Origin of the sequence: Rariglobus hedericola, from assembly GCF_007559335.1 — a bacterium.
Lineage (GTDB): Bacteria > Verrucomicrobiota > Verrucomicrobiia > Opitutales > Opitutaceae > Rariglobus > Rariglobus hedericola.
Genome location: NZ_VMBG01000002.1, coordinates 955,197 through 1,185,882, shown reverse-complemented (window position 1 = coordinate 1,185,882; position 230,686 = coordinate 955,197). Strand labels below are relative to the sequence as shown.

Below are 230,686 nucleotides of genomic sequence, written 5' to 3'. Positions count from 1 at the left end.
TCGGTGCCGGCACCGACGATCATCGGATTTTTTTTGCCCGTCTTCGGATCGGGATAAACCGAACCGATGCCACGCTGAATACCGGGATTACCGGCATGCCCGATACCCACGATGAGACCGTGCTTGATACCGATGTCGGCTTTGATGATGCCGAGCTTCGCATCAAGGATCAGCGCGTTGGTGATCACCAGATCGAGCGATTCTGCATCGGTGGCGGTGGGCGACTGTCCCATGCCGTCACGCAGCACCTTGCCGCCGCCGAACTTGATTTCGTTACCATAACCGCCGCCCTCGGCAATGAGGTCGCGTTCCACTTGGATGAAGAGCTCGGTGTCAGCAAGGCGGACTTGGTCACCGACGGTGGGGCCGAACATCTCGGCATATTGGCGGCGGGTAAGCTTAAGAGGCATGGGGAATGTGAGCAGTAGATCAGAGTTTGCCGTTGATCTTGGCGTTGAGTCCCCAGACCTCGCGGAGGCCGGTGAGCGCAACGAGTTCGACTTGCTTGGTATCGCCAGCCTCAAAGCGCACGGCGGTGCCGGCGGGAATGTTCAAGCGAAAGCCACGAGTCGCCTCGCGATCGAAACGCAGGCCCGCATTGGACTCGTAAAAGTGATAATGCGAACCGACCTGAATCGGACGATCGCCGGTGTTGGCGACCTGAATGATCTTGGTTTCGAGATCGAGGTTGGCGTCGAGCGCAGGGGCGTCGGGCGCCGTGATGATTTCACCGGGGATCATGGCTCAGCGGATGGGATTGTGAACGGTGACGAGTTTGGTGCCGTCGGGGAACGTGGCCTCGACCTGCACATCATGGATCATCTCGGGCACGCCTTCCATGACTTGGTCGCGCGTGAGCAGCGTGGTGCCGAAACTCATGAGCTCGGCGACGGTTTTTCCGTCACGCGCCCCTTCCATGATCTCGTAGGAGATGATGGCGATGGACTCGGGATAGTTGAGCTTCAGCCCGCGGGCCTGACGACGTCGGGCCAGGTCGGAGGCAGTAACGATGAGGAGCTTTTCGCGTTCGCGGGGAGTCAGGTGCATAGTGACGAGCTGAGAGCTAAGAGCAGAGAGTCCAGAGCTACAATCCGGCAGATCAAGTCTTACACCTGCAAGTGCTCTTTAACGACTTCGTCGGTGAGTGCGGAAATCGGGCCTGAAATCGTCACCGCACCGCGATCCATCGCGTAAAAGCGGTCGGATATCTCACGGCAAAAATCCACGTATTGCTCGACGAGGAGAATGGAGAGTTCGCCCTCGTTCTTGAGCTTTTTTAACGTGTCGCCGATCAGGTCGATGATCGACGGCTGGATGCCTTCGGTCGGCTCATCCAAAATGAGGAGCTTCGGCTTGGTCAGGAGCGCGCGACCAATGGCAAGCTGTTGCTGTTGTCCGCCGGAAAGCACGCCGCCCTTGCGGGACAGCATCTCCTTGAGGACAGGGAATAGCGTGAATACCCGCTCAAGCGCATCCTTCGCCTCCGTGCCCTTGCGTCCGTGGACGACCAGGCCGACCCGAAGGTTTTCCTCAATCGTCAGGTGCGGGAAAATATCACGGCCTTGCGGGACATAACCGATGCCGGCCCGGGCGCGGGCATCGATGGAGAGTTTGTCGATGCGTTTGCCATCAAGTGTGATGGTGCCGGCGCGGATGCCGCGCACGCCGGTGATGGAACGCAGCGTGGTCGTCTTGCCGACACCATTGCGCCCCATCAGGGCGACGAGTTCGCCGGCGCGCACCTCCAGGCTCACCCCGCGAAGGATGCGCGAGCCACCGATGTCGGTCTCGACATTGGTGACCTGAAGCAAGGGAGGCGTCGTGATGGCGCTGGGAGAAGTGAGTGAAACGGGTTCCGTGGTCATGGGGAGCGCGTATTATTTTCCGCCGCTTTTTCCGCGGCCGAGATAGACTTCGCGGACTTTCGGATTGGATTGAACAGCATCGAATTTTCCTTCGCACAAGACACTACCTTGATGAAGGACCGTGACCTGGCCGTCACGGGCGATCTGCTTAACAAAAGTCATGTCATGCTCGATGACGACAATGCTGTGCTTGCCGGCGAGCGAAATGAGGAGTTCGCCGGTGCGATGCGTCTCCTCGTCGGTCATGCCCGCCGCGGGTTCGTCCACCAAGAGAATCTTGGGCTCTTGGGCGAGGAGCATGCCGATCTCGAGCCACTGCTTCTCTCCGTGGGCCAGCATACCGGCTTTCCAATCACGCTTGGTATCAAGACGGACCAACTTGAGCAATTCGTCGATACGATCGCGCTCGGTGGAGGAAAGGCGCTTGAAGATAGATGCGAACACGCCGCGCGAGCCGACGAGTGAGAGCACGATGTTGTTATAAACCGTGTGCTCGGTGAAAACCGAGGGCGTCTGGAACTTGCGGCCGATACCGAGACGGTTGATCTCGTATTCGTTCATCTTGGTGAGGTCGGTGTTCATGCCGAACTCGATCTTGCCCTTGTCGGGTTTGGCGCGACCGGTGATGAGATCGAAGAAGGTGGATTTACCGGCACCGTTCGGACCGATGACGGTGCGCAGTTCACCTTCGAAGAGATAGAAATTCAGGTCGGTGATGGCCTTGAAACCGTCGTAGGTCTTCGAGACGCCCTCGACCGTAAGCATGTATTTAGGCTGGGTCATGGCGTATCAGAGGGATGGAGTGGAAGCGGGTGTCACGTTGGGTTCTTGCGGAGGAGCGGCAGGTTTAGGCGGTTCGGGCTCCGCAGGCTTTTTATTGAACCGCTGCCAGAGTGCCTTGAGGCGTGCGGGAATGCTCACGATGCCGCCGGGCAACAAAAGCACGACGATGACAAACATACCGCCAAGGATAACGAGCCAGTAGTCGGGGGCCGCGCGGGAGGCCCAGCTCTTCAGCGAGTTGACACCAATAGCGCCGATGATCGGACCGATCAGCGTGGCTCGTCCGCCCACCGCGCACCAGACGACGGCTTCAAGGGACTTGTCCGGCGTCATCTCGGACGGGTTGATGATGCCAACCTGCGGAACGTAAAGCGCACCGCCAATGGAAGCGATCAGAGCGGCGATGAGGAAAATAAAGAGTTTAAAATGCGCAGTCGCATAGCCGCTGAAGAGCACACGATTTTCTCCGTCGCGGATGGCCTTCTGAACCAAGCCGAACTTCGTGTAGCTGAGCACGCGAAGTCCGACATAAACGATCAGCAGCACCACCGCCGTGGCAATAAACAGACCGCGTTGCGTGACGGCATCGCGCAGATCATAGCCGAGGATAAACTTGAAATCCGTGAAGCCGTTGTTGCCGCCCATCAGCATGTCGTTGCGGAAAAACATCAGCGACGCGCCATACGTGAGAGCCTGCGTAAGAATGGAGAAATAAACGCCCTTCACTCGCGACCGGAAAGCGAGGAAACCAAACACCAAAGCCAGAAGGCCCGGCAGGAGCAGGATCATCGCGGCGGCAAAAGGGAAACTCGAAAACGGAACCCAAAATTTCGGGAGATCCGTCCAACCGAGGAACACGAGGAAGTCGGGAATCGGTTTCTTGTATTGGCCGAGCTCACCGATCATGCGCATGAGATACATGCCCATCATGTAACCGCCCAAACTGAAGAAGAGCGCCTGGCCAAGACTGAGCAGGCCGGTGTAACCCCAGAGCAAATCGACTGAGATCGCGAGGAGCGCGTAGCAGAGGTATTTGCCCCAAAGATTAATCGTGAAGTTGCTGACCATGCCGTGGGCATTGAGCAGCGGGAAGATCACGATGAAAAACAACGCGATCACGCCGACGGCGATCAGCTCGATTTTGTGGCGGGTGGAAAGTGAAGGCATGCGAAAGAGGAAGCGCTAAACGGAAGTCGATGGTCGAAATACAGGCGGGTTGCGGACTGGCGTGATCAATCGTCGAGATTGCGGCTTCGGGTCACAAACAGACCCGATGGACGCCATTGCAGGAACAGAATGATCGCCACGAGCACGAGAATCTTGCCGAGCACGGGATTGAGCAAAATCTGCTGCAACGACTGATCGACCAGACCGATGCCAAGCGCGCTATAGATCGTGCCGGCGAGATTGCCCACGCCGCCCACCACGACCGTCATAAAACAGTCGACGATGTAGTTCTGGCCAAGCGATGGACCGACGTTGCCAATCTGGCTGATGAACGCTCCGGCGAGGCCGGCGAGACCACTGCCCAGACCGAAGGTAAGCATGTTCACACGTTCTGTGCGCACGCCCATACAGGAAGCCATACCGCGGTTCTGCATCACCGAACGGATCAGCAAACCTAGGGGCGTCTTGGTGAGAATCAACCACACGCCGAATACGATCAGTCCGGCGAAACCGATCACGAACACGCGATTCCAGCCGAAGATAATATCGTTAACAGTCCAGTTGCCGCTCAAGTAGCTCGGGCTGCTGACCTGCACATTATTCGAGCCAAACATAAGCTTGAGACCTTGCTGGAGCAGGAGCGAAACACCCCATGTTGCGAGCAAGCTTTCCAGCGGGCGGCGGTAAAGAAAACGAATGATGCTGCGTTCAAGGCCGATCCCGACCACCGCGGCCGTCAGAAAACTCAACGGCAGCGCGAACAGAAAGTAGGTCTGATAAAAAGCCCCCGTCGTATTCATGCCCGGTATCGCGAGGCTGAATCCGAAAAATGGAATCGTGATACCGGCGCCAAAAATATTTTCGACGAGGTAAGTGGTGTAGGCACCGATCGCGATCATCTCACCGTGCGCCATGTTGATGACACCCATCAGGCCGAAGGTAATCGCGAGGCCGATGGCCACGATCAACAGAATGCTTCCCAAGCTGAGTCCCCGGAAAAGAGTGCCAAAAAAGTTGATGTTGGACTTGTGATTGTCGATCGCGACGAGCGCCGCCTTGGCCTCGGTCGCGAGCTCGGTGGATTTTGCCGCGTCGGCCTCGCGCATGGCCGTGCGGATCAAATCGTAGCTGGAAAGCGAATGGAGTTCCTTAAGCTCCTTGACCGCCGCCAGCTTCACCGCGTCGCTCGGATCCTTGAGTTGCGTGACCGCAATGGCTTCGCGCAGCGCACGGCGCACTTTTGAATTTTCCTCGATGGCGAGGCGTTTTTGAAACGCAGGGATCTTATCCGTCTCCTGCGCAAAGCCGATAGTCTGGATCGCCTGGAGGCGCTTCTTGGCGTCGGGAGATCCGATATCGATCAGATCAAGCACGCCCTTCATCGCACGCCGGAGCATGGACGTATGCTCTACTGCGTTGAGATCGCCCGCCACGAGATGGACCGGTTTGCCCTCGGCATCCACCAGCGGAGCACCGGTATCAACGCGAACCGCGGCACGGGCATCATCGGCATCCTTTTCACCAGTCAATTGAACCGGCACCGGAGTGGCGCCAGACGGTTCATAAAGATACAGGCCGTCTTCGCGCCATGCGATCAACAGCGGCTTGATCGATTCATCGACCTCCCCGGCAAGGGAAGTGATCAACTCGATCTTGCGGGCGTCGTTATCGGCCAGCATCGCCTCCACCAACGTGGCGCGTGGTTCTGCGGCCGAGAGAGAGCTGCTGGCAGCAAGCCAGAGCGTAAGAGTGGTGAAAATCAGCCGGATGTAAGTGCGCACGGAATCGATAAATAAGAGGGCCTGCGGGCCAAAAAAAAGAGCGGCTCCTGTGAAGGAGCCGCTCCTCCCGTATGAACGGGACTGCTAGCAAGGCCTGTGCCTGATGGCACAAACCGATTGGCTAATTTTACTCAGCCTTGAATTTACCGAGGAGCCAGGGCTCGCCGTAAACATCTTTGAACTCCTTGAGGATCTTGAACTGACCCTTGGCGGTGGTTTCACCGATGAACACGTTCTTGGTGAGATGCATGTTCTTCTGGGTGGTGACCTTGCCACCAGGACCATCGAAGGACAGGCCTGACTGGAGGGCGGCGCGCACGGCGTCGACATCGAAGGAACCAGCCTTCTCAACAGCGGCTTTCCAGAGGTAAACACCGTCGTAGCTGAGCACCATCGGCGAGCAGGTGACGCGGCCTTCCTTGACGATGCCAGGGACGGTCGTGGTCTTGAGCCATTTCTGGAAGTTCTTCACGAATTCCTTGTTGGCGTCGCTCTTGATTGACTGGAAGTAGGTCCAGCAGCCGAGCTGACCCACGAGTTGCTTGGCAGGGAGACCGCGGAATTCGTCCTCGGAGATCGAGAAGGAAACGACGGGGGCGATTTCGGCGGTGAGGCCGGCAGCAGCGTATTCCTTGAAGAAAGGAACGTTGGTGTCACCGTTCAGCGTGGAAACAACAGCGGTTTTGCCGCCAGCGGAGAACTGTTTGATTTCGGAAACGATCTGCTGGTAGTCGGTGTGACCGAAGGGAGTGTATTTACCAGCGGAGATGATCTTGCCGGACTCATCCTTCTTGAAACCGCCACCGATGTTCTCGATGGGGACCTTCTTGCTGAGGAGATATTCCAGCAGCACGAGGTTGGTTGTTTGAGGATAAACGTAGTCGGTGCCGATCAGGTAGAACTTGGTGTAGCCCTGCTCGAGGAGATAATCGATGGCCGGGGTGGCCTGCTGATTAACGGCTTCGGCGGTGTAGAACACATTCTTGGACTCTTCCTGGCCCTCGTATTGCACGGGGTAGAAAAGGAGACCGTTGTTCTTTTCGTAAACGGGAAGAACGGACTTGCGGGAAACCGAGGTCCAGCAACCGAAGGTCACGGCGACCTTGTCTTCTTCGAGGAGCTGCTTGGCTTTTTCAGCGAAGAGCGGCCAGTTGGAGGCACCATCAACGACGACCGGTTCAATTTTCTTACCGAGAACGCCGCCCTTGGCGTTGATCTCATCGAAGGTAAACAGCAGCACGTCGCGCAGCGAGGTTTCGCTGATCGCCATCGTGCCGGAAAGGGAGTGGAGAACACCGACTTTGACGGTATCCGCGGCACGGGCTGAGCCAATCATCGTGCCGAGCGCGAGCGCACCGGCAGTCATCAACTGAGTTACTTTGAACATGTGTTTGGGACTTGGTTAATTTTAAACCCTCTGGTCGCTAAAACGGCGACAGATGGGGTGACATCCCAATAGCACCCGCTTTGCCAACTTGAGGAAAAAATGTATAGTCGTCCTATTCAGGCACAAAAAAGGCCGGGGCGATTAGGCCCCGGCCCTAGCAATGAGTAGAATTCCGATTTTTTGGTTAGACCAAAAAATTAGAACTTGAACAAACCTTGGATGGCGTAGGTGAACACGTCGCCAGCGCCATTGTTGAAGTCGGTCTTGGTGACTTCGCCCTTAACCGCGAAGTTCTCGGTGATGGTGTAGGTCGAAGCAACACCGTAGCCGAGACCGTCGCCGGCCTTCGTGTCCTGAGCGGTCACGCGACCGGAAACAGAAACGGAGTCATTGACGACATAGGTGCCCTGAAGGAGCCAGGAGTTGGTGACGTCACCCGCGAAAACAGCGGCGGTGGAGTCATCAGTCTTGGCGTATTCGAGCGCGAGGGAGAACTTCTCGGTGAACGCGTAGCTGGCCCAAGCGTTGTAGGTCGAGAGGTCGCCACCATCGAGGTCACCGAAGCCGGCGCCTGCGAACAGGGTGAGCTTGTCGATGCCGGAGTAGAGGACGTAGGCTTCGTAACCGAGGTTGTCGGAGAAGTCGCCGTCGCCCTGGTAGAAGCCGTCGCCGGCGGTCAGGGAGTCACGAACGGAAACGCCAGCGGACAGGGTGTCCGTGATGTATTCAACCTTGGCGCCAGTCGCGTAGTTGGCGACGTAGCCAGAGAGGCCGTAGCTGATGAAAGCGTTGTTCGGCGAGTCGAAGGACTCGTAGCCGAGCCAGCTGTTGAACTTACCACCGGTGATAGCGAGGGAGCCAGCGGTGTAGGTAAGGTAAGCATCGAGGAGGCCGCCCGACTCGTTGCTGGTGTTGTTCACGCTCTGGAGGAGAACGCTGACTTTGCCGCTGAAGTCACCGTAGGTGCCGTTGACGGCAACTTTGACGGAGTCGAACAGGCGGCTGCCGCTGTCAAGGAAGGTGTCGTTCGTGGTCTGGCCCGGAGCGGCAGCACCCTCGACGGACGAGTAGGAGCCGATGGCGTAACCATCGAGCGAAAGGTTTTCGTTAATCTTAACTTCCGCCTGAGCGACGGATGCGAGCGCCACGATGGACGCCAAACCAGTGAGTTTTTTGATCATTGCTTGTGTTTGTTGATGTGTAGGTCGGCAAGGGCCTCGCATGGGTTTTATTCATACAAGGCACTCCCGGCACCGACTTCAGCAACTTGCCTGCCAATTCTGCAAGCTCCAATTAACATCACCCCGCCCACGCGCCTGCCCGTTTACGGCTCAAAACACTGGTTTCTGTAGGTAAATCGACAGGTGGACCTACGCCTATCACGCACCCTTATGATGAATTTTCATCCTAATCTTATCCCAATTTTAACCTAAAACCGCTCAGGACTGATTGTTTTCGAGCTCATTTTTGAGCGCGGAGAAGTTCCCCAGCTCGGAAGCGTGAACAAAACCCTCCGTCACGCTTTTCAGCTCTTCCCAGCGGCGGCGGATCTGCTTCGCCTCGTCTTTGGTGATTTTGCTGTCGGAGGATGCCACGGCGATCACCGCCAGCATATCGGCGAACTCCTGCACGATTTCGTTCGCGATCGGAATTAACTGAAACGGATGCGGTTTGGGCGCCGGATTGGCGATAAAGAAGCCTCCGGCCCGTTCGCAGACCCATTGGGCGATGCGGCGATCACCGGTGCTCTTCAACAACTGATCGATACGGTCCAGCGGGTTGCTCGCGCCACTGCCGGCGTCGTCAGCCGGCGACTCCGTCCATTTGTAAATTAACGAAAGCGACAGCCCCATGTCGGCGGCGATCTGTTTGGCGCTCGTTTGCTTCAAGACCTCCTTCAGGACCTCGTGCGATTGCATGGCGGCGGAGCGTGCCTCCGCATTAGACAAACGCAACTCCGCACACATTTCGCCTTACATAAACCGCGTAGCGCCGGTTTTTTCGTGCCATCCCCTGCCCCATTGTGGCAACTCTTGGGTTCCACATGAACATCCACGAGTATCAGGCCAAGGCGCTCTTCGAAAAATTCGGAGTTTCCGTCCCCCAAGGTGTAGCCGCCAAATCCCCAGCCGAATTCGAGTCCGCGCTTGCGCAGCTCCCCGACGCACCCGTTGTGGTGAAGTCGCAGATCCACGCCGGTGGGCGCGGCAAGGGCACCTTTACCGACGGCTTCAAGGGCGGCGTCAAATTCGCCAAGACCAAGGCCGACGCCCTCGATTACGCGAAGAAGATGTTCAACAACACGCTCGTTACCATCCAGACCGGCCCCGCCGGCCGCAAGGTGCAGACGATCTACTTCACCCACGCCAGCGACATCAAAAAGGAATACTACCTCGCCATCCTCCTTGATCGCGCCACCTCGAAGCCCGTGATCGTCGCCTCCACTGAAGGCGGCGTGGACATCGAAACCGTCGCCCACGACACCCCCGAGAAGATCTTCAAGATCCTCATCGATCCCGCTTACGGCATCGCCGACTTCCAGGTCCGCGAACTCATCTTCAAACTCGGCCTCAATGCCGTCGAGTCCAAGAACGCCGCCAAGCTCATTCGTAATCTCTATACGTTCTTCTGGGAAACCGACGCCGCCATGGTCGAGGTCAACCCGCTCATCACCACCCCCGACGACCGCGTCCTCGCGCTCGATGCCAAGGTCTCCTTCGATTCCAACGCCCTTTTCCGCCACCCCGAGATCGTCGCCCTCCGCGACTTGAACGAGGAAGACCCGAAGGAAATCGAGGCCTCCAAATACGACCTCGCCTACATCGCCCTCGACGGAAACATCGCTTGCTTGGTCAACGGTGCCGGCCTCGCGATGTCCACGATGGACATCATCAAACACTACGGCGGCAACCCCGCGAACTTCCTCGATGTCGGCGGCGGCGCCTCCAAGGAAAAGGTCGTGGCGGCCTTCAAGATCATCCTCGGCGATGCCAACGTGAAGGGCATCTTCGTTAATATCTTCGGCGGTATCATGGACTGTAACGTGATCGCCGAGGGCATCGTCGAAGCCGTCAAGGAAGTCGGCCTCAAGCTCCCCCTCGTCGTCCGCCTCGAAGGCAACAACGTCGCCAAGGGCAAGGAAACCCTCGCCAAGTCCGGCCTCGCGCTGGTCTCCGGCGACACCATGGCCGACGCTGCTCAGAAGATCGTCAAACTCGTCGCCTGAACCGCTCAGGGAAAATCATAAATCCAAAATAGATCCTACATCCCATGAGCATTCTCATCACTCCCGAAACCAAGATCATGATCCAGGGCATCACAGGTGCCTTCGGCGGCAAACATGCCCAGCTGTCCATCGACTATGGCACGCAGGTCGTCGCTGGCGTCACGCCCGGCAAGGGCGGTCAGTTCTTCGAACACAACGGCGTCAAGGTTCCGATCTTCAACACCGTCGTCGATGCCGCCAAAGCCACCGGCGCCACCGTCTCCACGATCTTCGTGCCGCCGCCCTTCGCGGGCGACGCCATCCTCGAATGCGTTGACGCCGGTCTCGACCTCGCCGTCTGCATCACCGAGGGCATTCCGATCAAGGACATGATCCGCGTGAAGCGCGCCATGTCAGGCGCCAAGACCCGCCTCATCGGCCCCAACTGCCCCGGTCTCGTGACCCCCGGCACCGGCGAAGGATCCAAGGGCGGCTGCCGCATCGGCATCGCTCCCGGCTACATCCACAAGAAGGGCCACGTCGGCGTCGTCTCGCGCTCCGGCACCCTCACCTACGAAGCGGTTTTCCAAATCACCTCCAAGGGCCTCGGCCAGTCCACCTCCGTCGGCATCGGCGGCGACCCGGTCAACGGCACCAGCCACCTCGACGTCATCAAGCTGTTCAACGCAGACCCCGACACCAAGGGCATCATCCTCATCGGTGAAATCGGCGGCAACGCCGAGGTCGAGGCCGCCCGCTGGATCAAGGCCAACTGCACGAAGCCCGTCGCCGGTTTCATCGCCGGTGCCACCGCTCCCGCCGGTCGCCGCATGGGTCACGCCGGCGCCATCGTCGGTGGCCACGAGGACACCGCCGAAGCCAAGATCGCCGTCTTCAAAGAGTGCGGCATCGAGGTCGCCGAAACGCCCTCCGACATGGCTGACGCCCTCCTCCGCGCCGCCAAGGCCAAGGGTGTGTCGCTGAACTAAAAGAACTGCCGGCATTCATCGGTCCTCGACCGACAACAAAAGGCCGCGCTTTTCAGCGCGGCCTTTTTGTTGCTCATCGGACAACGCGCGTCCGGCTCGTCCGTTTATTTCTTCACGTTGATCGTCACGTAACGCAGCACGCCGCGATATTGAACGAGCAGCGCATTCAGGCCCGGCTTGATCGCCGCAGCGGCACTTTGCACATCGGTCACCGGCTTGCGGTTGATCTCCACGATCAACAGGCCCGGCACGAGAATTTCCGCATACGGTGAATTGTCGTCGATCGCCGTGATCACGACGCCGGTCTCCACACGGCGATCGAGTTTGAACTGGTTTCGAAGTTCATCATCGAGGGTCTTCACCGTGACGCCCGGAATGATCTCATTGGAAGTTCCGGCCTGCTCGTCGAGACTGCCCAATTTGACCTTGAAGCCCTTCTCCTTGCCGTCGCGGAGAACCGTGACGCCGACCTCGGTGCCGGGCACGATCTGCGAGACATTGAGACGCAGCGTGAGCTGAGAATCCACCACGCGATTATCCACTTTCGTGATGATGTCATTGCGCTTCAGACCGGCGGCGGCGGCCGGCGAATCTTTGACGACATCACTGATCGCGACGCCCTTGGTCGTGGCCGGCACGCCGAGACTTTCAGCGAGCTTCGGATCGAGGTTTTGTCCAGCGACTCCGAGGTAGCCGCGCTGCACTTTTCCGGTCGCGATGAGGCTGTTCAAAATGGAAACCGCGAGGTTAGTCGGCACCGCAAAACCGATGCCGATGCTGCCGCCGCTCGACGACAGAATCGCGCTGTTCAAGCCGACGAGACGGCCTTTCGCATCCACCAGCGCGCCGCCGGAGTTGCCTTGATTGATCGATGCATCCGTCTGGATAAAGTTTTCGTAGCCGCCGATCTGATCATTGGCGAGGATGCCCACATCGTTGCGGCCCGTGGCGGAAACGATGCCCATCGTCACCGTCTGGCCGACGCCGAGCGGATTACCCACCGCGAAGACAATGTCGCCCACACGCAGCTTGTCGCTGTCGGCCAGTGAAAGCACCGGCAGTCCCTCGCTTTCAATTTTAATGACGGCGACGTCGGTTTTCTCATCGGTGCCAATCACCCGCGCAACGAACTCGCGACCATCGGCCAGCAAGACCTTGAGCTCATCGGCATCGGCCACGACATGGTTGTTGGTGAGGATGTATCCATTTGGTGATACAATCACACCAGAGCCGAGGCCCTTCTGCTTCGACTCGCGCTCGGATGGAACCTGATTGCCAAAAAACTGCCGCAGCATCGGGTCGATGCGCACGCGCTCACGAATGGTCTTGGTGGAGTAAACCGAGACCACCGCCTTCTGCACGGGCTCCACCACATCAGCATAACTGGTCACCAGGCGACCGCCGCCATCGCCTATCGCTGAACTGTCGAACTTGATGTCGGGCTTGGGCGCGGAGGGTTTTTCCTGCGCGCTAGCGATGGAGAACAACGAGACCGCCAGCGAGGCGGCCACGGCACGGGATAAAAACTTGGTTTTCATGGACGGCTTCAGGACAGAACCTGACAGTGAAATGTTCCACCGCAAACCGTCTTCCACCACCGTCCCGCCCGCTTAGAAGCCCTTGATCTTAAACAGGCTCGTGACGCTCTCGTTGTTATTGATGCGCACGATGGCATCGGCCATGAGGCTGGCGATGCTGAGAACTTTAATAGGCAGTCCGCGCGTATCAACCGGCACGGAATTGGTGGTGATGAGCTCGTCGATATGGCCGAGCGCGAGACGCTCGTATGCAATCGGACTGAGCAAGGCGTGGCTGACGGCGGCGCGAACGCTCAGGGCGCCACTGTCGCGCATAATCTTGGCGGCATTTGCGAGGGTGCCCGCGGTCTCGGTGATATCATCCACGAGCAGCACGTCCTTGCCGGCGACATCGCCCACGACGTTGACCGTCTCGACGGTCGTGGCGTTGGTGCGTTTCTTCCAGACCATACCCAGTTGCGCACCGAGGATACCGGCGTAAGCAGCGGCCATTTTCATGCCACCGACATCGGGGGAAACGACGACCATGTTGTCGCCCTTGAACTGCTCGAGATACTTGAAAAAGACCGGCGAGGCAAAAAGGTGATCAACCGGAATATCGAAGAAACCCTGAATCTGCTGCGAGTGCAGATCCATCGTGAGGATACGGTTCGCGCCGGCGGCGACGAGAAGGTTGGCGACGAGCTTGGCAGTGATGGGCACGCGCGGCTGGTCTTTACGATCCTGACGGGCGTAGCCATAGAAAGGCATGACGGCCGTGATGCGGTGGGCCGAGGCGCGCTTGGCCGCGTCGATCATGATGAGCAACTCCATCAATGACTGGTTCGTCGGCGTGCAGGTCGGCTGGATGATGTAAACATCATGGCCACGCACGTTCTCGTTGATTTTCACGAAGGACTCGCCATCGGGAAAACTGGTCACCGTGGCTTCGCCCAGCGGCATTCCGATGTGCTGGCAGATCTCCTCGGCGAGAGGACGATTGGAGTTACCGGAGAAAACTTTCAGGCGAGGCGCGGTCATGTGGTGAAGGTGACAACCGTGTCAGGAATGTTACGCGGCGGAAGACTTTTTTAGCTCTTCCGCAACAGTCTCGAGCGCATCGACCCGTTTGAACAGGTCCGGGAGCTTTTTCTTCAGCACATTGAAGCGCTGCTCGAGATTATAAGGCATGCAGGGCGAACCCTTGACGAAGCTGCCCGGCGCGAGGTCGGAATTGACGCCCGTCTGCCCGTCGACCTTTGAGCCTTTGCCGATGGTGAGATGGCCGGCGATACCCGCCTGTCCACCCAAGACCACATAATCCTCGATGGTCGTGCTGCCGGAGACGCCGGCTTGGGCACAGATCAGACAGTGTTTGCCAATCACGACATTGTGGCCGATTTGCACCAGATTATCGATTTTCGTGCCTTCGCCGATCACAGTGCGACTGAAGCGGGCGCGATCGAGCGTGCTGTTGGCGCCAATTTCAACGTCGTTTTCGAGCACCACGTTGCCGACTTGCGGGACCTTCTCGTGCCGGCCCTGCATAAATTCGTAACCAAATCCATCGGATCCGATGATCACGCCGACCTGCAGACGGACCCGGTCTTTAATGACACACTCCGTAGAAACACTCACCCGAGGCATCAGCCAGCAATCAGCACCGATACGTGCATTCCGTCCGATAAACGCCTGGGCCTGCACATGTGTGCGCGCACCGATGACCACACCCTCCTCGATCACGCACATCGGACCGATCGTGGCCGAAGCGTCAATGTGCGCATCCGCAGCGATAACGGCGGTCGGATGAATTCCCGGAGCCGGCTTGGGCCAAAGCAATTGCTCGATACGCGCACACAAGCGGGCCAGCGCAACCGAGGGTTTTTCAACAAACAGGAACTGCTGGTCGGGCGCGGGTTCGCCCGTGTAATCCGGAGGCAGCAATACGATCGACGCCGTGGTCGCGGCCACCTCGGTCTTGTATTTGGGGTTACCCAAAAACGAAAGATCGCCCGGTCGCGCCGAGCTCAATGAAGCGATACCCTGCACGGTAGCAGAGGTGGATCCTTTGGATGAAAGAGGCTGAACGATGACCGCAATCTCGGCGGCACTGAAAGCGAGCTGCATACTTCAAAAACGTGGGCCGCGGCCGGAACCATGGCAATGGCTGACCGATCCACGCACAAAAAAACCCCGCTCTTGTGAGCGGGGTTTACACAAACCGGAGTTAACCAGCTTTGGATTACTTCTTGGCGCCGGGGAAGGACACCGAAGGAGCCTCGCTCGAAGCGGGCTTGGCGGCAGGAGCCGACGTCGACGTGGAAGTCGAGGTCGAGGCGGACACGGAGCCGGCCGGACGCTCTTTATTGATCTCCTTGGCGACATCCTCGGTGATATCATAACCAGCATCGAAATAGAGAACGCTGGGAACGCCGATCAAGGTCGGACCTGACTTGTCGAGCAACAGGGTGGCACCCTTTTTCTTGGCGATATCAATGGCGATCTTGCTGATTTCCTCGAGGAGGAACTGCTTGAAGTTGTTGATGCGCTGCTGAAGGGAACGTTGGGTGTTGGCGCGGAACTGATTCACATCGTTCTGCTTGCGCTGAATTTCCTGGCCCTTGGCCTCTAGGTCAGCCTGGGACTTGGCCTTGGCATCGCTGGAGAGCGCGGGGTTGTTGACCTGCTCTTTGAGGTCATTGAACTGCTTCACCAAGGAGTTGCCTTCGGCGTTGAGCTTCTGGAGTTCTTCTTCGGCCTTGGCTTGGTCGGCCTTCAACTTGCCGTTTTGCTCTTCGGTCTTGAAGTGGCCGTCATAGAGCTTGGCCATGTCGACGATCAGGACTTTCGGCGCGGGCTGGGCTTGGGCAGCAACGGCGAAAAGGCCGGCAAAAGCGACGGCGATAAGGGATTTAAGTGAGGTTTTCATAGGGATGATTGAATATGAGAGTGTTAAATCAGAAACGTGTTCCAAAAGAGAAGTTAAACTGACCGCCTTGGTCGTTCACCTTGTCAGTGGTAATCGGGATACCGTAGTCGAGGCTCAGGGGAGCGCCGGCGATGAGAAGTCGAAGACCAAAGCCAAAGTTATCGTTATATTGACTGGGGCTAAATTCATACGAACCGCTGTTTACAAAGCCGGCGTCGTAGAAAAAGGCAAAGCGGAGAGGCTCCACGATATCGAGCGAGTATTCGATACTGAGGAATCCGTAAGTATTGCCGCCCACGGGAACGTTGTCACCGGCCACTGATACCTTGGGGCCGACATCACGATACTCGAAACCACGGAGGGTGTAAGGTCCGCCCAAATAGAAGCGGTCATAGAACGGCACCTGTGCCGTGTCGCCGAAGGAGTTCAGCACGCCGGTGCGTCCGATGAAGGAGACAACTTGGTTCTGCGTTTCGAACAACTGGAAGAACTGCGAGCCCTTGGCCTCAAGGCGGTAGTAATCGGCATCACCACCGAGCGAGCTGCTGGTGAGTTCCGTAGTCAGCTCGATACGATTGCCACGCGTGGTGTTAACCAGCTTGTCGCGGGTGTCGCGCAGGAGCTGGAAACCGACCTTCGAAAGCGCGGTGGTTTCCTCGGGGTAAACAACGGTGTAGCCGGGCGTGACGTCTTGAATATCGACGATTTCGTAACCGTAGGAAAGACGGCCTTCGACCAACTCGAACAGGCGCTTGCGAAGATAGACTTCGGCACCCGTGCGGATTTCCGAGTAGAAGGAGCTGTTGTAGTCGGATTCCGAGCGGAAGATCGTGAAGCCGAGCGCGAGTTGCTGCTCGAACAACCAAGGCTCTTCGAACGAGAGAATCGCCTCGCTGGAACGGGAGCCCACCTGCAGTCGGAGACGGAATTTCTGACCGTCGCCCTGGAACATCGAGCGGCGGTTGAAGAGGTCGAAGTTGGACTGGGTGAGTTCGGCGAACACCACCGCGCGCTCCAGCGAGCTGAAGCCGGCGCCAAAGGTTAGATTGCCGGTGCGGCCTTCGCGGACGGCGATCTTCAGGTTTTTACGCCCAGGGATCGAGGTCGTCTCAGGGGTGGTGTTCACCTCTTCGAAGAAGCGCGTGTTATCAAGACGCTGCTTGGAGGTCTTCATGCGCACGGAGTCGAACACTTCGCCCGGCCCGAGGGCCAACTCACGCAGGATCACGATGCTCTTGGTCTTCGTGTTGCCTTCAACGCGGATGGATTCGACGTAGAACTTATCGCTTTCCTTGATGCGGTATTCGATGTCGATGGCGCCGGTCGCGAGATTGGGCTTACGCACCAACTGGACGCGGGTTTCGATGTAGCCGTCCTTGCCGTAGGAATCCTCGAGAGCGGTGACATCCTTATCGATCAAGGAAGGCGCGAAGATCGTGCCGGTGATCTGCTTCAAGGCGGCGCGAAGTTTTTCCGTTTCGATGATCGTATTTCCGGTGATGGAAATTTCGCCGACTTTGTATTGGCGGCCTTCGTTGATATGAATGGTCAGGACCAGCTTGCGGCTGCTCGGATATTTATACTCGACCTTGTCGGAGGGCACTTCGACATCGAGGTAACCGAGCTCGCGGTAGTAATCGCGGAGCTTGTCCAAGTCGTCCTGGAATTGATCGTCCTTGAAGCGGCCCGAACCGGTGATCCACGAGAAGATATTCCACTTCTTCGTTTCCATGACTTTGCGGAGCTTGCCCTTCTTGGCGTGCTCGTTGCCAACGAAGTTGACGCGGGAGATCTTCACCTTGGCGCCTTCGCTGATCTTGAAGATCACGTTGCCGAAGCCGGTGGCGCGGTTGCGCTCGATGTTGTAACTGACCTGGACCTGATTGTAGCCGGACTTCTGGTAATACTCGCGGATCTTGGTGACGTCTTCCTTCACCTGACGCTCGTCGAGTGCAGAATTGGGCTTCGTTTTGATTTCCTTGTCGAGACGGCGGCTCTTCACCTTGACGTTGCCATCATACCGGACGCTCAACACACGGAACTTGGGGGTGAGCTCGAAGACCAGATTGACGATGCGGTCGGGACGCACATCGCGCTTCACCTCGATGAACTCGAAGAGGCCGGTTTTATAAAGGGAGCGAATGTCCTGGTCGATCAGCGAGTCGTCGAGATCGATGCCCTCGCGCACCTGCATGTTGGCGCGGACGACCTGTTCGTTCACGTTGGCGGCGCCGACAAATTTGAGGTCAAGCGAGCCCACTTTGTAGACGGGGGCAGCGACCTGCGCCCACGCCGCTCCGCCCGTCACGACGAGCAATGCAATAACCAAGACGAGGCGAACGACCCCGGAAAAGGGGTTACTGGGTGTAGTTTTCAAAGCGTGTAATGTCTCGGAGGAAGGTAAGTTTCAGTTCTCCTACCGGTCCGTTTCGTTGCTTGGCAACGATTAACTCGGCGGAGTCGGCGGCCACTTGGAATTTTTCGTCCGCATCCTTGGGCCGGGCAAGCATGAGAACGACGTCGGCATCCTGCTCGATCGAGCCGGATTCACGAAGGTCGGAAAGTTTGGGTGTGCGATTTTCTTTTTCGGCGGAACGGTTGAGCTGGGATAATACAATGACCGGCACGTCGAGTTCCTTCGCGAGCGCTTTTAATCCGCGGGAGATTTCCGCCACTTGTTGTTCACGAGGGGTTTTTGAGTCCGTCGGCGCGAGGAGCTGCAAGTAGTCCACGATGATCAGGCCCAGTTTGCTGCGCGACTGGAGACGGCGGGCTTTGGCGCGCAGCTCCATGATTGTCAGATGGCTGGAGTCGTCGATGAAGATGGGCGATTTCGAAAACTCGTCCGCTGCTTTGAGCAATTCTTGCTGCTCGGCGCCGTTTTTGGACAACAGGCCGTCACGCAAAAGTTTCATGTTCACCTTGGCACGTGCGCACAACATACGCAGCGCGAGCTGGGCCGAGCCCATTTCCAACGAAAAGATTAAAATGGGAACGCCCTCCCCTCGTTTGGGAAACGCGGCAGCCTCGGCAAAATTGAGCGCGAGCGAGGTTTTACCCATCGAGGGACGGGCGGCGAGAATGATCATTTCCTGCTTTTGGAAACCGTAGGTAAAAGCATCGAGATCCTTGAACCCTGAGGACACGCCTGTGAGTTCGCCCTTCTTCATCATCATTTTCGTGATGACGGCCATGGCCTCATTGGTCGGCCCTTTCATCTGCACCGCGCCATCGGAAACGCGGTCTTGCGTGACCTTGAAAATATCCTGCTCCACCTTGTCGACGAACTCCTCAAGGCCGCCTTCGTAAGCGTAGCAGCTCTCGACTGCTCCGGTGGCCACCTTGATGAGTTCGCGCAACAGGTGCAGCTCGCGGACCTTTTCGATGAAGTAATTCGACTGAGCCGTGGTCGGAATGCGACTGCTGACCTGCGTCAGGTAGGCATAGCCGCCGATCTCGTCGAGCTGGCGGCTGGTCTTCAGCTCCTCGGCGAGGATCTGGAGATCGATGGGCACGCCCTTGTTGTAGAGATCGACCAGCTTTTCGAAAATAACGCGGTTGGCCGGCGAATAAAACGCATTGGCGACCAGCTTGCCTTCCAAGCAGCGCGCAACGATGTCGGCACCGTCGAGGAAACAGCATGAGAGCAAATACTCCTCTGCCTCGAGACTGTGCGGTGGAACACGCCCGATCACGGACGCGAGATCGCGGGGGTCTTCGGAGTCGCGGCGTGAGCGGCGGGGGAATTTCGAAAAGTCGTCAGCCATGAAACGGAAGCAAGAGGCAAGACGGTGCCGCCGGAGAAGCAATGGTGTGTTGCGAAAAGTTTTTCACCGGTTGCTCACCAAGTGCGGTAAAAAGAAAAAGCCGCGGTCGAAAGACCGCGGCTTTGAGGGAGAAGAACGTCAGGAAATAAGGACGAACCTTACTTCTTGCGGTCGCTGCGCTTGGCCTTTTCGGCGCGGCGGGCGGCCTGCTTCTCGAGAGCGGCGTGCTCGGGATATTCTTCCTTGCTGGCCTTGGGCGCCTCGGCGGCGGCCTCGACGATCGGATTCTCGGAGACGACGTCGAAGGAGACTTCAACGGAAACGTCGGAGTGAAGTTTGATCTTCACTTCGTGTTTGCCGAGGGTCTTCACCGGCGTGTGCAGGTGGATCTTCTTCTTGTCGATGTCGACGCCGCCGGCGACGAGCTTCTCGTGGATGTCGTTCGCGGTGATCGCGCCGAACATCTTGCCGCCTTCACCGGTCTTGACGGCGAACGCGAGGGAGACCTTGGAGATCTTGTCAGCGAGCGCCTGGGCGCCGGACAGCTCAGAGGCCTCGCGCTCGGTGCGGCGCTTCTTCAGCGCGTCAACGCGCTTGCGATTGGCCTGCGTGAGGGCGACCGCATATTTCTGCGGGAGGAGGAAATTACGGGCGTAGCCGGCGCGGACTTTGACCTGGTCGCCTTCGGCGCCCAGACCGTCAACGGGCTTGAGTAGCAAAACTTCGTGGTGAGCCATGATGGTATATATGTTTGATTTTAATTTTTAAGAGGATGCGAACGCGGGGCGCGTTTAGAACGGAACGTCTTCGTCGATGTTGTCCTGCGGAGGCGGCGTCGGCTTGGAGGCCGTGCGCGCGGGAGGCGTGTGGCGTTCGATCGTTTGATCGATGCCTTCATCTCCACCGGTGGAAGCTGCGCGGGGGGCTGCGCCGGGAGCGCCGCCACCTTCGCCGCCTTCGCGGCCGCCGAGGAACTGGAAGTTCTCGAGGACAACTTTCATCTTGCTGCGTTTCTGACCGGTCGTCTTGTCGTCCCAACTGTCGAGCTTTAGACGGCCTTCGACGAAGAGCGGACGGCCCTTGGTCAGATACTTAGCGACGGTTTCGCCCTGTTTACCCCAGGCCTCGATATCGACAAAGGTCGTCTCATCGCGGGTGGCGCCAGACTCGTCCTTGAACTGGCGGTTAACCGCGAGTCCGAACTGGCAGATGGCGGTGCCCTTCGGCGTAACCCGGAGTTCCGGATCACGCGTCAGGTTGCCAATGAGCATTACTTTGTTGAGGGAGGCCATGGGAGCGCGGTGTTCGCCCGTTTAATCAGGCGTTCTGGAGGAACGTGCGGTAAACGGTGCTGTTGAGGCGGAGACGCTCTTTGAGAGCGGCCGGGCCGGTGGCGGGAGCGGCGAACGAGACCTGGACGTAGGTCGCGCCGACGAGGTTGCGGTCGGTGACGCGGGCGAATTCCTTGCGGCCGAGGGTTTCGACAGCGCCGACTTCGCCGTCAACGGCGATGATGTCTTTCTTCACGCCTTCGATGATCTGGTCGAAGGTGTCTTCCTTACCGCGGTTATCGAGGATGAAGGTCGCGCGGTAGTTGCGTTTGGTGGTGGTGCTCATTGTGAGTCTCTACGGTTGAGTTGGTTCATGGCCTTGTCGGCGCCGTGGTCTAGCACGAGGCGGAGTCCGGTCACGTAGCGTTCTAAATTATTTTCGAGGAGGAGTTGTTGAGAAGGAGTAAATTTGCCGAGAACGAAGTCTTTGAGATCCATCTGCGGCGGGTCTTTGGGACCGATGCCGATACGGTAACGAATAAATCCGTTGCCGAGTCGCTCGAGCAGGCTGGCCACACCGTTGTGACCTCCGGCGCTGCCGCTTACGCTGACTTTCACGAGACCGAGGTTGATCGTGAGGTCGTCATAAACAGCGGTGACCGCGGTGCCGGGGATCTTGTAGAACCCCGTCATCGCCTGCAGCGCGCGACCACTTTCGTTCATGAACGTAAGCGGCTTCGCGAAGTAGACGGTGCGGCCTGGCTCCGGGTCCCAGCGGGCGACCTCCGCCTCGAACGACCGTTGCTTTTGCCAAGCAAGGCCGAGCTGACGGGCGAGCGCCTCGACGACGACGAAACCCACGTTGTGGCGGGTTTGATCGTAATCGCGACCTGGGTTGCCCAGACCGGCAACAAGCGAGATGGACATGACTCAAAGAACGAACGTCCGGGCTCGTCGCAGTTAAGCGGCGGGCCGAGGCGGCAAAGCTTACTTCTTGGCGGGAGCGGCGGCCGGCTTGGCGCCAGCAGCGGGAGCAGCGGCCTTGGCGTCGGCGGCGGGAGCAGCGGCGGCGCCGGGTTTGGCGGCGGTAGCGGCAGCGGCAGCAGCAGCGGCGGGAGCGGCGGAGGCGATTTCGCCCACGGGCTCGACGACGGAGACAACCGGCTGGCCCTTGAGGTCAAGGAACTCGACACCCGAGATGGGCTTGAGCGTGCCGACCTTGAACGCCTCGCCGACCTTCAGCTCGGTCACATCGACCTCGATGACGGGGGGCAGATCCTTCGGCAAGCAGCGCACGCGCAGGGTGTGCGTGGCGACTTCCAACACGCCGTTCTGGTTCTTCACGCCAAACGACTCGCCCACGACCTGAACAGGCACGCGGATTTCGAGCGTTTCGTCGGCTTTCACTTCCTGAAAGTCGATGTGAAGGAACTTGTCGGTGATCGGATCGCGCTGAACTTCCTGGAGGAAGGACAGGGATTTAACCGTGTCAGACGCATCTTTACGGGTGAGCTCGATGAGGAGCGCACGACCGGCGACGGACTTGAGGAGGCGCACGAACTCCGGTGCATCGATGGCGATGGACTCGGGCTTGGTGTGCTTTCCGTAGAGGATCGCAGGGATCTGGTTGGCCTTGCGCACGCGGCGGGAGGCAGAACGACCGGTTTGGGCGCGGGTCGTGACGTTAAGGATCAGTTGTTGTTTGCTCATAGCTTCGTTCCCCCTGTTCCCTCGGAATTGAAGGCAGGCGTATTAGAAAAGAGGTCCAAGACACCGGAGCCCCCGAGGGAAGGCAACCAAAACTTTGGAAATCTGGCATGAATGCCAAAACGAGCATTGACAACCTGCCGCGTTGAATTGTTTTTCACCCCTCCTTCACGGGAAATGTGTATTGCCTGGTAGCTCAGTGGCAGAGCAGGTGACTGTTAATCACTTGGTCGTAGGTTCGACCCCTACCCGGGCAGCCATTTTTCCCCAACGTGAAGCTAGGCTTGGCGGAATTAGGACAGGATAAATGTCCCATTCGCCTTTTGGCCGATATTACAGAGCCGATGCGGCCCAGCCCGGGATTTCCACGCGGCGGCCGCAACCGTGATCCTCGATCAAGTTTTGAATCCACGGGCGCGAACACGAACACGCTTTGACCTCTACGTAGCTCTTACCACCTTCGTTCACGACACGGTAGTTGTCGACGCGGACTGTCACCGGTTCCCGTTCGCCGATCAATGAGCACAAGACGTGAACTGTCTTGGCCTTTGAATCGATTTTCAGTTCCTGCACCTCCCCGTAGCGCTTGATCAATCCGTTGACGTAGCTGCGGGCGGCCTGGCTGGAGATGGCATCTTTGGCGGCGGTAAACATGGTGGGATAAATGCGGCCGACGGCACGCCGGCTGGCAATCTTTCAAGCCAGTCAACGTCGGGCAACTTTGGTTCCGACGTATTTTATTCATGTCCATAATCTCCCGCGAACCGGAGGGAGAAAAAGCTGTCGGTCCTCACGTCCAGCAAACGTCCGTCGGCAACTACCAGCTCTCATATGAAACTCTCCCTCAGCCATTTTAAACGTTACAAGGAAATCGCCTTTCTTCTCTGGAAATACGGGCGCTCGGACTTGGTCAAAAACATGGAGTTCGACGAGCCCTATGATCCCGAAAAAGAGGGCAAAAAAATCGGCGACGTCACCCCGGACCAACTCGCTGATGATCTCGAGGCCATGGGTCCGACCTACATTAAAATCGGTCAGGTGCTCGCCGGTCGTCCCGATCTCCTGCCCGCACCTTATTTGAAGGCCCTTGAGCGCCTTCAGGATAAAATCACGCCCTTCCCTTACGAAGAGGTCGAAAAAATCGTGGCGAACGAATTGGGTGTGCGCATCTCGAAGGCGTTTAGCCGCTTCGATGTCACGCCGCTGGCCGCCGCTTCCTTGGGCCAGGTGCATGCCGCCGCCCTGCGCGATGGACGCGAGGTTGTCGTGAAGATCCAACGTCCCGGCATCCGTGCGCAGATCGCCGAGGATTTTGAGGTTCTTGGCGAAATAGCCTCGTTCCTCGACAACCACACTGCCGCTGGCAAACGCTATCGTTTCGCCACCGTGCTCGAAGAGTTCCGCATCGCGATTCAGCAGGAGCTCAACTACGAAAACGAAGCTCAGAATCTAATCACGGTCGGAAAAAATCTGAAGGAGTTCGCGCTTATCACCGTGCCGCAGCCCGTGATAGATTACAGCACGCGCAGCGTCCTAACGATGGACTATGTGCAGGGGCAAAAAATCACTTCGATCAGCCCGCTGGCCCGCATCGATATTGATGGTGCCCTCATGGTGGAGGAACTGTTTAAAGCCTACCTGAAGCAGGTTCTCGTTGACGGTATTTTCCATGCCGACCCCCACCCGGGAAATGTCTTCCTGACCGGCGACAATCGCATCGCCTTGCTCGATCTCGGCATGGTCGGCCACACCGGACCGGGCATGCAGGAACACCTGCTCAAACTCCTGATCGCGGTCAGTGAGGGCAAGGGCGAGGAGGCCGCCGAGACGGTCATCCGCATGAGTGAAAAACTACCGACGTTCGACGCGCCGGAATTCCGCCGCAAAATCAGCCAGCTGGTGGCGATCCGTCGCGATCAGGGCCTGGAGCAAATCAAAGTCGGCCAGTCGCTCCTCGATGTCAGCACCAACGCTCGCGACAACGGCCTGTTCGTTCCCAGCGAGCTCACGCTCCTCGGAAAAACCCTGCTGCAGCTCGACGAGGTCGGCCGCATTCTCGATCCCGAATTCGATCCCAACGCCTCCATCCGCCGCAACGTCACCGACATGATGACGCGACGCATGAAGAAGGATCTCACACAGGGCAGCGCGTTCAGCTCGCTGCTTGAGTTGAAGGACTTCACCACGCAACTGCCCGGCCGCCTCAACCGCATCATGGACGCGGTCACCAACTCCGAGGTCGAAGTGAAAGTGAAGGCGGTCGACGCCAAGCTAATGCTCGACGGCATGCAGAAGATCGCCAACCGCATCACCACCGGTCTCATGCTGGCGTCGCTTATCATCGGCGCCGCGTTGATGATGCGCATCGAAACGCGTTTTCATCTCTTCGGTTATCCGGGCATCGCCATTGTCTGCTTTCTCCTGGCGGCGGCCGGCGCATTCTGGCTCTTGATCAATATTTTCCTTCACGATCAAAGTAACAAGGACACCAAGTAATGAAGGCGAAGCAGCCGGCCGATCCCTTCTTCATTCGTCGCTTCCCCCTGTTGCTGTGGCGGACGGTGAAGGTGTTCTTTTCGGACAATGTCAGCCGGCTCGGTGCCGCCCTCGCCTTCTACACCACCGTCGCCATAGCGCCCATGCTCGTTCTAGCGATTGCCCTCGCCGGCTTCTTCTTCGACAGCAAAGACGCGGCACGGGAACGCGTTCTCATGGAGATTGAAAACCTCGCAGGCGAACAGGCCAGCACGGCCATCGAAGCCGTGCAGAGTCCCGCCAACAACTCCGCCGGTCGCATCGCCACGATCATCAGCGCCGGCACCTTGTTGTTCGGTGCCTTCGGTGTGTTCTATCATCTGCAGGATGCGCTCAACACCATCTGGCATGTGCCACCCCCCAAGGAAACCAGCATGTGGCGGACGCTCCGAAAACGACTGTTCTCCATCGCGATGGTGCTCGTGACTGGTTTCTTGCTGCTGGTCTCGCTCATCGCCAGCGCATTCCTGAGCTGGCTCAGCGCCAACACCGTCGCACGACTCAGCCTGCCGCCACTCGCGCTTCAACTGGTGAACATCGTGCTCTCGCTCGGCATGGTCACCATTCTCTTTGCCGTGATCTTCCGGCTGCTGCCCGACACGCGCGTGCGCTGGCGGCACGTGTGGCTCGGCTCGGTCTTCACCGCCGTGCTGTTCACCGCAGGCAAGACCGGACTCGGATTCTATCTCGCCAATGCAAGTGTCGCCTCGGCCTATGGCGCCGCGGGTTCGCTGATCGTGCTGCTGTTGTGGTGCTATTATGCGGCACAGATTATTTTCTTCGGAGCAGAGTTCACCCGCGTCACCGATCTCAGCGATGGTGGTCGTGACTTTTCGGATCTCGACCGGCCGGTGCGGCGCAATCTGTCCCTGTAACCTGGATACGCGAAAGCGCCGATCCTAGGGAACTTATACCGGCCGTTGTCCACTTTGAGGGTAGCCTGCGATACCACAACCCATCGCAGACTTAACCTATGGCCACAAAACCTCCCTCCCGCACCCCGGCCACCAAGCCGGACGAAGCCTCGCATTTGCATGTCACTCAAAAAGCCACGGTCGGCACCAGCGGCGCCTTGCTTGGCGCATTGGTGGGCGGCCCCATCGGCGCCGTCATCGGCGGCGTGATCGGTCTGGGCTTGGGTGCAGCAGCGGATGAATCACCGGCTCCCACTGCCGGCGGAAAAGCAAAAGCCACCGTGAAAGCGGCCGCTAAATCCGTTAAGACCACCGCTAAGAAAGCAGTCAAAACAGCGGCCGCGAAAACCAAAACCGTTGCGAAAAAAACCGCTTCTAAAACCAAGGCCGCCGTGAGCACCGCAAAAAAGACCGTCAAGAAAGCGGTCAAAAAAACCGTGCGTGCCGCCGCTCCTAAAAAATCCACTGCCAAGAAAAAAACGAAGCCCGCAGGCAAACGCTGAACTTTGGCATAGAGGAATCTTCCACGAAAAAACCTTTCTCAAATCTCCTCTGGGAACCATCCGGTTCCCCCATAAAACCGCGACGCTCATCGTCGCGGTTTTTTATTTTCCACCCGAGGCGTCCCTAGGAAAACGCCCCCATGCCACGTTAGGTATGAATGGAATCGATTGCGAATTGCGCAGCCGTTGAGCCCGCCAAAACGTGATGAAGTCCTCGACCTGGGGACGACCAAACAAACCCAAACAAAACTCAAAATGAATAAGACTAAATTGATCCTCGCAGGCGCGTCCCTGCTCTTCGCCTCCACCTTCGTGTCGGCCCAGACCCGCACCGAGACCGTTCCCGTCGCGACCTACCAGCCATCTGAATTCGGCGCGGTCAAAGGTGAGTGGGAATTCACCCTCGGCGGCAGCGGCGCTTCCAACAAAGACTTGGACAACTCTCTCGGCGGCGTGAACTTTTCTCTCGGTCACTACCTGACCGACAGCCTTGAGCTCTCCGTGCGCCAGTCAGGCAACTACTCCAATGGTTCCGGCGATGCCGAATTCGATGGCTCCACCTTCGGCGCCCTCGATTACCACTTCGGCACTGGCCGTCTCCGTCCGTTCGTCGGCGTCAACTTCGGCGCCATCTACGGCGAAAATACCAGCGACACTTGGGCCGCCGGCCTCGAAGCCGGTCTCAAGTTCTACGTCCTCCCGAAGACCTTCCTCTTCGCCCTCGTGAACTACGCCTGGACCTTTGAAAACGCCGATGGCGCCCAGGACAACTTCGATGATGGTGCCGTCCTCTGGAACGCGGGCGTCGGTTTCAACTTCTAATTGAAGTAGAAATTTTCACCGTCGAAAAAAATCCGCGCCCCGCAGAACCAATCTGCGGGGCGCTTTACTTTAAAGGCATGACACTCGTTCCACATCTCCACCGGCTGCGTTCCTGGTTTTTATTGCGGCCGCGTTTCTGGCTCTGGATCGGTATCATCGCCGCCCTTCTGCTGGCCGTCCGCATCGCCCTGCCCTTCGTGATTCGCGACGCGATCAACAAACGCCTCGCCGTGGTTGAAGGCTATTCAGGCAAAGTCGACGACATCGATCTGCAGCTCTTCCGCGGGGCCTACCGGATCGACGGCGTCTCAATTTCGAAACGCGAAAACGACCGCCTTGAACCGTTCTTCGCCGCGGAGCTGGTGGATTTTTCAATTTCGTGGGGCGAACTTTTCCACGGACGTCTCGTGAGCGACATCTTCCTCGTCGCTCCCCGACTGCAACTCACCAAGTCCACCACACCCGTCGATGCCGGTGAAGAAGGCCGGCGCTGGCAAGATGTCATTGCCGACATTTTCCCGATTGAAATCACCCAGCTCGAAATCACGCGCGGTGAACTTAGTTTCGTCGATTCCACCAGCACGCCCCGCGTCGATATTTCCATTCGCGACCTGCACGTGATCACCACCGGCCTGCGTAATGCGCCGACTGTGGAAACCGGCCCGCATCCCGCCGTGCTCAGCGCGGAAGGCATCACCATCGGCGACGGTCGTTTCAAGCTGTTCGCCCAAGGCGATCCCCTCGCCGATCAACCCACCTTCAAACTCAAACTCGATTTGCAGGATGTGAATCTCGTCGCCTTAAACGATTTTCTGGAGGCTTACGCCAACGTCGATGTCTCCGCCGGTGTGTTTCAACTTTACGTCGAGGTCGATGCCGCCGGCGGTGCGTTCTCCGGCTACGTGAAGCCTTTCATCGAGCACGTTGAGTTCAAGAACATCTCCGACGAAAACAAAGGCCTCTGGCGCCGCATGTGGGAAAGCATCGTAAGCGGAGTCTCTTCCATCGTAAAAAACGACGACCGCGACCAGGTTGCCACACGCGTGCCGTTCTCAGGCAACTTCGAGAAAACCAAAGTCGGCGTCTGGTCCACCATCGTTCACTTGGTGAGGCACGGTTTCGGCCAACCCATCCCGGAGGGTCGTGACGACGAACCGCTTCCCACTTGGGACGAGAAGCAGCGGCAAGCGGCGGAAGCCGAAAAGCAATCAGCCTCCGATTCCTCCAAGGGCCCCAAGATCTATCGCCCTTAATTCCAATCCCCGCCGTTTTATGAACACGCCCACCCTCACCCTGCATGGGAAAACCGCCCTCGTCACCGGTGCTGGCTCTGGCATTGGCAAAGCCACCGCCCTGATGCTCGCCGAGGCCGGCGCATGTGTCGGCGTGCTGACCCACAATGCCCGCGAAGCACGCAGCACCGCTCGTGAGATCACCGCTGCGGGTCATCAGGCCATCCCGTTGGTCGCTGATGTATCCGATGAGAAAAGCATGAAGGCGGTCTTTGCCTCGCTCAAAAAAAGCTGGGGCCAACTCGACATCGTCATGGCCAACGCCGGCATCAACGGTCTTTGGGCCCCCATTGAGGAAATCAAAACCAGTGACTGGGACGAAACCCTCGGCGTGAACCTGCGCGGCACGTTCCTCACCGTAAAACTCGCCGTCCCATTGATGAAGAAAAAGGGCGGTTCCATCATCGTTGTTTCCTCCGTCAACGGCACGCGCATGTTCAGCAACACCGGCGCCAGCGCCTACGCCACGTCGAAAGCCGGCCAGGTTGCCTTCGCCCGCATGATCGCCCTCGAGCTCGCGAAACATTCGATCCGCGTAAACACCATCTGCCCCGGAGCCATCGAGACGAACATCGGCGACAACACGAATGCCAGGCACCTCCGCCGCATTCGCGAGCCGGTTCGCTTCCCCAAAGGTCAGGTTCCACTCACGCAGGGTAAACCCGGCCACGCCTCCCAAGTGGCCCAGCTCGCCTTGTTCCTCGCGTCCGATCACTCATCGCACATCACCGGAACCGAGGTGTTCATCGACGGAGCTCAATCGCTGCTGCAGGGCTGAGATCCCCGGAAAATCCCCCATGGCGGATACAGGTGCGACCTGATTCCAACGATCTGCATGAGCTGATATCGTCATCCTGTTATCTCCTAAAACCGCTCATGAAAAACGATATTTCCGCATCAGCTTCCCATGAAGATATCTCGCAACGCGCCCGCGAGCTGTGGTCGAACTACGGCCAGCCCGAGGGTCGCGACAATGAGATCTGGCTCGAAGCCGAACGCCAGTTGTTGGGCGTCGATCCATTGATCGAAGGCAATGGAAAGATTGCGGTGTCCGCCCGCGATTTCGACGAGAGCACCGGTCAGGGCAAGCTCCCCAGCCGCACCACCAAAAAAGCTGCGGTCGCGAAAGCCGCTCCCGCACGCGGCAAACGCTGATGCCTCATACAGGCGCGTCATCCTCGCGCCTCATCCCTCCCCTCAGGCCCCTCGCGCATCGTTACCCCTGCGATGTTCGAGGGGTTTTGTTTTATCCTCATTCCTAATCTCCATGAAAACCAGTGCCCGCCTGCCTCTCCTGATTACCGCCGCCCTTTTTGCATTCTCGCTGCCCGCCAGCTCTGCAGGGGCGCAGGAAACGAACAGCGCAAAATCCGACAAATCCGCCGATGCTTTCTCGCGCCGTGATCGCCGGTTCATCGGAAATATCCTGAAAATCCATCACACCGAAACCGTGATCGCGCAGCTGGTCGCGGAGCGCGCCACGACCAAGGAGATCAAGGCACTCGCCCGCCAGCTGGTGGCAGATCTTGGGGAGGCCACACGTGAGACCCGCGCTCTGGCCGAGAAAAAACACATGCCGCTGCCCGATGTGCGCAGCGAAGCCGGCGATCTAAAAACCTGGAACGAAAAAAAGCCCGAAACTCTGGATGCCGACTACCTCCGGCGCGTGGAAAAAGCGCTCGATTCCCTCGTCGATCTCTATGAGGACGCCGCACAAAAATCAGACAACCCCGAGATTGCCGCCTTCGCTCAAAAGCTCCTGCCCTCCGCCCGCGAGCAGCACCAACGCGCCAGCCAGATCGTGCCCGTTGAAGTGGTCATTCCCGCAGAAGGGAAATAACCCGATAGGCAAGCGCTGCATATCAGCGTAATCTATCCGCATGAAACTACCCCAAATTTTCCAGAAGGCCTCTCAGAATGCCGTAGGCAATCCCGCGAATCCTTCGATTGAAGAGCGCGAGAAGATGATCGCGAAAAACAAGAAGAAGTCGGAATCAGAACCCGTAAAAAAGCTTCCTGCTGATGAACTACCGCGCACCCTGAAGGACTGATCCTTCAGGGCCTATGTCCATCGCGCTTTCCGTCCTCTATTTTCTTTCGCTTCTCACGATTCCCCACCTGTTGTTTCGCAAGAAACACCCGTCCGCGACGCTCGCGTGGCTGTGGGGAATTTTACTTTTTCCGTTTCTCGGCGCCCTGCTCTACCTCGCGATCGGCACCGACCGGCTAAAGCGCAAGCGGCTCCATCGTCGCGCCTCGTTCACCAGTTCGCGGCCCCACCGCAAGAACACCGATTGGGCCAACCCTTCCCTCAGTCCCGGCGACGCCGCACTCGTTTCCCAAATCGCGCGCCTCAACCAGATCCCGGTTACCCAGGTTGATGACACACGCCTGCTGCCCGACGCGGATAAATTTTATGACGCCTTGCTCATTCGCATCGCCGAGGCACGTCATCACATCCACATCCAGTTCTACATCTGGCGAAAGGATGCCACGGGAGATATTTTCATCAAAGCCCTCGTCGCGGCCGCGCAGCGTGGCGTGAAAGTCCGCGTATTGCTCGACGAGGTCGGTTGTTTTTTCGTCCCCGCATCCTACTTCAAACCCATCGTCGATTCCGGCGGAGAATTCTCCTGGTTTCTCACCATCAGCCCGCGTCGTCAGCGTTACCTGCTCAACCTGCGTAATCATCGCAAACTTCAGGTCATCGACGGAGCCATCGCGTTTGTCGGCGGCATGAACATCGGTCGTGAATACCAAGGCCTCGACCCGTCCGTCGGTGGCTGGCGCGATATGCAAATCGAGCTTACCGGGCCCGCCGCGTGCGTGCTGCAGGAGTCGTTTGCTGACGATTGGTATTTCGCAACCAAGCGCCATATCGAGGACGAATGCTATTACCCAAAGTCTTTCCAGGCTGGTCCCTTCACCACACTCGTGGTGGCGGGTGGGCCCGACTCGATTCATTCGCCGGTGCAGAAATCGCTTCTCGCGATGCTCAACCACACGCAAAAAAGAATCTGGCTCACCAGTGGCTACTTTGTGCCGAACAGCGTCACGCTGACCGCCATGCAACTCTGCGCCGCCCGAGGCGTCGACGTGCGCCTGCTCATTTCGGGGAAAAGCGATCATCCGATCCTGCTCCACATCGGACGCTCGTATTATGAAGAGCTCCTCGAATCAGGCGTGCGTCTCTTCGAATACAATGCCGCCATCCATCACTGCAAAGCCGGCGTCATCGATGACGACTGGCTCCTCGTCGGTTCTGCGAACCTGGACAACCGCTCGATGCATTTAAACTTCGAGTTGAACGTGCTGATTCACATGCCCGAACGCACTGCGGAACTGGCCGCCATTCTCAAAAAGGACTATGACTCCGCCGTGGAGATCAAGCTGGATAAATTCCGCAATCGCCCGCTCCGTCAAAAATGGATCGAGGCCATTGTCCGTCCGTTCGGCCCTGTGCTTTAACTGCGCGCCCGGCTTAAATCGCCTCGGGCACGGCAAAGGTTTCGACCGAGCCCGGCAACCGCTTCCGCTTCCGATAAAGCGTAGCTTGGTTGATACCCAGGATTTCGGCGGCATGGCCGAGCGTTTGCGTGCGTGCGATCACTTCGCGGATGTGCGCCTCTTCGAGTTCCGCGAGGCTGATGAGATCGCCCACCTGCGGGATGCCTGATTGGCCCTCTTCGCAGAAAATCGGGAAATCGGCCACATCGAGGTGATCGCTGTCAGAAAGGATCGCCGCGCGCTCCACCATGTTGCGAAGCTCGCGCAGATTTCCCGGCCACCGGTGTTGCATCAACACCTGGCGCGCCTCCGGCGTGAAGGCGCGGTTTTTGCGCAGACCGGAGTTGCGGGTGACTTCGCGCAGAAACTCCTCAGCCAGCGAAAGAATATCCTCCGGACGCCGGCGCAACGACGGCATATCGAGCGTGATGACGTTAAGCCGGTAAAAAAGATCCTCACGAAAACGCCCCGCCTTCACCTCTTCGCGCAGATCGCGATTGGTCGCGGCGAGCACGCGGATGTTGGCCTGACGCGTCTTCGTTTCACCCACGCGTTCATACTGGCGGTCCTGCAAAAGGCGCAGGAGCTTGGGCTGAATCTCGAGCGGCAATTCGCCGATTTCGTCGAGAAACAAAGTGCCGCCTTCCGCCGCCGCGACCTTGCCCACCGCATCGTTGATCGCGCCGGTAAACGAACCGCGCACATGGCCGAACAGTTCGCTTTGCAGCAACTGCGACTGAAGACACGGGCAGTTCACCGTGACGAAAGGCATGCGCTTGCGCAGGCTGCGCTGATGGATGCCGCGGGCCAGCGCGGTCTTTCCCGTGCCGTTTTCGCCAAGGATAAGAATGTTCGCCGAGGTCGGGGCAACCCGCAGCGCGATCTGCAGCACCTGCCTCATCGGCTGGCTTTGAGAACCGAACGCAACCGGCGAGGCCGTCTCTTCAGCGGTCGGTTCGCCCGTGGATTCTTCGACCTCGGGCGTCTTGGGCGCAGGCGCTACGACCGGCAGTGGCTCGCGGGCAGTCTCTTTTAAAAGTGATTTCAGATCCTCGGTCGAAAATGGCTTGAGGATGCAGCGATTCGCGCCGCGTTTTTGCGCAACGGTCGCCACGCTTTCACCCGCTACGGTGGCCACCACGGGAATCTCCGCATCCAGCGTCCGCAGCATGGCGAGCATGTCGGAACCGGCGGTGGACTTCATTTCCCAATCCAGCAACACCACGCAAAAGGGATTTAGGGATGACAACGCTTCCAAGGCGGCGGGCGACTCGATGCAGGTCACCACATCGGTTTCACCCACCAGACCGAAGGCCAGCAAACGCCGGCTGCGGGCTTCATCGCCGATCATCAAAACTGTCAAAGGCACCGCACCATCCGTGGACTCTTTGCCGGCTGCCTGGCTTGGCACCAGTGATTTTTGCACGAATTTCATGGGTTGCGGCGTGCATTCTAAACGAATTCAGCCGGATTTAAATCCGGCTGAATTCGTTTATCACGGGGGTTAATCCCCCCGCCGCCCCATCGGGGATTTCCCCATGGGGCATTTACTCTTCATTTAAGCCCTGCGGCTTAAACGATGTTTTCGCTTTTCACCCACTGAATGGCGTGACGAACGAGATCGGCGCCTTTTTCGATGTGCAGTTTAAGTTTCAGATGCTCGCGGTAGGAATCGATCGTCTTGACGCTCAGGTTAAGCTTGGTGGCGATCTGGCGCGTGCTGAATCCGTTGCCGATGAGTTGGAAGACCTCCATCTCGCGGTCGCTGAGCGTATCGATGGAGAAAACGACTTCGTCCTTACGATTGTGCACGAGGCGGTGGAGCATCTTTTCCTTCATCTTTTCGCTCAGATAAAGTTCGCCGGCGAGAATACGGCGGATGGCGATCAATATGCTTTCGCTGGCTTCCTGCTTCATCACGTAGCCCTTGGCACCGGCGCGCAGGGCGCGTTCGGCATACAGGCTCTCGTCGTGCATCGACATGATCAGAATCGGCAGATCAGGCAGCAGCACCTTCAGGTTTTTCGTGAGCTCGATGCCGCTGGTCGTCTTCAGGGAAATATCGACAACCGCGAGGTCGGCCTTGGCCTTTTGAAGAAGATCGAAGGCCTTCGGCGCGCTGTCGGCTTCTCCGCATACTTCAAGGTCAGGCTCCTGGTTGATGAGCACCGCCACGCCCTGGCGGGTGATGGGATGGTCATCGACGAGGAAAATCCGGCGCTTGGTGATAACAGGGGCGGCCTCGGCAGCAGGAGCAGTCGGAGCGGTGGAGGAGGATTTCATTTTGAAATTAAAAACGGGAAGATGCACTCGACCCGCGTTCCGCCTTGCGGTTGCGACTCAATCGAAAGATTTCCACCGATCATACCCGCACGATAACGCATCAGTCGCAAGCCCACGCCCGCACCGCTCCCGTTTTGCTGCATATCGAAGCCATGGCCGTTGTCCTCGATCGCGAGGCGGCCGCCTTCGGGACTGGAGTCGAGCACCACCTCGATACGAGTGGCTTTGCCGTGGCGGGTGGCGTTTTGCAGCGCCTCCTGCGTGATGCGATAGAGATGCAGCGCACTGTCGTGATCGCACTCGAACGGTTCGTCGGCAGAGCGGAAATGACACTCGATGCCGTGCACGATCTCCATCTGGTCGGTCAGATGCTCGAGCGCGGTCGACAGGCCGGATTGATCGAGTTGCACCGGGCACAAGCCGCGGGCCAGAGCGCGCGTCTGCGCCGTGGCCTCGTTCACCAGACGGGCAATTTCATCCGCCGGCTTGGTTTCCGGAAGGTTTTGCGCTTTCAACCGGTCGCGCAGAGCCGCCGCCATGCAGGCGATGCCCGTGAGATGCTGCCCGAGTCCGTCATGGAGGTCGGCTCCGATGCGCAGTTGCTCAGCATCGCTGATCAACAGGAGTTTTTTCTCCAGCCAGCGACGCTCGGTGATATCGATCGAGAAACCGACAGCACCGCGTCCGCGGGCCTTGGTGTGATGGAAAAAGGTATCGAACGCGTGCTCACGTCCTTCGTGTTGAATCGGCAGGATGAAGTTGGAATCGCCGGCCTGAAAGGTTCTCGCAATCTCCGCCGCGGCCATCGTCGACAGGTCCGCCATGGAACGCCCCACGAGCTGATCGCCATTCAAACCCACGCCTTCCAGACCACTCCCGCGCGCCTCAAGGATGGTGCCCTCTTCGTCCACGCTCCACGCGATGACGGGCAGGCTCTTCAGAATACCGTTCAACAAAGCGGTGGCCTTGAGCAGCAGCTCTTCGGCTTTGATGCGCTCGGTGATTTCGATGGCGGCAAGACCTTGCAGCTGGCCCGTGCCGGCCTCGCCCATCGGGAACGAGTTCACCAACCAGTAGTGTTCGCCATCGGTGAACGAGCGCGGCTCGGAGGAAGGCGTCGATTGCCAGATAGAGCTGACGGGTGCGTTTTCAAAGTGCGTCTGAAACCGCTCGTTTTGGAAAACATAACGGCCTTCGTCATCACGAATGGACACCGCGCACGGCACATTGCGCATGAACAACTCAAGCTGGTGCTGGCTCTTTTTCACCGAGGACAACATGGCCGCGTGACGCAGCGAGTAACGGATCGCACGCTCCAGCTGCGTGATGTTAAGGCCGTTTTTGCAGAGGTAATCGGATGCACCGGCACCCAGCGCCTCGCGATCCACCTCGGGACTGTCGTGGCCGGTCAACAGAATGACCGGCTGTTCGCAGCCCATCAGAATCGATTCGCGAAGGAGATCGAGACCGGTGCCCGTGCCCAGATTGTAATCGAAGAGAGCAACATCGTGTTGACGGGCAGCCACCGCCTGCAGTCCTGCTTCGTAGGTGGAACACCAAGTGAGTTCGTAACGGGCAAAGACCGCTTTGCGGAGGATTCGATCAAGATAAACGTAGTCGTCCTCCTGATCCTCGACCACCAGCACGCGGATGGTTTTCGGCTTCTCGGCGGTCGCTGCAAATCGAAAGGGAGTAGATTCAGGTATCACAATTTTACGGTATTCCGGCGGTGGAAATAGTTCCCATGGAGCATGGTGTAATTTCCCGTCGAGCGCCATCGGGGATTTCCCCAATCGAGGATTTACAGCTCATTTGAAGGGAGAAATCCCCATGACCCGAAGTGCCTTTCCCTCGGTATCAATCTTCCGCGAATAGTTTATTATGAACACGTCACCAGACATTTAATCTTAATAACATCATGAAAAACTCCCTCCGTATCACCACCACTTGCCTCGCTCTCCTCCTCGGCACCGGCGCCGTCCTCACCTCCGGCTGCGCGGGCACCGCCACCAAGGAAAGCACCGGCGAATACATCGATAACTCCGCGATCACCACCAAGGTGAAGTCCGCCTTTGCCTCCGATGAGATGGTCAAGGGTCGCGAAATCACCGTCGAAAGCTTCCGCGGCACCGTTCAGCTGAGCGGCTTCGTCAACACCTCCGCCGAGAAGGATCGCGCCGGTCGTATCGCCGGTTCCGTCGAAGGCGTCACCGACGTGAAGAACAACATCATCGTTAAGAAGTAATCTTCACCTGTCGCAGGCGTTCACCGCCCGCCACTCCCCCGCCGCCGGCATTAAAATGCCGGCGGTTTTTTTACGTCTGCTCGAAGCCGTTTTTACCGGTTCCCCACCCCCGCTTAGGGATGCTGCCCGATGCCGGGCCGTTCATTTTTTGGCTATAGTTTTTTTCATAGTTGGAGCCTCTGATCACCACCCACCCCCGTAACCCGCCTTCATATGAATTCACACGAGACCAACTCAGGAAAAATTCTCCTTCACGGATCTGAAGCGGGTGAAATCACTCCCGCGATGATCGAACATCGTGCGCAGGAAATCGCGCTCATCGAAGGACACGACGGTGTGTCCAGCGCCGACCGCCGCACCGCCCGTCAAGAGCTTCAAGGCCGCACCCTGCCCGAAACCACTTCGGACGACAGTGCCGTCATCGCCAGCTCCATGAATCGCGATCCCAGCGATCCGGTTTCGGTGCCCGGCCATCAAACCCAGATTCACAACAACGAAGGCGACGATCCCGATATGATCGAGCGTCTCGCCATCGAAGGCGTCGAGGAAGCCCAACACGAGCAGATGCTCGCCTCGCGCCGCCAGAAAAACCGCTGACCCTACCCCGCCCGCCATGAATGCTTTTGCCCCCAGCCTTCCGATGAATTTCCCCATCGGCGCCCTGACTTCGGCGGATGCCGACACCGCCCTCATGAACGATTATCAACACGGCGATTCGTCCGCCTTCCTCACGTTGATTCGCAAACACAACCGCGCGATTTTTCACCTCGCGCACTCACTGGTTCGCAACGAAGTCGCTGCCGAGAACATCACGCAGCAGGTCTTCGCCCGCGCCCGCCGCCATATCAACCAAGGCCACTGCCCGGTTTCGATCAGCCACTGGCTTTATTATGCAACGCTGCGTTTTTCACGTCACCACCAGTGGCACGCCGAACGTCGCCTCCGCGTCCGCCGTATGTCCACGGGCAACGTCAACCCGGCGCCTGCTTTCAACCTGCAGGTTTTCGCCCGAGTAATCGCGACCCAGCCGGGAAAAATCGAGCCGCGTGACAGCGAATTGCTCGCATTGCATCATGTCTTGGGTCTCGCCGTTGGAGAGATTGCACGTCTGCTCCGCACGCATCCCTACGAGACGTCCAACCGTCTGATTTGGGCACGTGAGCGCGTGCTCAAGCTTAGTGGCATCCAATCATTCGATGCCGAGGGCTCCCACGCTGCGCTCGCGATGAGCGCCTGAGGATTTCACGGGAACTTAGCTTCAGGAACGAAGTCAGCATCGGGGAATCTCCTAGATCCCCCTCGGGTATTGTTTGGTTTGTATCGCGTAAGATCCGTCTTTCTCGACACCGGCGAACGCGCGAGGCGTTGTAAACCGCTCCAGCGATCCATTCATTGCGATCACAAGATCATCCCGCACGACTCTTTCCAATGAAAGCCCTCTCGAATCCAGAAACACCCTTCACGTTCAACATCACGGGACCCAATTCCGTGCTGCTCGTCGACGATGATGATGATGCCATTCTGTTGATTCAGCTGTTGCTCAAACGCGCCCAAGTCAGTGCGCCCGTTCATATCACCACGGATGGCGAACAGGCCGTCGCTTACTTTCAATCCCGCCTGGCGAACCCGGCTGAACTGCTCCCTTCAATCGTTTTTCTCGACCTGCGACTCCCCCGTCAAAGCGGCTTTGAAGTTCTCAAGTGGATTCGCGCGCAACCCGGCCTCAAAGACGTGCCCGTCCTCATCATGAGCTCTTCCAACCGGCTCACCGACATGGAAACCGCCAAGGCACTGGGCGCGGATTTCTACTGCGAAAAATATCCGGCGCTTGAGGACCTGATCGCGCTGTTCGCCGGCAAAACGTTCTTCCCGCCCATTCCAACGCTGGACTTCGGTTGAGCGGCCGCGCCCGCGGGCTCATCGCCACCGCCGCGTCGGTTAATTATGATTGCGCGGGCATCTCAACCGATGCCTGTCGAGCGAGCCACGTATTCGTCAGCTGTTTTGCCATGTCCAAGAACTGGCTGCCGGACGTGGGCTTGAGCAGATACTCGGTCGCCCCGAGTTTCTCCGCGCGCTCGCGATCCTCCAAACGACCGGATGAGGAGAAAATTACCACCGGCAGCGTTTTGAACTCGGGTTGCCCGCGCAACCACTCGAGCACTTCGAATCCCGAACGGATCGGCAGATTCAGATCGAGCAAAACAAAGGTCGGCAACGGGTGGCGTTCACGGTCCGCATAAGGCTCGCGCCCCGACAAATACGAGATGGCCCGCTCGCCGTCCTCGACCGCATGGAAGCGATCATGGGCACCCAGCTTCTTGAACGCATTGCGCATGAAAAAGACGTCGCCCTGTTCGTCTTCAACGTAGAGCACGCGGGCCTGGGTTGGCGTGCTCATGCGCGGGAGCCGGCCGTCTTCAGTTCGATCCAAAAACGACTGCCCTGCCCCGGTTCAGATTCCACACCGACCGCGCCACCCATGCGTTCCACGACCTTTTTAACCAAGGCCAGGCCGATGCCCGTGCCTTCGTAATCCTTGCTCAATCGCTGGAACATCACGAATACCTTGGACTGCATTTCCTTCGGGATACCGATGCCGTTATCTTCGAACCAAAAACGCACGCGGTCACCGCGCTGCTCGACGGAAATCCGCACGGATGGAACTTTGCCTGCCGCGACAAATTTCACGGCATTGCCGATCAAGTTGGAGAAACTTTGGGTCAGCGCAGCTTCGTTCCCGAGGACCGATGGAAGCTCCCCGACGATTTCGATTTTTGCATTCGGCTCTTGGAAAATCGGGTAGGAGTCGATCATGCCGCGCAGCAAACGGTCCACGTTGACCTCCTCACGAGGCATCTCGTGGCGCACCGCCTTGCTGTAGCTGAGCGCATCCGTAATCAGGCGATCCATGCGGCTGGCGGCTGTGGTGATGCGCTTCAGGTATTCACGGCTCTGTTCGTTGATCGAATCCATGCAATCCTCGGCCAGCAATCCGGCGAAACCATGCATCGCACGCAGCGGGGCTCGCAGGTCATGCGTGATCGTGTAGGAGAAGTGCTCGAGTTCGTTGACGAGCTCCTGCAACTCGACCGTGCGTTCTTTCACGATACGGTCGAGATCGGTGTTGGTGCGCTGCAGCTCGGACTGCAACCGGCGCGAATCCATCAACAGTGAACACTGGGCTGACATCCACTCGATGATGCGAAACTGTTCCTTCGTCCATTCATGCGCGTGGTCGGAGTAAACCTTTATGACGCCGACGGTTTTGCCAGCCAGGCGCAGGGGCGTGGCAATCATCGAGCGGAATGCGCTGTCGGTGGTTTGTGCCCCCTCAAGGTCGGGGCGCAAACGAAGATCCGATACATAAGCCGTGCGATCATGGCCCATGACCACGGCGGCAAAAGACCGGTCAAACGACCAGCGACGCGAGGGCAGCCCAAGAGGGCCGGCCTGCGCCAGCACCACGAGATCGTCACCTTCTTTTTCCAAGATCACCGCCGCCGAAGCCGACTCACCGAGTAACGACATCAAGAGATGACATATCCGCTCCGGCAATTCACCCGACGCATCCACATGGAGTGAATCTAGGAGCGACTGGAGAATCGCCTGGCGCTTGTTCGACTCCGAATTGGCGACCTGCAACTCCTCGGCTTGAGCCTGGAGTTCCTCGGCCTGCTGCTGCACTTCTTCAGCCTGTTGCTGGATCTCTTCGTTTTGTTCGGCGAGTTCCGTGGTCTGGCCCTGAAGCTCCTCGTTTTGACGGGTGATTTCCTCCTCACGCGCCATGAGTTCCTGATTTGATTCCTCCAGCTGCGATTTTTGAACGCGCATCGAGGCTATCAACTCCACCACGATGTGCACAGCCAGGCCGATTACCAGCATGTTGACCATCTGCATCGCCCAGACCGTAAACGGCGCCATCTGGAACACGGGTGACGACACGATAAACACCTTGTAAGCGGACATCAGACCATACGTGCCCATCAAGCCCCACAACAGGCGGCGGTCCGGATACCAAAGACAGACGAGCAACGGCAGCCCGTAGCCGATACTGACCAGACTGTTTTCGAGGAGAATGAAGCGGATCCAGCCCATGACCACGACGCACACGATGTAGAGGAGAATCGTGACGGGGAGGACCGGCTTGCGCTGCAGATTGGCGATAAATTTCGTGATCATTACGGTTACAGGTTCTTTCGGTAAATTGAATGGGCAACGCGCACCAATGGCAGCGTCGCGGGAGGCTTTTCGGCTTTTCCAGTGATCAGGAATCCGCCCGGCGTTAATTGATCACACAAGCGGCCCCAAGTCTCGGTGCCATGCGCTTCGTTAAGATAAATGGAGACATTGCGAAACAGGATGAGGTCGAACGGTGCATCGGCCTTGAATGTCAAAAGGTCAGCGGCCTCCCACTGTATTTGTTTTTTGAGCACGGGTTGAACCATCCAGCGCAGACCGGCTATTTCGAAAAAACGGCGGCAGCGCTCGGGCTCTATTCCCGCCATGTCCTCGGCGCTGTAAACTCCCTTCGCCGCCCGCTTGATCGCGTCGCTGCGGCAATCCACGCCGAGTAACGCGCACGCCTCAAGCACACCCGCCTCGGCGAGCAACATAGCCACCGAGTAAAGCTCCTGCCCACCCGATGAGCCCGCGCTGCACACGCGCAATCCGCCGCGAGTCTTCAGTAACTGCGGCAACACCTCGGACTCCAAATAATCAAACGCCGCCCGGTCGCGGAAAAATTCGCTCACGCCGATCAAGACCGTGTTGAGCGCGAACGGCAGCATCTCCGGCTTGCGCTCCAAAAGCTCCCGCGCCGAATCCGGTGTGCTCACGCGCAATTGACGCAGGCAGGCCGACACCCGCCGTTGCATCGCGGCCGGTCGGTAAGCCGCCGGCTCCAACCCCGCGCGCTCCAACATCCAGGCCATCAGCGGATGTAACACTTCATCCGCCGCCGCCTCCCGCTTCATCACTGGCTTGATAACGGAGGAATCAAACGCCCGCGCCGGTCTGACCAAAGCAGGGCTTCGGGACGCAGAGTCTACACCGGCAAAGGAGATGTGCGTAAGGTTATCCAAGCGGGAAATTTAAGGCCGAATAACTCGCAGAGGCACCTCATCCGCAAAAGAAAATAAACGACGTGCCTCCACATTGGGTTAATTCCCGTAACACCCATAGGGAAATCCCCCACATACCGGTGAATAAAAAGCGCCGTGCCCTCGAAGAGCACAGCGTTTTCAATTACGACAGATCGAGCCTGTCGCGCTGCAGCTTACGACTTGCCGCCGCGGAATACACCGAAGCCGCCCACGATGATGCCAACGGCACCACCGATGATGAGCCAGAGGCTCTTGTCGGTGGGCGTGCCGGTGACGCCTTCTTTGACGGAGGAAGCGATGGAATCGCCTGCGCTGATTCCGTAAACGAGAAGAATGACGCCGATGACGAGGATAGCGATGGATACAGGCTTATTCATGATGATTTGGATGGGTTGTTGGTTATAACTGACGGAAATTTAAAAGAAGCGGTGCGCGCATCAGGTCTGCGCATCCTGCGAAAAGATGAGCACCGAATAAGGTCCGATGCCGGTCGTGATATGGTGTGCGAATCCGTCGCGCGGTTCCTCAACTGCTTCAATATCATGCGCCGGATGATCACTAAAATCGTCGGAGTAGGCCCGGCTGTCGCTGTTGAGTCGCACCCGCCACAGACCGCCCGACGGCACGCCAACCGCGTAATCGAGCACGGGTTGCGTGGAGAGATTTACGATCACAATCACATCGTCACCAGGACCACCATCCCGCTTGCGATGGTAGCCGATGACCTTGCTCTCGTGATTCACGTGGTGCGTTTCCACATACTGGCCACCGAGTCCGGAACTGAAACCTCCGCTATTACGGCGGAGCGAAATCAGATCACGATAAAACGCGTGCATGCCGGGGAAGCGTTCCAGCTTGGTCCAGTCCACGGGCACTTCGTCACGGAACCACTCGTCTTCCAAAAATTCCTGACCTTGGAAAATCATGGGAATACCCGGAGCCGTCATCACCAACGCGGCGCCCAGCGAGGAGCGTTTGCGCGAGGGATAACCATCGGGTTCCGCCGGGTTGATTTCAGAGGGCAGGCGCGCTTTGCCATTGGCCACCTCGTCATGGGATTCGCTGTAAACGACGCGCTTGAACGCATCGCCATCGTAGCAACTTTTCAAAGCCCCCACGACCTTGTCGAGATCACGATGTTCATCGGCCGCGACGACCAGCGTCTCGCGCACCGGATGAACAAAACCCGCGTCCCATTGCGCACCGAAGCCCGCGCCACCCGCGCCCGTGGGCTTCACGACCCACTCACTGTCGCGCAGATCCTCGGCCAGCGTGATCACACCGGGAAACTCCGCGCGTAACTCGTCGTTGATCCACTGGCAAAGTCCCCAGCCCTCCTTCGCGTCATCGGACGGATCATCGGTGTTACCACGATAGGTGCGGATATACAGCGACATGTCCCAACGCAGTCCGTCGATGCCGTAGTCGGCGATCCACATGCGGGCGTTGTCGCGAATGTAGGAGCGCACCTCACCGCGTCCATAATCAGGTCGGGTCGCACCCCACGGGGTTTCGGCGCGCCAGTCATTGTAGAAATAAATGCCGCCGCCGCCGTTTTCACTCCAGCCATCGAACTGCCACAGCGACAGATCGCTCGGCCCAAAATGGTTGTAAACCACATCGAGGATCACCGCGATGCCGTTCTCGTGCGCCACGCGCACGAACTCCTGCAACGCTTCCGGACCACCGTAAGCCGACTCGACGGCGAAGGGATGCGCCGGATTGTAGCCCCAGGAAAGATCGCCGGCAAACTCGGCAATCGGCATGATCTCAATGGCGTTGATACCGAGATCTACGAGGTAAGGAATCTTCTCAATCGCCGAGGCAAACGAGCCGGGCCCCTTGCCCTTCTCGGCGTGAAATGTGCCGATATGCATTTCGTAGATGACGAGCTGATCCTGCGTCGGTGCCTTAAAATCAGTGCGGCCGACGCCAGCCTTGGGAACCCACACGATGCCGTTACCAGCGGAATTAACGACTTTGCGAGCCCGGGGATCCACGCGGTCAAATTCAGCTTCCCCGTTGCGCAGGTGATATTTGTATTCGTCGCCCACGTTCGCCTCCGGCACGACGCCATACCAAGTGCCGTTGTCTTCACGCGTGAGAGGATGCGCAACCGCGTCCCAGTCATTGAACGGACCCGTCACGCTCACCGCATCGGCGTTGGGCGCCCACACTCGAAACGCAACGCCTTGGTCCAATGGAATTGGCCCCATGCCTTCAACGACTGGTTGAGACGTGCTGCTGGCGGCTGACTTTTTTTTGGCAGGCGCAGGACAATCTGCAGGAGGAATACTCATGACGTGAGAATATGTAAGTGCGGACGGTTGTTGAAATTACTGGAACGGATTTCCTTATCGCACCTGCCATACCAAGCCACTTACACGACACTTATCTTCCTATAAACCATAATCTTAAACAATTGATCCACACTTGTTATTACTGGAGCCATCGTGCAACCCGCCCGCTTCGCTCAAACAGCCTTTGCAAAACGCAACAACCATGGGGGATGCGTAAAATTAGTTTTGCAGCAGTTGGCACCGGTTAGTCCCGAGCCGGTCTGTCGCCTCATGATCAACAAGGTAAAGGACGACCTTACGAAAATGAAAAATGACCGTCCCGGAAAACGCTTCCGGAACGAACACAAGCGCGCCAAGGCTCACGGCATCACCGGCGGTTGGATACGGGTTGTTGTTATTATACTGGCCATCGTATCCGCCGCGATCGGCGTCGTGCTCGTCTTCATCCCCGGGCCGGCTTTCGTCTTCTTTATTCTTTCAGGTGCATTGGTCGCCTCACAGTGGTGGGCGGCCGCGCGGGTTCTGGATAAGAACGAACTCGTCCTGCACCGCCTGTGGCGCTGGGCAAAACGCAAATGGAGTTCCTTCCGAAAACCGCATCACCCCGCTCGCGGTTGAGCTATGTATTAAGCCGTCAGGTTGTAATGCACCACGCATACAGCCGTAAAATCCCCTATTTCGCCCCCCCCCATTCAGTGCTAGATTAACGTGTGAACAAGAAGCCTTCTAACCCTGCGCCCCGCGCCCCCGCTACCAAACGGGCCACGCCTTCGGCAAAAACAGGGAAGGCGCCGTTCGTTCTCACCGAGATCTCGACGGCTGTCCCCTCGAAGCTGGACTTACGCAAGCGCTCGCAAAAGGCTGCGAGCTCTATGTCGAAACCCACCCAGCGTTCCGCCCAACAATCGCTTCCGGCCGGAACCGCCGAGCAAATGATTCGTGTGCGCGTGAAGGCACTTGAGATCCCCCCGATCAAAGACGGCATCGTCATCGGGCGTGACGCGGCGATCGGCGGCGAAGCCATGACTCGCACCCTTCGTCTCATGACCAATGAGAAATTTGAACGCTTCGTCATTCCGAAGGACGATATCATCCAGGACGTGATTCTGCGCTCTTCCGTCGTGCGCAAACTCGGCAAGGAACGCATGCTGAAATTCATCATGGATCGTATCAAGCCCGTGATGACCGACAACGAACTCCTCATGCTCGATATCGATATCGAGCTCGTGATCGAGGATTCGTTGTAACCCCGTTTTTATGTCCGCCACCACTGCAAAAAATCTTCTCAGCACGCGTGTGGTGGTCGTGCATCCCGAGCAACGTCTGGCAGACGTGGCCGATTCATTGCGGCTCAACCGCGCACACTATTGCGTCATCACGGATGAAAGGACCGGTGTTTTTGAGGGCCTTATTCCTCTCGCCGGCACCCACGGTCTGACCAATGCGGGCCATCGCATTTTCTCCGACCTCATCATCGATACCCCGTTGAAACGCATTGCCGGTGATGCACCTTCGGAGGCGATTATCGCCGATCTCGGTTCCGATCACAACCGCGTGCTCATCGTCGAGCAAAGCGACGGCCGCTATCTTGGAATCGTCACCATGGAAAGCGTCTGGGACTGGCTCGCTCAATCCCAAGCCACCCAGCAGCGCATGCTCGAACGCGTTTACGACGACCAGCGCAGGCTCTCCGACTTTCTTGAGAAGAAAGTGGAGCAACGCACCGCCAGCCTCCACCAGGCGTTGAATGCATTTCGCGCGTCTTCAATCAACCTGTCCCACGACGTGGGCGGTCCGTTGCGCACCATTAAGTCTTTCGTCGAAATGCTCACGACCGGCGAATGCGGCGTCCTCAACGACGAGGGACGCGCTTACGTTGACCGCATCGTGCGCGCCGCCACCAAAGTGGAAACCCTCGCCGCCGACATCCTCGGCCGCTCCCGCGAAGCCGCCAAATCCGCTCCCGCCGCGCAACATGCCGTGGATCTGAACGAAGTCGTTTCTGACGCACTTGAGCTTTCCCAGGCATTACTCGATGAGCGCGCTGCCTCCATTACGAAGCGAGAGGTTCTCCATGTTGTCTCGGGCCGTTACGTGCCGTTGCTCCAAATCATTTCCAACCTCGTGGTCAATGCAGTGAAATACGTGCCCGCTGACCGCCTTCCTCAGGTAGAAATCTGGTCGGATGAATCGGCTGATGGCGTGCGCCTCCACATCAAAGACAATGGCCGCGGTATCAGTGCCGCGAATACCCAAACTATTTTCGCGCCGTTTGTCCGCCTTGATGAAAACCTGACGGCCGGCACCGGTCTAGGGCTATCGATCGCCCTCGATGCCGTGCATGATCTGGGAGGCAACATCACCCTCGATTCGAAAGAAGGCGTGGGCAGCGTTTTCACCGTCGAGCTCAGGCCAGCGGCTGCTTGAATAAAATCAACCGCCGGTGGTCTCGCCACCCATGATGGGCAGAACGATTCCGGTGATATAGGATGAGTCCGCATCGGACGCCAGAAACACATAACCGGGCGCCAACTCCTCGGGCTGCGCCGGGCGGCCCATCGGATTATTTTTACCGAATTGAGCCGTCTTCTTGGGTGACAGCCCGGGATCGGAAGGATTGAGCGGCGTCCACACAGGGCCGGGCGCGATGGCATTCACACGAATCCCACGGGGAATAAGATCCATTGAAAGCGCCTTGGTAAAGGCATTGAGCGCGCCCTTGGTCGCCGAATAATCGAACAATTTTTGAGAACCGAAAATACCGGTTTCAGAGCTTGTCACGATGATCGCCGCTCCCGGCTTAAGGTGCGGCAAGGCCGCCTTCACCAGCCAAAAGCACGCATAAACATTCGTCTTAAAAGTGAGATCAAACTCGGCGTCCGTCACCGCTTCCAAGGATTTCTTACGCATCTGGTGCGCGGCATTGGAAACAAGAATATCCAGACGCCCGAAAGTCTTCATGACTCGTTCAATTACCCGACGACACGCAGGCGCTCGTGACAGGTCCGCCGGCAGGAGCAGACAGCGTCGCCCCGTGGCTTCCACCGCATTTTTAGTTATCTCCGCATCGGTGCGTTCAACCGGAAGAAAGCTGATGGCGATATCCGCCCCTTCCCTCGCATACAAAAAAGCCACGGCGTGTCCGATCCCTGAATCACCCCCGGTGATCAGCGCCACTTTGCCCTTCAATTTGTCGGACGCACGATATCGCGAGGCCTGCCAACGTGGCGCGGGATCCAGTTTACTTTCAAGACCCGGAGGACGTTGCTTTTCCGACGAGAATGGCAACGACGGTTCAGAGGTCATCTGGGGCTTGCGCCGTGAAGAAGGCTTCATGGGAGTGTTAATTTAACATTTTTTCAATTTGCCGGGCACGCGCCAAGTGGTCGCGCATCACGGCCAGGTATTGCACCGCAAACGCCGCGACATACGTGTCGCTTGATGTCACAGCTTTTTCGAGGAGAGCGATGGCGGTTTTGTGAGCACCCATGACCTCCTTGAGATAGGCTTCATCATAAGCATCGATTGATTTCTTCGTGAGTTTCTCCACGGCAACCGAGCGCGTGTGCCCAATGGCCGCTTCGCCACCGCGACGTCGCGCCAGCACGACAAGTTCGCCAGTAATGAGCTCCTCCGTGTTCACGACCGTTTCTGCATATGCCCGAACATCGGCATGGACCGCACGCGTCACCGCCTGCTTTGAAATCGCTATCGAGTGCCCTGAGCTGGCGGTGTATTTTTTGATGAAGCGCTTATCACTGCGACTTAGTTTGGGCGCCGCAGGATTAAACTCCGCCGAGGTTCCTGCTTCCGGTGCGATTAATTGTTGCGCATTCGCTTCAGCGGCAGTTTCAGCCGCACCTGGCGATGTCAGGACCATCCAAAAACCGACGCCGGCCAGCGTGAGCAAACGCAAAAAGACTTTCATATTCTGTGCAGAATAAGGAAAAGCCCGCCGTCTCGGCATCAGGCGATGTTTTATCCGTCCGGTAGGGAGCCCGCCGGATGAACCCGCCAACATCCGCTGCTTAACCCGCTTCCAGCTTGGAAAGCAGTGAGACCAGCAACACTTCCGCTTCCGGCTGCGCCCCCGCTCCCGTGATGATCTCAGCGGACTGGATGTAACGCGCCGGAACCAACTCATCGGCGCACTCCACGACGATTCGCGCCACCTCCACTGGCGTCATCTCCAGATGAAACTGTAAACCCAGAACGCGCGTCCCGATGGCAAATGCCTGGTTCTCACAGCCCTCGCTGCGCGCCAGCCAGACTCCACCCGGCGGAAGCGAAAAGGTGTCACCATGCCAGTGCAGCACCGGGGTGGTTTCAGGAAAAGCAAACGGCGACAGGTTGCCCTCGGGCACCGCCATCACCGGAAACCAGCCGATCTCCTTCTGCGCGTTTTGATAAACTTTACCACCCAGCGCATCGGCGATGAGTTGCGCCCCCAGGCAGATGCCCAGCACGCGCTTGCCCGCGGCCACCGCGTCGCGAATGACTCGTTTCTCGGCGCGCAACCACGGGTGATCCCGGTATTGATAAATGTTCATCGGCCCGCCCATCACGATCAACCAGTCGAATCCATCGACTGTCGCCGGCGCGGATTCTCCCGCATAAAAACGCGTGCACGTCAGCGTATGACCACGGGCGGTCAGCCAGCCTTCGATCGCGCCGAGTCCTTCAAACGGGACATGTTGAAACCAGTGGATTTTCATTTGGAGGCCTTCTTCATCGCTTGATTACGCATCATCGTGCCGTCGCGGTAAATATATTCGGGACATCCCTCGGAGTCTTTGTCGCCAAAACCAAACACCGTGTAGCGGGTTGCGGCGGCGTCGTTGGGCGTGAGGGTGAGCGTGTGCCCGTTAAACTCATAGGTGCCGGCCGACGCGCTTTGTGAGCCGCCGGAAATCTGGGTCGTGTCGCCTGATTTAAACGACGAGATCGAGGAGCGGGCAAACGTGCCGTCTTTGCGAAAAACCACCGTGCTCGATGAAGCGAGCGTCCCGCCTCCGAGAGACGCGCCACCTTCGTATTCACCGTCGAGCCGCCAGCCCGTCTTGAAGCCCTCGACCGGCGTGGCACCGGTTCCATCCAGCCAAAGTTCGTTTCCTTTTTTCTCGAATGAATATTCCCAGTCCTTCGAACCATCCGCCCAACGGATCGTGATCTTGTCACCGGTTATCCAATACACACCGTCCTCCTTGCCCGCCTTGGCCGTTTTCTCGAAGTCGGAAAAATTGAAACCGCCGCCGGGCGCGCGGCTGACGCGTCCGCTCTTGGTGAAGAACCATCCGTAACTGCTTAAGCTCAGGCTGCCGTTCCAATAATACGTCTCCATGCGCAACCACGCGCCTTGCAGTCCGCCCTTCGCGCCGTCGGGACGCGCCGGCCAGTCAAAGCTCTTCGCCTTGGGATCAACGGTCGCGACCGGCTGCCCGTCTGCACCCGCCGCCGCTGCGCCCGGCATCCTGATACGGTCAACTTTCAACCACTCGTCCCAATTGCTCGCGTAGCCGTCGTAGGTGACCTTCCAACGGTTCGGCGCGGATTCAACGATTTTCCCGCCATACCATTTCCCGGCGGAATACGCCTCGATACGATCGCCCGTTTTCCAAGCAACCTTGGGCAAATCCCGAATCTTTTCTGCCGGCAACCATTCGTCCGAACTGCTGGTGTAACCATCATAGGTGACCTTCCAACGCGTCTCCTCGATCTCGATGACCTTTGCCAGATACCAGCTCCCGTAGGACATCGCCTCGACGCGATCGTCCTTTTTCCAAGCGGCAAAAGCCGCCGATACACTTAACCCAACCGCCAATACCCAGCGCAGAGTTTTCATTGCCAGCGAACTTGCCCGAGGCCGCAGCCTCAGGCAAGCCGCCAGCGGCAAATCACTTCCAATCGTAGCGCACCCGATACGTGACCTTCTTTTCCTCGTCTGGTTTCAGCTTCACGCGGAATTCGGCGGTGCTCGCATCGGTTTTCTCGGATGGGTCGGACTGTTCGATCAGCGACCAGTTAGGCCACTGATAAAAGTGCTCGCTGATGCGGACCTCAACGGTGTCCGACTTGCGGTTGCGCAGGGTGACCTCGAACGCCTCTTCGCGGAAATCGTTACGCGAACTCATCTTTGTGTCGGTCGCCTTACGTTCGACCACGATGTCGAACACGTCTCCGGTATAGATGCGCACCGTCTCGTTCTTCGCGGTGTGGTCGATGTTATTTTCACCCACAAACTCCAGACGACCGTCCGCCGAGTCCTGACGATAAAACCGCGTGCGTCCCTTCGGCAACGGCAGGCCGAGACCGCCATTTTCCTTGATGTTTTTAAACTCGCGAACGGTCGCCACCTTCGCGCCGTATTTTTGCTGATCAAAAATGTAGAGCTGCGGAGCCGTCACGCCCTTCGCGCGGATAAACTCGACCTGCTTGGTCTCTTGATCGCGCAAGGTGACGTTGCGCGGCAGTGAATAAAGATGAAATTCGTCAAAGGACTTCTCAGTGACGTCTTCTTGTCGCGCAACCGCCATCGCCATCACCATTCCGTCTCTCCGCATTGTCGGCGACTGCGGTTGCACGCGGTTCACATCCCCCGCCATCAGCTTGATCGACGCATCGGTGAATTGCTTGCCGGTGTTATTCACGACGGTCACCCAGCCGACGATATCCACCTGATCGCCCTTTTCCGGCGCGACAAAGTTATACGCCGCCTGCCAACTCATGCCGCCGGTGACATAACCCAACTCCGCATCCAGCTTGGCATCCTTCTCCACGTTCACCTGCCAAGCCAGCGTCGGCTGCAAAATCGCATCGTCACCCAGCGACGGAAAAATCGGCTGCCCCGGCAGCGAGAACCGCAATTTACCGTCCACCTCGATGATCGGAGTCGAAGCCTCGCCACCCGCCTTGTAACCGCTGCGGATCACGCGGCCCTTCACGAGATATTCCTTCGCATCCTTATCCCGCACGATGAAATCTAGCTCTTTCCCCTCGTTCATCGCGAGCAGGAGACCCTGCGACGCCGCATCAGCGCGGTAACTTTGTTCGAGGATGCGCAGAGCCAACTTGCCCGACGCATCGCGCAACACCACCGAATCCGGCTCCACCTGCGTGGTCACACCGGAGAAGTTCACCAGGTTCACGCCCGACTTCAGGTCGAACGGGATCGTCTCCCGCACCACGGCGAAATTCTGGTTATAAATGGTCAACGCCGGCCCCGCGGTCAGCGACAGGGGTAGCAACGCGATAAAAGCACTAAACAAAGCGAGGGTTTTCATGGGAATAAGGGGATCAGTGGTTTCATCAGACTGACGAACCAGTCGCGAGTTTCTTAGAGAATCATTAAAATTCTTTGCCTCCCCCGTCTTTTCCCAAAGCCTGACCCACTCGCGCATGGACCACTCCTTCGATCACCACGACCGCTCCGCCCACTCCGGCGTCCCGCCCATCGATTTCCGCGCGTCCCTCAACGACGAGCAATTCGCCGCCGTCACCGCCGAGCCCGGTCCATTGCTCATCCTCGCCGGCGCCGGTTCCGGCAAGACCCGCACGCTCACCTACCGCGTCGCCTACCTGCTCTCCAAGGGCGTCCGCCCCGCCGAGATCCTGCTTCTCACGTTCACCAACAAGGCCGCCAAGGAGATGCTCCATCGCGTCCACGATCTCACCGGCGTCGAGCCCGGCCGTTTCTGGGGCGGCACGTTTCACTCGATCGGCAACCGCGCGCTCCGCATCTACGGTGACGCCATCGGTCTTCCCAAGAATTTCACCATCCTCGACGCCGACGAATCCGAATCGCTCCTCAAGCAGGTCGTCGAAACCGAGAACAAGCTGTTCTTCAAAGATAAGACCAACCCCAAGCCCGGCCCGCTCTTCAGCGTGCTCTCCCTCGCGCGCAATACCCAGAAACCGATCGACGAGACCGTCGAGCGTTACTTCCCCCAGTATTCAGAAATCAAGCACATGCTCCCGCCCTTCGCCGCCGCCTACGCCGCGAAGAAGCGCGCCCAGGATGTGCTCGATTACGACGACCTGCTTGAGCTCTGGCTTGAGCTGCTCAAAAAAGCCCCCGACGTCGCCGCCTACTTCGCCAACCGTTTCCGCCACGTCCTCGTGGACGAATATCAGGACACCAACACGATCCAGTCCCAGATCGTGGACGCCCTCGCCGGCCATCATCAGGTCATGGCCGTCGGTGACGACGCGCAATGCATCTACTCCTGGCGCGGCGCCGATTTCGAAAATCTCATGACGTTCGAAGACCGCCACCCCGGCACGGTCATCCACCGCATCGAGACCAACTACCGCTCGACTCCGCAGATCCTGAACCTCGCCAACGGTGTTCTCGACGCCCAGCCCAAGGGCCGTCACTTCGAAAAGGAACTGCGCGCCGCCCGTAAGAACGGACAACGGCCCATGGTCGTCCAAACCATCGACGACCGCGAGCAGGCCGACTTCATCCTCAAACGCACGCGCAACCTCATCGAGGAAGAAGGCGTCGCCCCCGGGGAGATCGCCATTCTCTATCGCTCGCATTTCCACGCACTCGAAATCCAGCTCGCCTTCTCCCGCGCCGGCATTCCCTACCAGATCACCAGTGGAGTGAAGTTCTTCGAGCGCCAGCATGTGCGCGACTTGATCGCCTTCGTGCAATTCGTCGCCAACCCGCGCAACGAATCCGCCTGGAACCGCATCGCCGTCCTCCTTCCCAAGGTCGGTGACAAGGGCGCGCAAAAAATCTACGCCGCCGCCTACGATCACGCGAAGCTCATGCAACGCGACTTCGTGGACGCCCTCGCGACCGACGACGTGAAGACCAAGGTCTCCAAAGACGCCAAGGACGAGTGGGCCAGCTTCACCGCTTCGCTCAAACAGATCTCCGACGTCATGCGCACCGGCAAACCCGAGTCGGTCATCTCCACCGCCATCGACGGCTGGTATGCCGACTACATGAAGGGCGAATACGCCGACTACATCGACCGCATGGAGGAGTTGAAGGCACTCATCGGTTTCGCCTCTCGCTTCGACGACATCGAGGAAATGCTTTCGCAGATTTCGCTCATGAACGGCGAGACCAGCGAGAAACACGTCGATGTCCCGCCCGACACTGTGAAACTCACGACTGTCCACCAATCGAAGGGCCTCGAGTTCGACATCGTCTTCGTGATCGGCGTCGCCGATGGCATGTTCCCCGGACGCCGCGCCATCGAGGCAGACGACGTCGAGGAAGAGCGCCGTTTGTTCTATGTCGCCGTCACCCGCGCGAAGAACGAGCTCTACATTTGTTACCCGAAAGTCGCCACGCGCGCTGGCCCCGGCGGACTCCTGCTTACGCCCAGCCGTTTCATCACCGAACTCTCGCCTGATCTTTACGAGCCGCTCCGCATCAAGCGCCAGTTCGGCTGGTGAGAGCCTTGACACCGTTCAGGTCCGCGACCACTTAACGCCTCGTGAAGATTTTCTTCAAATTCGCCGCGTTTGTCCTGCTGGCCCTCTGGCTGCCAGCGACGCAACACTGTGATTTGGAGGCCGCCGGATTGGAACTTTTTAATTTCGGCGAACATCACGAATCGGCCTGCGCCGAGATCTGTAACCAGGACGCCTGCCAGTCCATCGAGGACGCTTCTTACCTTAAGAACGCCTCTAGCCTGCGCGTTCTGCCGCCGCCCGTCTCCTTTGAATTTTGTCTGCTGAGTTTGCTCATCGCACCCGTGCTGGTGGAGAGCGAACCCGTTTCACTCGCCGGCGATCCGCCTGAGCTTCAGGCACTGCATCGCACCTGGCAGTTTATCCGCCGCACGGCCTTGCCCGTCCGCGCTCCCGATTGCGTGGCTTGATCCGTCCCTGCGCGGACGGATCGCTTGCCTGATTCTGGCCGAATGACGCCTGCGCGCGTCGTTTGCGGCCATTTCACCCACCCGTGTCCGTTGTCCTCAACTCACCATGTTCTGCTTTTCACGACTCCGCCATTTGTGCGGATCACTCCTTCTTTGCACCGCCGGCCCTTTGTCCGCGCAACAGCTCTCACTTGCCGATGCGCTTCGCCGCGCCGACGAACAAAACCCTTCGCTGCATGCGCAGGATTCCACGCGGCGCGCCGCCGAGGCTCTGATCGAGCAGGCCGGTGTGCGTCCCAACCCCACGCTTGATGTCACCGCGGAAAACTTCGCCGGCACCGGTGCTCTCCGCGGCGTCGACTCCATTGAAACCACCGTGCAGGCCAGCCAAACGTTTGAGCGTGGCGGCAAACGAGCCAAGCGCCTCAGCGTTGCCCGCCGTGAACGCGAGGTCGCCGACCACGAGTTTACCGTGCGCCGCGCCGAAGTGCTCGCCTCCACCGTCGCCGCCTACATCGACGTGCTCGCCGCACAGGAACGCCTCGCGTTGTCCACCGCGTCGCTCGATCTCGCCCGCGAAACCACCGACGCCGTCGCCGCGCGCGTGAAAGCCGCCGTCGCCTCCACCGCGGAATCCGCCCGCGCCCGCGCCGCTCTCGCCACCGCGCGCGCCGATCATGCCCGCGCCGAGTCGACCCTTACGCAGGCTCGCGCCGCCCTCGCGACGATTTGGGGCGGGACTGCGACCGACGTGACCACGCTCGCCGGCACACTGCGGATGCCCGATGAGTTACCCGCCGCCGAGACGTTGCTCGCCAAGCTCACGACTCACCCGCGTTTCGCGCTTCAACAAGCCACCATTTCCAGCCATCGCGCCTCACTCCAGCTCGCCCAATCCAAAAACGCGCAAGACATCACGGTCGGCGGAGGCGTGCGTTTTCTCCGAGAAAATTCCGATGCGGGTCTGGTCGCCGGTGTGTCGATTCCGCTTCCTTTCCGTAGCCAGAACCAGGGCAACATCCGCGCCGCCCGCGAAACCCTCGCCGGTGCCGAGCAAGCCACTCGTGTGATCGACGCCGCGTTGCGCGCCTCGTTCTCAGCCGCGTGGCAGGATCTGCAGATTTCGCGCTCCATCGCGCGCGACCTGCGCACCGATGCGCTCCCCGCCACCGAAGAAGCGCTCGCCCTTGTCCGCCACGCCTACGCCCAGGGCGAACTTCCGCTCCTCGGCGTGCTCGAAGCCCAACGCGCTCACACCGTCCTCCGTCGCGAGATCCTCGATGCCGAGACCGCTTCCGCTTCGGCCCTCGTGCGCGTCGAAGCCCTGACCGATCCCGCCTTCCCTCTGACCACAGCACTCCTTTCGTCCCGATGAAACTCTCCGCATTCACTTCCGCACTCGTTCTCGTCACATCGCTGACGTCACCTTTGCACGCAGCCGACTCCGCCGCTCGGCGCGCCAACACCGTCGTCCTCGATGAGACCGGCGTGAAAAACCTCCGCATTCAAACCGTGGTCGTCGAGCCCGGTGATTTCGAGGAGACGACTTTCGCCCTCGGTCGCATCGAGGTCTATCCCGGCAACCGCGCCGTCATCAGCAGTCGCATCGCCGGACGCGCAGTCGAGGTCCGCCTCAAACACGATCACGCCATCACCAAGGGCGATGTCGCCTTCGTCGTCGAGAGCCGCCAGATCGGCAACCCGCCGCCCACAATCGAACTCACCGCTCCCATCACCGGCCTCGTGAGTAGCGTCAATGTCGTGACCGGCGAATCCGTTGACCCCGACAAGTCTCTCGCGGAGATCCTCGATCTCACCAAGGTCTATGCGCTCGCCCGCGTGCCCGAGCACCTCGCCGGCCGCCTCAAACGCGGGCAACGCGCGCACATAACCGTCGCCGCTGCTTCCGGCGAAACCTTCCCCGCCGAATTGGAACATCTCGGTGTCCTCGCCGATCCGGCCAGCGGCACCGTGGAAGCTGCGTTCCGCGTCGCGAATCCCGAACTCAAACTTCGCCCGGGAATGCGCGCCGAGTTCTCCATCGTCACCGCCCGACGCGCCGACGTCACCAGCATCCCCCGCAGCGCGTTGCAAGGTTCACCGGCCGCTCGTTTCGTTTACGTGAAGGACTTCGATCTGCCCAACGCCTTCGTGAAAACCCCCGTCGTCATCGGCGAGAGCAATGACCGATCGGTCGAGATCATCAGCGGCCTTCTCCCCGCCGACGAAGTCGTAACGCAAGGGGCCTACTCGCTCGCCTTCGCCGGCGGAGGCACGCTGTCGTTGAAAGAAGCGCTCGACGCCGCCCACGGCCATGCCCACGCCGCCGACGGCTCCGAACTCAAATCCGGCGCCGCCACCTCCGACGATGACCACGGACACGCCCACGACGGCGATGAACACTCCGATCACCACGAGAGCCCGATTTGGAAAATTCTCACCGGCGTTTTCTTCGTCGCCTTCGTGGTGACCCTCTTTGCCAAGAAGCCTTCAGCCAAAGCCTGAGGAACCGACCATGCTCAACCGCCTCATCCAGTGGTCGCTCGCTCATCGCGCGATCATCCTCGGCCTCTCATTGGTCATCCTCGTGCTGGGCCTCAACTCCGGTCTGCGCCTTCCCGTCGAGGTCCTCCCCGATCTCACCAAGCCCACCGTCATCATCCTCACCGAGGCGCCCGGTCTCGCCCCCGAGGAAGTCGAAACCCGCATCACCCAGCCGCTCGAAAGTGCGCTCATGGGCGTCGCCGGTCTCACGCGTCTGCGCTCCAACTCCGACGTCGCGCTGTCGCTCGTCTACGCCGAATTCGACTGGGACACCGACATCTACCAGGCCCGCGTGCTCGTGCAGGAGCGTCTCCAATCTGCCCGTGAACAACTCCCCGGCGGCGTGCAACCCTTCATGACGCCCGTCGCGTCCCTCATGGGCGAGATTCTCCTCGTCGGCGTGCGCTCCACCATCGAGGAAGGCCAGCCCGGCTACCTGCCGCCCAGCGAGGTCCGCTCCATCGCCGATTGGACCATCCGCCGTCGCCTGCAAAGCATTCCCGGCATCGCCGAAATCCTCAACATGGGCGGCGGCGTGAAACAGCTCGAGGTCCAGCCCGATCCTTACCGCATGCAGGCCCACGACGTGAGTTTCGCAGAACTCGAAGCCGCCGTCGCCGAGGCCGCCAGCACCACCACCGGCGGTTTCATCAACACCGGCCCCACCGAAATCATGGTGCGCAATCTCGCCATGACGACCGACCTCGGCGACATCGCCCGCACCGTCATCAAACACATCAACGACCGTCCCGTGACGCTCGCCGATGTCGCCACCGTCGCCTGGGGCATCGAGCCCATGCGCGGCGATGCCACCGTGAGCCAGACGCCGGAAAAAAAGCCCACCTACGGCGTCATCATGTCCGTCACCAAATCCCCCGGATTCGACACCCGCGCCCTCACCGAACAGATCAAAACCGCGCTCGCCGAGTTGCAGCCTGGACTGCCCTCAGGCGTGGAGACCGTGCCGCTTTTCCAGCAGAAGGATTTCATCGACCACGCCATCGGCAACCTGAAGGAAGCCATTCGCGATGGCGCGATCATGGTGACGATTGTCCTGTTCCTGTTTCTGCTGAACGTGCGCACGACCTTCATCACGCTCATGGCCATCCCCATGAGCTTCGCGATCACGCTGCTCGTGTTCCAGCGCTTCGGCATTACCGTGAACTCCATGACCCTCGGCGGTCTCGCCGTCGCCATCGGCATGGTCGTCGATGACGCCATCGTGGACGTCGAAAACGTCTTCCGCCGCCTCCGCGAAAATGCCGCGCTGACCACACCGCTGCCCAAGCTCCAGGTCATCGCCGCCGCGTCCGGCGAAGTGCGCAGCTCGATCTTCTACGCGACCATTCTGATCGTCCTCGTGTTCCTTCCACTGCTCGCCTTGAGCGGAGTCGAAGGAAAGCTTTTCGCCCCGATCGCCATCGCAACCATCGTCAGCATGGCCGCGTCGTTCGTCGTCTCACTCACGCTCATTCCGGTGCTCTGCTCGCTCGTATTGAAACCCAAGCCCGGCCACGCACACATCGACGGCTGGCTGGTCTCGCGGTTGAAACGTATTCTGCGCGCCACGTCCCTCCGCGCTGGGCTCGCTTATCCCCTGCCCGTCCTCGCCGTGGTGATCATCGGCATGGTCGCCGCGTTCCTGCTCTATCCCAAAATGAGCAAGGACTTCCTGCCTGCCTTCAAAGAAGAAACTGCGCTCATCGCCGTCACCGCCGCGCCCGGCACGTCACTTGAAGAAATGAACCGCATTTCCGACGTCATCGAGATGCAGATCCTCGCCGTCCCCGAAGTGCGCAAGGTCGGTCGCCGCCTTGGTCGCGCCGAACGCGGCGACCACGTCGTCCCCGTCTCCACCGCCGAGTTTGACGTCGATTTCCGCACGCCCGCAGACGGCTCTTCGTCCCGCACGCGCACCGAAATCCTCGCCGATCTCAATCGCCGCCTCAAAACCGTCCCCGGCACGTTTTCAGTCATCGGCGGTCCGCTCGCCGATCGCATCGGACACATGCTCAGCGGCGTTTCGGCTCCGGTCGCCATCAAGGTGTTCGGCCCCGATCTCGACACGCTCCGCCGTCTTGGCACCGAGGTGCAGACCGTTGCGCGGACGATTCCCGGTTTCGAAGACGCCAAGCTCGACCAGCAGGCCACCATCCCGCAGCTCCGTATCGAGGCCGACCGCGCCCGCGCCACGGCTTACGGCGTCACGCCCGGCGCGCTCAATGAGCAACTCGGCGCCCTCATCGGCGGAAAGGTAATCGCTGAACTCCGCGAAGGTCAGCGCGCCGTGAATCTCGTTATCCGCCTGCCACTCGCCTGGCGCGACTCGCCTGAAAAAATCGCCCGCCTGCCCATCGAAACCGTGACCGGACAGCGTCTGCCACTCTCCGTTGTTGCCGACGTGCGCGAGGCGACCGGTCCCAACGTGATCTTTCGTGAAAACAGCCAGCGTCGTTTCACCATCGCGATCAAGCCAACCGTCCGCGATGTCGGCGCCCGCGTCGAACGCCTGCAAGCCGAGGTCAAAGCCAAGGTGCCGTTACCCGAGGGTTATTTCATTACTTATGAAGGTGAGTTCCAGGCGCAAAAAGACGCCACGCAACGCATCGCGCTCTTCAGCACGGTCGTCTTTGTGGTGATCATTTTCCTGCTCTACGGATATTTCCAGAGCTGGTCGCTGGCACTTCAAGTCATGCTCAACATACCTCTGGCACTCGTTGGCGGACTCGTTTTCACGTGGCTCAAACTCGATAACATCAGCATCGCCACACTCGTCGGTTTCATCGCCGTCGGCGGAGTCGCCGCACGCAACGGCATCATGATGATCTCGCACTACCTGCATCTCATGAAACACGAAGGCGAAGGCTTCACCCGCGAAATGGTCATCCGCGGCACGCTTGAGCGCATGGTTCCCGTGCTCATGACCGCGCTCGCCGCCGGCATCGCGCTGATCCCGCTCGTGCTTGCAGGCGACCAACCGGGCAAGGAAATCCTCCACCCCGTGGCAGTCGTCATCGTGGGCGGCTTGGTATCGTCCACGCTCCTCGACTTCCTGGTGACGCCGCTGGTGTTTTTCACCTTCGGCCGAAAAGCCGCCGAACACGCCCTCCAACGCGGTGCTTCGGCCGCGCAATAATTACAGATTCCCAAATCCGAAAATAATTTCCCTCCTAAAATACATGAAAACCATCCTGATCCACTTGCTCGCCCTCACCGCCCTCGCCTTAACCGCCACGGTCGCTTCGGCCCATGAGCAAACTGTCGCCGGCCCCAACGGCGGCCGCCTCCTCACCATCGTTGAACCGCACGCCGAGTTCTTCGTGACCGCCGAGCGCAAGGTCCAGATCACCTTTGTCGGTGAAGACGGAAAACCGGTCCCTCCCGCCGAACAAGTCGTCGTGGTGACCGCCGGCGAACGCTCCGCCCCCACCAAGCTCACGTTTACCAAAACCGGCAACGTGCTTCTCTCCGATACCGCGCTCCCCGCCGGCAACGCCTTCCCCACGGTTGTGCAAATTAAGATCACCCCCGACGCCAAGTCCGTCGCCGCCCGCTTCACGCTAAACACTGCGATCTGCCCCGAGTGCAAAAACGCCGAATACGCCTGCACCTGCGCCCACTAAGCCTGCACACCGCCCCAAAAAAATCCCGCCCCTGCACGCACCCACCTCAAGCCGGCTTGTAACTTAATAGGTTACAAACCGGCTTTTCTGGTTAGCGCGTAAATCCCTCTTGTCCGGCCCGCCCGTTTGACGCTTGGTGTAACTTTCCCAATTTAACGCCATGTCCGCTTCCATCGAAAACGTCGTCATCATCGGCACCGGCTGCGCCGGTCTCACCGCTGCTATTTACACCGCGCGCTCCAACCTCAACCCGCTCGTGCTCGAGGGCCCGCTCCCCGGTGGACAACTTACGACGACCTCCGAGGTCGAAAATTTCCCCGGCTTCCCGCACGGCGTCGATGGTTTCCAGCTCACCCAAAACATGCGCGAACAGGCCACGCGCTTCGGCACCCGTTTCGAACAGGCCCTCGTCACGTCGGTCGATTTCACCGTTCACCCGCGCAAGCTCGTCCTCGGCGACAAGGTCATCTTCGCCAAATCCGTGATCATCGCCACCGGAGCCTCGCCACGCATGACCGGCATCCCCGGCGAAAAGGAACTCTACGGCGGCAAGGGCGTGACCACCTGCGCAACTTGCGATGGTGCATTCTACCGCAAGATGGAGGTCGCCGTGCTCGGTGGCGGCGATAGCGCGGCCGAGGAAGCCCTCTTCCTCACGCGTTTTGCCAGCAAAGTTTACCTCGTTCACCGCCGCGACTCGTTACGCGCCTCGAAGATCATGGCCGACCGCGCCGTCGCTCACGAAAAGATCCAGATGGTCTGGGACAGCGTTCCGCTTGAAGTGCTCGGCGTGCCCGAGAACTCCGTCAGCGGCCTGCGTATCCAAAATGTGAAGACCGGCGTCGAATCCGTGCTGCCCGTCAAAGGCATCTTCATCGCCATCGGCCACATTCCCAACACCGGCCCGTTCACCCCGGCCATCGACGTGGACGAGGGCGGCTACTTCAAGCCCTCGGCGGGCTCCCAGGTGCAAACCAACATCCCCGGCGTCTACGTCGCGGGTGATTGCTCAGACCACGTCTATCGTCAGGCCATCACGGCCGCCGGCATGGGTTGCCAGGCGGCGATCGAGGCCGAGCGCTGGCTGGCCGAACACGGCGGCTAAGACGCCCGGCTATGTTTAAGCTTTCAGCGTAATCGGCTTATCGATGGAGTTACCCGCAAATGGCCGGGTCCTCCTTCGAAAACGCCGAAATCGCCACACTCACCGCCGAATGCGAACGGCTCCGTGCCACCCTTCGCACCAGCGAAGAACAGCAGCGGATCCTCTTCGACAGCAACCCGCTGCCGGTGTGGGTTTACGACACCGAGTCGCTCGCATTTCTGGCCGTCAACGAATCCGCCATTCGTCACTATGGTTATTCGCGCGCCGAGTTTCTCGGCATGACGATCCGTGACATCCGCCCCGCCCGCGATGTGCCGGTGTTGGAGGCACACCTCTCCGGTATTGCTCAGACGCATGCCGCCACGGAAGCCTGGACTCACCTCAAGAAAGACGGCGCCGAGATCACCGTGGATATTTTCTCCCACGGCATCGTTTATACCGGTCGAGCAGCCCGGCTGGTCGTCGCGGTGGACATCACCACCCGTGCCGCCGCCGAGGAAAAACTCCGCAACAGCGAAGAGCGCTTCCAACTCGTTTCCCGCGCCACCAGCGACGCCGTGTGGGACTGGGATTTCCAAACCAACCTGCTGTGGTGGGGCGATGGATTTTGCGCGTTGTTCGGTTATCCACGCACCGATATTTCCCCTGAAGTTTCGTGGTGGGCGGAGCGCATCCACCCGGATGATCGCGACCGTGTTTACAACTCCCTCCACCGGGCAATTGAAGAGCCCGCGACGATTTTCTGGTCCGAGGAATATCGCTACCTCCGCAAAGACGGCGCCTACGCGATCGTGCAGGATCGCGGCCATGTCATCCGTGACGCCGCCGGCAAGGGCATCCGCATGGTCGGAGGCATGACCGACATCACCGAGCATAAAAAATTGCTCAATCAATACCTGCGCGCGCAGCGCATGGAGAGCATCGGCACGCTCGCCGGCGGCATCGCCCACGACCTCAACAACGTCCTCGCTCCGATCCTGATGTCGGTGGATCTGCTCCGCATCCACATGCCCGACGAGGGCACTCACAAGCTCATCAACACCGTCGAGCAAAGCGCCCGGCGCGGCGCCGATCTGGTCAGACAGGTTCTGACGTTTGCGCGCGGCATCGACGGCAGCCACCGCGTCGCCATCCAAGTCGAACACCTGATCAAGGACGTTGCGCGCATCGCCACCGAAACCTTTCCGCGCTCCATCCGCACCGAGATTCAGGCGGAGAAGGATCTCTGGGTCGTGACCGGTGACGCCACGCAACTCCATCAGGTTATCCTTAACTTGGTGGTCAATGCCCGAGATGCCATGCCGGAAGGAGGCACGCTCACGCTCACGGCGGAAAACATCACCATCGACGCCCAATACGTTGCCACCAGCCGCGCCGCCAAACCCGGCTTCTATCTCTGCATCGGTATCGCCGACACCGGCTGCGGCATTCCCCAAGACGAAATCGACCGCATCTTCGAACCGTTTTTCACCACCAAGGAAGTCGGCAAAGGCACCGGCCTCGGCCTCTCCACCGCTCACGCGATCATTGAAAGCCACCGCGGCTTTATCGCCGTTTACAGCGAGCCTGGCCAAGGCTCCACGTTCAAAGTCTACGTGCCCGCCGATCCGAATTTGCGCGCCCCCGCGTCCGCCGCGCCCGCCGTCGCCGATCTTCCGCGCGGTCATGGAGAGACCATCCTCGTGATCGATGATGAGACCTCGATTCTCACCATCACCCGTCAGACGTTGGAAGCCTTTGGCTATCAGGTGATCGTCGCACATGACGGTGCCGAAGCCGTCGCTGTTTACGCGCAGCACCGCGATACCATCGCCGCCGTCCTCACCGACATGGTCATGCCTATCATGGACGGCCCGGCCACGATCAGCGCCCTCATGCGAGTAAACCCCCACGTGCTCATTATCGCAGCCAGCGGACTCAACTCCAACGGCCGCGTGGCCAAGGCCGCCGGCGCCGGCGTGAAGCATTTCCTCCCCAAGCCCTACACCGCCGAGACGTTACTCATCACCCTCCGAGACGTCCTGCGCCCGTAGGCTCGTCCGGTCAGAACACCTCCGCAAATAGGGCGGCTCCGCTCTCACGAATGCTCCGCACGTCCTTCTTTAGAATTATTCCAATTCCGGCTTGCCGTTTAGAATCATTCCAATTGGTTGTGCCTTCCGCTCATGTCCAACCACACGATTCACTCCGACGCCCTTGCGCAAAAGCTAGCCGACAGCGGCCTGCGCAACACTCCCCAGCGCGAAGTCGTGTATGATGCGCTCCTCACCAAGCGCGATCACCCCACGGCCGACGAAGTCTTTGCCCGCGTTAAGCCCCAGCTTCCCGGCATCTCGCTGGCGACCGTTTACAACTGCCTCGAGACCCTCGTGCAATGCGATCTCGTCCGCGCCGTGAACTTCGAGCGCGGCCCGACCCGTTACTGCCCGAATCTCATTCCCCACGCGCATTTTCACGACGAGGAATCGGGAGCGACTCACGATATCGAGCTCCCCTCCAACCTCCTCGCCAGGATCAAGTCCATCCTGCCCGCCGGTTACAACGCAGACGCCATCGAAATCACTTTCCGCGGCAAACTCCCCGCCCGCTAAGCCTCCACTTTCAGTCTTCCGACTACCCGCTACTCACTACTTTCCAACAAAACCATGTCCTCCCTCGAAATCCGTGATCTCGTTGTCGCCCTCACCGCGACCCCCGACAAACCCATCGTCAAAGGCCTCAACCTGACGATCAAAACCGGCGAAGTGCACGCCATCATGGGCCCAAACGGCACCGGCAAATCCACGCTTTCCAAAGCCATCGCCGGCCACCCCGATTACCAGATCACCTCCGGCGACGTCCTCCTCGATGGCAAATCCATCCTCGAGATGGAGCCCGACGAGCGCGCCCGCGCCGGTCTCTTCCTCGCCTTCCAATACCCCTCCGAGATCCCCGGCGTCTCCATCGCCAACTTCCTCCGCGCCGCCGTTCAGGCCCGCATGGCCGAGGGTGAAGAGCTCGATGCCACCGGTTACTACAAGAAGCTCTACGGCAAAATGGATCTTTTGAAGATCGACCGCAAATTCACCTCCCGCTCCGTGAACGAAGGTTTCTCGGGCGGCGAAAAGAAACGCTGCGAGATCCTCCAGATGGCCATGCTCGAGCCCAAGTTCTCCCTCATGGACGAGACCGACTCCGGCCTCGACATCGACGCGCTTAAGATCGTTGCCGAAGGCGTCAACACCATGCGCGGCGGCGATCTCGGCGTCCTCCTCATCACCCACTACCAGCGCCTCCTCGACTACATCGTCCCCGACTTCGTGCACGTCATGTATGACGGCCGCATCGTGAAGTCCGGCGACAAGTCCCTCGCCCTCGAACTCGAGGCCAAGGGCTACGACTGGGTCAAGACCGAGCTCGCCGCCACCACCGTCTGAAACTGAACCAAGGATATTCCCATGGCTGACATCGATACACTCCCTTCCACCGACGAAGCCCCCGCGGAGGTCAATCCCGTCGGCGGCATCGACCAGGCCGTCGGTGACTTCCAATACAACGTCAACTACGAGTTCGACGCCGGCACCGGTCTCTCCGAAGACACCGTTCGCTACATCAGCTCCGTCAAAAAGGAAGCTCCGTGGATTCTTGAGTTCCGCCTCAAGGCCCTGAAGACGTTCCTCGATAAACCCATGCCCACGCACTGGGCGACGAAGGATCTCGAGAACATCGATTTCAGCAAAATCCGCTACTACCTGTCGCAGGGCCAGAAGCCCAAGCGCACGTGGGACGAGGTGCCCGACGACATCAAGAAGACCTTCGAGCGTCTCGGCATCCCCGAGCAGGAGCGCAAGTTCCTCGCCGGCGTCGAGGCCCAGTTCGACTCCGAGGCCGCGTATTCAAACATCAAGGACATCGTCGCCAAGCAGGGCGTCATCTTCTGTAACTCCACCGAGGCCCTTCGCGAGCACCCCGAGATCTTCAAAAAGTTCTTCGGCAAGGTCATCCCCACCGGTGACAACAAGTTCTCCGCCCTTAACTCCGCCGTGTTCTCCGGCGGCTCCTTCATCTACGTCCCCCCGGGCGTGAAGGTCGCCCAGCCGCTCCAAGCTTACTTCCGCATCAACGCCGAAAACTTCGGCCAGTTTGAGCGCACCCTCATCATCGCCGACGAGGGCGCCGAGGTCGTTTACATGGAAGGTTGCACCGCTCCCAAGTTCTCCACCTCCACGCTGCACTCCGCCGTGGTCGAGCTCGTCGCCCTCAAGGGCGCCAAGATCCAATACATCACCGTCCAGAACTGGGCGAACAACGTGTTCAATCTCGTCACCAAGCGCGGCGTCGCCCACGAGGACGCCGAGATCAAGTGGATCGACTGCAACATCGGCAGCCGCCTCACCATGAAATACCCCGGCGTTGTCCTGAAGGGCAAACGCGCCCGCGGCGAAGTCATCTCCATCGCCCTCGCCAACGACGGCCAACATCAGGACACCGGCGCCAAGATGATCCACGCCGCCGACGACACCACATCCGTCGTCGTCTCGAAATCCATCAGCGTCGGCCAGGGTCGCGCCACCTATCGCGGTCAGGTCCACATCCCGAAGCACTTGAAGGGTTGCAAAAACAACACCGAGTGCGACGCGCTCCTCATCAACACCAACAGCCGCACCGACACGTATCCAGCCATCACCGTGCGCGGCGACACGCACTCCGTGCAGCACGAGGCGTCCGTCTCGAAGGTGAACGAAGAGCAGATCTTCTACATGCAGCAGCGCGGTCTCACCGAAGCGCAGGCCATGAGCCTCGCTGTGAACGGTTTCGTGAACGACCTCGTCCGCCAGTTCCCCATGGAATACTCGGTCGAGCTCAAGCGCCTCATCGACCTCGAAATGGAAGGCAGTGTCGGCTGATCCAGCCCGCCCTACTCGCTGCCCGCTACACACTACTCGCCACTTCCTTCAGCCCATGTCCGCACTCACCGAACTCTTCGCCGCTCCCGGCCTCGACTCCACCCGTTTCGCCACCCACCTCTCGCAGCGCAGCTACCTGCCTGACTGGTGGCTGGAGACCAAGAAGGCCGCCTGGAACCAGTTCTGCGCCCTCCCGATGCCCTCGCGCACCGATGAGACCTGGCGTTTTTCCAGCCTCTCCACGCTCGATCTCGCCGGCTTCGAGCTCCCCGAGGACGCCTCGCAACACATCCCGAATCTCTCCGACTTCCCGCACGCCGCCGAGATCATCTTCTCCAACCGCCAGCTCGTCGCCCGCAGCACCGTGCCCGCCGACCTCGTTGCCAAGGGCGTTATTTTTGCCCCGCTCGACGACGCCATCGTTCAGCACGGCGAACTCATTAAAAAGTATTTCCAAAAACTCCCCGCCAACCTCGGCTCGGAGAAATTCGTCGCGCTTAACACCGCGTTCAGCGCCAGCGGCGCCCTCCTCTTCGTCCCCAAGGGCGTCGAGATCACCGAGCCCTTCGTCGTGCAGCACACGCTCTCCGGCGCCAACAAGGCCACCTTCCCGCACACGATCGTCATCCTCGAGGACAACGCCAAAGCCACCCTCGTGGAGTTCTTCGTCTCCGCCGACAAAGGCCGCCACCTCGCCAGCGGCGTGAACGACCTGCACGCCGGCCCCGGCGCCCAGCTCATCTACGTCGGTGCGCAAAACTGGTCCGCCGACACCCTCGCGTTCCAGACCAACTCCATCGTCGCCGAGCGCGATGCGAAGGTTCTCTCGCTCAACGTTCACCTCGGCGGACGCCAGGCTCGCCACGAGTCGCACTCCCGCCTCCTCGGCCCCGGTGCCCACTCCGAGATGCTCGCCCTCACCGTCGCCACCGGCGATCACGAGTTCGACCAACGCACGCTGCAGACCCACGTCGCGCCCAACACCACGTCGAACCTGCTCTACAAAAACGCGCTCCTCGACAAGGCCACGACGATCTTCTCCGGCCTCATCATCGTCGAACCCGACGCACAGAAGACCGACGCCTACCAGAAGAACCGCAACCTGCTCCTCTCCGACGAAGCCGAGGCTCACAGCCTTCCCGGCCTTGAGATTCAGGCCAACGACGTCCGTTGCAGCCACGGCAGCACCAGCTCGCGCATCGAGCCCGAGCAGGAGTTCTACCTCCAGGCCCGCGGCATCAATCCCGAGGCCGCCAAACAGATGCTCGTCTTCGCCTTCTTCGAGGAAGTCCTCAACAAGCTCGAAAACGAAGCCCTCCACGCCTCCCTCAGCACCTTGATCGAGTCGAAGTTCAAAAAGTAAACCCACTCATGAGCTCCAAAGAACGCACCCTCTCACGCGACGTCACCGTCACGCAGATTCCCAGCGGTGATAAGCACACGCTCTTCACCGGCGCCAAGGTCTTCATCCATCAGGTTCTCGGCGGCACCTACACCGTGCAGGGCGACACCGGCCTCTACCGGATCGACGGCAAGGACGCCGATGCCATTGGCGAACAGATCGTCGCCGACACCATCGATGCCAGCACGCTCGCCGACGGCGCTCCCGATCCGGAAGCCGTCTGGGACCAGCTCAAGAAAGTCTACGACCCCGAGATCCCCGTAAACATCGTGGACCTCGGCCTCGTTTACTCGATGGACGTCTCCAAAAACGAAGCCGTTGAAGGTGGCTACAAAGTCGATGTCGCCATGACCCTCACCGCTCCCGGGTGCGGCATGGGCCCCGCCATCGCCGAAGATGCGAAGACCAAAATCCTTCTCGTCCCCGGCGTCGCCACCGCCGATGTGCGCATCACTTGGGAACCAGCCTGGAACCAGTCGATGATCAGCGAAGAAGGCAAAATGAAGCTCGGCCTGATCTGAGCGTCGCAAACCTCCTCAATCCAAGCCCTGACGATTTCCGTCGGGGCTTTTTTATGTCTGCGCACGTTCGTGCACAGGCTCCAGCCCCTCGCTCTCCGGCGGCATCGAATCATTCACGATCACCGCCGTAACCAGATCCGCGCCCACGTTCACCGTGGTGCGGGCCATGTCCAGCAACCGGTCCACGCCGAGAATGATTGCGATGCCTTCCGGCGGGATTCCAAAGGTCATACACAACCCCGCGATCAGCGGCAGCGACCCGCCCGGAATCCCGGCCACCGCCACCGCGCTCAATACCGACAGTAACAGCAGGACCATCTGCTGCCCGATCGCCAGGTCCGGCCCAAACACCTGCGCAACGAACAGCACCACGCAGCCTTCATAGAGCGCCGTGCCGCTCATGTTCATCGTCGCTCCCAGCGGAATCACAAAGCCGCTCACGCTGGGCGACACCTTGAGCTCTTCCTTACAGACCGCGATCGAGGCCGCCATCGTCGCCGCGCTCGAACTGGTCGAAAACGCCGTGATCAGCACCGGCTTCACGATCTTAAAGAACGCCAGCGGCGAGCGCTTGGTCATAAACTTCAACCACAGCGACATCGTCCCGAACAGGTGCAGCGCCAGCACCCCCAGCACGCCCGTCACAAACAACCCCAACGCCAGCAAGATCTCGATGCCCGTTCGCACCACCACGCTGTAGATCATCAGCGGCACCGCATACGGCGCCAATCGCAGCGCGTAGTGCACGATGCCCGTCATCAACTCGTTCACTAGTTCCAGAGAACTGATCAACTGCGCCCGCTTCGCATCCGCCAGCCCCACACCCACCGCCCCCACCAGCAGCGCGAACAAAATCAACGGCAAGACTTCGCCGATCGATCCGCGTGTCTGACCCGTGACCGCGCCCAGCAGATTCTTTGGCATGAACATCTCCACGATGGTGGACAACGTGACCGCCTGCTGTTTTTCCCGCGTCTCGATATGCTGGCTGATGTCCGACGTATACGAACTCCTCAGCTCCTCCCTCTTTTCCACGCTCAACGCATGCCCCGGCTTGACCACGTCCATCATCACCAGCGCGAGCGCCACGCCGATGACCATATTGAGCAAAAACAGCCCGAACGTTTTCCCCGCGAGAGGCCCGAGTTTATCCAACCGCCCGAGCTGCACCACGCCGACCGCCAGCGAGGCGAACACCAGCGGGATGATCACAAAAAATAACAGTCGCAGAAAAATCTGCCCCGCCGGATCAAAGATCTCCTTCGAGACCCACTGCGCACCCGAGAGAAACTCCGGGAAAGCACGTCCCACGGCGATCGTGATGAGACCCGCGATCAACCCGACGACGAGCCCGCCGAGGATGCGATTGGCAAGTTTGGCGGAAGACGCAGACATGCGCCTAAAAGGAAGTCATCCCGCCGCCACGGCAAGAATGTATCACCCTCATTTACTCCGACACCGGCACAAAACCCCACTTCGTCGCGGAGAACAGACCGCGGTCGCTCAGCTTCAAATCAGGAATCACCAGCAGCGCCATGAACGACAGGGTCATGAACGGTGCATCGAGTTTCGATCCCAGTTTCTTCGAGGTTCGATCCAACCGCGTATAACGCCGCGCCGCTTCGCGGCCGTCCAGCGCCGACATCAACCCCGCGATCGGCAGCGGCAGCACCGCCTTCATCCTCGGTCCCACCACACTCAGTCCGCCCTTTTCCGCGATCACCAGATTCACTGCCGCGGCCAGCGACGCGTCATCCACACCCACCGCCACAATGTTGTGCGAATCATGCGCAACCGACGAAGCCAGCGCCCCGGCCTTTAATCCAAAGCCCCGGATATATCCGACCGCCACCGGCGCCTTGGTCGCGTAACGATTCACCACCGCGATTTTCAAAACATCGCGTTTCACGCCGATATCGGTCGCCGGCAGCGTCAGGTGTTTGGTCACCAGTTGGCCGTTGAGCGCCTCGATCACGTTCAACGTGCTGCCCACAGTTTTTACCGCGAAATCCGCCGCCTTCACCGCGCGCGCCTTGAATTTATTGGCCAGCTTCGGAGCCAGCCGTTTCAGCCGCGTGCGGCCGCCTGACGCCACCAGCGCCCCGTCGATATAAGTGCGCTCCACGCGAAATTTCTTCCAACCGTCCACCACGATGAAATCAGCCTCTTCGCCCACGCGCAGCAGTCCGACCTTCAGCCCATAGTGCTCCACGGGATTCACCGATGCCGCGCGCAACACATCAAATTTATTCGCGCCCGTTGCCAGCGCCCGCCGCACATGTTCGTCGAGGTGACGTTTCACCAGCAGATCCGGATGCAGGTCGTCACAGCAAAACATGCAGCTCTGCGGATGCGTTTTCAGCAGCGGCTTCAACGCCTCGAAATTCCGCGCGGCCGATCCTTCGCGAATAAGAATCTTCATCCCCGCCGCCAGTTTGTCCTGCGCCTCTTCAATCGTGAAACACTCGTGATCCGTCGTCGGTCCTGCGTCCGCATACGCCTTCGCCTGGGCGCCCCGCAATCCCGGCGCATGTCCGTCGACTTGTTTTTCCTCGGTCTTCGCCGCTGCGATCATCGCCATCAACTCCGGATCACGTCCGAGCACGCCGGGAAAATTCATCACCTCGGCCAGGTAGCGCACATCCTTGCGCGCCAGCAACCGCGCCACGGCCTTTGAATCAAGTTTCGCCCCAGCCGTCTCAAACGTCGTCGCCGGCACACACGAAGGCGCGCCAAAGTTAAACTTGAGCGGCGACCGTTTCGCATCGGCGAGCATGTAGAGCACGCCCGCCTCGCCGAGCACGTTGGCGATTTCGTGCGGGTCCGACACCGTCGCCACCGTGCCATGAATCACCGCCAGCCTCGCAAACTCCGACGGCGGCAGCAGCGAGCTCTCGATATGGATATGCGCATCGACCAGCCCCGGCATGATCAGCCGTTTATCTTTCACCCGCGGATCGCGTCTCACCGCAGTAATGCGCCCGCCTGACCATTCCACCGTCCCGTGAAAAATCTCCCGCTTGAATAAATCCACCACCTGTCCCGAGATCGATTGAACACGCACCTTGGTCGTCATAACACCGAGCGTTGTCCGACCGGCCCGCAGTTGCAAAGCCTCGATCTTCTTTTAATCCCTAGGATTTGATGATTCCCAATGTCCTCAGTATCGCCGGCGTCGATCCCTCGGGCGGAGCCGGTCTTCTCGCCGACCTGAAGGCGTTTTCGGCCCTCGGCGCCTACGGCACCGGAGTCGTTGCCGCCCTCACCGCTCAGAACACCCGGGGCGTCACCGGCGTGCAGGCCGTGCCCGTGGAATTCATCGCTCAACAAATCGACACGCTCTTCGCCGATGTGCGCATCGACGCCGTAAAAATCGGCATGCTCGGCACCGCCGAAATCGTCGCCACCGTGGCCGCCGCGCTGCGCCGTCATCACGTCAGCCGGCTCGTCGTTGACCCCGTCATGGTCTCCAAAAGCGGCCACCACTTGCTCTCCCCCGATGCAGTCGAAGCCCTGCGCACCGAAATCATCCCGCTCGCCGAAATCATCACCCCCAACCTCCCCGAGGCGGAGGTGCTGCTCACTCGCGCGCCCATCCGCACGCTCGCCGACATGCGCACCGCCGCCCGCGCCTTGCACGCCCTCGGCCCGCGCATCGTGGTGCTTAAAGGCGGACATCTCGACGGCGCCGAAAGCATCGACGTGATCGACAACGGCATCATGCAAACCGAGCTGCACTCACCGCGCATCACCACCAAAAACACCCACGGCACCGGTTGCACGCTTTCCGCCGCCATCGCCGCTTTGCTGCCGCAACATACTGATCCGCTCAACGCGATCCGCGCCGCCAAAGCCTACCTCACCTCCGCGATCGCCGCCTCCGACCAGCTAGCCGTCGGTTCCGGCCACGGCCCCGTGCACCACTTTCACAACCTCTGGAAAAAATGATCTCCCGTCTTCGCCTTTTCCTGGGTGCGTCGCGCACTCGACGCGTGTTTATCGGCTTCTTGATCCTTGGAGTCGCCTTCGTGGTCTTTTCCAACCTCCGCATCACGCGCAGCCACCGCGATCAACTTTACACGCTCGTCGAGGAAACTCCCGAGCGTGAAACCGCCCTGGTCCTTGGCGCCAATGCCACGCTGCGCAGTGGCCGTCCCAATCCGCATTTTGTTAATCGCATGGATGCCGCCGCCGCGCTCTATCACGCGGGTAAAGTCCGTCGCCTGCTTGTCAGCGGCGACAACAGCCGCGCCGACTACGACGAGCCTGCGATGATGAAAAACGCGCTCATCTCCCGGGGCGTGCCCGCATCCGCCATCGTCTGCGATTATGCCGGATTCCGCACGCTGGATTCGGTCATACGCGCCCGCGACGTCTTCGGGCTCACCGCGTGCACCATCGTCACGCAGCGCTACCACAACGCCCGCGCGCTGGAGATCGCCCGCGCCCACGGGATCGATGCGATCGGCTTTTGCGCCACCGATACTCATTTCCGCTATTCGGTGCGCACCGAGCTGCGCGAAGTCGTTTCCCGCACCGTGGCCGTGCTCGATCTCTACGTGTGGAACAAGCAGCCGCGTTTTTCCGGACCGCGTGAGCCGCTCCCTCCCCTTGGCTCGTGAGTATCGGCAAGACCAAGCTCCTCTTCCTCTGTTCGCGCAACCAGTGGCGCTCACCCACCGCCGAGGCGTTGTTCAAGAATCACCCGCGCTACGATGCCCGTTCGGCCGGCACCGAAAACGGTGCCCGCATCAAGGTCACCGGCTGCCACCTCGGCTGGGCCGACACGATTTTTTGCATGGAGCGCAAACACGCCGACCGCCTGCGCGAGAAGTTCCCCGAGGACCTCGCGGGCAAACCCGTGGTCATCCTGCGCATCCCCGACGATTACCCCGCGGCGCACGATCCGGAGTTGATTGCCCGCCTCCGCGATGCACTCGCACCGCATTTGCCTGATCTGTGACCAACTTCGCCTGAGCACTTGCCAACCCGCACCCGCCTCGCAACGTAACTCCCATATGCATTTCGACAATCTCCAGCCCGGTCTTAACGCACCTCTCCCCCGCCTCGACGACGACGAGGAAGATGACGACAAGGAATCCGATTCCATCGCCAAAAAATCTTCCGCCCCCGTCGCCATGCTCATCCAGAAAAAGTTTCTCGATGAACGTAAGCTGTTCCTCTGGGGCGCCGTGACCGACGAAACCGCCAAGGACATCGTCGAAAAGCTCCTCTACCTCGAGGCCATCGCCCCCGGTAAGGAAATCCACTTCTACATCAACACCCCGGGCGGATCGATCACCGCCGGCATGGCCGTTTACGACACCATGCAGATGATCACCTCGCCGATTAACGTCATCGTGACCGGCATGGCCGCCTCGATGGGCTCGATCCTCCTCTCCGGCGCCAAGAAGGGCCGCCGCTTCCTCTACAAACACTCCCGTGTGTTGATCCACCAGCCGCTCATCTCCGGCCGCATGGTCGGCCCCGCGACCGACATCAACATTCAGGCCAAGGAAATGGAAAAGCTCCGCTCCGAGCTGAACCAGATCCTAGCCGACGCGTCCGGCCAGCCCATCGAAGTCATCAACCGCGACACCGACCGCGACTTCTACCTCAACGCCCAGGAAGCCATCGCCTACGGTCTCGCCGACACCATCGTGGACAAGGTCTAAGCTCCGTCCGCAGGCCCTTACATCCCTCCCCGCCAAGGCGGACCTTTACGGTCCGCCTTGTTTTTTGTCCTCATCCGACACCGGCGGCGGAGCGGTCAGCTCCTTGTATTCAGAATCCCAATTCACGATCTGCCGCGCATCCTGGGCTTCCCGCGCAACCTCCAAGGCCTGCGGCAACCATTGGATGCGCAACTCACGCGCGATCGCTCGGCTGCCGAGCACGCGTTGCCACACACCGAGCGCAGTTTTCGCCTCGCCCGACTCACGCAATTGCTGCGCGACGAGCACCGCCAACGGTGACTCCAAGAGCGTGAAACTCCGGCGGCTCGCCACCCAGGCCAGCGTTTGCAACGCGCCCGAACTATCGCCCGTCGCCTGTTGTAATTTTGCGGTTGCCAGCGCCACCGCCATGCTCGGATTGGTCTTCTCCGAGATCAGTCCCGCCCAAATCGCACCGTTGCGATCCCCTCCGCGATCCAGTTCGCGCATGCGGCTCAAGACCACATACGGCCGTTGATTCGACGGCAGTTTGTCCCGACGCGCCCACAGCTCGTCCGGCTTCACGGCAAACGGGCGATACAACGGGTCGCCCACCATGATCGCCTGCCAGCTGTAAACCGGCACCGAATACGCCGCCGCATCACCCAACCGGTCGCCGCGCGCGAGCGACTTCAACACCAGCTGCGGCTGATGCGTGAACTCCAGATACGGCTCATTCACATTTCCAAAGGTCGCTGTCACCCCGCGCGCCACCAGCGGCCCGACCCAGCCGCTCGTCGTCGAACGCAGCGTGGCGGCCGAATAACTATGGATGTGCAACGCCACCGCGCCGGGCGGAAACGTGAACCCAGGTTGTGCAAATGGCCCGTTCAGCTCGCCCGCATACCAACCGAAATACAACGCCGGCGCATCCATCCGCGTCCACGCCGGCATTGAGCCGCCCACGCGTTCCACATCGGTATCGAAATTCAATTCGTCGAGCTGCTTCGCCACATCCTCGAGCCAGCGATCGCCCAGCGCATGCGGGCCGCCGATATCAACGTAACCACGTCCGATGAGCCCGCCGTTTTCCGCCGCGATCGCATGATCGATCAAGCCGCGCGCATCGGCATAGGTCGGTCCGTCCAGTCGCCCCACCTTCACGATCTGGTCCAGTTGGATCGACGAAGGCTTGTCATTTTTAAAAAGCGGATTCGGCAAAAACGCGATCAACGGCGAATTCACCACGGCGAGCAACGCCAGCTCACCATCGACCGACGACGCATTGGTCTTAAACGCCGGATTGATCAGCGCCGGTGAATTTTCCACCGGCAGCGAACCATCGTTGGCGATTTTCAACGGCACGCCGCGACACACCACCAGATAAGAAATCGTGTGCCCCGAAATCGCGTATTTCTTCCGTCCGACCGCATCAAACAGATCCATGCCAATCGCATCCAGCGAGCCGCGTTTCACGAGCTCCGCCCGCAACGGATTCAGAATCCCGTCGATATACTCGCGCCAGCTGATGATCTCGGTGTCCGGCATGGGCAGCGCGATGATGTTCTCCGGCGGCACGTCGCGTTTTTGCGCGTAATACTCCGCCAGCTTCACCGATTCCGGGTCGTCACGGTTTGCCAGCACGATGACCCGCGAGGCCACTTCATCGGCGCGCGCCACCACGGCGATTACCATAAACAGCAGGAACAGAGGGAGTCGGCGGCCCAGCATTCCCGCGAGGTTGCAACCGTCCTCCCGCCGCGCCAACCCTAGATTCATGCTTTTCCGCCGTCTCGCGCTGTTTCTCGCCGCCGCCGCTTCGTTGCACGCTTGGGATTACGAGGGACACCGCACCGTCAACCAGCTCGCCCTCGCCGGCCTGCCCGAGGAGTTCCCCGCCTTCGTCAAGACGCCCGCCGCCGCCGAGCGCATCGCCTTCCTCGCCGGCGAACCCGACCGCTGGCGCAGCACCAACGAACTCCCGCTCAAGCACGTCAACGGCCCCGATCACTTCCTCGACTTCGAATACCTCGACGACGCCGGCCTGCCCGTCGCCACACTCAGCGAGTTCCGCTACGTTTACACCGCGCAATTCGCAGCCGCCCATGCCGCGCATCCGGAGAAGTTTCCCGCCGTCGATCCCGATAAAAACAAAGACCACACGCGCGAGCTCATCGGTTATCTGCCGTGGGCGATCATCGAAAACTACGCGAAGTTGAAGTCCGCTTTTTCCTACCTGCGCGCCTTCGAGGAAAACGGCACGCCCGACGAGATCGCCAACGCCCAGGCCAACGCGCTCTACATCATGGGAGTCATGGGCCACTACGTCGGCGACGGTTCGCAGCCGCTCCACACCACCAAACACCACAACGGCTGGGTCGGTGAAAATCCGCACAACTACACGCGCTCCTCCTCGATTCACGCCTGGATTGACGGCGGCTACATCGCGCTCGGCGGCCTCTCCACCGCCGACCTCGTTGCCCGCGCCCGCCCCGCGCACGATCTGGCCATTCGGCCCGAAGGCTCCCCGCCCGCCACCCGCAATCTTATCTTCGAGCAGACGCTCGCCTATCTGCTCACGCAGCACGCCTTGGTCGAACCGCTCTACCAGCTCGACCAGACCGGTGCGCTCAAACCCGGCTCGGCCGACGGCGGCAAAGCCGGTCGCGAATTTATCGGCGAACAACTACTCCGCGGCGGCGAAATGCTCTCCAGCCTGTGGTTGACCGCGTGGAAACAGGCCGCGCCCGACGTCTACCTGCGCGCGCAATTGGTAAAACGCAAAGCCGCCGCGACTGCCACCGCGGCTCCGGCAACGGCGCAGTAGTTGTTCACTTCATCACCAGCACCACGGCTCCGGCCGTGATCAACGCACCGCCGAGTCCCGTGCGCCACGTGAGCGATTCGCCCAGAAACAGCGCGGCGAACACCAGCACGAAAACCACGCTCAACTTGTCGATCGGCGCGACTTTTGACGCCTCGCCCAGTTGCAGCGCGCGGAAATAACACAGCCAGGACAAACCCGTCGCCGCGCCCGATAAGCCAAGAAAAAGCCAGGTGCGGCCCGTGAGTGTTTGCATTTCGCGCCAGGGCGACGGTGCCGCGATCACCACAAGGATCCACGCAAACCCCAACACGACCGTCGTGCGGATCGCCATCGCGAGATGCGAGTTCACGCCCTCGACACCGACCTTGGCGAGAATCGCCGTCGCCCCTGCAAACACCGCGGATAACAGCGCCCAGTAAAACCAGTTCATGCAGGGATACTTGACTGACTCGCAGGAGAACGGCGAGCCGCGCTTTTAGCCGTGGCCGCAAGAGAATCGTTGAACCCCGCGAGAGAAACCTGCGAAGTAGTGCCTTCGATTTTCGGCCGCACCTGCGGGCGGCGCTCCCACACGTAATGAAACCCTCCTTCACCGATGCCCTCGCTTCGTTAAAAGCACGGTGGCTGACGATTCCCACCTCGGCCCGTCAGATGGTGATGCTGGCATCACTCGGCATCTTTACCGGTCTCGTCGCGGTGGCCTTCCATATCGTGTCGGAATGGATCGCCCACCACACCTACCACGCGCTCGCGGAATACGGCACGGCTTGGTTCATCGGCGGCACCCTCGCCTCGGTCGTGATCGGCAGTTTGCTGGCGACTTGGATTGTCCGTCGTTTCGCACCGCAGGCCGGTGGCGGTGGCGTGCTTCCCACCAAACTCGCCTTTTGGAAAGACTTCGGTGAAATGCCGGCAAGCACCGCGATCGCCAAGTTTGCCGGCTCCGCCCTCACCATGGGCAGCGGCGTCAGTCTCGGCCCCGAAGGACCCGCCGTGCAAATCGGCGCCGCGACTCTTTCATCGACGGCGGGATTCTTCGGCGTAGCCAAACAACGCCGCCGCATTTTCAGCGCCGCCGGTTCCGCCGCCGCGTTGGCCGCGGTGTTCAACGCGCCGCTGACTGCGATCACCTTCGTCCTCGAGGAAATCGTCGGCGATCTCAACAGCCGGCTGCTCGGCGGAATCCTGCTCGCGGCGGTCATGGGCGCGCTCGTTTCCCACGCACTCATCGGCAACCAGCCCGCATTCCAAGTGGCCGCACTCAGCGAACCAGGCTGGCGCGGCGTGCTGCTGTGTCCGCTGGTCGCCCTCGTCGCCGCCGGAGCCGGCATCGCCTTTCACAAGGGCGCCCTCGCCGCGCGCCTGCGTTTTCGCGGTGCCAACTGGCTGCCCGCCTGGGCCCAGCCCGCGACCGGCGCCCTCGGCACGTGGGTGTTGGGCGGCGCGGCGTTTCTCTACACCGGGCATCTCGGCGTATTTGGTATCGGATACGCGGACATCACCGCGTGCATCGACGGACGCATGACGTGGTCCATCGCCCTCGTGCTCGGCATTGCCAAGCTCGGCGCAACCATCCTCGCCGTGGGCGCCGGCGGTTGCGGCGGCATCTTTGCGCCCAATTTGTTTTTAGGTGCCATGTGCGGCGGGGCCATCGCCGCGGGCGCCTCGCGATTCATGCCGCTCACCCATTCCGACCAGGCCATGCTCGTGATGTCGGGCATGTGCGCTTGTTTGGGCGCAGTCATCCGCACTCCGATCACGTGCATCCTGCTGATTTTCGAAGTGACACACCAGTTTGTGATCGTGCCGCTCCTGTTGCTCGCGACGCTTGTCAGCCAGCTCGTCGCCCGCCGCCTCGCCAAAGAAGGCCTCTACGAAGAAATGCTCCGCCAGAACGGCGAAGATCCCCATCACGTGCTGCCACCCCGGGACTACAAACGCTGGCGTGAATTGCCCGCCGGCACCATCACCTGCTTTAAACCCGTGGTGATCGAATCTCTCGACCAAGACCGTCTGAAAGCGCTGATCGACTCCGACAGCCATGAACGTTTTCCCGTGCGTAATGCCGATGGCAGCATCGCGGGCATTCTTACGCGGCAGGAAGCCGCCGATTCACTCGCGCAGGGTCGTGAGCCCCGCCTCGCCAAGGCGCTGTGGGTCTCCCCGCATGATTCCGTTTCCAAGGCGCAAAAACTCCTCGTGGAGTCATCCGTCAATTTCATCTGCGTCGGCGATTACCGTCAAAATGCCCTCGCCGGTGTGATCACGCTGCACGACCTCCTACGCGGCCAGCAAGGTCTGGGCGAAGACGAAGACGTCATCTAAATCCGCCACCCATACCGCCGGTGAACTTCCTTTCACAACGCCTCGACGCTTTCAACATGGAGGGCCTGCGCCGTCTCATCATCGGCGTGTTGCTGGTCACGCCGGTGGGAGTGCTCGCCGGTTCGGCCAGCGCGTTTTTCCTGTGGGCGCTCGACCGGGCGACCACGTTGCGTTTCGAAAACGGCTGGCTGCTTTTCCTGCTTCCGCTCGCCGGCGCAGGCATCGCGTGGGTTTATCATTCCTACGGAAACGGAGCTGAACGCGGCAACAACCTGCTCATCGACGAAATCCACCAGCCCGGCGGCGGCGTGCCCGCGCGCATCACTCCACTCGTGCTGGGGGGCACTTTGATCACACACCTGTTCGGCGGCTCGGCCGGACGCGAGGGCACTGCCGTTCAGATGGGTGGCGGACTCGCCAGCGCCTTCGCCACGCTCGCCCGCATTCCGGAAAAATATCGGCGCATGCTGCTCATGGCCGGCGTCGCCGCGGGATTCGGATCAGTCTTTGGAACGCCGCTCGCCGGGGCGATTTTCGCGATGGAAGTGCTCACGTTGGGCCGCGTCCAATACGACATGCTCATCCCGTGTATGGTGGCCGCGCTGGTCGGTGATTTCACCTGCACCGCCTGGGGCGCGCATCATACCCGCATGCTGATCGCCGGACCGCTGATGGGTGACCACTCGATGCTTGCGGGGATGGATTTGAGCTTACTCGCCAAGGTCGCGATCGCCGGCGTCGCCTTCGGTTTATGTGCGCGTCTTTTTTCGAGCGCCGGCCACGGAATCAGCGCGGCGTTCACCCGTTACGTTCCCCGCTTCTGGCTGCGCCCGGTGATCGGCGGCGTGGTCGTCATCGCGCTCACTTACCTCCTCGGAACGCGTGAATACCTCGGTCTCGGCACGGTCGCACTCAACCTCGGCGATACCACCACCACGTCGGTTTTTTTTGAAGGCGGCGCGGATACGTGGAGCTGGTTTTGGAAACTCCTCTTCACCGTGGTGACGCTCGGAGCGGGCTTCAAAGGCGGCGAAGTCACGCCATTGTTTTTTATTGGTGGAGCGCTCGGCAACACCCTCGCCGGCCTGCTCGGCATGCCGGTCGATCTCGCCGCAGGGCTGGGCTTCGTCGCGGTCTTCGCCGGGGCCAGCAACACCCCGCTTGCCTGCACGCTGATGGGAATCGAACTCTTCGGCGCACAACATGCCATTTTCTTCGCCGTGGCCTGCTGGTTGAGTTATCAGTTCAGCGGTCATTCCGGCATCTATAGCGCGCAACGCATCGCCTCGCGCAAAGACGGCGCGTGACCTCCGGCCGAGGTTTGTGAACACTCCCGCCAACGTCCGGGAAACAGCAGCATCGGCGGCGGATCGGGCAGCCCGCGCTCGTTGCGCTGCAGCTGGGTCACCACCAGATCCACCGCATGCGCCGCGATGTCATCATAGCCTTGATCGATTCCGCCAAACGCCGAACGCGCGTGCCACGACAACACGGCTCCTCGCTCGTTCGGTTCCGCCCAACCCGCCGCCTGCGCCGCGTGGATGAGGTTCGCGTTATCCGTCACCAACGCATCGGGCTTTAACCGCTGCAACCACGCCGCGAGTTCGTTTTTTTCACCGGCTCGATACAGCCACAGGCGCCGCGCCGCACCGGCCGGTCCATACGCCAGCCAAGCCGCCTGCCAGCCACGATGCGCGCGTTCGTTCGTCGTCGCCTCGATCATCGCCGCAGGCCGGCGCGCGCCTTTCGCCGACATACGCCGCAGCACTTCGCGCATCGCCTCGTAGTGATGATGCCCCGCGCGCGGCAACGCCACGCTGAGCTCCGACATGCCCGCCACCGCCACCGCAAAATCCGCCCAGGGCCAATCAAGCTCGATGCGTTTCTCGCCAACGGTGGGCGCGAACAAAACCCCGCTGATTCCGCGTGCGGTTAATATGCCGGCGAGCCGGCGGGCATTGCCTTCCACTTCCGACAACCAAAACGCATCCAGCCGGTAGCCGCGGTGCGCCGCATGCAACCGCGCACTGGCTTCCACGATTTGCGCAAACCCGTTTTTTTTTGCCGTCGCACGATCGCCTTCGAGATACACCAGCGCCAGCGGTTCGGCCTTCGCGAGCGGACGCGCCTGCCGGATATGCGCCATCAGTTCCCCCACCCGCGCATTGGGACGGTAACCGAGTTTGTCCGCCACCGCCCGCACGCGCGCCGCCGTCTCCGCCGGGATATTCGCCGCGCCCCGCAGCGCATACGACACCGCCGAGACCGATACGCCCGCCACCCGCGCCACTTCCCGCAATGTCACCCGACGCTCCTCGCTCACGATCCGCCTCCCTTCCCTGTCCGCTCCGTGTAAAATCCAACGCTCTGGGTCAGTTTTTCCGGCCAGCGTGGCGTTGGAGGCATTAGTTTAGTCAACGGTTTCACTAAACCGAGATTCGAGCGTATGACCCGTCTGCGGCAATCTCATTCCATGCCCTTAACCCAGCATACCCTTGAAACTGATTTTGTCGTCGCCGGTGGCGGTCTCGCCGGTGTCTGCGCCGCCATCGCCGCCGCGCGCCGCGGCTCCCGCGTTGTCTTGATCCAGGATCGTTCCGTCCTCGGCGGCAACGCCTCCAGCGAGATCAAGATGCACATCGTCGGTGCCGACTGCCACGGCGCCAAACCCGGCACCCGCGAGTCCGGCATCATGGAGGAACTTCGCCTCGAAGACGCCGTGCGCAATCCCCACCGCTGCTATTCGCAGTGGGATCTCCTTCTCTACGAAAAGGTAAAGCTGGAGCCCAATATCACGCTCTTCCTCGACACCGATGTCGTCGGCGCGACGGTCGAGGGCGACACCATCCAATCCGTCCGCGCCGTGCGCAATCCCACGGAGGACGAGTTCCACATCAAGGCCAAGTTCTTCGCCGACTGCACGGGCGACGGCCGCCTTGGTTTCGAGGCCGGTGCCGATTACCACGTCGGCCGCGAAGCCAAATCGCAATACGGCGAAACCCTCGCTCGCGACGTCGCAGACCGCCACACGCTCGGCAGTTCCATTCTCATCACCGGCCGCAAATACGACGCGCCCCAGCCGTTCATCTCCCCGTCCTGGATTCGCAAATTCAAGAAAGAGCACTTCAAGCACCGCCCGATCAACAGCTACGAATACGGTTACTGGTGGTTCGAATGGGGTGGTCAGATCGACTCCCTCAAGGACAACGAAACCATCCGCCACGAGCTCCTGCGCATCGCCCTCGGCGTCTGGGATTACGTGAAAAACTCCGGCGATCACCCCGCCTCCGCCAACTGGGCACTCGACTGGGTCGGTGCCATCCCCGGCAAACGTGAAAGCCGCCGTTTCCTCGGACCTCACGTCCTCAAGGAACAGGACGTCCTCGGTGGTCGCATCTTCGAAGACCAGGTCGCTTACGGTGGCTGGGCGATCGATCTTCACCCGCCATCCGGCGTCGATGTGCCCGAAGAGCGTCCGTTCACACCTACGCACTTCAGCCACCTTTACTCGATCCCGCTCGGCACATATCACTCGCGCAACATCGCCAATCTTTTCTTCGCGGGTCGCAACATCTCTGCCTCCCACGTCGCCTTCGCCAGCACCCGCGTGATGGCCACTTGCGCCATCGGTGGCCAGGCCATCGGCACCGCCGCCGCCTTGTGGTGTAACGCCGAGGGCAGCGACATCCGCAAGCTCGCCACCAAGGAAAACGTCTCCGCCCTCCAGCAGGCGCTCCTCCGCGACGACTGCTACCTGCTCAACGTTCCCAACTCCGACGAGGCCGACCTCGCCCGCAAGGCCACGGTCACCGCGTCGTCCGCCACGCTTCCCGCCGCCAACGTGATCGACGGTATCACGCGCGATTTGAAGGCGTGCTTCGGCAGCTGGTCATCCGACTCCTCACACCGCTGGGAATCTGCCTCGCTGCCCGCCACCCTCGCCCTCGAGCTGCCGGCGCCGGCCGCGATCGGCGAAGTCCACGTCACCTTCGACACCCACTTCGAAAAGGAACTGGTCCTCTCGATGAGCGATCACCACACGGGGAAATCCGCCCCGCGTGCCGCCCAGCCCGAGACCGTCAAGGCCTACCGTCTCCTCATCGACGGCACGGTCATCGCCGAGGTGACCGACAACTACCTGCGCAAGCGTATCCACACCTTGGTTACGCCCGTGACCGGCCGGAAGCTCGATCTCGAGGTTCTCTCCACCCACGGCGCGCCCGCCGCCCGCGTGTTCGAGATCCGCGCCTACGGAGCCTGAGCCATGCCTGCACTCTGTCGTCTGGCCGCCATCGCCTGCCTGGGATTCCTCGCGAGCCAGGCGGCCGGCGACGCGTCGCCGGCCGGTGTCACCACCCTGATGCCGCTCGGCGACTCCATCACGGAGGGCGGCGAAGGATTTCATGTCTACCGGTATCCGCTCATGGAGAAACTTCTCCAGGCCGGTTACCGTGTTGCCTATGTCGGCTCCAAAACCACCCGCCCCGTCGAAGGTTCGCCGCTCGGCGTGCTCAGCCACGAAGGTTATGCCGGACAAAACGCCGCCTTCATCCGCGCACGATTTGAAACGCTCTACCGTCAAAACCCCGCCGACATCATTCTCGTCCATGCCGGTCACAACCAGTTCGCCGATCAACTGCCGATCCCCGGTTTGATCAAAGACACGACCGCGATCATCACGACCGCGCGTTCGATCAATCCCAAGGTCATCGTGCTGCTCGCCCAGGTGATCCCCAGCGGAAAACTGCCGAAATATTCCTACATTCCGGAGTTAAACCAACAGCTGGCCACGCTCGCCGCCCGCCTCACCACGACGGCTTCGCCCGTGGTCATCGTTGACCAGGCCAGCGGCTTCGACTGGAAAACCGACACCGTCGCCGATCACGTCCACCCCAACCAACAAGGCGCAGACAAAATGGCCGCCCGCTGGTTTGACGCCCTCACTCGGGTGCTGCCTCCGCCAAAACCACCTGTCACCGGCCGTTGAGCCACCAAGCGCATGCGCCTGCGTGGGCCGCCAGTGCCAGCACCGTCACGATTATAAACGACGGATGCTTCGTTTTGTGCCGCAGCCAGAACTGCCCCATCAGCGCGCCCACAAATCCGCCCGCCACTGCCCACAGGTGCAGCGTTCGTTCGCGCACCCGCCGCGCACCCGCGTGTTTCGCCGCACGTTTGTCCCACGCATACACCACCAGCGTGATGAACGACATCACCCCGTAATAAACCGCGACCTTTTCCCAAAACATCATGCCTCACTCGTAACACCCTCCGCCTCACCCGCCAGCGCGAACGCTTGCCGTCTCCTCCATTCTCTCAACTCTCATCACTCAACTCTCAACTTTCCGATCCGCATGCCCATCAAAGCCTGGTTTCCCACCTTCATTTACGTCGAACCGCTCCAGCCCAAGGGCCTCCCGCGCATCAACGACGACCTCGCCGACGAATGCCACCAGCTCCGCGATTACGATGATGCCGGTCGCGCCTGGTCCACGAAAAACTACCCCGGCGGCTACACCAGCTACGCCTCGATGAACCAGCTCCATGCGTTCTCCAGCACGTTCGGCAATCTGGAGAAAAAGCTCACCAAACACGTCCGCGCCTACGCCAAGCACCTCGACATGGATCTCCGCGGCCGCTCCATCCGCATGACCGATTGCTGGGTCAACATCATGCCGCCCACCGCCGCCCACTCGCTGCACCTGCACCCGAATTCCTTCATCAGCGGCACCTATTATGTGCGCACGCCGAAGGGCTGCTCCGGCCTCAAGTTCGAAGACCCACGCCTGAGCAAGTTCATGGCCGCCCCGCCCAAGCTCCCCACGGTGCGCGACGAAAACCGCGCCTACACCACTTACCCCGCCGAGGCCGGCAACGTGATCCTCTTCGAAAGCTGGCTCCGCCACGAAGTCGCCGCGAACCGCGTCGACGAGGAACGCATCAGCATCAGCTTCAACTACGCGTGGGCGTGAACTTGGCCGGAAAAACCGGTCAAGCGGTTGAGAGTTGAGTGATGAGCGTTGAGAGTCACGAGCCCACCTACCCGCTCCGGTCTCTCATCACTCAACTTACCCGCCCATGCTCGTCATCCGCCGTCTCGTCGACCGCCAGCGTGCCTACACCGGGATTTTCCTGCCCGGCGAGCCGCCGAAGATTTTCCCCACGACCGATTACGAGCACGCCCGCGTCCTGCAAATCTACAAACAGGACAAAGCCTACGAGGGCATCGTCAACGACTTCACCGACGACTCCGCTTCCGGTCTCTCCACTTTCACCCCGCAACCCCCACCTGCGGCCGCCTCACCTGACCCGCACCAAAAAGACCAACCCCGCTCCCAGCATCGCCAGACTCGGAAAAAGCGCCGCCCATAACGGCGGAATCACCTCACGGCCACCCAGCGTGCCACAGGTTTTCAGCAGGATAAAATAAACGACGAAGAGTCCGAGCGACTTGGACACGCCCACGACCGGATTCACGCGCACGCCGCTCACCGCAAACGGGATTGCCAGCGCGATGATGATCAGCGGCCCCAGCGTCTCCGCCAGCACGTTGTAATACCGCACCTGATACGCCGTCAGCTTCGGATTATCATCCAGCGAGAAATACTCGATGATCGCCCTTAGCTCGGTGAATGACAGGTCCTGCGGACGCGCATCAAAAATCAGCATCAGCGCCGGATCTTCATGGAAGTCCTTGCGCACTTTTTCGCCAAACTGCGTGGTCGCCTCCACCTCGCCGCCATCGGGATTGATGGTGATCTCGCGCCCGTCGCGGAACACCCAGCCGCCCCGCTTCGCGTCCAGCCACGCCTCGCTGGCCAGCAAACGGCTTTTTTCACGGCGATGCACATCGAGCTCCACCACCGTGACGCCATACCCACGATGCGTGAACTGGCTGTAACGGTTAAAAAACCACATGCGTCCGTCATGACGGTTATCAAAGGCCACGCTCGGCTTCACGCCCACGCGGTCCACGGAGAGGCTTTGCGCCTGATTACGAAACGCGAGGTTACTGCGAATGACCCGCGACTCCTCGACCGACCACGGGATGACCGTTGCGTTGATATACCAGGTCACTCCGCACAGCACCACGCCCGCCAGCCAGATGCTGCGCGTGATCTTAAAAATCCCCACGCCCGCCGCGCGCAACGCGGTGATCTCATGGTTCCGGTGCATCAGGCCCAGCGTATAAAGGAGCGATACCAGCAGCGCCAACGGCAGCACGACCGAGAGGTAGCTCGGCAGCTTGATCATGTAGTAGATCGCCAGATCGTTAAACTGCGCTCCATTGGCCAGCAGATCGCGGAAGTCGTCGTAGAGCGCCTGCATGAGCAACAACCCGAGTGTCGCGCCCAGCACGAGCCCGAGCATCTTCAGCCATTCGCGCAAAAGGTATCGGTCGATGAGATTCAACGCTGCGGTTAAAGATCGTTGCCCCGCGAAATGCAAAGCGGGAAACAACCTGTGTTTTGGGAACAAAGCCTGCTCCCCGCCCCCTGTATTAACTGCGTGCGCTTGTCCGCAAATTTCAAAAGCTACTCCTCCATGCCTTTGCTCCCTCGGAAAACGGCCCTTTTGCTCAGCTCCCTTGCCGCCGCCCTGGCATTCGCCGGTTGCGCCCCCAAAGACGCCTCCGCCCCTACCACCGTCAAAATCGGCAACCTCGCTTCCATCACCGGCAAGGACGCCTCCTTCGGCCAGTCCTCCACCAAAGCCACCCGTCTGGCCATCGACGAGATCAACGCCGCCGGCGGCGTCCTCGGCCAGCAAATCGAACTCATTTTCGAGGACACCCAGTCCAAACCCGGCGAAGCCGCCATGGTGGTTAAAAAACTCGTCACCCGCGACCACGTCGTCGCCTTGATCGGCGAGGTCATCTCCAGTCGCTCCATCGAAGCCGCCAGCGTCGCCCAGACGTTGAAGATCCCGATGCTCACCCCCACGGCCACCAACCCGGCCGTCACCGCGACCGGCGATTATATTTTCCGCGCCTGCTTCATCGACCCGTTCCAGGGCAAAGTGCTCGCCAAGTTCGCCCGCGATGACCTCGGCTCGAAACGCGCGGCCGTGCTCACGTCCACGTCTTCGTCCTACAGCACAGGCCTCTCCAAGGTGTTCGTTGAACAGTATACCGAGGCGGGCGGCGAAGTCGTCGCCGACCAAAAATTTGCCGAGGGCGACAAGGACTTCAAAGCCGCGCTCACCGCCATCCGCGCCGCAAACCCCGACGTGATTTTCGTGCCCGCCTACTACACCGAGGCCTCGCTCATCGCGAAACAGGCCCGCGAGCTCGGCATCACCGTTCCACTTCTCGGCGGCGACGGCTGGGAAGCCCCCGAATTGTTCGAAATCGCCGGCGACGCCGTCGAGGGCTGCTATTACTCGACGCATTTTTCCGCCGATTCGACCGATCCAAAGCTCCAGGCCTTCGTCGCCCGCTATCGCGCTCGCTACGACGGCGCCACGCCCGACTGCATGGCTGCGCTTGGCTACGACGCCGCCTACCTGTTAGTGGACGCCCTGCGCCGCGCCGGTTCGACCGACCCTGTAAAAATCAAAGACGCCCTCGCCGCCACCCGTGGCTTTGAAGGAATCACCGGCCGCATCGACATGGGGCCCGACCGCAACGCCAGCAAACCCGCAACCATCCTCAAAATCCAAAACCGAAAGCCGGTCTACGTGAAGACGATCGCCCCGTAAAATCCCGTGACCGAATTACTCCAACAGCTCATCAACGGTCTCTCCCTCGGAGCGATCTACGCGCTCATCGCGCTGGGCTACACGATGATTTACGGGGTCCTGCGCTTCATTAATTTTGCGCACTCCGAGGTCTTCATGGTCGGGGCCTTCGTCGGTTGCTACATCGGCCGGCTCGCCGGCTCGGTCACGTGGTGGAGCGGCTTCGGCGCACTCGGCGCCGCCATGCTCGTCTGCGGCATCCTCGGTTTCATCATCGAAAAAATCGCCTACCGTCCCCTGCGCGGCGCGCCCGTGCTCAACGTCCTCATCACCGCCATCGGCGTATCGTTGTTTCTCCAATACGGCGGACAACTCGTCTTCGGCGCCACCCCGCGCACCTTCCCCGAGCTCTTTCCCGTGCGCCACTTCCGGCTCGGCGGACTCGATGTCTCCAGCAACCAGGTCATCGTGATGATCGTCACCGTTGTCCTGCTCGTCGCGCTGCAACTGATCGTCAAACACACGCGGCTCGGCACCGCCATGCGTGCCGTCGCGCTCAACCCGCAGGCCGCCCAGCTCGTCGGCATCAACACCGGCACGGTTTTCTCGTTCACGTTTGTGATCGGCTCAGCACTCGCCGGTGCGGGCGGCGTTCTCTACGCGATGAACTACCCGTCCATTGATCCGCTCATGGGCGTTATGCCCGGCCTCAAGGCGTTCGTCGCTGCCATCCTCGGCGGCATCGGCAGCATCCCCGGCGCCGCCCTCGGCGGACTCCTCCTCGGCTCAGCGGAAACGCTCGTCAGCGGCAGTCAGTTTTCCACTTATAAGGACGCCATCGCGTTCGGCATCCTCATCTTGATTTTACTCCTCCGCCCCTCCGGCCTCCTCGGCCGGCCCGGCGTGGAGAAAGTGTAGGCCATTCCCATGCCTTTCCCCCGCCAACACATCGCCCTGCTCGCCGGTATCGCCGCCGCCCTCACGCTCTCGGCGTTCGGCGGTGCGTTCAACGCCTACCACCTCGACATCGCGATGACCGTCGGCATCGCCATCATTCTCGCCGTCTCGCTCAACCTCATCAACGGCCACACCGGCCTGTTCTCGCTCGGCCACGCCGGCTTCATGGCCATCGGCGCCTACCTTTCGGCCACGATTACCTTGTTCGTCGGCCCTCAGCTCACCGGACCGGCCCCAAGCGCTTTTGCCACACAAGCGATCTTCTTCACCGCTCTGCTCACCGGCGGACTCTGCGCCGCGTTCGCTGGCATTCTGATCGGGCTGCCTTCGCTTCGCCTCAAAGGCGATTACCTCGCCCTCGTCACCCTTGGCTTCGGCGAAATCGTGCGCGTGATTTTCCAAAACATCGAACCGCTCGGTGGCGCGCTCGGTCTCTACGGAATCCATCCGCTCACCAACTTCGCTTGGATTTATAGCGGAGTCGCCCTCACGATTTTCACCGTCAGTTGCCTCGTCAACTCGACTTACGGGCGCGGCTTTCTCGCGACGCACGATAACGAGATCGCCGCCCGCTCCATCGGTCTCAACACCACGCGCTACAAGATCACCGCCTTTGCCGTCGGTGCATTCTTCGCCGGCATCGCGGGCGGGCTCTTCGCCCACTTGCGCATGACCATCGACCCGCGCGGCTTCGATTTCAGCCGTTCGATCGAGATCATCCTCATGGTCATTCTCGGTGGCATGGGCAACACCCTCGGGGTCATCCTCGCCGCGGTTGTGCTTACCGTCCTGCCTGAGGTGCTCCGCCCCGTCGCCGAATACCGCATGATCATTTATTCGCTGCTCCTCGTCATCCTGATGATCGCCCGTCCGCAGGGTCTCCTCAACTTCCGCCCGAAAAAAGCGGCGCGCATCTGATCATGCCCGCTCCCCTGCTCCAACTCCGGCAGACCACCCTGCGCTTCGGCGGACTCACCGCGGTCAACAGCATCGATCTGGCCATCCCCGTAGGCTCGCTCTCGGGACTCATCGGCCCCAACGGCGCGGGCAAGACCACGCTCTTCAATCTCATCACCGGCGTTTACGCACCCTCCTCCGGTGGTATCCTTTTTGGCGATACCGATCTGGCCGGACACACCTCGCCCGAGATCGCCGCGCTCGGCATCGCCCGCACGTTTCAAAATATCCGCCTCTTTGGCCGCCTCAGCGTCTTCGACAACGTCCGTGTCGCCTGCAACCTCCACCGCCGCGCCCATCCGCTCCAGGCCCTCATCCGCCTCCGCGCTTTCCGCGACGATGAAGCCGCCATCACCCGCCGCGCCGAGGAATTGCTAGGGATTTTCAACCTCCTCCGCTTCCGCGACACCCCCGCCACCAGCCTGCCCTACGGCGAACAACGCCGCCTCGAAATCGTCCGCGCCCTCGCCACCCAGCCGCGCCTCCTCCTTCTCGACGAACCCGCCGCCGGCATGAACCCGAGCGAAAAACTCGAACTCGCCCGCCTGATTCAGCAGATCCACGCCCGGTTCAACCTCACGATCCTCCTCGTCGAACACTCGATGAAAGTCGTGATGGGCGTCTGCCAGCACATCGCCGTCCTGGACCACGGCGTAAAAATCGCCGAAGGCACCCCCGCCGAAATCCAAAAAGACCCCAAAGTCATCGAAGCATATCTGGGCGAGGAGCCGGTAAAGTTGAACGCTAAGAGTTGAGTGTTCAGCTCCCCCAACTTCCCAACCTCCGATCACTCAAATCTCATCACTCAACTCTCAACTTTTCCGAATGCTCTCCGTCAAAAACCTCTCCGTCTGTTACGGCGCGATTAACGCCGTGAGCGACTTGTCCTTTGAGGTTCCCCAAGGCGGCATCGTCACCCTCCTCGGCGGCAACGGCGCGGGTAAAACCACCACCCTGCGCACCATCTCCGGACTGATGCGTGCACGCGGCGGACACGTCACTTTCGCCGGCGAAGACATCACCACGCTCGCTCCGCACGCCATCGTCGCCCGAGGCATCGGTCACGTGCCCGAGGGACGCATGGTTTTCGCCAATCTCACCGTCGCCGAAAATCTCTCGCTCGGCGCCTACCTGCAGCGCGACTCCACCGACATCGCCCGCAGCCTCGACTACGTTTTCGAACTCTTCCCCCGACTAAAAGAACGCCTCAAACAAACCGCCGGCACGCTCTCCGGCGGAGAACAACAGATGCTCGCCATCGGCCGCGCACTCATGGGCCGCCCGAAGTTTCTCATGCTCGACGAACCTTCGCTGGGTATCGCTCCGCGTCTCGTGCGCACGATTTTCGAGAAGATCGTCGAGATCAACCGCACCCAGGGCATCACGATTCTCCTCGTCGAACAGAACGCCAACCTCGCCCTCGAAATCTCCTCCCACGGCTACGTCCTGGAGACCGGCCGCATCGCCGTCGCCGGCACCAGCCGCGAACTGAGAGAAGACCCACGTCTCAAAGCCGCCTACCTCGGCGGATGAGCACAACCGCTCACCCCTCTTATCTCTCATGATCGCACTCATCAGCTCAACGCTCTACCCGTCAGCTTCACATTCTTATGATGGTGCCCGATCTCGTTTTTCAAATTTGGAACGATTGGAGCACACCAAGGGCACGGTGGCCTCTCTCGTCGCGCTGGGGTTTAAGCGCATAGTGATTGCGGACAACAGTCTTGACTGGCACCCCGCAACCGAGGCCTCGCTCGCACCCGCCGAGGTATGGCGGATTCCCACTCCGGAGTTTCGCAACAGAGGTCTTTCGGAGCTTTTCCTCCTTCGAGCCGCAGCCGCCCGTCTTCCCGCCAATGAACCTGTGATCAAGGTTTCCGGTCGCTACCTTCTGTCCCGCAATCCTCTCACCTATATCGGCGATGCCGATGTCGCCGTCAAAGGAGACAGCTTCACCAAGCGGAACGGCGCCATGTCCACACGTGCCTACGGTTGCCGCGATGTCGCCACGTTCCAACGGTTGCTCACATTTTCCATCACCGAGATTTTTGCCTACCCCGCACGCATCGTCGGCCCCGGGTCCTTGTTAAGAATCATTCGAGCCTCACTGTGGCCCGCCAAGGACACATTTTCCTACGATGATCCGCCTCACTCAATCGAGTTGGTCATGGCTCGTTCCATCAAGCTAATGAAACTCAAGGTTCATTTCCTCTCACCATTGGGCGTGAGGGGCATCCTCGCCGGCAGCGGCGAAACAATTGACGAATAAATAAAACGCTTAAGAGCGTTTATTCTAACGTGACAGGGGCCATCTCCATCTTGGGTGGCACCTGCGGCTGCTCCAGTCGCACTTCAAAATCCATCCCATCCCCGCCAGCCTTCAAAGCAGGCGTCACCCTCAGTCGCAGATCACCGATTTCAATCAGTCCTCTGCTTCCAGGTCGCACCGAAACCTCGGGCGAGGTCAGAACCTCGATGCCGGGCACCCCTTCCAGCTTCTTCAAAACCTCCGTTTCTTCGTCCGCGACCCACACTTCACCATGTTGTAGCGTGTTCGCCGCATTCGTATCGAGATTATCAAGGCCGACCGATTTCCCTGCCGTCTCATCCAGCGAAAGAAATCGACTCGAAACAGTCACCGTCTCCCCACCATCGTCCGTCTTCCCGATGACCGGCTTCACAAACGCATATAACCGTTTCCCGTCGGGCAGGCGGTAGCCGCCTGTTACCACGACTTCTCCCGATTTGAGGTCTGCTCGCAGCGCCGAACTCAACATATCTACTTCCATCGGACGGCGTAACTCCGCGAGTTGCTCCCGCGCCGCTGCCAATGTCGTATCTCGTTCCGCCAAGCGAGCCTGCGAATCGGCCAATTGCGCCGTCAACGCCGCTTTTTCGCGCGTCAGCCGATCCAGCTCGATGGGCGGCGAAACGCTTTCCACGACACGGGGGCGCAGCATCGCGGGCGGTGGTGTCGCCTCAGCTGCGTTATCGGACACGTGCAGCCAGCGGTGCATGAGGAACGCCCCCAGCAGGACGCCAAACAGGCCGGTCAGAATGATAGAGAGGGATTTCACGCGGTCTTTCCCCCGCATTAAGTGAGTCGTCGCGGGAGAAGCCAGTTGAACATTTGCCAAACGCGCCGGTCGCAACCACCCTGACTCACCCCACTCCTTCCATGCTTAACCGCCTCGTTTCATTGTCCGCGCTTTCACTCTCGCTGCTCACGATGCTTCAAGCCGAAGCCGTCAAGCTCACCGGCGCCAACGGTCGTTCCGTCGAGTTCGCCGGCATCTGGGAGGCCCGTCCCGAGGGTCTCATCGTGGTCACCTCGGCCGAAAGTTCCCCGGTCATCGTCGCGTGGGACAAGTTCGATCTCACCAAGCTCAAAACCGAGCAACCCGCGCTCGAAGCCGCCCGCCAGCGAGCCGTTTTTCTCCGCAGTGCCCAGCCGGTGAACCTCGGTCTGTTTGCCGAGATCCTCACCGCCACCCAGGTCGGCTCCGAGATCCGCCGCGTGCTCGACGAACCGTCGACGGTAAAAGTCCCCGTCGCTTTCCGCACAACCACCGAAACCACCGTGCAGGCCCAAGTCGTCACCATTTACCCGACCGTCTGGGACGGGCTTTTCATTCCTCCCGTGACCGCCGTCAACCAGCGCAGCAAAACCGAGACGGAAACCCGCCAGATCACGCCCGACGAAATCACGACCACTCCCCGTCGCGTGCTGCAGCAATTCGCCCGCACGACCGACGTTCTCCAGTCCGACCGCCGCGCCCTCTTCGAACTCAACAAGGTCAACCCCCAGCTGCTCGAAGCCGCCGCCCAGGGTCTCGAACGCATCCGCGCCAGTCTCCCGCCCAAACAGTTTCTCGCCAACGACCCCACGCTGCAAACCCTCGCTCAGCGTCTCACCGAAGCGATCCAGACCATCCGTGATCTGCCCACCGGGCAGACCGTGAGCCGCGCCCAGCAGGATCGTATCCGCGATTTCCTTACGCTGGCCGATCATCCGATTCTGCGCTGAGGCTTGGCTCATCAGCCGTCGCCGGATCGCGTCCGGTTCGCACGGCTGACAACCGGCACGCGATCAAGGACGTGTGACCGTCAGACGCAAAAAGCGGCTGCCCGGTCCTGTCACCGCGACCGCATCCTCGACCGTCACGGTCAACGTGCCGACTCCCGTCTCCACGATGGATTGGGCGCCACCCAGATTTTGCACGGCACCACCACCGGTGCTTCGCGCGATGGGCGTCCAGGTGGTCAGGTTCGTCGAAACCTCCACACTGTAAACCAAGTCGATTGCCGCTGATACGCGGCGGAAAACGATCTCCAGTCGGCTGGATCCATTCACAGAAATCATCGGGCCCGCCCCGGCTGCGTCGGCCACGCGCGGATCGAGACCGAAGGCGTATTCAAATAAATTGGACAACCCGTCGCCATCGGTGTCGACCCCGGGCGCCGTGATAAGTCCGCTGGCAAGCTCCGCCTCGGTGAAATTCAACGCCGTGAACGTCGGGAAACCGGGCGCGATGGCCGGCACCGGAGTTTCCAGTGCGGAATCACGCGGGAACTTGGCGTAGGGCAATCGCACGCCGAGATACAAGGTCTCATCGGCGCGGATCGCCTGGGCCGGCTGCAGCCCGAACGTGCCGGAAGCGGCCACCAGATCGTCTTGATCGATACCATCACCCGAGACACCGATCGCGCCGATCAGCACCCCGTTGCGATAAAGCGGGATGCCACCGGGGAAGATCGTGATGCCGTTGGGCAGGTTGGCATTCGGCGTGCCCACCCCCGTCAACAGCGGACCCGAGTAGCGTTCTTGAAGTCCGTTGAACGGGCCGGCCGACGTGCCGTTGATACCGGGCGGATACATCGTCTGGGCGAGAAAACCCACCGTGCGAGAAGAGAACGCGCGGGTGGCATTCGAGAAAAAGACCGCCGTGCGCGCTTTTTGCACCGACACGTCCCAGGAGAAAATCGTGGCATCCGGCGTGCGAAAGGTGCCCAGCACCGTTGCGGGAACACCCGCCTGGTTGGGATTGTTCACCACGGTGATGAAGGCCTGCATTCCCTGCCCTGCGGGCAAACGGATACCCGCGCGCGTGAGCCGGGTGCGCTCAGCCCCCAGCGCGAGCACTTGGCGAACCTCCGCCGCCGTCAGGCGCGGCTGGCCGCTGATCAGTCCGGGCACCGGATCAGCCTTGATCAACGCGCGCACTTCACCGCGCACTCCTCCCAACACATCAACCGGCCACACGACCGGCGCCGGCGGCGCGGGTTGCGGCGGCAACGTGCTGGTCGATGACGAAGCCAGTCGCGCAATGCTGGCCACGTAGTCCACGCGTATCCCGTCGATAAATACATTTGAACCCCACAGCTCGGGGCCCGTCCCGTAACCGATCTGTCCCGCCAGCGCGACCGCTTCGTCGCCATCGGCGCCCGTGATGCTCGCGTTCTCCGTCTCGGTTCCATCACCGGTAACGCCGATCCCGGCCACCAATTGCCCGCCTACATACAGCGGCACGCCACCCGGCGAAGCATACAGTCGCGTCCCCAGGATTCGGCTGCCCGGTGTCAGCACGCCCGCCGGAGTCGCCGTGCCGTTGGGCACGCCATCGTTTTCACGGAAAAAATTAATGTCCGACAGCGCTAGATTGGAAAAACCCACTCCCACCAACGGCCCGGGCGGACGGTTCAAAACCCCGGCCGGAAAGTTTTGCTGTATGATGCTTCCCGCCGTGCGCGTCGTGAAGGCGTGGCGATTACTGCTCAGGAAAACTGCCGTGCCCGCCTTTGAAATCGCGATGGCCCGCTCCGTGGCCGTAACTGCTCCGGCACCATTGGCACGTCGCACCAACAGCACGCGTCCATCGCGGTCAACGAGGGCAATGACGTAGGAATTCATCGACGACTCCGCCGCACGATCAGCCGCCTGCACATAGATGCGCTCCACATCCGCCGAGGACAACTGCGCCGCGTTCATCCACGAAAAAGCCGCGCTGAAAATCAGCGTCGAAACACCGCAGAGAATTCGTGAACGAGACATGTTAAGAAAGCGTGATCACCGCAGTGTCCGGGCAAACGCATCGAGAGACTGGCTAAATTCCACCGGCTGAAACCCGGGAATGGATTGGACCTGGGCAAAGAGTTTCGTGAGACGGGCCGACGCATCGGGCGAACGCTTTTCGGCCGGAAGCGCGTTGAGCAAACGGTCCAGCGCCAGCACCAGACGCTCGGCGCGATACGCGTGTTGCAGGCTGGCGATTTTCGAATCCAAAAATTCCGCATGCGTGGAGGCGAGATTACGCAGGAGCACGGATACTTGGGCGGAGTTAAACGATGTCGCCAGCGCACGCGCCTGCCGCGCGGCAATATCGCGGGCCCGCGCGTAGTTTTCCGGTCCCGGTTCAGCCAGACGGGCATCGCCCGCCACTCCCGCGGAAACGGCATCCGGACCTTCGGCGCGTTGCATCAACCAGACCAGCGCCTGCCAGCGCTGAATCTCATCAACAGATGCCGTCTGCTGCAGCATCGCCCAGCTCACTTCGCGCAAGGCGACCCACTGGCCGACCTGCCAGGCTTGCGCACCATTGTAGTTTGCCGTCTCCCGCCAGTGCCGCGGCTGCGAAGCGGTCTGTCCATCGAGCTCGAAAATCAACCGCGGATGCTTTCCCGTCACTACGAGATCGGTATCTATATTCTGGTGACACGCCACGCAACTGCCCGCTCGTGCGTTCAGATCGCCCAGTTCCTTCATGCCTGCAGCGACCTTGTCGGCATGCGTGTAATCGGTGCGCGTATGGCTGCGCAGCCAGTCGCCGGCCGGTCCGTGGCAACTCGCACAGGAAACGCCTTCATTCACGCGCGCATCGGGAGCCAGCAATCCGGGCGTAGCCACCTGCACCGCGTGAAAGGGTGCATGGCACGTCGTGCACCGCGTGCTCACGGTCGGGTCAGGAATATTCAGGGCCTCCGCCATGCGCGCCGAACGCGCGGTGGTAAGAGTGGCAAACGACCGCGAGTGCACATCGCGCTGAGACCACACCGCATACTGAAGACTCTTCTCCGAAGCACCGCCGTGGCAGCCACTGGTGGCGCACGAACTCGCACCTAAAATCGAGGGGTGAATGAACACATCCGAAGCGATCAGGGGCGGCGTAACCTCCGCGTTGCACAGGCACGCGGCCGCCAAACCTGTTGAGATCAGCATCAGCCGGCAACCCGAGTATGTTATAAAATAATTAAGTATCGGCATTCCGGATAAAATAGTTGTTTTCCCTATGCGGGTTCCTCCAATTTCCCGATAGCGTCAAACGTTCAATCCTGACCATCGCAACAGTGGAATTTTCCACGGGGCGAAAGGAGACGATGCAAACACCAATTCATGTGGACCGACCTTTTCACTTTTAATTCATCACACCCGGCCCAGATCGTCGGGTGGGTAATTGTGGGTGGTATCATGGTCCAAGTCGGCTGCTGGGCGGGTGGAGGTGTCCGCCGCTATGTTTTTGACCGCCGACGCATCCGTCTCGAACAGGAACGGCTCACGCTGGATATCCACGCGGCCCGTTTACGCATCCAATCCGTCGAGCTCGCGCGCTCCGCTTGGAATGGCATCCGTAAGTTCACCGTCAGCCAGAAGGTGTTCGAGTGCGATGACACCTACTCGTTTTATTTGAAGCCTCATGACGGGAAACCGCTGCCGTCATTCAAGCCGGGACAATACCTCACATTTCAACTCACCGTGCCGGGCTCGGCCAAGCCGGTCATCCGCTGTTATTCGCTCTCCGATTGCGCACGCCCGACGCACTACCGGGTCACCATCAAACGCTGCCCGCCCCCGGCTGGCTCTTCGCATCCGCCCGGCATCGGCTCGTCGTTTTTCTGCGATTCCATCAAGGAGGGCGACATCCTCGATGTGAAGGCCCCGAACGGCCACTTCTTCCTGGATCTCGAAAAACCGCGGCCTGTCGTGCTCATCTCCGGCGGCGTGGGCGTCACGCCGATGGTCAGCATGGCCAACGCGTTGATCGAGGCCGGCGACAACCGCGAGATCTGGTTCTTCTTCGGTGCGCGCAACAGCCGTGATCACATGTTCAAGGATTACATGGCGGAGCTCGTCGCCAAACACCCGCACGCCCGCATTCACGTGTGTTATTCGAAACCGCTGCCGGCCGATGTCCACGGACGCGATTACCATCACGAGAGCCGGGTGAACGTGGCCCTTTTCAAAGAGCTGCTTCCTTCCAACAACTACGATTATTTCCTGTGCGGCCCGGGTCCGTTCATGGAGAGCATCACCGACGATCTGCGCGCGTGGGGCGTGCCCGATTCCTGGGTTCACTACGAAGCGTTCGGTCCCGCATCGGTCAAAAAAGCCGCGCCGCCCGAAGTCAAAAAATCGCTCAATGATGCTCCGGTCGCCGGCATCGAAGTTACGTTTTCCAAATCGGGCATCACCGCGATCTGGGACTCGGCGTATGACTCACTTCTCGATCTGGCCGAGAGTCGCGACATCAAGATCGATGCCGGCTGCCGCGCCGGCAATTGCGGCTCCTGCCTCGTGGCGGTGAAGTCGGGAGAAGTTGAATACCTCGGCGGCCACGGTGCCGACGCAGAAAAAGGCTCCTGCCTCACGTGTATCTGCAAACCCAAGGGTAAACTCGTGATCGACGCCTGATGAGCACCGTTGTCACCGGGCTCGATCGTCCACGCCGCTGGGATTCGCCTTTCACTGATGACCTGACCGATCAGGACATCAGCCGTCTGCTTTTACGTCCGCCGTTCGCGGACATGAAGGCCGACAACTTCCCTCGCTCGGCCCCGCTCCCCGATGTTTTAAAGAACGACGCCCGCCTGCGCACTTACGCCAAAGGCGAGATCATCGTGCGTGAAGGCGACTACGGCACCTCGGCGTTTTTGATTTTGCGCGGCTCGGCCCGGGTGGTCCTCGCGCCTGGCCTGCCGCCCTCCGCCGTCGGTCGTCGCGAACCGGCACGTCGAGGGATTTTCCGCGCCATCGCCCAGCTCTGGGCGAACTCGCGCGAGGACGAGGTCGCCCGCAAAAAGACGCGCAAAGGTTCCTTCACTCAAGGCAAGGCCGAGACCAACATCATCCTTCAAGATGTTCCCCGCGTGCTCGACCAGCACCGCACCGCGACCATCCGCGCGGGAGACTTTTTCGGTGAGATCGCCGCCCTCTCGCGCATGCCGCGCACCGCCACGATTTTCGCCGAAGAGGACGAAACCGAGTTGCTGGAAATCCGCTGGCAGGGCCTGCGCGATCTCATGCGTTATGATCCCGCGCTGCGCACCCACATCGACCGCATCTATCGCGAACGCGCCCTCTCGACCTACCTCGCCGAAATCCCGTTCCTCCAGCATCTCGACGAGGCCGGCAAGGCCCGCGTGATGGCCGCCACGCAGTTCGAGACCTACGGCGATTACGACTGGTCCGGCGACTACAAGAAACTTGTGCAGGCCGGTGCCTCCGCCGGCAAGGAACCCATCATCGCCGCCGAGGGCGACTACCCCAACGGCATCGTGATGATTCGCGCAGGGTTTGCCCGGCTCACCCAACGTTACGGCGACGGCCATCGCACCCTCAACTACCTCGGCTCCGGTCGTATCTACGGCTGGAACGAGATCGCGAACAACTGGCGTGATCCGGGCCGGCCTGTCGCGTTGCAACACACGTTGCGCGTCATCGGCTACACACACGTGCTGGTGATTCCCGCCGCCGTGATCGAACAAGTCGTGCTGCCCTCGCTGCCTAAGCACCTGCTGCCCGATCTGATCAATACCGGCGGCACCGGAGCGGCTTCGCCTTTCACGACTTCGCCGTTTGCCAAGACGATCGCTCCAGCCGCTGCGGCGGACAAAGCCGTGCCGTCCGTCGCCGCAGCCGAGGGCTCCGACACGCGTGTGGGTTCGGAGATGATCGAGTTCCTCACCGCCAATCGTTATTTCAACGGCACCGAGACCATGGTCATCGACATGGATCGTTGCACGCGTTGCGACGACTGCGTGCGCGCTTGCTCGGATACCCACGACAACAATCCGCGCTTCCTGCGCCACGGCCCGATTCACGACAGTATCATGGTCGCGCAGGCCTGCATGCACTGCGCCGATCCGGTGTGCATGATCGGCTGTCCCACAGGCGCCATCCATCGCGATTCCTTCGAGGGCGAGGTCGTCATCAATCCGGCCAGCTGCATCGGTTGCAGCGTGTGCGCGAACAACTGCCCCTACGACGCCATTCGCATGACGGAGCAACGCGACGAATCCGGCGGCATCCTCATCGCCAGCGACGCCAAGCCGATCGTCAAAGCCACCAAGTGCGATCTCTGCATCGATCAATACGGCGGCCCCGCCTGCGAACGCGCCTGTCCGCACGACGCGCTCAAACGCATCAACCTCAACACGCTCGACGAACTCGCGGCGTGGATCAACCGATGATCCGCGGCCTCGCCCTTCGTCGTTCCGGTTTCCTCGCCGCGCTGCTGATCGCCTCGGTCGCGGCCATCTGGCTGCACGAAGCGATGCGTCCCGTGTATCCACATCTTGTTTACATCACAGGTTGGGGATTGCTGGCCCTCATGCTGGTGCTCACCGGCTACAACGCCCGCAAAAAGCTCACGTTCCTGCCGCTGCTTTCCTCGCGCGTTTGGTTTCAGATCCACGTTTACCTCGGCTTGTTCACCGGTCTCGCCTTCCTGCTCCATCTGCAATGGCGGTTTCCGACCGGCTGGTTTGAGATCACACTCGCTGCGATGTTCGCCGGCGTCACGCTCAGCGGCATTGCCGGTTGGTGGTTGTCCCGTCTCCTGCCGAAGCGACTCACGACGGCCGGCGGCGAAGTTCCCTATGACCGCATTCCGGTGATCCGCCGCGATCTGCGCTCTCAGGCCGAGGCTCTGGTGCTCAGCGCCATCCCCACGGCAAAGGCCACCACGCTGGCGGATTTTTACACCGCCCGCCTCGCGGTTTTCTTTGCCGGCCCCGCCAATTTCCGCGCCCATGCCTTCGGCTCGCGCCGTCCGCTGGCGGCCCTGCTCGATGCGTTCACCGAAGTGAACCGCTTCCTCAGCCCCGCTGAAAAGGAAACCTCCGCGCAACTCGCTCAACTCGTGCGGCAGAAAGATGCCCTCGATTTCCACCGCGCCGTGCAGCTGCTGCTCAAGACGTGGTTGTTTGTCCATATCCCGCTGACCTACGGACTGCTCGTTTTTAGCTTCGTCCATGTCGTCCTGGTTTACGCATTTGCCGGAGGTGCCCGATGAGCGAAGGTCGCACCCCCTCCCCCAATTTCGACGAATCGCGTTACGAGCGTCCGAATAAAAACTGGCTCTGCGGTCACGCCTGCGACGGTTGCCCATGCCGCATCGGGCCAAGCCCGTCCGGCGAATGTCGCGCCACCACCGAGTGCAAACCGCAGCTCGTCACGGCTCCAGGTGAAACCAAGGGCACGTGGAAATGCACGCGCCCCAAAGACTGGGGCGGCACCTGCCCCGATGGTCCGCTCCCTGACGGCACGTGCTGCAAAGCCGTCACCAAATGCCGTCCCGTGCGCAGCCTGCGCGCCCGCCGTGGACTCATCACGCGCGCCTTTGTCATCGTCTGCGTCGCGCTGTTGTTGATCGGCCTCGGCGGCACCTTGCGCGAATCCTTCATCAACCCCGCGCCGCTTTCCCCCGCCCACTCCGGCCCTGAGTTTGCCCGTCTCGCCGCGAAGCACGCGAACATCTCGGTTTCCGATGCCGGCCAGGGCTGCGTGGCCTGTCACCCGGGTATCAATGGCAACTTCACCGCGCTCGCCTCCGAAGCCACCGGCGTGGCCCGCAACGGTCTGGCCGCCTCGCGTTTCATCACGCCGCATCCGAAGGATTTTTCCCGCATGGATGCTTCGTGCGTGACCTGTCATTCGGGCCACACGTTTCACCAGGCCAGCGTCGCGAAGGACATGTCGTGTTCCGTCTGTCATCTTGAACACAAGGGCCCCGGCACGCTCGCCGCCGTCTCTGCGCAAAACTGCGTGACTTGCCACGGCGACGCGGACCAGATGCGTCTCGCCTCGGAAAAGGCCGCTACGCTTTCCACCGCGATGCTCAGCAAAACCATCGCTCCGGGGCTCATCACTCCGGCCGTTTCGCGCCCTGCCGCCGGCTTCACCCAGCTTATCCAGGGGTTCGCCACCAACCACCCCGAGTTCCAAGTCGTGCGTGAGAAAAACGCCGACCGGAATACGCTTAAGTTCAACCACGCGCTTCACCTGACCGGCTCCGCCATTCCCACGTTGGGCGGCAAATCCCTGGAGTGCGCCTCGTGCCACCAGCCCGACGCCTCCGGTGCTTTTATGCAGCGCGTGAGCTTCGAGAAAAACTGTCGCTCCTGTCATTCGCTCTCCATCGACGAAACCACGCCGGGGCTCGAACTTCCCCACGGCAACCCCGACTTCGCCCGCGCCTTCCTGCGCAGCTTGCCCACGCAATACGCCGACCACGCCAAGCGCCGTCTCGGCATGACCGGACAACGCGACATCGAAGCCTTCGTGAAAGCCCGTATCACCGGCCTGCGTGAGCGCACGCTCTCCGGCGAGAACCTCGAACGCGCCGTCTTCTTCGCTGATGGCGCGAAGGGCGAAGCCACCATCATCGCCGGCCGCGAAGGCCTCGCCCGCGCCCGTTTTGCCGGTTGCGCCTACTGCCACGAGGTCACGCCGCAGGGCAACGCCACGCCGCTCGTCACCACGCCGCAGGCACCCGACCGCTGGATGCCGCACGCATCGTTCAACCACGCAAAACACACCACCATGGCATGCGTGGACTGCCATACCAGCGCCACCAGCAGCCAGCTCACCGCCGATGTCATCATGCCCACGCAGCAATCCTGCGTTGCGTGTCACTCGCCCAAAGGCGGCGCCGGCGACAGCTGCATGACTTGCCATAACTATCACAACACCGCACCGGCCGGCCTGACCGCAGCGCTACGGACCGCCATTCTGCAATGAAGCGCGGGCGGACTCATGGTTTCCGGGCAGCGACCGCGCTGACATTGTTATCCGCGTTGAATGTCGGTCCTTCGCGCGCCGAGTCACCCTCACCGCCCGTCCTCGGCGAACGCGAGACGCCCACCGATACGCTCCGTCCCCACCAACGCGAAGCCCGCACGCCTGCGCCGTCAGCCCCCGAAGATACGCCGGTCGATCCCGGCGCTCGCATTCCCGAGCGACGCTCTGCCCCCGAACCCGTTTACCGCGTCGAGCGCCGGGTCGACACGTCAGCTCCCGCCGCGCCACCCGATCAATTCAATCCTGATCCCGGCGCGAGCCAGCGTCGCGCGCCCGCCGTTACCGATCCTTACTTTAAAACCAACCAGATCGACTTCGTCCTCGAAGAGAACGCCCCGGTGCCGCCTTCCCTCGCCTTGCCGCGTGCAGGCGTGGAAACCACGCGGATCACGCCGATCATCCCCGTGGCGCCAGCGGGCGACGAGCTCACACCCCTGCCCGACTCCCAAAAACTCCCGCGTGAAGGCGTCCGTGAAAACGTCTTCATCCACCAGCACTGGCATGCGCCCGCTGCGTATCCACTTTCTGAATCCGGTGTCGATCTGCCCGCGCACACGACCCCCACGCCCGACCGCTGGCGCGACGTCGGCTTCACCCCGTGGCGTCGTTACACCAGCGGCGATACCAACGAGATCCCCTACGCCAATACCGAGACGGAGTTATGGCACCCTTACCGCCAGAGCACGCTCAAGGGCGACCGCCCCGTTCACGGCCAGGATGTGTTCCTCTCCGTCACCGCCTCCGCCGAGTTCATCTTCGAAGATCGCAAGCTTACCGTGCCGAGCGGCGTCAGCGCGGCGACTCCGGGCAACTCGGATTTCTTTGGCGAGAGCCGCTCGCAGATTTTCGTCTCCAATTACGCGCTCGATTTCCTGCTCTTCAAGGGCGAGACGGTGTTCAAGCCCGTCGAATGGGCTTTCCGCGTGCGGCCCGTGTTCAACGTAAACCGCGTCGATTTCCGCGAGGCCGGCATCGTCTCGCCCAACCCCGGCGGTCCCGGTGCCGGCAATGGCGGTGCGCCCGTCGACAACTCCGGCGTTGAAGATCCTGATGACGTCGGGGGCATCATTGGCGGTGGCACCTCCAGCGGAAGCCTTGCCCGCGGCGCGACTCTGCGCACGCGCAACTACCTCGCCCTCCAGGAAGCGTTTTTCGAGCTCCACCTCGCCGACCTTTCGCCCAACTACGATTTCGTCGCGCTCAAGGTCGGCAATCAGACCTTCAACAGTGATTTTCGTGGTTTCATCTTCAACGAAACCAACCTGGGCGCCCGTATTTTTGGCAACTACGACAACAACCACTACCAGTATAATCTGGCCGTCTTCGACCTGCGCGAGAAGGACACCAACTCCGAGCTCAACACCTTCGATTCGCGCGACCAGCGCGTGCTCATTGCTAATCTTTACCGACAGGATTTTCTGACCAAGGGCTATACCGCGCAGCTCAGTTACCACGGTAACTTCGACCAGGGCGGCACGCACTACGACCGCAATGGCGCGATTGTCCGCCCCGCCCCGATTGGCTCGCCGGTTGAGCACAAGGTCCAGGCCCACTACCTCGGCTGGGCGGGCGACGGTCACGTCGGCCGTTGGAATGTTTCCCACGCCGCGTATCTCGCCGTCGGCCACGACGACTTCAACGGACTCGCCGGCCGATCGACCGACATCTTCGCGCAGATGGCCGCGCTCGAAGTCAGTTACGATCGCGACTGGATTCGCTACAAGGCCTCGGCCTTCTACGCGTCCGGTGACAACGATCCAACCGATGGTCGCGCGACCGGCTTTGACTCGATCGTCGACAACGTGAATTTCACCGGCGGCCCGTTCAGTTATTACACGCGCCAAGGTTTCAACCTCGCCGGCACTGCGGTCGGTTTGAAGCAGCGCTTCAGCCTGCTACCCAATCTCCGCACCAGCAAAACCCAGGGGCAGTCCAACTTCGTCAACCCCGGCCTGCTCGTGTTCGGCGTCGGTGCCGACATCGAAGTCACCCCCAAGGTGCGCGCTTTTTTGAGCGCCAATTACATCCGGTTCGTCACCGCCGAGCCGATCAAGACCGCGCTTCTCACCAACGACGTCGACGAGGAATTCGGAATCGATCTCGGCGTCGGCATGCAATGGCGCCCGCTGCTCACGGACAACATCATCTTCTCGCTCGGATGCGGCTTTCTCCTGCCCGGAGAAGGCTTTCGCGACATCTACCGGCGCTCGCAGCCCGTCGTGCCGGGTTTCACTACCGCCGGCCCCCAAGTGGACAACTGGCTCTATAGCGCGGTTGCCGCCGTAACCTTTACTTACTGACCATGCGCAAGGATTCCGGATTCATTTTTCGTTGGGCTTTGGCGGCCACCGCACTGTGGGGTGTTGGCCTGACTGCGCTCGTCATGTTCGCCAGCCCTGAGCCGGTCGCCCCCGCCCCGCGCCCCGCCGCCGAGGTCGTCGCCGGCCCCGCCACGTCCACGTTGCCTCCCGGCCACCCGCCTCTTCCCGGTGACGTGAAGCCGGTCAACAATATCGACCAGACCCGCGCCCAAGCCGACCTCAAGAGCGTCGGCTGCGTCAGCTGCCATCAAGGCATCGAGGACATGCACCAGTCCCCGCACGTCGTGCTCGGCTGTGTCGACTGTCACGGCGGCAACCCCACGCCCGGCCTCACCATGGCCAAGGCGCACGTCGCCCCGCGTAATCCCGATTTCTGGCAGAGCTCCGCCAACCCGTCCGACTCATCCGTGCTGCTCAACCACGAGTCGCCCGAGTTCATCCAATTCGTGAATCCCGGTGACCTCCGCGTCGCCGAGAAGTCCTGCGGCCTCTGCCACGGCGACATCGTTAAGACCAATCAGCACAGCATGATGAACCACGGCGCCATGCTCTGGGGTGCCGCGCTCTACAACAACGGCGCTTCACCCGATAAAAACTACCGCTTCGGCCAGGCTTACGGTCCCGATGGTGCGCCGCTGCGCCTCGAAAGCCCGATCCCCGTCACCGCGGAAATGACGCGCGACCAAGGCATCCTCCCTTACCTCGATGCGCTGCCCCGCTTCGCACTTGGCCAGCCGTCCAACCTGCTCCGCATTTTCGAAAAGGGCGGCGAACGCCAGGTCGAGCTCGGCAATCCCAACGCCTTCGAACCGCCGGGTCGCCCGCTGCGCCGTCTCAGCGAACGCGGTCTCGGCACGCTCAACCGCATCGATCCCGTTTACCTCAATCTCCAAAAAACGCGCCTCAACGATCCGCTCCTCGGTTTCATGGGCTCCAACAACCATCCCGGCGATTTCCGCTCCTCGGGCTGCACGTCCTGCCACGTCGTTTACGCCAACGACCGTTCGCCCACCAACTCCGGTTGGTATTCAAAATACGGACACCAAGGCCTGTCCTTCTCCGCCGATCCCATGATCTCCAAGAAGGAGAAGGGCCACCCGATCAAGCACCAGTTCACCCGCAGCATTCCCTCCAGCTCCTGCATGACGTGCCACATGCACCAGGGTAATCTCTTCGTGAATCCCTACCTCGGCTACACGTGGTGGGATCAGGAGAGCGACGGCGATCAGATGTATCCGAAGAAGCAAAAAAACCCGACCGAGAAAGAGCTCGCCGAAAGCCTGCAAAAGAATCCCGAAGCCGCCGCCGCGCGCGGTCTCTGGGGCGATCCCGAGTTCCTGGAGAAAGTCGCCGAGCTCAACCCGAAGCTCAAGGACACCCAGTTCGCCGACTACCACGGACACGGCTGGGTTTTCCGTGCCGTCTTCAAGAAAAACAAGGAGGGTGAACTGCTCACCCTCGATGACAAAAAGATCGCCCACACCGACCCCGACAAATTCGCCAAGGCTATTCACTTGAAGGACATTCACCTCGAGCGCGGCATGCAGTGCGTGGACTGCCATTTCACGACCGACGTCCATGGCAACGGCCTGCTCTACGGCGAACCGCGTGCCGCCACCGCCATCGAGTGCATCGATTGCCACGGCACCGTCGATAAGTTCCCCACGCTAAAAACCAGCGGCAACGGCGGTCGTCTCGAAAACGGCCAGGTCCTCCCCAACGACCTCGCCGCCGGCACCACGCCGTGGGGTCCGCGTTTCTACTGGCAGGGCAAAAAACTCTTCCAGCGTTCCATGATGAGCCCCGCCATCACATGGGAAGTTCCGCTGACCGCCGACACCGTCGATCCGTCATCCGAGCACTACAACGCCAAGTCCGCCTACGCGAAAACCCTCCGCAAGGACGGCAAAACGTGGGGCAATCTTCCTCCCGCCGGCGTCGATCCCGTGACCGTCCGCCCCGACGAAACTCAACGCACCAACAACGCCCTCCTCGCCCACGCCGACACGTCGATTTCCTGCCAGGTGTGCCATACGTCCTGGGCCACCAGTTGCTTCGGTTGTCACTTGCCGATGCGCGCCAACCAGATGGTTGCCGGCAACAAATTCGAGGGCACCACCACGCGCAACTACACTAGCTACAACCCGCAAGTTGTGCGTGACGACGTCTTCATGCTGGGCAAAGACGCCACCTACAAAAAGAACCGCCTCGCCGTCATTCGTTCGTCGAGCGCCGTCGTCGTCGGCTCGCAGACTGCCAACCGCGAATGGGTTTATTCGCAGCAGCAAACCGTCTCCGCCGAGGGTTACTCCGGCCAGGCGTTCAACCCGCACTTCGCCCACACCACGAGCTCCGTTGGCACCACCAAGACGTGCACCGACTGCCATCTCTCCGCGCAAAACGACAACGCCGCATGGATGACTCAGCTGCTCGGCTTCGGCACTGGCACCGTCAACTTCTTCGGGCGCTACGCCTACGTGGGCACCGGCAAGAAGGGACTCGAAGCCGTTGTCTGGACCGAGCTCGAGGAGCCGCAAGCCGCCATCGGTAGCAACCTCCACCGCCTCGCCTATCCCGATAACTTTGCCGAGCACACCAAGCGCGACGGCGTCCTCCAGACCGCTTATCATCATGGTGGTGACGAGATCCTCGATCTCACTTTGCGCGGCGAATATCTCTACACCGCCAACGGCCCCGGTGGCTTCGAGGTCTTCGACGTCGCCAACATCGACAACAAGGGCTTCTCCGAGCGCATCATCTCCACGCCCGTGTCCCCGCTCGGCCAGCGCACGTCCGTCAAGACGCGCTACGCCACCAGCGTGATCCTACCGAGCACCCTCGGCATCGATCCGCTCCGCACCCGCAACCCCGTCAACGAGGAGCAGCCAATCTCGATCACCTACGGCTACGTGTATGTGACCGACAAATATGAGGGCCTCGTCACCGTCATGGTCGGCACCTTGGTCGATGGCGACCCGACGAATAACTTCTTCAAGAAAGACGACGTCACCCGTTTCAACCCCGACGGCATTCTTGACGGAGCCACCCACGGTTATCTCGCCGGCAATTATCTCTACGTGACCTGCACCGCAGGTCTCGTGGTAGTCGATGTCTCCACGCCGTCGAAACCCAAAATCGCCGGCCGCGCCGCCGCCGGTTCGCTCAAGAATCCACGCAAGCTCGCCTTCCAGTTCCTCCACGCGTTCGTCACCGACGACGAGGGTCTCAAGGTATTCGACGTCAGCGATGCGCTCAACCCGCGCTTGATTCCCGAAGCCACCGTGCCGCTTAACAATGCCCAGGGCGTTTACGTTGCCCGCACCTACGCCTACGTGGCCAACGGCGCCCAGGGTCTCGCCATCATCGACATCAAAAACCCCGCCAAGGCCCATGTGCACCAGCACTGGAACGCCGACGGTCGCCTCAACGACACCCGCGCCGTCCAGATCGGTGCCGTCAACGCCTCGACTTTTGCCCTCGTGGCCGACGGCAAAAACGGCCTGCGCGTGATCCAGTTGATCTCCCCCGAAAACGTCCCCGGCTACCAAGGCTTCAGCCCGCCGCCCAATCCCAAGCTCATCGCGACCTACCACACGCACGGCCCCGCCGTCGCCGTGAGCCGCGGCTTGGATCGTGACCGCGTGGTCGACGAAAGCGGAAACCAGACGGTCGTCTTCGGCCGCCGCGGCAGTCGTCCGTTCACCGCCGCCGAGTTCAACGCCTTCATCCGCAAGTCCGATGGCAGCCTCTATCGCGTCGACGACCCGATCTGGCGCGACGGCAAACTCGAGACCACTTCCGGCAAGCCGCTCAACCCCACCGAGAAATTCCCCGTAAAGCCCGAGGAACCGATCAACCGCCCGCCCAACGTCCGCCTCATTCGCCGCCCCGCCGAATAAAACAATCAATCCCCCGCTTGATTTTTCGAAAAGCCCGCTAAAATAGCGGGCTTTTCCATTTCCCGCCCTCAACACTCTCCCGCCTTAAACCCATGTCCACCGCCACACCGCAAAAGTTCGAGTTCCAAGCCGAGATCAAGCAGCTCCTCGATATCGTCATCCACTCGCTTTACACCGAGAAGGAAATCTTCGTCCGCGAGCTCGTCTCCAACGCCTCCGACGCCATCGAGAAACTCCGCCACCTTCAGATCACCGAGAAGGACAACATCGCCGACGCCGACCGCGCCCTCGAGGTCAACCTGACCACCGACGACACCGCGAAAACTCTCACCATCTCTGACGCCGGTCTGGGCATGACCCGCGCCGAACTCATCGAAAACCTCGGCACCATCGCCCACTCCGGTTCCAAGGCTTTCCTCAAAGCCCTCTCCGAAGGCGGCCAAAAGAACTCCAACCTCATCGGCCAGTTCGGCGTCGGTTTCTACTCCGCCTTCATGGTCGCCAAGACCGTCAAGGTTTACTCCCGCTCCTGGAAGAAAGACGAACCCGCCCACGTCTGGACCTCCGACGGCTCCGGCAGCTACGAGGTCGAGGAAGTCTCCGACCAGGAACGCGGCACCAAGATCGTCATCGAGCTCAAGGACGACGCCCACGAGTTCGCCACCGAAGGCCGCGTGAAGGAAATTCTCGAGCGCTACAGCGCCTTCGTTTCGTTCCCCGTCAACCTGAACGGCAAACACATCAACACTGTCCAGGCCCTCTGGCTGCGTTCGAAGTCCGAGATCACCGACGAGGAATACACCGCCTTCTACAAGTTCCAGGCCCACGCCTACGACGAGCCCCGCCTCCGCCTCCACTTCTCGGCCGACGCCCCGCTCCAGATCAACGCCCTGCTCTTCGTCCCCAAGGACAACACCGAAAAGTTCGGCATGGCCCGCCTCGAGCCCGCCGTCTCCCTCTACTGCCGCAAGGTCCTCATCGACTCCAAACCCAAGGATCTCCTCCCCGAGTGGCTCCGCTTCATGAAGGGCGTCGTCGATTCCGAAGACCTCCCCCTCAACATCTCGCGCGAGACCATGCAGGACCGCGCGCTCATCGAGAAACTGAACAAGGTCATCACCAAGCGCTTCATCAAATTCCTCTCCGAAGAAGCCAAGAACCGCACCGACGCCTACAACGAATTCTACGCCGAGTTCGGCATCTTCCTCAAAGAAGGCGCCGCCCTCGATTACACCCACAAGGACGAGCTCGTTAAACTCCTCCGCTTCGAATCCTCCCTCACCGAGAAGGGCAAGACTACGTCCCTCGCCGACTACGTCACCCGCATGGGCGCCGACCAAAAGGAAATCTATTTCCTCCTCGGCCCGTCCCGCGCCGCCATCGAAGCCGGCCCGTATCTCGAAGGCTTCAAGGCCCGCAACCTCGAGGTCCTCTTCTGCTACGAGTCCGTCGACGAATACGTCATGTCGAACGTCCGCGAATTCGACGGTAAAAAGCTCATCGCCGCTGACCACGCCGACGTGAAACTCGCCGACGCTCCCAAGCCGCCCGCCGCCGAAGGCGACCTCAGCGAAGACGACGCCAAGTCCCTCGCCGAATGGCTCAAGACCACCCTCGGCGACCGGGTCGAAGAGGTGAAAGCCTCCGACCGCCTCGTCGATTCCCCCGCCCTCGCCGTCAACGCTGACAAGTTCATGTCCCCCCAGATGCGCCGCATGATGAAGGCCATGAACAAAGACGGCGCCGACGCCCCCGTGAAGGTTAACCTCGAGATCAATCCCCGCCACGCCGTCATCAAGCACCTCGCCGCCGCGAAGACCTCGTCACCCGAGAAAGCCGCCCTGATCGCCGAGCAGATCCTGGACAACAGCCTCATCAGCGCCGGCCTCTTCGAAGACCCGAGCAAGATGGTCGCCCGCCTCTACAAGCTCCTCGAAACCGTCTAAACGCCACCGCGAGATGCACCACACCAAAGCCCCGGCCCGGCGCGGCCGGGGCTTTTTTATCCTCCCATGGACACGTTTATCTACGGCATCGATTTCGGCACGAGTAACTCCGCGATCACCATCTGGAACGCCACCACGCGATCCCTCGTGCGCGACCCGCGTATCGCCGGCGTGGACGCCACGTTCATGTATTTCCCCTACACGACGAAGCGCATCGCGCCCGTCCTCGGGAACGCCGCCAAGCTCCGCTACGTCGAGGACGAGATGCGCGGCCGCTTCTTCCAGGCGATCAAGACGATCCTGCCCTATCAGACGTTCACCGAGACGGTGATCAACAACCAGACTTACACCATCGAGGATCTGGTCGCGATTTTCCTCCAAAGTCTCAAGGCCCGCGGCGATGCCGTCACGCAACAGGATGTGAAGCGCGTCATCCTCGGCCGCCCCGCCGTTTTTTCCGCTGACCCCGCCGAGGACCAGATCGCCGAGGAACGCCTCCACCGCGCCGCGCAGATCGCCGGTTTCACCGAGATCCATTTCCAATACGAGCCGATCGCCGCGGCCTTCGCCTACGAGTCCCGCATCACGAAACCCGAGCGCGTTCTCGTGGGCGACTTCGGCGGCGGCACCTCCGACTTCACCGTCGTGCAGCTCGATCCCGCGCGTCAGGGCCTCACCGATCGCATGACCGACATTCTCGCGACCGGCGGTATCCCCGTCGCCGGCAACAAATACGACGCCACCACCATGTGGCACAAAGTCACCCCGCTCTTCGGCCGCGGCGCGACCTACGACAGCTGGGGCAAACAGCTCGAAGTTCCCGATTCGCTCTACCGCACCATCTGCCAATGGGACCAGATCGTCTTCCTGCGTAACGCCAAAAAAATGGATCTCCTCTGGCGTCTGAGCGGTCTCTCCAACGACCCGCCCGCCTTCGAGCGTTTCCAAGCTCTCATCAAAGAAAACCAGGGCTTCGCCCTCTTCCAACGCATCGAAGCCGCCAAGATCGCGCTCACGACCATGGTCACCGCGCCGATCACCTTCACGCATCCGAAGATCCCGATCGACCTCCGCATCACCCGCAGCGAGTTCAACAAAAACTCCGCCGATCTCACCGCCGAAATCACGGGCTACCTCGATAAATTCCTCGCCGATGCCAACATCGCGCCCGCCGGCATCGAAACGGTTTTCCTCACCGGCGGCACGTCGTTGATCCGCAGCCTCCGCGCTGAATTCGTGACGCGTTTCGGCCAGGACAAGATCCGCGACGGCGAAGAATTCACCAGCGTCGCCGACGGCCTCGCCCTCAGCGCGCCGCTCTTCTTCCCTGAACTGCACGCGTAGGAAGATTCGCCAAGGGGTTTCGCCGTCGCCAGCGTATCACCTGCATGAAAGACCCACGCGACCCGCTCCCGTCCACGCTGCAAACGTGGAAACATGAGCCCGCACCCGACGCTGGTTTTAATGATCGCGTCTGGGCCCGCATCCGCTCCTGCGAAACCACCGCCCCGTCCATCGTCCTGCGTTTTCCCGGCGCCCTGCCCCTCGCCGCCAGTCTCGCCGTCCTCCTCGCAGCCGCCGCCGGCACCACCACCGCGTTCGCGCTCAACCGCTCTCAATCCACCGAGCGCATGGCCGCCGCCTACGCGCGCAGTATTGATCCGATCTTGATGACGGATTCCCGCGCCGTTCCACACACGCATCCGCACCCGTGAGTCCGCTCGCCCGCTACAGTCTGATCGCCGTCGCCGCGGCCGTCCTCGCTTTCGGCATCACCCACTTTGCCCTGCGCCACCCGGCCACCGCGCCCACGGAACTCGCGTGGATGCAAAAAGAGTTTCATCTCACCGCCGCGCAAACCGCCGTCATCGAAAAAATCCACACAGACTACCAGCCCGTCTGCGCCGATCACTGCGCCCGCATCATCAAAGCCCGCGAGCAACTCGCGTCCGCCGCCGATCCCGCCGCCGCCCGCGTCGAGCTCGCACGTCTCGAAGCCGTCTGCCAGCAAGCCACGCAAACCCACCTTCAACGCGTCGCCGATGTCATGTCGCCCGCCGACGCCGCGCGGTTCCTCGCCTTGGTCGGCCCCAAGCTTTCCAATCAGAACCACTCCGCTCCCCTCGGGCTCAAATGACGCCCGCCGCATCCCTGCCCACCGACGAGGCGCTCATGGCCGAGCTCGCCCGCGGCTCCGACCCCGCGCTCGATGAACTGATGCACCGCTGGCAGATCCCGCTGCGTTCGTTCCTTTATCGTTACACGCAAAACGAAGCCGACGCCCTCGATCTTTCGCAGGAAACCTTCGTCCGCATCTACCGTCACCGCGACCGTTACCGCGAAGGCGCCAAGTTCTCCACCTGGCTTTTCCAGATCGCGCTCAACCAAGCCCGCGACCACGCCCGCCACCGCCTGCGCCGCCCCACCGATTCCATGGACCGCGCGCCCGAGCTTTTCTCCGATACTCACAGCCCCGCCGCAGACCTGCTCCTCGCCGAACGCTCCGCAGCCGTCCGCACCGCCATCGCCGATCTTCCCGAGCACCTCCGCTCCGCCCTCGTCCTCTTCGAATACGAAGAGAAGTCCCACGCCGAGATCGCCGCCATCGTCAGCGCCACCCCCAAAGCCGTCGAAACCCGCCTCGCCCGCGCCCGCGAACTTCTCCGCAAAAAACTGGTCCGCTGGATGAGCTAACCCGCGCGACCTATGCCCCTCGTCTCCATCAATCCCGCCACCGGCCGCATCCTGAAGCGCCACCGCGAGCACACCGCCAAAGACATCGAAGCCGCGCTCGCCGCCACCCACCAAGCCTTTCTCGGCTGGCGCGAACTCGCCCTTGCCGACCGCGCCCGCCACCTCAACGCCCTCGGCGCCGCCTTGCGCAAACAAGCCGAACCGCTCGCTCAACTCATCACCGCCGAGATGGGTAAAACCCTCACCGACGCCCGTCTCGAAATAGAAAAATGCGCCGCCGGTTGCGAATTCTACGCCACGCACGCCGCCCGTTTCCTCAAACCCCAACGCACCCTCGGCGCCCCCAAAAATACCCAAGTCGTCTTCGAGCCTCTCGGCGTCATCCTCGCCATCATGCCGTGGAACTACCCGTTCTGGCAGCTCTTCCGCGCCGCCGCCCCCGCCCTGATGGCCGGCAACACCGTCCTCCTCAAACACGCCTCCAACACCACCGGCTGCGCCCTCGCGATCGAGCACCTCTTCCGCGACGCCCGCGTTCCCGCCAACCTCCTTCGCACCGTCGCCGTATCCTCCAAAGCGATACCCGCACTCATCAAAGACCCGCGCGTCCGCGGCGTCACCCTCACCGGCAGCACCGGCGCAGGTCGCAAAGTCGGCGCCCTCGCCGGCGCCGCACTCAAGCCGTGCGTCTTCGAACTCGGCGGCAGCGATCCCTACATCATCCTCGCCGACGCCGACCTCGACCTCGCCGCCGAGATTTGCGCCAAGGCCCGCCTCACCAACAGCGGACAAAGCTGCGTCGCCGCCAAACGGTTCATCGTCGTCGAGAGCGTCCGCGCCGCCTTTGAGCAAAAGTTCACCGCCCGCATGGCCGCCCGCCGCATGGGCGACCCCACGACCGCCGCCACCGATTTTGGCCCGCTCGCCCGCCTCGACTTGCGCGATGACCTTCACGCCCAGGTCCAAAAAAGCGTGAAGCGCGGCGCCCGCCTCCTGCTCGGCGGCACGATTCAACCCAAAGGCAAAGGTGCCTTTTATCCCGCCACCGTCCTGACCGATGTCCGGCCCGGCATGCCCGCCTATGACGAAGAGCTCTTCGGTCCCGTCGCCTCAATCATCGCCGCCAAGGACGAAGCCGACGCCCTCCGTATCGCCAACGACTCCGATTTCGGCCTCGGTGCCGCCGTTTTCACCCGCAACCGCCGCCACGGTCGCACCCTCGCCATCGAACGCATCGAAGCCGGCATGGTGTTCGTGAACGAGCAGGTCCGCTCCGACGCCTCGCTTCCCTTCGGCGGAATCAAAGACTCCGGCTACGGTCGCGAGCTCAGCACTTTCGGCATCCGCGAATTCGTAAATATCAAAACCATCTGGGTTTCCTAAGCCTCACGGATTACGTTACATTCCGGCGACGAGGCATTAAAAACTGGTTTCAACGGGGGCGGTCTTTAAGTTGGTCCGTCTTTTCCCGATGGCCACGAAGCGCAAAACGATCCGCACCCAGTCCAAGCCCGCCGCCGTTACTTCCGTTAAGCCGGTCGCGACCCCGCCCGCCGACGATCGCGTCATCATTCCAAAAAAACGCGCCCGCACGGTCACTCCTACGGCCAAACCCGCCAAGTCCGCCTATTTTAACCGCGAGCTCAGCTGGCTCGCATTCAACCGTCGCGTCCTCGAGCAGGCGCAGAACGAAAAAAATCCGCTGCTGGAGCGCGTCAAGTTCCTCGCCATCGTCTGCTCCAACCTCGACGAATTTTTCGAGATTCGCGTCGCCGGCATCATCCAGCAGGTCGAGAGCGGCGTGACCGAGCCCAGCGTGGACGGCCTCGGTCCCAAGGAGTCCCTCCGTCGCATCCACTCGGTCGTGGCTTCGCTTGTCGAAGACCAATACGAATGCTGGAGCACGCAGCTCATGCCCGCACTCGCCGAGGAGGGCATCGTTTTCAAAACCGCCGCCGAGCTCACTCCGGCCGAGCTCAACTGGGTCACCGCCTATTTCCACGAGCAGGTTTTCCCCGTGCTCACGCCGCTCGCGCTGGACCAGTCCCATCCGTTCCCGCAGCTCGGCAACAAGACGCTCAACGTCATCGTCTCCCTCGATAATCCGGTCACGCCCGAGATCGAGCAACTCGCCGCCATCCTCCCCGTTCCTCGCATCCTGCCGCGTCTCGTGCCCATCGATCCGGCCGGCAGCGGTCCGCAGCGTTTCGTTTTCCTATCCGAGATCATCAAACTCTGCGCCGGTGAATTTTTCCCCGGTTACAGCGTAACCGGCGCTCACGCCTTCCGCGTCACACGCAACAGCGATCTCTACATCGACGACGAAGAAGCCGAAAATCTCCTCAAGAAAATCGAGGACGAGTTGCGCAATCTCCGTCGCGGCGCCGCCGTGCGTCTCGAAATCGAGGAGGGCGTCAACGACGCCATTTTCACCACGTTGTGCGACCACCTGGATCTTTCGCACGAATACGTTTTCCGCCTCAACGGCCCGATCAATCTCCTGCGTCTGATGAGCCTCGCCGACGTCGAGCGCCCCGACCTGAAGTATCCGCCGTTCACCCCCGTCAACGTTTCCCCGCTGCGCGAGCCCGCCAAGATTTTCGAGACGTTGCGCGCGCAGGATGTGTTGCTCCACCATCCCTACGATTCCTTCCAACCGGTCGTTGATTTCGTCGAGCAGGCCGCTCGCGATCCGCAGGTGTTTGCCATCAAGCAGACGCTCTACCGCACCAGCGGCGACTCGCCCATCGTCCGCGCCCTCATCGAGGCATCCAAGAACGGCAAACAGGTCACCGCGCTCGTCGAGCTCAAGGCCCGTTTCGACGAGGCCAACAACATCCAATGGGCCAAACAGCTCGAGGAAGCCGGCGTCCACGTCGTCTACGGCCTCGTCGGCCACAAGACCCATTGCAAATGCTCCCTCGTCGTCCGTCGCGAGGGCAAGTTACTCCGCCGTTACGCCCACCTCGGCACGGGCAACTACAACCCGAAGACCGCCAAGCTCTACACGGACCTGAGCTATTTCACCGGCCGCGAGGAGCTCACCTCCGACGCCGCCAACCTGTTCAACACGCTCACCGGTTTCAGCCGCGAGCCCGTGTTCGAGCATTTGCTGGTCGCACCTTACAATCTCCACCGCCGTATTCAGGAATTGATACAGCGCGAAGCGGACAACGCCGCTGCCGGCCGTCCCGCTCGGATCATCGCCAAGATGAACTCGCTGGTCGACAAGGACACCATCGACCACCTCTACGCCGCCTCCCGTGCCGGCGTGAAGATCGACATCATCGTGCGCGGCGTCTGCTGCCTCGTCCCCGGAGTGAAGGGCCTCAGCGAAAACATCCGTGTGCGCAGCATCGTCAGCCGTTACCTCGAACACGCCCGCGCGTTTTATTTCGAGAACTCCGGCGGAGATGAACCGCTGGTCCTCGCCGGCAGCGCCGACTGGATGCCCCGCAATTTTTTCCGCCGTATCGAGGTCGTTTACCCCGTGCGCGATCCCGCGCTCCGCAAGTGGATCACAGACGAAATGTTCGCGATGGAATTACAGGATAACGAAAACGCCCGCGAGCTCCACGCCAACGGCGGCTACCTCCCCGTCCCCCGCGCCGCCGGGGCGCCGTCGTTCTCCGCGCAGAGCTACTTCATCGCGGCCGCCACCGAACGCGCCCGCGCCGCGGCCAGCGCCTGATCCGGCAGCATTACGGACTCGCTTGCGCTTTCTCGTTCCCTTTCCGGTTTTCTCCGGAAAAGGTAACGGGAAAGCCGCCAGCGAACCATGCCCCGCCTTCACCCCGTTTTCATCTTGTGCCTTCTGTGCGCCGCATCACTCGACGCGCGCACGTGGACTGACAACCAGGGCCGCAGTCTTGAAGCCGACTACGTGAGCGCCACCCCGGCCGAGATCACGTTGCGCCGCGGCTCCGACGGACGAACCTTCACGCTGCCGCTCGCCAGCCTCTCCTCAGCCGACCGCACGTTCGTCGCCGAACAGCTGGCTCCCGTCGCCGCGAATTTTAGCGAACTCAATACGCTCCTCGGCCTCGAACTGCTGGCTGACTCCACACTCTGGGACGATGAACCGGCCCTGGCCGCCCGCCGCCTCCGGCTTCCGCTTGAGGGCAAAACTGATCGGTTCGAGGGTTACCGCGCCTACCCGCGCACCCCGCTTTCGATGCTCGGCGCCGAGTCGCACATGATCTCGTTGCAGGCCGCCGACGGCCGCATCACCGCCCTCACGATTCAGTTTACCAATCGCGGCGACTATTCCGTCTTCTCCCATCGCGATCCGCAATGGCCGACGACGAAGCAGGAAATCCAGGACTTCGAACAAGCCCTGAAAAAGGACTTCGAGACGATCACCGCCGCGCTCACCGCCAAACTCGGCGAACCCAAACGCGAGATCGCCCTCGGCGGACTCGATCCCGGCCGCCGCTCCCTGCGCTGGGAATCGGGCGCGCATGCCCTCATCGCGAACTACGACGAGGCCCAGATGGTTTCATTGAAAATCAGGCCGGTGGATCGCGCCGCCAACGCCCGTCTCGCCGACGATCAGGTCCGCCGCATGTTTAAAGAGCGCATCACCCGCCGACCGAATGGCGACGTCATCCTCGATCAGATCCCGATGGTGAACCAGGGGCCGAAGGGCTACTGCGTGCCCGCCACGTTTGAGCGTTACCTGCGCTACGCCGGCATCCCCGCTGATATGTATGAACTCGCCGCCAGTGGCGGCACCCAGTTCGGCGGCGGCAGCAACTTCAGCACGATGACCCGCGGACTGGATCGTTTTGTGCGCCGACAGGGCCGCCGGCTCGAACAGATTTCACTGAAACTCACCGTCACCGCCATCGCACGCTACATCGACGAGGGCCGTCCCGTCATCTGGGGACTTTATTCGACCGAGCCGTTCAACGCCCTGGCCGACGCCAACACCGAGGCCCGCAAAGATCATTCAACACTTGCGCCGGCCAAACCAGTCCTCACTCCGGCCGAGCTCGCCGAATTCAAACCCACCCCGGAAACCGCCCACGCCTGCCTGATCATCGGCTACAACCGGGCCACCGGCGAGATCGCCGTATCCGACTCTTGGGGACCGCGGTTTCGTGAACGCTGGGTGCCCGCCACCGTCGCACAAAAAATCACTCAGGACGAATATTGGGTGCTCGCCTGGTGACCCGTTACCAAGGTGGCCGAAGCCACCTCAAACGGCGTGCTGCTCCCCTTTTCAACGGACAAATCCGCGGAAGCGCCGGCGGCCTTGCGCGGCAATGTTTCCTTGATAAGCGCCTTCAAACGCGTCGTCGAAACCCGCAGGCACAGCTTGCGGCGCAAAAATCCCCGATTGGCCGGGTGTTCGTTGAAACGCTCGGCCTCCGTCACGAAATCACGCATCCGGGTGAGCCGCTCCACCCCGTAAATCAGATCAAAATCCGCCGCAAAGTGGTTCTGGTTGATCAGCGGCAGGAGCCACTTGAAAAGACGCGTCCGGCGATAAATGCACATCCGGAAAACCTCTCGGGCGAACTGCTCAGGAGGAATGTTGTATCTGGCGCAAAAACACTCCGAAAACGTGGGGTTGCTCATTGGAGTAAGTGACGGCGCGAATGTGTAAAAAGTTTTACATTTTCGCCAACTTTTCGTCCGCACATTCCATGCGTTAAAAATAAGCATCTATAAACAAAGTGCTTATGATTTATAATATTTTACACTTACCTCCATTCCTAGGGCTATCGAAGCCCTATCTTTAATCAAACACCCGCGGCCGGTAGGCTCATTTTATCGCCCGGAATCGCTTCCCTGCGTCCCCAAGTCATCGCGTCAGGTTAACCACTCCGAAGCCGATTCGAGCCGGACTACATCCAATTCGGTTTTTGGTTCCACGCCAACTCTGCGCAACCTGCAATTTTGTCATTTGCCAAGACCCCTGTCCGGCCTACGGTCTTGCCTCTTCATGCTTTCCTTTCTCTTCAAGCGTTTTGCCGGCCGCCACTACAAGAAGTTCCTTGAGAAGGCCCGGCCCATCGTCGCCCGCGTAAACGAGTTTGAGCAATCCTACCAGAAGCTCAGTGACGACCAGCTCCGCGCCAAGACCGATGAGTTCCGCGCCCGCTTGAAGGCCGGCGAGACGCTCGAGCAGATCTTGCCCGAGGCTTTCGCCACCGTGAAAAACGCCGCCCGCCGCCTCGTCGGCACCCGCGCCCTCGTCTGCGGCCACGAGCTCGAATGGAACATGGTTCACTTCGACGTCCAGCTCATCGGCGGCTACGCCATCCACTCCGGCAAGATCGCCGAAATGGCCACCGGCGAAGGTAAAACCCTCGTCTCCACGCTCCCGCTTTATCTCAACGCCCTCACCGGCCGGAACACCCAGCTCGTCACGGTCAACGACTACCTCGCCCGTCGTGACTCCGAGTGGATGGGCCACCTCTTCGGCTTCCTCGGCCTCACCACCGGTTGTATCCAACAATCCATGCCGTCCGACCTCCGTCGCGAGATGTATGGCCGCGACATCACCTACGGCACCGCCTCCGAATTCGGCTTCGACTACCTCCGCGACAACGGCATGGCCACGCGCAAGGACGACCAGGTTCAACGTGACTACTGGTTTTGCATCGTGGACGAAATCGACTCCATCCTCGTCGATGAAGCCCGCACGCCGCTGATCATTTCCGGCCCCGCCCCCATCGAGCGCGAACAGCCTTTCACCAAGCTCAAGCCCGGCATCGACGCCCTCGTCAATGAGCAGATCCGCCTGTGCAATCGCATGGCCGGCGACGCCAAGGCCGTCCTTGAAAAAGCCGACGCCACCCCCGACGAGCGCAAAGCCGCCGCGCTCAAACTTCTCCAGGTCAAGATCGGCCACCCGAAGAACAAGCAGCTGCTCCGTCTCATGGAGACGCCCGATCTCCGCAAGCTGCTCGACAAAACCGAGACCGACATGAACAGCGACTTCCAGAAGACGGAACTCTACCGTCTCAAGGAGGAGCTCTTCTACTCCATCGACGAGCGCCAGCACCAGGCCGACCTCAGCGAAATCGGCCGCACCCGCCTGCGTCCTGATAACCCCGACGCCTTCGTCCTCCCCGACCTCGCCACCGAGTTCAGCGAGCTCGAACGCCGCGCCGATCTCACTCCCGAACAGCGCGAAGAAATCAAGGCCAAGTCGCAGAACAATTACTCCGAGGTTTCTGAGGAAATCCATGCGATCTCCCAGCTCCTCCGCGCCTATTCGCTCTACGAAAAAGACGTCGAATACGTCGTCGCCGAGGGCAAGGTCATGATCGTCGATGAGAACACCGGCCGCGTCATGCCGGGCCGCCGTTGGTCCGACGGTCTCCACCAGGCCGTCGAGGCCAAGGAAAACGTCAACATCGAGCGCGAGACCCGCACTTACGCCACGGTCACGATTCAGAACTATTTCCGTCTCTACGAAAAACTCGCGGGCATGACCGGCACTGCCGAGACCGAGGCCATCGAATTCAACGACATTTACGGGCTTTCCGTTCAGGTCATCCCGACCAACAAGGACTGCATCCGCATCGATCGTAACGACTCCATTTTCAAAACCCGTCGCGACAAGTTCAACGCCGTCGTCGCCGAGATCGAAGCCGCCAACAAGCGCGGCCAGCCCGTGCTCGTCGGCACCGTGTCTGTCGAGTCCTCCGAAGTCCTCTCCCGCATGCTGAAGCGCGCCGGTGTCATCCACACCGTGCTCAACGCCAAGTATCACGAGCAGGAAGCCGAGATCGTCACCCGCGCCGGCCAGCGCGGCAGCGTCACCATCGCGACCAACATGGCCGGCCGCGGCACCGACATTAAACTCGGCGAGGGCGTCCGTGAACTCGGCGGCCTCTACGTCATCGGCACCGAGCGCCACGAATCCCGTCGCGTTGACCGCCAGCTTCGCGGCCGTTGCTCGCGTCAGGGCGACCCCGGTCTCACCAAGTTCTTCCTCTCCCTCGAAGACACGCTCATGCGCCTCTTCCTCCAGGGCAACCTGGCCTCGCGCCTCATGGAAGGCTCTATGAAAGACGGCGAAGAGCTCGAGCATCCGTGGCTCAACCGCTCCATCGAGAGCGCCCAGAAAAAGGTCGAGCAGCAGAACTTCGGCCAGCGCAAGCGCCTCCTCCAATACGACGACGTGCTCAACCAGCAGCGCGAGGTCATCTACGGCATCCGCAACGCCGCCATTCACGCCGACCGCCCCAAGAGCATCATCCTCGAGCAGATCGCCGAGGAAGTGGACAGCCGCCTTGAGAGCGCCGGCATCACCGGCCGCGCCACCGCCAGCCAGTCCGCGATCGACAGCTTTGTCGGCTGGGTCAACGCCACCTTCCCCATCGGTCTCAAGTCCGAGGAACTCAGCGGCGACAGCATCGAGGCGCTCACCGCCCTCGTCGTCGAACGCGTGCGCCAGGCCTATGAGGTAAAGGAGTCCGTCGAGATTCCCGAGGCCCTCGGCTCGCTTGAGCGTTATGTCATCATCAACGCCATCGACCACCACTGGCAGGAACATCTCACCGAGATGGAAGAACTGCGCCGCGCCATCGGTCTGCGCAGCTACGGCCAGACCGATCCGCTCGTCGCCTACAAGGGCGAGGCGTTCAAGTATTTCCAGGAGATGATGGCCAACGTCCGCCTTCAGATCTGCACCGGTCTGTTCCGCAATGCATCCAATCTCGATGTGTTCGAAAACATGCTGGCGCTCCTGAGCCGCGGTGCCAAGGCCGTCGGCCCCGCCGATGCGCCCGCGGCTCCCCAGATCACGACCACCATCACGACCAGCGGCGGCCCCGCCCCCGAGGCCGAAGTCCAGAAGGAGATCGAACTCCCGAAGGTCACCATCCGCCGCGAAGCACCAAAGGTCGGCCGCAATGACCCCTGCCCGTGCGGCAGCGGCAAGAAGTTCAAGAACTGCCACGGACAATAACCCGTCCGCCCGCAGCAGGCCGGTCGCCATCCAGCGACCGGCCTTTTTTATGTCGCAGGCGGCAGTTTCGCCAGCAGCAGCTTGTCCACGCGGTGGCGGTCCATGTCGACCACTTCGAACTTCCAGCCGCCCCAGGAGATAGACTCGCTCTCGACCGGAATATGGCCGAGGCGATCCAACACAAAGCCGCCCACGGTCTCATAATCATCGTCCTCCTCGCCCGGCAGCGCGCCGAACGAGAACAGGCGCTTGAACTCATCGACATCCATCGCGCCGTCCACGAGCCAGGAACCATCGTCACGTTGCACCGCACCCGGCGTGCGACGGTCGCCCGGCTCCGGCAGGTCGCCCACGATGGCCTCCATGACATCGATCAGCGTAACCACACCTTGGATACTCCCGAACTCGTCGGTCACGAGTGCGAGGTGCTTGCCCGACTTCTTGTAGCTTTCCAGCAACTGCACCGCATTGATCGTCTGCGGAACGTAGAGCGGTTGCGTAAGGTGGTCGCGCAACCGGTTTTTCAAGCCAATTGCTGAGTTCGCCCACAGTGCCTTCACCGCCACCATGCCGAGCACGTGGTCACGCGTGCCTTCATACACGGGAAACAGCGAGTGCCCGCTCGCGACGATTTTGCGCCAGTTCACCTCGTCGGCATCATCGACGTCGAGCCACACAATCTTCGTGCGGCGCGTCATGATTTCCGTCACCGGTTTTTCATCGAGGCGCAGCACGCCCTCGACCATCGCCTGCTCCGCCTGATGAAAAACGCCCGCCGTCGTGCCTTGCTCGATCAGGTGGGTGATCTCCTCTTCGGAGGGCGGCGCGTCTTTTTCCTGTCCGAGGCCAAACAGCTTCAACACGCCATTCGTCGAGTGCGTGAGCAGCCATACAAACGGCAACGCGAGGCGTGACAGCGCGTTCATGGGCGCCGCCACCAGCATCGCTTTGCCCTCGGGGTTGTTCAGACCGATGCGCTTCGGCACCAGCTCGCCGATAATGAGCGAGAGATAAGTGATCGCTCCCACCACCACCGTGATGGCGATGCCCTCGGCATACGCCGACAACGCGGGAATCTCACCTGCAAGCCACACCGCCAGCTTGCCCGACAACCGCACACCGCCAAACGCACCCGCCAGAATGCCCACCAGCGTGATGCCGATCTGCACCGTCGAGAGAAACCGCGTGGGTTCCTCGGCCAGCGCCAGCGCAGCCTTGGCGCGGATCGAGCCCTCGTCGGCCATTTTTTTAAGCCGTGCCTTGCGCGAGGACACCACGGCGATTTCCGCCATGGCGAACACGCCATTCAAAAGGAGCAGTCCGAAAATGATCAGTATTTCCGTTAAAACCGCACTCATCCGTGGGTGGAATGTTCAGCCTCGGCCGCCTTCGGGAAGACCAGCGAAAGCACGACGGACGCCACCAACACACCGCCGATGATGCCCAGCGACCAGGTCACGGGGAATTTATTGTTAGGGAAGAGCGAGCTCAGCCACACCATCTTCAAGCCCACAAACACGAGGATGATGCCGAGTCCGTATTTCAAGAAGTGGAATTTATGCATGACGCTGATCAGCAGAAAAAATAGCGCGCGCAGACCGAGGATCGCGAAAATATTGGACGTGAAAACAATCAACGGCTCACGGGTGATCGCGAAGATCGCCGGCACCGAATCCACCGCGAACACGATGTCGGTCAGCTCGATGAACACCACGCACACCAGCAATGGCGTGCCGTAGAGAATGCCTTCTTTGCGCAGGAAAAACTTCTGCCCCTCCATCTCGGGAGTGATGGGGATAAACTTCCGCAGTAGTTTTATGAACGGATTCTTCTCCGGCTCGATCGGCTTTTCGTCCGAGAAGAAAATCTTGATGCCCGTAAAAATCAGGAACGCGCCAAACACCCACAGCACCCAGTGGAATTGAATGAGAGCCGCGCCGATGGTGATGAAGATCGTTCGGAAAACCAGCGCACCGATAATGCCGAAGAACAGCACGCGGTGCTGATACATTTTCGGCACGCCGAAATAGCTGAACACCACGATGAACACGAAAATATTGTCCACCGAGAGAGACTTCTCGACGACGAAGCCCGTGAGGAACTCCAGCGCGGTCTGATTGGCGAGCTTACCCGCCTCCACCGCGATGGCGGCGGCATCCGTGATGCCTTGGGCCGCGAGCACTTCCAGCAGCGGCGGATAATGAGGCAGTTTCCACTGCGCATAATGCCAGAAACCAAAGCAAAAAAGCATCGCCAGCGAAATCCAGGCGACACTCCAGCCCGCCGCTTCCTTGACGGTGACTTCATGGGCGGACTTGTGAAAGACGCCCAGGTCGAGTGCCAGCATACCCAGCACAAACAGCGTAAACAACCCGTAGAACCACCAATAGTCGGCGAACGGGAAAAGGATGAGATTTTGCATAAACGAAAGCGCGATGAAACCCACCCTCCTGTCCTCGCACAAGGGAACTCCCGTGGAAAACCCCCACCTCGTTTCCACTCACGATAACCAGCGCGCGGCCACCCCGAGAAGGCTCGCTTGCACGCCACCCGCCGCGTGGCACAGTCTCAAGTTTCACCGTGGCCGACGACTTTCCGCTTTCCGATATTAACGACGCATCCTACGACCAGCCTCCCGCGTGGTGGCAGCGTCACGCGAACCTGCTGTGGTCGGCCGGTGTGTTCATCGCCACCGTCGTGCTCACGGTCTTGGCCTTCCCGCCTTCGCGCACCCCCGAGTTTGCCTACGCCTTTGCTGTGCCGGCTTTGTTTTGGGCTTATCTGCGTCCGTCCTTTCGTCTCTACGCATGGACCGTGCTGGGCGCGCAAGCCGTCGCCTGGACGATCCTGTTCGGCTGGTTGCACAACGTTACCATCGGTGGACTTGTGCTGCTCGGTCCATTTATTGGTGCATGGATCGGCTCCTGGTTTCTGGCGGCGCGCTGGGCGCTCCCACGCATGATCGGACAATCCACCTCCACGCGACTGCTGGTTATGTTTGGCCTCGCCGGACTCTGGGTCGTCGGCGAGTGGACGCGCACTTGGGTTCTCAGTGGTTTTCCTTGGATGCCTCTCGCCGCCACGCAATGGCAGCGCATGACCATCCTGCAAATCGCCGCGTTCACCGGCGCCGGCGGCGTGTCGTTTGTTTTGATCGCTATGAATCTCGGCTTCACGGCCTACGCCCATCGTCTCATCCGCGAGGGTCGCCACGGCCTGGGTAAACGCTCGCAGGAATTCTTTGCCGCGATGTTCCTGCTGGTCATCTGCGTAGCCACGCAACTTCAGGAAACCTTTAACCGCCGGCAGTTCACCGTTCCGCTGGGTCGCATTGCGTTTGTGCAGCCTTACATCGCGCAAGACATCAAATGGGACAACACCAAGGGCCCCGCCATCCTTGAGGTCTTGGAAACCCTCACGCTCGCCGCGAGCGCCACCAAGCCCGACCTCATTCTCTGGCCCGAGGCCACCACGCCGTGGGCCGTCAAGGGTGACCCGGAAATGCGCGCCTGGGTTGAAACCTTGGTCAACCGCGCCGGTGCCCCACTCGTGCTCGGCTCAATCGCGCGCCAACCCTCCGCGAGCGATCCTACGCAGGAAGACTGGCTCAACGCCGTGTTCGTGGTGGATCCCGTGAACGGCCTGCAACCGCATTTCTACGCGAAACGAAAACTCGTGCCTTTCGGCGAATACGTTCCGTTGCGTCCCCTGCTCGGCTGGCTCGGCAAGTTCGTGCCGATCGGCGGAGATTTTCTCCGCGGCACCGATCCCGCCCCGCTCCAGGTTTCCGTGCATGATCGTCCGCTCGCCGTGGGCGCGCTGCTTTGCTACGAGGACATCTTCCCGCATCTCTCACGCGAAAGCGTCCAAGCCGGCGCGGACTTGCTCGTGGTAAACACCAACAACGGTTGGTTCGGCGAAGGCGGCGCGGCTTATCAACACGCCTCCAATGCCGTGCTCCGCGCCGTCGAGACACGACGCCCCTTGCTTCGTTGCGGCAATGGCGGCTGGAGCGGCTGGGTCGACGAATTCGGCAGCATCCGCGCCGTGCTCACCCGTGACCGCGTCACCGGCGAGATCTCCACCGAAAACACGAAAACCACCGAGACGGGCACCGTGTATTTCCGCGGCACGCAGACGGTTTCCGTCACCGCCGACGCCCGTTGGATAGGCAAACAAAGTTTCTATGTGCGCCACGGCGATTGGTTCATCCTCGCCTGCGCATTACTCGCCGCCGGCGGCTTCGCATTAATCCGAACCGTCCCGCCCGCCAAACCCAGTTCTTCTTGATCCCGCAGCAGAAAAATCAGCCGCAGAAACATAAAAACGCTAGCATCCTTATCACCGCATTCTGAAAACTACGTGATTCAGGTCCCTCGCTCCCTGTGTTTTTCTTAGTGGAACAGATACTTGGAACGCTCAACGCATAACTCGCCCACAAAAAAGCCCTCCCGTGTTACGGAAGGGCTTCAAAATTGGGTGCAGGGGTTGGATTCGAACCAACGACCTTCAGGTTATGAGCCTGACGAGCTACCGGGCTGCTCCACCCTGCAATAAGTGGGAGGGCGAGAACATGGTTTTGCGACCCTCTCTGTCAACGGCCATTTTGCAATATTCCCGATTCTCCGCTTGCCAGCCCCTTCCCCGCCCTCTGTGCTCTTCCATTCCTTCACCCAATTCCGGGCGTGGGAAACAACCACCACAACACTCATCTCGATCGCAAGGCGGCCCATTGGCCGACCTGTGTTTCAAAGATACATAGATCAAACCACATGAACGTCTCACCTAAAGACCTCCTTGATGCCGGCGTCCACTTCGGCCACCAGACCCGCCGTTGGAATCCCCGCTCCAAGCCCTACATTTTCGACCACCGCCAGGGCATCACCATCATCGACCTCGGCAAGACCCACGAGCTCCTCCAGAAGGCCTACTCCTTCCTCGAAGAGACCGTCGCCGGCGGCGGCAACGTGCTCTTCGTCGGCACCAAGCGCCAGGCCCAGGAAATCGTCCGCGAGGCGGCCATCGCCACCCACCAGCCTTTCGCTGTTGACCGTTGGCTCGGCGGCACCCTCACCAATTTCGCCACCGTCAAGAAATCCATCGCGAAGTTCAAAAAGTTCCAGCAGCAGGAATCCTCCGGCGAACTCGCCAAGCTCTCCTCCAAGGAAGAGTCCGCGATCAAGCGCGAGATGGTCCGCATGAACAAGAATTTCGCGGGCATCATGGAGATGAACAATCTCCCGTCCGCCGTGTTCGTCCTCGACGCCAACCACGAAGCCATCGCCGTTGCCGAGGCCAAGCGCCTCAACATCCCCTGCGTCGGTCTCGTTGACACCAACTCCGACCCCACCCAGCTCGCCTACCCGATCCCGGGCAACGACGACGCCGTGAAGTCCATCCGCATCATCGTCGACACCGTTGTCGAGGCCATCCAGAACGGCCTCGCCCAGCGCGACAGCCGCCGCAACACCCGCGGTCAGGCCGACCTCCGCGCCGTTTCCGCCTCGATGGCCGCCTCCGCTGGCGCCGTCAACGAAGCCGGCGAAGTTGACCTCTCCAAGGTTGAGCTGCCCACCGGTGGCGAAGTCGCCGAAGCCGACGCCTCCGCGAAGAAGAAGACCACCGCCGCCCCTCGCAAGAAGGTCGCCGCCCCCAAGGAATAATCCACCCCCGATCCTGATTTAATGAGCACCGCAATCACCGCCACCCAAGTCAACGACCTGCGCGCCCAGACGGGCGCCGGCCTCATGGACTGCAAGCGCGCGCTAGTTGAGACCAACGGCGACATCGAAGCAGCCATCACCATCCTCCGCAAGAAGGGTGCCGCCTCGGCTGCCAAACGCGCCGACCGCGAAGCCAAGGAAGGTCTCATCGAGAGCTACATCCACGTCGGCGGCAAAGTGGGCGTCATCATTGAAGTCAACTGCGAGACCGACTTCGTCGCCCGCAATGACGACTTCAAGGATCTCGTCCGCAACCTCGGCATGCACATCGCCGCCGCGAACCCGCTCTACGTCACCCGTGACCAGGTTCCCGAGGCCGATCTGGCCGCCGAACGCGACATCGCCTCCGCCCAGGTCGCCGGCAAGCCGCCCGCCGCCGTGCAGAAGATCGTCGAAGGCAAGATCGAGAAGTTCTACTCGACCATCGTCCTCCTCGATCAGCCCTACGTGAAGGTCCCCGAGAAATCCATCAAGGAGATCCTCACCGAGGCCATCGCCAAGACCGGCGAGAACATCCAGGTGCGCCGCTTCACGCGCTACCAGCTCGGTTCGTAATACGAGACGCAAGTCGCGCTTCACATCAAAGGCACGCCGTTTTCCGGCGTGCCTTTTTTATTTCCCAAACGAACACTCCCGCCTGTGTCCGAGCACCCTTCCATCAAAGTCACCAAAGGTCAGATCTTCACCCGTGGAATCACCCACCGCTGCCCCAACTGCGGGTCGCGAAAACTGTTCAAGGAAGGCTCGCTGTTCGAACTGAACCCCGAGTGCCCCGACTGCGGACTGAAGATTGAGCGCGATGAAGGATTTTTTCTCGGCTCCATGTCGCTGAATTACGGCGTCACCATTCTCGGATTTTTACTACCGGTGCTGATTCTTTATCTCGTCGGCGTATTTTCCGGCCTGACTGCCGCGATCATCGCCGGAGTGGGTGCGATCGGGTTTCCGATCTTGTTTTACCGCTCCTCCCGCAGCTGGTGGTTGATGAGCTATTATTTCTTCCTGCCGCACCACCTGCCCGCCAACCGGGGTGAAATCGCGGCGGGCCAGGACGAAAACCTCTGAGCGGCGCGAAGAGTCCGCCGGCATACGAAGCAGCCGACAACTTTCGGCTTCCGTTTTGTGAACGGACTTCTACGTTCGCCGCTCCACACACACCGGAGAGGTGGCAGAGTGGTCGATCGCGCCGCACTCGAAATGCGGTGTTCCGAAAGGAACCGGGGGTTCGAATCCCTCCCTCTCCGCCAGTGGTTGATTTTTGCAAGCGGGCGTTTCAAACGCAGTTTATTTTTCGCCGCTGGTTGTGACGGCGCCGTAGGAAAACCCGGCTCCCGCGAAACCGACGTAGACTTTGCCAAAGACGTCTTTGTCGCCATCGAGTCCGTCGATCCAGTCGAAGATTCCCAGCGGATACGTGCCGATTTTATCCCACGTCTTGCCTTCATCCGTGGATCGGAAAATCCCCGTCTCGCCGCGCATCACGCCCGCGACATACACCGAGGGATAACCTCCCGGTTTCTGCGATTTGCCGAGTCCGACATTGAACGCCTTTTCCACGCCCGGCGCGGCACGCCAGGTGGCTCCACCATCCGTCGAATGCCACAGCCCCGCCCCGATTCCTTCGGCAAACCACAAGTCGCCCGCCTTGCCCGGCGTGGATTTCAAGATGCTGTTGTAACGCATTGAAACAGGATTCCCGACTCTCGCGAAATTCGCGCCGCCATCCGTCGAGCGATAGACGCCTTCTTTCGGCAGATAAAAATAAAACGTATCCGCCAACACACGATCCGCGCACAACGGTTTCTGCGGAGAGGGATGCGAATTGAATCCGGTCTTTGCCGGTCCGCCAAACGACGATTGCTTCCACGTCACGCCGCAATCCGTCGTGTAATACGGCATCTTTTCGTGCGCCGGTGACCACACGATTTTATCGGTGCTGTTCGCCGAAACCGCGATCACGCCGTATTCCAATTCCTTCGGCGCCGTCCCGTTTTCCAACGCCTCAAACCGCGTCCACGTGCGACCACCATCCGTCGAGTAACCACTGGAATTCGCCTTGGGCACGAAGTCGAGATGACTGCGGAATACACCCACCACGAACTTCGGATCCGCTGCACACCAGTCGAGCGCCCAAGCCGACATGAAGCCGGGCTGCGAACGCACGGCCGTGTAGGTATCCACATCCTCAAAATAAAACGCGCCGAGATCCCACATGGCAGCGACCGGTTTTCCACCGGGCGGCGCGATCACGTCATTGCCGCACATCTCCTCGATTCCCTCGCTCGCCGAGTGCCATTCGATCTGCGGCGTCCTCAGGTCTTTCGCCCACCACACGCCAAACCCTTCAGCAAACCACAGCTTGCCCGGTTCAAATGGATCGAACGCGATCTCGCCCACGCTAAGCCAGTAGTTGGCCTGCACGCCCTGCCATTGCACGTTCGGGCTCGTGAGCTGGAAGGTGTGGTAATCCCAAGTTGCCCCTTGATCTTTGGAAACAAAAACCTTTCCGCCATTGCGCATCACGACCACATGCCGCGCGTCGTTCGGATCAACTGCTAGATCCGCATACGACTGGCTGCCGCCTTCTTTTCCCGTCGGCGTGATATCCGTCCACACGCCGGCGCGTGAATATTTCCAGACAGCCCCCGTCGCGCCCTTGTCGTTGTCGTAGGCGACAAAATAAGTCCCGTCGGGTCCGATTTCCGCATCACGCGGACGCCCCGCAGTGGCTGGGCCTGCATCCGAAATCTTGCGCCATGTTTCGCCGGCATCCGCGCTCCGGTAAATCCCCTCTCCGTCCACAGTCGCATAGAGCACCTTGGTTTTTGATCCGCGATTCGAGGGATCGCGGTCGAAGACCACCGTGTTAACGCCGTGATTGGGCGCGCCCGTCGGCAGGCCAGCGACTCGCGTCCAGGAAACACCCGCATCCCGTGTCGTCCACAGGCCGTCCGACATCGACCCGTAATAGACCACGTCACTGTTGAGCGGATCGACCGCCAATCGCTCGCCTTCCTGCCGGCCTTCACCGTTCGGCTCCATCGCCACTTTCTTTTCTCCAAAATTGGTGGGCGTCCAGGTGTCGCCGCGATTGACGCTCTTGTAGATGTTGCCCTCCGCCACGCCGTAGGGCTTCCCCGCAAACGCCATGTAGGCGATGTCGGGCTTGCTCGGCGCGCTCACTAAACTGTCCACGCCACTGTATTTCCCGTAGGCGACCGATCCCGAGGGCATGCTACTTGCCGTGACCACCTGCCGCCACGAAGACGTCGCCGCTTCCCAACGATACGCACCCGAGACATCGGTTCGCACATACCGCACATCTTTATGCGTAGGGTTGATATCCAGACCCGTCACCCACCCGCCGCCGCCAATCTTCATCGGCTTCCACGTGTAGTCGGCACTGACATCCGCACCATGCACGACGGACAGGCCTGACAACACACTCAAAGCCGCAGCCATCCATACAGTCCAATCGGGGATCATTGGTTTCATAAAAATAAAAACTGACCAGGCGAACCGACGCCGACGAGGCTCGCCCACAAAATATCGTTTCGTTTTCTAAAACTCTCAGATTTTTGTTCGAAAATTTAGCGAACTCGCGGGCCCTTCATGTCACTCATCACGCTTTCTCACAATCGACATGGCCAACAACCCCAAGGTCGTCGGCTGGGTGGGATCCGACGTGATCTCTAAATGCGTGATCTTCAACTTCGGAAAAGGATTCCGCCACTCAAGCGTGTAAAGATACGCGTAGCGTTGAATGACGCCGTCCTCCTGTTCGGCAACGATGGGCGCCTGCCGCGCCGCCGTAAAATCGTGGTGCGGAAAATCAGGCCACCAGTCCTGGATATTCGCCTTCTGTAAATCGCGCTGAAACTGGACCGCGTCCGAATCATGCGGAGGAAGTCCAAGTGCAATCAACGGCACGCTGCCCAGCTGCTTCTTTCCCGCATAAAACGTGTAGGTCGCGAAATTCGCCAGATATCGCGTGTAACCGCACCCATGCAAAAAATAGACTGCATCCGCATGCGTTCCGATCGGTATCTTAAGACGCGAAGGTAAACCGCGGGCGCTGCCCGTTTCATTTGTTGCCGAGTGAAAAACAATCGCGCCACGATCCGTGCGCGCCGGTCCGCCCAACACATTAAACGGCACTCCGTGGATCAGATGCCGGCCTTCCGTCAGATGAGGAAGCGGCAGGTCGCCGAGCCATCCCTTCCGGTAATGCAGGCTCCGGTTCATGTAGGGAGTCAGATCGATTGCCGTGAAACGCGACGCCTCCGTGGTGATCACCAGCCCATAAGGACGCTTTAACAGTTCCCTGAACGTTTGCTTCAGCTCAGTGGGGTTAACAACCGGACTGCCAAAGGAAATGGCCGTGGACGCTTCCGTGACCTTGTGTTTTTTCGGCGGCACAAACGAGGCCGTCGGAGCCGTGGACTGCCGCAGGAGCAAATGCGCGTCCATGCGCAAACACGGGAAGGGAGGCAGCAATCCCGCGATGTGTTTTCTACGTGCCAGCCGCTGGCCCAGTCGAAATGCGATTTCATGCATCGCCGCAAAATCAAATGCCACCGCGCTGATCGGCGGTGTCACCGTTGCCAGTAACGGCAAGTCACCCAGGCAAATCACTGAAATATCCTCCGGCACCCGTCGCTTAACGCGCGTCAGCTCCTCCACCAAATGTGCCGCGACCGCCTCATAAACGGAATACACAATCACCGCAGTCACGCTTTTCCACTCACCCGTGAGCTTCTTAACGAAGGCGCGCACATCTTCGCGATCATCATCGTAGAAGGCCATGCGCTTGGCCATCTCACGCCCGCCTTTCTGACGCGCCAATGACAACCACATGTCATGAATCTCAATCGAAACCGATGCGCGCGGAGCAATCGTCAGTAACGCCACGTCTTCATGCCCCAGCGATCGCAGATGGGAAAACGCCATCTCAAGCGCACCCGTAAAATCCGCCTGAACACACGGAATTTTACCCGCCTGCTGCCGGATGCTGATCGCGGGAACCCCATGTGCGAGCAACCGCTCCATGCCCAAGGCCCAGGACGAAACCGAGAAACCGTGCGGGGCGTCGAACAACACGCACTCCGTGGACGGCACATCAAGCGCCTGCATGTGCCCCAGCGCCGTATCCACCGACTCGTAGGGATGAATGCGCAGATCCATCTCCAGTTCCTTCGCCAGCTTCCGATAACTCTTAAGATGAATGGAACGTCGTCCCAAAATCAGGTCGCACGTGAACGCGGTGAACACCCGCGTAGCCTGCCCGGCATAATACAATTTATAGCCTTCGCGCTGCACCAGGCCTTCCGCAATCAGGCGGCCCATCGCGCGGTTCACCGCGTTATGTTTGAGACCGAGTTGCCGGCCCAGCAAACGCTCCGAGGGCAGACGTGCGCCCGGCTTGAATTTCGATCCGTCCAACCATTCGCGCAGAACAAGAATCGCGTCGGACACTACATTTCCAGGGGGCATGGACTGATGTCTCAAACCTTCCTTGGCCGCGCCCACAAGCCTTTTACCGGTTTTGCGGCGTATCCAAAATTTGCGGGCATCGATGCCGGGCCGGCGGGAATGCCAGACAACCGCTTCACGCGCATCGAGATTGCGCCCCTCGTCACCGCCACAGCCGGACTACTCGCTTCCGCAGATTTGTTCGAACGATTGAACGAGAATGGAAACACCCAGCCTACTCCACGCTATCCTTGCATTGGCCCCCGCCCTAGAAAAAGCCCGTCAGTCTCCTACCTCCTTATCCGGTGCCAGCGCGCCCGGTCGTTCGATGCCGCATCCGGCGTTGAGCTGATACCGGCAACCGTCACCTCCCTTAATTTTTATCCCATGAAAACCGTCACCCATCGCCTGCGCTCCCTCCTGCTATCCGTCGTCGTCATCGCCTTGCTTCCTTTGGGTGCGATGGCCGAAGGCAAACTTGCTGTGTTCTCACCGAAAGATGGATTCGCCGATGGCTGGAAAGCCTCCGCCTGGAGCGGCCCGACCACCGGAGAAATCCCCGGCACCGAGAAGGGCACCTCGATTCTGCAGGTGAGCGTATCCGCCGACACCAAGCCTTACGCCGGACTCATCCTTACCTCTACCGCCGGCAGCGGCTTCGCCCTCTCGGAAAAAGCCCTCAAGTCCGGCGAGGTCTTGATCAATCTCAAGCCCGGTAAAACCGCCTTGGGCGCCGCCGCCACCGTCGCCCAGCCCCTGCAACTCGCGCTCACCTTCCTCACCAAGACCGGCGAGACGGTGCATGGCGGCTTCAGCACCATGGCCAACGTCCTCGAGACTTCCCCCGCCTCCGGCTCGCAGTTGGTTAAGATCGCCGTCGCCAATTCATTGACCGGCCTGAAGGTGACGCCCGACCAGCTCGCCAGCATTTCCGGTGTCCGCTTTCAATACGCCGGCGAAGCCCTCGCCGGCTTCTTGATCATCGATTGCGTCATCAAGGAATAAACCGCCTGCAGAATCTGTCATCCTCGAGGCAGGGATGCGTCCCTGCCTCTGCACCAGCCGTTAAACTTTACCCCTATGCGCCTGCCCCGTTTCCTTGCCCTGCTCGCCGTTCCCGCTGCACTGACCTCGACCGCTTTTGCCGATGTCACGTTGCCGGCGATTTTCTCTGACCACGCGGTGCTGCAAAAATCCGCCAAGGTCCCCGTCTGGGGTCGCGGAGAACCGGGCGAAAAAATCTCCGTCACCCTTGGCTCCGCCAAGGCAAGCGCCACCACGGGTGACACGGGACGTTGGGAAGCCATGCTCGATCTCAGCCGCAGCGGACCCGGGCCGTTCAGCCTCGTCGTGCAGGGCAAGAACACGCTGACCATTGCCGACGTCGTTGTCGGCGAAGTGTGGCTCGCCTCCGGCCAGTCCAACATGGAGTGGACGCTCAAAAGCACCAACAACGCCGCCGCCGAAATCGCCGCCTCGGCCAATCCGCTCCTCCGCATTTTCACCGTCACCAAGAACGAGTCCGCCACCCCGATCACCGGCTTCAATGGCAAATGGGTTCTGGCCTCGCCCGAGACGTCAGCCGGCCTCACCGCCGTCGGTTATTACTTCGGCAAAAATGTTCAGCGCGCGCTCAAGGCCCCTGTCGGCGTCATTCATTCTTCGTGGGGCGGCACCCCCGTCGAAACCTGGACCAGCAAAGAAGCTCTCGACTCCGATCCCGAGTTGAAAGCCGGTGCCGAAAAAGCCGAATCCGATCTCCGCACCTATTCACGCCGCCTTCGCACCTACGTGCTCGGCTACCCCGACTGGTTGGAGACCACCGGTCGCAAAGATCATCCTTACTCGGGTGTTCCGTCCTCAGCCGACGGTTGGAAGCCCGCCGTCATTCCCGGCAAGCTCGGCGCCCCGGGCGCGATCTGGCTCCGCCGCACCGTGCAGGTATCGCCCGAACAAGCCGGCAAGAACCTGAGCATTTCATTGAGCGAATGGCAGCGCGGCACCGACGAGGTTTACTGGAACGGCACGCTCGTCAGCTCTACTTCGCTTGAACAAGCGGCCAAGACGCGTGGCGACCGCCGTCACACGATTCCCGCCGCGCAGGTCACCGCCGGCGAAGCGGTGATCGCCATCCGTATCTTCAACGCCTCCGGTGATGTTCACGTTCCCGCAGCCATCAACCTCGGCAAACTCCAGGCCGGTGCCGGCGGTTGGGAACAGAAAACCGAGTTCGCCCTGCCCGCTCTTTCGGAAGCCGAAAAAGCCACGATGCCCGTGAATCCCGGCTCCGAGCCGTGGTCATGGCAGGGCCCGAGTCGTCTCTACAACTCGATGATTCACCCGCTCATTCCTTACGCGCTCAAAGGCGTCGTCTGGTATCAGGGCGAGAGCAACGTCGGCCGCGCCTACCAGTATCGCACCGCCTTCCCGCTCCTCATCAAAGACTGGCGCACGCGCTGGGGTCAGGGCGATTTCCCGTTCCTGTTCTGCCAGCTCGCCAACATGACCGGCAAGCAACCGATGCCGGGCGATGCCAACTGGGCCGAGTTGCGCGAATCCCAATCCCTCACCCTCGCCGTGGCCAACACCGGCCAGGCCGTGCTCATCGACGTCGGTGATGCCAACAACGTTCACCCGCAGAACAAAGCCGACGTCGGCGCCCGCCTCGCCGCCATCGCCCTCGCACAAACCTACGGCCAGTCCGTCCCGTTTTCCGGCCCCGTTTTCCAAGCCGCAAAAATCGACGGCGGCAAAATCCGCCTCGCCTTCAAGCAGACCGACGGCGGCCTTGTCGCGAAGGCGCTGCCTGCGACTTACAGCGTGGACTCGGCGACCGGCGCAACGGCTCCAATCGTGCGCAACAACCCCGGAGCGCTCGAAGGTTTCGCCATCTGCGGCGCCGATCGCAAGTGGGTCTGGGCCGAGGCGAAAATCGAGGGCAACCAAGTCATTGTTTCATCCGCACAGGTGACGGCCCCCGTCGCCGTGCGCTACGCCTGGGCCGGTAACCCGACGTGCAACCTCTACAACGGCGCCGGCTTCCCCGCATCGCCGTTCCGCACCGACGATTTCCCGATCACGAGCCAGACCACCCGTTACTGAGCAACGCCAGCCCCCTTTTTTCCTCCCATGAATAAGACCTCCTTCCGCGTCATGTTTCCCGAAGCCGGCCGTGCCGAGCTTCAGTCGTTCCCGATGCCTGAAATCGTCAAGCCGACCGATATCATCATCGAGACCGAATACAGCATCGTCAGCGCCGGCACCGAGCTGGCCTGCCGCGCCGGCATCGAAGGTTGGGCTCCCCTGCCGCACTGCCCCGGCTACGGCTCGGTCGGTCGCGTGATAGCCCATGGTCCCGAAGCCAAAAATGTGAGCATCGGTCAGCGCGTGCTCACCTTCGGCAAACACGCCAAGCACACCTACACCGACCACATGGCCGTTCCTGTTCCCGAGGGTCTGGATCCTGTCAAAGCCGTCTTCGCACGCATGGCCGCCATCTCCATCGCCGCCTCGCGCGTCTCCGAAGCCGAGCTCGGCGATTTCGTCGCCGTGATCGGTCTCGGTCTCGTCGGCAATCTCTCCGCCCAACTCTTCGGCCTGGCCGGTTGCGAAGTCATCGCCATCGACCCGTCGCCCCGCCGTCGCGAACAAGCCAAAGCCTGCGGCATCCCGCACGTGCTCGCCGGCGGCTCCGACTTGAAGGAGCAGGTTGCCGCGATCACGGGTGGTCGCATGTGCGCTGCCGTCATCGAAGCCACCGGACTTTCCGCCGTCGCCCTAGACTCCGCCCCCAAAGTCGCGGGCGTCCAGAGCGAGATCGTTCTGCTGGGCAGCCCACGCGCACCCTACACCGCCGAGGTCACCGCTTTCCTGAGTGGCATCCACCTCGCCCTCGGAGCCGCCGCCGTGAAAGGCGCGCTTGAATGGCGTTTCCCCACCCTCGCCCATCCGCAAGGCCTCTACAAACACTCGATCGAAAACAACATTCAACAGCTCCTCCGCCTGCTCTCGCGCAACAAGCTCAGCATCGATCCGCTGCTCACGCACCTCGCAAGCCCGGCCGACTGCCACGCCGTTTACGAAGGCCTCGCCACGCAAAAGGAAGTCTACACCGGCGCCGTGTTCGACTGGTCGAAGGTCTGAATGCAGGCGCGGCTTTAAGCCGCGATTCCAATAAACGCCGCGAGCTATGACGCACCAAAAACGGCTCCTTGTTTCCAAAAACCTCATCACCCCACAAACGCCGGAATCATCCCCCACCCCACCTGCGCAGGCCGTCCAGCCGCAACCGGCCTGCGCAGATTGTTTAAACGAATCCCTCAAGAAATTTTTTGTCCTCGGAGAATAACCTGACACTCCGCTCCTCCGCAGGACAGTGTCTGCCCATACCCCGTTTTTAGTCAGGTTCACACCTTGGCCAGAAACCCCGCCCCACTTTACGCACGCTCCCCATGCAGCTATCTGCCAAAACCCACTCCAAGGGCTTCGCCCTGATCATCACGATCACGCTACTCGCGTTTCTGGTGCTGCTGCTCGTTTCCCTTGCCTCGCTGACCCGTGTAGAAACCCAAGTCGCAAGCAACAACCAAAACATAGCCCAAGCCCGCCAAAACGCCCTCATGGCGCTGAACATCGCCATCGGCCAACTCCAAAAACACGCCGGCCCCGACCAACGCACCACGGCACGCTCAGACATCGCAGATACCACGACTCCGGCCTACACGACTCCCAGCGGCCGCTGGACCGGCGCCTTCGGCAACGGCGTTCCCGTGGGTGGATTTGGCAATCCCAACAAATACGACGAAACGCCAACGGAAATCCAAACCAACCTTGCTAATTATTATGCCGCTAACACCGGCGATCCCTATGTTACAAAAGGCTCCCAAGCCCGTCTGCTTAACTGGCTGGTGAGCGGCAATGAAACCACCACCTTCGTAGCGGCGACCAGCGGTCAAATTACCACCAAAGGCACCGGCATCACGTTTACCCCGACAGATCCCGTAGTTTTAGGCGGCGGCACCGCGCTCGCGACCGACGCCAAGGTAAAAAATCTCCCCGCACGTATTTTAGTGGGCCCTAATTCGGTTATCGATTCCCGTGATTACGTGGTGGCGCCCCTGGTAGATGTTTCCGTGCCCAAAGATATCGTCCCAGGCGGCAGCGCCACTGATGTTGCCGTAGGGGCTTATGCTTGGTGGATAGGTGACGAGGGCACCAAAGCACGAATCAATCTTCCCAAGCCGTCCGCAGCGCAGGCCCCTCTTTCTTTTGTCTCTACGCAACGCACCGCAATAGAGCTCATTGATGGTAAAAACCCTGCGGGAAGCACCGCTGCCTTTACGACCGCCGACTTAATCGGCAGCGCCTACGACCCCGCTTCAAACATGCTAAAGGAAGTCCTGAACACGAATCAGCTTCTTCTGATCAATCCTGTCAATATGGCCGCGCTTAATACCGCAGTAAAATATCGATTCCACGATCTCACTGGCACGTCGCTTTCACTTCTTTCCGACACCTATGCCGGCGGCTTAAAAAAGGATCTCTCGGCAGTGCTTGCGACAGGAGCGACCACCCCCGCCGATACGGCATTCCTTTTCACCCCCGAACCCAGCACGCCGTCCGACCCCAGCAATGAATACGGTCTGCCCACTTGGGGTCAGCTCCGCTCGTTCGCTCAAACCTGGGCGCCCATTGGCGATCTGACGAGCAATCAAGGTCTGACACCCCGCGTGCCCACCATGACCAAGATCCCGGCGTATAGCCGTCCTGTTCCCACCAATGTGGGTATATCCCCCATCATGTCTTATGCGTTGCTGGGCTTTCGCTATCTGGCTCCTGAAGGAGACGCAAATGGACAACGTATTGCCCTAGGGGTCTACCCGATGGTCGTGCTTTGGAATCCGTATACCACCGACATGCTTCCGGCCAAATACGAGGTCGGCATCCAGCGTCCTGAATACAGTCAAGTTGAACTCCAGGGTCACGCCGGCAGCGTTGCCACCAACTTCGCATGGAGCAGCAGCGATGTGCTCGAGGTAAAAGATCTCCGATACGGCAACGGTAGCGGCGATCCTTACTTCCGATTCATTATCGATAACACCGGTGGCATCCCCGCGGGCAAAAGCCTTGTCTTCACCTTGGACAGTTCAGGCAACTACACACCGGCTAGTTCATCGTTGGTTCTCACCAATGAATTCAACCCGCTGAACTGCGCCTACCTGCCCTCCTCTTTGATCATTGGCAATCCCCCGGTTCCGGCTGCAGGCGGCACCTATCGTGTAGGCGTAAACGGAAATGGCTCCCGTAACACCTATGTCAGCAAGCCGACGATGGTGACCTACTTCTCGTCCTTGGACCCGACATATGGCACGAATTTTAACTGGGGTGGCAACGGCAGCCAACAAGCTTACTTGGGCGCGGTAACCACCGGCTTGGCCAAACCCACCGGCAACACTCCTTTCTATACGGCCAGCGGCAACGTGGTCAGCCGGCAATGGTATCAAGTCATGAGCTGGCTCACTCCGACCTCTTATCCCCACGCTCCGTTTGGTCCTAACCTCGGATTCCCCAGCGATCCGCTCGCTCAAACCCAACTCAACGCAAGCGACGCCCCCACCCCTGCCGACATAGGGAAATGGCGCGGTTTGCTCCAGTCGCCCGGACAACTTTCCCCAGCCGACAACCCCGCTTGGCGCATGCATGTGAAAGCGCGTTTCAAAGACTCGGACTCACGCTGGATCGCGCAAAATAATCCACGCGGATTCACGACCACCAACACCAAGATCAGCAGCATATCCAATTTCACGGGCGCGGACTACGTCGTTACGACCTGGCCCCCCATCAATCTCGACGATACCGGCAGTCTCGTAATCACTTCGTCCGGAGACAGCCTGCGCAGCACCACCATGGTGGACTCCACGCTTTTTGAGTTTCGCCCGGAGACCCTGCCACTCCTCGCCATCGGCCAACTGCAACACGCGAATCTCGGATGGTTCGCAGCGTCCTCCTCATACTCGATCGGTAACAGCATCGGGGCGACTCCGTTTTCCGGCGTGCCCGGATCCGTAGTGCGCCTGGCCAGCACAAACAGCTCTGCCTATGCGGACGGGACCTACACCGCTTTCTACGATCAGTCCTGGCTGAACAATCGCGCACTCTGGGATCGATATTTCGTCTCGACCATTCCCAACCGCGGCACCGGCACCCTTGCAGAAGCCAGCATAACTCCCGGCACAGCGCTCCCCCTCGTTCTTCCCAATCCACGCCATGTCCTCTACGGCGACTCCACCGTTGCTCCCGCCACGATGCGCGATGCGGACAAGGCAGCCGCGCACCTGCTCATTGCCGGCGGTTTGAATATCAACTCCACGTCGGAACAGGCTTGGCGGGCGGTCTTGGGAGGCAACAACCAGCTTTCATACGATCCGACGGGAGCCAATACAGGCGGCACAGCTCATAACAAAGCCGTCTTTTCTCGTTTCTCTAAACCCACGACAAATTCCACCGCCAGTGTATGGCAGGGTTATCGCAGACTGAGCGATGAACAGATCGCCCGATTCGCCAAAAATATCGTCGAGGAAATCCGCCGCCGCGGCCCCTTCGTTTCACTGGGCGATTTCGTAAACCGCAGGCTTTCCGACAATGGCGCCTTCCCTCTGACAAATGACAAGCGGCTCAAGGGCACCCTTCAAGCCGCGCTCGACGCCACGCCCACTGGTGCCGAAGCCATCAACGATGGCACCGTCGCCACCGCCCCCAATCCCCCCAACCCGCTCAACACTCCGCTGGTCTCATTGACCTACCCAAATGCCTTCGCCACCGGCAGTGCCCTCGCGGGTGCTCCCACCACTACGGCTCCCTACAGCTCCGTCGCCGCCTTCGCCCCCCAATATCTCACCCAGGCGGACGTTCTTTCCGCCATCGGCAACAATCTGTCGGCACGGTCCGACACCTTCGTTGTTCGCACCTACGGCGAAGTTCGCGACCACCTTAACTCCACCTCAACCAGTCCCGTTATCACGGGCCGCGCATGGTGCGAAGCCGTCGTTCAACGCATCCCTGATTACGTCGATCCCTCGATTAACCCCGAAGTCAGCCTCGAATCCCTTCCCACCTCGACCGCCAAAACCACCAACCTGAAGTTCGGCCGCAAATTCAAAATCATTTCCTTCCGATGGCTTTCCTCAAACGACATTTAATCCAACGGCTGGCGTTGGTCGTCAGTCTCGTGCTCGGCTTCACCCTGGCGCAAGCCAAGCAACCGGACGAGCAGCCGGTGGTATTTCGCATGATTGCCATTGGCGCAACGGTGTCGGGAATCTTTTACGACCTTGCTCCCGGCAAACCCGTATCAGTCGCAGCCGGCGGCTCCGGTCTGTCCATTCCCTATGAAAGCCCCGCGAGCGGCCTGGTTTCCTTCTATCGGGAGATTCCCGCGACCGAACCGGGCGGCAAACCGCGTCGCGTGCCCGTGACTGACGCCCGCCTCGGCAAAGGCGGACCTTATCTTATCGTCATGTCGTCCCCAGCCGGCGCCTCCGACACCAGCCAGACAAAGGCAATTGTGGTAGATGATTCGTGGGAGGCGCATCCCGCTAGAACTGTTCGCGTATTCAATTTCTCAAGACGCCATGCTGCGGTTCAGCTGGAAGCCGAAACCGCCCAGCTTTCATCAGGCCAATCCCAAGTATTCGCCTATCCCTCCAAGCGCGGATCCGTCCGCTTCAAGGTCGCCCTGCATGAGCCGGACGGATGGATTTTGCGTGTCAGTTGTCCGCAGGGAATTCTTCCCAATGCGAGGTCCACCATCGTCATGACAGACGTAGTCCCCACCGAGGAACTGCCCAACCCTGTCGATGTAAACATCACCAACGTATTCGATCACGTGCCTCGGGAAAAATCGCCGACTGTGGCCTTGAATGGCACGCGATAGTCACGGAAATCGTCCGGCTTTAATATAACGTAGTCATTGCGGCAGACAAAGGTGACTTGTAAGCCGACGTCATTGCCCGCCCCACCTGCTACCATCGCAACCATCCCGATTTATGATATGTTAATAGCTTCTGCCGTTAACGTGCGCCCTAGGAGCGTATCACCAAAAATAGAGCTATGATGCGTTGGTTAAAATTTGTTTTATTGGGAGCGATTCTGTGTGGGTGTGTGCGCGCCGAGTTTGTTCAACTCGGTTCCGTTGAGACGCTCAACAACGGCGCGGTTTCCCTCGATGTCGCGCTTCGCGTCGGACGGATCACGTCTTATCAACGCTCGGGTGAACCCAACTGGCTGGTGATTTTCGACGAAGTTCCCAAACCCGGCTGGAACTGGAATCCTTGGGGCGGTGATCGCATGTGGCCCACGTCACAGACCCTCAATTATCAGATCTACCGCAACAACGGCTTCGATCCGATCATCGATGGCAAACCGTGGGAGTTGATTTCCAAAACCGCCACGACTCTCGAAATGCGCAGCGGCATCAGCCCCGAGTTGGGTCTGCAAGTGACCCATCGCATCGAGCTCGTCGGCAAAACCACCGAGGTGCTTCATACTTATCGCGTCGAGCGGGTGGCTGAGAGCAAGTTCCCTATCCATGTATGGACCGTCACCGGCGTGCGCGCGGGCGATTACATGCTCATGGAATCCGATGCGCGCGTGAAACACGACGGCTACAAACCTTACCGGACGTGGTCGGGCGCGGATTTCACTACTCCGCCCAACGCATCTCTGTTTCCCGGCACCCGCATCCTCCAAGTCCTCCCGCCCAAGAACGATTCGATGAAGGTCGGCACCTACGGCCGCTGGATCGCCTTGGTGAGCGGACGCTCGGCCTTTTGGCAAAGCATCCCCTACTTCGCCAACGAACTATACTTGGACGCCTGCAGTCTTGAAGCGTTCATGGATGCGAAAACCGGCACCTATGAACTCGAAGCTCTGAGTCCGACCTGGTTCCTGACCAAAGGCGAAACCCGCGAATGGACCGTCCGCTGGCGTCTGTTCGATTTCCCTGCCGAAGCCAAAAACCCACCCGCGAAAGCGGAGTTTTTACACGCTCAGCTGGAAGCTGGTTGCGCAGACTAAACAAGCCTGTTGAAAAGCAGGAGCGGCTTCACGCCGCGATGGCGCGCACAGATCTTCCAGGTGCCATTCCGATTCGGAGCTTCGGGTTCAGCGCAGCCCACCTCCACACATCTAAGCAAAAACGCCCCCGAGGATAGAACCCCGGAGACGGTTGCAGATCAGAAGCCGGCTTAGCGGCTCTAAAGTTTAGCGACGAACCGAACGACGGCGCTGCAAGGTCGCACCAGCCAGAGCCAGCACACCGCAGATCGCCGCATAGGTAGAAGGCTCGGGAACGGCCGACACCGTCAGCAGACCGGCGTTCAGACCGGATGCGGAGAACGTGAAGCTAAGCCCGCTGCCATTGGTATCGGTGCCGGTCCAGATACCGGAACCATCGTTTGTCAGGGAAGCGGCGTAGGTGCCCGTGATGCTGACGTTGCCGGCCGTGTTTCCGAAATCTCCGGCAAGTGCGCCGCTACCGCTCTTGGAAAACAAGGTAAAGGATTCACCACCCGATAGAGACGCGGTGACATTGATACCCAGCGTGCCACCAAATGTCAGTGTGCCCGCGGTGCTGCCAACCGTCGCGTAGTCGGTGCCCGCCACACCTGCCGCCGCGACGGTGACTGTATTAATGCCACTCATCGTGAAGCTATTGCCATACACCAAAGTGCCGGCGGTGACGTTCGTGCCGCCCGTGTAGGTATTCAAACCGGTCAGCGTTTGGACACCCGTGCCACTCTTGGTCAGACTGCCCGCTCCACTCAGAACGCCCGAGTAGCTGCGGGCGGTAGAGCCGACCTTAAGGGTCAAAGCAACGGCGTTGGCGGCGTTGTCCAAGAGCGAAAGGTTCGTGCTGCCGGCGAGGCCACCGAAGGTGAACGCACGCGAAGAGACAGAGGAATCAAATGCAATGCCGGTGCCGCCGGTGATTACCGGGCTGTTTTGCAGGGCCAGGCTGTTGCGAAGGAGTAATGTTCCCGCGCTCACCGTCGTGGTGCCGGAGAAAGTATTCGCCCCACTCAAGGCCATCACGCCGGCACCCAACTTGGTAAGCGATGACTGGCTTTTCACACCCGTGACGTTGAGGTCGATCGCCGCCTCGCCATCGGCAATGGTGAAGGAATTGAAGTTGGTGCTGACATTGGCAGAAATGAGGGCGGTTGCCGAACTCGCATTGGTCGTCACCGCGCTGTTCAAACCAAACAGATTACCTGTAATGCTTCCTCCGGTCATGTTGATCGCTCCGGACACCCAGCCGAATGCGGAAGCCACTGTGCCACCAATCACCGTCAAGTTATTGAGATGCCCGCCGGGCACATTCACGATGTTGAGAGTTCCATTGCTGTAAACCGTGGCATTGGTCGTGTTGCTGCCATTAAACCATGTGTTGGTATTGGAGGCTCCGTAAACAGCCGCAGCACCGCCCCCCAAAGATCCGACAAATATATTGCCCCGGGTAACGGTGGTTCCCGAAACGAGCAACGTGCCCTCCTGCACAATGGTATCGCCGGTAAACGTGTTGGCTCCGGTGATCGTCACGGTGCCCGAACCGCTTTTCACCAACGAGAGCGCCCCGGTGTTGTTGGCGATGATGGAGCTGATCGTGATGGTGCCACTGCCGCTTCCGGCATTGATGTAAAGATTACCCGCGGCGGTGCCTTGCTGACGAATCGAACCCGTGCCTGAAATCGTAAGCAGGCCCGTGCCGCCATTCATGATGCCATTTGTGTCCAAATTAAAACCGTTCAGTGCGAGCGTCTGGGCACCACCGGTCGCCAGCAACGCGTTGACCGAACGATTGGCCGTCAGGGTCGTGCCGCCGGTCACGCCATAGGTATTGGCCGGGGTCGTCCACGTGGTCTCGGCGGAACCAGTGATGCCCGCACTGACGATGTTTCCTGCCGCATCATAGGCGGCGTAGTTCGTTTGATTCGTGGCCGACAGGCCAATAGATGCCCAAGGCCCGATGATCTGGCCTGCGGGAGTTTGGGTCGCGCCGGTGACATTGATACGATTGGTGGAGGTATTCAGTCCACCACCCGCGCTGAAGGCTACGGTGCCAGTGCCCGATTGAGTGAGGCCACCGAGAGTGAGCACTTGAGTGCCGCCGGTGTTGGCGTTGGTGGAGACGACATTCAGTTTGCCCGATGTAACGCCGACCGCTCCGACGGTTTCCGCATAAGGCGTGGCCGCGGCAACGGTGTTGGTCACCGTGAATGTGCCGCCGGTGGAGGTTATGGCTGCGGTGTCGGAGATGCGATTGAGACCAGCTTCCGCAAGCGAAGTGTTCACCAAGGTGATATTGCCACCGAGATCGATGCCACTGGTATTCAGCAGCGCCTGATTGCTCCCGGAAAGGGTCAAACCCGCTCCGTTCGAAAGGGTGGTGGCGCCCGACCAGCCGCCGGTGGACGTGCCATTGAGCGTCAAGATGCCTGCCGTGCCGGTGCTGCGAGTGAGCGTAACCGCACCCGAACCAGACACATTGCCCGTGATGGCCGCAGCGGCGATGTTGTTCAGCGTGATCGTGGAACCAGTCGCAAACGTGAGCGTATTGGCACCGGTGTTGATCGTGTAACCGGTGGTATTAAACAGCAGGCCGCCAGCGGTGATATTATCTGTGAGTGAAACCGTGCCCGCCGTGCCCGAGAAAACCGCAGTATTATTGCCGGCATTGACCCACGTCTGATCGGTGGTGCCGCTGCCCGACCACCAATTCACAAGCGGTGTGCCCGAGAGGGAATTATTCCAATTACCCGTGCTACCCAAACCCGTTCCAGCAATGGCATCGTTGCCAGAGCCAGTCGCATCGCTGTCCCAGTAAAAGGACGCCGCTTGAGCTACCGGCAAGTGCGCAAACGCAATCAGCGTGAGCGCGAAAGCGAAACTTTTTCGGGTTAGACGCGAGGACGCCAAAGAGGCGAACGAGGGCACAAAGAGGCCTGTTTTTTGCATGGGGATGACGGGGTAAGGGCTACTGACGGGGACTGTTTAACTAGCCCCCAAACTGAAAACCCCGCCCCCGCGCACAACGGCACAGAGGGCCTTGTCCACACAATGCCAGCAATTCGTTCGAACAATTTTACGGTGCCTTATATCAAGTCGCCGTCGGCAACACGCACATGCCCCCTATTAAAAAAACAGCCGGCGCCCAGAAGGGCATGGCCACGCCGTCCGCAGGCCTCATACCACACCCGCCACCGCAGACACGCCGACTACGCGCTTCGCCATCACCGCATCCGGCGAGCGGCGGAACGTGATTTCGTGGGCATGACGCGTAACCAGATCCAAGTCGTCGGCGTTGAGCATCATGCGTCCGCCGAGCTCGAAGTTTTCGAACGTCACATTCGTCACCGGGTGCGCTGCATTGAAACCGCTGATGATGCTCACCGTGTAGCCTGCGTTGTAGGGGCTCTGCGCCACCTGGATGTTGCTCAGCGTGATGTTCCGCACGCCACCGCGCTTCGCGTCCACGTTCCAGCGTGACTGCAGCACCCGAAAATCAATCAGCGTATCGAAGTGATGCTCCACGCGAATATTATCCCACACGACATTTTCGACCATCGCACGGTCGCCATTGTGAATGCCAAAGACCGAGCCGAATTGGTGAACCGCCAGCACGTCGATATCCTCGAAGCGGATGTTACGGATGTGGTCGGTGCTCGTCTCGTAGCCGATCTCCATCGCTGAGCCGCCATGTATGTTATAAAAAACACAGCCGGACACGACCACGTCTTCCACGGTTCCCTTCCAATGTTCGTCGGGAAACCCGAGCGGAACGCGTTCGTCTTCGCCAGAGGTGTTGCCGATCGCCTTGATCGCAATGTTGTCGTCGCCGTTATGCAGACAGCAGCCGGTCACGCGCACGCGTTTCGATCCGGCGATATCAATGCCGTCGGAGCTCATGTCGTCGGCGATCTGCCGGATTCCGGTCACCGTGATATCCTCGCACGCCCCGAGCACCACCATCCAATGACAAGGGCTCACCATCAAAATCGTTTCGACACGGGACTGGGTGCAATGATCGAGCACCATCGCCTTGCGCCGGCGATTTTCCAAATCGACCCAGTAGCCACCATCCAGAATGCCGTAGCCGCCGATTCGCACGCCGGACACACCCGCAGCGCGAATGCTGCCGCGCACCACCGCACCCGCATCGATCCAGCAGGTCTGGCCCTCGCCAAGCACGATCAACCCGACGTTGTGAATTTTACCGCCCTCAAAACGAAGCACGTTCGCACCGGATGGCGGCTGCTCGGCCGGGGGCAATGCATACACGTAAAGCAACGGCTTTCCCGCGATTTCGATCTGGAGATTCTGCGGCTCTGAAACCGTGAAGCGGACGCGGCTGCCCTGCACTTTTGCCTCAATCCCCAGCCGTAGCGGCCGCACCGTGATCGCCTCGCCAGCCAGTCCTGCGACCTCAAGCTCAACGGTCACCGCACCGTCGCATTCAAACGTGGTATGATCCGCCGCAGAATGCGACAGCACGTCGAGCGGTAGCGAGTTGACGGTAGCCCGATAAACGGAAGAGCGCGTCAATGACGGGTGAAATGTATGCGGAAGCGGGTTCATGGTAATGAGAGAAACCGGCTGAGAATGGGGAATGAAGCACTGCGCTAGTGAGCAACGCTCCGCCTTCGCGGCACATCATCGCAACCGGGTTATGAAGTAGCCGATTGATGCCCCACCACGGACATTCATGAAACCCAAACCATCAAACGTCGCCCAATTCTCGTGCTTATGTTCGAACAAACTTCATCGCCAGCCCTCATGACCATCGCGAAACCGATCTCTTTCTGACGCAGCCGGGTCTATTTTTTAAGCGTCATACCTTCCTGCCAATGCCCCCGGATATGTGATCCGTGCGCGTGCTGCGGCGGGCCATAGGCATGCCGCAGCAAGTTGGTGTGCAACCGGTCCATCGCTGCCGCCCCGATAGCTTTAAGATCCTGAATGATGGCAGAAACTCCTTCCAATTCGTTCGCCTGACCGGACACGCACACCAACCCCACATCGAGGGGAGATTTTAGACCCCGTTGAGCAAGCAACCGGGGAATATCCTGCGGGGCATCCGTCACGATAACATCAGGCTTCTGATCATCAAACCACCGCCAGAATCCTTCCGCCGTGAGTGCCTCGGGCAAATAAGGTTCAATGCGCCGATCCTCTTCATGCCTGTATTGGTGGCCCAAATACGCATCCAGCGGCATATGATGCACGCGCGTGCTCCGGCGTCGGAGGATCAAGAAGCCGATGCGTCGATAGCCACGTTCATGCAGTTGGCGCAAAACCGTCTGCGTGGCGTGATGATGATCAAAGACTGCATGATCCAGCTGAGGGCTCGCCATCGAAGGCCCGATCGCGACCGCCGCAAAATATTTCCAGGTGAGATCATCGAGATGTCCGTCTTCAACCGGCAGCGGAGCGATGAGCAGTCCCTTGATACCACGATTGAACAGCACCGAACTCGCCTGCTTGCGGGTCATCCCGCCTTCGCGCAGCCAGAACGGCACCACGTTATAACCATATTCCTGTCCGCGTTTCTGGGCACCGTATAAAAACTCGTTCGTGTAGCCCCAGAACGGATCATCCTTCACAGGATAATCTGTCACAAACGCCAACTGGGCGAATGACATGGTCGGTCGCACACGCCGCCGATAATCCGCCAGCGCCGAAAGCGCCGGGTCCGGCCGGTAACCGAGTTTGGCCGCACACGCCTTCACCGCCTTGCGCGTTTTTTCTGAAACACCCGGCATACCGCGCAGCGCAACGGACACACTCATCATCGAAAGCCCCAGACGGTCGGCGATGTCTTTGATGCGAACTGATTTCTCGGAGGCCATTGTTGGAAGGGTAAACGAAAGCGGACTGCGCACACCTTGAGACACCCCGGAACAGATTCAACCTAACTGTTAAGGTTTTGGTGCGCTTGCGAGACATCCGCATCGACGGTTTTCTGCGGTTATACCTCTCCGTTCATACGCCCGCCTTGCCGTGGATTATGCGCACGCAGGCAAAAGCCCAAATCCGCCCACCTATGATTACCAAAAAGAAGCTCCTGCCCATCGTTGTTGCCACCCTCCTGTGGCCCGTTGTGTCGAATGCCGCCATCTACTCGTTCGATCCCGGTCTTACGCCCGCCACCCCTTCAGGCGGCACGGGCGCTTGGGATACCGGCAGCGCGATCTGGTCCTTGGCCGGAGCCGACACCGTTTGGGGCAATGACGGCACGCACACCGCCACTTTCGGCGGCACCGCCGGCACGGTGACCATTGGCGGCACTACGATTGCCGCCAACGCCCTTAACTTTAACACCACCGGCTACATTGTTACCGGCGGCACGCTGAATCTTTCCGGCGCGACGCCCACGCTCACCAATGCGGCATCGGTTTCCACGACCATCACGAGCCTGCTCACGGGGACCAACGGACTGGTTTTGGCCGGCGGTAATGGCAGCAGTTCTTTTACGATCAATAACGCCGCCAATACGTTCAGCGGCGGTATCAGCATCAATTCCGGAATACTTACCACCAACACCGCCGGATCGCTCGGAACCAATGTAATCAACCTCAACGGCGGCACGTTCACACCTCGCGCCAACCTCACCAACAACCTGCTCGTTACCGCTAACTCTACCATTGATATGGCGTCGACCGGCCCGACGTTCACCGTCGGCGCACTGTCCATCGGAGCCCAAACTTTGTCGATCGGAACCGGTAGTAACGTAAGCAACGGCACCGTCAGCTTTGGTGCGACGACACTTACAGGCAATGCAATCATTTCTAACTCCAAGGGAGGCGGCACCCGAACCGACGGCTCCGCCACTTTCTCAACCGTCTCTGTAGGCGACAGCGTTGCCACCGGAACGACCACAACCTTCACTCTCACTTCAGCCAACACCGGCCTCACTCGCACGCGCTCGATGTCCGTCACCGGAGCCCTCAGCGACAACGCTAGTGATTCAACCAAGAAGCTGGCCTTTACCATTAATTCGAACGTCGGGGCCCCTCTCACCGTGACACTCTCTGGCATCAACACCTACACCGGTGCCACCACCGTCAACAGCAACGCCTCTCTCATCGTCAACGGCAGCCTCGCTTCCGGCTCACTCGTCACCGTGAACTCGGGCGCACTCCTCGGCGGATCCGGCACCATCGGTGGTGCGACCACATTCGCAGCCGGTTCCAAGCTCTCCGCTGGTTCCAACTCCACAGCGACCCTGACCTTCAGCGGCGGCCTCGATATCTCCGCCGCTGCCAACAACACCGCCGCCTTCGTCTTCACGCTCGGCACCGCGTTCGACAAGATCGTCGCCAGTTCCCTCACGCTCGGCACCAACGTTCTCGACGCCGCCGATTTCAGCCTCACCACGGGAACCGGTTTCGCCAGCGGCCAATCCTACACGTTGTTCGAAAACACCAGCGTCACCGGCACCTTCACGTCTTTCGCCGTCTCGAACATCGGCGGCAGCGGCATCGACGGCACGGTCTCCCTCAACGGCAACAATATCGTGCTCACCACCAGCGCCATTCCCGAGCCTTCGACCTACGCTCTTCTCTTGGGAGCGGGCACCGCGCTCCTGGCCGGCTTCCGTCGTCGCCGCAGCTGATCAAACCTCCTCTCATGTAAATTCCCCAATCCGACCAATGCCCGCGCTTTGGTCGGATTTTTTATGTCTACGAGCAGACCTCAGCGTCCCGCTCGCCCATGCGTATCCCCGTTCGCCCGCCCCGGCGAAAACGCCCCCCCGCTTTCTTCACCCCATGAAAACACCCCCAACCCCTCCGTGCAGTCCGGGCCGCTCCGCCCGTTTCCAACGCATCGCCACCACCTTGTTTGCGGGCACCCTGCTCGCCGTTTCCGCGGCCTACGCGCAGACGTCGACCATCTACGGGCTCACCGCCGACCGCCAGGTGAACAGCGCCGGCACTCTCAGTGACGGCACGCCGATGCAGGCCGGCTACTCCGGCACCACCGCACAAAACGCCGTAGTTGTTTTCCAACTACCCACGCTTCCCGCCGGCAAGGAATTCGACGCGGCCAGCCTGCGACTTTATTTCGCCGCCCCAAGCGGCACGCCGTCTTTCAACGGTGATCTCTACGCCCTCGGCGTCTCCGCATCCTCCGCCGTCCAGTCGGGCGACTACTACTCCGGCGCCTTGGATGCGGGAGCCGTCCGCCTTCAGGACAACCTCGTCACCCCGTCAGCAACCAGCGGCGCCCGGGTGTCCAACGCCGCCGACCTTACCGACTTCCTCAACGCCGCCTACGACAAGGGCGCCCGCGCCGGTCAGTATGTGTTTTTCCGTGTCAGTCCCGATGTCGCCGGACTGAACAACTACACGCGCTACAATCTTTACAGCCGCGAGTATTCCGGCGGTTCCTTTTACTGGCCTTCGCTCACTTACGGCACCGCCGACATTCCGCCATCGTGGGTATCAGTTCCGCTCGGCGGCGGCGGCTATGTGACCGGACTCATCTCGGATCCGACCGGTGCGGACGTCTATTGCCGCACGGATGTGGGCGGAGCGTTCAAGTGGAACGCGGCCGGCGGCAACTGGGATTCGATCACCGATGTCATCGTGCCGACCTCCACTCCGGCGGCCAGCGCGCTGACAGGCACGACCGCGATCGCGCTTGATCCCAGCAACTCCAATAACCTCTACGTCGCCACCGGCGGCACCGGCAGTCTGCGCGGCATCTATGCGTCCACGGACAAAGGCGCCACATGGACGATCATCAACAACACCATCTCCATGGATGGCAACGGCGGGTTCCGTTCTTATGGCGAGCGACTCGCGGTCGACCCGAACAATCCGTCGATCGTGTGGTTCGGTTCTTCATTTGCCGGTTTGTATAAGGGCACCAAGAGCGGCGGCACCTGGACTTGGATGCAGGTTGCCAGCACCTCGGTTCCCTTTGGAGATGCCAATGGCGGCGTGACGTTTGTCGCCTGCGACAAGAACGGCAGCTCCACCATCGTGTATGCGGGCGTGTTTGATTCCGCCGGCACCACGGGCGGCATCTACAAATCGACGGATGGCGTGACGTGGTCCAAAGTCCCCGGCGCAACCTTCGCCAGGCCGGCGCGCGGTCAGGTGGCCGCCAATGGCACCCTTTACGCCACCGGCTTCGGGAGCATCGCCCGACTCGTGCGCGGTGGCTCGCTGGAGGACATCACGCCGGCAGCCGGAGTCGATTATCGCGGGCTCGGCATCGCGCAAAGCGACACCACCGGAAACATCATCTATGTTGCCGAGGCCAGCGCGGGCACCGGTCGCGTCTGGCGCACAGCCACCGCCGCCGCCGCCACGCCGACTTGGGCCGTGCAAAGCTCCACCTCCCTCAACAACAACGGCGCCATCACGCGCCAGGAACCCGACGGCACGCCCACCCTCACCGGTTACTGGTTCGGGAAAACATCTTCGCTCCTGGTCAATCCCACCAACCCCAACGAACTCTGGGCCGGTGACTTCTTCGGTGTCGCCCGCACGCAAAACGCCCAGTTGATCGGCGGCACCACGACCGGCAACGAGGCCATCTGGTATATGCTGCAAAAGGGTCAGGAGGAAACCGTCGTCGAAACGGTTAAGAATGCTCCGACCGGCCCCCTGCTGTTGACTGGCGTCGCGGATGTCGGCGGTTTTCGTTACAACGACCTTACCGTCCGTCCTTACGGAACCGGTGGCAACGGCTTCGGCGGTGGCAACACCACGAGTCTGGATTTCAGCGAGGCCAATCACTCCGTGTGGGCCCTCGGCTGGTATGGCACCAGCGCCGGCGGCAGCGGCGCCTACTCGAAAGATGCCGGTGCCTCCTGGTTGTATTTTGGTGGCATCGACCGGCGCACGATCAGCAGCGGAACGGGTGCATGGGAAACCTGGGATCTCACCACCTACCTTGCGGCCCAAAAAGCCAAGGGCGTGAGCACCGTGACCCTCATGCTGGCCACGACCCGGACAACCAACTATTCGAGCACGCCGTTGTTGTTCGACTCCCGTGAGGCGGCAGACCCTTCGCTCAGGCCCAAGCTGGTCTTCAATGGCACCACCACGGTGACCGCCACGTCCGACACGTATGTTTACGGTAGCGCCGCCACGACCAACTATGGCAATGCCGCGACGCTGGGCGTTTCCCACACCTACTCCGGCGTCACCACTTATGATCGTCAGGTATTCCTGAAGTTTGATCTTACCGCTGCGGGCGCGATCTCCTCGGCTTCGTTGCAATTGCACCGGGTCACGGCCGCTGCCGGGTTCGACTACACCGTCACGGTATACGCCTGCGCCAGCACTTCGTGGGTGGAAGGCGACGGCGGCACCGACAACCTGCCGGCCAGCGAGGTAAATTGGAACAACCGCCCCAAGCCCTATGCCAGCAGCAGCGGCCGCCCGATCGACGATCCGCGTTATCTGACCGGCGCCGGTGTCAGCTTGAATGGTGGACGTGTGGCAGTCTCGTCGACCAATCCCGATCGCATGGTCTGGATGGGTTTCGGCACATCCACCGTGCCGCACTACAGCAACGATGATGGTGTTACCTGGATGCCTTGCACCGGACTTCCCGCCAACATCAACCGTCTCGCGGGCAAATCGAACCCCTCCTACCTGATCCAGCAGGTCACCGCGGATCGTGTGAACGGCCAGTTCTACATGAGCCAGCTCAGCTCGGGCGGTGGTAGCCACACGATCTATCGCAGCACCGACCAGGGCGCGACTTGGGCGGCCGCCGGCACCATCTCGGCAGGGACCTACAACACCTATCGCACCCAGATCGTGGCCGCACCTGCGGCGAACGAGGTCTGGTTCTGTGACGACGGCGTCAACGGCACCACCGCGGGCGGTCTCTGGAAATCCACCAACGGCGCCGTTTCCTGGACAAAAATGACCGGCATCTCGGCCGTGCGCCAAGTCGCCTTTGGCAAAGCCGCCAGCGGCAGCGGATACACCGTGTTCTTCAACGGTTGTTTGAGCGGCGTGCAGGGCGTGTATCGATCCGATGACTACGGCTCCACCTGGACTCGTCTGGTGGATGTCCCTTCGGTGGTCAGCATCGAGTCACTCGCCGGCGACCGCCAAAATTACGGTCGCGTCTTCATCGGCACCGGCGGCCGCGGCGTGTTCCACGGGAAAAACTGATCGGCTCCATGTCCGCCCCAGGCCCGGGCGCTTCCTTCTGGAAGCCCCGGGCTTTTTTTTGCCCAAGTTCATGACCATACGGCACGCTCTCGACTTACCCCCTTATGATACCTCGCCTGTGTTTCGCTTTTCTGCGCCTCGCGATCCCGGTCCCTCGCCGGCGCCGCCCTCACCTGCGAAGTCGCCGAGCATTGATTCCTCGGTCGGACGCGTTTTCTGCGGCGTGAGTTTGAAGACGCACTCCGTCATGTCCGCATGCATACCACATCGGACAATTCATTTACCGCCGCATGCATATCAACGGGCTTCGGATCGGACTCGGGTTTGCCAGTGTTGTGTCGTTCCCCGCGCGTTCACCCCGTCCGACTTTTCGTCGGAAACAACCCGCCCCCTCGAAAATGAAAACCCCGTCCCTGCCCCTCGGCTTTAGCCCGTCCGCGCACTTGGCGCGTTTCTCCGCACTCTTCCTGGGGTGTGCACTGCTCGGTTCCTTTTTTTACGCCCGCGCCGTCACCGGCGTCATCAACGGTCTCACCGATGACGCGCAGGTCACCCAGCTCAGCGGCGTCAACGGCGTCTCCGGTCAGACCAGCGCCTACCTCAACGTCGGCCGCTACTGGGGCGGCACACAACTGGGCGCCGTTTACGTTTTCCAAATACCGTCCTCCGTCCTCTCCGATCCCGATCTCCAATTCACCGCCGCCGCCTTCGATCTCAAGACCGGCGCCAACAACCCCACCGCCTTCAACGGAGATCTCTACGGCCTTGGTTACACCGCGATGCCCGCCGTGCTCCCATCGGATTTCTATCAAGGCCCGCTCGATACTGCCAGCGTCCTCGTTCACGACAACTTCCTCACTCCTTCCATCGCGCCCAACGCCATCGCATCATCCTCGGGTGCGGGCTTGATCGACTACCTCAACGGCGAACTCGCCGCCGCCCGCGACGACGGTGCCGCCAACGCCCACGTCTACCTGCGCGTCAACCCCGACACCCTGCCTCCTCCCGGCGGCTACTACCTACTCGCCATGCGCGAAGCCGGCGGCTCCGCCATTCCGAAGATCACCTACACCGCCGAGGTCGTCTCCGGCTGGAAAACCGTTCCCCTCGGCGGCGGCGGTGCCGTGCTCGGTGTCGTCGGACTCAAGACGGGGCCGTTCTCCGAGGTCGTTTACTGCCGCACCGATGTCGGCGGTGCTTTCCGCTGGAGCGAGGCCTACAAGGGATGGCTCTGCATCACCGATAAAATCATCGATCCTTCCGCCGCCGACGGCAGCAATCTCCAGGGTATCAACGCGCTCGCCATCGACCCCGCCAACCCCGACCGCGTTTACGTCGCCGCGGGTCTCTACTCCACCGTCACGCCGTCCGGCATCTACGTCACCGACGACGCCTCCGCCGCTTCGCCCGTCTGGACCACCATCCACCCGACCGTCCGCTGCAGCAGCAACAAGGAGGGCAAACTTTTCGGCGAGCGTCTCGTCGTCGATCCCAATGATTCCAACACCCTCTATTACGGCACCAACACTCCCGCCGCCGGCCCCGTCGGCCTCATCAAGGGCGTAAAGAGCGGTGGCTCGTGGACATGGTCGCATCTCACCGGCCTTCCCAACGGCTCCGCCGGCAACGGCGTCACGTTCGTCGCCTGTGACAAAAACGGTTCCTCCACCCTCGTCTATGCCGGCGTCCACGGTTCCGGCGTCTATCGCAGCGCCAACAGCGGATCGACCTGGACACTCCTCTCCGGCGGTCCGGTCAACCCCGCGCGCGCCCACGTCTCGCCCGTGGACGGCACGCTCTTCGTCACCGGCTACGGCAACTCCGCCTACTCGGTTTCCCGCACCGCCACCGCCATGACCGCCACCGTCATCTCCGGCGCGCAGGCCCTCGTCGCCGTCGCCGTCGATCCGCTCGTCGCCGGCGTCGCCATGGTCTCCGACTACAAAAACGGCAACGAGGTCTGGCGCACCACCAACAGCGGCTCGTCCTGGTCGCTCGTCAACGCCACGCGGTTCGCCACCGACTACGACGCCAACGGCCCGACCACGCGCACCGATGGCAACGTGTTCGCCGCCACCGACGCCCTGCTCATCGGTCCCGCCAATGCGGACCACGTCTGGATCGCCGGCGCCCAGGGCGTCATGCGCACGCGCGACATCACCGCGTCTCCGTCCGATTGGTATCCGCTCCAAAAGGGCCAGGAAGAGGTCGTCGTCATGGACCTCGCCACCACGCCCGCCGCCGGGGACGCCGAGCTCATGACCGGCGTCGCCGACAACAACGGCTTCTACTACACCAACGTCAACCAGCGCCCCGACGTGCGCTTCAACAATCCTCTCCCCGGCAACACCCCGTCGCTCGATTTCTCCGAGGGCAACCCCTCCCACTGGGCGCGCACCTGGGTCAACTCCGACGGCTTCAGCGGCGGCGGCGCCGTCTCCCACGACAACGGCGTCACCTGGCTCGTCTTCGGCCAGGCCGCCCGCGCCGTCCTCGCCCCCGGCGCTCCCGCCGGCTGGGACACGTGGGACCTCTCCGCCTACCTCGCCCAAAACGCCGGCAAGGTCGTCACCCTCGTGCTCATTTCCAACAATACGCCGTCCAACACCGCCGCGCTTTCCTACCACTCCCGCGAGGCCTCGACCAACCCGCCCGAACTGGTGATCGACGGCGTCACGCTCCCCGCGACCGCCGACGCCTTCGTGGACGGCACGCCTTCCGGCACTCCCGTGAAAAACATCACCAACTACGGCGCCGATCCGTCCCTCAAGGTTTCCTACGCCTGGGGCCAGGTCGTGAACACCAAGTGGTCCTACCTCAAGTTCGACCTCACCGGCGTCTCCTCCGTCACCCAGGCCACGCTGCGGCTCTACCGCTCCAACGCCCAGACCACCGCCGCGCAGGCCATCGTCGGCGTCTATCCCGCCGCCAACACCACGTGGGGCGAGACCACGCTCACGTTCGCCAACCGCCCGCCCACCTACGCCTCCGACCACAATCCCTCCGGCGGCATCATCGACAACTACGACTACGATCCCAACTGGTTCACGTCCGTCCGCCCCGCCGTCTATGCGACCAACGGCACCACCCGCGCCTTCGGCGGACGCATCGCCATCTCCCCCGTCAATCCGTCGCTGCTTGTATGGGAACCCCAATACAACACCGCCGGCACCACCATGCCGCTCTACTATAGTAAAGACCGCGGCATCACCTGGACCGCCTGCCGCACCACCGCCAACGCCCTGGTCACGTCGCGCATCCTCGATCGTTGGACACCGCTCGCCTCCGTGAAAAACCTCACCGTGGACCGCGTCACCGGCACGTTCTATGTCACCTACGGTTCGTCCGGCGGCTCCGTCAGTCTGCTCTCCAGCACCGACGGCGCGACGTGGACCGTAGAGCCCAACTTCGGCTCCGGCGTTTACACCACCATCTACCAACTCGTGGCCGCGCCGCCGCCGTCGTCCTCCGCCACCGCGAGCGATCTCTGGTTCGCCTACGATGGCGGCGCCTACGTCCGACGCGCCGGCTCAACCACGTGGACCAAGCTCACCGGCGTCGCCGCGGCCACGTGCATCTCGTTCGGCAAGGCCGCCACGCCGACCGGCTACACCGTCTTCATCAACGGCCGCATCGGCTCGGTGCGCGGCGTTTACCGCAGCGACAACGCCTGCACGACCACCGCGCCGACGTGGACCTACTACGGCACGCCCACCACCAACGTCGCCACCGCCCTCGCCGGCGACCGCGAAAGCTTCGGCGAAGTTTACCTCGGCACCGGCGGCCGCGGCGTCTTCCGCTACACGCCGTGAGACCCGCGTCTGTTTAAATAAATCCTCAGAATCCGCGCCCCGCCGTCTGTTAACCTGCAACCTCGGCCGGCGCGGCTTATCATTTTTTCCATACCCATGCTCCGCATCACCCCACTCGCCCTCGCCCTTTCGTTCGTAGTCCTCGCATTGTGCGCCCGTGCCGCCGTCGGCGACGCCCGTGTCGCCAAGTGGAAAGACGACCGCACCGCATCGTTCCTGCTCATGCTCGACGACGGCTGGCCCGGACAGGTTGAGGTCGCCATCCCCGAGCTCCAAAAACGCGGGCTCACCGCGACATTCTACATGGTGCCCGACAAGGGTGAATACAAAGTCTACGCCGCCAAGTGGGCCGAGGCCGAGAAAGGCGGCGGCGTGGTTTACGGCGTGCACACCATGACTCACCAGGGCGTCACCGATCTCGAAAACGCCCGCTGGGAATTCGGCGAGTGCGCCCGCATCATCCGCGAAGAACTGCAGGCCGGCGGCAAGCCCGGCCGCCTCCTCTCCTTCGCCCAGCCCGGCGGCGTGAAACACTGGAACATCACTCCCGACCAATTCCAGTCCCTGCTCAAGGAGTTCAACCTCATCGACCGCCCCCCGTTCAAAGGCCACGGCGCGGTCTATCATTGGAAGACGCTTGAGGAAATGACCGCGCTGGCCGAGAAGGCCATCACCGCGCGCGACAAGAGCCACCTCATCCTTCACGGAGTCGAGCGCATCGGCGTCAACTATCAGGATTTTTGGGCGCTCAAGCAGGACGTCTTTTTCCCGCTCCTCGATTATTTGAAGGCCAAGCAGGACAGCCGCGAGTTGTGGGTCACCGATCACATCACGCAGCACCAATACGAAACCCAGCGCGACGCCGCGACCGTCAACACGCTCAAAGTCATCGGCAACGCCATCCAGCTCGACCTCAAGTGCACCGCCAACCCCGCGCTTTACGATCTACCGCTCACGCTCGTCGTCGAAGTTCCGGCCGCGTGGCGCGAGTGCAATATTTCCCAACGCGCCACGCAGTCCCGCGCCACCGCCGCCAACGGAAAACTCATCTTCGACGCGGCACCACACGGCCCGCCCATCAGCATTTGGCCCGTCACGCCCTGATAAAAAATGCCTGCGGATTCTGTTCAGAAACACCCGCTCTTCTCACAGGCCAGCTCTCCGTTTCCACGCACGCGGCCGACCGAGCACTCCGCGTAGGCGCCGCCTTCAACGAGTCCAACAGTCGCAAACAAAAGACGGTTTCCAGCATCACGTCCCGCTCGGCACCCGGAGCGCCAACCGGCTGCAGCGTCATCCCGTTCCTCGCCACCAGTGGCTTCGGTCTCCGAATCGTCGTGGAAACCAATTAACCTCCGGCCGCCGGCGCCATCAAACGCCGGCAGGCCTTGAAGTCCGCGTGCATGCGGTGAAACACTTTGTATTTCAAATCGTGATACGCTCCCGTTTTTCCGCCTTTCGGCCGGATACGACGCCCCGCTACATTCATCATGGCAATCGCCTTCTCAACCGAGGGCCATTCCCCCGAGGCCACCGCGCCCAGCACCGCCGCACCCAACAGCACCGCCTCGGGCTCCGCCGGGAGGATCAGCTCGCAACCGGTGATGTCGGCATGTTCACGCAAAAAGACGGGGTTTTTCGCTCCGCCGCCGCAGATAAAAATCGAGCGGATGCCGTGCCCCGCCTTGTTCATCTCTTCGATGATGTGTCGGGTGCCGTAAGCCACCGCCTGGATGGTCGCCAGATAAAGCCGGGCAAGATCGTCAGCATCCTTCGACAAAGAAAATCCCGCAATCACCCCCCGCAGCGAAGCATCCGCGCGCGGGGAACGATTGCCGTGAAAATCAGGCTGCACGTGCAGGTCTCTCGTCAACGCGGCCGGAAATAATACCCGCTCAGCCCCGACCATTGCTTCGAGCCGCACGTTCAGCTCCTCGTAAATCGTCCGCTTGTTGCGCTTCGCGAGCTTCATCATGTCCGCGGAAGCGGGATGCGAAAAAATCACGTGATCCACCAACGCGCCCGTGGCCGACTGTCCGCCCTCCGCAAGCCAGAGACCGGGAATCATCGCGGAAAAATAAGGTCCCCAAATTCCACGGATGAAGCGCGGCTGCTTCGCCACGGCCATGTGGCATGACGAGGTTCCGCCAATCAGCGCGAGACGTCCGCGGAGATCAGTTTTCCCTTTTAGCGATGCGCCAAGCATGCCGAGCCCTCCTGCATGGGCGTCGATCACCGACACGCCCACCGGTGTCCCGGCGACGAGCCCGAGTTCCCGCGCCGATTGCTCGGTCAATCCACAGCCTGCCGGCTCGCCCATCGGGCGAATACGGGTGCCGATGCGGCGGAATCCTTCGCCGGCAAGATCGCCGAGCCCGATCTCACGAAAATAGCCCGCATCCCACCCCTGCCCCTCGCCGCCGCGCTGACCGAGATAGGTCCACTTGCAGACCGTGGAACACAACGAACGCGTGTCGTCACCGGTGGCCCGATACGTGAGAAAATCCGGCAGATCAAAAAATGCCGCCGCACGTCTCCAGGTTTCCGGCATGGTTTCCTTCAACCAAAGCAGCTTCGGCGTCTGCATCTCCGGAGAGATTGCGCCGCCGACATACTTGAGCACCGCGTGTCGCGTTCGATTGATCCGCGAGGCCTGCCCCTTTGCGCGATGATCCATCCATACAATGACATTTTGCGCGGCTTTCCCCGTCGGACTGACCGTCACGGGACGGCTCTTGTCATCAAGCACCACTAGGGAACAGGTCGCGTCGAAGCCCACTCCGCACACCTGCTCCGGCGCCACTCCGCTTTTCTCCAACGCCTCGCGCACCGCCAGGCAGCATGCCCGCCAGATATCGTCGGAAGACTGTTCGACGAAATCCGGCTCCGGTTTCCACATACGAATCGGGTGACTCGCCGATGCCAACATCCGCCCACGCGGAGTGAAGAGACCCGCGCGTGCACTGCCGGTGCCGACATCAATGCCCAGACAGATTGGATCCGTCATGATATCAACCGCGACGGCGCGAGCCGATTGTCGCCACTCCCAACATCAGAACACCCGCGATCAACGCGAACGACGATGGCTCGGGAATCCCACTCGTGGTCAACGTCAGGCTCAGGTTGCCGGAGCCCAGCGAGAGCACGGCGTCGAGTCCGGTCCCCAGGTTGGCAATCGTGAAGTCGCTCGTGGACGCGAACGAGGTTCCCGCGTAACTAATCAGGTTATAAGTGCCCGCCTGCCCCGTTCCCGAAAAATCCAGCGTGTAGAGTCCGCTGCCGCTCTTCGTCAGATTTCCGGTCAACGCCAGCAACGCCGTCGAGTTCTCCGGCGTGCCGAGACTGAACTTCAGATTCGCCCCACCGGCGAACCCCAGCGAGGCCGCCGAGCTGCTGAAGGTCTGCAGGTCGATCGTGCCGGCCGACAACGTGATCGCACTCGTTGCGGACAACGCGTTGTTCGCCCCCAGCGCCAATGTGCCGCCGGTCACGGTGGTCGCGCCGTCAAACGTGTTGGCTCCCGAGATCACCCAGCGACCCGCGTCTTCCTTGGTGAGACTCACGATGCCGGTCCCGTTGTCGGTGATCGCGGACGCCAGCGTGTTCGCCTCCGTGCTGGTGCCGCCCAGTTTGAGCGTGAAATTGCGGTCCACGACACCGTGAAGAATCGCGCCCGTGTTGGCCCACGTCATCGCACCGCTGCCGTTGGCTTCGATTTTGGATACCGTGTTGGTGCCGCCAGCCAGCGTGAACAAGCGGTCCGTCGAATGCCCCGTGCCCGTGTAGCGCAAGGTTCCCCCCTGCAAATTGATCGTGCCCGATGCGCCGATGCCGCTCGCGGATCCACTGTTGGCCAGCGTCTTGATGCTCAGCGTTCCCTGCGTCACCGAGGTGCTTCCCGTGTAGGTGTTGAGTCCTTCCAGAGTAGTGACACCACCCGATCCGCTGCTGCGCGACACGGAACCAGGTCCACTGATCACGCCTTGCACCACCGTGTTGCCCGCGCCCTGAAAGGCCGCGATGCGGCCGGATCCCGTAACCGTGACGATGTCGCCCAGGGTCAGCGTGCCCGCATCGACCGTGATGATGTTATTATTGTTGTGCTGAATCGTGATCGTGCCGGTCCAGCTATTGTCTCCGCTCAAGCTGCGCAGGGCATTGGCCGAACCACTGGCACCCGAGGAGATCGTAAGCGTCTCGTCGGCGACCGTGATGCCCCCCTCGATTTGCAACCCGCCGCCCGCAGTGCCGCCGAGCACGCTGGTGCCCGCCGCGGTTCCGCCCAGAGAGGCTGCATTGGAGATTTTTAACACGCCCGCATTCACCGTCGTCGCGCCCGTGTAGTTGTTGGCCCCTGAAAGCACCAGCGTGCCGGTGCCCGTGGACTGCGTGAGTGTGCCCGCACCGCCCACCGCACCCGAGAGCGTGAGTGTGGTGCCCGTGGAGATATTAAACGCAGTGTTGCTCGTCAGCGTAACAGGCGCGGAGATCACGTTGGCACCGCTGCCGTTCGTCACTGTCGCGTTACCGGTGGAAACCTGGAAATTCAGACTGCCGGCCGTGCCCGTCTGGATCGTGAAATTGCTGTCACCGCTTGCCCCCGTGTCATTCAGCGTAAGCGCGCCAACCGTGATCGCCTCGTTCAATGAGACCGTCTGGTTCGCGGCGATATCCGTCGAAAAATCGGCGATGACGTCTGTCCCGTTCGGGAAGCCGCTGGTCCAGTTGCTCGCAACGTCGTTCCACGCGTATGTCCCTCCGGCGGTCGGCGTCCAGTTGAAGGTCTGGGCTATCGCGACACCTGCGCCGGACAGGGAAATCATCAGGAGCGGCATAAGAAAGCGCCGTCCGTTGGGTTGAGCGGTGGGGTTGTTCATGGGATTTTTCATGTTGGGGTTGGGGTTAAATCGAAAAAAGGTTCACGCGCGGACGGCCTCGCGCAGCAATCCAAGCTCGGCGAGTCGTTCGCGCACCTGCGCCCGTTCCGGCTCGCGGAATCGGTGAAAAGGCTCGGTCATAAAATCGTCGCAGATACCCGACTCGCTCAGCGCGCACTTCAGGCCTTTGATGAACGCCGAACCATGCCGGCCCACTCGATAAAGCGTGGAGGAAATGTGCATGACCCTCGCATGGAGTTCGGCCACGCGCGCCAAATCCCGCGCCACCGCCGCCTCGTAAAGCTCGACATAAAGCTGCGGACATAGATTGGCTCCGCCACACACGCCGCCATGGCCGCCCAACAACACCGACTCCGCGAGCAGCTCCTCGGGTCCCATCAGCAGCGTCCAATCACGACGCTCGGGCAGCAGGCGCACCAGTTGGTGATAATAAACCATGTTCGCCGAGCTGTCTTTCATGCCGATCACGTTGGGCAGCGCCATCGCACGACGCACCGTCTCCAAGTCGAACACGGTCTTCGTGTGCGACGGCATATTGTAGAGAAAGAACGGCAGTGGCAGTTCCGCCGCGAGGTGCTGGATGTATTCGGTGAGTTCGGGCTGGCTGTTCGGAAAATAATACGGTGGAGCCACCACCAACGCGTTCACTCCGTTTTCCTGTGACACCCGCGCCAGCCCCAGTGCTTCCACCATCGACGTGTCCGTCACGCCGACCAACACCGGAACGCGGCCGGCCACCTGCCGGCAGGTGCGCTCGATCAACTCGCGTCGCAACCGGTAGCTCAGCCCCGGAGCTTCCCCCGTCGTGCCGAGCACAAAAAGCCCATGCACGCCTCCCGCCAGCATGTGCTCGATCAACCGCTCCAGCCCGGGCACGTCGAGCTCGTCACGCGCGCGCAACGGCGTCGCCATCGGCGGAATGATTCCACGATACTGAACGGAAGAGGCGGCAAAGTTCATAAGGCGGGTGTTTTAAGTTCGTCCACGGATACCGACGAGTCCCCCGGCGTGAGGGTCCGGAATCGGGATACCCGGTGAAAAGTGAGATAGTTCGCGTCATGCGCCTTGAGCGCGCCGCCCCAGGCATCGTCATGACCGGTGCGCGACACAGCCACGAGGTCGTCGCCGTCAGCGAGCCAGTCCACGTATTGGAAGCCGTGTCGTTTCGCATCCGGGTGATGCAACACCACGGCACGCAATTCCCAATCGCGCAGATTCGCCGAGCAGAGCAGCGCGAGAGTGTTGCGCACCAGCGACGCGTTGCCGCTGCCCTCGTAACGCGGGGGCACCCAGTTGGACAACGTCCAGTAACGTCCGCTCTCCGCATCGTATCGCACCGTGAATTTCGCCGCCCCTCCCGGCAAATCGACAAAGCCGCTGTCGGGAGAAAATTTCAGCTCCGCACCGTCCGCCGACAACACCGCCAGAGCCGCCTTCTCCCCGTCCGGGCAAGCCACGCGCAACAAGTTGCCAACCGCACCCGCCGGAGTGAGCACCGCGTTGCCTTCCAACATGCCGACAAACGCCCCGCCCAACCACGTTGTCGAATGCGCCATCGGCCGCGTGCAGGTCCAGCTCTCGCTGCACAACAGATCCGCATCGACCGGAGACGACATCAGCATCGGCAAATAACGCTCGCCCCACGCACCGCCGTCTCCGGCATTTTCCACCGCGCGCCAGATTCTTTCGCGATGCATAAGCATCGGCATTGGCCCGGTGTGAAAATGTCCCTTCGCGGTAAGCAACCCCGAGCACTCGTCCTTCGGCTGCGTCCACGTGAACCCTCCGTCGTCGCTGCGCCGGATGACCACGAGGCCGTGATGATGCGTCGTCCCGAACAGATAAAGCGCACCGGTGTGCACAAACAGATTAGACCAAAACGCCGGCTCGATCCGTGCCACATTCCGCCACGTCACTCCGCAATCCTCGCTGCGATAAACAAACGAAACCCCCGATGAGTGCTCCGTCGTGCCCGGTCCGAACACATCGTGCGAAGCCACGTAGGCACCATCGGGCAGGATCGCGATACTCGGAGAGCCTATATACTCTCCGGTATTTGTTTTACGGTGATAAATAATCTGACCGGGCACGACTTCGATACTCGGTTTGGCGATCAATACGCTCGGATTGGCTTGCGACATGGGGGATATTTACTTGGGTGAATGTTCACTCTGCTCGTGAAGCCACGCCCCAAACTCTCAGAAAAACGGCCGTCGCTAAAAGCCCTTAGCGATACACATGGCGGTAAATACACTGTCCAATCCGGTATTATACCGGGCGAGACCCGTGATTACTGGCTGATCATGGAATCGTTCCACGCCCTCCCGACGGGCGGCATGACGCGGAGCGCGCAGATCCATCGCAGCTGGGGCATGATCAACCAGAACCGCGAAAAAACCTTCCGCCGGCTGAAAGTCTTCTCGTTGGTTTATCTGCTGGAGGGCGAAGGACTCTTTTCAGATGAACGCGGCAAAACCGACCAGCCCATCCGCGCAGGCGACCTGCTCTGCCTGTTTCCCGATGTCGGTCACGTTTATTGTCCGCTCCCCGGAACCCGCTGGAACGAGATCAACATCGAGTTTTCAGGCCCCGCCTTCAGCGCCTGGACCGGCACCGACCTGCTGGATCCCGCCGAGCCGATCCGGCGGCTCGCACCGATGGATTATTGGCTGGGTCGTTTCCATGAAAGCGTGCTGCCACTCGCAAAAAAAGGCCTCGAGCCCGCGCTCGCAGACACGGGCCGGCTGATCGCATTGATTGCCGAGATGTGTTCAACGTGGATCCGTCCCCACTCGGATCACGCCATGGAGTGGATCCACACCGCGCGTGCCTGGTTGATCGATCTTCCGACCACCGTCCCGCTCAACTTGGTAGAAGCCGCCAAGGCCCTCGGTCTCGGCGAGCAGGCATATCGAAAAAAATTCAAACGTCTGTGCGGCGTTTCGCCGACCACCTTTCGCTCGCGCCATCTCATCGAGCAGGCCTGCCATGAACTGTGTGGCACCGATCGAGGCATCAAGGACATCGCTTACTCGCTCGGCTTTCGCACCGAGTTCTACTTCTTCCGCCGCTTCCGCCAAATAACCGGGCTCTCCCCGGGCGAATATCGCCGCCGGGCGACACAGTAACCCGCTCGGAGAAAGCACACGCCTCCGCCTCACATATCTCACCGATAGCCTCGCCACCGGGGTCAAGTTCGCCGAGCAGGACCGCCTGCGTTTACCTCGATATAAATAGTTCGCTTACGCTTACGTAGCGCATGACGACAATGAGCGATCCGGTCACTACCCAGACGTCGTCAAAGTTTTCGACTGATGAACACACGCCGGCGCACGGGTCAGTAAAGTCTCCAACGATCCGATCGGCCTGATCGGTGGCCCGCCGCCTTGTTTATTTAAACAAACGCCTAAGAAACTGCACCAGACCCCCTGCGCACGAGTGCGATCAGCCACTCTCCTCCCCTAGGTTGGCAGTTCGCCCCCGCATGATTACCACCCCTCGCCTCAGTCGCCTCCTCGCGTTCACCGTCTTCGTCTCCCTCGCCGCGCATCTGCACGCCGCCGTCGGCGACACCCGCGTCGCCAACTGGAAGGATGACCGCACTGCCGTGTTCATGCTGATGTTCGACGACAGCTGGCCGAGCCACTTTCAAGTCGCCGTCCCCGAACTCGAAAAGCGCGATCTAATCGCGACTTTTTATATCTGCCCTGATAAAGGTGAGTTCAAAACCCAAGCCGGTTCATGGGACAAAGTCGCGAAATCAAAAATGGTTTTCGCCAACCACACCATGACTCACCAGGGGGTCAAAGATATGGCCAATGCCGAATACGAAATCGGCGGATGCACGCACGCCATCCACAAGCTTCAGCCCGGAAAAGAGAACCGCCTCATCTCGTTTGGCATGCCCGGAGTAGGCCCCGGCAAGTGGAACATCACCGGCCCGCAGTTGAAGGCGTTACTGGAGAAACATAATCTCATCAGCCGTCCGACTTTTGACGGACACGGAGCCGTTTATCACCAGAAGACTCTTGAAGAAATGACCGCGCTGGCCGAGAAGGGCATCGCCAAAAAAGACGTCGAATACCTGGTCGTTCACGGCGTCGAACGTATAACCCCCAACTGGGGTTATCAGGACATGTGGCCGCTCAAGCAGTCCATTTTCTTCCCGCTTCTCGACTACTTGAAAGACAAGCAGGACAAGCGCGAACTCTGGGTCACCGACCACATCTCCTGCCACCAATACAAAACCGAGCGCGAGACCGCGACCGTGAAGACCCTCAAGGTCCTCGCCAACGGCATCCAGCTTGAGCTCAAGTCCTCCGCCGATCCGAAGCTCTACGACCTGCCGCTCACCCTCGTCACCGAGGTCCCCGCCAACTGGCGCACGTGCAACATCTCGCAAGGCGGTGCCACCCCGGTCACTGCTACCGCCGTCAACGGCAAGCTCACGTTCGACGCCCTACCCAACGGCCCGCCCATTAGCATCTGGCCGGCCCAGTAAACAACCTTCCGTATGCGCGAGCGTGTTAACGCCCGCGCGCAAACATCGAAAACCGCTTCGGCGGCCGTCCCCAATAACGGCGGAACGCCCGGCTGAAGGTGAACGGCGACTCCCATCCACAGGCCTCGCCCACTTCAGCGACCGTTGCATCGGTTTGCGCGAGTAACTCCGCCGCTTTTTGCAGGCGCACTTCTCGCTGAAATTCGCCCAGACTTTTCCCCGTTCCTTTCCGGAACCGCGCGCGCAGGTGACTCGCGGAAATCCCCAGGTGCCGCGCCATTTTATCGATGGAAATCATCCGCCCCATGTCGGCGGAGATTAGGGCGTGAACCTTTAGCAGCAGGTCTTCGCCTCCACCGGCCTTGCCGCGATTTTCCGCCCGAACGGGCGCCGCCGCAGACAGCTCCTCCAGCAGCAAGGCCAGCCTGCATGCCAGCCGGAAACCACCTCTGTCCGTATTCGCGCCGCCTCGAAACTCTTCGAGTAAACAGTCCAAATCCGCCCAAAAGCGGTCCGACTCCGACCTGAAGACCGTTCCCTCCCCATGGGCGCTCTCGCCCTCAAACGTGATGATCAGCCAGTCCACCTCGCCCGAAGAAAACCCGGTGAAATGATGGAATTGATACGCACGGATCAACGCGCACCGACCAGGCCCAAGGGCGAATGTGCGTCCGTTGACCACGATCCGTCCGTCACCCTGTAACGGAAAAACCAATACGTTTCTGTGGTGAAAATGCCGTGCGCCATCCTTGCTGCGCATCGCCCGCGCCCCCCGTTCATGAAACAGCAGGATATTATCCGGCAGGCCCCACCCTTCGTGTTTCCGTCCGCGATAGAAGTCCTCCGGCCGCCCAAGACCCCGGGCGAGCGGAACCAGGGCAGCGACAGCCTCAATCGATTTTGCTATTTTTTTCGTTATTTGAGCCATGGCCTATCTTTATCGATTGGTTTAAGCTGCGACTCTACTCATGGAAACCCCCAAGTTGAAGATCGGTGTTATCGGCTCCGGCGGACGCGGAGGAATTCTCGCCGCGATCGCGCATCGCTCCCGCCAAGGCGCCCGCGTCGTCGCCGTCTGCGACATCAATCCCGCGACGCTGGCGCGCAACCGCGCCGACTTCGGCCCCGATATTTTCACCACTGCGGATTATCGTCATCTGCTCGAACGCAATCTCGACGCGGTGATCATCGCCACGCCGGATTTCCTCCACGAAGAACAGGCCGTCGCAGCGCTGAAACGCGGCCTCGCTGTTTACTTGGAAAAACCGATGGCCCTGACCATCGCCGGATGTGACCGCATTTTGGCCGCGGCGGCCCGATCCAAGGCTCACCTCTATCTCGGACACAACATGCGACACATGCCCTTTGTCCGGAAGATGAAGGAAATCATCGACAGCGGCGCCATCGGCGAGGTGAAGGCCTGTTGGGTGCGCCATTTCGTGGGGCACGGCGGCGATTTCTATTTCCACGACTGGCACGCCGAACGCCGTTACTCCAACGGCCTCCTGCTGCAAAAAGCCGCGCACGACATCGATGTCATCCACTGGCTCTGCGGCGGCTACACTCGGCGCGTCAGCGGAATGGGTGCGCTCACTCTCTACGGCGATATCCAGGACCGCCTGCCGGCGTCCAAACGTCCGCGTCCCGTGACGCACAACCAGAATCTCGACGTCTGGCCTCCCTCTCAATCCCGCGGCCTGAACCACCGCATCGACGTCGAGGATCTCAGCTCCATGCAGATGCTCTTGGATAACGGCGTGCAGGCGACGTATTCGCAGTGCCATTACACGCCCGACTACTGGCGGAGCTACACAGTCATAGGCACGGAGGGCCGTCTGGAAAACTTTGGCAACGGCGAGCCGGGCACCGTCATCCGCGTCTGGAATCAGCGTCGACCCGGCTACGATGCCGTCGGAAGCCGCACCCACCGCGTTCCGAAAGCGGCGGGCGGACACGGCGGCGCCGATCCGCGCATCATCGCGGAGTTTATCCGCTTTGCCCGCGACGGCGGCGAAACCGCGACGTCTCCGCTGGCCGCCCGCGAAAGCGTCGCCGCCGGCTGTCGCGCGACCGAATCGTTGCGCAGCGGCGGTGGCGCCCTTTCCGTTCCCCGCATTCCCGCCCGCCTGACTTCGGCTTTCCTCCCTTTTCAAAAATGACCACTCCCGCCTCTGTTACCCTCGCCCTCGGCCCCGATTGCTTTCTCCGCAACGGTGCGCGCCACCGGATTCTTTCCGGTGCGCTGCACTACTTCCGTGTTCCTGCTTCCGCCTGGGAAGACCGGCTTCTCAAGTATCGCGCCTGCGGACTCAACACCATCGAGACCTACGTCGCGTGGAATGCCCACGAACCGCAACCAGGTCGCTTCGACTTCACCGGCATGCTCGACCTCGCGCGCTTCGTTCGCCTCGCAGGCTCACTCGGCCTCGATGTGATCCTGCGCCCCGGCCCCTACATTTGCGCCGAGTGGGATCTGGGCGGATTCCCCGCGTGGCTGCTGACCGATCCGACCATGAAGCTGCGCACCACGCACGCCGGTTATCTTGAAGCGGTCGCGCGTTATCTCGACCGCGTCATCGACGAAGTGCGCCCCCTGCTCGCGCACAACGGCGGCCCCATCGTCGCCGTGCAGATTGAAAACGAATACGGCAGCTACGGTAACAGTCGCCCCTACTTGGAATGGATCGAAACGGCGCTCATCGAGCGCGGCGTCAAAGAACTGCTGTTCACCTCCGACGGCCCCGAGGACTCCATGCTGCAAGGCGGGACACTTCCGAACATTTTCAAGACGGTGAACTTCGGCTCACGCGCCAACCAAGCCTTTGCCAAGCTGACGGAATACCAGCCGGCCGGCCCGCTCATGTGTATGGAGTTTTGGTGCGGCTGGTTCGACCACTGGGGCAAAGCCCACCACACGCGCACCGCGGAAGACGCCGCCGCCACACTCGACGAAATCCTTTCCGCCGGAGGCTCGGTCAATTTCTACATGTTTCACGGCGGAACCAATTTCGGGTTTATGGCCGGCGCCAATCAGGACGAACGCTACTTCCCCACCGTCACCAGCTACGACTACGACGCGCCCCTCGACGAGCGCGGCGAACCCACCGCGAAATACCACGCGTTTAGAAAAATACTCGCAAAGCACGGAGCCAGAATCGAACTCGTTCCGCCGACCGCCCCCGCGCACGCCTACGGCAACGTCGCCCTCACCGAAACCGCGCCGCTGTTCACTCACGCCGCCACGCTCCCCGCCGTCCGCTCGCACGACCCCATCGGCCAGGAAGCCTTGGGCCAGAACCACGGCTTCACCCTTTATCGCACTCACGTCTCGGGTCCGCGTCCGGCGGCGCGCCTCCACATCGAGGAGGTGCGCGACCGTGCCCATGTTTATCAAGACGGCGTATTCGTAGGCGTGCTTGATCGCGACCAGCCGCATCCCGGAATCAGCATCGCGATTCCCTCGCAAGGCTCGCCCATCGACATCCTCGTCGAGAATCTTGGCCGCGTGAACTACGGCGCTATCCATGATCGCAAAGGAATCACCGGCGGCGTCCGCCTGCAGTGGCAGTGGCTGACCGACTGGGAAATTTACCCGCTCGATCTCACGCAACTGCCCGACGCACTCCCGTGGAGCCCCGCCAACAAAAACGCCATCGGTTCCTGCACACCCACGTTCCACCGAGGCACGCTCCAAATAAACACCTCCGCCCCGTCGGATACTTGGCTGCATATCGCCGGTGGCCACGGCGTCGCTTGGATCAACGGCTTTTGTCTCGGACGTTATTGGAGCATCGGCCCGCAGCTCAGCCTCTACGTGCCCGTCTCCGTTCTGCGCTCCGGCTCCAACGAACTCGTGCTGCTGGAAACGGAACCGAATGAGATCCCAACGGCCACTTCTGAAGAGAAGTCGCGCATAAAACCATTCGTCTGAAAACACCGGCATCCCTTTGTTTGAACATTGCTCTAAACAATCTCTCGCGAGGGGCGTTTTGAACTTCTGGCGACGGCGCTGATCGCTCGTGATGAGAAACCCTTTCTGGCATCGCCGCCTTGGCCCGCAACCCCAGCCCCCCATGAATACCTCTCGTTTCATCTCCGTATCTCTCGCCCTCCTCGCCACAGCTCTGCCTGCCTCGTTCGCCGCCCAGTCGGCGACCAGCGCACCCGCTCCTCAATGGGAACACACCGGCTGGGGCGGCGGCGGCTGGTTCTGGGCCACCGCCTATCATCCGACCAAATCCGGCACGATCTACATCGGCCTCGATGTCGGCGGCGTCGCCAAAACCACCGACCACGGCCTCACGTGGAAAATCGTCAACAACGGCCTCACCAACTACGCCGCCTATTCCCTCGCCGTTGATCGCAAGAATCCCGAAACCGTTTACGTCGCCACCGAGGATGGCCTGCACAAGAGCACCGACGGCGCCGCCACGTGGAAACTCCTCCCCTCAACCCGCCGCGCCGAACTGCGCATCACCGGCGAGCGCAACCACAGTGTCCGCTCCATCGCCGTCGATCCCACCGATGGCAACATCCTCTACGCCGCCACGCCCGGCGGAAAAATCTACAAATCCACCGACACCGGTGAAACCTGGTCCGTCGTCTTCGAGAAAAAATCCCCAGGCACCGCCGCGCCTGCGCCGTTTCACGCCGTCGCCGTCTCCGCAAAAAATCCCGCGCTCGTCGTCGCCGCCACCGACGACTCCGGCCTCGTGCTGAGCGAAGACGCCGGCCGCACCTGGCGCGAACTCGACACCCCGAAAAAAGCCTCCAGCGCCATGTTCGCCGAGACCGACTCGAGCGTGATGTTCGGTTCGTTCTACAAAGATGGCATCTGGAAATCTACCGACACCGGTAAAACCTGGACGCGTCTCACCGAAGGGGTGCCTGCCAATGCCACGTTCCGTGAGATCGCCGTCAGCCCGGCCAACACCCTCGATGTGTATGCCATTGGCTCGACCGTCCTCGTCTCCAACGACGGCGGAAAATCCTGGAAGCAATCGATGACGCTGAACGCCGATCTCACCGGCAATCCCACGCGCCACTACAACGGCGAGGAACCGACGACCAACATCGTTCACCCGATGAATATCACGTTCAACCCGACGAACCCCAAAGAACTCTTCATCAGCTCCGACTGGCGCGCCGCGTGGAGCGGCGACGGCGGCACCACCTGGCACGAACGCGAACGCGGCGCGGACATCTCCTGCATCACCGACATCCGCTTCAGCAAGGGCCGCGCCTACACGACCGCCATGGATGAAGGCACGCTCGTGTCCGAGGACAACGGCAAGACTTGGCGCCAGCTCTGGCCGCTCAAATATCTCCCCGACACCAGCGGCCATTACTGGCGCATCGCCGTCAACACCATCGACGGCGTTGACCAGATCGTGAGCGCCGCCTCGCCGTGGAATACGCCCCTGCGCCGCGTCGTGTTCAGCGCCGACGGCGGCAAGACTTTTACCGATACCATCTCCGGCCTGCCCGACTACATTCCCACCGCAAACACCATGTGGGGCCAGGGCCACCCGCGCGCCCTCGCCGTGGATCCGAACGATCCCCGCATCGTTTACCTCGGCCTTGACGGCGACGCCACCGAAGGCAAATCCGGCGGCGGCATTTTCAAATCAGAGGATGGCGGCGCTACGTGGAAACAACTTCCGAACCAGCCTTCAAGCCGCCGCATGTATTACGGCCTCGCCGTCGATCCCACCGATTCCAAACGCATCTTCTGGGGCGCCTGCGCCGCCAACGGCGGAGTTCATCGCACGCAGGACGGCGGCAAAACCTGGGAGCGCGTCTTCGATAAAGAATCCTACGTCTGGAATATTCACGTGACCAAAGAAGGCGTGATCTATTGCGGCGGCAGCCAGCTCTGGCGCAGCACCGATCACGGCACCACCTGGAGCCAAGTCGGCGAATTGCCCGCCGGTCGCTCCGTCGTCGGCATCGAAACGGATCCGCGCGATGCCAAGACCGTCTGGATTTCACAGACCACCTGGAACGCCTCCGCCATCGGTGGCATCTACAAAACGAGCGATGCCGGCGTCACATGGCAGGATATCACCGGCGACATCCCCTACTCGAAACCTCAGGTCCTCCGCTTCAATCCCGAGACCAACGAGCTCTGGTCCGGCTGGGTCGGCCTCTACAAAATCAAGCAGTGAGTTTCTGCGTGCGGCCGGCTCGTTTCTTCAACGTCGTGCCCTCCGCCCAGTGCCCGTGCAGCAGCGTTCCATAGGAATGCTCGGGCACGCCATAGGCGCTGCGCAGCAGATTGGTGTGCAACCGGTCGATTGCCGCCGCCCCGATGGCTTCCAAGTCCTGAGTCACGGACGAGATTTCGATGTTTTCTTTTATAAAGCGGCTGAAACAGGCAACGCCGACATCTGCAGGCGCCCTCAAACCGCGCTGTTTTAGAAGATCGATAATGCCCGCATAGGCATCGGTGATGATGACATCCGGTTTGTAGCTATCGAACCAATGCCAAAATTCCCCGGAGTCCATCCCGTCTGTCAGCAGCGGTGGCAGCGGGAATTCAGGCGGCCGCCGGTGTTGCTCGCCCATGTATGCATCAAGAGGCGCATATCGCAGCCGCTCACTGCTGCGATAAATCAGGAAAAGCCCAATGCGCTGATAACCTCTCTCGTGCAGACGCTCCAAGACGGCCTGCATCGCCTTGTGATGGTCAAACGCGGCATAATCCAGCAGCGGGCTGGTCAGTGAATTACCGATCGCGACTGCACAAAAGCATTTCCACGTCAGGTCCAATTGCCCGCTCTCCACGGGAAGAGGCGCGATCACCAGCCCCTTGATGCCGCGGTTAAAAAGCACACTGCTGGCCTGCCGGTGCGTGAGTCCGCCTTCACGCAGCCAGAACGGCGTTACTTCGTAGCCGAACTCCAAACCGCGTTTTTGCGCACCGCTTAAAAAATCATACGTGTATGCGGACCCCAGCCCTTGTTCTTTAGGGAAATCGGTCACGAATGCGATTTGCGCAAACGAAGCCACCGGCCGGCTGCGGCGCCGATAATCGGCCAGCGCCGACAACGCCGGATCGGGATGATAGCCGAGCTGTTTGGCGCAGGCTTTTATTTTCCGCCGCGTCGCTTCCGCCACACCGGGCATGCCGCGCAGGGCGATCGATACGAGCATCGTCGAAACACCGACACGGGCGGCGATGTCTTTCAGGCGGGGACGTTTGATCGGTTCCATGTGCGACAGAAATAGCTCCTCCGCGGAACCCTGAATCCGCACCACGCCGTAATCAATCTAACTGATAAAGTTTTGAGTCGGTTGCCCGGGTCGCCTCGCTTCGATCAATCTACATCAACCCCGACGGACTCCGCCCCTCACTCCGCATGCATTGTAGCTTCTCCAAAACACGCTTATGAAATCGCCTGCCTTCGTTCCCAGTCTCGGACACAAATCCTCCCGCCCGCTTCTGCTCGCCGCCAGCCTGATCCTGATTGCGTCCGCGGTCCGCGGCGAAACCTGGACTCCAACCGCCGCGGCCACCTACGACTGGGACGCCGCCGGCAACTGGGGCGGCGGCTCGTTCCCCAACTCCGTCGGTGGCACCGCCAACATCTCCGCCGATTTCGCCGGAGCTCAGATCATCAATCTCAATACGCCCATCACCATTGGTTCACTCACGATTAACGACACCGGAGCTTCACCGGACAGCCCCGTTGAAATCGCCACGGGCACATCGGGTAGCCTGACATTCCAAGTCGCCTCGGGGAACGCGACGCTGACCAATTCCACTCAGGCCGTAGTAAATGTTATCTCCGCTCCCGTCGTCTTTACGAGCGACACGACGGTCGCTCTGGGAACGGCGGCGGCGTCAGGCACCACGCAGGGACTCACGCTCAGTGGTGGCTTTAGCGGAGCGGGCAACATCACCGTCACGGGCAGTTCGACTGGAACCGGTAAAAACTACTTAACGTTGAGCGGGTCCAACACCAGTTACACCGGCAACTGGACCTTATCTTCAACCTCGGGAGGGAGTGCGCTGGCAGGCGGCGGTATCTCAATTGATGCGGACACCAATCTCGGTGCGGCTCCGGGCTCCCCGACGACTAATATCACGGTGACATCGTCCTCTGCCGCCATCCAGTTCACAGCTGACTTCACTCTGAATGCGAATCGCAATATTTTGGTGAACAGCGGCGGTAGTATTGTTCTCAACAAGACCGGCACGGGCACCGCAACCGTTGCAGGTGTGATTTCAGGAGCGGGCGGCGTTTCCACCAACGGCGGAGGCAACACCCGGACCATCAAACTTTCAGGTGCGAACACCTACACCGGTGCCACTAACGTCACCACCGGCAAGCTTCAGGCAGGTTCGACCAGCGCCTTCGGTGTAAACTCGGCGGTGACGATCGGATCGCTTTCGTCGGCAGTCTTGGACCTAAACAGTTTAAACAACACGATCGGTTCCCTTGCAGGCTCCGGCGGATCCGTCACGCTCGGCTCGGCTATCCTCACTACGGGAGGCAACAACACTTCGACCACCTACTCCGGCGCGATCTCCGGCTCCGGCGGCTTCACCAAGATCGGCTCCGGCACGCAGACGCTCTCCGGTAACAACACCTACTCCGGTGCCACCACGGTCAACGCCGGCACGCTCGCCCTCGGTGCCTCCGACCGCGTCGCCGACACCAGTGGCCTCGTCCTTGGCGGCGGCACCTTCGCCACCGGCGGTTTTAACGAGACCCTCAACACGCTCACGCTCAACGCCTCCTCCACGCTCGACTTCGGCTCCGGCCTGGGCTCTTCCCTAGTCTTCTCCGCCAGCAACGGCATCGCTTGGAACGGCACACTCACGTTGCTCAATTTCGACATCGGCACCGATTCCCTGAAGTTCGGCACATCCGTCACCGCACTTACCATCGCGCAACTGAACGCCATCTCCCTCACCGGCTTTACCGCCGCACTGGATTCCAACGGTTTCGTTACATTCTCCGCCATACCCGAACCGTCCACCTGCGCGCTTCTCACCGGAGTATTCACCCTTGGGCTGGCAACGCTTCGCCGTCGGCGCGCTTGATCACCTGACCGAAGGCGGCCCATTCGTATCAGGGAAGTAGATACGCTGATCTCAAATTTGCTTCGTCAATTTGATGAGAGAAATCGCGAGCCTCCGGTCCGCCCTGTTGGCCTCAACCAGAGCGGACCAAGCTATTACTTCGTCAAAAATCCTCCGTCCTGCCCACCAACAGCCGCCCCACGTCGAATATGCTTCATCGTTTCATCCCGCCCCTTCTCTCCGTCTGCATTCCGCTCGCCGGCGTCTCGATCCAGTCCGCCCACGCTTACACGACCGAATCCTACGCGTGGGGACAAGTCCCCATCGGAGGAACCGGCAACATCACCAATCTCGTCATTCACCCAAAGGTGAAGGACGTCATCTACCTCGGCGCCGATGTCGGCGGCGTGGATCGATGGGATGAAAAAAACAAGCGCTGGATTCCCACCATGAATTACCACGGTGCCCAGCAGGGCATCGATGCCCTCGCCGTCGATCCGTCCGATACCACCGGAAATATTGTTTACGCCGGCGTGGGCAGCTCCGACGGGAAACTCACCGGCAAGATCATGAAATCCGTGGATCGCGGCGAGACCTGGACCGCATCCGAAACCTCTTTCTTTAACTGCAGCAACGGCGCCCAGGGCTGGAACAACCGTCTCGCCGTCGATCCCGCCAACGGTCAGGTCGTTTACTTCGCCGCCCGCAACGGTCTCTGGCGCAGCACCGATGGCGGCGTCAACTGGACCAAGCTCCCCGGCGCCCCCCAGGGCGACCAATCCAAACTAGGCAAAGGCCAGGGCGCCGCCGGCACCGTGCTCGTGATCCTTGATCGCTCCTCCGGCATCGTCGGAAATCCCAAGCGCACCAAACGCGCCTACCTTTCTCCGCTCGGCTCGCCGCTCTACAAAACCGAGGATGGCGGCGAAACGTGGGCCGAGATGCCCGGCGCTCCCGCCAACGTTTCCAACGCCGACGTCGATCCCGACGGCGTGCTCTACTGCGCGAGCCGTCTCGGAGGACTCACCAAATACACCGGCGGCACTGCCGGCACGTGGAGCACCATTACTCCGGCCGAACTCGCCAACGGCCCGCGCGGCTTCACCACGGTCCAGGTCGATCCGTTCAACAAGCGAAACATCCTCGCGATGGAAAACTACCGCCCGTGCTACTCGACCGACGGCGGCGAGACGTGGGCCTACATCGCCAAACACGGCGTCAATCAATCCACCCACGCCACTCCCGATTGGTATAACGCATCCAACCAATCTCAATTCGGCTGGGGCGGAAAACACCTGCGCTTCGATCCGTTTCGCCAGGGCGTGGTCTGGGAAAGCGACGCTTTCATGACGTGGAAGACCGACAACATTTACGCCAAGGTCGTGCACTGGGAGAGCTACACCTCCGGCCACGAGGAAACCGTCGGCACCGCCGCGCTCATCACTCCGCCCTCCGGCCCCACGCTGCTCTACAGCGGCGCGGCCGATGTCTATGGTTTCCGCCACACCTCTCTCACCGACTGGCCGACGCAGCTTCCGCTCAAGCGCTACGAAACTCACATCCAGATCGACGGCGCCGATTTCCAAGAGAGCGATCCCAACTTCGCCGCCTTCGTCGGCCCGACCGGATGGAACGGCCCGGGTAGCGGCGGCTACACCACCGACGGCGGTGCAACGTTCGTCACCTTCCCCAACGTCGAGCGACTGCCCAAAAACCAAGGCGGCCGCATCGCCGTCTCCGCCACCAGCCGCAATCTCGTCTGGGCCACCGGTTATTCGGAGCACAAGATATACTATTCCCACGATCTGGGGGCCACGTGGACGCTCAGCGCCGGCCTGCCCGACGACGCGCCCGCTCACCTTGGCTTCAGTATTTTTTACTTCATGAGTCCGCTTTGTTCGGATCGCGTGAACGGAAAAACCTTTTACTTCTATCATCACAAAGCCGGCTCGTTTTATCGCAGCACCGACAGCGGAGCCACGTTCACCGAGGTCGCCACGAACCTCCCTAAAAACATCAACGCCAACCTCGTCGCCGACTTTACTAAAGAAGGAGAACTGTGGCTCTCATTCAAAGGCATCGGCCTCTGGCACTCGACCGACGGCGGCTCCACGTGGAAGCGCCTGTCCAACATCCAGTCCGCCGGCATCGTCGCCATCGGCAAAGGCCCGAACGCCACCACCCCGTCGCTCTATCTTGCCGGCAAAGTCGATAACGACAAAGCGGAGCACATCTTCCGCTCCGACAACCGCGGCGCCAGCTGGATCAAGATCGACATCCGTCGTCCCTATCCGAATGGATGGGTTTATATGACTGGCGACCGCCGCACCCACGGAACCGTGTTCCTCGAATCCAGCACCGGCATCTACTACGGAAAAAAATCCCCGCGCTGATCCATGCTCTGGTTCGCCGAAAACGAATTCCTCTCCGTCACCGTCAACGCTGATGCCTCGGCCGACATCCGCGACAAAACCAACGGCACTTCATGGCACATGGGTTCCGTCGCCTTTCAGGAAGACGGTGCCATCGAGGTCGGTCATGTGTGGCTTCGCACCGACCGTTCTCTCTGCGAACAATTCCCTGGACGCTTTCAAGGAACTCTGGAAAGCGACAATACCATCCGCTTCACGTTGCTCGGTCGCGAGGGCCAACCGGTGGGCACCTTCGACTGCGAGTTCCGTCTCGACGGTCCTTGGTTCGAGATCCGCATCATCCATGTCGACGAATCGCTGCCAAGCCTCGTATTTCCTCCACCACTACAAACCGAAAGCCTCGTCGTTCCGCAAGGCGTAGGTCGTTGGATAAAAAAACCGCTCACCGGCCGCCATTTCTGGGTGTTTCCCGCGCATCTCACCATGCGCTGGTTCGGCGGGCTGCGCGGCGAACACGGTTGGATCAGCATCGTGGACGAGGGCTATCAGGACGCGGGCGTGATGGCGGCCACCATGACCGCCACGACCGGCTGGCTGAAATCACTCGGCCGCTGGCAGGGACGACGCGCCGTGCGCTTTCGCTTCATTCGCGGCAACTACGTCGAGCTCGCCAAAACGTTCCGCGTCTACGCGAAGACCAAAGGCTTTTTCCGTTCGCTCGCCGAAAAATTTAAGACGACCCCCGCGCTCAAAAACTTGATCGGCAGTCGCGCCGTATTTTTCTGGCAGGCACGCACGCTTCATCCGGAGCGCCGCGCGGACCGCATGCTGCCCGCGGCCGAAGGTGATCAAACTTCCTCGCTCAAGGTTCACCTCACTCATGCCGACGTGCTCAAGCTGGTCAGACAGATGAAAACCGCCGGCCTGCAACGCAGTCTCATCACACTCTGCGGCTGGATTCGCGGCGGCTACGACGAGTCGCACCCCGACATCTGGCCGCCCGAATCCGCACTCGGCACACCCGACGAGTTCAAAACGCTCCTTGCGCAACCCGATCCGCTTACCATTGGTGTTCACGACAACTACCAGGACATCTACGCCCAATCCCCGAGTTGGCCCCAAGGCGTCGTGCGCACGTCATCAGGCGCACCCATGCCTGGCGGCTACTGGGCCGGCGGGCAGGCCTACATTCTCAACTCGCGGGCCAGTCTCGCTTACCTGCGCCGCAACTGGGAACAGCTTCGCACGCTCCCGTTGCGCGCCGTTTACTGTGACACCACGACCGCCGTGCAATTCTACGAATCCTACGAACCGGGCCACACCCAGACGCGCACGCAGGATGAAGAGGGCAAGATCGCGCTCCTTGATTTCTACAAACAACAGGGCGTGGTTCTCGGCAGCGAAGGTGGCTCTGACTTCGGCGTGCCGTTCACCGACTTCCTGCTGCCCTTCGACCAGGAACACATCCCCGGTGAAACCATTCCCCTGTGGCCGCTGGTATATCACGATGCCGTGATCTCCTACGCGGTTTCCGATTCGACCAAAACCTCGCCCGAGAATCTTCGCCGCCAATGGCTGCTCCAGATGCTCCGGGGCTATCAGGTTCGCTGGTATTTCGCCTCTCAAGCCGAGTGGGATCTGAGCCGCTCCGCATTTCAGGAATCCTTCATCGTTGATCACTGGCACGAACGCATCGGCACCAGTGAAATGACCTCGCACCACATTTTATCTGACAACGTCGAGTCAGCTTCCTTCGCGAACGGACTGACCTTGTTCGTCAACCTGTCCGCGGCCGACTTCGATGCCGGGGGCACGCGAATTCCGGCGCTGGGTTATATAGTGCGAGAGCCCCCAACGTAAATCCACCTGCTTTCGCCCAAGGCAATTCGGTTTGTTCAAACGAATTTCCAAGAAAATCTCCATCCTCTGATTCGAGGAGGGCTTTGCGCGGGTATTTTTTGGATACATCAAGACTTCCCTGCCCCGTAGCCACCGCTTTGCCCCATGAAGTCACCCGCCTTCTTTCGTTTTTGCCGTCTTGCGTTCACCGGCCTCGTGCTCGCCGCACTCACCGGCCGCGCGCTGGCCCAACCCACCGACGATTTTCCGCCCAAAGCAAAACCGTCCGAAGCCGGCTGGGGTTTCTACAAAGGCTGGGCATCCGGTTGGGCCGGCCTTCACCAAAAACTCCTCGCCCGCACCGCACAGGGCGGCGTGGACATCCTGTTTCTCGGCGACTCACTCACCGCGCTCTGGGACAAAGAAGGCAAAACCGTTTGGGACGCCCGCTTCGCCCCGCTGAAAGCCGCCAACTACGGTATCGGCGGTAACAGCACGAGGCAGGTCATCTGGCGTCTCGAAAACGGAGAGATCGACAACCTCAACCCCAAGCTCGTCGTGCTCATGATCGGCACGAACAACATCTACAGCGACCACAACTCCGGCACCGATGCCGAGATCACCGAAGGCGTCGCGAAGATCGTCGGCCTTATTCACGCCAAGGCCCCGGCCGCCAAAGTTCTGCTGCTCGGCGTGCTCCCGCGCCAGAACGCGTTTTTCACCAATCGCACCGCCGCGCTCAACAAGGAGCTGTCCGCCTACGCCTCCAAAAGCAAAATCCAGTTCATCGACGCCTCCGCCAAATTCCTAAACGCGGGAGGCACCATCACGCCGGCTCTCTTCAAGTCCGACCAAGTTCATCTTTCCACCGAGGGCTACACGATTCTGGCCGACGCCATCCAGCCCGCCGTGACCGCCTTGCTGAAACCCTGAGCCCTGACCCCACCCTTTTGATACCATGAAATCGTTCACCAAAACCCTGCTTGCCGGAGCCCTTGCGATCGCCGCCTTCACCGGCTGCACCCACGCCCAATCCTACACGTGGAAACCGGTTCGCGTCGGCGGCGGCGGTGCAACCACCACCATCCAGGCGCATCCCAAGGTGAAGAACCTCTACTTCATCACCACCGACGTCGGCACGCCTTACCGCTGGAACGCGACCGAACAACGCTGGGAAGGCCTGCTCTACAAAAACGGTCCCAAGGGTTGGGAAAACCGTAGCGCCGCCGCCCGTCTGGCGTTCGATCCCAGTGACGCCACCGGCAACACACTCTACCTCACCACCGGCGGCGCGTGGTCCGTGGACGGCACGGTTCTCAAATCCGTTGATCGCGGCAACACATGGGGCGACTGCCAGATCCGCCTCGATGTGAATCCCAACAAGGAGCAGGGCGCCGGCCAGCGCATCGCCGTGGATCCGAACAACAGCTCCGTCGTTTATGTCACCACGCGCGGTGCCAAGGATGCGCAGGTCACCGAGACCAACGGCACGTTTAAGACCACCCGCGGCGGCGCGCCCGGCTCGTGGGAAAAAGTGAATGACCTCTGCGGTAACTTCGTCCTCTTCGATCCCAGTGGCGGCATGGTCAACGGCGTCACCCGCACGATCTACATCGGCACCTCGCAAGGCGTGCAGCTCAGCACCGACGGCGGCGCGACGTTCACCCTCATGCCCGGCAGCCCGGTCACCGCCACCCGCGTCAGCCTCCACTCCAGCGGCGTCCTCTATGTGACGGCCGGCAACCCTTGGACCGGCAAGCCCAACGGTGGCGTGTTCAAATGGAGCAACAACGCCTGGACCACCATCAGCCCGCCCACGCCCGGCACTTACTCAGCCGTCGCCGTCAACCCGCAGAACAAAGACCAGGTCGTCGTCAGCAGCTGCTCGTTTTCCCCGTATCAATTCAACCACTACCGCAGCAAGGACGGCGGTGTAACTTGGGCCATGATGAACAAGTCCCACGACAAGTCCGAATCCCCGTGGTATGCCTCCTCCATCGGCCAGGCCACGAGCACGTTCTGCTGGGATCCCTTCAAGCCAGCCACCGTCTGGTTCACCGATTTTTTCTTCGCCTACAAAACCGATGACGTGTGGGCCTCGCCTTCGGTCACCTGGAAGTCGCAATCCACAGGCCATGAGGAAACCGTTTACATCGGCAACCTGCTTTCCCCCGGCTCGGGCACCAACGTTCTCCACTCCTCGGTCGCCGACATCGGCGGCTGGGACCACAAATCGATCACCGAGTCGCCCGTCGTAGGCATGATGAAGTTCTTCCCCCACATCTTCACCAAGACCATCAGCGGCAGCGGCAACATGACCGGTGTGGCCGTTCAGGAAACCAACCCCAACTTCATCGCCCGCGTCGGTCGCATCTCTTGGGACGGCGCCGCCTACTGCGGCTACTCCACCGACGGCGGCACCACCTACACTCAGTGGAAGAGCCCGTCCGACGCCGCCGGCGGCCGCATCGCCGTCTCCGCCACCAGCGAGACCATGGTCTGGGTCACCCAGCAAAACGGCTCCTACCGTTCCACGGATCGCGGCAACACTTGGACGGCCATCACCACGTTGCCGAAGGGCATTCTCATCGGTGGCAACAACGTCTTCTCCACCGGCCCCCGCTTCCCGTTGGCCGCCGACAAGGTGAACGGAAAAAAATTCTACGTTTACCATTACGGTCGCGTGCATGTAAGCAGCGACGGCGGCGCGACGTTCGTCCAAGCCGCCAGCCTTCCCAACTCCTACCCCACCGACCCGCTCACCATCGAAACCACCCCCGGCAAGGAGGGCGACGTCTGGATCGGCATGGCGAAACAAGGTCTATTCCACTCCATCGATTCCGGCGCGACGTTCACCAAAATCGCCGGCATCGACAGCGCGGAGTTCATGGCGGTGGGCAAAGCCTCGCCGACCAATCCCGGAGTTCCCGCCGTTTACATCCTCGGCAAAATGGGCGAGGTCGAGAAGAGCCTCTTCCGTTCAATCGACAACGGCGCGACGTGGACCGATCTCGGTGTTCCCGCCATCGGCAAGTCTCCGTTCTGTATGACTGCTGACCGCCGTGTCTTCGGACGCGTTTACTTCGGCACCACCGGCAACGGCGCCATGGTCGGTGATATCGATTCCTCGGGACGCGGCAACTAAACCGTCTTCGACCCGCGCATCTTCACCGTCGCCCCCGACACCCACTCGCCGTCTATCATCACGGTGAGCGGTGCCGCGGGCAGGCCTTTTTCATTGCGGTGAATCTGGGCCACCAAGAGATCGACGCAAGCGGCGCCAATCTTGTCGTGCCGCTGTTTCATGCCCGCGAAATCGGGCTCGTTCGCTGCGTTGTGGTCCAGCATGACGACGCCCAAATCCACTGGCACGCGGTAACCGGCCTCCGTCAGATAAACTCGGACGAACTGATCCTGAACCAGCAAACAATCAGGACTCTCGTCCGCCACCCAACGGAGAATCCCCTCACGTGTCAGCTCATCAGGCATGTATGGAGCCACCCGTCGTAAACTCGCGACACACGAATGATGAAAAAGCATCGTGTGTAACCAGGCGTTATCCACGCGGTCATTTTGGTCGCGGCTCACGCAAAGTCCGATCCGGTGATACCCGAGGGACTGCAGTTGCCGGATCGCCTCGAGTCCGGTATGCAGCTGATGATTGACGACGCGGTGCACCGCCGGTGCACGCATGGAATATCCCAACGCCACACTCGCAAAATCCGCCCACTTCAAACGCGGCGGTTTCATCCCTCCCGGCACGGGTGCCATGACGATTCCAGCCACGCCGCGGTGCGTGAGAATACGGCTCAGTTTCGCCGCAGTCATGCCCAGTTCACCCAGCCAGAATTCCTCAGTCCGATAACCCAGCTGTTCCGCCCGCTCCACCACGGCGTTGAACGCAGTCCGATACGCAGGAATCCCCTGCCAAGCCGACTTGGTGTGATCCGTAGTGATATAACCGATACAGCCCGCATGGGGCGACCTGCGCGCATTCGCCAGATGCACCGACAATCGCTGGATGAGCGGGTCGGGCCGGTAACCCAGACTTTCAGCGATCTTCTTGATGTGCTCGCGGGTCGTCGCCGGCACCTTGGGGTTATTCCTCAATGCATATGAAACCGCCATCCGCGACACGCCTGCCGCATCCGCGATGTCCTGCATGGAAATACGTTTCATAAAATCCTAAATCGAGGCTTGGGAAAATGGGATGACGACACGCGCAACTCCATATCACAGCGCGCAAAATTCGATTGTTTACAGTAAACAAGTCGCCCCGTTGCCGACGACTTAAAAATTTCCAGTATTTTTGGTCATGAACCCCGTTCAATCTGCTCTCCCCAAAGGTTACTCGATAGGCGCCTGCCTTTTGGCCGGATTGCTGGCCGTCTCCGCCGTCAGTTCCGCGCATGCCGCCACCATCCTCGTCGACGATCAGTTCAACGACGGCGGCCTCACCAACGGTGCCGATCCTTTGGACACCGCATGGACAACCACTGCCGGCACTCTATCTGTCACGTCCAACGCACTGACCCAAAGCGCTACTACTTTCTTTGCCGTCAAGGCTGATACCGGCGCTACGGCTCTGACCAATGGAGGTGCCAACGACTCGATCACTCTTTCCCTGGACTTGCGCGCAACCTCCAATCCGGGGGCAGCAGACGCCGGGTTTCGCTTCGGCTTCAGCACCGCAACCAAGACGTATCTCTTTCACATCGGCACGGGCGGAACCGCACCCGGCGGATTTAAAGAGTTTAGTAGTCCCGACTCCATATCAGGAGGTGGTGCTACCTATACCACCTCACCGACACCCGGCGTCGCCCAGTCGATCACCAATACCGCATACCACACGTTTTCCATGACGATCACCCGCAGTGGTGCATCGTCGCTCTCCTTCATTGCAACCCTTGACGGGACCACCTACACGTCGGTCACGTCCAACAGCATAAGCGATTTCACTTTCAACCGGATCATCCTCGGTGAAGGCGGCACCGCGATACCGTTCGCCGTCGACAACGTGCTCGTCACCCAAGGCACCATCCCCGAACCCTCCACCTACGCCGCCCTCGTCGGACTCGCCGCCCTCGGACTCGTTGCTTTTAAGCGCTCGCGCAGCTCGCACTGAGCCTTACCGGTCGCCCATCGGCTTCGCCCGAAACCGCCCCGGTGCATCTCCGGCCAGTCTTCGGAACCATGCCACGAAATGGGCGTCGCTCTTGAAGCCCAATTCATAGGCGACCTGCTTCACAGGAATCTCCGCCTGCGCCAGACGACGCTTTGCATGTTCCAACCGTCGGCGCTCCCAATAACGCCACGGACTCAACCCAAAGGCCTGCACAAACTTCAGGTCCAACTGTCCCGGACTCAGTTGCGCCTCCGCGCGTAACAACTCCTTGGGGAAACCCGCGGCCATTGGGGACTCGTTGAGCCGTCGCACCACGCGTGTCAGCCGCTCGTCACCGCTGCCGCCATACGTCGGCCGGCAACCCTGTGCCGCGAGCGTTTCGCACCACGTCGCCAGCCAATTCACAAACAACGCCTGCTGCCGCAAAAAATCCGGATACGCCGCCTGTTCGTGCGAGTAGCCCACCTTCGCCGTCGGATGACTCTTCCGCACACTGCGCTGCAACTGCTCCGCTTGTTTTCTCAGCGCCGAACACACCTCATCGGAAATCATCCGCACGCCGAACTTTCCAAAAAAGTCATCCCCGGTCGGCCACTGGCAAAGAAAGTGTATCGAGAGAATACGCGCGTCATCCGTGACATCGATCGCCCCTTTTTCGCGCGCCCCCGTGAGCCACTGACCCGGCCCCGCTTCGAGCACACCGGCCGGGCTACTCAGCCGAACCTGTCCCGACCGCACATAACGCGCCCAGTAACCGGCACGCCCATCCGCCGTGCGCAGATGGCGGTATTCCGGGTCCACAACACCGTCATAAACCCAGATGAGCTCAGTCTGCAGACTGGCCCATTCGTGCAACGAGAGCCGTAGCGGCGGTGATGCGATCATGATATTTTGATACCAATCATGATAGAGCGAAATCGAGTTAATTTGCGGATGACCCTCTTGCACGAGCTCATTTCCCCATGAAAAACCCGACCCATCTCGCTGGCGCCTGGAAACAATTCGCCGGCCTGTCCGCCGCAGTCCTGCTGGCCCACACCGTGTCCGCCGTCACGCTCACGTTCAATACAGCTGCCGACTACGACAATAACTTCTACGAAGTAGCGAACGGCGGAGATCTCACCGCCAGCGTAGCCAATGGTTACCTTTACAAGTCAAACGGCACGGCTACCAGCGCGATTTACAACACTCACTCCACCGGTGCTCTCACCGCCGGCGCCGGGGGCACCACCGGCGGCACGCCGATCGATACATTCGGTGATTTCACCATCGAAGCCACGTTCAGCTCGAGCCAGCTGGCAGCTGCCAGCACCGGCATCGGCTTTTTCACCAAAATCAATGGCGGCGTGGGCTACGCAGCCCTTTTCCGCCTCACCAGCGCCACCACCGCCGATTTCAGATTATATGAACCTGCGTCCCCCTTATCCCTTGGCACCCAGATTGGGAGCGATCAAACAATCACGCGGACTTCGGGTTCGTTTGCGACGAACAGCTTTTACATCGCCAGGCTCACGGTCACCGATGTCGGCACAAACGTGCGATTCGAGGCATCTATATGGACCACCACCGGCACCCAGCTCGGCAATACGATCACACTGACCGACACCACCTCCGCCATAATTGGTCTCGGCGAGGTGGGTATTCGAGCGGGGTCTAGCGCGTCACACAATCTACAAATTGACAGTTTTTCCATCTCCGCCATCCCCGAGCCGAGCTCCTACGCGCTCCTCGCTTCCGGCGGCGCACTCTTCGTCGCTCTGCTCCGCCGCAACCGCACCCAACGCTAATCTGTCTTCCCCCCCGTGTCCGCTTCTACGCTGCCGTTCTCCCGTTCCCTTGAAGTCGATGCCAGCTGGGATGTCATCGTCGTAGGCGGCGGTCCCGCCGGTTGCACCGCTGCCGCGGCTGCTGCCCGCGCCGGTGCTCGCACGTTGCTGCTCGAGCAAACCCAGTCGCTCGGCGGCAGCGGCACCACCGCGCTCGTGCCGGCGTGGTGCCCGTTCTCCGACCGCAAGCAGCTCATCTATCGCGGACTCGCCGAAACCATCCTCAACGCCTCCAAACGCGGCACGCCGCACGTTCCCGCCGATCAGATCGACTGGGTCGCCATCAACCCCGAGCAGCTCAAACGCGTTTACGACGACCTCCTTGCCGAACACGGCGTCGAGGTGCTGTTTCAAATCGTCCTCGCCGCCGTGAATCGCGACGAGTCCGGTGATGTCACATCCCTCGTCATCGCCGGCAAACACGGGCTCCGCGCCCTCAAGGCCCGCGTTTACGTCGACTGCACCGGCGACGGAGACCTCTCCGCCTGGGCCGGTGCCGAATTCCAAAAAGGTGACGAAAACGGCAACCTCCAGCCCGGCACGCTCTGCTTCGTGCTGGCCAACGTCGACGAGGCCGCCCTCGCCGCGATCCCGGGCCGTCTCTACGGCGGCGACCCGCTCAGCCCGATCCACGCCATCCTCGCCTCCGGCCGGTATCCAGAAATCCCCGACACCCACCTGTGTCACAACAAAATCGGTCCCGGCACGCAGGGCTTCAACGCCGGCCACATGTTCTATGTGGACAACACCGACCCCGTCAGCGTCTCCCGCGCCGCCCGCGAAGGCCGCAAGATGGCCGACGCCTACCAACGCGCGCTCGCCGAGTTCGCACCCGCCGCGTTCGGCAACTCCTTCCTCGTTTCCACGGGCACCCAGGTCGGCATCCGCGAAACCCGCCGTATTGTCGGCGACTACATGCTCACACTCGACGACTGGCTCACCCGCCGTGACTTCGACGACGAGATCTGCCGCAACGCCTACTTCATCGACCTCCACGCCACCGCCGAGGAGATGCGCATCAAAAAAAAAGTCACCGAGCATCGCTTCGAGCACTACAAGGCCGGTGAATCCCACGGCATCCCCTACCGCTGCCTCACACCGAAAGGCCTGCGCAACGTCCTCGTCGCCGGCCGCAACATCTCCGTCGAACGCGCCGTGCACGGCAGCATCCGCGTGATGCCCGTGTGTTTGTCGATGGGCGAAGCCGCCGGCCTAGCCGCTGCCCTAGCCAGCCGTGACGAGGTTCCCGACGTCCACGCCATCGATACCGACGTCCTGCGCTCCCGCCTGCGCGAGGTCGGCGCCTACCTGCCGGAAGCCGTGCAGGTTTGATCGAACAATCTCTTGAGAAAGTCCCGGTGCTCGACCGCCGGTCTTTTCACCGGGCTCGGTCCGTGCAGAACTTAGGTTGTCAGCAACCCCATTACCCTATGGCTACCTATCGTTTTTCATCCCGCCGCGCGTTCACCTTGGTCGAACTGCTCACCGTCATCGCGATTATCGGCGTTCTCGCCGCGATCCTGATTCCTGTGCTGGGCTCCATGCGTGAGAAAGCCCGCGCCACCCAATGCGTGGCCAACCTCCGCTCGTGGGGCAACGCCACCGGACTCTTTGTCGCAGACAATAACGGCCGTCTTCCCTCCAGTGTCCACGGCACAACGAAGATCGATAATGTCGATATGTCGACCGATGCCTACTCCTGTCTTATCCGTTATGTGATGCCGCCAAACCACTCGACCCAAAAGTGGGGATTCAATTCCAACGACATGGCCGCCTATATGTGCTCGAACCTCGACGACGCGGGCAACGGCATGAAGTGGGGAACGTATGGATTTAATATTTATCCTTCGCAACTACCCATGACGACCATCTCCAAACCCTCTAGAATGATATGGGCCACGGAACTTGCCGCCGGCAAACGCTGGATGGATTTCAGCACACTCGGCACCCACCTGATCGCCACGACCGTCAAACCCCACGGCAAAAACAACAACGTCCTCTACCTGGACGGGCACGTGAGCTCGCAAGATGTCGCTCAACTTTTCCGCGCGGATTTCACGCGTGACACGGCGTCCTACCTCTCGTCCCACGACACACAGCGTGTCGCCAACTGAGCATTACACGTCGTCGTTCGACGCAGCCCGACGAGGCACCGTGCGTGTGGCGAACTGATACTGCCTGCACGCCCGTTAACTTTTGTCGACCGGGCGTAAGTCTCGCACCGTCTCGCTCGGTTCCCAGATGCCGTCGATCATCACGGTGCGCGGCGTTGCCGGAAGGCCGCGCTCATTGCGATGTATCTGGGCGACGACGATATCAACGCACGCCGCACCGATCTCGTCGTGCTGCTGGTTCATGCCCGCGAATTCGGAATAGGAATACGAGTCACGATCCAGCATCGCGATACCGATGTCGTCGGGCACCCGATATCCCGCACCCTGCAAATAATCCCGGATCGCGGGATTATGAATCAGCAGGCAGTCCGGCCCTTCCACCTTTACCCATCGCAGCATATCAGCGCAATCAAGCTCCTGCGGCATATGGGGCGTTATCCTGCGCGAACGCGGAATGCGTGAATGATGGAAAAGCAGGGCATGCTCCCAGGCGTGGTTGACGCGCTGATTCTGTCCGCGGTCCACGCATAATCCGATCCGTTGATATCCGAGCCGAACCAGCTGACGAACCGCCTCCATCGCGGTGTTGAGCTGGTGATTCACCGACCGGTGAAGCGGAGGCTTAAGCATGGAATAACCCAAGGCCGCGCTGGCGAATTTCGCCCATTGCAGGCTGGGCGGTTTGGTTCCGTCGGGGATCGGCGCAATGATGATGCCAGGGATACCACGATGAACGAGAATGCGGCTTAGTTTCGCACCCGTCATACCCGGTTCCCCCAGCCAGAACTCCTCCATTCGATAGCCCAACTGTTGAGCGCGTTTAACCCCGGCGTTGAAGCTGGTCAGATAGGGATGCATGCGCCTCCAGGAATCTTTCGTTGGTTCATTGGTGATGTATCCAATACACCCTACATAAGGGGAGCGACGGGCATCAGCTAGGTGCGCCGAAAGTCGCTGAATGAGTGGGTCGGGCCGGTAGCCCATACGCTCCGCCACAGCTACGATCTTTTGACGGGTTTCAGCCGCAATCTGCGGATCGCCGCGCAAGGCATAGGAAACAGCCATGCGCGAAACACCGGCCGCAGTCGCAACATCCTGCATGGATATACGTTTCATCGGACGGAAGACTCGGAAGCGGCATGCACCGGAATGAAGAGCGGAATGCCCTGAAACCCAAACTAGCCTCAGGCAAAGGCGGCGCAACCTCTCTTTACAGTAAAGAGAGGGCTAAATTGCCCGCATACCGCCACGCCCCAATGCTGCATCCACTCACCCCGCAGCCCCTTCCCAGAATGATCATGAATACTCACCGCCCGCGTGCGTTGCTAGCCATCCAAGCAACCGATTCCAAATCGAAGACCGCACGACGCCCAATCACCGCGATTTCGCTGTCTACATTTCTGACCCTTATGCTCGGGCTCGTAACCTGTTCGGCGGCGCATGCCGCCTCCGGCACCTGGAACGTGGATGCGGATGGCAATTGGAGCAATGGAGCCAACTGGACGCCCGGCATCGCCGATGGCACGACGTTCACCGCCAACCTCACGTTTAATCTCACCGGAGATCGCGTCGTCACACTGGATAGCGCACGCAGCCTAGGCGTCCTGAACATCGGTGATACCGATGCGACCAACAGTTACATGCTGGCGACGGGAGCAAATACCCTGACGTTTGATAACGGGTCCTCCGATGCTCAGCTCAACCAGATCTCGACCGCCAACGGTGCCACGATCTCCGGCCTCCTCGCGATCGGCGGCAACGGCAACCTCACCATTAGCAACGCCGCTTCCGCGAAAACGCTCACCCTTTCCGCCGGCATCACCTCGGCGCTCACCGGCGGCACGCAGACCCTGACCTTCAACAACGCCAACGCGGTATCGGTCGGCGGCATCATCGCCGACGGCTCTTCCGGCGGCACCATCGCCCTGACCAAAACAGGCGCCGGCACGACCACCCTCACCGCCGCCAACACCTACACCGGCTCGACCACCATCAACCAAGGCACGCTCGCCCTCGGCGGCGGCGACAACCGACTGGCGACCACCGGCACCCTGATCTTCAACGGCTCCAGCGGCACGCTGGATGTGGGCGCCAACAATCAGAGCCTGTCCAACCTGGTCCTCTCGTCCACGGCAACCAGCACCTCCACGATCACCGGCACCGGCGGCACCCTTTCGCTGACAGGCGCCGCGCTCCAAATCGGCAGCACGACCAGCAACATCAACCAGACCGTCGATATGTCCGGATTGAGCAATTTCAACTACTCGAATGCCAGCGGCACGATCAATGTGGGCGCAATCGGAACCACCAACTCCGTCGGCACGTGGACACTGGCCGGAACCACCGTCATCACGGCGGCCAGCGTGGGAATTGCCGCCAACGCGCCCAACAACGGAAGCAACCACCAAGGCGTCGTCCATCTCGGCCAGACCAACACGATCAACGCCGACAACATCCTGATCGGCAGCACCTCGGGCACAGGCACTTTGGATTTCCAAGCAGGCCTGACCGCTCCCACCTTGAAGATTCGCGGCACCGGCGGCACCGACAGTGATCGTGCGGCCGTGGTCGTGGGCACCAACAGTGGTTACACTGGGGCAAGCGGCACCTTCAACGGAGGAACCGGCGTTCTGGATGCCAAAATCAGCACCCTGAAGATCGGTGAGAATACCCGCAACTCGGCCATGCCTTCCGTATCCGGCACCTTTTCCATGGGAGCGGGCACCCTTGATGCCACGACCGTCACCATCGCCCACAATGTCTCTGGAGGCACCTCTTCAAACAGCAGTTTTGTTCAAGGAACCTTTAACTTGAACGGCGGCACCGCCACCATCGCCACGCTGCAGATCTCCAAACGAGACGTCTCCGGCATCGCCAACACCGTGGCTAATTTCAACCTGAACGGCGGCACCCTTAACGTCACTTCGCTTCAGGTCGGCGCCACCGGATCGACCGGCGGCAACGCCAACTTCACCTGGGCCGACGGCACTCTCAGTAACATCAGCGGCAGCAATCAGACCGTATCGAATGCCGGAGCCGCCCCCGTGTTCACTCTGACCAATACCAATAACGTCTCGGGCACGCACACGTGGAACGTCAACGGATCCGATACCTCAACCGTCAATACCGTCGTCATCAGCGGCGAAGGCTCATTGACCAAGATCGGCACCGGCACACTGACCTTCGGTGCCGCTAACACCTACTCGGGTGATACCTTCGCCAACTTCGGCACGCTGGCGACGAACGCCACCGGCAAATTAGGCACCGGCCATGTCACGGTTGCCAGCGGTGCCAAGCTCACCTTGGGCAACAATGTGTCGATTGGCGACCTGTCCACGCTCACCTTCGACAGCACATCGATCGCGAGCAGCATCAGTCTCAATTTCTCCGGAATCGAAACCCTAGGTTACGTTTACGACTCCATCACCGCGACCTATCTCGCCGGTGGCACCTACACGGCCGCCCAACTGAACTCGGCCTTCCTCACGTCGGTGTTCACGGGTATCGGCTCACTCACGGTTTCCGCCATCCCCGAGCCCTCGAACTACCCGGCTCTGTTCGGCGCACTCACACTGACCGGAGCATTCTGTAAGCGCCGTCGCACCGTTCGCCGCTGAAACGCTGAAAAAACTCTGGACGAGAATCCGGATTTTTCACGGTGCGGCTAAGCGTTACGTTCAGAAATCATCGATTCTCGCCACCCGCCGCCCCTTCCGGACCGATTAGTGGCAAGCGGCCCTTCTTACTCGTCGATAAACTCGACTACGAAGCTCGCCCACGCGTGGCAGAGGCTGGAGCCCGTGTTCCATTCTTCCCACCACGTCGTCGCACCGCGCTCGAGCATGCCTGCGTAGATCGGCATCAACAACTCCCGCGCTTCGCGCTCCATGCCGTAACGTTTCAGCGCATGGCAGAAATGGAACAGGCTCGCAGGCACGTTGCAGGGCAGGATTCGTTTCTCGTCCGCCGCCGCTTCACCGATCTGCGCAAAAAACGGCGTCGTTCGTTTTGGATACGGCAACACGTAGCGCTGCGGCAGACACGCTTTAAGCAACTCCTTGGCCTCGTCGTCCTCCAGCAGTCCGTGATAAGCCGCGTAACCCACTGTGGTCTGGGTCAGCCACGCCCAGGGATTCACCCGCAACTCCACGGCCCGTCCATTCACGCGCGCATCACGCCATTCCACGTCGCTCAAAGACGAGAGATAGCATTCCCAATCGATGCCGCTGAACTCCACCTCCAGTTCCAATCGATGCCAGCTCGTGTCCGCCGGCGTCGGCAGCGTAATCGGCTGATAAATCGCCGACCGCGTCCACGACCCGCCTTCTTTCACCGACGCCACGTCGACGCCATCGATCCACACGCGCGCACCGCCATGCACCGCGAGCCGCAGCGGATGCGCCGCTTCGCTTTTTCTAAACTCCACCTGCAGACGGAAACTCCCGCCCTTCCCGCCACCATGATGATACACCCACTGCCGGTGCTTCTCATGCTCCGGCGTTGAGTCCGCATCCAGCAAACGTCCATCTCGCAAAAATACTTCGCGAAACGCAGCGCGCAAACGCACCGCTATCGCATCAAACTCCGCCGCACGTTTCTCGTCTCCGCACGTCCGCAGCAACGCGGCCAGCGCCCGATAGCCGCCGTGATACACCGCATTGAGCCCCGCGCTTCGCGGGAACTTCGGCAGTTCGAACGTGTTGTCCAAAAAGATCCAGCCCGGCACATCGACGAGCAGACCCGCCGCATCCTCGTATTGGCGATAGGCCAGCACGCCTCGCTCCGCGAGCGGCAGGTTCTTCCGCACCGTTTCCAAATCTCCGCTGAGTTCGAGATAACGCAGCAGCAGCACCGCATACGACATCGAGAAATCCGGGATGACGATCATCGCCGCAGGCGACGGATAACACGCGCGCAACAACCCGGTCGCGTCCGCGCCACGTGGGAACTGGTGCAGAAACCGCCGGATCGGCTCCAGCGTGCCGAAGAGCTGAAACATCGCTCCCATGTAAAACTGCGAATCGAGATACTGCGCGCGTTCACGCCACGGACAATCCGTCAGCATGTCCTCGGTGTTCAGCTCGATCGTGCGCGCCGAAACTTCACGAATACGCCGTATCAGTTCCGATCCGTCACCCGCCTTCGCCCACACCGGTTCATACGGCCAGACGTGCTCGATCACGCGCAGCGCCTTCACATCGACCGGCGCGTCGAGCTGCAGAAAGCGGAACGCGCGCTTCTCGTAACTGCGCCACTTCGCCTCGCCTGCGATCAGCTCCAGGCGGTCACTGTAATTCATCCCCGCCTTGGTCGCATCGACACGTCCGGCGATCAGCGCCTCGGCATAAGAAACCGCCAGCGTCAGCGGCCGATCCGCATGCACGTGTATTTCGACGTAGCCGCTCACCTCCTGGCCCATGTCAATCAACCAGCCGCCTTCGTGCGCCACCTGTGACACCGGCACACGCACCGTCTCGCGCCACTCAGGCAGATCGCGCGCCAGTGCAGTCGGACGCTCCGTCCACGGGTGCAACGCCACCGCACACGCTTCGCCCCACGGAAGATCAACCGCCGCAAAATCCACCCGCTCGGAAAACCCGAGACAGCCGAAGAGCCGGTGCGCGTCCTGCCGGTAACGCGTCATCCGTCGCGTCCGCCAGCCACCCGTCTCTGAAAAATCAATCTCCGCCATTCCCGCCACTGCGAAACGCCCCGCCACCAGAATCGCCGGCGTTCCCGCCTGATAACTCTGCGAGTTCTGCCCTTGATGATGCGCGACAATACTCACCTCGTTGCGCCCGCTCATGAGATGAGCACGCAGATCAATCGTATCGAAATAAAAATACGGCGGCACTTCGCGCGGTGGGCCGGAGTGCACGAGGCGTCCGTTTACCCATAACCGCAGCGAAGTCTCCGCCGACAACTGAATCCACGCCTCGGTGATGTCACCGCCCACGTCGAGTTCGCGCGAGAACTCAACGTAGCTGTTGGGACCGGCGACGCCCTCCGCCCAAATCCAGCGGGCGTTTCCAGCGAGCGCTTCATCAAATGGCGTGGACATATAAAAACGTGAAGGGCGCGGACAAGCCGCGCCCCTACTTTACGACGTAGGGGCGCGCCTCGTGCGCGCCCGGGTTTGGCTGATTACTGCTTAATCTTATGCATCATCGTCTGACCCGACCACAGCTCGTTGGTCTTCGGGTTGAAGCGCAGGATCTGCGGCTTGCGATGCTGGATGTCGCCGGTGAAATCGGTCCAGGTCACACCGCCGTCGGTGGTCTTGAAAACGTCTCCCTTGGAGCTGCCATCCCACGTCACGGCCGAGATCCACATGACCTTCGGGTTGCGCGGATCGATTTCGAGACCGACCACCGAGCGGCCCTTGATCTGCGTGATCTGCTTCCACGTTTTACCGTGGTCGGTGCTGCGCCAGAGGTTGTTGCCCGCGGCGTAGAGCGTGCCGTCCGCAGCGGCGTGAACGTTGAACAGATACTGGTCCTGCTTGAAGGCATAGTTCCAGGAATCGCCGCCGTCCTCGCTGATGTAGACACCACCGTTGGTGCCGAAGCCACCCCAGATGATGCGCTTCGGATTCGTCGGATCGATCGCGAGACCGTAATACATGCGACGGCTGCCGGGCTGGTTTTCGAGCTGCTTCCAGGTGTAGCCGCCGTCGACCGACTTGAATACGCCGCCGCCCTGTTTGCCTTCGGTCGCATCGCCATCGATGCCGAGGTAAACGATCTTCGGGTTAGACGGATCGACCGCGAGCGCGCGCGGATAACCGCGGCCCCACATGGTGTTCGCCTTGATCTCGTAGGTTGGCAGACCGGCCGTGGTCTGCTTGTAGGTTTTGCCGCCGTCTTCGCTGATCACAACAATCGTGGAATTCTTGCCGGTCCACGGACTGACGGTCGCGATGATGCGATCGACACCATTGATGTTGTTCACGGCCAGACGCCAGTTGTGACCGGAGAACTCGCCGTCGTATTTGAGCGGCCAGAGTTGTTTCCAAGTCTTGCCCTGGTCTTCGCTCATCAGCGTGCCTTCGTCCATCGCGGAGGCGTAAGTGCGGTTACCGCTGAAACGGATGTCGGTGTGAACCGTGATATCCGCGCCCTTGACGCGCTCTTCCCACGTGCGGCCACCGTCGGCGCTGTAAGCCGGGCGCCAGTTGGCACTGATGAAGATTTCCTTCGGGTTGAGAGGATTGATGGTGAGGTTGGTCGGAGCGCTCAAACCGGCCGAGGCGCCATCGCCTGGCGTGGTCGGATCAACAGCGACATCGGTCTTCATCGTGCGGGAAAGCGTCCACGAATCACCTGCGTCCACGGAGTAGAAGAAGTCGCCATTCCAGCCGTCCGAACCGATGGCATAAACTTCCTTGGAGTTGGTCGGGTTGACCGCGATTTCGCGGGCCGAGAACTTGGGCGAAAGCTTCGTGGAGATTTTCTGCCACGTGGCGCCACCATCGGTCGATTTGTGAATGCCCTCTTTTGCAAACGCGCCGTAGATCACATCGGGATTGGCGGGGTCGAAGGCGGCGTGCATCGCCTTGGCCGGAGTGGCCAGCGGCTTCCACGTCTCACCCTTGTCTTCGCTGATCAACAAGCCGCTCTCCGAAGTGGCCGCGAGCACGCGGGTCGGTTTTTGAGCGGAGACCACGACGCTGGAGACGGCGCCACCGGCGGAGGCGGATTCACCCAGGCGCACGTTGCCGTAGGACTGCACTGCTTTGTCGGCATTGAAATCACGCACGGTGAGTTTGGCTTCTTTGCCGTCGGCTCCCTTGGCCGCAAAGAAGATACGCGCGATCTTCAACACAGACGCCGCGTCCGGTGCCGAAACTCGCGAAAAATCGATGCGGTTAACCGTGGTCCAATCCGGTGTCTTGGGCGCAGTCGCGGCCAGGTCGGGCGACTTCTTGGCGAAGTCCGGATCGAGCACAAAATCGTCGGCCGAGAACACGACATCGCGTGGTTGCACATCGGAGAAAACCTCCGAAACACTGCGGCTGCGATACGAGAGACCGGTGGAGGTCTTCAAATTGATAAACGTCTTCTCAGGCGTGGAACCATCGCCCTTCAGCGTGAAGCCAATGCCCGTGGCGGCAGTGGCATCTTTGGGAAACTCCAGCGGTGACCAGATGCCGCCGAAATACGCGCCGTTGGCCTTGCCGAATTGCACGCGAAGGCCGGCGAAGGTATCGACCGCGACACCCTTCTGATAGACGACGCGCCAGGTCATGGCTCCGTCGGTGCTCTTGTAAACTTTACCGCCGGGGCTCGCCGCATAGACGATGTTGCTATCGGTCGGATCGGAGGCGACGGAACGCACACTGATGCCGCGCTCCGACGTGATGTGCAGACCTTTCTTTTCCGTTCCGGGAATGAACTTCCAGGACTCGCCGCCATCGGTGCTCTTGTGCAGACCGCCTTCGGTGCCTGCGTAAACGATGTCGGGATTCTTGAAATCAACCGCCAGCGAATACATGGCGTAGTCGATCAGGCCCTTGTTCACCATCTTGAAGGTTTTTCCGTGATCGGTGGACTTGGCCACGCCGGCCACGTCCATACCGAGGAACAGCACGCCGTCACGCTTCGGGTGAAATGCCGCCGAGTAATAAAAGCCACCGCCGCTCCAGCCGGTCGGCGTCCACGCGGGCGTCGCATTTTCGGCGGTCGGTGAAAGCTGCGCGAAAGCAAACGGTGCGGAGGCCGCACAAAGACCGGCGAGCAGCCACCGGTGAGGTTTATTCAACAGACGAGGGATCATCATGGTAACGGGGTTAATGTTATATAAGAAAAAACAGAAAGAGCGGGCTGCGGATTCCGATGAATTGTGAACATCAGGAAGCGTGCTGAGGGCGCAGGATATGACCGGGGTGAAGGGTAACGGCGCTTCGAAGACTCCCCGCCACGCAGGCCGGCGCGACTAGATTTAAATGAAATTGGGCCGTTACTCATAATTTTGTTCAAACATTCATCCGAGCGACTCATCACGCCTGCATCTCAAATCATTGTTTGAACATTGGCCCGTGCTTCTCCGGGCGACCGGCTTCTGCATTTGCCCGCCTTGAGGGCGCCGGGCTTTGGATAGGGCACACCTTTGCGGGGCACTGCCTCGCCCGGTTTCCCCCACCTCCTTGATGAACACCCTGTCTCCGGCCTCGCTTTACCGCTATCACGCCGCGCAGCCGCGCTCCACTACCTTTGCCCTCTCGGTCAACGGAGAACCCGTTGCCACGCTGCTGGCGGAGAAAGCCGACTTCGCCGTCTTTGAATGCACGGGGCCCACCCTCATCTCCATCGTGGCCGAGTCTTCCGCGGCAGATGCCCAGGTGAAACCGCTTTCCGCCGGCATCATTCCCGAGATCGAGAACCGCACCATTCAGTTTCAGATCGAGGGACCGCGCAACTTGTGCATCGACGTGCCGGGCCTCAAGCCGTTGTTCATCTACGCCAACGCGCCGGAAATCAACAAGCCCTCCGCCGGTGAGGAGGGCGTCCACTTCTTCGCGGCGGGAGCCATTCACGAAGCCGGCGAGATCGTCCTTAAAAACGGAGAAACGCTTTACATCGAGGGCGGCGCAGTCGTCCGCGGTTTCGTTCGTTCCAACGGTGCCACCAACGTCGCGATCCGCGGCCACGGCATTCTTGACGGACGCTATCACAGCTACGCCCAGGGCGATCGCGTGCGTTCCGTCATCTTCGCGCACTGCACCGGAGTCGAAGTCTCCGACATCATCATGATCGAGCCCACCTCGTGGATGCTCGTCTTCGCCTGCTGTCGCGACGTGCATGTGGACGGGCTCAAGCAGATCGGCTCGTGCATGTCCTCCGACGGCATCGACATCTGCGCCTCCAGCGATGTCCTGATCGAAAACTGCTGCCTGCGCAACGACGACGACAACATCGCGATCAAGGCCGGCGTATTCGAAAAAGTCTTACACTGGACCAATAACGTCGAAAATGTCATCGTCCGCCACTGCATCTTCCTCAACGGCCAGCCCGGAAATGCCATGGAGATTGGCTACGAACTCAGCACCGATCGCGTGAGCAACGTCGTCTTCGAAGACATCGACGTCATCAACGCGCACGGTGACGGCGCCGTGTTTTCCATCCACAATGGCGACCGCGCCATCGTTGAAAACATCCGCTGGGAAAACATCCGCGTCGAACACTACTGGGACAAGCTCGTGGACTTCCGCGTGGTGCGCTCGCGCTACAACCGCGACACCGAGCGCGGGATCATCCGCAACATCCACCTGAAAAACATTCGCGTTATCCACGCCTACTTCAATCCCGGCTGTTCGACTTCGCTGATCAGCGGCTACACCGCGGAAAAGCCTGTGCACGATGTGCATTTCGAGGATTTTTATTTGAATGAAAAAAAGGTGATGTGTGCCGATGAACTGGAGTTGCATACCCGCAATACCGAAGACATCCGTTTCTCCTGACCCCTGACAGCTGCTTAGAGAATCTGCCTTTCGCCCCTTCATGCCCCACCCCTACCCCACCTTGTGTGGGCGCAGCCCTTTGAGCTGCGCCTTGTCCGCGCCCGTGCTGTTCCCAAGCGCCCTGCCGCACGACAACGAAGTGACTGCACGGGCCGCGACTTCCGCCGGCTACTGAATCCAACCCGCTCAGCCGATGCCCAAATCCCGTCACGCTTTATCAGGCACTCACAACACCGGTCGCGCCTGCCCGGGAAAAATCCGCCTGCGCACCGCGGGAGTCTTGCTCATCACCTCGATCAGCCTGGGCACCCTCTCCGGACAGACGACCGCAGCGGCGCTTGAAACGACATTCAACCAAGGCGCTGATGCCTACAACAAAGGCGATTACGCCCGCTCCATCACGCTGTTTGAGCAGGTCTTGAAACAGGCCAAGCCCAGCCCCGCGCTCGAATCCATTTATTTCACCATCGCCCAGGCCCGGCTGCTCATGGGCGACCACAATGGAGCCATTGAGGCCTTTCGCACTTACCTGAGGCTCTACCCCAACGGCGCCCAATTGAACGACGCCCGTGCCGGGCTCACCAAGGCGTTCATCGCCACCAAGCGCATGCCCGAGGCCCTCGCCGCCATCGATTCGCTGCGCAACTTGCGCGAGCGCTCCGGCTCACAGGGCATTGACAACTATGCCTCGGTGCTCGACCTCACCCTCAGCATCACCGATTCGCTGCTCGCCGATAAAAAACCCGCGCAGGCCTTGGAGCTGGTCCAGGCCGCGTTGTTTCGCGATGAAATCATCGAAGCCCAGCGACGCCGCATCGGACAACTCGAACGTCTGTATAAACTCACACTGGCCACCAGCGCAGGCACCGGCGCGGATTCCGTGATCGGAGCCAACCGCGACGCTCTGGCCACCCGCGTGAAAAACGCCCAAGACGCCCTTAAGTTCATCGAGGAAAAAACCGATTTCGATATCCCGCGCCTGCTGCGACAGGCCCAGTGTTACATGGAGCTCGACCGCCCGTGGGAGGCGACCGTTGTCTACAACGAAATCCTGTCGCAATTCCCCGAATCTCCTGATCGCGCCTATGCGTTGCGCGGGCTCATTTTTGCGCGGCAGATGGTCAATAAATTGGCGGAGGCCCAGAGCTTGTGCCAGCGGTTCATCGACCAGTTCCCCACCAGTCCGCTGGCCCCTGAAATCGCCGCGATCGGCGGTCAGATTTCCTCGCAGCTTCAAGACGACAAAAATGCCGAGGCCTTCTTCGGCGTCGCCGTGACCGGCAGCCAAGGCGACATGCTTGAGCGCGTGATCTTCCAGCTCGGCGGGACCCGGTTTTCACTGAGCGACTGGGCCGGAGCCCGCGCGATGTTCGATCGCTACGTGCGCGACTACCCCAAGGGACAATGGGCCGACAATGCCGCCTATCGCTCGGCCATCACCTGGTTCCTGGATATCGCCGATGTTGAGCGCTACACCAAGGCCGAGAAATCCATTCAGGCCTTCATCGATACACACCCGTCGAGCGAATATCTCGCCGACGCCTACTACCGCCTGGCGGTCTGCAAATTCGCTTATCAGGAATACAAAGCCGCCCTCACCGCCTGCGCTGAATGGCAGAAACGTTTTCCGGAAAACAGCCTCCTGCCCGAGGTGCTTTCATTGCAAGGCGACGTGCAAAAAACGATGGGCGACACCGACGCCGCGACCGAGTCCTACCTCGGCGCGACCGCGGCTTCGTCCAGCGATGACGTGATCTCGTATGCCCTCAACGAGGTCGGCCGCCTGCTCGAACAAAAACGCGACTGGGCGCGGCTCGACTCCGTTTTCTCGGGACAGATCGAACGCCAGCCCGACAGCAAACTCGCCCTCGGCTGGTATTATTGGGTCGCCCGCGCCAAAGCCCGCGCCGGCCAGATCGATGAATCCTGGAATTTCCTCGCGGACCATGTCGGCGTCCAACTCGACAATCCCGCCAACGAGGACGTTGAAAAAATCATCGAGCTCATGGCGCAGATTCGCTCCCGCCAACGCACACCCGAAGGCGCGCCGCCCGCGCCTTTGCCCAGCGTTCAACTCGGCGAACGCCTCCATATCGCCGACGATGCCTCGCCGTTGATCAAAGCGCGCGTGCTCTACTATCAGGCGCGCGTGTTCGGCTTTACCCGGAAACAGGCTCAAGCCGATGCCAGCATTCTTTCGATTGGCACCCAGACCCCGCCCGAGTCATTGAGCGCACCGCTTCTAGCCGTCTCCGGCGAAGCGCTCTTCAAGTCCGGCAATACGGAACGCGCAGAGTTGTTCTTCAATGCGCTGCTGGAGCGTTTCCCCAACTCCGATTACCGCGACTTCGCCTACGTGGGACAGGGCGATCTCGCACTGACCAAAAACGATGCGCAAGCCGCGCTCGCGCATTACACCGACGCCATCAAGAAAACCGGCGCTCCCCATCGCCAGCGTGAAGCCACCGTCGGCCAGGCGCGCAGCCAGTTTGCCTTGGGCAACTTCGCCGAAGCCACCAAGCTTTTCGAGTTGATCGCCGGCGCGAAGGAATGGCGCGGAGAGGCCACCGCACTCAGCCTTTTTTACCTCGGCGAAATCGCCGTGAAACAGGGCGATCTCCCCAAGGGCATCATCTTTTATCAACGCGTTTTCGTCAGTCACGTGCGCTACCCCGAATGGGTTGCCAAGTCCTACCTGGCCAGCGGACAAGCTTTCGAAAGCCTAGGCAAAAAACCGGAGGCCGCCAAAACCTATCACGAGATGCTCCGTAACGAACGCCTGGCCGACCAGCCGCAGACCGCCGTCGCCCGCACCCGTCTCAAGGCCCTCGATCCCTCCTCCTCATGAAGCGCCTAAGCCTCCTTCTCTTCACCTTCGTTTTGCTGGAGACCGCGTGGACACCTCTCTCGCACGCACAGACCTTCTATTTCACGGACGGCCGCAAGGTGCCTCTTTCCGATGCCCGCATCAAGGGGACCAACATTCTCGTCTCCATCAAAATCGAGGGGGCCGGCTCGGCTGAAACCACGCTGCCGATCGCCACGCTCGATCATATCGACTGGCCCGCCCCCGCCGGTATCGCCGCCGCCGCCGCCGATCTCGAAGCCGGAAAACCCGCCGTCGCCCTCGGAAAAATCGAGCCCCTCCTCCGCGAACAAGAACCGCTGCGCGAAGTCCCCGGTTCATGGTGGAACCAAGGCGCCGTGATCAAAGCCATTGCACTCGCCCGCCTCGGGAAAGAGGCCGATGCCGACGCCGTTCTCGACCGCATGCGTCGAGCCAAAGCGCCTGCTGGTGATCTTTTCCGCGGCGAACTCGCCATCGTCACCCAACTGGTCAACACCGGCAAAACCGACGAAGCCAACGCGCGGATCGCCGCCCGGCAAAGCACCGCAAACGACGAGGACAGCCGCGCCGCACTCTCGATCATGAAGGGCCTCATCGCCGAAAAATCCGGACGGACCGAGGACGCTCTTCTGTCTTATTTGCGGGTGCCCGTTTTCTCCCCGTCCTCCACCGCGCTCATGCCCGCCGCGCTGCTCGGCGCTTCCCGCGCGTATCAAAAACTTGGCGACACCGTGCGTGCCGCCGAAACCCTTTCCACCTTGAAAACGCGTTTTCCGAACTCACCTGAAAACGTCGAGGCCAACCGCTAATTTTACCCGCTTTATAACTCCATGAAATCACTCCGCTCCCTTCGCCTTATCGGTCTTTCCACCCTTGCGTGCTGCTTCGCCTCGATTGCGTTCGCCCAGGAGGCCGCACCCGCCGGCACCGTTGCTCTCGCCGAGTCCAAGACCCTTTTCGACAAGATCATGCTGGCCGGTCCGACGTTCATGCTGATCCTGTTTCTCTCTTCGGTCTTCATGGTGTGGCTCATTATCGACGGCGTGATCCGCACCGCCAAAGCCAAGCTCGTGCCACCTCCGGTCCTCGCCGCCGTCCGCCAGCACCTCATCGACGGCGACTATGAATCCGCCGCCGGCGTGGCCATCGCCAGCGACACCGCACTGGGCAACGTCGCCGCCGCCGCGTTTACCAAGGTCGGTCTCGGCAAAGACGCCACCGACGACGCCATCTTCGAGGAAACCGAACGCGTCCGCGGCGTCTTCAACTCCCGCATCAGCTACCTCTCCGTCATCGGTGTCATCACGCCGATGGTCGGCCTCACCGGCACCGTCTTCGGCATGATCCAAGCCTTCGACACGCTGGGCTCCTCCGGCGTGGGCGATCCGTCCAAACTCTCCGAGGCCATCGGCCACGTGCTCGTGTGCACCGGCGGCGGCCTCGTGGTCGCGATCCCCGCCTTCGCGTTCTACTACGTCATGCGTAATCGCATCTCCGCGGGCTTCCGCCATCTGCAAGTCGAGATCAACGCCATCTTCCACCACCTGCCTTACGAACACCTTCAGGGCCTGCGCTTGGAAAACGATGCGTTTGTCCCCGCGCCCCCGCGCAAACAGGCCGCTTTGCGTCCGGCCAACTCATAACCCTCAACCCGCCCCACCACCATGGCCGGAGGAGGATCAGGAGACGGCGAAGAGCCGGAATTCCAAATAGCGCCGATGATCGATGTGCTGCTCGTGCTGCTCATCTTTTTCATGAGTTCCATCACCTCGCAGGTCGCCCGCGTGGACAAATCCATCAGCCTGCCCGTCGCGCCCAACGCCTCGAAACAGGAAAGCGCCCGCGACCAGTCGATCATCAACGTGCGCTGGGACGCCGCCAAACAGCTCACCACGTTTGTCTTCGAGGATGTCGGTTACGAGCGGCTCGATACCGTCGTGCCCATTCTCACCGAACGCAAAAAGCATTCGTCGAACTACCGTCTCGTCATTCGTGGCGACCGTCTTGTTCCGGCCGAGCAGATCTCCATCGCAATGTCGGCCGCAGCCTCCGCCGGCATCGCCGATATCACCTTCGCCGCCGCCCCTCGCTGACCCATGAGCCATCGCAAGAGACGTTCCACCGAAGCCAGCCCTGACCTGGGCTTCCAAATCGCCCCCATGATCGACGTGGTGTTCGTCGTGCTCGTTTTCTTCATGTCGCTCACCGCCGCCATCAAGATCGAGGCGGAGCTCAACACCAAACTCCCCGGCGGCATCGCCTCCGCCACCTCCGTCGATCTCCCCGATGAACAGACCATCGGCATCGAGGCCAACGGCCAGGTTCTCCTCAACGACGCCCCGTTCGACACCCCCGGCGACGCCGCGCTGCCCAACCTTTCCAACACGCTCAAACGCCTCAAGGAAAACGCCGACAACGCCAAGACCAAGTTATTGATCACCATCTCGAGTGATGCGAAGGCGCCTTACTACCGCACGATCGATGTGCTCAACGCCCTCGCCGCCGCCTCCGTGGACAACGTCACCTTCACCGTCGACGACGGCTTCTGAGTTTAAAGCAACGCCCCATGAGTAATTTCAAAACGACCTTCATGCGCTACCTCAAAAGGGCCGGCGCGGGTTCGATGATGATCAGCATCATCGTCCATGTGTTCATCCTCGGAGGCGCCACCATCTGGGTCGTCAGTTCCGTGCAGCCGGCGCGCAAGGCCAACTTCCAAGGCGGTGGAAATCCGTCCGGCCCCGCCGACACCATGCGTTCGGTGAAGATGTCCAACACCCAGCCCAAACTGGATACGTTGAACAAACGTCTCGTCGTGGAATCCGCCGCCTCGTCCGTCACGCTGCCCGACCTTCCGCCCATGAGCACCGGCGGTCCCGGCGGTCCTTCGTCCGCCGGTGGTTTGGGCGGCTCCGGCAGCGGAGCCGGCGCGGGCGCCGGTCTCGGCAACCTCAAGTCTCCGATCATGCCCTTGTTCGGCTTCAAGGAGGCCCAGACCGGCGGCACACTGGTCGGACGCCTTTACGATCTGAAACAATTCCGCACGGGAAAGCCCAACCCCGACGTCGAAAAGGTCGGGCCGGGCGTTCTCGCCGCCAAGGAAGTCACGTCCTTTATCAAATCGGGATGGTCGAGCAGCTCGCTTTACAAGTTCTACCAGGCGCCCACCGCGCTCTACGCCACGCAGATTTTCGTCCCGGTCATGTCCGCCAACGAAGCACCGAAGGCCTACGGAGTGGAAAAGGAAGTCCAACCTAAAGCCTGGCTCGCCCACTACCGGGGCAAGGTCAGCCCGCCCGTCACCGGAGCCTACCGTTTTGTCGGTGTGGGCGATGATATCATAGCGGTGCGAATCGACGGAAAACTCGCGCTCGACGCCGGCGGCAAGGCCGTTTCCGACTTCAAAACCGACCGCCCCAAATCGGCTAATTATTCCTACGATTTTGTCGCCAAAGGATGGATCACCAGCAACCGCGGCGGCGTCGTCGTCGGCAATCGCCTCGAACTGCGTGCCGGTCTTTACTACGATATCGACATCGTTTTGGCGGAAGGTCCGGGCGGCCTCTTCAGCGCCATGCTGCTCTTCGAACAGGAAGGGGTGACCTACGAAAAAGATTCGCTGGGCAATCCCCTTCTCCCGATTTTTCGCATAGCGGACAGTAAAACCGCTTCGAGTCGAAGCGCGCTTCCCTTCATGCCGGACGGCCCGATCTGGCGCGCCATCGCGCCTCCTCAGACCACCAATCGGTAACGCGGCAACACCGGGGAAATTCACCCCTGCCGGCGTTGTTCAAACAATGACCTGAGATTACGTCAGCCGTGGCTTTTCACGGCTTACACTGTTCTCGCTCACTCACGGCCGCCGTGCTGAGTATTTGCCTCCGTCCGCAACGATGACCTTGAACTGCATCCGTTCCGATCTGCGCGTTCGTTCGACGGACCTTTCCCCATGAGCCTTCAACTCGCCTCGCTTTTCCAAGATCACGCCGTGTTGCAACGCGACCGGCCCCTCCCGGTTTGGGGCTCGGCTCCGCCCTTGGTTAAAATTCGTGTCGCGCTCGCCGGCAACACCGCCTGCACGCTCAGCAACGCCGCGGGCGGTTTCTTCGTGCAATTACCCGCGCTGCCCGCCGGTGGTCCTCACACGCTGACCGTGACCGTCGTCAAAACCGGCGAGAGTATTGCGGTTCACGACCTGCTCGTCGGCGAGGTCTGGCTCGCCTCCGGTCAGTCCAACATGGAGATGCGGCTCAACGCCTGTCTTCCACTCACCGCCGAAGTCATCGCCACGGCCGACTTCCCCGAGATCCGTTTTTTCACCGTCCCCACCCGCGCCCATCTCGGACCGCAACATAGCGTGGGCGGCAACTGGCAGGTCGCCACGCCCGAGGTCGCGGGGACTTTCTCCGCCGCCGCGTTCGTCTTCGCCCGTCGTCTTCATAGCGAACTTGGCGTAGCCGTCGGTGTCATCTCGTCCTCGTGGGGCGGCAGCATCATCCAGAGTTGGCTCAGCCGTCCCGCGCTCGCGCTTAACCCCGAGGTGAGCGACTGGCTCGCCCGTTACGAGGCGCAGGCCTGGAGCGATGATCGCTGGGCGCTCATGGAATCCCCCGGATCAGATGGTCGCGTGAGCGGCACCCCGAAAGACCCCGGCAACACGAGCCTCGCCCTCGGCTGGCACCAGACCGATTTCGCAGACGCCACCTGGCCGACGATGAGTCTTCCCGGCACATGGCAATCCGCCGGCCATAAACATTCGGGCGTCTATTGGTTCCGCCGCACCGTCGAGATCCCGCAGGCCTGGGTCGGTCGCGAACTGCAGCTGCATTTAGGCGGCGTCGACAAACAGGATATCTCCTACGTCAACGGCATCGAAGTCGGCCGCACGGGCAAGGGCCAGGAAGATCAATACTGGAACACCCCGCGCGTTTACACCGTCCCCGCTGCCGTCGTCACCGGCCGCACGCTGCTCATCGCCGTGCGCGCGTATTCATTTATCTATGACGGCGGCATCATCGGTGCCGACAGCTCCCTGCATATCGGCCCCGCCGACGCGCCCGACGCCCACCTTCCGCTGGCCGGCGACTGGCGCTACCAGTGCGAACACAACCTGGGACTCGTGACCGAGACGCATCTCATGGGCCACGGTGAGCGCAACTCGCCGAATATGCTTTTCGACAACATGCTCCGGCCGCTCGTGCCCTACGCCTTGCGCGGAGTCATCTGGTATCAAGGCGAAGGCAACGCCGGCGAAGCCGCGATTTACAAGCGGCTCATGCAGGACCTTATCCTCGATTGGCGCCGCCAATGGGGACAGGCCGACCTCGCTTTCCATCTGGTGCAGCTGCCCGGTTTCCAAGCCGCCAAGGAATACCAAGCCGCCAGTCACTGGGCCCACTTCCGCGAAGCGCAGGCCGCCGCACTCACCCTGCCCCACACCGGCATGGCCATCACCATCGACGTCGGTGAAGCCGGCGATATTCACCCGAAGGACAAAGTTCCTGTCGGCGAACGTCTCGCCACCAGCGCGCTCGCGCGCACTTACGGCCGAGACCTCGTCCCCAACGGCCCGCTCTTCGCCTCGCTCGTGATCGACGCCGATGGCTCCGCCCGCTGCCGCTTTAACGATGCCGGCGCCCGTCTCACCACCACTGACGGTCAACCCCCGCGCCTATTCTTCATCGCCGGAGAAGACCGCGTGTTCCACCCCGCTACCGCACGTATCGACGGAGCGGATGTAGTCGTAAGCCATCCCGCCGTCACCCGTCCCGCCGCCGTGCGCTACGCTTGGGCCGACAACCCCGAGGGCTGCAATCTCGCCGGCCCCACCGGCCTGCCCGCGAGTCCGTTCCGCTCGGATCGTTGGTAACATCACCCCACCGTTTCCCACCCCATGAAACGTTTTTTCAACGACACGAGCTTCTGGAATCAACCCATCGGCCCCAATCACGCCATCGATCCGGCCTCGCACCCGATGCTGGATTTTCTCGCGAAGCACGACGACCGCGGCTTCTGGCTCAATCTTAACCAGTGGACCATTCCGATCTACGAGGTCGATGCTTCGACACCGCGTCGCCGCATTCATCGTCGGTTTCATCCGGGCAGCCCGGGCTGTTTGGCACGCAGCACGGCTTACCTCCACGCGAAGCATCCGTTCGGCCACGGTCGTGACTTCGCCGCCGATGCGGAGGCCGGCCTCATTCCGATTCCCGCCCACGCGCGGCCCGACCCTGAAAGCGACAGCCACATCGCCCTCGTTGATTGGCAGAACGGCTGGATCTGGGACATGTGGGCCGTGCGCATCCGCCCCGATGGCGAATGGGAATGCAACTCCGGCATGAAGTATCGCGCCGACGGGTCCGGCGTATTCGATCGCGCCGAGTTCACCGTGCACAACGGCGAGAGCATCCATCCCTACGGCCCCGCCCGCGCCGCGGGTGTGCCGATTCTCGCCGGCACGATCATGCATGACGACGTGGTCGCAGGGGTCATCCCCCACAAACTCGCCTTCGCCACCCAGTGCTCCGCGTTGCAACGCTTCGTCAACCCGCCGGCCTGCTGGACCGACGGCGGCTGGGATGAGGGTCTGCCTGAAGGCGCCGTCGTGCAGCTCGATCCCGCACTTAACCTCGAAACGCTTGGCCTTTCACCCGCGGCCAAAGTCATCGCCCGCGCGTTGCAGGACTACGGCGCGGTCAACGTCGATGTCTGCGGCGGCCATTCACTCTACGGCGAAGGCCTTTACGCCGACCCGCTCCGTCGCACGTGGGACGGACTGCTCGATGGAAACGCGCTGATCGATCTGAAGTTCGAGCACTACCGCGTGCTCAAGATGGACGGTCTCGTCCACGAAGGCATGGGCCGTCGTGAAAAATCCGGCATCTACGGCCACCCTGCGCCCACGACCGGTTGATACGATTCGCAGCTTGGCGCAGCACGTGACTATAACCCCGCCCACCGCCGCCGCTTCGTTGTTCCAGCGCACCCTGGACCTGCTCAACGCCACCGCTCCACTCCGGGCCAGCTTTGAAGATTTCACCGGCGTTACTATCGACTACCCTCAGTTACTCCTGCCCATATCCTACGAGATCCACACCTGCGCCGCATGCATGTATGCGAAGACCGACAGCGCGGGAGCACGCGACTGCTCGATCAATAAAGGCGCGGCCAACCGCATGGCCATTCACCGCGCGAAGGGCTTCGGCGGTCTGTGTCATCTCGGACTCTTCGACTTGGTCGAGCCGCTCATCGTCAGCGGCGCCGTGCTCGGCGTGTTTTATTATGGCTCCGTGGTCGTCATCGAACGTGAACCCGAGTCACTCCGCCGGCTGCACCGCTACTGCCAGCGACGCGCCATCGATCCTTCCCATCATCTCGCCGCATGGAAAGCGGTGTCCCGTATCCGCGAGGCCGATATCGCCGCGCACCAGGAGCGCCTTCGCACCGTGGTCGAGTCGGTCCGCCTGTGGTGTGAAGCTCTCGCAATTCCGGTCGAACGCTACCCGCCGCTCAGGAAAAACGTTCACTGGATCACCCACCACAACGCCCCGCCGCTCGTGCGCACCGCGATCAAATTCGTCGCGCGACGCTTCGGCCAGTCTTGCCGCGTGATAGACATTGCCGCGCACGCCGGCTGCCACCCAAACTATCTCAGCGGTGAATTCAAACGCCACACCGGCGACAATCTCACCGCTTACATCGAGTGGGTTCGCATTGAACGCGCCAAGGCCATGCTTCACGCCCGCAAGCTCTCGGTCGGAGAAATCGCCCACCACTGCGGCTTCGCCGATCCCAGCCACTTCGTCCGCGTCTTCAAGCGCCGCACTGGCAAAACCCCCAGAGTGTTCCAGTTCGCAGAGAGCGTGACCTGAGAATTATTCCATTTTTAACGAGGCGGCAGGCTAACACGTTTTCCCTCGTTTAGAGTAGGATGAGGCTCATGCGCACTCCCCTCCGTTCTTTGTTTTTGTCGCTGGCCGCTTTCACCGCACTGACGGCTCACGCCCAAGTATCCTTGGATTTCGAAACCGCAGGCCAGCTCACGGATAACTTCCGCAATCTCGGCCCCAGTAATCCCATCAACACCCAGTCATCCAACGGAGTGGCCAATGACTACATTATCCACAACGTCCCGGACGCTTCGGTCACTGCGGCCGCTTTGCTCTACGACACCACCCCCGGAGACACGACCACCGGCACCCAGTCCACCTTTTCGGTGAGTTCGCCACTCAAGATAGACTTTGATTTCCGCGCCACGACCGCAGGCTCATCGATCGGAATCATTTTCGCCGACTCCACTAACGCCAGTAACAATATGCTGGCCCTCTTTAATATCGATAACACCGGCACCACCGACCTCGTTCGTTTCTTTAAGGACGGCACTGTGACTTCGGCCAGTGTAACCGCAGGTCTTCAATCGGGCTCCAACCAAACAGCTTCTACCGGCGTGGATATCGGTTCCGCATTCGGGCACTATTCGGTCACTCTCAGCGTTACCGGAACGTCTCCATCGCTTACGCTCACCGTTGGCTCTCAAACTTTCTCGAACGTGCCTGTTTCAGGTGATTTCGACTGGGCCAACACCACGGTGATTCTACGCATCTTCGATACCGGTGGTTCGGCCGCGAACACCACCGTGGATGTGGACAACTTTACCATCAACTCCATCCCCGAGCCCTCGACCTACGCCGCGTTTTTCGGCACCTCCGTTCTCGGTCTCGCGCTCTTACGTCGCCGCCCCAAGGCCTGATCCTTCGTCAACGACCCGCATAAAAAAACCCGGCTTCGCGCCGGGTTTTTTATTTATCAGGCGACCACTTTGCGTCCGTCGTAGTTAAGCATTGGATCATTGCCGCGCTCCATGCGGCGCAAAATCAACACCGCGAGGATCACGCCGAGATCGGCCACCTGCGCCCCGATGCCGAACACGATCACACCATTGTGCAGCCCTTCCTGCATGGCCACGATCATGAGGCCGATCTTCACCGGCATGCCCAGGAGCAACACGATGGCTTTCACGAAAAAGATACCATGATGCGGAATGCCGTCCTTCGGTGATTCGCCCGCCACGCAACGAGCCACATCGGCCTTGATCGCGCGCTCCACTTTGACCCACCACAGATAGAGCAGCACCGACACCGGCACCAATCCGAACACGTAAACATGGAAGGCCGTCGTCCAGTCGATGTGCCACAGCCAGTAAGCCACCCAAATCATGAACGCTAGGGTGCTGAACATCACCAGATTCGTCATACTCAATGCATAATTGAGCCAGCGCACCTGGGTGCCCACAAACAACGGCCGCTCCATTTCTTCGTAGCCTTTTTCGGACCACGGCGCAGGCGGATTAAAACGAAGGTCGCCACCGAGAGCCTGCCACTGGCGGTAGAGACTGTAGATGACATAACCCATCACGATGCTGGCCACCGCCGACCACACGAAGTTGAAACGATAGGCGTAGTCCGAGCCGCTGAAAAAATACGTTTTAAGCGCGTAGAAGTAATATCCGGCCGCCGCACCGGCGACCATCTTGCAGGCATTCGTGACGATCGATTGCGCCGAGCAAAACTGGCCGTAGCGCGACTTGGGCTGCAGGCGCATGTCAAACGGCACGGCGGCCACTCCGCACAGCGCACCGTGAAATACGCCGATCAACCCGCCGCCCAGCATGTTCAGCCAGAAGAATGCCGCCGGTGGCAGGGTCACAAAAGCCCAGACCCAGCCGCCCACCGAAAGCGTGGCCGCGAACACGCCGGAATAGGCCAGAATGCGCAGCGGATGCCAGCGATCGATATAGACCGAGGCAAAGTAGGCGGCGATCATGCCCGCCAGTGCGGTCACGGCACTGGCCTTCCCGATGTAATCGAGCGACAGGCCCATCTCCTTGTAATAAAAAATGCCGAACGGCCACAGCGCCGCACCCAGCGCAGGCGACATCGAGTAGATGAACTTCGTCCAATAAAACTTATGTGAGAAGCTTTCGCGGAAGAACGTCTTGAGCCCCGCCAGACCCCGCGTGTTAACCTTCTCCTTTTCGTTAACGGGCGGATACTCGCCCTCTTTCACGAAGATACAGAGCAACCCGATGCCGACAAAATACACCAGCGCGGTCGCCACGAAGATTTCCTTCATGTGGCTCTCCGCGTATTTGAAGATGAAATAATTGTAGAGGAAGCCGATCGAGGCTCCGACCATCTGCATCAGACCGAAAAACCGGCCGGTCAGCGCGACGGGAACCGTGTCGTTGAAAATGTAATTATAAACTGAGGCGATCACCACGTCGGAGAACTGAAACGCCACGATACACACGCTCATGACACCGATCGCCGCGGCAGTTGGCGTCAGGTTGGCGAGCAAACCGGAACTTTGCATCAGACGCGCGATGTCCTCGGAAAATGCGAGCGCCAGAATGCTCAGCGTGACGAACGGCAGCGTGAAAAAGAAGAACGGCTTGCGGCGTCCCCACCGCGTTCTCAGATAATCGCTCTTGAAGCTCAGATACGGCGAGATCACCAAGCCGAACATCGGAAAGATACTGGTGAGCAGCATGCCGATCAGCACATCAGACGCCCCGAGGCTCTTGAGTTTCAACGGCAGGATGCTCGGCACCACCGTCATCATCAGATTGAACGAGAAACTCCCGAACAACAGGAAGGTGAACAGCGTGATGATCCCCGCCTTGGTGTAGGTCAGCGTTCCACAGTGCCAAGTCTTGGCAGGCTGGATTCCAGATGCGGCAATTGGTCTTAGCGGAGACTCATTCATACGGGCATACTCTTCGACAATCAGGGGCGGACAGACGGGTTAAAACAAAGCGGGCGCACAGGCCGTTTAGCGCAGCATCGCAATCAACACGGGACGCATCGCTTTGTCCCAGGCCTCGTAGCCGGGCTTGGCCAGGTGCACCAAGTCGGCCGTGTAAAGCTCCGCGACGACCTTGCCGTCCGCTCCCTGAAACGTTCCGGTCAGATCCAGAAAGCGCACAAACGATGGCTGCTTCGCGGCCACCAGCCGGTTGATCTTCGCCGCCCGCGCACTCTGCCCGGCATTACCCAAAGGCAATACGCTCGTCAGGAGAACCTTGGCCGCCGGACGCTTGGCGTGGATCTGCTTGATGATCTCGGCGATGCCTTGGGCGATTTCCTCGTCGGTGCCCGTGGCTGTGAAAATGTTGTTCACGCCGATCATCAGCACCACGACCTTGGGCTGGATGCCTTCCATCGCCTGGTTTTCAAGACGCCACAAGGTCTGGCGTGTAGTGTCTCCGCCAATACCGATGTTGAGTGCCTTCAGCGGCTGGTAATGTTGCGCCCAGACTTCTTTGCCGGCTCCCGCCCAGCCCTTGGTGATCGAGTCACCCAGGAACAGCACATCAACCCCGCCCTTCTTTGCCTGGTTAACGAAGCCCCAATGCGTCTGCTGCCACGATTCGGGCGTCGCCTGGGCCCAGAAGCCCCAAGCCGGTTCCCATGGCTTGCCTTGGGGCGCCTGGGCCAACGTCTTCGGATCAAACCCGCCGGCAGGCTGGGCATGAACCGCCATTGGCACCGACAACACCAAAGACAGCGCAGCGATAACGCCGCAGAGAGATTTCATTCGAGGGGTCATAACGGGTTTTGAGCCATACCGACTGTGGGCGCAGAAGCAGGAAGCACTGCACTCAGGCAAAAAGGGGAATACAGGGGGTAAGGGATCCAAGCTAATCCATAGGCGATCACCTCTTCGGCAACGGAAACCTCCCGAACCCCAAGCGATCCTTATGCAGATGTTTGAACAATTAAGAGGCGTATCACCGCCCGCAAAAAAAGCCGGGACGCGCGCGCATCCCGGCCGGTCAACAAACCTCTAACGCGCCTCTCAACCGCGACGTTTTGCGCGAACACTTTAAACCGGAGTGCGAGGCCTCACCACCGTTATCGCCAGCAGGCCCAACGTCGTGGGCACCGTGGGATCAGCCTGGATTTCAATGTGCGTGAGCGGCTGCTTCGGCGTGGGATTGATCCACTCCAGCGTATAGAGAAAAACATGCCGGTTCACATGGTTGGTTTCATCGTTTTCCAACAAGGGAACCACACGCGCATGGGGGAAATCTTGGTGAAGAAAATCAGGCCACCAGTCCTGGATATTGGCGCTCGGTTTTTCCTTATCCAAACCGGGATCACCACTCGCCGCCGCATGCATCCACCCCAAGCTGACCAACGGAACGTTTCCGATCACGCGCTTATTCGCATGAAAACGGTAATGCGCGAAAGGCTGCATCGGTTTTGCGTAGCCGCATCCGTGCAAAATATAAACGGCCTCGACCGGACCGTTGATCGGAATGACCAGGCGATCCGGAAGCTTTCGCGCATTTCCAGTAGTATTGGTCGTCGACTGGAAAATAACCGCGCCACCATTCGCACGGTTGGGGCCTCCAAGAATTTCAAATGGCACGCCCTGAATTTCGTGCGTGCCCGGCGCGAGGCAGCGCAACGGAATGTCGCCCAGCCAGCCGCGGCGGAAAATTAGCGGACGATTGACGAAAGGACGCAGATCCACCGGGGTAAACCGCGGAAGCTCCGAAAGCGATGCCTTCGCAGCGAGCGGATACGGCTGCTTTGCCAGACGCTCCAAATGCGCGATGTCCTTGGTGACAGCCGCCGATTCGCTCGTGAACGCGGCCGCCTTCGGGCCAAGCTCCGCTCCTTCCAATGCCCGCGTCGATTCGCGCACCACCAGGCGTGGCATCATTTGAATACTCGACGGCTCACGCGGCACGCCCAACTGACGTTGTTCGTGAACTTCGCGCAAAAGGAGGTCGAAGGTCAGTTCAAACCAAAGCACCATGTCAAAACCCGCCGCGCTGACGCGGGGCTCGGCGGACGCCAAAGCCTTCGCATTACCCACGACCACCACCGACAGTGATTCGGGCACCCGCCGTCCTCGGCGGGCAAGTTTGGTGAACAAAGATTGGATGTCCGTATTGTAGCCGACGAGGATGACCAGACCCGTTACATTATTCCACGGACCGGTGACCAGCAACTCCACCAAGTCATCGATATCCCGCTCTTCCGTCAGCCACGAGGGCTGCAGCAAAATGCGTTCGGTAGAGGAACCCAGCTGGTTGCGCACGCAAAGCCGGTTCCAGTAATCTAACACACTCATCTCGCGCTCACTTCCGGCGGGAAACGTAACCAGCGCCAGCTCGCGATGAGCAAGCCCCAGAAGATGCGAAAGTGCCAGAGTAACGCCGTTATTTACATTGGCGCCCACGGCGGACAATTCGCCGTTCAATCCCCAGCCTCCGGTGCAGACCACTGGAATACCATGACGGATAAGTTGGAGCGCAGCGGGCAGCCAATCGGTAGCGTGCACGGATTCGCTAGGCGGATCACAGACCACACCGGCGGTCTCTTTTGAATCCAGTTGATTCAGAATGGAAGCGACCTCCTCGGCCGCGACCCAATCATGCACCACCAGCTCGATATCCAAGTTGGCGGCCGCCCTCCGATAACTTGCGAGGTGATGCGTGCGGCGTGCGACAATCAGATGGAAAACCATACGGCGCGAAACGCGTGGAGCCACCGCGATCGAGAGACGGTAACCTTCACGAAGCACCCGGCCTTCCGAAATCAACCGGCCCATCGCACGGTTCAGTCCGTAATATTTCACCCCAAGCTCCTTGGCGATGGCGCGCTCCGAGGGCAGGCGATCCCCCTCCTTGAATTTGCCTGCCTCCAGCCAGTCGTTCAGCTGTCGGGTCGCGTCGCTTACCAGCTTGCCTGTGGCCATGAGCAATGAGCTAAGACAAATTTAACCGATGCGCACAAGCGCTGTTCTGGTTTCGCAGGATAGGTTTTAAAAGTTTCCAAAATCATGAATTAGCTGACGACAAGTGGCGTTAAAAAATAAAGTCGGGAGGTCTAAACCTCCCGACTTTACCATTAACCGGACAAGGATCGGACGCCCCTTTGAATTACTGACTCTGGAACACTCCGCGTCCGTCAGTGCCGATGAAGACCTTGCCATGATTCTGACGGTCACCGGCCAGCGAGAGGATGTCCTTGATCGTGGGATCGGACAGCTTCACCCAGGTCGAACCGTAATCATCAGAGCGGTAGATGCCTTTGATTCCGGCTTTGTAACCATTGATGAATACGCTGTAGCCGGTTCCCGAAGCGGCTTTTCCGAAGCTGACCGCCGTCACCTTGCCGATCCCGGAAAGGGACGACCAAGTGCCGGCCGAATCGACCGAACGCCAGAGACCGCCGCCATTGCCATTGTAGGTGCCATCATCGCAGAGCCAGACGTCTCCGCCCGAGGGATAAGCGGACGACACCGGTGCGGCCACCAGCTGGGGCGTGCGCATGTTGTAACTGTTGCCGTTGTTCACCGTGGAAACCTGCGTCCAAGTGGCGCCGCTGTTCGTGCTGCGATAGATAACATGACCCGCACCGCCGAAGGCCGCCGCGTAGAAGTTGCCGTTGCCACGGTCTGCCGTGAGTGGCTGCCCGGACGGCGAGATGCTGCTGCCGTTGGTGTAAATGCCCGTGATATTGGAGTTAGGTCCGCCCGAAGCCGCAGCCCAAGTCACGCCGCGATCCGTGCTGTAATACATCGGCGTGGCGTTTCCGCCGTTCTTGATGCCCATCCAAACGATGTTGGTGGGATTGCTCGCCGAGACCGCGACACGACCGCCTCCCATCCACAACGCGCTAGGCGTGCTGTAGAAGTTAGTCGGCTTATTGGTCCAGGTGATCTCGCTCGCCGGCAGATTATCGGTGCCACCATCGCCCTCGACCCAAGTGGTGGTCGGCGTGGACGAGATACTCGTGGAATACGAATTCGTATCAGCAGACGCCAGGCGATACAGGCGCAGCTTGGCCGAGGTAATGGCGGGCTGCCCCGTGAGGTCGAACTTCAGGTAACTCCAGCGAACATAACCAGGCTGGTCGTAGTAATTCTGCGCAGCCAGTTCAGTGGACGCACCGAAATTGGTCGATGCGTTGCCGGCATAGACCATCGCGTCTGCCGTCGGCGTGAGCGGCGAGCCGGTGCCGTTGAGCACGAGCTGCGGCGGATTCGCGCCTTCTTTGGACGAGAAGCGAAGATAATTATTCTGCGTGAGCCAATGACTCGAACGCACGGCCATGGTCACCGAGGTGACGCCCGCCGCCTGCTGCTTCTTGAGATAAGGACCGATATCAAACTCTTCCCAGCCGGCTGTAGCGCTGTTCGCGACGTTGCGTGCGGCCAGCTGGCCAAACGTCGTCCAGTTGAGACCGCCGTCGATGGAAACCGCACCCGAACCCGAGCTCTGATTGGTCGCAACAGTGGAACGCGCCCACACGTTGTTGTCGGATTCGGAGAAATCCAAACTCGTGGTGTTGGCTGCACCCATACTGCTGCCGCCCGCGCCGGTCGGACGCAGTGTCGTGTCGAGATATCGGAAGCCCGCGACATCGGAGAGCCCCGTCAGCAACTTGGCACCAGTCGGTGCGTTTTTAAGCGAGAGAACGACGGTCTCCTCCTGATTCTTCTGAAGCGTATACCACCAGGCGCCGGGATTCGTGCCCAGGTTCTGCGCGTTGCGCGTGCGGGTAACTCCGAAGAAATCACCCAACCAGAGTTCGTTGGCGTCACCGGGCGTCACCATCAGCGACGATGTGGTTCCAAACCAATATCCGGTCTGCGAAGCAAGGCCGTCGGGCTCTTTTCGCTGATGATTCGTGGAGGTCAACGGGCCTTCGTTGAAGGTGGTCGTCTGCGTCGTCCACGTGCTGCCGCCGTCAGCGGAGCGGGAGATGTTGGTGGAAGAAATCGATGCGACGAAAACTTTTTGTCCGGTAGCATCATTGGGATCAACCGCGATACCGTGATAGGTCTGACCGGTCGGCAGCCCGCTCAACAAGCTCAGCGAGCCTGCGCGCGGCAACTTCGCCACACCGGCGGTGCCCGCAGTCACATACAGCGTGCCATTGGCGGCCAGCTGCGCACGACGCGGATTAAAGACCGTCGCACCGCCGACGATGCTCCACGTGGTGCCTCCGTCCGTGCTTCGATAAACGCCACCGGTAGTCGCGTCTGAAACACCGGCGTAAACGATCGTGCTGCCGCTGTTCGCATCACAGGCCACGAAGGTAATCCCCGTATTTGTCGATCCGAAAGGAACCGACGAAGAGGCAATCTGCGTAGCCGTCCAAACGCCGCCGCTCTTCACGAATTTCCGCAGGCCACTGGTCGTGGAACCATACCAAAGGATGTTGGGATTGTTGGGATCAACCGCGAGGCGTTCGCCGTTGGCGCGACTGCCGCCGTTGCCCTGGATGACGAAGGTGTTGCTCGCACCCACCAGATACCAGCTAGCACCTTGATTATCGGAGCCGTAGATGCCGCGGGCCGTGCTGGAGATGCTGGGATTGCCCACCGCCATGTAGAGCCGGTTGGGCGTGCTAGGATCCACTGCGATACTTTCCACGCAATGCAACGCCGTGGCGCCCGCCGTGGCGAAAGGCACCAGGGTGTCACTCAGCGAAACCCAACCACCATTGCCCGCGACATCGCCAGTCGGCACCCAGCGGAACGCGCCGCCCACATCGGTGCGCGCATAGATGGCCGCACCCGACGGGTCGCTGACCAGTCCCGTCACATAACCGCCGCCGCCCAACGGGACAGAAGTCCAGCGCGGCACCGTCACCGTGGTGTAGTTCAGCGTGGGGATGTAATAGCCGCCGCCCTCGGTCGTGCCGAGCTGGTAGGAGTTCCAATAAACGTAGGCGTCCGGGTTCACCCGGAAAAACACATAAGCAGTCGATGCACCCGACTCGCGAGCCGCATTCAACTGGTTGTTCAAGTAACTGACCAAGGCCGCATTCGAAGTGCTGACTCCGGTGTAGGAAGGCGTGCTCCCCGTGATGAAATTATCCTGAATGAGCGTGCTGGCCGCATCCAGAGACCCGCCGTAATAGTCCGTCGGATCCACCGCCGCACTCGTAGTGCTAAATCCGATACCATAAAGGTCTCCATTAAAGGCGAACGACGACATGAAGCCTGTCCTCATACCATACGTTGCCGCCGAAAACTGCTGCGTTGGATCGCTCAGAATGGCGGCGGGAATCTGAAACATATTTACCACCGCCGATTGAACGCCGGAGACACCGCCAACCAAACCTGGATTGCCGGCCGCATTGCCGACGGTTCCGTTGCTGCGTGCCTCCGCATCGTTGGCCAATCCGTTTATCGTGCCGGTGAGAGCGAGGGCATCCGCTGTCAGCAATCCGGAGCTACCGATGATAATCAGGGTGCGAGCCGCCAGTCGTTTCCCGGTCTTAAGGGCTGAATTCCAGCCCGAGTCATGTGTTTTCATGCGAATCATTTCAGGGGTTAAGCGCAGGGTGAAAAGTCCATCGCGCCCGAATGACTGTGTTTCCAAATTGGGGATGGAAAACACGGCGTCGGTGGGCGACCGACTTGAAAGCATCCCATGCAAACACACCCCAAAACCCCTCACGCAATATCCCTCTGGCTGCGCCCGAATTCTTAAATGAAGTAATTTAAACAAATGGCATCAATATCTGTAAAAATATTTACAATGAAGGCTGAGCAGTTGGTTGGTTGCGTATTCACTTCCTGACTACATAGAAAAACAACCCCCGCTCGGTTGAGCGGGGGTTGGGTTACCAACAAGAGTCGATGCAATCTTTTCAGGCCCGACGCCGGCGCGAGCACAGGGCGCTCGCCAGAACAAGCGCACCCGCGAGTGCGACATAAGCGGAGGGCTCGGGAATGGCGGAAACCGAGAGCATGCCCGCGTTGATGCCCGACGCGGCAAAGGTGAAGCTGAGTCCGCTGCCGTTGGTGTCTGTTCCGGTCCAGATACCCGAACCGTTATTCGTGAGAGAGGCGAGATAGCCGCCCGTGATACTGACGTTGCCCGCCGTGGTGCCGAAGTCGCCAGCCAGCGAACCCGTGGTGGCGGTGAACAGATTGAAGGTTTCACCACCCGTGAGAGAAGCCGTGATGTTGATTCCCAAGGTGCCGCCAAACGTGAGCGCACCGGCGGTGCTCGTCACCGTAGCGTAGTTCGTGCCGGCCACGCCGGTCGCCGCCACGCTGATCGAGTTAGCTCCGCTCATCGTGAAGCTGTTGGTATAAACCAAGGTGCCAGCACCGATTGAGGTTCCGCCGCTGTAGGTGTTCGCACCGGAAAGCGTCAGAATGCCAGAGCCATTCTTGACCACGGAACCGATGCCGGTAATTGCACCCGACAGCGTTTGAGAAACGGAGCTGTTGTAGGCAAACGTGCTGTTATTCGCAATCGCGCCCGCATAGGCGCCGCCACCGAGGTTACCCGCTCCTCCAATCATGAGTGTGCCCGCGTTAATCGCCGTCGCACCGGTGTAGGTATTGAGTCCAGTGAGCACCAGCGTGCCTGAGCCCGACTTGGTGAAAGCGCTGGGATTCGTATTGTTTCGAACAATCGAACCAATCGTCAGCTGATCGCTGCTACCATTGACGCGCACCACCAATTCAGCGCCCGAGGCGCCAGACTGCAAGATGCCGCCTGTGCCACCAAGCGTGGCGTTGCTGTTGCCGCTGGAGAGAATACCGTTGGTGCTTAGCACTTGGCCCACGGCAGACATCGTGAGGCTGTTCGCGTTGAGGTTGATCGTGTTGGCCGTCGCAGTCGTCTGCGCAGTGATATCGCCCGTCACACTCACGTTGTTGGAGATGGTCGATGCACCAATCGTCGCGCCTGTCGGAGCCACAAGGTAGCCGGTGTCACCAACACCATAAGCCCTCACAAAACCAGTGCTATCATAAGCCGCATAGTTGGAACCGTTATAAAACACTCCTTTGTCGATGAGCGTTCCCGCAGTCGGCCCCGAAGTGAACTTGATGATGTTGCTTACGCCGTTCGTGCCGCCAGTGGTTACAAAATTGCCAGTGGCACCGGCAGTGCGAGCAGTCAGCGAGGCAAATGTCAGCGTGCTGCTGGTGGCCCCGCCTAAGGTGGACAACACCGTGCCTTGACCAGCGCTGAAGGCCAGCGCACCAAGGTTCTGGGCCTTGACGCCGCTTGAGCTGGTATTGTCGTAGTTAAAGGTGCCGCCGTTACCGTTAAAAGTGAGTGCGCTTGCGGCCAGACTGCCGGTATTAGCATTTAGCACTAAGGTGCCACCGCTCACCGCAGTCGTGCCAGTGTAGGTGTTCGCACCGGACAGTGTCCAGGTTCCGAGTCCAGCCTTGGTCACACCGCCAGTAGTGGTTCCGATGATACTGGTCACACTGCTGCCGGTAGCTATTCCGTCCAGAGTCAGACCAAACGTGGCACCCGTGATCGTGCCGGCGTTCGTAAGATTGATGTTACCGTTGGCCACAATTTTGCTGGCGGATCCCAATGTCAGCAACCCGCTATAGTTCACTCCCGTCGCACTGCTGTTGCGCAACGCACCAGCCGTGGAGGTGCCGCTCGAGACCCCGTTACCGTTCAGGGTAAGGGCTTCCGCGTTAGTGAGTGTAAAGCCGTTTAGATCCAGCGTGCCGCCGGAATTGACCGTTGTTCCAGCCGCCACGGTGCCGAGAGGACCGTTGCCGCTACTGCCCGACGCACCTAATTTAAGGGTGCCGGCCGCGCCTACAATGGTAGCACCAGTGTAACTATTATTACCGGCCAGCAGCCAAGTGTTGGCTCCGCTCTTAGTCACAGCGGTTGCTCCACTGCTGCTGTCAACGATCGCACCCTGAATGCGGTTATCGATAGTCGACTCGCTGCTTCCGCTGAGGGTCAGGGTTTTCGCGCCAACACCGGTCGCGGTTAAATTACTGCTGAAGACAAGGGCGCCGGTTCCGTTAGCGGATATCGCGGCCCCACCCGTGGTTCCAGCGAGGTCTACAACGCGATCAGTGGTTTCTCCTGAACCAGTGTAAGACAAAGTTCCTGCGGAGGTCGTGGCTCCAATGCCGATTGTTCCATTACCCATCGTGACCGGAGCGCCCAGACTGCTACTGGAAGTTCCGCCCACCACACTGTTCAAGGAAGAAACCGTCAGAGTGCCCGCCTGAATCTTGGTCTGACCAGTATAGGTGCTTTCTCCATCGAGCATCAGGGTGCCTGGACCAATTTTCACCAACGAACCCGTGCCGCTCAGCACGCCAGAATAGGTAGTGGCCTTGCCCGCATCAGGGGTGGAAACAGTCGCAGCACCATTCCAGTATGTGCCCAGATTACCAACGGATAATGTCACCGCGTTGCTAGCATTATCCATCAGGTTCAAATTACCACTTCCACTCAAAGCTCCAATGGTGAAGGCATGTGAACCTACCGAAGAGTCAAAAATAATTCCTCCCGAGGTCAAAGTGCTATATTGCAACGCCAAGCTGTTCGACAGAGTCAACGTGCCTTCAGAAACCGAAGTAAATCCAGTAAACGTATTGGCGCCAGAAAGCTTAAGATTTCCTGCGCCTTTCTTGTAGAGTGCTCCCACTCCCGTAACGAGCCCCGCGCTGGGACTGGAGATAACCCCGCCCACCGTCAAATCCGTGCCAGTGGCCACGTCAAATGTGCCCCCGAGGGAATTCTGACCGGCGTTCAAAGCTACGGCACGGGTGCCGAGATTTAGGGTCGCGGTGCTTTGCAGCGTGCCTCCATTGAGTCCCACCGAATTAGCCGTGTTACCCAGATTGGCATTGCTGCTGATGCTCAGGGTGGAGTCGTTGACCTGCGTAGTCGTGGTGTAGGTGTTGACACCCGAAAGGGTGGTCACTCCTGGACCGACAATAGAAACGCCAGCGGTGCCGGTGATCACGCTGCTGATGCTGCCACCCACGAGATTCGAATAAATCACACCCGGCACATTAGCTCCCAGTAATGCATCAAAGGCCAGCGTGCCACCGTTGATCGAGCCACCATTTAAAATCACGCCACCCGGCAAGGATGAAGCGTCACCGATCGTGAGCGTATTACCAGTGCCAATCGAAAGCACGCCGGCATTCCTCAAGGCAAACACCTTTGTAGAACCAGGAAGAGCAAACCCTGCGGTGGTCACATCTTCAACGTTAGCAAATGAAGGTGACCCGAAGTCCGTGTCGGTGTAAACGCCCGCAGCTGTGAAACCGTTGGTCGCATTGTAAGCTAGGAACGTGCCGTCCTTGTTCGCGTTGGAATCCTGTCCAATGATCGCAGCACTCGCGATACCGTTGGTGGTGGCGACGCCACCGTTTACGATGAACTTCTCACCGGTCGCAGTGCCGAGAGCCGCCGTCCCGCTGGCCGGAGTGATGATCAAAGTGCCGTTGGTTCCGCGAACCAGCACGCTGTTAGCTGCTGCTGCGCTATTGCCCGCCGTGTAGGTAAGGCTGGTGTTGGCGCCCTTGTCCAAATTCAGCTGGGAATTCGCATTGAAGATGAATGTGGACCCGGCCACCGCATTTGCGCCGCTCACCGCGACGTTCGCTCCGCTACCGTAAGGAGCGATGCTGAGCTTACCTCCGCCAAGCGTGACATTACCCGTTCCGAACGGCGTGCCGCTGGTCTGCGTCCCCTTGAGTGTTCCAGCATTTACTGTCGTGCCGCCACGATAGGTGTTCACACCGCTCAAGACCTGCGTGTTTACGCCGGTTTTAATGATATTCAGGGTGGACTGAAAAGCATCGGTGATCCCACCCGAAAAGGTCGTCGTTCCCGTATCGTTGAGGCCGTTGATGGTAACCTGAAAGACACTGCCGCCGCCGTCGTTCGTGTTACTCGTCAGAAGGCCGTCTCCCGAGAGGCTGGCCAGGGTGAACTTCGAGCCTTGAGAATTAGTAACTGTGGCCCCTCGGGAAATAGTCACCGCATTCGGGTTCGTGGTTTGGAAACTTTCATTACCCGTCGGCTGGCTGTTCAGCGTCCAAGTGCCACCGGCAAAATTGATCCCTCCGCTGATATTCAGATTGGCGCCCACAAGCCTGGTGCCCACTCCGTAAAAAGTCGCTCCCCCCGTGCTATTAATCGCCAGACCGTTGCCGTCACCGCTGACACCAAAAAAGCCCATCAAGGCATGGTTCGAGCCAAAGTTCAAAGTTCCGACGGCATTATTCATGCCGGTGTTTGCGATAAATCCGCCCGCACCAATTATGAAGTTGTCACTGCTTGAGAGAGGCGTGGTCGTAATGCGCAAAGCATAGGCCCTGACAGTCGTGGCCGGGTCTGCACTAAGACCGACAATATTATTCGATCCATACGTCCCGGTAGTCGCTGCATCCACAAAACCATTGGCTCCATAGGTCAGAAACGTCTTGTTCGTCCCATCAATAACAGTCCCCGTAATCATGCCATTGACCGGGGTCAGCGAGATCGACCCGGGATTGGTCACAAACACCTTTTCACTGACACCCAGATTGGCCCCCGCGCTCGGCGTGATAAACAAAACACCGTTCGTGCGGTTCAATGAATCAATCGTAACCGAAACAGGCAGGGGCTGTGTGGATGATCCCTTGGCCAACTTAATTTCGTTCTGACCTTGAAAGGTAACGGCTCCGAGGGAGACCGCCATGTTTTGGCCGGTGGTCAAAGCAGTGGGACCCGTGCCGAAACCGAGAACACCGTTGTTCAGCGAAATAGCTCCCGATCCAAAAGGTGTCGTAGCTCCAGTCAGATTCGTTTGCAGAACACTGGCTGAAGTGCCCACCCCGCCGATCACTGTAGTTCCACCGTTGTAGGTTCCGGCCACCCCAAGGTTAATCGTTCCCGGAGTTCCACCGCCACCCACAACCAGGTTTCGAGATCCGCTCAACAGGGAATTAAAATTCAAGGTCCCATACCCGCCGCCAAGACGATAGGTCGTTCCGTTCGGAGTCAGGATTCCCGAATACGTGCTGGCCGAAACACCACTCGCTCCGAGACTGACATTGCGTCCGGTCAAATCCAGATTGGTGCTACTGGTGACGCCGGCCATCGCCACCGTGCCGGAAGACAGAGTATTCAGACGCGCAAAGGTCGCGGCGTCCAAAGCATAGGCTGTGGAAAGCGTGCCTCCGGAATTAACCAACGTGTCCGCACCCGATCCGCCGAGAGACGCCAAGGATCCCAACTGAAGAACGCCGGCATTGATGGTGGTCGGTCCGCCGTAAGTATTGGCGCCGTTCAAGATGAGGGTTCCCGTGCCTGCCGTGGCACTTCCGGCCAAGGTCAAACCATACGTGTTCACTCCGTCATCAATCACACCACCCACGGTGAGCGCATTGCTCCCGTTGTTGGTGGCAGAGATGGTAAGAGTGCGATCACCGCCCAAGGTAACCGCCCCGGTGCCTAGGTTCAACGCGCTGGTGGTGGCATACTGGTTGCCGCCAAAAGTGAAATCTCCGTTCCAGCTTTCAGCATGGGTATTTAACGTGATCGCCGATCCACTCGTGTTGCTCAGAGAGCCGCCGTTAATGGTAAGCGCGCCTCCGTTACCCAATGCCGACGCATTATTGAGACTTAACCCGCCGGCATTTAAGATCGTGCCGCCGGTGTAAGAATTCGTGCCGGCTAAAGCAATGGTTGAGGTGCCGTTTTTTGTGAGAGTCGCTGCACCGTTTCCGTCACTTAAAATGCCACTATAATTAAAGGTGGAATTACCGTTTCCCTGCACCACAAGGGAGCCCCCATTAATAGCTCCATTAACCCCGATCGTGTAGCTGATATTTGTGCCCAGACCGGTATTGTTAGAATTGAGATTTATAACCGGCGCGTTGGCACCATCGACTGAAAAGGTAAAGGACGGGCTGCCGATGGCCCCGGCCGCAATCGTGTAAATACGATTATTAAATTGGGAGCCAGATCCACTCAAAGTCAGCGCATTCAGTAAGAAAGGTCCGGCTATGTCATTTGTAGTGGTCGTATTGGCGTTAATGGCTCCGCTAAAAACCAAGGTCGTATCCGTCGCACTGCTTGGGGCAGCCGCACCAGTCCAACGCGTGCCCGCCGACCAGACATCCGCAGTCGTGCCATTCCCGGTATAGGTAAACGTCGCGGCTTGAACCGAGGTCGAAAAAAGCGCCAGGCCACTGATCGACGCCAATACGCTTGAGGCCATCGACAGGCGTCCACGAAGCGTGCGCGCAGAAATAACGAGCCGGAATTTCACATTCATAATTTCAGGGGTAAGAGCGGAGGGGAACCGCAGGGGTAAAACTTTACTGAATCTCAAATGAACCGACTTGGTCGCGGTTGATAGGCTATTCCCCCTACAGAGCGAAAAATTTCACAAAGTGTTTTAAACATTTGGGAACACGGCCAAAAGCAGCGTGCTTGCAACAGGGCGTTCCTTGATAGCCGCGTCGCAACTTCACAGTATTAACTGCCCTCAATCTCACTTGAAGATGACCTCGTCGCAATGCCGGGTCAGGAGTTCGAGTTGTTCAATCGTGGTGACCTTTGTCTCACCTAAATACAAATCCTCGATGACCACGCCCTGAACAGGTTTGTCGGCGGACGCACCGCCCAACAACGAAACCACATAGCCGTTGTGCCCGGGCGGATGGTTCACGCGGATGTTCTTAAACGTCACACCTCGAATCTGGCCACGCTCTTCATCCTTCGTAAAGCGGCTCTTGAAAACCCGGAGGTCGATCAACTTCCCCCAGTAACTTTCGACTCGAATGTTTTCCCAGCGAACATTCTCAATGAGCGCACGGTCGCTGTTGTGCATGGCAAACACCGCGCCGTCCCCACCCTTGGTCACCACATCAATGTTCTCGAAGACGATGTTGCTCACGCGGTCCGCGCTCAGCTCAAAGCCAATCTCCATGGAATTCCCAGGCTGTCCCTTGTAGAAAACGCAGTCGCGCACGGTCACGTTTTCAATGTTACCCACCCAAGGCAGATAACCTTTTCGTGCGATGGATTTGATGGCGATGTTGTCGTCGTCGTTGCGAAAAAAACACTGCTCGATGAGCACGTCACGTGAGCCGCAAATATCCACTCCGTCGGTGGACATGACTGAGCCGATTTGTTTCACGCGCCGGATGTGCGCATCACGACTCGCGCCGATCACAATCATCCACGACGACGGGTGAATCATGATGATATCTTCGATCAAAATACCCTGAGACTCCTCGAACACGATCGACCGCTTCTCCTCTTTCTTCGCGAAATTGTAGTAACTGCCATCCAGTATTCCGCGGCCCGCGATGCGCACGTGCGAGGCCTTCGGCGCATGCAGATTTCCTTTCACGACCGCGCCGCCTTCGATGTAAAACGTCTCGCCCGATTTCAGTTTAAAATCACCGATTTCGTAAACCTGCCCCGCTGCGAAATAGTGAAGACCCGGATCTGATTTCGCCGGCCGGTTTCGCTCGATCGCGTTGGCGTAAATATAGAGATCAATGAGCCCCGGAACGGAGACGCCCAGATATTGAGGTTTCTCAATCCTGAAGGTCATCACGCGGTCATTGATTTCAAAAGCCACGCCTCTTGAAAGCGGTCTCACGGTCGCCTTGGCCATAAGGCCGGTCGCTTCGATGCGCAATTCCACCGGTCCGTCCGATTCAAACGTAACGAAATCCGCATTGCCGCCCTGCAACACCTCGACCGGCTGGCCGTTGGCCCAGACACGATAAACCGCCGAACGCGCCAAAGACCGCGGGTGCTGATACGCCACCACCGGCTGCAGAGAATCTCCGGGCAAATCAGAACTCTCCGCAGCCTTGCTCGCGCCCGCACACGCGAAGGCCAAAATCCAGAGCAGTGATTGCACCCCGACCCGTAAACAAGTTTTCACGTTAAACAGATCAGCCGGTGGATCAGCCTGCTGGCGTCAGCGTGATCATCGTCGCGCCGGGCACCGCATCGTAGCGGGCCTCGCCGTTTTCAACGGGAACCGTGACCTTCGAGGTGCCTTGGACGACCTGGCATTTTTTCCAAGCGGCAGGCACCTGCGTGATCAGCGTCAACGGCTGGTCATAGAGCGCGAGGTTCACATCGGCAGTGAGTAATACCCGGATTTGCGCCGGACCGTCGTTTTTGAATTTCACCTGAGCCTTGGCGCGGGCGGTTTCATATTTGTGGACCGAAATGGTATCGGTGATCCACAGCGAGTCGCGACGAGTCACCAACCCATCGAGCAGCTGGGTGAACTCCGCTTGCGGGAAAACGATCCAGTCGCCACCGACACCATGGAAGATGATGTATTCCTGCGTGCCCTTGCCGATCGCACGGTCAACCGCAGCCAGCACGTCGCTCGCGGTGCGATACGCAATACCACCGCCATGCCCGCCGAATTCAGGACGGCGCACGAGGTTGTTCTTGGCCAAGATCGAATCGATCTCGGGGCCGCTGATGGCGTTCTTCACGCCGCCCGGATCAGCATAGGAAACCAGGCGCGGCGATTTCCCTGGAAACAGGCGCATGATCGTGGCGTTTGCATCAGCGATTTCTTTTTCCGCGTCAGTCACGGACGAGAAACCCTTGTGATTGATCGTGTGGTTTCCGTAAACGAATCCGGGGATCGCCGGCACCGTCGTTTCCCAAAACGCTTTGTTTCCCTGGTAATGACCGGCCGCTGGAAAATTATAAAATGTCGCGGCCAGTTCGCGTTTCTTAAGTTCAGGCACGGCGTTGCCGACTTGCGAAGGACACGCGTCGTCAAACATCAGCATGAAGGGGCTTTTCTTGTCGTCCTTCCATTGTGCGATGCGGGTGGTGCCCGTCTCGGCAAACGCAGCGAACGGACTAAGCACGAGAGCCAGACAAGTAATGAGTGCGGATGTTTTCATAGGGTAAAAGATGAGCTGGGGGTTTAATTTCCGATGACTGCGATCACACGTGTAACCGCGTTGAGTGCCGACAAGGGGAGCAAGTTACCTTCGATGCGTTCGCCATCGACGAGCAGGTGAGAGACGCCGCGATTAAGTTCGTTCGGATTACGCACCTCGACGTGCACTTCGCGGCCACGGAACAGACGGCGCGCCTTAAAACCGGGCCAGGTGCTCGGAATACACGGATCGATGCGCAAGCCGCCGGTCTCGGGGCGCAGTCCAAGAATGTGATTCGTCGCCGTGTAATGCGCCCAGGACGCGGTGCCCGACAACCAAGGCACGCGTGACATGCCAAACTTTTTCGAGAACTGCGAGTGGGTGCTCTGGCAATGCGCGAACGGTTCGATCTCGCGCTTCTCGATCTGATCATTTTGCGCCGAGGGCATGAAGGAGCGGTAGTAGTCATAGGCCTGATCGCCGTCCCCGGCCATGATCTCGGCGAGCACCGCCCAGCTTTGCGTGTGGGAGAAGATACCGGCGTTTTCCTTGTTACCCGGATTAAAGAGCACGGCGCGCATGACCTTGACCGGAGTCTTCGCAAACGGCGGAGCGCACATCGCCACACCGTAGTCCGAGGCGAGCAGCTTCTTCACGGAGGCCAGCGCACTCTTCGCCTGGTTCGTGTCGGCATAGCCCGAAAGAATCGCCC

At 60.4% G+C, this 230,686-nt stretch carries 177 protein-coding genes and 3 tRNA genes (2 of these 180 only partly in view); 107 read left to right on the top strand and 73 right to left on the bottom strand.

Annotation, left to right across the window (positions count from 1 at the left end; translation table 11 throughout):
* From ureC to FPL22_RS15275, 10 genes are all read right to left on the bottom strand, one after another.
* On the bottom strand, positions 1-410 hold the beginning of the coding sequence (gene ureC / locus FPL22_RS15320; RefSeq protein ID WP_144353862.1) for an urease subunit alpha. Its footprint begins 1,357 nt before the window's first position; only the first 410 of its 1,767 coding nucleotides appear in the window; the start codon lies at positions 408-410; the stop codon falls past the left edge of the window.
* Positions 411-429: 19 nt separating this feature from the next.
* Entirely contained in the window at positions 430-741 is a 312-nt protein-coding gene (locus FPL22_RS15315; RefSeq protein ID WP_144353860.1) for an urease subunit beta, read from the bottom strand.
* Between the two features lie 3 nt (positions 742-744).
* A complete protein-coding gene (locus FPL22_RS15310) occupies positions 745-1,047 on the bottom strand; it encodes an urease subunit gamma (RefSeq protein WP_144353859.1) in 303 nt (100 codons plus the stop codon).
* A gap of 59 nt (positions 1,048-1,106) precedes the next feature.
* Positions 1,107-1,865: an urea ABC transporter ATP-binding subunit UrtE gene (gene urtE / locus FPL22_RS15305; RefSeq protein ID WP_144353858.1), complete on the bottom strand. Its 759-nt coding sequence runs from the start codon at positions 1,863-1,865 to the stop codon at positions 1,107-1,109.
* Positions 1,866-1,877: 12 nt separating this feature from the next.
* Positions 1,878-2,648 (bottom strand): urea ABC transporter ATP-binding protein UrtD, encoded by a 771-nt coding sequence (gene urtD, locus FPL22_RS15300; protein WP_144353857.1) that lies wholly within the window; start codon positions 2,646-2,648, stop codon positions 1,878-1,880.
* A gap of 6 nt (positions 2,649-2,654) precedes the next feature.
* Positions 2,655-3,815: an urea ABC transporter permease subunit UrtC gene (gene urtC, locus FPL22_RS15295; RefSeq protein ID WP_144353856.1), complete on the bottom strand. Its 1,161-nt coding sequence runs from the start codon at positions 3,813-3,815 to the stop codon at positions 2,655-2,657.
* A 65-nt stretch (positions 3,816-3,880) separates the two neighbouring features.
* The gene (gene urtB, locus FPL22_RS15290; protein WP_238991434.1) at positions 3,881-5,596 is read right to left on the bottom strand and encodes an urea ABC transporter permease subunit UrtB; all 1,716 of its coding nucleotides are present in this window, start codon (positions 5,594-5,596) and stop codon (positions 3,881-3,883) included.
* A 127-nt stretch (positions 5,597-5,723) separates the two neighbouring features.
* Positions 5,724-6,983 carry an urea ABC transporter substrate-binding protein gene (gene urtA / locus FPL22_RS15285; protein ID WP_144353854.1) on the bottom strand — a complete coding sequence of 420 codons (1,260 nt, stop codon included), beginning with the start codon at positions 6,981-6,983 and terminating at the stop codon, positions 5,724-5,726.
* Between the two features lie 197 nt (positions 6,984-7,180).
* Positions 7,181-8,164 carry an outer membrane beta-barrel protein gene (locus FPL22_RS15280; RefSeq protein ID WP_162525330.1) on the bottom strand — a complete coding sequence of 328 codons (984 nt, stop codon included), beginning with the start codon at positions 8,162-8,164 and terminating at the stop codon, positions 7,181-7,183.
* A gap of 258 nt (positions 8,165-8,422) precedes the next feature.
* Positions 8,423-8,902, bottom strand: a complete 480-nt coding sequence (locus tag FPL22_RS15275) for a phage regulatory CII family protein (protein WP_144353851.1) — start codon at positions 8,900-8,902, stop codon at positions 8,423-8,425.
* 125 nt (positions 8,903-9,027) lie between these two features.
* Here FPL22_RS15275 and sucC point away from each other — a divergent pair, with 125 nt between their 5' ends.
* Positions 9,028-10,209, top strand: coding sequence for an ADP-forming succinate--CoA ligase subunit beta (sucC, locus tag FPL22_RS15270; protein WP_144353850.1), 1,182 nt, complete (start codon positions 9,028-9,030; stop codon positions 10,207-10,209).
* A 44-nt stretch (positions 10,210-10,253) separates the two neighbouring features.
* Entirely contained in the window at positions 10,254-11,177 is a 924-nt protein-coding gene (sucD, locus tag FPL22_RS15265) for a succinate--CoA ligase subunit alpha (protein ID WP_144353848.1), read from the top strand.
* A 104-nt stretch (positions 11,178-11,281) separates the two neighbouring features.
* Here sucD and FPL22_RS15260 read toward each other — a convergent pair whose 3' ends face one another.
* The 11 genes from FPL22_RS15260 to FPL22_RS15210 form a co-directional block, all read right to left on the bottom strand.
* Positions 11,282-12,715, bottom strand: a complete 1,434-nt coding sequence (locus FPL22_RS15260; RefSeq protein WP_144353847.1) for a Do family serine endopeptidase — start codon at positions 12,713-12,715, stop codon at positions 11,282-11,284.
* Positions 12,716-12,787: 72 nt separating this feature from the next.
* Positions 12,788-13,735 carry a ribose-phosphate diphosphokinase gene (locus FPL22_RS15255; RefSeq protein ID WP_144353846.1) on the bottom strand — a complete coding sequence of 316 codons (948 nt, stop codon included), beginning with the start codon at positions 13,733-13,735 and terminating at the stop codon, positions 12,788-12,790.
* 30 nt (positions 13,736-13,765) lie between these two features.
* The gene (gene lpxD / locus FPL22_RS15250) at positions 13,766-14,821 is read right to left on the bottom strand and encodes a UDP-3-O-(3-hydroxymyristoyl)glucosamine N-acyltransferase (RefSeq protein WP_144353845.1); all 1,056 of its coding nucleotides are present in this window, start codon (positions 14,819-14,821) and stop codon (positions 13,766-13,768) included.
* 115 nt (positions 14,822-14,936) lie between these two features.
* A complete protein-coding gene (locus tag FPL22_RS15245) occupies positions 14,937-15,623 on the bottom strand; it encodes an OmpH/Skp family outer membrane protein (RefSeq protein WP_144353844.1) in 687 nt (228 codons plus the stop codon).
* 28 nt (positions 15,624-15,651) lie between these two features.
* Positions 15,652-17,952, bottom strand: a complete 2,301-nt coding sequence (gene bamA, locus FPL22_RS15240; protein ID WP_238991433.1) for an outer membrane protein assembly factor BamA — start codon at positions 17,950-17,952, stop codon at positions 15,652-15,654.
* A 28-nt stretch (positions 17,953-17,980) separates the two neighbouring features.
* Positions 17,981-19,390, bottom strand: a complete 1,410-nt coding sequence (gene dnaB / locus FPL22_RS15235) for a replicative DNA helicase (protein WP_144353841.1) — start codon at positions 19,388-19,390, stop codon at positions 17,981-17,983.
* Positions 19,391-19,548: 158 nt separating this feature from the next.
* The gene (gene rplI, locus FPL22_RS15230) at positions 19,549-20,127 is read right to left on the bottom strand and encodes a 50S ribosomal protein L9 (RefSeq protein ID WP_144353840.1); all 579 of its coding nucleotides are present in this window, start codon (positions 20,125-20,127) and stop codon (positions 19,549-19,551) included.
* 54 nt (positions 20,128-20,181) lie between these two features.
* Positions 20,182-20,682, bottom strand: coding sequence for a single-stranded DNA-binding protein (locus tag FPL22_RS15225; protein ID WP_144353839.1), 501 nt, complete (start codon positions 20,680-20,682; stop codon positions 20,182-20,184).
* 25 nt (positions 20,683-20,707) lie between these two features.
* Positions 20,708-21,007, bottom strand: a complete 300-nt coding sequence (locus tag FPL22_RS15220; RefSeq protein WP_144353838.1) for a 30S ribosomal protein S6 — start codon at positions 21,005-21,007, stop codon at positions 20,708-20,710.
* Positions 21,004-21,588 carry an aminoacyl-tRNA hydrolase gene (pth, locus tag FPL22_RS15215; RefSeq protein WP_144353837.1) on the bottom strand — a complete coding sequence of 195 codons (585 nt, stop codon included), beginning with the start codon at positions 21,586-21,588 and terminating at the stop codon, positions 21,004-21,006. The genes FPL22_RS15220 and pth overlap by 4 nt, the downstream gene beginning before the upstream one ends.
* Positions 21,589-21,648: 60 nt before the next feature.
* Positions 21,649-22,371, bottom strand: coding sequence for a 50S ribosomal protein L25 (locus tag FPL22_RS15210; protein WP_144353836.1), 723 nt, complete (start codon positions 22,369-22,371; stop codon positions 21,649-21,651).
* A 182-nt stretch (positions 22,372-22,553) separates the two neighbouring features.
* Here FPL22_RS15210 and FPL22_RS15205 point away from each other — a divergent pair.
* A tRNA-Asn gene (locus tag FPL22_RS15205) sits at positions 22,554-22,628 on the top strand.
* Between the two features lie 73 nt (positions 22,629-22,701).
* On the opposite strand, the gene FPL22_RS15200 is transcribed toward FPL22_RS15205, so the two are convergent.
* Positions 22,702-23,022 carry a hypothetical protein gene (locus FPL22_RS15200; protein WP_144353835.1) on the bottom strand — a complete coding sequence of 107 codons (321 nt, stop codon included), beginning with the start codon at positions 23,020-23,022 and terminating at the stop codon, positions 22,702-22,704.
* Positions 23,023-23,199: 177 nt separating this feature from the next.
* Here FPL22_RS15200 and FPL22_RS15195 point away from each other — a divergent pair, with 177 nt between their 5' ends.
* The 10 genes from FPL22_RS15195 to cls all read left to right on the top strand — a co-directional run bounded on the left by FPL22_RS15195 (position 23,200) and on the right by cls (position 31,902).
* Positions 23,200-24,864 (top strand): ABC1 kinase family protein, encoded by a 1,665-nt coding sequence (locus tag FPL22_RS15195; RefSeq protein ID WP_144353834.1) that lies wholly within the window; start codon positions 23,200-23,202, stop codon positions 24,862-24,864.
* On the top strand, positions 24,864-25,778 hold the full coding sequence (locus FPL22_RS15190; protein WP_144353833.1) for a YihY/virulence factor BrkB family protein: 915 nt from the start codon (positions 24,864-24,866) through the stop codon (positions 25,776-25,778). Before FPL22_RS15195 ends, FPL22_RS15190 begins: the two co-directional genes overlap by 1 nt.
* A 98-nt stretch (positions 25,779-25,876) precedes the next feature.
* Positions 25,877-26,320 (top strand): hypothetical protein, encoded by a 444-nt coding sequence (locus tag FPL22_RS15185; RefSeq protein ID WP_144353832.1) that lies wholly within the window; start codon positions 25,877-25,879, stop codon positions 26,318-26,320.
* Positions 26,321-26,575: 255 nt separating this feature from the next.
* A complete protein-coding gene (locus tag FPL22_RS15180) occupies positions 26,576-27,142 on the top strand; it encodes a porin family protein (protein WP_144353831.1) in 567 nt (188 codons plus the stop codon).
* Between the two features lie 77 nt (positions 27,143-27,219).
* Positions 27,220-28,395 (top strand): AsmA family protein, encoded by a 1,176-nt coding sequence (locus FPL22_RS15175; RefSeq protein ID WP_144353830.1) that lies wholly within the window; start codon positions 27,220-27,222, stop codon positions 28,393-28,395.
* 19 nt (positions 28,396-28,414) lie between these two features.
* A complete protein-coding gene (locus tag FPL22_RS15170) occupies positions 28,415-29,212 on the top strand; it encodes an SDR family oxidoreductase (protein WP_144353829.1) in 798 nt (265 codons plus the stop codon).
* 98 nt (positions 29,213-29,310) lie between these two features.
* Positions 29,311-29,589, top strand: a complete 279-nt coding sequence (locus tag FPL22_RS15165; RefSeq protein WP_144353828.1) for a DUF2934 domain-containing protein — start codon at positions 29,311-29,313, stop codon at positions 29,587-29,589.
* 112 nt (positions 29,590-29,701) lie between these two features.
* A complete protein-coding gene (locus FPL22_RS15160) occupies positions 29,702-30,274 on the top strand; it encodes a DUF4142 domain-containing protein (RefSeq protein ID WP_162525329.1) in 573 nt (190 codons plus the stop codon).
* Positions 30,275-30,314: 40 nt separating this feature from the next.
* Positions 30,315-30,485 (top strand): hypothetical protein, encoded by a 171-nt coding sequence (locus tag FPL22_RS17730; RefSeq protein ID WP_162525328.1) that lies wholly within the window; start codon positions 30,315-30,317, stop codon positions 30,483-30,485.
* A gap of 13 nt (positions 30,486-30,498) precedes the next feature.
* On the top strand, positions 30,499-31,902 hold the full coding sequence (gene cls, locus FPL22_RS15155; protein ID WP_144353826.1) for a cardiolipin synthase: 1,404 nt from the start codon (positions 30,499-30,501) through the stop codon (positions 31,900-31,902).
* A gap of 13 nt (positions 31,903-31,915) precedes the next feature.
* Here cls and FPL22_RS15150 read toward each other — a convergent pair whose 3' ends face one another.
* The 3 genes from FPL22_RS15150 to FPL22_RS15140 all read right to left on the bottom strand — a co-directional run bounded on the left by FPL22_RS15150 (position 31,916) and on the right by FPL22_RS15140 (position 35,933).
* A complete protein-coding gene (locus FPL22_RS15150; RefSeq protein WP_203235166.1) occupies positions 31,916-33,376 on the bottom strand; it encodes a sigma-54-dependent transcriptional regulator in 1,461 nt (486 codons plus the stop codon).
* Between the two features lie 137 nt (positions 33,377-33,513).
* Complete coding sequence (locus tag FPL22_RS15145) at positions 33,514-34,224, bottom strand: response regulator transcription factor (protein WP_144353825.1); 711 nt, start codon at positions 34,222-34,224, stop codon at positions 33,514-33,516.
* Entirely contained in the window at positions 34,221-35,933 is a 1,713-nt protein-coding gene (locus tag FPL22_RS15140; RefSeq protein ID WP_162525327.1) for a hybrid sensor histidine kinase/response regulator, read from the bottom strand. Before FPL22_RS15140 ends, FPL22_RS15145 begins: the two co-directional genes overlap by 4 nt.
* A gap of 209 nt (positions 35,934-36,142) precedes the next feature.
* On the opposite strand from FPL22_RS15140, the gene FPL22_RS15135 reads away from it, so the two are divergent.
* The 4 genes from FPL22_RS15135 to FPL22_RS15120 all read left to right on the top strand — a co-directional run bounded on the left by FPL22_RS15135 (position 36,143) and on the right by FPL22_RS15120 (position 38,368).
* A complete protein-coding gene (locus tag FPL22_RS15135) occupies positions 36,143-36,469 on the top strand; it encodes a BON domain-containing protein (RefSeq protein ID WP_144353823.1) in 327 nt (108 codons plus the stop codon).
* Between the two features lie 213 nt (positions 36,470-36,682).
* The gene (locus FPL22_RS15130; protein ID WP_144353822.1) at positions 36,683-37,066 is read left to right on the top strand and encodes a hypothetical protein; all 384 of its coding nucleotides are present in this window, start codon (positions 36,683-36,685) and stop codon (positions 37,064-37,066) included.
* 43 nt (positions 37,067-37,109) lie between these two features.
* Positions 37,110-37,706 carry an RNA polymerase sigma factor gene (locus tag FPL22_RS15125; RefSeq protein ID WP_144353821.1) on the top strand — a complete coding sequence of 199 codons (597 nt, stop codon included), beginning with the start codon at positions 37,110-37,112 and terminating at the stop codon, positions 37,704-37,706.
* A 191-nt stretch (positions 37,707-37,897) separates the two neighbouring features.
* The gene (locus FPL22_RS15120) at positions 37,898-38,368 is read left to right on the top strand and encodes a response regulator (RefSeq protein ID WP_144353820.1); all 471 of its coding nucleotides are present in this window, start codon (positions 37,898-37,900) and stop codon (positions 38,366-38,368) included.
* Between the two features lie 43 nt (positions 38,369-38,411).
* On the opposite strand, the gene FPL22_RS15115 is transcribed toward FPL22_RS15120, so the two are convergent.
* From FPL22_RS15115 to FPL22_RS15095, 5 genes are all read right to left on the bottom strand, one after another.
* Positions 38,412-38,870, bottom strand: a complete 459-nt coding sequence (locus FPL22_RS15115; RefSeq protein WP_144353819.1) for a response regulator — start codon at positions 38,868-38,870, stop codon at positions 38,412-38,414.
* On the bottom strand, positions 38,867-40,651 hold the full coding sequence (locus FPL22_RS15110) for a sensor histidine kinase (RefSeq protein ID WP_144353818.1): 1,785 nt from the start codon (positions 40,649-40,651) through the stop codon (positions 38,867-38,869). The genes FPL22_RS15115 and FPL22_RS15110 overlap by 4 nt, the downstream gene beginning before the upstream one ends.
* 5 nt (positions 40,652-40,656) lie before the next feature.
* Positions 40,657-41,445, bottom strand: a complete 789-nt coding sequence (locus FPL22_RS15105) for a CheR family methyltransferase (protein ID WP_144353817.1) — start codon at positions 41,443-41,445, stop codon at positions 40,657-40,659.
* Between the two features lie 302 nt (positions 41,446-41,747).
* Positions 41,748-41,951, bottom strand: a complete 204-nt coding sequence (locus FPL22_RS15100; protein WP_144353816.1) for a DUF3185 family protein — start codon at positions 41,949-41,951, stop codon at positions 41,748-41,750.
* Between the two features lie 60 nt (positions 41,952-42,011).
* A complete protein-coding gene (locus FPL22_RS15095) occupies positions 42,012-43,874 on the bottom strand; it encodes an alpha-amylase family glycosyl hydrolase (RefSeq protein WP_144353815.1) in 1,863 nt (620 codons plus the stop codon).
* A 153-nt stretch (positions 43,875-44,027) separates the two neighbouring features.
* On the opposite strand from FPL22_RS15095, the gene FPL22_RS15090 reads away from it, so the two are divergent.
* From FPL22_RS15090 to FPL22_RS15080, 3 genes are all read left to right on the top strand, one after another.
* Complete coding sequence (locus FPL22_RS15090) at positions 44,028-44,492, top strand: hypothetical protein (RefSeq protein WP_144353814.1); 465 nt, start codon at positions 44,028-44,030, stop codon at positions 44,490-44,492.
* 254 nt (positions 44,493-44,746) lie between these two features.
* Complete coding sequence (locus FPL22_RS15085) at positions 44,747-45,121, top strand: hypothetical protein (protein WP_144353813.1); 375 nt, start codon at positions 44,747-44,749, stop codon at positions 45,119-45,121.
* A gap of 10 nt (positions 45,122-45,131) precedes the next feature.
* Positions 45,132-46,301, top strand: a complete 1,170-nt coding sequence (locus FPL22_RS15080) for a sensor histidine kinase (protein WP_144353812.1) — start codon at positions 45,132-45,134, stop codon at positions 46,299-46,301.
* Positions 46,302-46,307: 6 nt separating this feature from the next.
* Here the strand turns inward: FPL22_RS15080 and FPL22_RS15075 are convergent, their stop codons facing one another.
* The 5 genes from FPL22_RS15075 to FPL22_RS15055 all read right to left on the bottom strand — a co-directional run bounded on the left by FPL22_RS15075 (position 46,308) and on the right by FPL22_RS15055 (position 51,154).
* Entirely contained in the window at positions 46,308-47,210 is a 903-nt protein-coding gene (locus FPL22_RS15075; RefSeq protein WP_144353811.1) for an SDR family oxidoreductase, read from the bottom strand.
* Positions 47,211-47,217: 7 nt separating this feature from the next.
* Positions 47,218-47,802: a DUF4142 domain-containing protein gene (locus FPL22_RS15070; RefSeq protein ID WP_162525326.1), complete on the bottom strand. Its 585-nt coding sequence runs from the start codon at positions 47,800-47,802 to the stop codon at positions 47,218-47,220.
* Between the two features lie 100 nt (positions 47,803-47,902).
* Entirely contained in the window at positions 47,903-48,589 is a 687-nt protein-coding gene (locus FPL22_RS15065; RefSeq protein ID WP_144353809.1) for a type 1 glutamine amidotransferase, read from the bottom strand.
* Positions 48,586-49,716, bottom strand: a complete 1,131-nt coding sequence (locus tag FPL22_RS15060; protein ID WP_144353808.1) for an agenet domain-containing protein — start codon at positions 49,714-49,716, stop codon at positions 48,586-48,588. The genes FPL22_RS15065 and FPL22_RS15060 overlap by 4 nt, the downstream gene beginning before the upstream one ends.
* 52 nt (positions 49,717-49,768) lie before the next feature.
* On the bottom strand, positions 49,769-51,154 hold the full coding sequence (locus FPL22_RS15055; protein WP_144353807.1) for a DUF4139 domain-containing protein: 1,386 nt from the start codon (positions 51,152-51,154) through the stop codon (positions 49,769-49,771).
* A 115-nt stretch (positions 51,155-51,269) separates the two neighbouring features.
* Here FPL22_RS15055 and FPL22_RS15050 point away from each other — a divergent pair, with 115 nt between their 5' ends.
* The 13 genes from FPL22_RS15050 to FPL22_RS14990 all read left to right on the top strand — a co-directional run bounded on the left by FPL22_RS15050 (position 51,270) and on the right by FPL22_RS14990 (position 67,794).
* Entirely contained in the window at positions 51,270-53,285 is a 2,016-nt protein-coding gene (locus FPL22_RS15050; RefSeq protein WP_144353806.1) for an ATP-dependent helicase, read from the top strand.
* Between the two features lie 41 nt (positions 53,286-53,326).
* Positions 53,327-53,713: a hypothetical protein gene (locus FPL22_RS15045; protein ID WP_144353805.1), complete on the top strand. Its 387-nt coding sequence runs from the start codon at positions 53,327-53,329 to the stop codon at positions 53,711-53,713.
* Positions 53,714-53,882: 169 nt separating this feature from the next.
* Positions 53,883-55,088, top strand: a complete 1,206-nt coding sequence (locus FPL22_RS15040) for a TolC family protein (RefSeq protein ID WP_162525325.1) — start codon at positions 53,883-53,885, stop codon at positions 55,086-55,088.
* A complete protein-coding gene (locus tag FPL22_RS15035) occupies positions 55,085-56,218 on the top strand; it encodes an efflux RND transporter periplasmic adaptor subunit (RefSeq protein WP_144353803.1) in 1,134 nt (377 codons plus the stop codon). Before FPL22_RS15040 ends, FPL22_RS15035 begins: the two co-directional genes overlap by 4 nt.
* Positions 56,219-56,228: 10 nt before the next feature.
* Positions 56,229-59,393: an efflux RND transporter permease subunit gene (locus FPL22_RS15030; protein ID WP_144353802.1), complete on the top strand. Its 3,165-nt coding sequence runs from the start codon at positions 56,229-56,231 to the stop codon at positions 59,391-59,393.
* A gap of 43 nt (positions 59,394-59,436) precedes the next feature.
* The gene (locus FPL22_RS15025) at positions 59,437-59,880 is read left to right on the top strand and encodes a hypothetical protein (RefSeq protein ID WP_144353801.1); all 444 of its coding nucleotides are present in this window, start codon (positions 59,437-59,439) and stop codon (positions 59,878-59,880) included.
* A 160-nt stretch (positions 59,881-60,040) separates the two neighbouring features.
* Complete coding sequence (gene trxB, locus FPL22_RS15020; protein ID WP_144353800.1) at positions 60,041-60,985, top strand: thioredoxin-disulfide reductase; 945 nt, start codon at positions 60,041-60,043, stop codon at positions 60,983-60,985.
* A 59-nt stretch (positions 60,986-61,044) separates the two neighbouring features.
* Positions 61,045-63,018 (top strand): PAS domain-containing hybrid sensor histidine kinase/response regulator, encoded by a 1,974-nt coding sequence (locus tag FPL22_RS15015; protein ID WP_144353799.1) that lies wholly within the window; start codon positions 61,045-61,047, stop codon positions 63,016-63,018.
* 132 nt (positions 63,019-63,150) lie between these two features.
* Positions 63,151-63,576 (top strand): Fur family transcriptional regulator, encoded by a 426-nt coding sequence (locus FPL22_RS15010; RefSeq protein WP_144353798.1) that lies wholly within the window; start codon positions 63,151-63,153, stop codon positions 63,574-63,576.
* A gap of 54 nt (positions 63,577-63,630) precedes the next feature.
* A complete protein-coding gene (gene sufC, locus FPL22_RS15005) occupies positions 63,631-64,401 on the top strand; it encodes a Fe-S cluster assembly ATPase SufC (protein WP_144353797.1) in 771 nt (256 codons plus the stop codon).
* Between the two features lie 21 nt (positions 64,402-64,422).
* Positions 64,423-65,871, top strand: coding sequence for a Fe-S cluster assembly protein SufB (sufB, locus tag FPL22_RS15000; RefSeq protein WP_144353796.1), 1,449 nt, complete (start codon positions 64,423-64,425; stop codon positions 65,869-65,871).
* Positions 65,872-65,926: 55 nt separating this feature from the next.
* A complete protein-coding gene (gene sufD / locus FPL22_RS14995; protein ID WP_144353795.1) occupies positions 65,927-67,234 on the top strand; it encodes a Fe-S cluster assembly protein SufD in 1,308 nt (435 codons plus the stop codon).
* An 8-nt stretch (positions 67,235-67,242) separates the two neighbouring features.
* On the top strand, positions 67,243-67,794 hold the full coding sequence (locus FPL22_RS14990) for an iron-sulfur cluster assembly protein (RefSeq protein ID WP_144353794.1): 552 nt from the start codon (positions 67,243-67,245) through the stop codon (positions 67,792-67,794).
* A gap of 51 nt (positions 67,795-67,845) precedes the next feature.
* Here FPL22_RS14990 and FPL22_RS14985 read toward each other — a convergent pair whose 3' ends face one another.
* Positions 67,846-69,189, bottom strand: coding sequence for a dicarboxylate/amino acid:cation symporter (locus tag FPL22_RS14985; protein ID WP_144353793.1), 1,344 nt, complete (start codon positions 69,187-69,189; stop codon positions 67,846-67,848).
* A gap of 52 nt (positions 69,190-69,241) precedes the next feature.
* Positions 69,242-70,870 carry an adenine deaminase gene (gene ade / locus FPL22_RS14980; RefSeq protein WP_144353976.1) on the bottom strand — a complete coding sequence of 543 codons (1,629 nt, stop codon included), beginning with the start codon at positions 70,868-70,870 and terminating at the stop codon, positions 69,242-69,244.
* A gap of 68 nt (positions 70,871-70,938) precedes the next feature.
* On the opposite strand from ade, the gene thiD reads away from it, so the two are divergent.
* The 4 genes from thiD to FPL22_RS14960 are packed head-to-tail and all read left to right on the top strand — an operon-like array spanning position 70,939 to position 73,469.
* Complete coding sequence (gene thiD / locus FPL22_RS14975) at positions 70,939-71,742, top strand: bifunctional hydroxymethylpyrimidine kinase/phosphomethylpyrimidine kinase (RefSeq protein WP_144353792.1); 804 nt, start codon at positions 70,939-70,941, stop codon at positions 71,740-71,742.
* Positions 71,739-72,416, top strand: a complete 678-nt coding sequence (locus FPL22_RS14970) for a SanA/YdcF family protein (protein ID WP_144353791.1) — start codon at positions 71,739-71,741, stop codon at positions 72,414-72,416. The genes thiD and FPL22_RS14970 overlap by 4 nt, the downstream gene beginning before the upstream one ends.
* Positions 72,413-72,757: a low molecular weight protein tyrosine phosphatase family protein gene (locus FPL22_RS14965; protein WP_238991432.1), complete on the top strand. Its 345-nt coding sequence runs from the start codon at positions 72,413-72,415 to the stop codon at positions 72,755-72,757. Before FPL22_RS14970 ends, FPL22_RS14965 begins: the two co-directional genes overlap by 4 nt.
* Before the next feature lie 55 nt (positions 72,758-72,812).
* Positions 72,813-73,469 (top strand): ClpP family protease, encoded by a 657-nt coding sequence (locus FPL22_RS14960; protein WP_144353790.1) that lies wholly within the window; start codon positions 72,813-72,815, stop codon positions 73,467-73,469.
* Positions 73,470-73,514: 45 nt separating this feature from the next.
* Here the strand turns inward: FPL22_RS14960 and FPL22_RS14955 are convergent, their stop codons facing one another.
* Positions 73,515-75,227, bottom strand: a complete 1,713-nt coding sequence (locus tag FPL22_RS14955) for a TIGR03790 family protein (protein WP_144353789.1) — start codon at positions 75,225-75,227, stop codon at positions 73,515-73,517.
* Between FPL22_RS14955 and FPL22_RS14950 the strand changes: the two genes are divergently transcribed.
* Positions 75,226-76,275, top strand: coding sequence for a phospholipase C/P1 nuclease family protein (locus FPL22_RS14950; protein WP_144353788.1), 1,050 nt, complete (start codon positions 75,226-75,228; stop codon positions 76,273-76,275). The genes FPL22_RS14955 and FPL22_RS14950 overlap by 2 nt on opposite strands.
* A 4-nt stretch (positions 76,276-76,279) precedes the next feature.
* Here the strand turns inward: FPL22_RS14950 and FPL22_RS14945 are convergent, their stop codons facing one another.
* Entirely contained in the window at positions 76,280-76,705 is a 426-nt protein-coding gene (locus FPL22_RS14945; protein ID WP_144353787.1) for an EamA family transporter, read from the bottom strand.
* A gap of 146 nt (positions 76,706-76,851) precedes the next feature.
* Between FPL22_RS14945 and FPL22_RS14940 the strand changes: the two genes are divergently transcribed.
* Positions 76,852-78,600 carry a chloride channel protein gene (locus tag FPL22_RS14940; RefSeq protein ID WP_144353786.1) on the top strand — a complete coding sequence of 583 codons (1,749 nt, stop codon included), beginning with the start codon at positions 76,852-76,854 and terminating at the stop codon, positions 78,598-78,600.
* Between the two features lie 20 nt (positions 78,601-78,620).
* Entirely contained in the window at positions 78,621-79,907 is a 1,287-nt protein-coding gene (locus FPL22_RS14935) for a voltage-gated chloride channel family protein (RefSeq protein ID WP_203235164.1), read from the top strand.
* Here FPL22_RS14935 and FPL22_RS14930 read toward each other — a convergent pair.
* Positions 79,865-80,923 (bottom strand): LacI family DNA-binding transcriptional regulator, encoded by a 1,059-nt coding sequence (locus FPL22_RS14930; RefSeq protein WP_238991431.1) that lies wholly within the window; start codon positions 80,921-80,923, stop codon positions 79,865-79,867. The genes FPL22_RS14935 and FPL22_RS14930 overlap by 43 nt on opposite strands.
* A gap of 150 nt (positions 80,924-81,073) precedes the next feature.
* Here FPL22_RS14930 and FPL22_RS14925 point away from each other — a divergent pair, with 150 nt between their 5' ends.
* A complete protein-coding gene (locus FPL22_RS14925) occupies positions 81,074-82,861 on the top strand; it encodes an FAD-dependent oxidoreductase (protein WP_144353784.1) in 1,788 nt (595 codons plus the stop codon).
* A gap of 3 nt (positions 82,862-82,864) precedes the next feature.
* Positions 82,865-83,587, top strand: a complete 723-nt coding sequence (locus FPL22_RS14920; RefSeq protein ID WP_144353783.1) for a GDSL-type esterase/lipase family protein — start codon at positions 82,865-82,867, stop codon at positions 83,585-83,587.
* On the opposite strand, the gene FPL22_RS14915 is transcribed toward FPL22_RS14920, so the two are convergent.
* On the bottom strand, positions 83,574-83,852 hold the full coding sequence (locus FPL22_RS14915; protein WP_144353782.1) for a DUF1294 domain-containing protein: 279 nt from the start codon (positions 83,850-83,852) through the stop codon (positions 83,574-83,576). The genes FPL22_RS14920 and FPL22_RS14915 overlap by 14 nt on opposite strands.
* Before the next feature lie 102 nt (positions 83,853-83,954).
* Between FPL22_RS14915 and FPL22_RS14910 the strand changes: the two genes are divergently transcribed.
* Together FPL22_RS14910 and FPL22_RS14905 are read left to right on the top strand one after the other, a co-directional pair.
* Positions 83,955-84,572: a TIGR02466 family protein gene (locus FPL22_RS14910; RefSeq protein ID WP_144353781.1), complete on the top strand. Its 618-nt coding sequence runs from the start codon at positions 83,955-83,957 to the stop codon at positions 84,570-84,572.
* A 106-nt stretch (positions 84,573-84,678) separates the two neighbouring features.
* Positions 84,679-84,972 carry a hypothetical protein gene (locus FPL22_RS14905; protein WP_144353780.1) on the top strand — a complete coding sequence of 98 codons (294 nt, stop codon included), beginning with the start codon at positions 84,679-84,681 and terminating at the stop codon, positions 84,970-84,972.
* Here FPL22_RS14905 and FPL22_RS14900 read toward each other — a convergent pair.
* Positions 84,901-86,013, bottom strand: a complete 1,113-nt coding sequence (locus FPL22_RS14900) for an LptF/LptG family permease (protein WP_144353779.1) — start codon at positions 86,011-86,013, stop codon at positions 84,901-84,903. The genes FPL22_RS14905 and FPL22_RS14900 overlap by 72 nt on opposite strands.
* A gap of 132 nt (positions 86,014-86,145) precedes the next feature.
* On the opposite strand from FPL22_RS14900, the gene FPL22_RS14895 reads away from it, so the two are divergent.
* The 6 genes from FPL22_RS14895 to FPL22_RS14875 all read left to right on the top strand — a co-directional run bounded on the left by FPL22_RS14895 (position 86,146) and on the right by FPL22_RS14875 (position 91,462).
* Complete coding sequence (locus FPL22_RS14895; protein ID WP_238991430.1) at positions 86,146-87,300, top strand: ABC transporter substrate-binding protein; 1,155 nt, start codon at positions 86,146-86,148, stop codon at positions 87,298-87,300.
* A 6-nt stretch (positions 87,301-87,306) separates the two neighbouring features.
* A complete protein-coding gene (locus FPL22_RS14890; RefSeq protein WP_144353777.1) occupies positions 87,307-88,197 on the top strand; it encodes a branched-chain amino acid ABC transporter permease in 891 nt (296 codons plus the stop codon).
* Positions 88,198-88,206: 9 nt separating this feature from the next.
* Positions 88,207-89,154, top strand: coding sequence for a branched-chain amino acid ABC transporter permease (locus tag FPL22_RS14885; RefSeq protein ID WP_144353776.1), 948 nt, complete (start codon positions 88,207-88,209; stop codon positions 89,152-89,154).
* A gap of 2 nt (positions 89,155-89,156) precedes the next feature.
* The gene (locus FPL22_RS17870; RefSeq protein ID WP_203235163.1) at positions 89,157-89,948 is read left to right on the top strand and encodes an ABC transporter ATP-binding protein; all 792 of its coding nucleotides are present in this window, start codon (positions 89,157-89,159) and stop codon (positions 89,946-89,948) included.
* A 70-nt stretch (positions 89,949-90,018) separates the two neighbouring features.
* Positions 90,019-90,726 carry an ABC transporter ATP-binding protein gene (locus FPL22_RS17865; protein WP_203235162.1) on the top strand — a complete coding sequence of 236 codons (708 nt, stop codon included), beginning with the start codon at positions 90,019-90,021 and terminating at the stop codon, positions 90,724-90,726.
* Positions 90,727-90,754: 28 nt separating this feature from the next.
* A complete protein-coding gene (locus tag FPL22_RS14875; RefSeq protein ID WP_144353775.1) occupies positions 90,755-91,462 on the top strand; it encodes a hypothetical protein in 708 nt (235 codons plus the stop codon).
* Positions 91,463-91,481: 19 nt separating this feature from the next.
* Here the strand turns inward: FPL22_RS14875 and FPL22_RS14870 are convergent, their stop codons facing one another.
* Complete coding sequence (locus FPL22_RS14870) at positions 91,482-92,270, bottom strand: hypothetical protein (RefSeq protein ID WP_144353774.1); 789 nt, start codon at positions 92,268-92,270, stop codon at positions 91,482-91,484.
* A gap of 101 nt (positions 92,271-92,371) precedes the next feature.
* Between FPL22_RS14870 and FPL22_RS14865 the strand changes: the two genes are divergently transcribed.
* Positions 92,372-93,220, top strand: a complete 849-nt coding sequence (locus FPL22_RS14865) for a hypothetical protein (protein WP_144353773.1) — start codon at positions 92,372-92,374, stop codon at positions 93,218-93,220.
* Positions 93,221-93,283: 63 nt separating this feature from the next.
* Here FPL22_RS14865 and FPL22_RS14860 read toward each other — a convergent pair whose 3' ends face one another.
* Together FPL22_RS14860 and FPL22_RS14855 are read right to left on the bottom strand one after the other, a co-directional pair.
* The gene (locus FPL22_RS14860) at positions 93,284-95,245 is read right to left on the bottom strand and encodes a GlcG/HbpS family heme-binding protein (protein ID WP_144353772.1); all 1,962 of its coding nucleotides are present in this window, start codon (positions 95,243-95,245) and stop codon (positions 93,284-93,286) included.
* 15 nt (positions 95,246-95,260) lie between these two features.
* Entirely contained in the window at positions 95,261-96,409 is a 1,149-nt protein-coding gene (locus FPL22_RS14855) for a multiheme c-type cytochrome (protein ID WP_162525324.1), read from the bottom strand.
* Positions 96,410-96,583: 174 nt separating this feature from the next.
* Between FPL22_RS14855 and FPL22_RS14850 the strand changes: the two genes are divergently transcribed.
* From FPL22_RS14850 to FPL22_RS14785, 14 genes are all read left to right on the top strand, one after another.
* Positions 96,584-97,879, top strand: coding sequence for a 2Fe-2S iron-sulfur cluster-binding protein (locus FPL22_RS14850; RefSeq protein WP_144353770.1), 1,296 nt, complete (start codon positions 96,584-96,586; stop codon positions 97,877-97,879).
* Positions 97,879-99,657, top strand: coding sequence for a cyclic nucleotide-binding domain-containing protein (locus FPL22_RS14845; RefSeq protein ID WP_144353769.1), 1,779 nt, complete (start codon positions 97,879-97,881; stop codon positions 99,655-99,657). The genes FPL22_RS14850 and FPL22_RS14845 overlap by 1 nt, the downstream gene beginning before the upstream one ends.
* A complete protein-coding gene (locus FPL22_RS14840) occupies positions 99,654-100,481 on the top strand; it encodes a hypothetical protein (RefSeq protein WP_144353768.1) in 828 nt (275 codons plus the stop codon). Before FPL22_RS14845 ends, FPL22_RS14840 begins: the two co-directional genes overlap by 4 nt.
* The gene (locus tag FPL22_RS14835; RefSeq protein WP_144353767.1) at positions 100,478-102,208 is read left to right on the top strand and encodes a cytochrome c3 family protein; all 1,731 of its coding nucleotides are present in this window, start codon (positions 100,478-100,480) and stop codon (positions 102,206-102,208) included. The genes FPL22_RS14840 and FPL22_RS14835 overlap by 4 nt, the downstream gene beginning before the upstream one ends.
* Before the next feature lie 56 nt (positions 102,209-102,264).
* Positions 102,265-104,568, top strand: coding sequence for a hypothetical protein (locus tag FPL22_RS14830; protein WP_144353766.1), 2,304 nt, complete (start codon positions 102,265-102,267; stop codon positions 104,566-104,568).
* Positions 104,569-104,570: 2 nt separating this feature from the next.
* On the top strand, positions 104,571-108,488 hold the full coding sequence (locus FPL22_RS14825) for an LVIVD repeat-containing protein (RefSeq protein ID WP_144353765.1): 3,918 nt from the start codon (positions 104,571-104,573) through the stop codon (positions 108,486-108,488).
* Between the two features lie 92 nt (positions 108,489-108,580).
* Complete coding sequence (gene htpG / locus FPL22_RS14820) at positions 108,581-110,434, top strand: molecular chaperone HtpG (RefSeq protein WP_144353764.1); 1,854 nt, start codon at positions 108,581-108,583, stop codon at positions 110,432-110,434.
* A gap of 66 nt (positions 110,435-110,500) precedes the next feature.
* Positions 110,501-111,778 (top strand): Hsp70 family protein, encoded by a 1,278-nt coding sequence (locus FPL22_RS14815; RefSeq protein WP_144353763.1) that lies wholly within the window; start codon positions 110,501-110,503, stop codon positions 111,776-111,778.
* Positions 111,779-111,822: 44 nt separating this feature from the next.
* On the top strand, positions 111,823-112,149 hold the full coding sequence (locus tag FPL22_RS14810; RefSeq protein WP_144353762.1) for a hypothetical protein: 327 nt from the start codon (positions 111,823-111,825) through the stop codon (positions 112,147-112,149).
* Entirely contained in the window at positions 112,146-112,571 is a 426-nt protein-coding gene (locus FPL22_RS14805) for a hypothetical protein (protein ID WP_144353761.1), read from the top strand. Before FPL22_RS14810 ends, FPL22_RS14805 begins: the two co-directional genes overlap by 4 nt.
* The gene (locus FPL22_RS14800; RefSeq protein WP_144353760.1) at positions 112,568-113,128 is read left to right on the top strand and encodes an RNA polymerase sigma factor; all 561 of its coding nucleotides are present in this window, start codon (positions 112,568-112,570) and stop codon (positions 113,126-113,128) included. The genes FPL22_RS14805 and FPL22_RS14800 overlap by 4 nt, the downstream gene beginning before the upstream one ends.
* A gap of 12 nt (positions 113,129-113,140) precedes the next feature.
* Complete coding sequence (locus FPL22_RS14795) at positions 113,141-114,511, top strand: NAD-dependent succinate-semialdehyde dehydrogenase (protein WP_144353759.1); 1,371 nt, start codon at positions 113,141-113,143, stop codon at positions 114,509-114,511.
* 88 nt (positions 114,512-114,599) lie between these two features.
* Positions 114,600-116,819: a polyphosphate kinase 1 gene (gene ppk1, locus FPL22_RS14790; protein ID WP_144353758.1), complete on the top strand. Its 2,220-nt coding sequence runs from the start codon at positions 114,600-114,602 to the stop codon at positions 116,817-116,819.
* Between the two features lie 87 nt (positions 116,820-116,906).
* Entirely contained in the window at positions 116,907-118,301 is a 1,395-nt protein-coding gene (locus FPL22_RS14785) for a C39 family peptidase (RefSeq protein WP_144353757.1), read from the top strand.
* Here FPL22_RS14785 and FPL22_RS14780 read toward each other — a convergent pair.
* Complete coding sequence (locus tag FPL22_RS14780; protein ID WP_144353756.1) at positions 118,271-118,798, bottom strand: hypothetical protein; 528 nt, start codon at positions 118,796-118,798, stop codon at positions 118,271-118,273. The two genes, FPL22_RS14785 and FPL22_RS14780, sit on opposite strands and share 31 nt — an antisense overlap.
* 280 nt (positions 118,799-119,078) lie before the next feature.
* On the opposite strand from FPL22_RS14780, the gene secA reads away from it, so the two are divergent.
* Positions 119,079-122,057, top strand: a complete 2,979-nt coding sequence (secA, locus tag FPL22_RS14775; RefSeq protein WP_144353755.1) for a preprotein translocase subunit SecA — start codon at positions 119,079-119,081, stop codon at positions 122,055-122,057.
* 47 nt (positions 122,058-122,104) lie between these two features.
* On the opposite strand, the gene FPL22_RS14770 is transcribed toward secA, so the two are convergent.
* On the bottom strand, positions 122,105-123,415 hold the full coding sequence (locus FPL22_RS14770) for a hemolysin family protein (RefSeq protein ID WP_144353754.1): 1,311 nt from the start codon (positions 123,413-123,415) through the stop codon (positions 122,105-122,107).
* The gene (locus FPL22_RS14765; protein ID WP_144353753.1) at positions 123,412-124,479 is read right to left on the bottom strand and encodes a TerC family protein; all 1,068 of its coding nucleotides are present in this window, start codon (positions 124,477-124,479) and stop codon (positions 123,412-123,414) included. Before FPL22_RS14765 ends, FPL22_RS14770 begins: the two co-directional genes overlap by 4 nt.
* Before the next feature lie 158 nt (positions 124,480-124,637).
* Here FPL22_RS14765 and lnt point away from each other — a divergent pair, with 158 nt between their 5' ends.
* Positions 124,638-126,347 (top strand): apolipoprotein N-acyltransferase, encoded by a 1,710-nt coding sequence (gene lnt, locus FPL22_RS14760; RefSeq protein ID WP_144353752.1) that lies wholly within the window; start codon positions 124,638-124,640, stop codon positions 126,345-126,347.
* Positions 126,348-126,533: 186 nt separating this feature from the next.
* Here the strand turns inward: lnt and FPL22_RS14755 are convergent.
* Positions 126,534-126,610 (bottom strand) — tRNA-Met (locus FPL22_RS14755).
* A gap of 219 nt (positions 126,611-126,829) precedes the next feature.
* On the opposite strand from FPL22_RS14755, the gene rpsB reads away from it, so the two are divergent.
* The 4 genes from rpsB to FPL22_RS14735 all read left to right on the top strand — a co-directional run bounded on the left by rpsB (position 126,830) and on the right by FPL22_RS14735 (position 129,027).
* Positions 126,830-127,720: a 30S ribosomal protein S2 gene (rpsB, locus tag FPL22_RS14750; RefSeq protein ID WP_144353751.1), complete on the top strand. Its 891-nt coding sequence runs from the start codon at positions 126,830-126,832 to the stop codon at positions 127,718-127,720.
* Positions 127,721-127,741: 21 nt separating this feature from the next.
* Entirely contained in the window at positions 127,742-128,335 is a 594-nt protein-coding gene (tsf, locus tag FPL22_RS14745; RefSeq protein WP_144353750.1) for a translation elongation factor Ts, read from the top strand.
* 84 nt (positions 128,336-128,419) lie between these two features.
* Positions 128,420-128,845, top strand: a complete 426-nt coding sequence (locus tag FPL22_RS14740) for a TFIIB-type zinc ribbon-containing protein (protein ID WP_238991429.1) — start codon at positions 128,420-128,422, stop codon at positions 128,843-128,845.
* Positions 128,846-128,939: 94 nt separating this feature from the next.
* Positions 128,940-129,027, top strand: a tRNA-Ser gene (locus FPL22_RS14735).
* 37 nt (positions 129,028-129,064) lie between these two features.
* On the opposite strand, the gene FPL22_RS14730 is transcribed toward FPL22_RS14735, so the two are convergent.
* Both FPL22_RS14730 and FPL22_RS14725 read right to left on the bottom strand, forming a co-directional pair.
* Complete coding sequence (locus FPL22_RS14730; protein ID WP_144353749.1) at positions 129,065-131,275, bottom strand: WD40/YVTN/BNR-like repeat-containing protein; 2,211 nt, start codon at positions 131,273-131,275, stop codon at positions 129,065-129,067.
* 120 nt (positions 131,276-131,395) lie between these two features.
* Positions 131,396-133,273: a substrate-binding domain-containing protein gene (locus FPL22_RS14725; protein WP_144353748.1), complete on the bottom strand. Its 1,878-nt coding sequence runs from the start codon at positions 133,271-133,273 to the stop codon at positions 131,396-131,398.
* Between the two features lie 366 nt (positions 133,274-133,639).
* On the opposite strand from FPL22_RS14725, the gene FPL22_RS14720 reads away from it, so the two are divergent.
* The 6 genes from FPL22_RS14720 to FPL22_RS14695 all read left to right on the top strand — a co-directional run bounded on the left by FPL22_RS14720 (position 133,640) and on the right by FPL22_RS14695 (position 143,326).
* A complete protein-coding gene (locus tag FPL22_RS14720) occupies positions 133,640-134,257 on the top strand; it encodes a hypothetical protein (RefSeq protein ID WP_144353747.1) in 618 nt (205 codons plus the stop codon).
* 75 nt (positions 134,258-134,332) lie between these two features.
* The gene (locus FPL22_RS14715; protein WP_144353746.1) at positions 134,333-136,354 is read left to right on the top strand and encodes a sialate O-acetylesterase; all 2,022 of its coding nucleotides are present in this window, start codon (positions 134,333-134,335) and stop codon (positions 136,352-136,354) included.
* Between the two features lie 27 nt (positions 136,355-136,381).
* A complete protein-coding gene (locus tag FPL22_RS14710; protein ID WP_144353745.1) occupies positions 136,382-137,395 on the top strand; it encodes a zinc-dependent alcohol dehydrogenase in 1,014 nt (337 codons plus the stop codon).
* Between the two features lie 308 nt (positions 137,396-137,703).
* Complete coding sequence (locus FPL22_RS14705; RefSeq protein WP_144353744.1) at positions 137,704-141,450, top strand: hypothetical protein; 3,747 nt, start codon at positions 137,704-137,706, stop codon at positions 141,448-141,450.
* The gene (locus FPL22_RS14700) at positions 141,426-142,184 is read left to right on the top strand and encodes a hypothetical protein (RefSeq protein WP_144353743.1); all 759 of its coding nucleotides are present in this window, start codon (positions 141,426-141,428) and stop codon (positions 142,182-142,184) included. Before FPL22_RS14705 ends, FPL22_RS14700 begins: the two co-directional genes overlap by 25 nt.
* 227 nt (positions 142,185-142,411) lie before the next feature.
* Positions 142,412-143,326 (top strand): hypothetical protein, encoded by a 915-nt coding sequence (locus FPL22_RS14695; protein WP_144353742.1) that lies wholly within the window; start codon positions 142,412-142,414, stop codon positions 143,324-143,326.
* A 186-nt stretch (positions 143,327-143,512) separates the two neighbouring features.
* On the opposite strand, the gene FPL22_RS14690 is transcribed toward FPL22_RS14695, so the two are convergent.
* From FPL22_RS14690 to FPL22_RS14680, 3 genes are all read right to left on the bottom strand, one after another.
* Entirely contained in the window at positions 143,513-146,266 is a 2,754-nt protein-coding gene (locus FPL22_RS14690) for a beta strand repeat-containing protein (RefSeq protein ID WP_144353741.1), read from the bottom strand.
* A gap of 228 nt (positions 146,267-146,494) precedes the next feature.
* Positions 146,495-147,886 carry a glycosyl hydrolase family 28 protein gene (locus FPL22_RS14685; RefSeq protein ID WP_144353740.1) on the bottom strand — a complete coding sequence of 464 codons (1,392 nt, stop codon included), beginning with the start codon at positions 147,884-147,886 and terminating at the stop codon, positions 146,495-146,497.
* A 239-nt stretch (positions 147,887-148,125) separates the two neighbouring features.
* Positions 148,126-149,157: a LacI family DNA-binding transcriptional regulator gene (locus FPL22_RS14680; RefSeq protein WP_144353739.1), complete on the bottom strand. Its 1,032-nt coding sequence runs from the start codon at positions 149,155-149,157 to the stop codon at positions 148,126-148,128.
* A 194-nt stretch (positions 149,158-149,351) separates the two neighbouring features.
* On the opposite strand from FPL22_RS14680, the gene FPL22_RS14675 reads away from it, so the two are divergent.
* The 4 genes from FPL22_RS14675 (at position 149,352) to FPL22_RS14660 (ending at position 159,368) form a co-directional block, all read left to right on the top strand.
* On the top strand, positions 149,352-150,923 hold the full coding sequence (locus FPL22_RS14675) for a beta strand repeat-containing protein (RefSeq protein WP_162525323.1): 1,572 nt from the start codon (positions 149,352-149,354) through the stop codon (positions 150,921-150,923).
* Positions 150,924-151,077: 154 nt separating this feature from the next.
* Positions 151,078-154,452, top strand: a complete 3,375-nt coding sequence (locus FPL22_RS14670) for a CBM96 family carbohydrate-binding protein (RefSeq protein WP_162525322.1) — start codon at positions 151,078-151,080, stop codon at positions 154,450-154,452.
* A 398-nt stretch (positions 154,453-154,850) separates the two neighbouring features.
* Positions 154,851-158,264, top strand: coding sequence for a CBM96 family carbohydrate-binding protein (locus FPL22_RS14665; RefSeq protein WP_144353736.1), 3,414 nt, complete (start codon positions 154,851-154,853; stop codon positions 158,262-158,264).
* 96 nt (positions 158,265-158,360) lie between these two features.
* A complete protein-coding gene (locus FPL22_RS14660; RefSeq protein WP_144353735.1) occupies positions 158,361-159,368 on the top strand; it encodes a polysaccharide deacetylase family protein in 1,008 nt (335 codons plus the stop codon).
* 244 nt (positions 159,369-159,612) lie between these two features.
* Here FPL22_RS14660 and FPL22_RS14655 read toward each other — a convergent pair whose 3' ends face one another.
* From FPL22_RS14655 to FPL22_RS14640, 4 genes are read right to left on the bottom strand one after another with little or no spacing between them, the layout of a single operon-like run.
* Complete coding sequence (locus tag FPL22_RS14655) at positions 159,613-161,271, bottom strand: FGGY-family carbohydrate kinase (protein ID WP_144353734.1); 1,659 nt, start codon at positions 161,269-161,271, stop codon at positions 159,613-159,615.
* A 4-nt stretch (positions 161,272-161,275) separates the two neighbouring features.
* Positions 161,276-163,153 (bottom strand): beta strand repeat-containing protein, encoded by a 1,878-nt coding sequence (locus FPL22_RS14650; RefSeq protein ID WP_144353733.1) that lies wholly within the window; start codon positions 163,151-163,153, stop codon positions 161,276-161,278.
* 30 nt (positions 163,154-163,183) lie between these two features.
* Positions 163,184-164,122 (bottom strand): dihydrodipicolinate synthase family protein, encoded by a 939-nt coding sequence (locus tag FPL22_RS14645; protein ID WP_144353732.1) that lies wholly within the window; start codon positions 164,120-164,122, stop codon positions 163,184-163,186.
* A complete protein-coding gene (locus FPL22_RS14640) occupies positions 164,119-165,303 on the bottom strand; it encodes a sialidase family protein (protein ID WP_144353731.1) in 1,185 nt (394 codons plus the stop codon). Before FPL22_RS14640 ends, FPL22_RS14645 begins: the two co-directional genes overlap by 4 nt.
* Before the next feature lie 162 nt (positions 165,304-165,465).
* Here FPL22_RS14640 and FPL22_RS14635 point away from each other — a divergent pair, with 162 nt between their 5' ends.
* The gene (locus tag FPL22_RS14635; protein WP_238991428.1) at positions 165,466-166,290 is read left to right on the top strand and encodes a helix-turn-helix domain-containing protein; all 825 of its coding nucleotides are present in this window, start codon (positions 165,466-165,468) and stop codon (positions 166,288-166,290) included.
* 356 nt (positions 166,291-166,646) lie between these two features.
* Positions 166,647-167,663, top strand: a complete 1,017-nt coding sequence (locus FPL22_RS14630) for a polysaccharide deacetylase family protein (protein WP_144353729.1) — start codon at positions 166,647-166,649, stop codon at positions 167,661-167,663.
* A gap of 25 nt (positions 167,664-167,688) precedes the next feature.
* Here the strand turns inward: FPL22_RS14630 and FPL22_RS14625 are convergent, their stop codons facing one another.
* Complete coding sequence (locus FPL22_RS14625) at positions 167,689-168,591, bottom strand: helix-turn-helix transcriptional regulator (protein ID WP_144353728.1); 903 nt, start codon at positions 168,589-168,591, stop codon at positions 167,689-167,691.
* 40 nt (positions 168,592-168,631) lie between these two features.
* Between FPL22_RS14625 and FPL22_RS14620 the strand changes: the two genes are divergently transcribed.
* The 3 genes from FPL22_RS14620 to FPL22_RS14610 all read left to right on the top strand — a co-directional run bounded on the left by FPL22_RS14620 (position 168,632) and on the right by FPL22_RS14610 (position 173,830).
* Positions 168,632-169,822, top strand: coding sequence for a Gfo/Idh/MocA family protein (locus FPL22_RS14620; RefSeq protein ID WP_144353727.1), 1,191 nt, complete (start codon positions 168,632-168,634; stop codon positions 169,820-169,822).
* Complete coding sequence (locus tag FPL22_RS14615; RefSeq protein ID WP_144353726.1) at positions 169,819-171,594, top strand: glycoside hydrolase family 35 protein; 1,776 nt, start codon at positions 169,819-169,821, stop codon at positions 171,592-171,594. Before FPL22_RS14620 ends, FPL22_RS14615 begins: the two co-directional genes overlap by 4 nt.
* A gap of 142 nt (positions 171,595-171,736) precedes the next feature.
* Positions 171,737-173,830 (top strand): WD40/YVTN/BNR-like repeat-containing protein, encoded by a 2,094-nt coding sequence (locus FPL22_RS14610; RefSeq protein WP_144353725.1) that lies wholly within the window; start codon positions 171,737-171,739, stop codon positions 173,828-173,830.
* Here the strand turns inward: FPL22_RS14610 and FPL22_RS14605 are convergent.
* Positions 173,820-174,878, bottom strand: coding sequence for a LacI family DNA-binding transcriptional regulator (locus FPL22_RS14605; protein WP_144353724.1), 1,059 nt, complete (start codon positions 174,876-174,878; stop codon positions 173,820-173,822). The two genes, FPL22_RS14610 and FPL22_RS14605, sit on opposite strands and share 11 nt — an antisense overlap.
* Before the next feature lie 175 nt (positions 174,879-175,053).
* Here FPL22_RS14605 and FPL22_RS14600 point away from each other — a divergent pair, with 175 nt between their 5' ends.
* From FPL22_RS14600 to FPL22_RS14580, 5 genes are all read left to right on the top strand, one after another.
* The gene (locus FPL22_RS14600) at positions 175,054-176,715 is read left to right on the top strand and encodes a beta strand repeat-containing protein (RefSeq protein ID WP_144353723.1); all 1,662 of its coding nucleotides are present in this window, start codon (positions 175,054-175,056) and stop codon (positions 176,713-176,715) included.
* A gap of 188 nt (positions 176,716-176,903) precedes the next feature.
* The gene (locus FPL22_RS14595) at positions 176,904-179,087 is read left to right on the top strand and encodes a WD40/YVTN/BNR-like repeat-containing protein (protein WP_144353722.1); all 2,184 of its coding nucleotides are present in this window, start codon (positions 176,904-176,906) and stop codon (positions 179,085-179,087) included.
* Between the two features lie 3 nt (positions 179,088-179,090).
* Positions 179,091-180,926: a DUF5696 domain-containing protein gene (locus tag FPL22_RS14590; RefSeq protein ID WP_144353721.1), complete on the top strand. Its 1,836-nt coding sequence runs from the start codon at positions 179,091-179,093 to the stop codon at positions 180,924-180,926.
* A 144-nt stretch (positions 180,927-181,070) separates the two neighbouring features.
* Positions 181,071-181,838, top strand: a complete 768-nt coding sequence (locus FPL22_RS14585) for a GDSL-type esterase/lipase family protein (protein ID WP_144353720.1) — start codon at positions 181,071-181,073, stop codon at positions 181,836-181,838.
* Positions 181,839-181,863: 25 nt separating this feature from the next.
* Entirely contained in the window at positions 181,864-184,050 is a 2,187-nt protein-coding gene (locus tag FPL22_RS14580) for a WD40/YVTN/BNR-like repeat-containing protein (protein WP_144353719.1), read from the top strand.
* Here the strand turns inward: FPL22_RS14580 and FPL22_RS14575 are convergent.
* Entirely contained in the window at positions 184,047-185,084 is a 1,038-nt protein-coding gene (locus FPL22_RS14575) for a LacI family DNA-binding transcriptional regulator (protein WP_144353718.1), read from the bottom strand. The genes FPL22_RS14580 and FPL22_RS14575 overlap by 4 nt on opposite strands.
* Positions 185,085-185,220: 136 nt before the next feature.
* Here FPL22_RS14575 and FPL22_RS14570 point away from each other — a divergent pair, with 136 nt between their 5' ends.
* Positions 185,221-186,030, top strand: a complete 810-nt coding sequence (locus FPL22_RS14570) for a PEP-CTERM sorting domain-containing protein (RefSeq protein ID WP_144353717.1) — start codon at positions 185,221-185,223, stop codon at positions 186,028-186,030.
* A gap of 3 nt (positions 186,031-186,033) precedes the next feature.
* Here FPL22_RS14570 and FPL22_RS14565 read toward each other — a convergent pair whose 3' ends face one another.
* The gene (locus FPL22_RS14565; protein WP_144353716.1) at positions 186,034-186,915 is read right to left on the bottom strand and encodes a helix-turn-helix domain-containing protein; all 882 of its coding nucleotides are present in this window, start codon (positions 186,913-186,915) and stop codon (positions 186,034-186,036) included.
* A 77-nt stretch (positions 186,916-186,992) separates the two neighbouring features.
* On the opposite strand from FPL22_RS14565, the gene FPL22_RS14560 reads away from it, so the two are divergent.
* From FPL22_RS14560 to FPL22_RS14550, 3 genes are all read left to right on the top strand, one after another.
* Complete coding sequence (locus FPL22_RS14560) at positions 186,993-187,817, top strand: PEP-CTERM sorting domain-containing protein (RefSeq protein WP_144353715.1); 825 nt, start codon at positions 186,993-186,995, stop codon at positions 187,815-187,817.
* Positions 187,818-187,832: 15 nt separating this feature from the next.
* Positions 187,833-189,188 carry an FAD-dependent oxidoreductase gene (locus FPL22_RS14555; RefSeq protein ID WP_238991427.1) on the top strand — a complete coding sequence of 452 codons (1,356 nt, stop codon included), beginning with the start codon at positions 187,833-187,835 and terminating at the stop codon, positions 189,186-189,188.
* Positions 189,189-189,286: 98 nt separating this feature from the next.
* Positions 189,287-189,970, top strand: a complete 684-nt coding sequence (locus FPL22_RS14550) for a type II secretion system protein (protein ID WP_144353714.1) — start codon at positions 189,287-189,289, stop codon at positions 189,968-189,970.
* Between the two features lie 75 nt (positions 189,971-190,045).
* Here the strand turns inward: FPL22_RS14550 and FPL22_RS14545 are convergent, their stop codons facing one another.
* Positions 190,046-191,086 (bottom strand): LacI family DNA-binding transcriptional regulator, encoded by a 1,041-nt coding sequence (locus FPL22_RS14545; RefSeq protein WP_144353713.1) that lies wholly within the window; start codon positions 191,084-191,086, stop codon positions 190,046-190,048.
* Positions 191,087-191,268: 182 nt separating this feature from the next.
* Between FPL22_RS14545 and FPL22_RS14540 the strand changes: the two genes are divergently transcribed.
* Positions 191,269-193,587, top strand: a complete 2,319-nt coding sequence (locus FPL22_RS14540) for a beta strand repeat-containing protein (protein WP_162525321.1) — start codon at positions 191,269-191,271, stop codon at positions 193,585-193,587.
* A 125-nt stretch (positions 193,588-193,712) separates the two neighbouring features.
* Here the strand turns inward: FPL22_RS14540 and FPL22_RS14535 are convergent, their stop codons facing one another.
* On the bottom strand, positions 193,713-196,031 hold the full coding sequence (locus FPL22_RS14535) for a family 78 glycoside hydrolase catalytic domain (protein ID WP_144353711.1): 2,319 nt from the start codon (positions 196,029-196,031) through the stop codon (positions 193,713-193,715).
* A gap of 83 nt (positions 196,032-196,114) precedes the next feature.
* Positions 196,115-198,748: a WD40/YVTN/BNR-like repeat-containing protein gene (locus FPL22_RS14530; RefSeq protein WP_144353710.1), complete on the bottom strand. Its 2,634-nt coding sequence runs from the start codon at positions 198,746-198,748 to the stop codon at positions 196,115-196,117.
* A 370-nt stretch (positions 198,749-199,118) separates the two neighbouring features.
* On the opposite strand from FPL22_RS14530, the gene FPL22_RS14525 reads away from it, so the two are divergent.
* The 11 genes from FPL22_RS14525 to FPL22_RS14475 all read left to right on the top strand — a co-directional run bounded on the left by FPL22_RS14525 (position 199,119) and on the right by FPL22_RS14475 (position 212,026).
* Entirely contained in the window at positions 199,119-200,429 is a 1,311-nt protein-coding gene (locus tag FPL22_RS14525; RefSeq protein ID WP_144353709.1) for a glycosyl hydrolase family 28 protein, read from the top strand.
* Positions 200,430-200,622: 193 nt separating this feature from the next.
* Positions 200,623-203,277 carry a tetratricopeptide repeat protein gene (locus tag FPL22_RS14520; RefSeq protein WP_144353708.1) on the top strand — a complete coding sequence of 885 codons (2,655 nt, stop codon included), beginning with the start codon at positions 200,623-200,625 and terminating at the stop codon, positions 203,275-203,277.
* Positions 203,274-204,086, top strand: a complete 813-nt coding sequence (locus tag FPL22_RS14515; protein WP_144353707.1) for a tetratricopeptide repeat protein — start codon at positions 203,274-203,276, stop codon at positions 204,084-204,086. Before FPL22_RS14520 ends, FPL22_RS14515 begins: the two co-directional genes overlap by 4 nt.
* A gap of 21 nt (positions 204,087-204,107) precedes the next feature.
* Entirely contained in the window at positions 204,108-204,920 is an 813-nt protein-coding gene (locus tag FPL22_RS14510; protein ID WP_144353706.1) for a MotA/TolQ/ExbB proton channel family protein, read from the top strand.
* A gap of 21 nt (positions 204,921-204,941) precedes the next feature.
* On the top strand, positions 204,942-205,370 hold the full coding sequence (locus tag FPL22_RS14505; protein WP_144353705.1) for an ExbD/TolR family protein: 429 nt from the start codon (positions 204,942-204,944) through the stop codon (positions 205,368-205,370).
* Positions 205,371-205,373: 3 nt separating this feature from the next.
* Positions 205,374-205,826: a biopolymer transporter ExbD gene (locus FPL22_RS14500; RefSeq protein ID WP_144353704.1), complete on the top strand. Its 453-nt coding sequence runs from the start codon at positions 205,374-205,376 to the stop codon at positions 205,824-205,826.
* 41 nt (positions 205,827-205,867) lie between these two features.
* Entirely contained in the window at positions 205,868-207,028 is a 1,161-nt protein-coding gene (locus FPL22_RS14495) for a PA14 domain-containing protein (protein ID WP_144353703.1), read from the top strand.
* A 198-nt stretch (positions 207,029-207,226) separates the two neighbouring features.
* Complete coding sequence (locus tag FPL22_RS14490; protein ID WP_144353702.1) at positions 207,227-209,146, top strand: sialate O-acetylesterase; 1,920 nt, start codon at positions 207,227-207,229, stop codon at positions 209,144-209,146.
* Between the two features lie 24 nt (positions 209,147-209,170).
* Complete coding sequence (locus FPL22_RS14485; protein WP_144353701.1) at positions 209,171-210,190, top strand: hypothetical protein; 1,020 nt, start codon at positions 209,171-209,173, stop codon at positions 210,188-210,190.
* 25 nt (positions 210,191-210,215) lie between these two features.
* Positions 210,216-211,148, top strand: coding sequence for a helix-turn-helix transcriptional regulator (locus FPL22_RS14480; protein WP_144353700.1), 933 nt, complete (start codon positions 210,216-210,218; stop codon positions 211,146-211,148).
* Positions 211,149-211,216: 68 nt separating this feature from the next.
* Positions 211,217-212,026 carry a PEP-CTERM sorting domain-containing protein gene (locus tag FPL22_RS14475; protein ID WP_162525320.1) on the top strand — a complete coding sequence of 270 codons (810 nt, stop codon included), beginning with the start codon at positions 211,217-211,219 and terminating at the stop codon, positions 212,024-212,026.
* Positions 212,027-212,082: 56 nt separating this feature from the next.
* Here the strand turns inward: FPL22_RS14475 and FPL22_RS14470 are convergent, their stop codons facing one another.
* The 8 genes from FPL22_RS14470 to FPL22_RS14435 form a co-directional block, all read right to left on the bottom strand.
* Complete coding sequence (locus tag FPL22_RS14470; RefSeq protein WP_144353698.1) at positions 212,083-214,041, bottom strand: MFS transporter; 1,959 nt, start codon at positions 214,039-214,041, stop codon at positions 212,083-212,085.
* A 66-nt stretch (positions 214,042-214,107) separates the two neighbouring features.
* Positions 214,108-214,872: a GDSL-type esterase/lipase family protein gene (locus tag FPL22_RS14465; protein WP_238991426.1), complete on the bottom strand. Its 765-nt coding sequence runs from the start codon at positions 214,870-214,872 to the stop codon at positions 214,108-214,110.
* 288 nt (positions 214,873-215,160) lie between these two features.
* On the bottom strand, positions 215,161-217,047 hold the full coding sequence (locus FPL22_RS14460; RefSeq protein ID WP_144353697.1) for a GntR family transcriptional regulator: 1,887 nt from the start codon (positions 217,045-217,047) through the stop codon (positions 215,161-215,163).
* Between the two features lie 184 nt (positions 217,048-217,231).
* Positions 217,232-220,621: a CBM96 family carbohydrate-binding protein gene (locus FPL22_RS14455; RefSeq protein ID WP_144353696.1), complete on the bottom strand. Its 3,390-nt coding sequence runs from the start codon at positions 220,619-220,621 to the stop codon at positions 217,232-217,234.
* A gap of 337 nt (positions 220,622-220,958) precedes the next feature.
* Complete coding sequence (locus FPL22_RS14450; protein ID WP_144353695.1) at positions 220,959-227,372, bottom strand: autotransporter-associated beta strand repeat-containing protein; 6,414 nt, start codon at positions 227,370-227,372, stop codon at positions 220,959-220,961.
* Between the two features lie 219 nt (positions 227,373-227,591).
* On the bottom strand, positions 227,592-228,977 hold the full coding sequence (locus tag FPL22_RS14445; protein WP_144353694.1) for a glycosyl hydrolase family 28 protein: 1,386 nt from the start codon (positions 228,975-228,977) through the stop codon (positions 227,592-227,594).
* A 46-nt stretch (positions 228,978-229,023) separates the two neighbouring features.
* Positions 229,024-229,995 (bottom strand): polysaccharide deacetylase family protein, encoded by a 972-nt coding sequence (locus FPL22_RS14440; RefSeq protein ID WP_144353693.1) that lies wholly within the window; start codon positions 229,993-229,995, stop codon positions 229,024-229,026.
* A gap of 23 nt (positions 229,996-230,018) precedes the next feature.
* On the bottom strand, positions 230,019-230,686 hold the 3' portion of the coding sequence (locus FPL22_RS14435; RefSeq protein WP_144353692.1) for a glycoside hydrolase family 94 protein. 1,732 nt of this gene lie beyond the right edge of the window; only the last 668 of its 2,400 coding nucleotides appear in the window; the start codon falls outside the window, past its right edge; the stop codon is at positions 230,019-230,021.

What these genes read in the sequence shown, in the direction of transcription:
- FPL22_RS14905 (WP_144353780.1), top strand. Translation starts at nt 84,679, where the DNA reads ATGCTCGTCATCCGCCGTCTCGTCGACCGCCAGCGTGCCTACACCGGG.
- FPL22_RS14680 (WP_144353739.1), bottom strand. Translation starts at nt 149,157, where the DNA reads ATGGCCTCCGAGAAATCAGTTCGCATCAAAGACATCGCCGACCGTCTG.
- FPL22_RS14770 (WP_144353754.1), bottom strand. Translation starts at nt 123,415, where the DNA reads ATGAGTGCGGTTTTAACGGAAATACTGATCATTTTCGGACTGCTCCTT.
- FPL22_RS14485 (WP_144353701.1), top strand. Translation starts at nt 209,171, where the DNA reads ATGAAACGTTTTTTCAACGACACGAGCTTCTGGAATCAACCCATCGGC.
- FPL22_RS14950 (WP_144353788.1), top strand. Translation starts at nt 75,226, where the DNA reads ATGCTTTTCCGCCGTCTCGCGCTGTTTCTCGCCGCCGCCGCTTCGTTG.
- FPL22_RS15195 (WP_144353834.1), top strand. Translation starts at nt 23,200, where the DNA reads ATGAAACTCTCCCTCAGCCATTTTAAACGTTACAAGGAAATCGCCTTT.
- lpxD (WP_144353845.1), bottom strand. Translation starts at nt 14,821, where the DNA reads ATGCAGCTCGCTTTCAGTGCCGCCGAGATTGCGGTCATCGTTCAGCCT.
- FPL22_RS14440 (WP_144353693.1), bottom strand. Translation starts at nt 229,995, where the DNA reads ATGAAAACATCCGCACTCATTACTTGTCTGGCTCTCGTGCTTAGTCCG.
- FPL22_RS14825 (WP_144353765.1), top strand. Translation starts at nt 104,571, where the DNA reads ATGCGCAAGGATTCCGGATTCATTTTTCGTTGGGCTTTGGCGGCCACC.
- thiD (WP_144353792.1), top strand. Translation starts at nt 70,939, where the DNA reads ATGATTCCCAATGTCCTCAGTATCGCCGGCGTCGATCCCTCGGGCGGA.
- FPL22_RS15050 (WP_144353806.1), top strand. Translation starts at nt 51,270, where the DNA reads ATGGACCACTCCTTCGATCACCACGACCGCTCCGCCCACTCCGGCGTC.
- FPL22_RS14455 (WP_144353696.1), bottom strand. Translation starts at nt 220,621, where the DNA reads ATGAAAACACATGACTCGGGCTGGAATTCAGCCCTTAAGACCGGGAAA.
- FPL22_RS15025 (WP_144353801.1), top strand. Translation starts at nt 59,437, where the DNA reads ATGAAAACCATCCTGATCCACTTGCTCGCCCTCACCGCCCTCGCCTTA.
- FPL22_RS15165 (WP_144353828.1), top strand. Translation starts at nt 29,311, where the DNA reads ATGAAAAACGATATTTCCGCATCAGCTTCCCATGAAGATATCTCGCAA.
- FPL22_RS14540 (WP_162525321.1), top strand. Translation starts at nt 191,269, where the DNA reads ATGAATACTCACCGCCCGCGTGCGTTGCTAGCCATCCAAGCAACCGAT.
- FPL22_RS15030 (WP_144353802.1), top strand. Translation starts at nt 56,229, where the DNA reads ATGCTCAACCGCCTCATCCAGTGGTCGCTCGCTCATCGCGCGATCATC.
- urtE (WP_144353858.1), bottom strand. Translation starts at nt 1,865, where the DNA reads ATGACCACGGAACCCGTTTCACTCACTTCTCCCAGCGCCATCACGACG.
- FPL22_RS14515 (WP_144353707.1), top strand. Translation starts at nt 203,274, where the DNA reads ATGAAGCGCCTAAGCCTCCTTCTCTTCACCTTCGTTTTGCTGGAGACC.
- FPL22_RS14560 (WP_144353715.1), top strand. Translation starts at nt 186,993, where the DNA reads ATGAAAAACCCGACCCATCTCGCTGGCGCCTGGAAACAATTCGCCGGC.
- FPL22_RS14460 (WP_144353697.1), bottom strand. Translation starts at nt 217,047, where the DNA reads ATGGCCACAGGCAAGCTGGTAAGCGACGCGACCCGACAGCTGAACGAC.
- FPL22_RS14535 (WP_144353711.1), bottom strand. Translation starts at nt 196,031, where the DNA reads ATGTCCACGCCATTTGATGAAGCGCTCGCTGGAAACGCCCGCTGGATT.
- FPL22_RS14955 (WP_144353789.1), bottom strand. Translation starts at nt 75,227, where the DNA reads ATGAATCTAGGGTTGGCGCGGCGGGAGGACGGTTGCAACCTCGCGGGA.
- FPL22_RS14570 (WP_144353717.1), top strand. Translation starts at nt 185,221, where the DNA reads ATGAACCCCGTTCAATCTGCTCTCCCCAAAGGTTACTCGATAGGCGCC.
- htpG (WP_144353764.1), top strand. Translation starts at nt 108,581, where the DNA reads ATGTCCACCGCCACACCGCAAAAGTTCGAGTTCCAAGCCGAGATCAAG.
- FPL22_RS14610 (WP_144353725.1), top strand. Translation starts at nt 171,737, where the DNA reads ATGAATACCTCTCGTTTCATCTCCGTATCTCTCGCCCTCCTCGCCACA.
- FPL22_RS15115 (WP_144353819.1), bottom strand. Translation starts at nt 38,870, where the DNA reads ATGAGCACGCCAACCCAGGCCCGCGTGCTCTACGTTGAAGACGAACAG.
- FPL22_RS14720 (WP_144353747.1), top strand. Translation starts at nt 133,640, where the DNA reads ATGAAAACCGTCACCCATCGCCTGCGCTCCCTCCTGCTATCCGTCGTC.
- ppk1 (WP_144353758.1), top strand. Translation starts at nt 114,600, where the DNA reads ATGGCCACGAAGCGCAAAACGATCCGCACCCAGTCCAAGCCCGCCGCC.
- FPL22_RS15315 (WP_144353860.1), bottom strand. Translation starts at nt 741, where the DNA reads ATGATCCCCGGTGAAATCATCACGGCGCCCGACGCCCCTGCGCTCGAC.
- FPL22_RS14595 (WP_144353722.1), top strand. Translation starts at nt 176,904, where the DNA reads ATGCTTCATCGTTTCATCCCGCCCCTTCTCTCCGTCTGCATTCCGCTC.
- FPL22_RS14785 (WP_144353757.1), top strand. Translation starts at nt 116,907, where the DNA reads ATGCCCCGCCTTCACCCCGTTTTCATCTTGTGCCTTCTGTGCGCCGCA.
- rpsB (WP_144353751.1), top strand. Translation starts at nt 126,830, where the DNA reads ATGAACGTCTCACCTAAAGACCTCCTTGATGCCGGCGTCCACTTCGGC.
- FPL22_RS14495 (WP_144353703.1), top strand. Translation starts at nt 205,868, where the DNA reads ATGCGCTACCTCAAAAGGGCCGGCGCGGGTTCGATGATGATCAGCATC.
- sufD (WP_144353795.1), top strand. Translation starts at nt 65,927, where the DNA reads ATGTCCGCACTCACCGAACTCTTCGCCGCTCCCGGCCTCGACTCCACC.
- FPL22_RS14615 (WP_144353726.1), top strand. Translation starts at nt 169,819, where the DNA reads ATGACCACTCCCGCCTCTGTTACCCTCGCCCTCGGCCCCGATTGCTTT.
- FPL22_RS14810 (WP_144353762.1), top strand. Translation starts at nt 111,823, where the DNA reads ATGAAAGACCCACGCGACCCGCTCCCGTCCACGCTGCAAACGTGGAAA.
- FPL22_RS15180 (WP_144353831.1), top strand. Translation starts at nt 26,576, where the DNA reads ATGAATAAGACTAAATTGATCCTCGCAGGCGCGTCCCTGCTCTTCGCC.
- FPL22_RS14565 (WP_144353716.1), bottom strand. Translation starts at nt 186,915, where the DNA reads ATGATCGCATCACCGCCGCTACGGCTCTCGTTGCACGAATGGGCCAGT.
- FPL22_RS14690 (WP_144353741.1), bottom strand. Translation starts at nt 146,266, where the DNA reads ATGCAAAAAACAGGCCTCTTTGTGCCCTCGTTCGCCTCTTTGGCGTCC.
- tsf (WP_144353750.1), top strand. Translation starts at nt 127,742, where the DNA reads ATGAGCACCGCAATCACCGCCACCCAAGTCAACGACCTGCGCGCCCAG.
- FPL22_RS14875 (WP_144353775.1), top strand. Translation starts at nt 90,755, where the DNA reads ATGATCGCACTCATCAGCTCAACGCTCTACCCGTCAGCTTCACATTCT.
- FPL22_RS14705 (WP_144353744.1), top strand. Translation starts at nt 137,704, where the DNA reads ATGCAGCTATCTGCCAAAACCCACTCCAAGGGCTTCGCCCTGATCATC.
- FPL22_RS14510 (WP_144353706.1), top strand. Translation starts at nt 204,108, where the DNA reads ATGAAATCACTCCGCTCCCTTCGCCTTATCGGTCTTTCCACCCTTGCG.
- FPL22_RS14465 (WP_238991426.1), bottom strand. Translation starts at nt 214,872, where the DNA reads ATGAAATCTCTCTGCGGCGTTATCGCTGCGCTGTCTTTGGTGTTGTCG.
- FPL22_RS14630 (WP_144353729.1), top strand. Translation starts at nt 166,647, where the DNA reads ATGATTACCACCCCTCGCCTCAGTCGCCTCCTCGCGTTCACCGTCTTC.
- FPL22_RS15035 (WP_144353803.1), top strand. Translation starts at nt 55,085, where the DNA reads ATGAAACTCTCCGCATTCACTTCCGCACTCGTTCTCGTCACATCGCTG.
- FPL22_RS15015 (WP_144353799.1), top strand. Translation starts at nt 61,045, where the DNA reads ATGGCCGGGTCCTCCTTCGAAAACGCCGAAATCGCCACACTCACCGCC.
- FPL22_RS17865 (WP_203235162.1), top strand. Translation starts at nt 90,019, where the DNA reads ATGCTCTCCGTCAAAAACCTCTCCGTCTGTTACGGCGCGATTAACGCC.
- FPL22_RS14885 (WP_144353776.1), top strand. Translation starts at nt 88,207, where the DNA reads ATGCCTTTCCCCCGCCAACACATCGCCCTGCTCGCCGGTATCGCCGCC.
- FPL22_RS15070 (WP_162525326.1), bottom strand. Translation starts at nt 47,802, where the DNA reads ATGAAAGTCTTTTTGCGTTTGCTCACGCTGGCCGGCGTCGGTTTTTGG.
- FPL22_RS14895 (WP_238991430.1), top strand. Translation starts at nt 86,146, where the DNA reads ATGCCTTTGCTCCCTCGGAAAACGGCCCTTTTGCTCAGCTCCCTTGCC.
- FPL22_RS14660 (WP_144353735.1), top strand. Translation starts at nt 158,361, where the DNA reads ATGCTCCGCATCACCCCACTCGCCCTCGCCCTTTCGTTCGTAGTCCTC.
- FPL22_RS14475 (WP_162525320.1), top strand. Translation starts at nt 211,217, where the DNA reads ATGCGCACTCCCCTCCGTTCTTTGTTTTTGTCGCTGGCCGCTTTCACC.
- FPL22_RS14915 (WP_144353782.1), bottom strand. Translation starts at nt 83,852, where the DNA reads ATGATGTTTTGGGAAAAGGTCGCGGTTTATTACGGGGTGATGTCGTTC.
- FPL22_RS14650 (WP_144353733.1), bottom strand. Translation starts at nt 163,153, where the DNA reads ATGAAAAATCCCATGAACAACCCCACCGCTCAACCCAACGGACGGCGC.
- FPL22_RS14590 (WP_144353721.1), top strand. Translation starts at nt 179,091, where the DNA reads ATGCTCTGGTTCGCCGAAAACGAATTCCTCTCCGTCACCGTCAACGCT.
- FPL22_RS15175 (WP_144353830.1), top strand. Translation starts at nt 27,220, where the DNA reads ATGACACTCGTTCCACATCTCCACCGGCTGCGTTCCTGGTTTTTATTG.
- FPL22_RS14670 (WP_162525322.1), top strand. Translation starts at nt 151,078, where the DNA reads ATGAAAACACCCCCAACCCCTCCGTGCAGTCCGGGCCGCTCCGCCCGT.
- FPL22_RS14520 (WP_144353708.1), top strand. Translation starts at nt 200,623, where the DNA reads ATGCCCAAATCCCGTCACGCTTTATCAGGCACTCACAACACCGGTCGC.
- urtA (WP_144353854.1), bottom strand. Translation starts at nt 6,983, where the DNA reads ATGTTCAAAGTAACTCAGTTGATGACTGCCGGTGCGCTCGCGCTCGGC.
- FPL22_RS14855 (WP_162525324.1), bottom strand. Translation starts at nt 96,409, where the DNA reads ATGCTGATCTCAACAGGTTTGGCGGCCGCGTGCCTGTGCAACGCGGAG.
- FPL22_RS14635 (WP_238991428.1), top strand. Translation starts at nt 165,466, where the DNA reads ATGGAATCGTTCCACGCCCTCCCGACGGGCGGCATGACGCGGAGCGCG.
- FPL22_RS15310 (WP_144353859.1), bottom strand. Translation starts at nt 1,047, where the DNA reads ATGCACCTGACTCCCCGCGAACGCGAAAAGCTCCTCATCGTTACTGCC.
- FPL22_RS14985 (WP_144353793.1), bottom strand. Translation starts at nt 69,189, where the DNA reads ATGTCTGCGTCTTCCGCCAAACTTGCCAATCGCATCCTCGGCGGGCTC.
- FPL22_RS14730 (WP_144353749.1), bottom strand. Translation starts at nt 131,275, where the DNA reads ATGAAACCAATGATCCCCGATTGGACTGTATGGATGGCTGCGGCTTTG.
- FPL22_RS14575 (WP_144353718.1), bottom strand. Translation starts at nt 185,084, where the DNA reads ATGAAACGTATTTCCATGCAGGACATCGCGGATGCGGCAGGCGTGTCG.
- FPL22_RS14625 (WP_144353728.1), bottom strand. Translation starts at nt 168,591, where the DNA reads ATGGCTCAAATAACGAAAAAAATAGCAAAATCGATTGAGGCTGTCGCT.
- FPL22_RS14640 (WP_144353731.1), bottom strand. Translation starts at nt 165,303, where the DNA reads ATGTCGCAAGCCAATCCGAGCGTATTGATCGCCAAACCGAGTATCGAA.
- FPL22_RS15065 (WP_144353809.1), bottom strand. Translation starts at nt 48,589, where the DNA reads ATGAAAATCCACTGGTTTCAACATGTCCCGTTTGAAGGACTCGGCGCG.
- FPL22_RS14600 (WP_144353723.1), top strand. Translation starts at nt 175,054, where the DNA reads ATGAAATCGCCTGCCTTCGTTCCCAGTCTCGGACACAAATCCTCCCGC.
- FPL22_RS14840 (WP_144353768.1), top strand. Translation starts at nt 99,654, where the DNA reads ATGATCCGCGGCCTCGCCCTTCGTCGTTCCGGTTTCCTCGCCGCGCTG.
- FPL22_RS15170 (WP_144353829.1), top strand. Translation starts at nt 28,415, where the DNA reads ATGAACACGCCCACCCTCACCCTGCATGGGAAAACCGCCCTCGTCACC.
- urtD (WP_144353857.1), bottom strand. Translation starts at nt 2,648, where the DNA reads ATGACCCAGCCTAAATACATGCTTACGGTCGAGGGCGTCTCGAAGACC.
- FPL22_RS15220 (WP_144353838.1), bottom strand. Translation starts at nt 21,007, where the DNA reads ATGAGCACCACCACCAAACGCAACTACCGCGCGACCTTCATCCTCGAT.
- FPL22_RS14665 (WP_144353736.1), top strand. Translation starts at nt 154,851, where the DNA reads ATGAAAACCCCGTCCCTGCCCCTCGGCTTTAGCCCGTCCGCGCACTTG.
- trxB (WP_144353800.1), top strand. Translation starts at nt 60,041, where the DNA reads ATGTCCGCTTCCATCGAAAACGTCGTCATCATCGGCACCGGCTGCGCC.
- FPL22_RS15280 (WP_162525330.1), bottom strand. Translation starts at nt 8,164, where the DNA reads ATGATCAAAAAACTCACTGGTTTGGCGTCCATCGTGGCGCTCGCATCC.
- FPL22_RS14645 (WP_144353732.1), bottom strand. Translation starts at nt 164,122, where the DNA reads ATGAACTTTGCCGCCTCTTCCGTTCAGTATCGTGGAATCATTCCGCCG.
- FPL22_RS14945 (WP_144353787.1), bottom strand. Translation starts at nt 76,705, where the DNA reads ATGAACTGGTTTTACTGGGCGCTGTTATCCGCGGTGTTTGCAGGGGCG.
- FPL22_RS17730 (WP_162525328.1), top strand. Translation starts at nt 30,315, where the DNA reads ATGAAACTACCCCAAATTTTCCAGAAGGCCTCTCAGAATGCCGTAGGC.
- FPL22_RS15135 (WP_144353823.1), top strand. Translation starts at nt 36,143, where the DNA reads ATGAAAAACTCCCTCCGTATCACCACCACTTGCCTCGCTCTCCTCCTC.
- FPL22_RS14860 (WP_144353772.1), bottom strand. Translation starts at nt 95,245, where the DNA reads ATGTCTCGTTCACGAATTCTCTGCGGTGTTTCGACGCTGATTTTCAGC.
- FPL22_RS14500 (WP_144353704.1), top strand. Translation starts at nt 205,374, where the DNA reads ATGAGCCATCGCAAGAGACGTTCCACCGAAGCCAGCCCTGACCTGGGC.
- FPL22_RS15210 (WP_144353836.1), bottom strand. Translation starts at nt 22,371, where the DNA reads ATGAGCAAACAACAACTGATCCTTAACGTCACGACCCGCGCCCAAACC.
- FPL22_RS15160 (WP_162525329.1), top strand. Translation starts at nt 29,702, where the DNA reads ATGAAAACCAGTGCCCGCCTGCCTCTCCTGATTACCGCCGCCCTTTTT.
- FPL22_RS14620 (WP_144353727.1), top strand. Translation starts at nt 168,632, where the DNA reads ATGGAAACCCCCAAGTTGAAGATCGGTGTTATCGGCTCCGGCGGACGC.
- sucC (WP_144353850.1), top strand. Translation starts at nt 9,028, where the DNA reads ATGAACATCCACGAGTATCAGGCCAAGGCGCTCTTCGAAAAATTCGGA.
- FPL22_RS15150 (WP_203235166.1), bottom strand. Translation starts at nt 33,376, where the DNA reads ATGAAATTCGTGCAAAAATCACTGGTGCCAAGCCAGGCAGCCGGCAAA.
- FPL22_RS14920 (WP_144353783.1), top strand. Translation starts at nt 82,865, where the DNA reads ATGCCTGCACTCTGTCGTCTGGCCGCCATCGCCTGCCTGGGATTCCTC.
- FPL22_RS14925 (WP_144353784.1), top strand. Translation starts at nt 81,074, where the DNA reads ATGCCCTTAACCCAGCATACCCTTGAAACTGATTTTGTCGTCGCCGGT.
- sucD (WP_144353848.1), top strand. Translation starts at nt 10,254, where the DNA reads ATGAGCATTCTCATCACTCCCGAAACCAAGATCATGATCCAGGGCATC.
- FPL22_RS14815 (WP_144353763.1), top strand. Translation starts at nt 110,501, where the DNA reads ATGGACACGTTTATCTACGGCATCGATTTCGGCACGAGTAACTCCGCG.
- pth (WP_144353837.1), bottom strand. Translation starts at nt 21,588, where the DNA reads ATGTCCATCTCGCTTGTTGCCGGTCTGGGCAACCCAGGTCGCGATTAC.
- FPL22_RS14580 (WP_144353719.1), top strand. Translation starts at nt 181,864, where the DNA reads ATGAAATCGTTCACCAAAACCCTGCTTGCCGGAGCCCTTGCGATCGCC.
- FPL22_RS15185 (WP_144353832.1), top strand. Translation starts at nt 25,877, where the DNA reads ATGGCCACAAAACCTCCCTCCCGCACCCCGGCCACCAAGCCGGACGAA.
- FPL22_RS14470 (WP_144353698.1), bottom strand. Translation starts at nt 214,041, where the DNA reads ATGAATGAGTCTCCGCTAAGACCAATTGCCGCATCTGGAATCCAGCCT.
- FPL22_RS14835 (WP_144353767.1), top strand. Translation starts at nt 100,478, where the DNA reads ATGAGCGAAGGTCGCACCCCCTCCCCCAATTTCGACGAATCGCGTTAC.
- FPL22_RS14675 (WP_162525323.1), top strand. Translation starts at nt 149,352, where the DNA reads ATGATTACCAAAAAGAAGCTCCTGCCCATCGTTGTTGCCACCCTCCTG.
- FPL22_RS14765 (WP_144353753.1), bottom strand. Translation starts at nt 124,479, where the DNA reads ATGCAAAATCTCATCCTTTTCCCGTTCGCCGACTATTGGTGGTTCTAC.
- FPL22_RS15080 (WP_144353812.1), top strand. Translation starts at nt 45,132, where the DNA reads ATGTCCGCCACCACTGCAAAAAATCTTCTCAGCACGCGTGTGGTGGTC.
- dnaB (WP_144353841.1), bottom strand. Translation starts at nt 19,390, where the DNA reads ATGGCTGACGACTTTTCGAAATTCCCCCGCCGCTCACGCCGCGACTCC.
- FPL22_RS14605 (WP_144353724.1), bottom strand. Translation starts at nt 174,878, where the DNA reads ATGGAACCGATCAAACGTCCCCGCCTGAAAGACATCGCCGCCCGTGTC.
- urtC (WP_144353856.1), bottom strand. Translation starts at nt 3,815, where the DNA reads ATGCCTTCACTTTCCACCCGCCACAAAATCGAGCTGATCGCCGTCGGC.
- FPL22_RS15010 (WP_144353798.1), top strand. Translation starts at nt 63,151, where the DNA reads ATGTCCAACCACACGATTCACTCCGACGCCCTTGCGCAAAAGCTAGCC.
- FPL22_RS14710 (WP_144353745.1), top strand. Translation starts at nt 136,382, where the DNA reads ATGAATAAGACCTCCTTCCGCGTCATGTTTCCCGAAGCCGGCCGTGCC.
- FPL22_RS15260 (WP_144353847.1), bottom strand. Translation starts at nt 12,715, where the DNA reads ATGAAAACCAAGTTTTTATCCCGTGCCGTGGCCGCCTCGCTGGCGGTC.
- FPL22_RS15200 (WP_144353835.1), bottom strand. Translation starts at nt 23,022, where the DNA reads ATGTTTACCGCCGCCAAAGATGCCATCTCCAGCCAGGCCGCCCGCAGC.
- FPL22_RS14545 (WP_144353713.1), bottom strand. Translation starts at nt 191,086, where the DNA reads ATGAAACGTATATCCATGCAGGATGTTGCGACTGCGGCCGGTGTTTCG.
- FPL22_RS15075 (WP_144353811.1), bottom strand. Translation starts at nt 47,210, where the DNA reads ATGAAGCCTTCTTCACGGCGCAAGCCCCAGATGACCTCTGAACCGTCG.
- ade (WP_144353976.1), bottom strand. Translation starts at nt 70,870, where the DNA reads ATGACGACCAAGGTGCGTGTTCAATCGATCTCGGGACAGGTGGTGGAT.
- FPL22_RS14990 (WP_144353794.1), top strand. Translation starts at nt 67,243, where the DNA reads ATGAGCTCCAAAGAACGCACCCTCTCACGCGACGTCACCGTCACGCAG.
- FPL22_RS15120 (WP_144353820.1), top strand. Translation starts at nt 37,898, where the DNA reads ATGAAAGCCCTCTCGAATCCAGAAACACCCTTCACGTTCAACATCACG.
- FPL22_RS15245 (WP_144353844.1), bottom strand. Translation starts at nt 15,623, where the DNA reads ATGAAAACCTCACTTAAATCCCTTATCGCCGTCGCTTTTGCCGGCCTT.
- secA (WP_144353755.1), top strand. Translation starts at nt 119,079, where the DNA reads ATGCTTTCCTTTCTCTTCAAGCGTTTTGCCGGCCGCCACTACAAGAAG.
- FPL22_RS14655 (WP_144353734.1), bottom strand. Translation starts at nt 161,271, where the DNA reads ATGACGGATCCAATCTGTCTGGGCATTGATGTCGGCACCGGCAGTGCA.
- FPL22_RS14585 (WP_144353720.1), top strand. Translation starts at nt 181,071, where the DNA reads ATGAAGTCACCCGCCTTCTTTCGTTTTTGCCGTCTTGCGTTCACCGGC.
- FPL22_RS15275 (WP_144353851.1), bottom strand. Translation starts at nt 8,902, where the DNA reads ATGCAATCGCACGAGGTCCTGAAGGAGGTCTTGAAGCAAACGAGCGCC.
- FPL22_RS15255 (WP_144353846.1), bottom strand. Translation starts at nt 13,735, where the DNA reads ATGACCGCGCCTCGCCTGAAAGTTTTCTCCGGTAACTCCAATCGTCCT.
- cls (WP_144353826.1), top strand. Translation starts at nt 30,499, where the DNA reads ATGTCCATCGCGCTTTCCGTCCTCTATTTTCTTTCGCTTCTCACGATT.
- FPL22_RS14550 (WP_144353714.1), top strand. Translation starts at nt 189,287, where the DNA reads ATGGCTACCTATCGTTTTTCATCCCGCCGCGCGTTCACCTTGGTCGAA.
- FPL22_RS14725 (WP_144353748.1), bottom strand. Translation starts at nt 133,273, where the DNA reads ATGCCCCCTGGAAATGTAGTGTCCGACGCGATTCTTGTTCTGCGCGAA.
- FPL22_RS14850 (WP_144353770.1), top strand. Translation starts at nt 96,584, where the DNA reads ATGTGGACCGACCTTTTCACTTTTAATTCATCACACCCGGCCCAGATC.
- FPL22_RS14845 (WP_144353769.1), top strand. Translation starts at nt 97,879, where the DNA reads ATGAGCACCGTTGTCACCGGGCTCGATCGTCCACGCCGCTGGGATTCG.
- FPL22_RS14450 (WP_144353695.1), bottom strand. Translation starts at nt 227,372, where the DNA reads ATGAATGTGAAATTCCGGCTCGTTATTTCTGCGCGCACGCTTCGTGGA.
- FPL22_RS15060 (WP_144353808.1), bottom strand. Translation starts at nt 49,716, where the DNA reads ATGAAAACTCTGCGCTGGGTATTGGCGGTTGGGTTAAGTGTATCGGCG.
- FPL22_RS14910 (WP_144353781.1), top strand. Translation starts at nt 83,955, where the DNA reads ATGCCCATCAAAGCCTGGTTTCCCACCTTCATTTACGTCGAACCGCTC.
- FPL22_RS15225 (WP_144353839.1), bottom strand. Translation starts at nt 20,682, where the DNA reads ATGGCCTCCCTCAACAAAGTAATGCTCATTGGCAACCTGACGCGTGAT.
- FPL22_RS14940 (WP_144353786.1), top strand. Translation starts at nt 76,852, where the DNA reads ATGAAACCCTCCTTCACCGATGCCCTCGCTTCGTTAAAAGCACGGTGG.
- sufC (WP_144353797.1), top strand. Translation starts at nt 63,631, where the DNA reads ATGTCCTCCCTCGAAATCCGTGATCTCGTTGTCGCCCTCACCGCGACC.
- FPL22_RS14700 (WP_144353743.1), top strand. Translation starts at nt 141,426, where the DNA reads ATGGCTTTCCTCAAACGACATTTAATCCAACGGCTGGCGTTGGTCGTC.
- FPL22_RS15100 (WP_144353816.1), bottom strand. Translation starts at nt 41,951, where the DNA reads ATGAATAAGCCTGTATCCATCGCTATCCTCGTCATCGGCGTCATTCTT.
- FPL22_RS14780 (WP_144353756.1), bottom strand. Translation starts at nt 118,798, where the DNA reads ATGCTTATTTTTAACGCATGGAATGTGCGGACGAAAAGTTGGCGAAAA.
- FPL22_RS15105 (WP_144353817.1), bottom strand. Translation starts at nt 41,445, where the DNA reads ATGAAGCGGGAGGCGGCGGCGGATGAAGTGTTACATCCGCTGATGGCC.
- FPL22_RS15110 (WP_144353818.1), bottom strand. Translation starts at nt 40,651, where the DNA reads ATGATCACGAAATTTATCGCCAATCTGCAGCGCAAGCCGGTCCTCCCC.
- FPL22_RS15130 (WP_144353822.1), top strand. Translation starts at nt 36,683, where the DNA reads ATGAATTCACACGAGACCAACTCAGGAAAAATTCTCCTTCACGGATCT.
- sufB (WP_144353796.1), top strand. Translation starts at nt 64,423, where the DNA reads ATGGCTGACATCGATACACTCCCTTCCACCGACGAAGCCCCCGCGGAG.
- FPL22_RS14505 (WP_144353705.1), top strand. Translation starts at nt 204,942, where the DNA reads ATGGCCGGAGGAGGATCAGGAGACGGCGAAGAGCCGGAATTCCAAATA.
- FPL22_RS14525 (WP_144353709.1), top strand. Translation starts at nt 199,119, where the DNA reads ATGAACACCCTGTCTCCGGCCTCGCTTTACCGCTATCACGCCGCGCAG.
- FPL22_RS14970 (WP_144353791.1), top strand. Translation starts at nt 71,739, where the DNA reads ATGATCTCCCGTCTTCGCCTTTTCCTGGGTGCGTCGCGCACTCGACGC.
- rplI (WP_144353840.1), bottom strand. Translation starts at nt 20,127, where the DNA reads ATGGCTCACCACGAAGTTTTGCTACTCAAGCCCGTTGACGGTCTGGGC.
- FPL22_RS15125 (WP_144353821.1), top strand. Translation starts at nt 37,110, where the DNA reads ATGAATTTCCCCATCGGCGCCCTGACTTCGGCGGATGCCGACACCGCC.
- FPL22_RS14865 (WP_144353773.1), top strand. Translation starts at nt 92,372, where the DNA reads ATGCTTAACCGCCTCGTTTCATTGTCCGCGCTTTCACTCTCGCTGCTC.
- FPL22_RS14795 (WP_144353759.1), top strand. Translation starts at nt 113,141, where the DNA reads ATGCCCCTCGTCTCCATCAATCCCGCCACCGGCCGCATCCTGAAGCGC.
- FPL22_RS15145 (WP_144353825.1), bottom strand. Translation starts at nt 34,224, where the DNA reads ATGAAATCCTCCTCCACCGCTCCGACTGCTCCTGCTGCCGAGGCCGCC.
- FPL22_RS15095 (WP_144353815.1), bottom strand. Translation starts at nt 43,874, where the DNA reads ATGAGTATTCCTCCTGCAGATTGTCCTGCGCCTGCCAAAAAAAAGTCA.
- FPL22_RS14685 (WP_144353740.1), bottom strand. Translation starts at nt 147,886, where the DNA reads ATGAACCCGCTTCCGCATACATTTCACCCGTCATTGACGCGCTCTTCC.
- FPL22_RS14960 (WP_144353790.1), top strand. Translation starts at nt 72,813, where the DNA reads ATGCATTTCGACAATCTCCAGCCCGGTCTTAACGCACCTCTCCCCCGC.
- FPL22_RS14530 (WP_144353710.1), bottom strand. Translation starts at nt 198,748, where the DNA reads ATGATGATCCCTCGTCTGTTGAATAAACCTCACCGGTGGCTGCTCGCC.
- FPL22_RS15085 (WP_144353813.1), top strand. Translation starts at nt 44,747, where the DNA reads ATGTCGAAACCCACCCAGCGTTCCGCCCAACAATCGCTTCCGGCCGGA.
- FPL22_RS15190 (WP_144353833.1), top strand. Translation starts at nt 24,864, where the DNA reads ATGAAGGCGAAGCAGCCGGCCGATCCCTTCTTCATTCGTCGCTTCCCC.
- FPL22_RS17870 (WP_203235163.1), top strand. Translation starts at nt 89,157, where the DNA reads ATGCCCGCTCCCCTGCTCCAACTCCGGCAGACCACCCTGCGCTTCGGC.
- FPL22_RS15055 (WP_144353807.1), bottom strand. Translation starts at nt 51,154, where the DNA reads ATGAAAACCCTCGCTTTGTTTAGTGCTTTTATCGCGTTGCTACCCCTG.
- FPL22_RS14800 (WP_144353760.1), top strand. Translation starts at nt 112,568, where the DNA reads ATGACGCCCGCCGCATCCCTGCCCACCGACGAGGCGCTCATGGCCGAG.
- FPL22_RS14715 (WP_144353746.1), top strand. Translation starts at nt 134,333, where the DNA reads ATGCGCCTGCCCCGTTTCCTTGCCCTGCTCGCCGTTCCCGCTGCACTG.
- FPL22_RS14490 (WP_144353702.1), top strand. Translation starts at nt 207,227, where the DNA reads ATGAGCCTTCAACTCGCCTCGCTTTTCCAAGATCACGCCGTGTTGCAA.